Source organism: Ruegeria arenilitoris (assembly GCF_013030265.1).
GTDB classification, from domain to species: Bacteria; Pseudomonadota; Alphaproteobacteria; order Rhodobacterales; family Rhodobacteraceae; genus Ruegeria; species Ruegeria arenilitoris_E.
The window spans coordinates 1-207,141 of the sequence record NZ_WPZQ01000010.1 but is presented as its reverse complement, the minus strand read 5'-3'; the positions used below and the strand labels follow the sequence as shown (position 1 = coordinate 207,141).

Sequence of the window (207,141 nt, the reverse complement as noted above, 5' to 3'; positions counted from 1 at the left end):
CGTCAGGCCGTCTCTCCGACCCGTCAGCACCGCCTCAGCAGCGCCGGTGAAGGGGTATTTACGGATTAGGTTCGGGACCTGCAACCCCCATTTTGAAAAAACTTCACATTTCCTGCCATATTTTGACATTACCCAACAAATACAATGCATTAAGTTATGATTAGCAATTCATTAAGGCTGTAGCGCCGGGCTCATACCACTGCTTTCAAGCCATATACTCGGCTTATTATCGGAATCGGATACGGAAGATGGCCCTGAACTCGGTTTTCAGACAGAATCCTTAGACAGAAACCGCCCCGAGTTTCACTTCGGGGCGGCTAAGAAGCTTCAGTTTCTTTTAACCGATCAGCTCAGGTCAAATCGATCAGCGTTCATCACCTTGTTCCAGGCGCTGACAAAGTCGCAGACGAATTTACCACCCGCATCGTTCTGACCATAGACTTCGGCCAGAGCCCGTAGCTGCGAGTTTGATCCAAAGACCAGATCAACACGCGTACCGGTCCACTTAACGTCACCGGTCGCACGATCCCGACCTTCGTATACTCCATTACCATCGGCAGACGGTTTCCACTCGGTACCCATATCAAGCAGGTTCAGGAAGAAGTCGTTGCTCAATACTCCGACACGATCCGTGAACACGCCATGATTGCTGTCACCAAAGTTACCACCCAATACGCGCATACCACCGACAAGCACGGTCATCTCAGGCGCGGACAGTGTCAGCAACTGCGCTTTGTCGACCAGCAACTCTTCCGGTGAAACACTGTACTCCTTGCGCTGATAGTTCCGGAAGCCATCCGCGATCGGCTCCAGCACGGCGACAGAGTCCACATCCGTCTGGTCCTGCGACGCATCAGTACGCCCAGGGGCAAATGGAACCTCTACGTCGTGCCCGGCAGCTTTGGCCGCTTGTTCGATGGCTGCAGCACCACCCAGAACGATCACATCCGCAAGCGAGACTTTCTTGTTGCCGGATTGCGCATCGTTAAAGGCCTTCTGTACACCCTCAAGCGCAGCGAGCGCCTTGGACAGTTTGAGAGGTTCGTTAACATCCCAGTCCTTTTGCGGCGCAAGGCGAACACGAGCACCGTTGGCGCCGCCACGCATATCCGAGCCGCGGAATGTCGAGGCCGAGGCCCATGCCGTGGAAACCAGTTCCGAAACAGACAGTCCGGTCGCCAAGATTTTGGCCTTCAGGTCTGCAGTATCCGCTTCATCGATCAGGTCATGATCAACAGCCGGAACGTTGTCCTGCCAGATCAACTCTTCAGTCGGAACTTCCGAACCCAGATAACGCGAGCGCGGACCCATGTCGCGGTGTGTCAGCTTGAACCACGCGCGGGCAAAGGCATCGGCCAGCTCTTCGGGGTTCTCGTGGAACCGTTTCGAGATCGGGCCGTAGATCGGATCCATCCGCATCGCCATGTCGGCGGTGGTCATCATGGTTTTGACCTTCTTCGACGGATCATGTGCCGCCGGTGCCATATCTTCTTCCTTAACGCCGATCGGCTCCCATATCCACGCGCCCGACGGGCTTTTGGTCAGGTTCCAGTCATATCCGAACAGCAGGTCGAAATAGCCATTGTCCCATTTGGTCGGATTGGCGGTCCAGGCACCTTCGATACCGCTGGTGGTGGTGTCGTCACCTTTGCCGCTGCCGAACTCGTTGATCCAGCCCAGTCCCATGTCTTCGATGGGGGCTGCCTCAGGCTCGGGTCCGACCAGATCAGGGTCGCCCGCACCGTGCGCCTTACCAAAAGTATGCCCGCCGGCGACCAGAGCGACCGTTTCCTCATCATTCATCGCCATCCGGCCAAAGGTATCGCGAATGTCCCGGCCAGACGCCAGCACGTTCGGTTCGCCATCAGGACCTTCCGGGTTCACGTAGATCAGCCCCATCTGAACCGCAGCCAACGGGTTTTCCAGATCGCGTTCACCTGAATATCTGCTGTGCGGGTTATCAGTCGGTGCCAGCCAGTCTGTTTCAGCACCCCAGTAGATGTCTTCTTCTGGTGCCCAGACGTCTTCGCGGCCTCCGGCAAATCCAAATGTCTTACCGCCCATGGATTCGATCGCGCAGTTGCCGGCCAGAATCATCAGGTCGGCCCAGGAAATCTGGTTCCCGTATTTCTGCTTGATCGGCCACAGCAGGCGACGCGCCTTGTCGAGGTTGCCATTGTCCGGCCAACTGTTGAGCGGAGCAAAACGCTGTGTTCCGGTAGATCCGCCACCGCGCCCATCAGCCGTACGATAGGTGCCGGCGCTGTGCCAGGCCATGCGAATGAACAGACCGCCATAGTGACCATAGTCTGCAGGCCACCAGTCCTGCGAATCCGTCATCAGCGCGTACAGATCCTGCTTGAGGGCCTCAAGATCAAGCTTCTTGAACTCTTCTGCATAGTTAAACGCTTCGCCCATCGGGTTCGACGCGGGCCCATGCTGATGCAGGATGGACAGGTTTAGTTGGTTTGGCCACCAGTCCCGGTTCGACCGGGAACCCGCGCCATGCATTACCGGGCATCCGCCCATGTTCGGGTTGTCGCTTCCATCCATTTTATTCTCCAATCCTGGCTGAGGCCCGTCTGCTAGGCAGGTCTATTTTGAGGTGAGCAAGATGACAGGAAAATGTCGTCAATGCCTGCTTACCCTGAACAAAATGGTTACAGGTGCCGTAACTTTGAAGATGTCACGCGGCAGCATGGTATTGGCGGCTATTCTGTCTTGCCTGAAACAAGGTTTAGCAGAACAAAGCCATGCGAAAAAATTTTGTTTATTGATGAAATTGATAAGATAAAGCTATCAGGTCATCATCGTGGCCCTGGTGGGTTAAACTGCGCAGAATACGCCCCTGATAAATAGGCAACCTGCAGATTTCGAACCTGTACGATGAAACTTGTCGCTTGCAGGCCTTTTTGTCGCGAACGCGCTTGTGTGTTCCGAAAAGCTGTAGAAGTAGTGAGCCATGGATCGTAATCGTATTGCAAAACGTCTGGATCGCCGCGCAACCGGCTGCAATCTCGTGCCGCAACGAGCGTAATCGCCTTTTAGGGCGCTCTGCCTGCACGACTTCAGACGACATTTGGAATACCTATGACAACCGCTCAGCCTTTGCGTTTGGCCATCGATATCGGTGGCACCTTTACCGACACCGTTCTTGTGTCCGGCGAAGAGACCATTCTCGCCTCGACCAAGACCCTCACCACCCATCAGAACCCCGCCGATGGTGCCATGGAAGGCGCGATTCGCGTCATGGAGCAGTCCGGCCATTCGCTGAGCGATGTGACCGGGTTCATTCATGGGACCACGCTTGCAACCAACGCACTGATCGAACGGCGCGGTGCAGTAGTCGCAACGGTCACCACCGAAGGGTTCCGCGACATTCTGGAAATCGCCTATGAGCGGCGCTATTCACAATATGACATCACGCTAGAAAAACCTGATCTTCTGGTTCCGCGTGAACGTGCGTTGACCGTACGCGAGCGTATGTCTGCAGATGGCAGCGTGCTGATTGCGCTTGAGGACAACGCGATCGATGCGCTGCTGGCTGATATCGACGCCAGCGGTGCCGAAGCAGTCGCCATCTGTCTGATGCACGCGTATGCCAACCCTGAACATGAGCGCAGGCTGCGCGACGCGTTGGCAGAGAAACGGCCAGAGCTGACCGTGTCGATCTCGTCCGAGGTCAGCCCCGAAGCACGTGAGTTCGACCGGCTCTGCACCACCGTTGCAAACGCCTATATCCAACCCCTGATGGAAAGCTATCTAAGTAGGTTCGTCACCCGGTTCGAGGCTTCGGGCGTGACCTGCCCGATCCTGATGATGACCGCAGGGGGTGGCATGTGCACGGTCCGAACCGCTGCACGATTCCCGATCCGACTGGTGGAAAGCGGACCTGCGGGCGGTGCCATCCTTGCCGCGCGAATCGCGGCGCGGGCCGGGATCGGCGATGTTCTGTCCTTTGATGTGGGCGGCACGACCGCCAAGCTGTGTCTGATTGACAATGCCCGGCCCCAAACCTCGCGCCAGTTCGAAATCGCGCGCGCAGCACGGTTCATCAAGGGATCGGGTATGCCCGTGCGCATTCCGGTGATCGAAATGATCGAGATTGGCGCGGGCGGTGGTTCGATCGCTGGTGTCGATCGTCTGGGCCGGTTAACCGTTGGCCCGAAATCGGCGGGATCGGAACCCGGTCCCGTAGCATTTGGTCGGGGCGGCATAGAACCAACCGTGACCGACAGTGATATCACGCTGGGTTACATCGTGCCGGACACTTTTGCCGAAGGGTATATCAAGCTCGATCCCGAAGCCTCAAAAGAGGCCCTGACCCGTGTGATCGGATCACGTCTGGACACTGATGCGACGGGATCGGCCGATGGGGTCAGCCGGATCGTCGATGAAAGCATGGCCAGCGCTGGCCGGATGCATGCCGTGGAATCGGGCAAAGACCTCGGTCCACGCACTATGATCGCCTTTGGTGGCAACGGCCCGCTGCATGCCAGTCGTGTGGCGCGTTCGGCCGGGGTCAGCCGGATCGTGATCCCGCCCAATCCGGGCGTCGGCTCGGCGGTGGGTTTCCTGTTCGCACCGGTCAGCTTCGAAATCGTGCGCTCGCGCTACTCGCTGCTGGAAACGCTGGACCTTGACGGGATCAACAGTCTGTTCGCTGACATGATTGCCGAGGCCAGCGGTGTTGTCGCGCAAGGTGCGGGCGATGCCCCCACCGAGACGCAACGCACTGCCTTTATGCGTTACAACGGTCAGGGCCACGAGATCGAAATTCCCCTGCCCGACCGCGCCCTGACCGCGGATGACATTGGCCCGCTGATAACGGCGTTCGAGACGGAATACCGCAAGCAGTTTTCGCGCCCGGTGCCGGGGATGCAGATCGAGATCCTGAACTGGGCCGTGCGCGTTGCCACGCCGGATGCCAAGGTGCCGGATATTCCGACAACACCTGATCTGACCACGATCACGCCTTCCGAGACGCGCCCCATCACCTGCGATGTTGACGGGCAGAAAAAGCAGGCAGGCTTTGTTCCGCGCGACAGCCTGAAACCCGGCGACCGGATACACGGCCCAGCACTGATCACCGAACCGCAAACCACAACACTGGTCTCGGCTGATTTCTCGGCGCATGTGGACGCCATTGGAAACCTTGTCCTGATCCAGGACCAGAAAGGAGGCGCATGATGACCGCCGATCTGTCCTCTGCCCGCTTGCAGGTGATGTGGAATCGCCTGTTGGCTGTGGTTGAAGAGCAGGGCCAGACCCTGATCCGCGCAGCATTTTCCCCCATCGTGCGCGAATGTGGTGACATCTCTGCCGGGATTTTCGATGTTCATGGTCGGATGTTGGCGCAGGCCGTCACCGGCACACCGGGCCATATCAACACCATGGCCGAAGCGGTGATGCATCTGCGCGACCGTTTCCCTGTGCAGAACATGAAGCCCGGCGACATCTATATGACCAATGATCCCTGGCTCGCCTCGGGGCATCTGAACGATTTTCTGCTGATGATGCCTGCGTTCAAGAACGGCAAGGTCGTGGGCTTTACCTCATGCACCTCGCATCTGGTCGATCTGGGTGGCCTCGGCATGGGGCCAGAAGGTTCCGACATCTATGATGAAGGTCTGCTGATCCCACCCTGCAAACTGGTCGAAGAAGGCGTGCCGAACGCGCTGCTGCTCGACATCGTCCGCGCCAACAGCCGCGAGCCCATTGCAAACGAGGGCGACATATATGCGCTGATCGCCTGTTGCGAAGCAGGCGTGACCCGTCTGGTCGACATGATGGACGAGTTCGGAATTGACGATCTGGACAGGCTGGGCAGCTACATTATCGACACCTCGCGCCGCGGCACACTCGAGGCAATCTCTGAGGTGCCGGAAGGGGTCTACAAGAACGCCCTGAAAATGGATGGCTATGAAAACGAGTTGGAACTGCACGCGACCCTGACTGTCAGCAAATCGGGCATGCATGTGGATTTCACCGGCACTTCTGGCTGTTCGCGCAAGGGTATCAACGTGCCGCTCAACTATGCGACGGCCTATACCGTGTTTGCACTGCGCTGCATCGTGGGTCCCGATATTCCCAACAATGCCGGTTCGCTGGAGCCCTTCACAGTGGACGGACCGAAGGGCTGTATCCTGAATGCCCAGCGCCCGGTTCCGGTTGCGATGCGGCATACGCTGGGACAGGTCACACCGGATCTGGTTCTGGGCTGCCTGCATCAGGCACTGCCGGAACAGGTTCCGGCAGAGGGTGCATCCTGCATGTTCGATCTGCCGATGCGGCATGCACCCGAAGTGGCCCGTGATGGTGGTCGGGAATTCGCCGTCGAACCGGTCCACAACGGAGGAACCGGCGCGCGGCCCTATGCGGATGGTCTGTCAGCTACGGCTTACCCGTCCGGCGTGTTTGGATCACAGGTAGAGATCACCGAAAGCGTTGCACCCGTCACCATATGGAAACGAGAGTTGCGGCCTGATTCCGGTGGTGCGGGCAAGTATCGCGGTGGGCTGGGCCAGAGGATCGAGATGACCTCGGCCAATGATGCACCCTTCATCGTGTTCCTGTCGGTTGAACGCCTGAAATTCCCCGCCCTCGGACGAATGGGCGGGCAACCCGGTGCGCCGGGCCGTATCCGATTCCGCGATGGTGAAAGCGACATTCCGGGCAAAGGCGAACTGCGGGTTGAAGGTGGCGATTACCTGATCTTCGAAACGCCCGGCGGAGGTGGTTTCGGCGATCCGTCGGAACGCGACGCACAGGCACTTGCGCTGGATCTGAAGCGCGGATTGATCAGCGAGGACGGCGCTAAAACTTACGGAGTCGAGTCATGATCCGCCCGGTTCCCCATGTGGGCGCGATGGCGGCTTATGCGCTGGCCGATCTTGGCGGCGACAGCACCGTCTCGCTGGCCCAGAATGAAAGCGCCTTTGCCGCAAGCCCTGCTGCCATCGCAGCGGGTCAGGCGGCTATGGGCGATCTGCCGCTCTACCCCGATCCGGAATGGCCCGAACTGCGCGCCGCAATTGCTGATGTGCATGGGCTCGACCCGGCACGGGTGTTATGCGGCGCAGGTTCGATGGAACTGATCGGTTGCCTGATCCGAGCTTATGCCGGACCCGGTAACCGGGTTCTGGGTACAGACTACGGGTACGCATTTGTCTCTTCTGCTGCAGCGCAGGTGCAAGCCGATTATGTAAAGGCGCGCGAGGTCGACCTGACCGTTTCGGTCGACGACATCCTTGCTGCGATGACGCCCAACACTCGGATCGTTTTTGTGTGTAATCCCGGTAACCCGACCGGAACGCTGATTCCGAACTCCGAGATCATTCGTCTTCGGGAGGGGCTACCACCAGATGTTCTGTTGGTTGTCGATCAGGCCTATGCCGAGTTTTCCGATGAAGCCAATGATCCCACCGAGATCTTTGCCCTGACAGACAGGGGAGATACCGTGGTCATGCGCACATTCTCAAAGGCTTACGGCTTGGCAGGCGCGCGCGCCGGATGGGGTTACTTCCCGCCCGAGGTTGCTGATGAGCTACGCAAATTGCTCAACCCCAACAACATCTCGATCGCTTCGCAGGCAGCCGCCGCAGCCGCCATGCGGGATCAGGCGCATATGCAGGATGTGGTTGCCCGAACAGCCCATATTCGCGACCGGTTTACTGAAGACTGCCGCGCCTTGGGTTTGACGGTTCCCGAAAGCCACACAAATTTCGTGCTGATGCGCTTTGCCTCGGCCGAGGATGCGCAACGCGCGGACGCGGCTCTGCGTGCCGAAAACCTGCTGATGCGTGGCATGGGTGGCTATGGCCTGAGTGACTGCCTGCGCGCCACCATCTGCGAAGCATCCGTCATGGACCGCTGCCTGACGGTCCTGAAAGGAGTTCTGACATGACTGAGACGCGAACCGCTGCCAAGATCGGTGTTCTGGTGCCCTTCACCAACACCAATCTGGAACCGGACATGGAGCTGCTGCGTCCACCGAACACCACGGTCCATTTCCAGCGCATGGGGGGCTATGATGTGGATGAAATCCCTGGTTCAGACCAGATGGCCGGGTTAGGTGCATCCGATATCAGCCACGACCTGCGAATGATCTCGGGCGTGCGTCCTGATGTGGTGCTGTACGGATGTACCTCTGCAACACTGACTCATGGGCCGTCCTTTGACGCTGATCTGGCACAACAGATCAAAGCAGGATCCGGTGCTGCGTCCCTAACCGCAGCCGGAGCGCTAATCGCAGGTATCAAGGCGCTTGGCGCAACGAAGGTTGGCTTCTCCTCCCCTTATCTGGGTGAGATCAATGCACAGGCCATCGATTTCATGGCCCACAACGGAATTGAAACCGTCAAGCGAGCGGATGTGGGCCGTGAGCTTGGAAATTACGGACAAGGGGAACTTACTCCGGATGAAGTGTTCGACTTGGCGTGTCAGGCTGATCATCAGGATGCGCAGGCCATCGTGCTTAGCTGCACTGACATGCGATCGGTTGAGGCCATCGAACGCGTCGAGGCTGCGTTGGACAAACCGGTGGTCACATCAAATCAGGCCATGATGTTCGGTCTGATGAAAGCCCTGAACTTGCCCCGACACGACACGCTTCCGGGACGTCTGTTCGACAATCTCTGAAAACAGCGGGGCAAGGAACGCTCCCTGCCCCGATCTATCCTAGGGTTCGCCGCTGCCGATTTCCTCGCGCCGTTTGGCGATATAGGCGTCCAGCTCTTCTCGCACAGCCGGGTCCATTTCCGGTGCCTGATATTCGCGCAAGGCCTGCTGCCAAGTGTCTGTCGCCCGTTGCAGCGCGTCTTTTGCCCCCGCAGCCTCCCAGTTTTCATAGTTCTGCCAATCTGACAGCATCGGCTTGTAAAACGCGGTCTCATACCGGGCCATCGTGTGCTCGGTGCCAAAAAAGTGGCCGCCGGTCGGCACCGAACTGATCGTGTCAAAACCAAGTTCATCGGTATCGAACTTCATCGGCCTGAGGAATTCCATCATGTTCTGGATGATTTCGACATCCATGATGAATTTCTCGTACGAGGCCGTCAGACCGCCCTCAAGCCATCCAGCGGCGTGATACACGATGTTTGCCCCACCCAGAACCGCGCCCCAGGTTGCCATCATCGTTTCATAAGCCGCCTGCAAATCCACCACGTTCGAAGCGTTGGCATTCGATGTACGGTACGGAATGCCATAGCGCCGCGCCAACTGGCCACCCACGATGTTGGCCTTGGCATTTTCGGGCGTACCAAAGGCCGGGGCGCCGGATTTCATATCCACATTGGACGTGAATGAGCCATACATGACGGGCGCGCCGGGGCTGACCAGCTGCGTCAGAACAACACCAAACAACGCCTCTGCATTCTGCTGCGCCAGCGCAGCTGGCAAGGTGACCGGCGTCATCGCCCCCATCAGGGTGAACGGCGTCACCGTCACCGGCTGGCCATATTCCGCCATCGCAATCAGACCGTCCCCCATTGCATCGTCGAACAGACGCGGCGAGTTGACCGAGATGATGGTGATCACACCCGGATCACCGCGCATCTCTTCCGGTGTTTGCCCGCGCGAGATCGCCATCATGTTGATACCGTCCATCGCCCGCCCGCGACCTATCGCGGTGCAGTGAAAGCTCAGGTCGCTATAGGTCAGGTTGGCGTTGTAGGTGTCGAGATGGCGGTTGTTCGCTGGCATCTCGATCGGCGCCATCACCTGATTGCCGATCAGATGGATCGCGTTGAAATGATGCGCCAGCCGGATGAAGTTACAATAATCTTCGTAGTTCCCCTGACGGCGGCCATTTATGCAGTCGTGTACGTTAGGAGGCCCTGCAACCAGCCCGAAATTCACATGGTTACCGCCCAGCGTGATCTGCTTGGCGCGATTGCGCGAGGTCAGAGTAAACTCTTGCGGCACCGTTTTCAGGGCTTCGGATACAATGCTCTCATCCATGCGGATGGTCTTGGTGTCACGGTCGACGATCGCCCCGGCGCGTTCGAAGATATCCATGACGTTGTCACCCATGACACGGATACCCGCCTCGGACAGGATTCGCATCGAGGTGGCGTGCAGCTGGTCCATCTGCTCGAGATTCAGCAACTCGTACGCCGGGTATTCGTTACGCACCTGCGTCCAGGGTAGCTGCTCGATTCCCGCCGCGCTGCGTCCGGATTTTCCGCGACGACCACCTGCGCGTTTTTCTCGTGCCATTGTCCTAGTATCCCCGTTCTGGATTAACGATATTGCTCAGCGCCTCGCCATTGCGATAGCGCTTCAGGTTTTCGGAAAACATCTCGACCGATTTCAAATCCCAACCGTCGTAGACCGAGCTGCAATGGGGCGTGACGATCACGTTGTCCAACCCCCAGATATCATGCTCAGCAGGCAGAGGTTCGGTCGCGAACACGTCCAGTGCAGCACCCCTGATCCGGTTCTCGGCCAGAGCGGCCATCAACGGGGCCTCTTCAATCACGCCACCGCGCGACACATCGACAAGCACTGCAGTTTTCTTCATGGCGTCGAATGCGTCCGCGCCCACAAGGCCGAGTGTTGAATCCAGAAGGGGCACACAGACAACAATGAAATCAGCACGCGACCAGAGGTCCGGCAGCGCCTCGATCCCATGTACCTCATCCACGTTGGGCGTGGCTTTGGGGCGCGCCCGGACGCCAATCGTGTTCATGTCCATTGCTTTGGCGCGGGCAGCAACCGCCTCTCCGGTCTTTCCCAGACCAACGATCAAAACGGTCTTGCCGTCAATCGGTTCAACCTTGCCTGAAACCCATTCGCGCCGGGCCTGCGCCGCGCGAAAACCCGGCAAGTCCAGCGAGAAATGCAGCATCGCTCCCAGCGCGTACTGTGCCATCATATCGGCCGCGACCCCGGCGGCGTTGGTGACGGTCAGCTCCTCGGGGTTCCACGGAATAATGTGATCCGTCCCGGACCCGCCAACCGATACCCATTTCACAGTTGGTGCCTCTGTCAAAGCCTCTCGCGGAAAACCGGGTGTGCTGGCAAAGCGCACCGAATATACCACCTCGGCCCCTGTCTGTGCGATCAGATCAGGCAGTCCATCATAGGTGCTACAGGTGTGAATTTCGAGATCAGGATGGCCCTTGGCCAGTACCTCACGCGATGCGTCGGGATTGTCGGTGTGCAGGATCACGACAGGGGATGTCATGGTGTTACCTCTCGATTGAATTCAGCGCTTGCCGTTGCCACAGCGTCAGCAAAGAAAGCAGTTGCGGCAATGTCGAATAGCAGATCAAAGCCAATACCGTCACGATCGTTCCGCCAAGTGATCGCCTCGACATAACCCACCCGTGTCTGCGCAATCCGCCCCACAGCAAATGCCGATACAGACAGGTCGACCGGACAAATCTTGGCCATCAAATCGAACAGGCGCTCACCGCTCAGATGCATCATGGCCCAGGTTTCCTCGCGCCATGCATAATACCCCTTTGGGGCTTGCGCGGCTTCCCAACTAGCGCGCAGCTCGGTTGGTCCATCCAAAACGACCACTTCCTCACTTCCGAGGCGCAGCACTCCGGTTGCCGTTTCATTCACCCCGGGAACCGAAATCCCCTGCGATTGCAGGAACGCCACCGAGCCCCTGCCCTTGAGCCCAAAGCGCGATGTATGGCTAAAATCTCGCAAGGTAACGTCACCAGTGACAAGCGGTGTGCCTTCGGCAGCGCCCTGAGGGTCAAGCGGGTAGATACGCATGAATCAAAGCTCCTGCCGTTTGTTTTCAGCGTCAAAGAAGGTATGGCCGCGCACCGGTACGTTCAAACGTACGCCATTGCGGCATTTCACCGTCACTACAGAGCCCTCATCGGCGTCGTCACCGTGCACATAGGCAAGTGCAATATGAGCGCTGAGCGTGGGTGACCACAGAACCGAAGTGATGTGACCCACCGGAACATCATCCTTTAGAACCAGACAACTTTCGCCCGGCACGTTGGGATCACCCTGCGGTGCATCAAAACTCAGCCCGACCAGTTTGCGAGACAATCCTTTGTTCCGGCGCATCTCGATCGACCGCTTGCCAACAAAGAACGGTTTGGTTTTCGAAATCGCCCATTCAAATCCAAGCTCATCCGGAGAGGTCAGCGCGTCGGTATCCTGACCGATCAGGATGTGACCTTTCTCCAGCCTGAGAATACGGCTGGCCTCGAGCCCGTAAGGGCGCATACCCACCGGCTCGCCGACCTTGATCACCGCATCCCAGAGGGTCTTGGCATAGGTCGACGGACAGTGCAGTTCATAGCTCAGCTCACCGGTAAATCCGATTCGCATGGCGCGCACCGGCACGCCGGCCACGGTCCCGCTGTGCCCGTCGAGATAGGCAAACCCCTCGCGCGAAAAGTCGATGTCGCCGTCCAATGCTGTCACCACATCGCGAGCCTTCGGGCCGGTGATGTTAAAGCCCGAAAAGGCCGAGGTCACGTTCAATACATCAACATCCAGCCGCCACTGCGCGTTCCAGAATAGCATATCGGCATAGACCCGCGCCACGGCCCCGGTGGTGGCAGTGACGTAATAGAGGTCCTCGGCCAGACGATAGGCCACCCCATCATCGATGACTGTCCCCATCTCGTTCGTCATCAGGCAATAGCGGCAGCGGCCCACGGGCTGTTTCTTGTAAGCCAACGTGTAAATACGGTTCAGGAATTCCCCCGCATCCGGCCCGCGCACCTCGAGCCCGCCAAGGGTCGAGACGTCAAGAATGCCAACCCCGTTGCGGACGGCGTGGACCTCTTCTTCGATCAGACGTTTGGCATCCACCTTGGGGCCATAGAAATAAGGGCGTCGCCAGGCCCCGACCGGGCGCATATCGGCCCCCAGCCGGATATGTTCGCGGTGCAGCGCCGTGCGCCGTTCAGCCGGGTGGTGATGGCCGGACAGAACACCCAGCGTTTCCGGACCAAAAGGCGGGCGCGCCGTGGTCACGCCGATCTGATCCACGCTGCGATCTGTGGCCTTGGCCACGACCCGCGCGGTGGCTAGTGCGGAATGCCTTCCCTGGCTTGGCCCCATACCCACGGTGGTGAACCGCTTGATCAGTTCAAGCTCGCGATAGCCTTCCTTGACCGCGTTTTGCAGATCCTTGACCTGAATATCCTCGTCTCGGTCAACGAAATCCTTGCCCATGGGATGTGATGCGATCACAGGCTCGAAATTGGTCAGGGATGCTTCGTCATCCGCAACCGGAGTGATCTCTCGTGTCGAAAGATTCAGCCGTTGCAGCGCGACCTGTGCCGCCTGCTGAGCATCCGCCACGACGGCATCCGCTGCAAAGACACCTGCAAGACCGCCTGCTATGCCCAGCGCCGCATCCGGCAAGGTCAGCGAGAACCGCGCCGAGTCTTCGTCGTAACCCAGTTTTGCACCGGCGTGGCAGGGCAATTGCCACATCGGGGCATATCCCACCGAGATCACCGCCAGATCGCAGTCCAGCCAATCGTCTCCGACCTTTACAGCTGTCACATGGGTCTTGCCGCGGGCCTCTTCCACAACCCCCTGAATGACTTTCGTGCCTGTGGCCGCCAGTTCCGACGCGAGCGCTCCGCCGCTGCCACCGGGCCGGGGGTCAACCAGCGCGGCCAGCTCGACGCCGGCCTCAAGCAGATCCAGCGCCACGCGATAACCGTCAATATTCGCGGCCATCACCACTGTGCGATGACCTGGTTTGACCGCGTAGTGACGCATCAACCGTTGCGCGGCACCGCCCAGCATGATGCCGGGTAGGTCGTTGTTGCGAAATACCGCGGGCTGCTCGACGCTGCCGGTGGCCAGCAGAACCTCACGCGCGCGGGTCTTGTACAGCTTGTTGCCGCGGATCAGCGGCAGCCAGTTATCCTCGAACCAGCCGTTGACCACGGTTTCGGTCATCACCCGCAGGTTCGGCAGTGCCGCAGCTTGCTTCAACAGCGCATCCAGCCGGTCCACACCATCGCGGCCATAAGTCAGCGCGCCGCCCAGTACGGGCTCCATGTCTGCCAGAATGACATCAGCCCCAGCCTCGGCGGCCTCAATCGCGGCAGTCAGACCCGCCAGCCCGCCACCCACGACCAGAAGGTCGCAGAACAGGTTGGCCTTTTCGTAATCTGCGTGCGGTGCCTTGAGGTCCACGACCCCCAGCCCGGCCTTCTTGCGGATCAGCGGCTCCCACATCTTCAGCCAGCTGTTGCGGGTGGGGCCCATGAACGAGCGGTAATAGAAGCCAACCGGCAAAAACCGGCCCAGCTTGTCCATGTAGGCATCGCGATCTCGCGCCAGCGAGCCGTTCACGTTCTGCGCGCTAACCCGCAATCCCTGCGAGATCGGGTGGCGATCAGCCTGTACGTTCGGATCCGAAGGCAGCTGCACCAACGTATCGGCCTCGGCCCCTGCCATCGACATCAGACCGCGCGGGCGGTGATACTTGAACGACCGCGACAGCATCCACTGACCTTTCGCAGCCAGAGCTGAGGCGATCACGTCGCCTGCAAACCCCTGATTGGTCCTGCCTTCGAAACTGAACGTGACCGGAACGTCGCGGTTGATCCTGTTGCCCCAGGGTGCGGGAAGCCGGCTCATCACATCTGTTCCAGTTCTGAAGGGTCAAAGGTGCGGATCACCTCGTTGGTGGTGGCGTTGCGTTCGGCCAGAAAGAAATAGTTCGAGGGCACGTGCCGCCACCATTCCACAATAGTTCCGCGCGAATTGTCGGCGCGGAACAGGTGGCGGGCCCAGTCCGCGTCGCTGGTCGCATCCGGGTCGGGGTTCGCCTTTAATGGGCCAAAGCTCTGGAATTCGTTGATGTTGCGGGGCCCATTCATCGGGCAGGTCAGGATCTTCATGTCAGTGGCTCGCTGCGGTGGCGCCCATTTCGTTCAGCAGATCGAACGTGGCGAACCGTTCCATCGTGAAAGGCTCCAGGATCGGCGCGACCTTTTGATTGGCGATGGTCTGCGCCATGTATTTTCCGGCTACCGGAGTGGCCTTGAAGCCCCACGTACCCCAACCGCAATCCAGCCAAAGGTTACTCAGCGGGCTGGCCCCCATGATCGGCGAATAGTCGGGGGTCATATCGGTGATTCCAGCCCATTGCCGCAACAGGCGCACGCCGTGCAGGAACGGGAACAGGTGCACCGCGCCCTCGGCCAGATGTTCCTTCATGTCCAGCGTCGAGCGGGTGGAATAGAGCTGATAAGGGTCCGATCCCCCGCCAATCACAATCTCACCACGCGAGGATTGTACGAGGTAGGTGTGCAGGCTGACCGAGCTAACCAGCGTATGCAGCCACGGTTTAAGAGGTTGGGTGACCATTGCCTGCAGCGGAAAACAACGGATCGGCAATTCGACCCCGGCCTTCATCGCCATGTCGTAGTTCATGCCGCCCACGGCGATCATCACCTGCCCGGCTGTGACCGTGCCGCGATTGGTCCGCACCCGGGCGATCTTGCCACCTTCGACGTCAAAGCCCTCGACCTCGGTTCGCTGATGGATTTCCACACCGCGCCTGCTGGCCTGCGCGGCATAGCCCCAGGCCACCGCATCGTGGCGCGCGGTGCCGCCATCGGCATGCCACAGCCCGCCCATGATTTCCAGCGGACCGCCTTCATCCATGTTCAAGTGCGGGCTGAGTTCCCTGACGGTTTGTGCATCCACCACCTCGATATTGGTGCCCGCATGCTTACCCATCTCGGCTCGCAGATGGAACGAGCGCAACGTGGCCTCGGAATGCGCAAGGGTCAGCTGACCGCGCTGGCTGAACATCACGTTGAAGTCCAGCTCTTCGCTCATCTCTTCATAAAGCTGCACGCCTTCCTTGTAGAAAGCGATCCCCTCTTTGGTGATGTAGTTAGACCGGATGGTCGTCGTGTTTCGCGCGGTATTGCCGCCTGCGAGATACCCTTTTTCCAGCACCGCCACATTGGTGATCCCGTGGTGTTTGGACAGATAGTGGGCACAGGCCAGCCCGTGCCCGCCACCCCCCACGATCACAACATCGTAGCTGGGCTTCAGATCCGGGGTGGCAGGAATGTCGCCCGTAACGGGATAGGAGCCGGAAAGCCCGTATTTCAGCAGCCTCAACGGCATTGTCGTGATCCTGACGTTATGGCTGGTCCGGGGCGTCGTAGAGCAACGCGCCAAGATCCGAGAATTTTGAACCGGTTTCTGTCAGCTCGAGAGTTGCATCGCGAATGGCACCGGCACGGTCTGCGCCCAGCGAAGGTGTGGCAAACTCCATGAACTTGCCGACAACCTCGTCCTGATCCATCGGCGCTTCGGGGCCACCGCGTGCATGTACGTCGCCCGAGTCCAACACCCGCCCATCGGCCAGTGTCAGGCTGACATCGGCAATGCGACATTCAGGGAAACGGTCGGAATGACGGGCAGTTTCGGCAACGGTGACGCGTTCGACGATGCTGGCCACCAACGGATCGGACAGACCCGCGCCAGTAATGTGTTCGACACCGATCCGGCCATGCGCTGCCATTGTGGCGACCGCGAAGGGCAGCGAATATTGCGCCTTGGATGTGTCATCCGGCATGCCCTGAAACAGGCAGGCGCTTTCACGGAATGTGTTGACGTGAATCGCGGAGATATCCTGATGGGTCAGGTTGTGCTCTCGGATCAAAGCCCGCGTAGCGTCAATTGCAGCATGGGCCCAGCGACAGATCGGATAGGGTTTCACATATTGGTGTTCCATCTGCCAGAACTGACCCAGATCCTGCCAGTGCTGCGCCACGTCCTCGGCCTCGATCGTGATGGCCGGAGCGCCGGTAAAACCTTTCTCGGCCAATACAGTCGAAGTCACGCCAACCAACGCGCCCCAGCCCGAGCCGTCATGTAGCATGGTTGGGTTGGCAATCTCGCGCATCATCTGGCTACGGGGGCCGTGATATTCGGCGATGCCCATGGCTTGTCGCATCTGTTCCGCGCTCAGCCCGCGCAGACGGGCCGCGACGGAGACCACGCCCAGTGCGTTCCATGCGCCGGATGTATGATAATCGCTGACCGTGTCGTGCAGCGAGATCCCTGCGCGACCGGCGACCTCATAGCCAATTGTGACAGCGGCCAGCGCCTCGGGGCCGGAAAAATCATCTACAGTTTCCGCAAGCGCCGCAAGTGCAGGAATAACAGCCACCCCAATGTGCCCCTTGGTGGGATTGTACCCGTCATGACCGTCCAGATTGTCGGTTTGCGTGGCGGCGGCGTAAGCCGCACCCGCAACGCTGACACGTCTGCCGTCGAACATCATCCGCGCGCTCAGGCGCGGCTCACCTGCGCCGTACAGGGCCAGGGCACTCTCGCGCGCAATCCTGCCGGCATCCATCGGGCCGGAACCGATTGCGATGCCCAGCGTATCCAGCGTCATCAACGCCGCCGCCTTGAGCGTGCTGTCCGGAAAATCCTGCGCCCGGGAATCAAGGGTGAAATTTGCGACTTTGTCGAAGGTATCTGTCACGGGCATCCTGCTTTGACCTTTGGCGGGCTCTGGATATCGATCGAAAAATAGGGGTATTTGGTCGGAGCGGCACGAAAACAATATTGGGGCAATGGTACTGGAAATTTTGTGGCCACTGCTTTGGAGGTGTCGCAAACGTGGCCGGAGGCGCGTCGCTTCAGGGCAAGATACCGGTCCGGAACCACACTTATTTTAGCCGATGGCCACTCTGGGAAACACTGATCATGATGAATCTGCCCCACCTTACCTTCCTGCGCTCATTCGAAGCCGCTGCGCGGCACCTGAGCTTTACCAGTGCGGCTGATGAGCTGAACTGCACTCAATCTGCAGTCAGCAATCACGTTCGTTCTCTTGAAGAGTTCATTCAACGGCCATTATTCGTCCGTCATCCACGTTCGTTGTCGTTGACTGACGTGGGCGAAGCTTATTTGCCGTCGGTGCGCCATGCCCTGCAGGAAATCAACGTCGCCACCCAGTCTGTCATACTCCGAACGCACACGCGCAAAGTGGTCGTATCCTGTCCGTTCAGCCTGGCTGAGAACTGGTTGCCGGATGTGATTCAGGGGTTCAACGCGGTTCATCCGGATATCGATCTGACGGTACATGGTACAGTCTGGAGCGATGTCGAAGCCAATGTCTCGGACATTTCGGTGACGATCAACCACGTCGATGATGTGACACCGGACATGACCCGATTGTGGGTTGAGAAACTGTCGATCGTCTGCGCACCCGGGTTTCTGGTTGAAGGGGAACCGCTGACTGAGCCGGAGCAGCTGCAGCAGGCCCGGCTGATACATATTCTGGGCCGACCGGCCTATTGGGAATACGTTGCTCGCCACTACGGCCTGACCGGCCTCAATCTTGAGGATGGACCACGTACAAACGCCTCAAACTTTGCCATGGAACTGGCCGCAAAATCTCTAGGGTGCGTAGCATTGCCACGATCGCTTGCGCGTTCTTATGTTGATCGTGGGCTGGTGATCGAACCCTTTGATTTCGATCTGGAAAGTCCGTGGGCCTACTTCATCAAGGTAAAAGAGAAGCCGCTAGCGCCACCGGTTCGACTGTTTCAGGATTGGTTAATGCAGGCCGCCGCCGAGATGAACACCTGACCAGACAGATGTGGCGCAACGCCCTGAAGGAGCGCTGCGCCGAATTCAGTTATCCCCGCAACCGCGCACCTGCCGGATCGAATGGCGGTTCAGCCAGCAAAGTGGCCTTGTGCGGCTTGCCTAGGATAAAGACCTCAACGGTATCGCCCGGTTTGGCCACGGTGGGATTTGCATAGCCGATGGCCAGAGACTTGCCGACGGAATATCCGTAAGCCCCCGAGGTTACGCGGCCTACCGGAGTGCCATCCGGCGTAAAGATCGGCTCACCCCCGGTTGCGTCAGCGTCTTCGGTCACCTCAACTTCGAAGATCGAGAGAACCTCACGCGGGGCATTGTCCTTGACGGACAGATAAGCCTCTTTGTGCAGGAAGTCTTTGTCCAGCTTGATGAGGCCCGCCAGCCCGACTTCCTGTGGCCAATACTCTTGCGAATACTCTCGCCCCCATGACCCATAGCCCTTTTCGATCCTGAGCGAGCCCAGCGCACGACCGCCCACCGGACCGCCCCCAAGCTCTTTCGCCGCTTCCAGCAATGCTGAATAGAGCCTAACCTGATCCTCTTCGGCGCAATGCAATTCCCATCCCAGATCACCGGTAAAGCTGACCCGGATCGCCAGACAGGACAGGCCTGCCACATCAATGGTCTGCGATCGCATAAAGCGGAATGCTTCGTTCGACAAATCTGTATTGGTCAACCGTTGCAGCAGATCTCGTGATTTTGGCCCTGCGATATTGAAACCGGCGATGCGGTTCGTTGCGACCTCGAACGTAGTGCCTGCAGGCAGGCCGATCATGTTGAAAAAACGCTGGTGATAACGCTCGGCCATGCCCGAGCCCACCATCATGTATTCATCGTCAGCTACCTTGGTGATGGTAAAGTCACCAGCCACGCCGCCGCGTACTGAGATCAGCGGTGTCAGACAGGATCGCCCGACCTCGGTCGGTACCCGGTTGGCAACCAGCTGGTCCAGCCACTCATAGGCGCCCGGCCCCTTGATCACGTAGTTGGCAAAGTTCGAGATATCGATCACGCCCACGTTTTCGCGCAGCATCTTCACTTCGCGGCCCACCGGGTCCCACCAGTTCTGACGGGCAAAGCCGATCGATTCTTCCGTGCCCGGCTGATCTGCAAACCACAGCGGGTGTTCCCAGCCGCAGTTCAGACCAAAGACGCAGCCCATTTCTTTTTGCATTTCATAGGCTGGACGCACGCGGGCCGGACGGCCAGCGCTGCGTTCCTCGTTCGGGAAATGGATGGCGAAACGATGGGTATACTGATCCTCGACCCGCGCTTTGGTGAACTTTTTGTCCGCCCAGTCGCCAAACCGGGCCAGATCCCAGGCGAACATGTCGTATTGCGGCTCGCCCTCGATCATCCATTGCGCCGCAAGCAGGCCCAGACCGCCCGATTGCGAGAAGCCGGGGATCAGACCGCCGCAGAGGAAATAGTTCTTCAACTCGGGCACCGGCCCCCACAAGGCGCTGGAGTCCGGAGACCAGATCATCGGTCCGTTGATCACCCGCTTGACCCCGGCGGTGGCGGCCACCGGCACACGTTCGGTGGCGCGGATCACGTTCTCCATGATCCGGTCCAGATCGTCGGGGAACAGATCATGGGCAAAGTCCAGCGGCGTGCCCTCTTCGGCCCAGAACTTCATGTCCTTTTCATAAGCGCCGATCAGCAGACCGTTGCCTTCCTGCCGGAAGTAGTATTCGCCATCCCGGTCGGCAATCGAGGGCAGACGACGACCCAGATTGGCGACCTCATCAATGGATTCGGTCACGAAATACTGGTGCTCGGTCGGCTGCAGTGGCAGCGTCAGTCCCGCCAGCGCCGCCACTTCACGCCCCCAAAGACCGGCGGCATTCACCACCCATTGCGTGTGAATGTCACCCTTTTCGGTGCGCACGATCCAAGACCCATCAGGTTGCTGATCTGTGCCTAACACAGGGCAAAACCGCTCGATCGTCGCGCCCATCGCACGCGCACCTGCGGCATAGGCATGCGGCACGCCCGATGGATCCACATTGCCACCGTCGGGTTCGTACATGATGCAGCGAATATCGTCGAACTGCGCCAGTGGGTGCAGTTCCTTGGCTTCTTCGCGGCTGACCTCATAGAAGTTCAGACCGTAAAATCTTGCCTTGGCTTCCTGCAGGCGCAGCTGATGCTCACGTTCTTCGGTCTGCGCGAGGTACAGCGAACCGGGCTGGAATACGCCACAGCTTTGGTCGGTTTCTTTCTCCAGCTCCTTATACAAGTTCATCGTATAGTGCTGGATGCGCGTGATGTTGTTGTTGTCGTGCAGCCCGTGAATATTCGCTGCCGCGTGCCAGGTCGAACCGCTGGTCAGTTCGTCCCGCTCCAACAGGACAACATCTGTCCAGCCGAGCTTGGCGAGATGGTACAGGATCGAACAACCGGCCAGACCACCGCCGATCACCACTGCCTGAGCATGCGTTTTCATGGAGGATTCCTTCCCTACAGATGCCTCAGGCGGCAATCGTTTTCATGGCACCCAGAAACTGGGCGACTTCAGCAACGCTGTTGTAGTGGCACATCGACACGCGCACGCAGCTGTCCATGCCAAGCGGTGTCAGGATATTGCCAGAGTAGTGATCCGCCTTGCGCAGATGCGTTCGAATGCCTTGCTCGTTCAGCAGGCGCACAACATCGACCGAGGGCACGCCCTCGACCCGCAGCGACACCAGACCTTCGCGCGCCGGGTTGTCGACGCCGCCCAGGATGGTCACCTTCTCCATCTCGGCAAGACCCGGCAGGTTGCCGGTGCCGTGGATCATCGCATCGGTCAGCGCCTTTTCCTGTGCGTGGATCGCCTCACCGGCCGCGATGAACTTGGCCCGCCGGTCGGTGGCATCGCTGACCTGCTCGCCCAGCCACTCAAAATAGCTGACAACATCGGACATGGTGGCGTAAGAGCCAGTGTCGCGAGTCCCCATCTCCCAATTGTCGGCAGGACCATCAAGCAGGCTGTTATGCGGCAGGGCCGTCAGCCGATCCGAGATCCAGGCAACCCCATAGCCATGGCGCGAGAACACCTTGTAGGGCGAAATCACATAGCCATCCACGTCATAGGCCGTCAGGTCGATCCGGCCGTGAGCCGCGTGCTGGATGCCATCAACGATTATGTAGCATTCGGGCGCAACCGCCCGGATGGCGGCCGCCACGGCCTCTAGGTCGACTCCCATGCCGGTGACGGGCGAGGTGTGAACGATGGTCGCCACTTTGGTGTCAGGAGTGACCTTTGCCGCATAGCCTTCGGCAGTCACGGTGCCGGTGGCGTCATCATGCTCGACCAGAACATGGCTTTGCCCGGCGACGCGTGCCCAGCGGTCGCAGGCGCTGCGGGTAGCAGGATGCTCCAGAGTGGTGCCCAGGACCTGACCGGCCCCGGTACCCAGACAGGCGTTCATGATCAGGCGGAACAGCAACTCGGTGCCGCTTTCACCCACAAAGAACTGCCCGCCAGGCGCATTCATGAACACGGCCATGTCTTCCTTGGCCTTGTTGATCACGCGCACCAGCTCGTGACTGCCCGGATTGTCGCGACCCTGATTATCGGGAATGGCCGCATAATCCTGCGATGTTTTCACCACCGAATTCAGCGTCAGCGCACCGCCGGCGTTCTCGAAAAAGATTCGGGGTCCCTGTTGAGGACAATGGTCAATCTGGGCAAAGCGATCGCGGATCTGCTCTAGCAGAGGTGTGTTGATCTCGGGCATTGGGACTCATTCGTGCAGATGTGTCATTCAAACTGCAGATATATTCGCCGCGCGTCACAATTTCCCGCAAAAAAAACGAGGGCAATGCCGGAATAATCAACTTGCCACTTTGCGCTAAGGGCACTTGAACGGCCAAGTATCTCCCAGATCGCAGTTTTGGGCCAATGGTACGCGGGCTGCTTCATGTAGCGAAGTGCAAGCGAATCCTTGGGCATGAAAATGGCGACCCCGGCAGGATTCGAACCTGCAACCTGCCCCTTAGGAGGGGGCTGCTCTATCCAGTTGAGCCACGGAGCCGCGCTTCGCCTTCTGTATCCGGCTTTTTTGACCTTGTCATCGCCTTTGCACAACAGTTGAACAGTTTGCCCTGTTCACGCTACCATCGGACAAAACAACGACGCAGGTATCCCCGGTGACCACAGAAACAAAACGCCCGCTAACCCTTCGTGATGTCTCGGAAGCGTCGGGGGTATCCGAAATGACGGTCAGCCGGGTTTTGCGCAATCGTGGCGACGTCTCTGACGCCACCCGCACCCGCGTTCTGGCTGCCGCCAAAGAGCTGGGATATGTGCCCAACAAGATCGCAGGCGCATTGGCCTCGAGCCGCGTGAACCTTGTGGCAGTGATCATCCCCTCGCTGTCGAACATGGTCTTTCCCGAAGTGCTGACCGGCATCAATCAGGTGCTTGAAGATACCGAATTGCAGCCTGTGGTCGGTGTCACAGACTATCTTCCCGAGAAAGAGGAAAAGGTGCTGTACGAGATGCTCTCGTGGCGTCCGTCTGGCGTGATCATCGCGGGGCTCGAACATACCGACGCCGCCCGAGCCATGCTGGATTCGGCCGGCATCCCGGTGGTCGAGATCATGGATACCGATGGTAAGCCTGTGGATGCGATGGTTGGCATCTCGCACCGCCGCGCCGGGCGCGAGATGGCGCAGGCGATCCTGAAAGCCGGATATCAGCATATTGGTTTCATGGGTACAAAGATGCCGCTGGACCATCGCGCCCGGAAACGGTTCGAAGGCTTCACCGAAGTGCTGGGCAAACAAGGCATCGAAATTGAAGACCGGGAGTTTTATTCCGGGGGGTCGGCGCTGGCCAAAGGGCGGGAAATGACCAAAGCGATGTTGGATCGCTCTCCCGATCTGGATTTTCTCTATTACTCCAACGACATGATCGGTGCGGGCGGGCTGTTGTACCTTCTGGATCAGGGCATCGACGTGCCCGGTCAAATCGGCCTTGCTGGCTTTAACAACGTGGAACTGCTGCAAGGATTGCCGCGTAAGCTGGCCACGATGGATGCCTGCCGTCTTGAGATCGGCCGTAAGGCGGCCGAGATTATCGCGGAGCAACTGCAGAATCCCGCAGAAGAGGTCGAAACCCGTGTCACGCTGACCCCCAAGATCAGCTATGGCGATACGCTGAAACGGCGCTGAGTTTGTGAGCCTTCCACAACTGGACAACAGATCGGCGCGCGCCATCTTCATGGATCGCCACGCTCTGGCTGAACCGCCTGCCGGTAATGCCAAAGGCGCCGACCTTCTCGACCTAATCCGCAGGCTCGGCTTCGTTCAACTGGACAGCATCAATACCGTTGCCCGCGCGCATGACATGATCCTGTTTTCGCGCAGGCCGACCTATCGTTCACGCAATCTCAAGCGGTTGTATGAGCGGGATCAGGCCTTGTTCGAACATTGGACTCACGACGCAGCTGTTATTCCGATGGATTTTTATCAGCACTGGCATTTGCGCTTTCAGCGCGATGCGGACTTGCTGAAATCTCGTTGGAAAAACTGGCGCAGGGATGGATTCGAGCAACAATTCGAAACCGTACTGCAACATATCCGGGATCATGGTCCTGTTGGCTCTTCGGACGTTGGTAAAGACGAAAAGAAGGGGTCAGGCGGTTGGTGGGACTGGCACCCCTCAAAAACCGCGTTGGAATATCTATGGAGATCCGGTGCGTTGACCGTGATTGGGCGCGAAGGCTTTCAGAAACGCTATGATCTGACCGAACGCGTTATTGAAACCCATTTGTGCCCCGGCAATGCACCGTGCGACGCCAGTGAAACCGTGGATTGGTTGTGTAATGCGGCGCTTGACCGGCTGGGATTTGCCACGTCGGGTGAATTGGCAGCGTTCTGGGACACGGTCAGCGCAGCGGAAGCTAAGGACTGGTGCAGTCAGGCTCTAACAAAGGGTGAATTGGAAGAAATCTGCGTCGAATGCGCAGATGGTCGCCTGCGCAAAGTTCTGGCGCGGCCGGGTCTATTGGAACAAGCCGATACCGTGCCAACCGCACCGGGTCGGATGAGAGTGCTGAGCCCGTTTGATCCCATGCTGCGTGATCGACAACGGGCAGAGCGGCTGTTCGGATTCCATTATCGGATTGAGGTATTTGTTCCGGAACCAAAGCGGACCTATGGATACTATGTGTTTCCACTGCTGGAAGGCGACCGGTTGGTGGGCCGGATCGATATGAAGGCACATCGTGATTGCAGGGAACTGCGCATCAAAGCGCTCTGGCCCGAGCGATCGGTTAAATGGTCAGACGCGCGCACGCGCAGATTGGAAGCTGAACTTGACCGCGTTCGCAGATTTACCGAACTGGATCGGGTCGTATTCGCCCGGGATTGGCTGAAAGATCCGAAATAGGGTCTAGTTTTCTGCCAGGAATCCTTGTGTTTCGACCAGTTCGCGCAACTGCTGAAGAGACGTTTCTTCTGTTTGCCCCGAGGTATCGAGTTCAGCCTTGGCACGCCCATAAAGGGCTTCGCGGCTGGCCAGGATGCACTTTAGCTGCTCCATCGCCTCCGGATTTCCGGCCATTGGACGTTCGTCCCCCTGCGCGCGAACGCGGTCCATATGCTCTTGCGGGGATGCCCTTAGCCACACTGTGTGAAACCGGTTGAGAAGCGTGTCATAGGTCGTAGGTTCGGCGACAATGCCACCTGCAACAGCCAGAACCAACCGGTCGTGGCTGGCGATCACACGATCCAAAGCCTGTGCTTCCAGCTGGCGATAGCCTTCCTGACCATAGAACGCCATGATTTCAGACAGAGGCATTCCCGCCTTGTCTTCGATCATGCGCGTCAATTCCACAAAGGGCAGCCCAAGTTCCTTTCCCAGCAAAGCGCCCAGTGTGGATTTACCTGCCCCTCTGAGACCAACCATGCAGATACGCGCAGCGCGCGGTCCGGTAACCGGATAAGGGCGAAGTATACGCAGGACAGATTCCTTGACCTCATCACTGGCCGAACGGAACATATCTGCTACACGCAGCGTATCCGACTCCCACGGGTCGTCATCGCTGATCAGCCACTCAATCCGGTGATCCAGCGCATTGGCAACCCTTTGCAGCAAACCGATCGAGATATTTCCTTCACCTGCCTCAAGCTGGGCAAGGTATCTGGGCGAAACACCTGACATTTCGGATAGAATTCGCCTTGAGATGCCTCGAATCTGGCGGGCCTTGCGTACACGGGCACCGACAAGGCGGCTCAGATCCTGTGATGAGCCGTCAAGCGCGGCCTTTTCCGTTGATGCATCCCCTTCGGGTATTCTTTGAGAGTCGGTCATGCCATCTGGTTGTTCGTGCGAAATAGTGCACAATTTACAACAGCCGATGAAACCGGGCAACGCTGTTTGCGCATGGCAAAAATGGCGTCGCCTCGCCCCTGAAATTCAATAAGAATTCCCTTGTTTAGTGTCTATTCTGCTGCTGTCAGCTCCAGCTCAATCGGCGCCAGCCCATCGATACCGCCTGTGATCTTGTCCCCGGCGAGAACCGGACCAACGCCGGCAGGTGTTCCGGTCATGATCAAATCTCCGGGGCGTAGGTGATAGAACCCCGACAGGTGGCTGACAATCTCATCGATTTTCCAGATTAGCTCATCCAGCGTCGCATTTTGTCTGATTTCCCCGTTTACACTCAGGTGAATGCGCTTGTGATTATCAGGTGCCCAGTCCGTTGCCTTAGTCAGTGGTGCAAATACCGCTCCATTCTCGACATCCTTACCCAAATCCCATGGTCTCTGCTTGTTGCGCTCACGTATCTGCAAGTCGCGACGGGTCATATCCAATGCGCATCCATAGGCGTAAACCACATCCCACGCTTCGGCCGACGTGGCCCGAAATACAGGTTTTCCGATCGCAAGAGCCAGTTCCATCTCGTGATGATAGTTTTCGGTTCCTGGCGGATACGGAACGCTCGCACCCGTCAAAACTGCATTTTCGGGTGTTTTGGTAAAGTAGAACGGTGCCTCGCGGTCGACTTCATTTCCCATTTCCGCGGCATGCGCCGCATAGTTGCGACCAACACAGAATATACGACCAACCGGATAGGTTCCCGTCTCACCCTGAACAGGGATTCCAATAGGTTCAGGAAGAGAAAACAGGTTATCCGACATGACAAGTCCTCAGGTATTGCGTTCCGGCGCATCTTAAGAGGGTAGACCCTGTGAGCAAGCCGTTACTTTTGCCATTCATACACGCTGTTTTCTGCCAACAACTGAAAATTGTTTCGGCACGAACCTGCTCAATTATCTCGGCTGCTCACTGAGTCATTCCAAGTGCGTGTTTGATCCGCCTTTATGGCGAACGACTCACGGCTGAAAATCTTATCCAATCTCCTGAGAGGGCGCCTTTCATGGTCGGATTATCGAAATTTCCTGCAGTTTTCGGCTGTGAGAACGATTTCTGCACCCTCACGAAATCGCAACTTGGAAAATTTGGTGATCGTCCTAGTTATCAACCTGAAAGTGCAGTGCACCGGATCAGCATCAATGCTGTTCGGACGAGAGTGAAAAGTAATCATTCGTTAGTCACCACCCACGCCTCGCCAGAGCAGAAAGTGCGGCAACCAATAAATCACCATAGTGACTCGAGGGCACCTCTTGCAGGCTGTTGGGACAGTCGGCAACTGACAGTTAACGTTTCGGAGATCCCGGCCAGACAATCCGCCCCCCTGGACGGTTTGGCCAGGCAGGATTGTATTTTCAGTCCAACCAACACTCCGAAGCTTGGGCCGGATCGTCGGATAACACATGGCGCAACCGGTCGCAGGCCAGGCACATAAATCAGTCCGGGTCTGGCCATCCCCGTCGGAGATACCCCCCTTTTTCTCCGGCGGGGTCACCGTTTTTGGATGGGTATCCACCAGCAGGCGCGTGCTTCAATCGTCCAGTTCGTGCAATTCGTTCAGCAAATCCAACAGCTTTTCGTGTTTGTCCGCACCAAAACGCGAGCGAATGCTCTCGGTGGCTTCAAGGCTGGCGGGTAGGTTGTCTTTGATTATCTGCAGCCCCTCCCGCGTAATCTCGACAATCTGTCTTCGCCCATCCTGCGGATCGGGGCGTCGAGCAATCAGACCTTTTTCCTCAAGCTTCTGCAAAATACGTGTGAGGCTTGGCAGCAGCAAACAGGCCCGATTGGCAATCCGGGTCGGTTCCTGAGGTCCTTCTTCGTCAAGAACACGTAGCACGCGCCATTGCTGCTCGGTTACGCCTGCATCCGCCAGAATCTGGCGGATTGGTCCCATGAGTTTCTCACGTGCCCTTAACAATGCAATCGGAAGCGAACGGGATGTCAGCGGAATGTCATCAGTCATGTGAAATCTTTGCCGAATTCCTGCGTTGTCGCAACAGGTCAAAAGTTCAACGTGATTTGAAGTCTCCGATATATTCCTTTGTTAGACTCTTATTTGCGCAATGTTTGTGTGATCTTTACTGCAACAATTAAATTAACGTGTTAATTAATTGCCAAATGGCGTTGACCATTGTAATCCAATGACCATCACTGACACACAGATTATGACAACGCGCGTTCGGCAAGCTGCCGGACAAAATGGGGGCTAAGATGAACTGGGATGAATTTTCAGATTGGGGCAAAAAAGTCTCGGACTGGACGCAGGCTTATCATCAGACCGTCGGGGACAAGCCTGTACGTGCACGGACAGAACCCGGTGACATTCTGAACGCCCTACCCGTTTCGCCCCCCGAAGATCCTGAGATGATGGAAGACATCTTTCAGGACTTCGAGCAGATCGTTATGCCCGGCATTACACATTGGCAGCACCCAAGGTTCTTCGCCTATTTCAACTCGAATGCCTCGGCGCCATCGGTTCTGGCAGAGTTTTTGGCCAGCGCGATCGCACCGCAATGCATGCTGTGGCAAACCTCTCCGGCAGCGACCGAGATGGAAACCCGAATGATGGACTGGCTGCGTCAGGCACTGGACCTGCCAGAAGGATTCGCCGGTGTGATTCAGGACTCTGCCTCTTCGGCAACGTTGGCGGCTGTTCTGACGATGCGGGAAAAGGCCTTGAACTGGCAGGGCAACCAACGGGGACTGTTCGGACAGAAACCACTGCGCATTTATTGTTCGTCCGAGGTTCATACGTCGATCGACCGCGCAATCTGGGTTGCCGGTATCGGCCAGGACAATTTGGTGCGCATACCGATCAAAGGCGACTGGCGGGGTATGGATCCAGAGGCTCTGGAAACTGCGATTCAGGCAGATTTGGAGGCCGGTTTACAACCCGCAGGCGTAATCCTTTGTGTAGGTGGCACCGGAACCGGTGCGACAGATCCGGTCGATCGCTGTCTGGAGATTGCGCAGAAATACGGGCTCTACACCCATGTCGATGCCGCCTGGGCCGGGTCCGCGATGATCTGTCCGGATTATCGGCACTACTGGCCCGGGATCGATCAGGCCGACAGTATCGTGTTCAACCCGCACAAGTGGCTGGGTGTTCAGTTCGACTGCTGTGCACATTTCCTCAAAAACCCTGACGATCTGGTGCAGACTCTGGCGATCAGCCCTGAATATCTGAAGACCCACGGTAAGGACGGCATCATCAACTATTCGGAATGGTCAGTCCCACTGGGTCGCAGGTTCCGGGCGCTGAAACTGTGGTTCGTCATCCGCGCCTATGGTTTGGAAGGGCTCAGGGAGCGGCTGCGCAATCACGTCAATTGGTCGGTTGACCTGCACGATCGTCTGGCGGCTGAGCCTGACTTTGAAATCGTTACGCCGCCGATGTGGTCTTTGTGGACATTTCGGTACGTTCCGACCGAAGCTTCTGACCTCGACGATCTGAATTTGCGGCTGGTGAATGCCATCAATGATGACGGCCGCATCTATCTGACACAGACGCGCGTGGACGGCGATCTGGTTATACGTTTTCAGGCCGGTCAATTTGAAACAACCGAGGACGACGTCAAAATGGCGTTTGACGTAATCACTGAAATCGCCCGTGAACTGACCCCCTGAACCAGAGAGGTGACTGAATGCCTGCTCCAAAGAACACTTTTAAACAGGCTCTAATCAACGGCGAAAGGCAGATTGGCTGCTGGATGAGCTTTGCGGAATCTGTCACTGCTGAGATCATGGGAACGGCCGGTTTCGACTGGCTGGTGATCGATGGTGAACACGCCCCGAATGACATCCGCTCGATCCGGGACCAGTTACTGGCTTTGTCGAATAGCCCGTCGCATCCGGTTGTCCGGGTGCCCGTTGGCGAAACTTGGATGATCAAGATGGTTCTGGATGCGGGCGCTCAGACCGTACTGGTGCCTATCGTCGAAAGTGCCGAGCAGGCACGGGAACTGGTGCGGGCCTGCCGTTATCCGCCCGAAGGCGTTCGCGGGGTTGGCGCAACCGCATCACGTGCCACGATGTATGGAACTGCCAGCGACTATATCCAAACTGCGGATCAGGAGATTTGCCTGCTGGTTCAGGTCGAAAACCGCGCTGGTATGGCTGCGCTGGATGAAATCCTGCAGGTCGACGGGATTGATGGTGTGTTCATAGGTCCCGCGGACTTGTCGACCGATATGGGATACCAGGGGAACAGCTCCGCACCGGAAGTGCGTGAGGTGATCTCTGATGCTTTGGCCCGGATCAGGGCTGCCGGCAAAGCGCCCGGCATTCTGGGCACCAAGGAAGAGGCCACGCAAACCTATCTGGATATGGGCGCGCAATTCCTGGCCGTTGGCATCGACGTAATGTTGCTGGCCCAAAGTGCGCGCGCATTAGCCGAGGAGTGGAAGGCGAAATGAACCCTTATGCCCGCATTGCAGCAGCAGCACGGGCATACCCACCCGAGGCCCCGTCTACGAAATGCACATGATCGTCGCGTGTAGCCGAGGGGACAAAACAGGTCATCATCGCCTCTTGCTGAGTGTGCAATCCAAATCGGACCTTTCCACGTGACTGGGCGTCGTTCAGCGTTTGTGTGATGTGGGACAGGGTCGTCTGATCGCAATCCAGCGTCATTTTCAATCCGTCATCAAACTTACGGTAATCCGCATTGCGGCTGACCATATGCTTGTAGTGCTCAGGTTCAAAGTTTCCCAGCCGTTTGCCCGATTTGAACAAAAGCCAGATCAGCAGATTCTGAATCAGCAATTTGGCCTTTTGTAGAGTCAAATTCCGTCCCTCGCGGGACACATGCGCATCCAGTGTCAGGCCCGGGGGTGGCCAGTTAATCGGGGGGCCGTTTGCCGGAACCGGATGACCAGCGCGGTCCAACGCTTCGGACGCTGACAGGACCGATTGGGCCAGATCAGCAAAGTCCTGTTCGGTGGCATTTGTTGTTGGCTGGATAACCAGAGAGACAATCTGACCATGTCGCGCGGGGCTGTTAGACCAACGACACGAAAGCCCCGTCAGATCAGGCTGCGCATCGGGGTCCGCTGGCTGTACCAGATACTCTCCGGCCTTCATCTGTGCCTCTGCCCAGGCAAGGCCACCGCCAGTGAACATGGCATAGTCCACTCCGCTTGACGGGGCATAGCGCGCGACACGAAGATCGCGATTTGAGGCGCGAATGTCAGAAACCGGTACCAATGCAGCGCGCAGAGAGATGGAGAACTCGGATGCGGCCCAACTGCGCAAGGCAGAAAGAGCTAAACGGGCTTTATCGGCATCTGCCCCGGATATGGCAAAAGCCGCGCCATCACCACCAAACACATATGGAAAGACCTGCCCGCCCAGCGCATTGATCATGGCCGAAATCACCGCAGCCCCAACCATGTTCACCGTCTTATAGCGCCCTCGCGCAATCTCACCGGTAGAATCCACAATATCCGCCACACCAACGATCCAGTTGTCGGGCACCGGAGTGAATCGGGAGGGTTCTGTCAGATTCAGAAACTCATGCGAGATCGGGACGGTGTCATAAAACGCAGCGCCAGCGGTTGTCATCATCCCTCCCAAATCTTTGCTTTCAGGCGAAAATAGCTCAATCGTGAACGTTGTCCGCCCTCTGCAACATAGCACACGCGCTTGTGCACGGGACAGAGACATGCCAAGCATCCGCTCAAGGTTTTGAGGCGAGGATAACGAACATGCAGGCAGGCTTGGTGATCTTGTGTCTGGCCTATGTCCTCAGTCAGTTTTTTCGCGCTTTTCTTGCGGTTCTGACCGCTGATCTGGGGCGCGATATCGGCGCTACACCTGAAGATCTGGCCTTTGCCTCGGGCCTTTGGTTCTTGATCTTTGCCGCTATGCAGATCCCCGTGGGCTGGGCATTAGATCAGGTCGGACCGCGGCGCACCGCTGCCATTTTGCTGATGATCGGCGGGGCTGGAGGCGCGGCATTGTTCGCGGTGGCCACCACACCGCTTCACGTGGCCCTTGCCATGGCGTTGATTGGAATCGGGTGTTCGCCGGTTTTGATGGCCTCATATTTCATCTTTGCCCGAGAGTTCCCCCCGGCTAAATTTGCGACCCTTGCAGCTGTCATGCTGGGTGTTGGTTCGGTTGGGAACCTCGTGGCCTCTTATCCAACCGCGCTGGCCGTCGAATGGGTTGGGTGGCGCGCGACGCTGGCGGGCTTGGCAATCATCTCGGCCGGTGTTGCCGCCGGGATCTGGTTCACTGTGAATGATCCCAAACGCGTAGAGACCGAGCACAAAGGCTCCCTGCTTGATCTGCTCAAGGAACCGGCACTGTGGACAATCCTGCCGCTGATGTTGGTGGCTTATGCCCCATCCGGAGCGTTGCGCGGACTGTGGGCGGGGCCCTATCTGCTGGATATATTTGGTCTGAGTATCACGCAGGTGGGTCAGGCAACCCTGATCATGGGGGCCGCGATGATCGCAGGCACCTTCGCCTATGGCCCGCTGGATCGCCTGCTGGGCACACGAAAATGGGTGATTTTGGGTGGCAACCTGATAAGCAGCCTGTTCCTTCTGTTGTTGTGTCTGTGGATAAGCGATTCCGTCTGGCTCTCGGTCCTCTTGATGGCGTTGATCGGATTCTCGGGTGCGGCATTCCCGGTCATCATGGCGCATGGGCGCGCATTCATTCCGCCACATCTGGTTGGCCGGGGCGTAACCTTGCTGAATCTATTCGGTGTCGGTGGTGTTGGACTGGCGCAGTTCGCAACCGGTCGCATCCATGCTGCAACTGTGGACATGGGACCAACGGCACCCTACACAGCGATATTCGGCTTTTTTGCCATCACTGTTGCCATCGGTTGCGTCATCTACCTGTTCAGCCGGGACAGTATGGACTGAGACATGACCTGTCGGGAGATCCAAGTGAAAGACCCTGTCGTCATTGCCCCAAATCTGAAACGCAGGCTGTCCGGCGTTACGGCGACCATCGCACGGTTGGTCCCGTTGCAGGTACAATGGATCGACATCGCCGCCACCGGTCCCGGATTGCCCGAGGATATTCCGCATATTCCCTTGGGCCGCCTGCCATTTCTCTCACGCCGCAGATTGCGCGTCTGGCACGCGCGGCGGAATACAGAGATGTTGTTGGGCCTGATCCTGCGTGGTCTCTTTCGTCTGAAACTCAAACTGTTGTTCACGAGCGCCTCCCAACGTGCCCATACCGGCTATACCAAGTGGCTGATCGGCAAAATGGATGCGGTTGTTTCGACGTCGCGCAAAACAGCCGGATATCTGGAACGTGAATCTCAGGTGATCATGCATGGCATCAACCTGCAGGACTTCACCCCACCCGATGACAAGGCGGCGCTGCGACAAAAACTTGGCCTGCCAGACGGTCTGTTGCTGGGCTGCTATGGCCGTATCCGCCACCAGAAAGGCACTGATGCATTTGTCGATGCGATGATTGAGCTGTGTGGTCGTTTCGATGATGTTTCTGGCATCGTCATGGGGCGGGCCACAGAGCATCACACCGGTTTCCTGAGCGATCTGAAAGCAAAAGTCGCCGCCGCTGGCTTGTCCGACCGCATCCTGTTCATGCCCGAAGTGACCGTCGACCAGATCGCCGAATGGTACCAGGTGCTGGACCTGTTCATTGCACCGCAACGCTGGGAAGGCTTCGGCCTCACCCCGCTTGAGGCGATGGCCTGCGGCGTTCCGGTTGTGGCAACCGATGTGGGTGCGTTTTCCGAAATCGTCACAGATCCGTCACTTGGCCGCGTCGTTGCACCGGATGATTTCCCTGCCCTTGCGGATGCGGCGGCTGAGATGCTGGAAGACCGTGATTCCCTGTCTCAGTCAGGCCTCGCGGCCCGCGCCCATGTCGAACAGAATTTCGACATCAACAGCGAGGCAAAGACGCTGGTGGCACTGTATGAGCGCCTTCTGAACGACTGAACCGCCTCAATTCGACGTCATTCGGTCAATTCATCTGCGAAAGCTCTTTTTTCTTTTCTGCAACGCGGCTATGAACGCGCGTCCTTTATTCAGGAGACTAAAAATGGGCTATCGCGTCGTTGTCGTCGGCGCCACAGGAAATGTGGGCCGCGAAATGCTGAACATTCTGGCTGAACGCCAGTTCCCCGTCGATGAACTTGCTGCACTGGCAAGCCGTCGTTCGCTGGGCACCGAGGTAAGCTTTGGCGACACGACACACACGACCAAGGACCTGGATACTTTCGATTTTACCGGCTGGGACATGGCGCTGTTTGCCGTGGGATCCGATGCAACCAAGGTATACGCCCCCAAGGCGGCGGCAGCTGGCTGCGTGGTGATCGATAACTCGTCGCTTTATCGCTATGACCCGGACATTCCGCTGATCGTGCCGGAATGTAACCCAGAGGCGATTCACGACTATAAAAACAAGAACATCATCGCCAACCCCAACTGCTCGACCGCGCAGATGGTCGTCGCGCTGAAACCGCTGCATGATCGTGCACGCATTAAGCGCGTGGTTGTCTCGACGTATCAATCGGTGTCGGGTGCCGGTAAGGAAGGCATGGATGAACTTTGGGATCAGACCAAGGCCATCTACAACCCGACGACCGAAGTTGAGCCGAAGAAGTTCCAGAAGCAGATCGCTTTCAACGTGATTCCGCAGATCGACATCTTCATGGAAGACGGTTCAACCAAGGAAGAGTGGAAGATGGTTGTCGAGACCAAAAAGATCGTCGATCCGTCGATCAAGGTCACCGCAACCTGTGTTCGCGTTCCGGTATTCGTTGGTCACTCCGAAGCCGTGAACATCGAGTTCGAAGAGTTCCTCGACGAAGACGAGGCCCGCGATATCCTGCGCGAGGCACCGGGCATCATGGTAATCGACAAGCGTGAACCGGGTGGATACGTCTCACCAATCGAATGCGCAGGCGATTTCGCCACCTTCATCAGCCGCATCCGTCAGGATTCGACAGTTGAGAATGGCATCAACCTGTGGTGCGTTTCGGACAACTTGCGCAAAGGTGCTGCTCTGAACGCTGTGCAGATTGCCGAACTGCTGGGCCGTGAGGTTCTGAAGAAAGGCTAAGCTTTTCAAGCGACAGAAATCGACAAGGGCCGTTTCGAAGGAAGCGGCCCTTTGCTTTTGAGCTGTCTTGCTATCGCGGCGGTGACCTGCAACGTTCAGGCCATCTCAAAACCGCATTCAAGCGAGACATTATGAAAGCTCTGATTTCCTTTCTGGCTTTTGCGCCAGCTTTGGCCTTTGCTGAAACTTTCACGATCGAAACCAAGGTAACCGAAGCAACGATATATCCCGCAGGTGCAGAGATTATCCGGTCCGGTACATTCAATGTTCCTGCCGGAAATCATCGCCTGATCCTGCCGGGAATACCCGCAGGTGATCCCGGTACGCAGTTCACTACATTACAGGTAATGGCAGATGGGCTAAGCCAGTCGTCCCTTATACGGCGGGTCGACGACGTATCCAGGTATGATCATGAAAATGAAGCATTTCGACAAGCCGAAGACAAAGTAAAAGCTGTCGAAGAACAAATTGCAGCTGTTGAAGATGAGGCCCGGTCCGCCCGGCTGATTGCCGAGGCTGCGCAGCAGACAATCGGCTTCTTAGGCAGTCTCGGCCACAACGAAGGATTGGCAGGTTCAGGACCTGACGAATTGCGCGATCTTGCCCGCATGATCGGCGATGAAACCCTGCGAGCTCAACAAACTGCCCACAGTTCGGAACTGGAAGCCCGCAAGATCGAAGCAAAGCTAGATCAGCTTCACAAAGAACTCGAAATCGCGAAAGACAAACGTGATGCGTTGATACCTGATATCGAAGGCCACCTGTTCGTCGCTGTGGATGTGAGCGCTGAAGTCGCGACATCAGGCAATCTGACAGTTTCATACCTCGATGCATACGCGGCAGAATGGATGCCCAGTTATGAGTTTCACCTGAAAACCGGAGCCGATCCGCAGGTTCAAATCAGCCGCAGCGTTCTGGTTTCTCAGCACACCGGTGAAAGCTGGCATGACATAACGATGAATGTATCGACCCTTGCACCGACAAGTCAGAATTCCGTATCTCGGTTATATCCGAGGCTCAGAACCATCAGCGAGATAGCCGACACCTACAACAGTCTTGAAGAACCCGCGGTGGAAGCACCTGTTGTCGTTGAAGAAACTATGGGTGCCTATACGCTCCAAACCGCGTCAGTAGAGGGAACAGGGGTCACCTATACGGTCCCGACGCCAATTTCGGTCTCTGCCGGATCGGATAATACCGAAGTCTCAATCGATCAATTTAGTCAGCCCGCTGAGGTCTTTGCAATGGCAGTGCCATTGAAAGACGACGTCGCGTTCCGCACGGTCCGCTTTACAAATCCTCTGAATCAAAACCTTTTGCCCTCCGAACTGGCAAAATGGTTCGTCGATGACATTCTGGTCGCAGTCGGCGATTCCACGAAGATCGGGCCGCGTGAAGAAGTCGAAATGGGATTTGGGCCTATCTTTGGCCTATCCGTTTCCAGCATTGTTCTGGACCGCAGCAGCGGTGATGCCGGTATAATTTCACGCTCGAACCAGCGGGTTGAAACGGCAGAAATTCGCATTGCCAACCGGACAGATCAAACCTGGCCTATACGGATCATCGACCGGATGCCTTATTCAGAACAGGACGATCTGCAGATCGTGTGGACTGCGGAACCACACCCGAATGAGGAAAACGTCGGCGACGAGCGGGGCATCTTGGCCTGGGAAACTCGGATGGAACCCGGCCAGACCGAGATTATCAAACTGGATCTTGAGCTTAGCTGGCCGGAAGATATGGCGCTGGACTGAGCCTGATGACGAGGGATCGTTTCCCGGTCCCTCTTCTTTCAGACTTGTTGGAATGCGCCTTCACGCGTCAGGCATGATTCACCAGGCTTTATGCCCGAGCGTTCACAACCAGATTTTCCAGAAGATTTGGTGCCCAGGAGAGGACTCGAACCTCCACGTCCATACGGACACTAGCACCTGAAGCTAGCGCGTCTACCAATTCCGCCACCTGGGCAGGTGTCGTGAGGGGGCGTTTAAGCCTAGTCGCCGGGAGCGTCAACAGGATTCGGATAGTTTTTTGAAAGATTTTTTACAGCGTCTTCGACACTGCCTGAAACAGCATTGCTAAGCCCCCGTTTTTCATAACATCGCGGCGTTATTGCGCCTTGTTTGAGGTGCCTTCGAGCGCTAGATATTTTCGCAGCCATGTTTCAGGAGCCAGCCCATGACCAAAATGGTTACGATTTACGGTGGATCGGGTTTTGTCGGTCGCTACATCACTCGGCGACTGGCAAGCGAAGGCTGGCGTGTTCGGGTTGCCGTACGGCGTCCCAATGAGGCGATGTTTGTCAAAACCTACGGTGTCGTAGGCCAGGTCGAGCCGATCCTATGCAACATCCGCAACGATGCTTCGGTTGCCATGGCGATGCATGGCGCAGATGCGGTGGTCAACTGCGTTGGTGTCCTCAATGAGCTTGGCAAAAATGAATTCAGCGCAGTGCAGGCCGAGGGCGCCGAACGGATCGCGCGCCTTGCAGCCGAGCAGGGAATCAAACGTATGGTTCATATCTCTGCCATCGGGGCAGATGCAGAATCAGACAGCGAGTATTCCCGGACCAAAGCTCATGGCGAAGCGGGCGTTCTGGCGCATATGCCGGATGCCGTCATTCTGCGCCCCTCGGTCATTTTTGGTACCGAAGATCAGTTCTTCAACCGGTTCGCCGGGATGACACGTATGTCGCCATTCCTGCCTTTGGTTGGTGCCGATACGCGCTTTCAGCCGGTTTATGTCGACGATGTTGCACAGGCTGCCGTTCAGGGCGTTCTGGGTCATGCGCAACCCGGCGTTTACGAGCTTGGCGGCCCCGAGGTCAAAAGCTTTCGCGCTTTGATGCAACAGATGCTTGAGGTCATTCATCGACGCCGGATCATTATCGGTATGCCCTTCTTCGCAGCGCGGATCATGGCGGGCGTTCTGGACATCATCAAATTCGTAAGCTTCCAGCTGTTTCCGAACCATATCCTGACCCGTGATCAGGTGAAAAACCTGCGTCGGGACAATGTTGTGTCAGATAGTGCCAAGACCTTTGCGGATTTGGGCATTGAACCCGCGGCCCTGGAATCGATCCTGCCCGAATACCTGTGGAAGTTCCGCCCCTCGGGTCAGTATGATGACATTCAGAACTCGGCAAAGAACCTGCGGACTGATCAGCTGTAGGCGACGAACAACAGCACTACACCCAAAATGACGCGGTAGATCACGTATGGCGTAAAGCTGATGCTGCGCAGCAGGCGCATCATCAGGCTAAGCGCCAGCAATGCCGAGAAAAAGGCGAACACAGCTGCGATTGCACCATCTCTGGCAAGCTGAGCATCAGCCTGCTGGATTACATCCACCGACAACAGTACCCCGGATGCGATGATTGTCGGGATCGACATCAGCATCGCGATCCGTGCACCGTCTTCTCTCGAATACCCCAGCTGTCGCGCGCCGGTGATCGTGATGCCGGAACGGGATGTACCCGGGATCAGGGCCAGCACCTGCCAAAACCCCATGATCAAAGAGTCACGAACACCCCAGTCGGCGGCATGTTTGGTTTGAGCACCTTTTTGATCCATCCAATACAGCAACAGACCAAATCCCAACATTGTCCAACCGATCACAGCCACAGAACGCATTGCGCTGCTGAGGCCTGTCAGATGCAGAATCGCCCCCACGATGACGGTTGGGATGGTGGCAATGATCAACCCAAAAGCCAGACGAGACTGCGGGGTATCAATATGCCCGGTCAGGGCACGCGGCAGACCCGCCAAGGCCTGCTTCACGTCAGCCCAGAAATACAGGATCACTGCTCCCAACGTTCCGACATGCACGGCCACATCGATCGCCAACCCCTGATCATCCATACCTGTCAGACTGGGCAGCAGGATCAGATGCCCGGAAGACGATATCGGCAGGAATTCGGTGATACCCTGAATTACCGCCACTAGAATCAACTGAAGAAGACTCATCTGCCCTGCCCGTGCTGCCATCACGCGTTGTTTGCGTTCAATGGGTATTACTGTGGTGTTGGAAAAGAAAGTGAACAAATAGGTCCGGATCGGAACTAAAAATTGCAATAAATTTCGCGGATTTGGGTTTTGAGCTCATTTTTTTCTAAAATAGGTCAGCACAATTGACTTTTCATCTGAAATACCATCCCGTAAAGAGTTCCGACCAAGCCAATTCATGGAGTCTGACCCGTGGCCAAGCAACCGATGCTGAAATTTGTGCAGATCGACCGCGTCATGCCGGAAAAGCGTGCCGCCAATGACCGCAAAGAAGACTTTGACGAGATCTATGCAGAGTTCGCAGCTGAAAAAGCTGCTGAGCAGGCCAGCCGGTGCAGCCAGTGTGGTGTGCCATACTGTCAGTCGCACTGCCCGCTGCACAACAACATCCCGGATTGGCTGAATCTGACAGCAACCGGGCGTTTGGAAGAGGCCTATCAGACAAGCCAGGCCACCAATACCTTCCCCGAAATCTGCGGCCGCATCTGCCCGCAGGACCGCTTGTGTGAAGGCAATTGCGTGATCGAACAGTCAGGCCATGGCACGGTCACCATCGGAACGATCGAAAAGTACATTACCGATACCGCGTGGGATAAGGGCTGGGTTCAACCCGCAGTTCCCAATAGCGAGCGATCTGAAAGCGTCGGCATCATTGGTGGAGGACCCGGCGGTCTGGCGGCAGCTGACATGCTGCGCCGTGCAGGAATTCAGGTAACGGTCTATGACCGCTATGACCGCGCGGGCGGTCTGCTGATGTATGGCATCCCCGGTTTCAAGCTTGAGAAAGACATCGTGCAGCGCCGGAACGATTTGCTCGCTGACGGCGGAGTTGAGTTCGTGTTGAACTGCGATGTGGATGCTGCGAAGTTCGAAGAAATCCGCGCCAAGCACGACGCGGTTATCATCGCAACCGGCGTATACAAATCCCGCGATCTGACCATGCCAGGCAGCGGTCTGGCCGGAATCGAAAAAGCGATCGACTTCCTGACCGCTTCGAACCGCAAAAGCTTTGGTGACGCGGTTGAGGATTTCGACAATGGCCGCCTGAATGCCGAAGGCAAAAAGGTGGTTGTCATCGGTGGTGGCGACACTGCGATGGACTGTGTACGGACCTCGATCCGTCAGGGTGCTACCTCGGTCAAATGTCTGTACCGCCGTGACAAGGCCAACATGCCTGGCTCGCAGCGTGAAACACAGAATGCCGAGGAAGAAGGCGTTGTGTTTGAGTGGCTCAGCGCACCCAAGGGCTTTACCGGTGATGACAAAGTGTCTGGTGTGATGGTGCAGAAGATGCGCCTGGGTCAGCCCGACGCGTCGGGTCGCCAGGCACCCGAAGTGATCGAAGGAGCGGATTATGTCGAAGAGGCCGATCTGGTGATCAAGGCACTGGGTTTCGAACCCGAAGACCTGCCTGCGTTGTTCGGTCAGCCCGACCTGCCTGTCACTCGCTGGGGCACCGTCAAAGCCGCATTCCAAACCGGTGAGACCGAGATGGACGGCGTCTATGCAATCGGTGACATCGTACGCGGTGCCTCTCTGGTGGTGTGGGCGATCCGTGACGGGCGCGATTGTGCAGATGCAATCATCGACCGGTTCAACAGCAAGGCTGCCGTAGCAGCTGAATAATCTTCAACCCAGCATGGCGACACAGCCATGAGCCCAGCGACAGGAGGGATGTCATGCCCGAATTGCAAGGCCAGTGTATGTGCGGCGCGGTTACTGTAACCGCCACCCCTGCGCGCGATGCGCTGGGTGCATGCCATTGCGACATGTGCCGTCGCTGGAGCAGCAGCGCATTCGTCAGCTTTCCGGCCGAGCCGGGCTATGCCGCGCTGGGACCGGTTCGGACATACACCTCGTCGGACTGGGCAGAACGTGCATTTTGCGAAGAATGCGGATCTGCGCTCTGGTACCGCATCACCCTGCCGGGTGAAATGCATGGGCAAACCCAGATGGCTGCCGGGCTGTTCGACAATGCCGCGGACAGCGAGATCAAGCTGGAGCTTTACATCGACAAGAAGCCGGAAGGTTACACTTTTGAAGGTGAACGCCGTCAAATGACCGAAGCCGAAGTGATCGCTGCCTATGCTCCTGAAGCGGAGGGCAACGCATGAGCGCGCGCGCAGGTCAATGCATGTGCGGTGAGGTCCGGTTCACGGCACAGGACGTGCCTCAGGAATTCGGCACCTGCCACTGCAAGATGTGCCAACGGTGGCTTGGGTCAGCGTTTCTGGGTGTTACGATCGCCGAAAAAAACCTGAGCTGGCAGGGTGAAGACAACATCGCGACGCTGCAAAGCTCTGGCTGGGCGGAACGCGCCTGGTGCAGCAAATGCGGCACGGGGCTTTGGTACCGGGTGACTGCTGATGGCCCTCTCAATGGCAATTACGAGATACCGATCGGCATTTTTGACGATGCTGAAGGATTCAAGATGACGCGCGAGATCTTTATCGACCGCAAACCGGATGCGTTCGCCTTTCAGGGTGAACATGAACTGCTGACCGAAGCGCAAGTATTTGCGCTGTACGGGCCGACCACGGAAGGAGCCTGACCATGAGCGTATATGACGAAAACTGGGTCAAAAACGAAGAAACCAAGCGCAAATGGATGGCCGAAAATGGTCTCTATTCCGAGGAAGAAGAGCATTCTTCCTGTGGTGTCGGTCTTGTTGTTTCCATTGATGGAAAGAAAAGCCGCAAGGTCGTGGATGCGGGCATCGATGCCCTTAAGGCGATCTGGCACCGTGGCGCGGTGGACGCGGATGGCAAGACCGGCGATGGCGCTGGCATCCACGTGCAGATTCCGGTTCCTTTCTTCTATGATCAGATCCGTCGTACCGGCCATGAACCGAAACTGGACGAATTGATTGCTGTTGGTCAGGTTTTCCTGCCCCGCACTGATTTTGGCGCGCAGGAAAGCTGCCGAACCATCGTGGAAACCGAAGTTCTGCGTATGGGCTATTACATCTATGGCTGGCGCCATGTGCCGGTTGATGTGACCTGTCTGGGCGAAAAGGCCAACGCCACCCGACCAGAGATCGAGCAAATTCTGATCTCGAACTCGAAAGGTGTGGATGAGGATACGTTCGAGCGTGAGCTTTATGTGATCCGTCGCCGCATCGAAAAAGCGGCGATGGCTGCGGGTATCTCGGGCTTGTACCTGGCCTCGCTCAGCTGCCGATCAATCATCTATAAAGGCATGATGCTGGCCGAACAGGTCGCGGTCTTCTACCCCGATCTGATGGACGAACGGTTCGAATCCGCGTTTGCCATCTATCACCAGCGTTATTCGACCAACACCTTCCCACAATGGTGGCTGGCGCAACCTTTCCGCATGCTGGCCCATAACGGCGAGATCAACACGCTGAAGGGCAACGTCAACTGGATGAAAAGCCATGAGATCCGCATGGCCTCGGCGACCTTTGGCGACTATGCCGAAGATATCAAACCTATCATCGCCGGTGGATCGTCGGATTCTGCCGCATTAGACTCGGTTTTCGAAGTTCTTGTGCGCGCCGGCCGCTCAGCGCCCATGGCAAAAACCATGCTGGTTCCGGAAAGCTGGTCCAAGCAGGCCGTGGAACTGCCGCAAGCGTGGCGCGACATGTATTCCTACTGCAACTCAGTGATGGAACCGTGGGACGGTCCGGCTGCACTGGCAATGACTGACGGTCGCTGGGTTTGTGCCGGTCTGGACCGCAATGGTCTGCGCCCGATGCGTTATGTGGTAACAGGCGACGGTCTTGTGATCGCGGGATCCGAGGCCGGCATGGTGCCGATTGACGAGGCAACCGTGACCGAAAAGGGCGCGCTTGGCCCGGGACAGATGCTGGCCGTCGACATGAAGAAGGGCAAGCTGTTCCGCGACACGCAGATCAAGAACAAGCTGGCTGCCGCACTGCCGTTTGGCGAGTGGGTCGGTAAGATCAATGATCTGGACGAGGCGCTGGCGGGCGTGACCGAAAAACCGATGTTCTCGGGCGAAGACCTGCGCAAACGCCAGATCGCAGCAGGTTATTCGGTCGAGGAGCTGGAGCAAATTCTGGCGCCCATGGCCGAAGACGGTAAAGAGGCGCTGGCATCCATGGGCGACGATACGCCCTCGGCGGTTCTGTCCAAGCAGTACCGCCCGCTCAGTCATTTCTTCCGCCAGAACTTTAGCCAGGTCACCAACCCGCCGATCGACAGTTTGCGCGAGTACCGCGTCATGTCGCTGAAGACACGGTTCGGGAACCTGAAGAACGTATTGGACGAGGACAGCAGCCAGACCGAGATCATCGTTCTGGAAAGCCCCTTTGTCGGCAACGCGCAATGGGATGAACTGGTTGGGCACCTCAATGCTCCGCTGGCTGAGATTGATTGTAGCTTTGAGCCCGGTCAGGGTGCGCTGAGCGCTGCTTTGGCCCGTGTTAGAGCCGAAGCTGAGGAAGCGGTTCGTTCGGGCGCCGGGCACCTGGTTCTATCCGACATGAACTCTGGTGAAGGTCGTGTGGCGATGCCGATGATCCTTGCCACCAGCGCAGTGCACTCGCACCTGACCCGTCAGGGCCTGCGGACTTTCTGCTCGCTGAACGTTCGATCGGCTGAATGTGTCGATCCGCATTACTTTGCGGTTCTGATCGGCTGTGGCGCGACTGTTGTGAACGCCTATCTGGCCGAAGATTCGTTGGCCGACCGCATTGATCGTGGTCTGCTTGACGGCACCCTGACCGAAAACGTTGCGCGCTATCGCGAAGCCATCGACCAGGGCCTGCTGAAGATCATGGCCAAGATGGGTATTTCGGTGATCTCATCTTATCGAGGAGGTTTGAATTTCGAAGCCGTAGGTCTCAGCCGCGCGATGGTGGCCGAATACTTCCCGGGTATGACCAGCCGTATCTCCGGCATCGGTGTCACCGGCATTCAGACCAAAGTCGAAGAAATCCATGCCAAGGCGTGGGACAGCGGTCTGGATGTTCTGCCCATCGGAGGTTTCTACAAAGCGCGTAAATCGGGTGAGACCCATGCGTGGGAAGCAACCTCGATGCACATGATGCAAATGGCCTGTAACCGCGCCTCATACGAGCTGTGGAAGCAATATTCGGCCAAGATGCAATCGAACCCGCCGATCCACCTGCGCGACCTGATGGACTTCAAACCGCTGGGCAAACCGGTGCCGATTGAAGAGGTCGAGTCGATCACTTCGATCCGCAAACGGTTCGTGACCCCGGGCATGAGCTTGGGCGCGCTGTCGCCTGAGGCGCACAAAACGCTGAACGTGGCGATGAACAGGATCGGTGCCAAGTCCGACTCGGGCGAGGGTGGCGAAGATCCGGCGCATTTCGTACCGGAGCCCAATGGCGACAACCCGTCGGCCAAGATCAAACAGGTGGCCTCGGGCCGGTTCGGTGTGACCGCCGAGTATCTGAACCAGTGTGAAGAGCTTGAGATCAAGGTCGCCCAAGGCGCGAAGCCCGGTGAGGGTGGTCAGCTTCCGGGCATGAAGGTCACCGACCTGATTGCGCGTCTGCGTCATTCGACCAAGGGTGTGACGCTGATCTCGCCGCCGCCGCATCACGACATCTACTCGATCGAGGATCTGGCGCAGCTGATCTACGACCTCAAGCAGATCAACCCGCGCTGCAAGGTGACCGTGAAACTGGTGGCGTCTTCGGGCGTTGGCACGATTGCTGCCGGTGTCGCCAAAGCCAAGGCGGACGTTATCCTGATCTCGGGCCACAATGGCGGAACAGGCGCATCACCTGCGACCAGTATCAAGTACGCTGGTCTGCCGTGGGAAATGGGCCTGACCGAAGCACATCAGGTTCTGGCGATGAACAACCTGCGGGACCGCATCACGCTGCGGACCGATGGTGGACTTCGCACAGGCCGTGATATCGTCATGGCCGCGATGATGGGGGCCGAGGAATACGGCATCGGAACCGCCGCTCTGATCGCCATGGGCTGCATCATGGTGCGTCAGTGCCAGTCCAATACCTGCCCGGTCGGCGTGTGTACGCAGGATGAATCCCTGCGTGCCAAATTCACCGGCAACGCAGACAAGGTTGTAAACCTGATCACCTTCTACGCACAGGAAGTGCGGGAGGTTCTGGCCAGCCTCGGTGCGCGTTCGGTGGACGAGATCATCGGTCGGGCGGATCTGCTGGCGCAGGTCAGTCGTGGTTCGGCGCATCTGGACGATCTGGACCTCAACCCTCTGCTGATCACGGTCGATGGTGCGCATAACATCGTCTACAACCGCGACAAGGATCGGAATGCGGTGCCGGATACTCTGGATGCCGAGATTGTTCGCGACGCGGCACGGTTCCTGAAAGACGGCGAAAAGATGCAGCTGTCCTATGCGATCCAAAACACGCATCGCACCGTGGGCACTCGCGTTTCCAGCCACATCGTGCAGAATTTTGGTATGCGGAACACTTTCCAGGACGATCATCTGCACGTAAAACTGCAGGGTTCGGCCGGTCAGTCGCTGGGGGCCTTTGCAGCTCCGGGCCTGAAGCTGGAGGTGTCGGGCGATGCCAATGACTATGTCGGCAAGGGCCTGTCCGGTGGCACCATTGTGGTGCGACCGCCGCAGGTCAGCCCGCTCAAGGCGGATGACAACACCATCATCGGCAATACGGTGCTGTATGGTGCCACCGATGGTCACTTGTTCGCCGCTGGCCGTGCGGGTGAACGTTTCGCCGTCAGAAACTCGGGCGCCAAGGTGGTGATCGAAGGCTGTGGCTCGAACGGGTGTGAATACATGACTGGTGGCGTTGCGGTGATCCTTGGTGATATCGGCGCGAACTTTGGTGCGGGTATGACGGGGGGCATGGCCTACCTTTACGACCCGGAAGGCAAGGCAGAGCTGCTGATGAACCTGGAGACACTGGTCACCTGCCCGGTCACCGTTGATCACTGGGAAGATCAGCTGAAATCTTTGATCGAGCGTCATGTTGCAGAAACCAACAGCCGCAAGGCCATTGATATTCTGCAGCATTGGGAGGTTGAAAAGACCAACTTCCTGCAGGTTTGCCCCAAAGAGATGCTGAACAAGCTGGCTCACCCCCTTAGCCTGGAGGCGACGGCGGTTCCGGCAGAATAGGTTTACGAACAGTTGAAAATCAGAGCCCCGCGTGTCGCTTGCGACATGCGGGGTTTTGCTGTTTGGCAACAATTTCACCTGATTCATTGCGTATTTGCAGAAAAAACGCCTAGCATTGGTCAAAGTTTCTTCAGGAATTGACACAATACTGAGGCTTGGTTTGGTACGCGTAGTGGAGCAGTTCGATGCCGACAACTTACTTTGATCAATTCTTTGCAATGGACCCGGCGAACCCGCCCCCCGCAGGAACTTTGCTGACCGTTCAGAACTACAGTCTTGTCGATCAGAACGACGATGGTGAGATTGAGGCTCCTGGCGGCGACACGGTAAACGGTCAGGATGTAACCTCTTCGTGGCCCGGCGATACAGTTGTCATAAATGTTCCCGGCACTGGCCCGGTGACATATACCGGCATCACCTTCTACTTGGCTGACGGGACGCGGGTATTCACGCCCACCGACGGCAAGGTCCTTGAGGAAGGGACGCTTGTTTCAACTACATTCGTAAATACACAAGGACCGTTGAATGTACCCGGCCAGCTTGGTCCACCATGTTTTACACCGGGTACCATGATCGAAACGCCTGATGGGCTGCGCGCAGTTGAATATCTGAAGCCGGGAGATCTGGTAAATACTATGGACAATGGCCCACAGCCCTTACTCTGGGTTGGCCGTACCACGGTGGCCGCCACCGGGGACAATGCGCCGATCAGATTTGAGGCCGGTGTTTTGGAGTTGGATCGCGAGACCCTAGTGTCACCCCAACATCGGATGCTGATTGCTGACTGGCGGGCACCATATCTGTTTGGACATACAGAGGTTCTGATCGCAGCACATTCTCTGGTTAACGGCGAAACCGTAACGCGGGTCGAAGGTGGAGAAATAGATTACATCCACCTTTTGTTCGGTCAGCATGAAATTGTGACAGCAAACGGTGCAAAAAGCGAAAGCTACTATCCCGGACATGCAGTCTCGCAATCCGAACGCGAGACGCAGGCTGAAATTCTGGCATTGTTTCCTGAGCTTACCAGCCGCGAGCTGCATGCTCAGAAGACCGTGCGCCCAGTGGTTCGCCCGCGCGATGGTCGGCTCATCGCGATATAGACCGTTTCAAATAACGGTTGCGCAGCGTATAGCGAGGTATGGCAAAGCAAGCAGTCCGCAAATCAGGCGGTAAGAAAAACAAGGCAAACAAAGCCAAAAATCAGCCCTCACTCTTCGCCCGGATCAGGCGATGGGTGATACGAGGTGGATTGGGGTTGGCTGCATTCTTTGTAGCCCTTGTTCTGATCTATTCGGTTGTGAACCCACCTGTCACCCACACAATCTGGTCTGAATGGCGCCGGTTGGGACGTGTTGATCGGGAATGGGTTCCGATTGAAGAGATTTCGCCCATTATGGCGCGCTCAGCCGTGGCTGCAGAAGATGCGAATTTCTGCCTTCATTGGGGATTTGATGTCGAAGCGATCCGGGATGCGCTTGAGGATGGCGGATCACGTGGCGCATCAACCATCACCCAGCAAGTGGTCAAGAACGTCTTCCTTTGGCAGGGCCGCAGCTGGGTCCGCAAGGCGCTGGAAACGTCGATGACACCTGTTGTCGAGATCTTCTGGAGCAAGCAGAGGATTCTTGAGGTTTATCTGAACGTCGCTGAGACCGGACAAGGGGTCTTTGGGGTCGAAGCGGCGGCACAACGTTACTACGGTGTCAGCGCCGCCAAGCTGTCGCCGGTACAGGCTGCCCGACTGGCGGCAATCCTGCCCTCTCCCCGCAACAGGTCGGTTACAGACCCTTCGGTTCGGACACGTCGCCGGGCGGCTTCGATCCTTGATGGGGCGGCTACCATCCGCGCAGATGGTCGCGCAGATTGTTTCGAGGATTGAAACCACTGCCCTGCCAAGGCTAAAGCTTGGAAGTATTCACTGGTTCGATTGGAAGTCCATGGCGCGTTTGTTTCACGTTCCCCTGTCCCCCTACTGTCGCAAGGTCCGCCTGTCGCTGGCGGAAAAGAAGATCGAAGTCGAACTGGTCGAAGAACGATATTGGGAGCAGGATCCGGATTTTCTTCGACGAAATCCAGCGGGCAAGGTGCCAGTGCTGCGGCTGGACGGATTGGTGTTGGCCGAAAGCGCTGCGATCTGTGAATACATCGAAGAAACCCGCCCTGAACCGCCTTTGATGCCCAAAAAGCCCGAGGCCCGTTACGAAGTCCGGCGAATTGTTGGCTGGTTCGATGACAAGTTTCATCACGAAGTGACTTCGAAACTTCTTTATGAGCGCGTGAACAAGAAGGTGACAGGTCAGGGGTATCCGGACAGTAAAAACGTCAAAGAAGGTGCGCGGGCGATCAAGTATCACCTGGACTACATGACCTGGTTGCTGGATCACCGCCGCTGGCTGGCGGGGGATCAAATGACATTGGCTGATTTTGCCGCTGCTGCGCATTTGTCAGCTTTGGACTACATCTCTGACGTGGACTGGAACCGCAGTCAGGTGGTCAAGGATTGGTATGCAAAAATCAAATCCAGACCGGCCTTCCGCTCGATCCTCGCGGATCAGGTCCCGGGTTTCCGGCCACCAGCCCATTACGCCGATCTGGATTTCTGATATCCAGAACAAGGGGTGGGACGCATCGCACCCCAAAGGCACAGGGAACGGCTCGGCTCAATAACAATGACTCAAACACTCAAAGAGCGGATGATATCGCAAGCTCTTTCCGAAGGGTTTGTATCCTGTCGCATCTGCCGACCATGGGACATTCCCGAAGTTCCGGCTCGGCTGGATGCCTTTCTGCAAGCCGGATATCACGGTCAGATGGGGTGGATGGCAGAACGCACCCATTGGCGGGGCGATCCGTCCGCTTTGTGGCCCGAGGCTCGCTCGGTCATCATGCTGGCCGAAAGTTACACCCCCAATCATGATCCGACCGAAGTTCTGAACCACCCGGACCGGGGTGCAATCTCGGTTTACGCGCAGAACAAGGATTACCACGATCTCGTCAAGAAACGGCTGAAACGCCTTGCACGCTGGCTGATTGCCGAGGCCGGCGGAGAGGTGAAGGTATTTGTCGATACAGCGCCGGTTCCCGAAAAGGCGCTGGGCCATGCAGCCGGGCTTGGATGGCAAGGCAAACACACCAATCTGGTCAGTCGGGATTGGGGTAATTGGTCCTTCATAGGGTCTGTTTTTACCACCATTGAGCTACCGGCTGACCCAGCCGAAGTGGATCATTGCGGATCCTGCCGGGCCTGTCTGGACAGCTGTCCGACCGATGCGTTTCCCGCCCCCTATCAACTGGATGCACGTCGCTGCATTTCGTACCTGACGATTGAACACAAAGGGCCAGTAGACGAAGAGCTGCGGCAGAAACTGGGCAACCGCATCTACGGCTGCGATGATTGCCTGGCAGCCTGCCCCTGGAACAAGTTTGCTGTGGCAGCAAGCGACATACGCTATGCGGCGCGCGAGGACCTCAAGGCACCAAAGCTGGCCGAGCTTGTTGCGTTGGACGATGCGGGTTTCCGTCAGAAATTCTCTGGCTCACCGATCAAGCGGATTGGTCGGGGTCGCTTTGTGCGCAATGTTCTCTATGCCATCGGAAACTCTGGCACCGCTTCGCTGCGGTCTGCAGCACAGGCATTGATTCATGATCCGGATGCCACCGTCGCTGATGCGGCGCGATGGGCGGTGAAACGATTGTCATAAGTGCCGCAAACAGGCTGGACGCGTCGTTTCAATTCGCTACACCCGTCACCAGCGAACAATAAGGAGGACCCGATGGCCTTGGCTTTGGGTGTCGATACGGGCGGAACCTATACTGATGCGGTGTTGATCCGGGATGAGAAAGAGGTCATCGCCTCGGCCAAATCCCTGACCACTCGCGCAGATTTGGCGATTGGCGTGGGCAAGGCAATCTCGGCCGTTCTGGACGAGGCGCAGGTGTCTCCGGATCAGATCTCACTTGCCTCGTTGTCGACAACGCTTGCCACCAACGCGCTGGTTGAAGGGCAAGGTGGCCGTGTCGCTTTGATCTATATCGGCTTTCGGGAAAGCGATCTGGAAAAGCATGGGTTGAAGGATGCCCTGAAGGGTGACCCTGCGCTGGTGATTTCGGGCGGCCATAGCCATGCCGGAGGCGAGGTTGCGCCGCTGGACATCCAAGCGCTTGAGGCATTTCTAGACTCTCACAAAGGCATTTCGGGCTTTGCGGTCGCAGCACAATTCGCCACGCGTAACCCGGCACATGAGTTGAAGGCTGCGCAGATCATTACCGAAAGGACGGGCGCCCCAGTCACCTGCTCACATCAGTTGTCAGCCAAGCTGAATGGTCCGAAACGGGCAGTAACAGCAGTGCTGAACGCCCGTTTGATCGGGATGATTGACCGGTTGATCGGACGTGCTCAGGACCGATTGCGCGAACTGGACATCCACGCCCCGATGATGGTCGTGCGTGGTGATGGTGCCTTGATGAGCGCAGAACAGGCCCGCGAACGGCCAATTGAAACAATCCTCAGCGGACCCGCTGCCTCGATCGTGGGTGCACGCTGGTTGACCGGGGCCGAAAACGCTTTGGTCTCGGATATTGGCGGCACGACGACGGATGTGGCGCTGATCCGCGATGGCAAGCCCGCGATCGATCCAGCCGGTGCGCAAGTTGGTGGGTTCCGAACGATGGTCGAGGCCGTTGCAATGCGAACCCATGGTCTGGGTGGGGACAGTCAGGTGCATGTCGTGACCGAAGGCTTGGGCGGAGGTGTGTTTCTTGGACCAAGACGTGTCTTGCCGGTTTCACTAATCGCAGCAGAAGCGCCAGAAATCGTCCATGCGGTTCTGGATGAACAATTACGGGCCACGACGGTCGGTGAGCATGATACACGTTTTGCCCGCCGCGTGCCGGGTATCCGCGCGGATGGTGTTGGTGAACGCGAAGAGGTTCTGCTGGATCGGCTTGGCGACACCGTATTGCCCCTGTCTTCACTACTGCGAACCCGGATGGAAAACGGTGCGCTGAACCGTCTGGTAGACCGCGGCATTGTGCAGGTATCCGGTATTACTCCATCAGATGCCAGCCATGTACTTGGCAAGCTAACAGACTGGGACGGCGATGCCGCCTGTAAAGCGTTGGAGCTGATCGCGCGCAGGCGGGTTGGGTCTGGTGACCTGTTGGCAAAATCCCCCGAGGCGCTTGCCCAGATGATCATTGATCAACTGACGGAACAGACAGCTTTGACCTTGTTAGAGACTGCTTTCGCAGAAGAAACCGATGGATTGGGCCTACCAGCTCAGGACTTGGCGCGGCATGTTCTGACGCAGCGGGGATTGTCTCGGCACCGGGGTTTGATGGCGCTGGATGCAGCGCTGAATGTGGATGTAGTCGGGCTGGGCGCTTCGGCCCCCAGCTATTATCCGGCGGTTGGTGAGCGGCTGCATTGCGCGATGGTCCTGCCAGAACATGCTGGCGTCGCCAATGCCATTGGTGCAGTCGTTGGTCGCCTTACATTGCGGCGTGCCGGTACGGTGACGTCACCTTCCGAAGGGCTCTTTCGCGTGCATCTCGAGGATGGGCCACAGGATTTCTCAGAACCGGATGCGGCACTGGGCCTGTTGGAATCGGTTCTACGGGATGAAACCGAAAAATCAGTACGCGAAGCTGGAGCTGAAGATATTCGGGTGATCATAGATCGCGACATTCGTACTGCGCAGGTCGAAGGCAGAGATGTGTTCGTCGAGGCGCTTGTGACCGTCGAGGCCAGTGGCCGACCAAGGGTCGCCGTGGGCTAACCTCCTCCGCGAACGGAGGAGGCAGGTCTGTTATTCTGCGGCGTCGGTGCGCTTTGGCAGCACCCAGTCCTGACGCGGGAAGTGGCAAGTATACCCGTTTGGGATACGCTCCAGATAGTCCTGATGCTCGGGCTCGGCTTCCCAGAAATCACTCACAGGTTCCACTTCGGTCACGACCATGCCCGGCCATATTCCACTGGCATCTACATCGGCGATTGTGTCCACTGCGACCTGTTTCTGCGCCTCATCGACGTAGTAGATAGCAGAGCGATAACTCATCCCGATGTCATTGCCCTGTCGGTTCACCGTGGTCGGGTCGTGAATCTGAAAGAAGAACTCCAGCAACTCGCGATAGGTGATCCTGGTAGGATCAAACCAGATCTCAATCCCTTCTGCGTGGGTACCATGGTTGCGATAGGTTGCGTTTGGTACGTCTCCGCCAGTGTATCCGACACGAGTGCGGGAAACGCCGGGCAGCTTGCGGATCAGATCCTGCATGCCCCAGAAACAGCCCCCGGCAAGAACAGCGCGTTGTTCGGTCATTGGATTTCCTCCACATGGATCAGGAATTCGCCGTAACCTTCGGTTTCCATATCGTCACGATGGATAAACCGAAGCGCGGCAGAGTTTATGCAATAGCGCAGCCCGCCATGTTCGCGCGGACCGTCCGGAAACACATGGCCCAGATGGCTGTCGCCATGTTTCGAGCGTACCTCGGTACGGATCATACCCAGGGTACGATCTTCGAGCTCTTCGACATGCTCGTGGATGATTGGCTTGGTAAAGCTGGGCCAGCCACAGCCGGATTCGTACTTGTGGGTCGAGGCAAACAGCGGCTCACCCGAAACGATATCCACATAGATACCCGGCTCTTTGTTATTCAGGTGTTTTCCAGTACCCGGCCGTTCGGTACCGCTACGCTGAGTCACGTGAAACTCTTCGGGAGAGAGGGCGGCGATGGCCTCGGGGTCTTTGGTGTAACGAGTCATGGCTCCTCCGGTGTTGTCTTTCGTGATGCACTATTTGGGCACATCATAGAGGAAATCAAAGCCATATTTCAGATGCCTCGCGCGCTCGTGCGTTGGATCAGGCGGTTTTAACCTCGGGTTGGCGCGACAACTGCACGGCCAGAATACCAATTGTCGTCACAAGCACACCGATCACATCAAGTGGTCCAAGCCTTTCACCCAACAAGATGGCAGCAATGGCGACGCCAAACACAGGATTTAGAAAATGGAATGTCGCGGCCCGGGTGGCACCGATGCGGTTCAAAAGCAAGAACCAGATCAATGTCGCCAGCAGGCCGGGGAACAGGGTCGTATAGGTGAAAGCCAGTGCAAAGGGCACGGTCAGATGAATATAGATGGTCTCAAACAGCGGTGCAGCGAGGAAGAGAATAGCTGAACCCACAAGCATCTGTAGTCCGACAACCATCATGAAGTTGCCCCCTGAGGTGGCACCCCGAACCGCCAGCGTTGCCAGCGTGAGCGCTAAGGCACCCAAACCGCAGAGCATGACACCGAACATATCAATGCCAGCGCTGATCCGGCTGCTCATGATCAGGGCGACACCGGCAAAGCCGGCGAGCAGGCCGATGACGCCCAAGGGACGGAGCTTTTCGCCAAACAACAGCCATCCTGCCAATGCGACCAGCAACGGCATCGTCGACGCTATAATGGCGGCGACCGATGCCTCGACAGTTTGCATCGCATAAAAATTCAGACCCAAATAAAGGGCATTCTGGCAAATTCCGAATAAGAACGTGGCGTACCACTGAGATCTGGTGAGCTTCCAGCTCTGCCCCATCACCCTGGCAATCGTGACGCCGATCACACCGGAAATCAGAAAGCGAAGCGCCAACGAAAATAGAGGCGAGGCATCGGAAACTATGATCCGTGCCGATGTAAAGGCGGATGACCAGATGAAGGCAAATATCAGCCCCATGGCTATGGCGCGCAGGTCCATCACGATCCCCTTTTCAAATCGGCAGGACTGTTTCTGATTTTCCAAAAAGCTTCAAGCGCGAGGTCATCACTTCGTCAAAAAAGACACATGCGCCATACAAGAAAGTCATTACGCATGTTTTTATTGATTGACTGGCCAATTAAAGATATCCGCTGCCCGATCTGACACATCAAGGGAGGTTTGTCGGTGCTTCTGGAATACATCCTGTCATTTGGCGTCCTGTTGGCATTGGGCCTGGTCGCTTTCTTCGTCGTGAAATGGTGGAATCTACGCTGCGTTGGTGTAACGCCTGTCCATCTGTTCACATTCATTGCGATCCTGTTCACATCCGGCTTGGACGTTGGCCTGATCATGTTCCCACTGACCGAGTTTGGCGGCTATGCCGAAGAACCTGCTTACGCCTTCGCCAACCCCTTGGCGATCGAGTTCGGTTTCTGGGGCTTTTTGATCTGGGCGTTCTACTTCCTGACCGCGTTCTACTTCTGCGTCATCGAACCACGTGTGAAGTTCTTTGAGATCCCGCTGGTCAAGTTGATCAACAACGTGGTGATCATCGGCACCTGCGCCTTCACCGCCAGCCTGTTCCTGATCTACCTGCCTGGCTACCTGCCCGAGGTCGGAGACGGTGAATCCGTTGTCACCACTTTCTACATCATCGTGTTCGTGGTCATTCTGGCGGCGGCCTATTCGTCGACAGATCTGAAATACGTGCGCATCCTGTCGGTGGGCTCTACCTTCCTGTTCCTTGCTCTGATTCTGGGCATGTGGGCTGCAGCTGGTATGGGTCTGACCGGATTTGCAGAAACCAGCAGCAACATCGGTGCGTACTTCGCAAACCTGCATAAGTTTGTCCTGCCGCTGACCGACTATCATGCCTTCTATCTGTTCTGGTGGTTTGCATGGTCGATCATGATCGGCCAGTTCACCTCGCGTTTTGTCGGTGGCCTGAAAACATGGCAACTGCTGGCCGCGTTGTTGATCTTCCCATCGATCCCGCTGGCGATCTGGTTCACCGTTCTCTACTACTATCACCTGAACGGCATCAGCACTGCAGGCATCACCAACATCGCGATGGTGATCGTGGGCGTGACCTTTGTGATCAACTCGCTGGACTCGCTTATCCGCCTGTACACCGACAACCTGAACATGACAGTCGAACGGTTCGGCAAGGCGGCATATGTCGCAGGAAACGTTGTCCTGCTGTTTGTCCTGACCCTGTTGTTCCAGAGCCAGTGGCTGCAAATCCAGTGGATCGGCGCGGTTGTGGTTGGCCTGTATCTGGCCTGCGTTGTCTACATCCTGATTGCCAAGCGCAAAGAGGTGCTGAGCATCGACTCCATGCCCGAAGGGCGCGATCTGGATTTCCACAAGGTTGAAACGGTTCACTAAGCCGGAGACCAAAACACCACAGGCAACTTCTGCCTTGGACAAATCAAACCCCGCAGCGCGTTCTGCGGGGTTTTTTTATGCCTTGGGCAAGACACCGTGCAAAATTCAGATATTGTGATGGGAATTACTCTTTTGAAATCGAATACCATTGTCACCCAACTGTCTGAGGAAACTCGATTATGAAAGATATCGGTCGCCGGCGATTTGTGAGAACTGGATTAGCTTCTGCTGCAGCACTGACACCATTGAGACATGCTTTGGCAGAAACTGGGTCACTGCAGGATATTGGTGGATCAATTGTCTCGGCACCTCAGGCGACGATCTACACTGCCCGCGAAATCATCACGCTCAATGATGCACGGCCAACCGCCGAGGCGGTTGCAGTGGTTGGCGACAGAATCCTCTGGGCCGGAACGCTGGAAGATGTGCAGCGTGTTTTGGGCGACCAGCCCTACGAAATCGATACGACTTTTGCCGATCACGTAATCGTACCCGGCTTTATCGCCCAGCATGACCATCCTGTACTTGCCGCGCTTACGATGTCATCTGAAATCCTGGCAATCGAGGATTGGGTCCTGCCGAGCGGAACTGTTCCTCGCGTTAAAGACAAACAGGATTTCATGGCACGTCTGACCAAGGCCGAAGCCGAGAAGTCAGATCCGGATGAACCTCTGCTCAGCTGGGGCTATCACCCCGCCTTCTATGGCCCATTAACACGTGCCGATCTCGACACAATCAGCAAAACACGTCCAATTCTTGTTTGGGCGCGCTCATGTCACGAGATGGTACTGAACTCGGCGGCAATGGAGCGCGGTGGTGTTACCCGGGACAAGTTCGAAACGTTCAGCCCGTCAGCAAAAGAGCAAAGCAATTTTGAAGAAGCGCGGTTTTGGGAACAGGGCCTGTTCGGAGTTTTGCCTAACATCGCGAATATGGTCGCAACCCCCGAACGCCTGCGTTCCGGCCTGGAAATCACGCGCGACTATATGCACGCCAAAGGCATTACCTTCGGCAATGAGCCGGGCGGGATTCTGTCTAAACCGGTACAGGATGGCGTTAACGAAGTTTTCTCGAACCCGGATATGCCATTTCGCTGGTCATTTATCGTGGATGCAAAGTCGATGGTCGCGACCTACTCGGATGATGCGCAAGTCATTGCTGAAACCGAAAAGCTGGCCTCTTGGTATGGTGGCATGACAAGTCTTGCGCCAAAGCAGGCAAAGCTTTTTGCAGATGGCGCAATTTATTCGCTGCTGATGCAGGTACGTGATCCTTATCTGGATGGTCATGATGGCGAATGGATGATGGACCGCGATCTGTTTGAGCGCGCATTCCGCGTTTACTGGGATGCAGGATATCAAATCCATATTCACGTCAATGGCGACGCGGGGCTTGATCGGGTTCTTGATACGCTCGAGGCCAATCTGCGCCGCAACCCGCGATATGATCACCGCACCGTTCTGGTGCATTTTGCGGTCAGCGCCCCGGATCAAGTCGAGCGGATTCGCGCGCTTGGCGCTATCGTCAGTGGAAATCCCTACTATGTGACGGCTCTTGCAGATCAGTACTCGAAAGTTGGTCTTGGTCCGCAACGCGCGGATTCGATGGTTCGCCTGGGTGACTTGTCGCTCGCTGGTATCCCGTGGTCACTGCATTCAGATATGCCAATGGCACCCGCTGATCCTTTGTTTCTGATGTGGTGTGCGGTCAATCGGATAACTTCTTCCGGTCGCACCGCTGGCGCGGATCAGAGAGTACCGGCCGAGATGGGGCTTCGCGGGGTTACGATCGAGGCGGCTCAGGCCCTCAGGATGAGTGATGAGATCGGGAGCATCGAACCGGGCAAACGGGCCAACCTGACTATTCTGGATGAAAACCCCCTGAGCGTAGACCCGACATCGATCCGCGACATCAATGTCTGGGGCACAGTTATGGAAGGGCGGGTTTTACCGGTTGGTGAGGCTGAGCGAAAAGCCTCGCTTTCACCATCTCAGAATCCGAAGCCCCCGGCAGACGAAGAGATCAATCGCGCGATGCTGAACCACGCGCTTAAGGTTGTTCATACCCATCTCTAAGCGGCCCACCGGCGCCTTGGATTCGAATGAATGAGTTCCATCAAAGAAAAAGGGCCGCGAAATCGCGACCCTTGTATTGAAGTTGTGAAGGCTGGGATTAGCCGTTCACGCTGTCCTTCAGTGCTTTTGCGATGGTCATTTTCACAACCTTGTCGGCTTCTTTGGTGAAGGTTTCACCAGTGGCCGGGTTGCGGACCTGACGCTCGGGGCGCTCACGGCAGTAGATTTTGCCGACGCCGGGCAGGGTCACTGCACCACCGGCGGAAACTTCGCGGGTGATCAGGCCGGTTACAGCCTCAAGTGCCGCGTTTGCGGATTTCTTGTCGGTTCCCATTTCCTCAGCGAGAGCAGCAACCAGCTGAGTTTTAGTCATAGGCTTTGCCATTTCTTGGTCTCCTTAACGTGCCCGATCTCTTGGGCCTCACCGCGTAACTGTAACGGGATATTGTATGTGAACACAACGAATAGTAGCGCCAAAACCCCCAAAAATATGGGGATTTCGTTGCTTTTTTGCTTCAGAGGAAGGCCGTTTCGTCGAAAGAACGCAATTTCCGGCTGTGCAAACGCTCCAGAGGCATCCCGCGGAGGTGTTCCATGGCCCGTATTCCGATCGCCAAATGGCGGCTGACCTGCGTGGTATAGAACGACGAAGCCATGCCGGGAAGCTTTAGTTCACCATGCAAAGGCTTGTCTGACACGCACAGCAACGTGCCGTAAGGTACCCTGAAACGATACCCATTAGCGGCGATGGTGGCGCTTTCCATATCCAACGCGATTGCGCGCGATTGGCTAAGCCGTTGCACGGGCCCCGACTGATCCCGAAGCTCCCAGTTTCGGTTATCGACCGAAGCCACAGTGCCGGTTCGCATGATCCGCTTGAGCTCATATCCTTCAAGCTCGGTCACTTCGGCCACGGCCTGTTCAAGTGCAACCTGCACTTCGGCCAGTGGCGGGATTGGAACCCAGACCGGCAGATCATCGTCCAACACCTTGTCTTCGCGCAGATAGGCATGGGCCAGTACGAAATCGCCCAAAGCTTGCGTATTTCGCAGCCCAGCGCAGTGGCCAACCATCAGCCAGGCGTGCGGACGCAGAACCGCAATATGGTCCGTTGCCGTTTTGGCGTTTGACGGACCAACACCAATATTGACGAGCGTGATGCCGGACCCATCCTCGCGCTTCAAGTGATAGGTCGGCATCTGCGGCAGTTTCAGCGGTTGTTCAATTGCAGTCTTCGGATCGCTGATCTCGACATTTCCGGTGGACACAAAGCTGGTGTAGCCGCTATCCGGATCGGCCAGCTGTTCACGCGCATAGTTTTCGAATTCCGAGACGTAGAACTGGTAGTTGGTGAACAACACATGGTTCTGGAAATGGCTTGGATCCGTGGCCGTATAATGCGCAAGGCGCGCCAGCGAATAGTCGATCCGCTGAGCGGTAAACAGCGCCAGAGGGCCGACATCGTTCTCCAGCTCATAGACGCCGTTGACGATATCATCATTGGTGGTCGTCAGATCCGGAACGTCGAAGACATCGCGCAACGTGAACCCCGCTGCACCCTGATGCGGTACAACCAGATCCGGATTGTTCGCGACTGCGAAATGTACCGGAATCGGTGTATCCGAAAGGCCGATTGTGACCGGCTGATTGTGGTTCTTAATCAGCAAAGCGATCTGTTGTGTCAGATAGGAACGGAACAAATCCGGCCGCGTCACCGTTGTCGCGTGTGTCCCCGGCTCCGAAACGTGACCAAAGCTCAGGCGGCTGTCGACATGGGCATAGGACGCGGTTCTGATGCGAATTTCCGGGTAATAGGCTCTGAATCGCTCGGTCGGCGTATCACCCGACATTGAGTCAGAGAACTTGTCGCATAAAAAAGTCGTTGCCTGCTCGTACAGTTCTTCAAGCCGGGCAACAGCGGCCGACGCATCGGTGAATTGTTCTGGTTTGGGTGCTTTTGGTTCTATTATTGTTGTCATGCAAGTGGTTCCAGAAGGTCTATCTTTTCAAAGGTGCGCACATCCACCAGGCCCAGGTCGGAAATCCTCAGTTCCGGGATCACGACCAGAGCAAGCAGGGAGTGCTGCATATAGGCGTTGTTAAGCTGACAGCCGCAGGCCTCCATCGCCTCGACCATCTTTTCTGCGTTTGCGGCAACCTCGGCCGCCGGATTGTCGGACATCAGACCGGCAATCGGCAATTCGACCAATGCCAGTTCTTCACCATCTCGGAAGATGGTGATGCCACCACCCACTTCGGCCAGCCGGTTTGCGGCCAGCGCCATTTGCTCGCGGTCAGTACCCACGACAATCATGTGGTGGCTGTCATGGGCTACGGTTGACGCCATCGCCATGCGGCCCTGGTAACCAAAGCCCGAAACGAAAGCGTTCGTTACACCCCCGGTACCCCGGTGCCGTTCAACCAGCGCAATCTGGCATACATCACCTTCACCTTCTACCAGCCCACCGATGATGGGCAGTTCGGCTTTCAGCGCTTTGGTCGGGGCCTGGTTTTCCACCACACCGATTACGTTGGCCTGAACCCGGTTCGCTCCGGCCGGAGCTTCGATCTCAAAGTCTACAGCGCTGAGCTGATGTCCCAGATGTACAGTGTTTCGCGCCCGGTCAGGCCAGTCGTAATGGGGGCAGTCGACTGTAATCGCGCCATTTTCAGCGACAACCTGGCCTCGTGCCACAACCGTCTCAATCGGCAGATCGGTCAGGTCAGACGTGATGATGATATCTGCCCTGCGCCCGGGTGTGATCGAGCCGATTTCACGCTCCAACCCGAAATGAGAGGCCGTGTTGATCGTGGCCATCTGCAGCGCAATCAAAGGATCGCAACCACAGGCGATGGCATGCCGCACGACGCGGTTCATATGCCCTTCGTTCACCAACGTGCCCGAGTGGCAATCATCCGTGCACAGGATAAAGCTCCGCGGATCCAGACCTTTTTCCGTGACGGCAGTGATCTGGCTTTCCACGTCGTACCAGGCCGAACCCAGCCGCATCATCGAACGCATGCCCTGACGCACTCGCGCAATGGCATCGGCCTCACACGTACCCTCATGATCATCAGCGGGACCGCCAGCCACATATGCTGCAAAATCAGACCCTAAATCAGGGGAAGCGTAATGTCCGCCTACCGTTTTTCCTGCGCGCTGCGTGGCTGCGATCTCGGCCAGCATCTTTGGATCGCCATTTATCACGCCGGGGAAATTCATCATCTCCCCCAAGCCGATAATTCCTGGCCAGCTCATTGCCTCTGATACATCTTCAGGCGTGATTTCATAGCCTGTCGTCTCCAGCCCCGGTGCCGAAGGCGCACAAGACGGCATCTGAGTGAAGATATTCACCGGCTGCAACAGCGCCTCATCATGCATCATGCGTACGCCATCCAGACCCAGCACATTGGCAATCTCATGGGGATCGGTGAACATCGAGGTCGTCCCATGCGGGATCACCGCGCGAGCAAATTCAGCGGGCGTCAGCATTCCGGATTCGATATGCATGTGTGCGTCACACAGACCCGGAATCAGATAGCGCCCGCGCGCTTCGATGATTTGGGTATCAGGACCAATGCAGTGCGAGGCGTCAGGCCCGACAAAGGCCACGCGCCCTTCGGCAATGGCAACAGAATGGCCGGGCAAGGTCTCACGGCTGTGAACATTGACCCAGATACCATCGCGAATAACCATGTCCGCAGGTTCGCGCCCGGCAGCAACGGCAATCAAACGAGGGGCGACATCGGGCCAGCTTGGGAAAGGTGTGTATTCCATGGCCCAACTTTCCCTAATGCGCGGGAAGGTTCAACCCCTGCTCTTTGTGTATCATGAAACCGTCACGAAAGGCAGCATAAGAGGGTCATATGGATATCGTCATTCACCACAACCTCGCCTGTGGCACGTCCCGTAACGTACTGCAGATCATACGTGACGCCGGATACGATCCGGTGGTCATCGAATACCTGGAAACCGGCTGGACCCGGCCACAACTCCTGGCGTTGTTCGCCGCCGCCGGACTCACGCCTCGTCAGGCGCTTCGAACCACTAAGTCACCTGCTGAGGAACTGGGTCTGCTGGATGATGAGGTGACAGACGATCAATTGCTGGAGGCCATGATGGAACATCCGGTTCTGGTCAATCGACCAATCGTGGCATGCCGCAATGGGGTCAGGCTATGCAGACCATCAGGCGCTATTCTTGATCTACTCGACACATGGCCAAAGGCACCATGGCTTAAAGAGGATGGAACGACCCTGATTGATGACAAGGGAAATCGGGTGCCAGAATAGCTTGCTTTGCGATGTACTTGCTGCTCAATCTGCTCACATGGACTATGAAACGATAGATGCGGACAGTTTCGGGCGTGGCCTGAACGGGATCGGACTAAACCTGCTGGTCAGGGACGTGAAGGCAGAATGCGCCTTTTTAGAGACTGTTTTTGGAATGAAAAGTCATCAGGTGACGGCTGATTTTGCGATCGTCACCTATTCCGGTCAGGTCTTTCAACTGCATTCTGATGGAACCTACCATTCCAATCCGTTGCTGAGCTTGCTGCCGGAAACACCACCGCGCGGTGCGGGTATCGAAATCCGCCTGTACGATACAGATCCGGACGATGCCGTTACCCGCGCAGATCTTGCTGGCGCTACGGTACTACAGCCCCCCACAGACAAACCGCATGGCCTGCGAGAGGCATATATCCTTTGCGAAAACGGATATGCTTGGGTGCCTAGCCGCCCGAAAGATACCGAATAAGGCCGACCTGACACAGCGCGTCAGTGCTGTCACGTCCAACCAGAGGAAATGCCGAAAGGGCATATACGATGGGGGGCTCACTGGTTAGATCAGAGAATCTGCTTCGATCTCGCTTCGGATCCAGTTGGCAAAAGCCACTGCACCTGGTGTCTCTTCGGCCTGTGGCGAAAGCAAAAGGTAGTAGGCCTCGGGCATCACAGCACGATGCTCGAACGGGGCGATCAGTCGACCTTCGTTGATCAAACCACGAACGATCGTGTCATGCGCCAGGCACAACCCACCCCCAACCATCGCAACGGACAGGCTGACCATATAGGTGGTGGAATATGTGATTTGTGGGTTCGGCCAGTCCAAGCCCTGCTCTTCCGCCCAATTTCCCCAATTCGACAGCAGATTCGAGCAATCAAACAACGGCTGCTGATGCAGATTCTCCAGTGTGACGGGGTAGTCTGGCGCACAAACGGGATAATAGTGATCCGTTCGTAACAACTCCGTACGCACGGTGTCTGAGGGGCGCAGGGAATAGCGTATTTCGACAGCCGCCCCTTCTGCCATCTCCTGCGGCTCCCAAAGCTCGGTAAAAATATTGAGATGTACATCTGGGTGCTGGGCCCGAAAACCGGGCAAACGCGGTGCCAGCCAGTTGACGGCAAAGGTGATGTTACTTTGCACCTGAACCGCATTTTGCCGGGCGCCGGTTACCGCCTGTGTACCCCGTACCAGGGTTCTGAAAGCGTCGCGTACAACAGGCAGATAAGTGATACCTGCCTCGGTCAGTTCCAACGCGCGGGGGCGCCTTAAAAACAAGGGCTGACCAAGGTATCCCTCAAGCGATTTGATCTGCTGGCTTACCGCGCTCTGAGTCATGTTCAGATCACGGGCCGCACCCGTGAAAGACAGATGGCGCGCGGCCGCTTCAAAGGTACGTAGCCAACCCAGTGGAGGAAGCGGTTTCTGCATGCGCATAACTTTGCCATTAGTTTAGCTAATGGAATAGCTGCGTTTTTTTCGTTGGTCAAATTTCGATGCCGGATGCACGATCTACAAAGCATGAAACTCAAGCCCGCTGCCACAGGAGTTGCCAGATGAGCGTCACCAACCTGCGTCCAAATATCGACCACTGGTCCGAGCGTGTAGACATGGCCGCCGCATTCCGCTGGACTGAGCGGCTGAATATGCACGAAGGCGTTGCAAATCACTTCAGCCTTGCCGTGAACGACGATGGTACGCAATTCCTGATGAACCCCAATCAGATGTACTTTTCGCGTATTCGGGCCTCTGATCTGCTGTTTCTCGACGCGAAGGATCCCGATGTCATGAAGCAGCCCGGCGCGCCCGATCCCACGGCCTGGGGACTGCACGGCTCAATCCACCGCCATTGCCCGCATGCGCGTTGTGTCATGCATGTGCATTCGATCTTTGCAACCGTTCTGGCCTCGCTGGCCGACAGCAATCTGCCTCCGATCGATCAGAACACCGCCACGTTCTACAACCGTTACGTCGTGGACGAAGAGTTTGGTGGTCTGGCCTTTGAAAGCGAGGGTGAGCGTTGTGCATCAATGCTGTCCGATCCCAAGAAAAAGGTCATGATCATGGGCAACCATGGCGTTCTGGTCATCGGCAGCGACGTTGGAGATGCCTTTAACAGGCTCTACTATTTCGAACGCGCAGCCGAAACCTATATCCGTGCGCTTCAGACCGGACAGCCGATGCGCGTTTTGTCGGACGAAATCGCGGAAAAAACCGCGCAGGAGCTGGATGATTATCCCGGACAAGCCGAAGCACACCTGCGTGAGATTAAGGCCGTTCTGGATGCCGAAGGGTCAGACTACGCAAGCTGACCCCAGATCCGGTGTTTTTCAGTATTGAAGGGTACCCGCCATGTCGGACACCGCTCAGGACCCCGAAGTCGCCCGCTGGAACTATCGCCCTGATGGTCCGGTAGCTTTGAACCCTGTGTTCAGCTGGCCGCTGCGCCCTGCCGCGGTGCTGCAATGGTACAGCGGCGCGTGGCTGCAGCTGACATCCCTGACCCTGTGCATGGCCCTTGCAATCGCAGCCTATGTCTTTTTCCTGCCGCCACTGGAAACGATGCAGAGTTTTTCCCCCGGCTGGATGTTTCGGGTCTGGCTGCTGAACATGGTCCCCCAGATATTGGTGGCCGGAGGCCTGCATTGGTGGCTGTACATGCGCAAGGGGCAGGGCATGTACAAAAAGTTTGACCGACGTGACCTGATCCGTGGAAACGGTACCTTCACCTTCCGCAATCAGGTCTGGGACAACATCTGGTGGACCCTTGGCAGCGCGATGACTGTCGCAACCGTGTATCAGTGGGTGATCTATTGGGCGATGGCCAATGGCTGGGCGCCTGTAATCACCTGGACCGAGGCTCCGGTGTGGTTTGTGATCTGGATGTTCTTCATTCCAATGTGGTCGGGCCTGCACTTCTATTGGGTGCACCGTCTTGAACATCATCCAAAGCTGTACAAGCACGTCCACGCCGTACACCACCGTAACGTCAATACAGGTCCATGGTCCGGCATTTCCAACCACTGGTTCGAAAACATGCTGTACTTCACGACCTACTTCATACATCTGATCGTGGCTTCCAACCCGCTGCACCTGCTGTTTCACGCTTATTTTCAGCAGATTAGCCCGGTCCTGTCTCATTCCGGTTTTGAAAAACTGAAGGCAGGCGATACCGAAGCTGCACGCGCCGGAGACTTCTTTCACCAGCTTCACCACCGGTATTTCGAGTGCAACTACGGCACCTCCGAAATCCCATTCGACAAGTGGTTTGGCACCTATCACGACGGCTCAGCCGAAGCGACGGTGCGAACCCGGGCGTTCAAGAAACAGATGTACACCTGACCGGGTATATCGCCCCAAAATTCAGACAACACTTCGCAGAAGGAAGACACTGCCATGACTGACACGCGTCAGATGGAAGACATGAGTCGTGAGTGGAACTACCACCCCGAACTGCCGCTGGAGAATCCGTCGATCTTCCGATGGCCCCCCGAACCGGCTTTTCTGGGCAATTGGCTTGCCAAAAACTGGCTAACGCTGAGCGAACGCGTCTTGATGGTGCTGGCAGCAATCGCGCTGTGGGCGTTTTTCTATCCCTCGCTGGAGACTGCAAAGACCTTTGCGTTTGGATGGATATTCCAGATCTGGGTGGTGAATTTCGCGATGATTTTCCTCGTCGCTGGCGGTCTGCATTGGTATTTCTACATGCGTAAATCGCAGGGTAAAAAGCTAAAGTTCGAACGCCGCGAACAGGGTAAGAACAACAAGCTTTGGGATTTCAGCGATCAGGTGCTGGACAACATGTTCTGGTCTCTGGGGTCGGGCGTTCTGCAGCTGACCGGGTTTCAGGCCGTGACCATGTGGTTGATGGCCAACGGATATGCGCCGACCATCACCTTTGCTGAAAATCCGGTCTGGTTCATCCTTTGGCTGATCCTGCTGCCCATGTGGTCAGCCTTTCATTTCTACTGGGTGCACCGCCTGCTGCATCAGCCGTTCCTCTATAAAAAGGTCCACAGCCTGCATCACCGAAACGTCAATATCGGCCCTTGGTCAGGATTCTCGATGCACCCGGTCGAGCATTTCTTTTATCTCTCATCGCTGTGCATTCACTGGATCGTGCCGTCCCATCCGATCCACCTGTACTTCCACATCGTCTTTCAGGGACCGGGTGCAGCGATGACCCATACCGGCTACGAAGACTTGCTGATCAAGGACAAAAAGCGGTTAGCGCTGGGTACATTCTATCACCAGCTGCATCACCGGTATTACGAGTGCAACTACGGCAATCAGGAGATGCCATGGGATCGGTGGTTCGGTACTTTCCATGACGGATCACCCGAAGCCACGGCTGAAACACGCGCCCGGAAAAAGCGGATGTTTGGCTGAATGCCTGCATTCAGGACCGGGTTGTGCGAAGGGCGCGTGGCGTCACTCCGAACTCGGTCCTGAAGGCGCGGGTCAGCGCGCTGGGGTCCTCGTACCCGGCGCGCAAGGCAATTTCTCCGATGCTCAAGTCGGTCTCGGCCACCAGCTTGCGCGCCAGATTCAGGCGCAATCGGCGATAGACCTGCGCTGGCCCCGCGCCCAATTCGGTTTGCATCCGGACCGACAGGGCCTTTTGCGAACGACCCACCCGATGGGCGACTTCAGAAACGGGCAAAGGCGTCTCAAGATTCTCCTGCATCAGCGCCAGTGCCTTGTTGACATAACCGCTGGTCGCGCCTGCGCCTCCGGCATGAGACCGCGCTGAATCGCGCGTCATGAACAGTTGCGAGACCTCCAGGGCAAGCGCCTGCCCCTGATCCCGCCCAATCAGATGCAGAACCAGATCAAAGGCCGCCATCGCGCCGGAACAAGTAATGCGGTTTCGGTCGATGACATAGCGTTCGCGCCGCGCATCGACCTCGGGGAACCTCTCGGTGAACCCAGTCAGCTCCTCCCAGTGGATTGTTGCGCGATGCCCATCCAATAACCCGGCCAGGGCCAGCAGCCAGCTACCGGTATCGAGGCCCGCCAGAACCCTGAAACGCTGGTCAGCAGATCGCAGGCCCGAGAGGGTACGCCAACCCCCATGCGCACGAAACCCATAGGATGGCATCACCATCAGCATGTCGCCGCTGGCGGTCTGCAGGGTCCCATGCGGCGCAACCTGCAGCCCGGATGACGAGGTCACCGGTCCGGTATCCAACGCGAGGAACTGCCAGTCATACAATTTGCGCCCCGCCAATGTGTTTGCAGCCCGCAAAGGCTCGACCGAATTGGCCAGGCAATGGTTCGAGAATCCGTCGAACAGGAGGACTCCGATTTGCTGCGGTGCAGAGGGTGATTTAGTCCAATCTTGCATGATTAACATCTATTTTCGCACGTTTCAAATTTCAAGCCGCGTCAGGATATGCGCAACACCGGATTTGGAGACGCCCGATGCAATATGGATTGTCCGACGAACAGGAGATGATCGTCTCAACCGTTCGCAGCTTTGTCGAAAACGAAATCTACCCGCATGAGGAACTGGTCGAACGCACCGGTGAAGTGCCTCAGGAAATTGCAGACGAGATCAAACGCAAGACGATCGAGTTGGGATTCTATGCTTGTAACTTCCCCGAAAGCGTAGGCTGTGCCGGGCTGAACCATCTGGAGTTCGCTTTGGTTGAACGCGAGTTGGGTCGCGGGTCCATGGCTCTGAACCATTTCTTTGGTCGTCCGCAGAACATTCTGATGGCGTGTGAGGGTGATCAGGTCGAGCGTTACCTCATGCCGGCCGTACGTGGTGAAAAGATGGATGCGCTGGCGATGACCGAGCCCGGTGCCGGGTCGGATGTGCGCGGTATGAAATGCGCGGCCGTCCGGGACGGAGGTGACTGGGTCGTTAATGGCACCAAGCACTTCATCTCGGGCGCAGAGCACGCTGATTTCATCATCGTCTTCATCGCGACCGGAGAAGATCAGACACCAAAAGGCCCAAAAAAGCGGATCACGGCGTTTCTGGTTGATCGGGGAACTCCGGGTTTCACCATCCGGGACGGGTATAAGTCTGTCAGCCATCGCGGCTACAAGAACATGGTGCTGGATTTCGACGATTGCCGTCTGCCGGACAGCCAGGTTCTGGGTGAGGTCGATGGCGGCTTCGATGTGATGAACACATGGCTTTATGCAACCCGCATCACGGTTGCTGCCATGTCCGTAGGGCGCGCGCGTCGTGCCTTCGATTACGCGCTGGATTACTCTGCTACACGCGAGCAATTCGGCCAGAAAATCGGCAAATTTCAGGGCGTGTCCTTCCAGATCGCGGATATGATAACCGAGATCGACGCGGCCGACCTGTTGACACTGGCAGCTGCGGATCGGCTGGACAAAGGCCTGCCCGCTAACCGCGAAATCGCTTCGGCCAAGCTCTATGCCTCCGAGATGCTGGCGCGCGTCACCGATGCCGCCATTCAGATCCACGGTGGTATGGGCCTGATGGATGACTACCCACTTGAGCGGTTCTGGCGAGACGCGCGGGTTGAGCGCATTTGGGACGGCACCAGCGAAATCCAACGGCACATCATCAGCCGCGATCTGCTGCGTGCATTGGGTGCGTAATGGCGACGCTGATGAGGATCACCTGATGAAGGCACTCAAACGTGTGCTGACACCTGCGTCGCTGGCCGTTATCGGCGGCGGCGCGTGGTGCGCCGAGGTTATTCGTCAGGCTAGAAAACTTGGATATTCGGGGCAAATCTGGCCCGTACACCCCAAGGCTGACCAAGTTGCAGGCGAGGCGGTCTACAAATCCATCGAGGATCTGCCTCAGGCACCGGATGTTGCGTTCATCGGCATCAATCGGCACGCGACGATCGAAACCGTAAAGGTCCTCTCGACACTGGGTGCCGGGGGGGCTGTTTGCTTTGCATCGGGCTTTACCGAGGCCCGGGCCGAAGATGATCAGGGGGCTGATCTGCAAGAACAACTGGTGGCCGCGGCAGGCGATATGCCAATCCTCGGCCCGAACTGCTATGGCTTTGTCAATGCGCTGGACAACGTGGCCATCTGGCCGGACCAGCATGGAATGCGACCGGTTGAGCGTGGCGTGGCGATCCTTACCCAAAGCTCGAATATTGCAATCAACATGACCATGCAGCGTCGTGCATTGCCGTTGGCGTTCATGCTGACCTGCGGAAATCAGGCGCAGACCCATCAGGCGGATATCGCCGCAGCCCTGCTGGATGATGACCGGATCACCGCAATCGGAGTTCATATCGAGGGCTTTGGTGACCTGCGAAAGTGGGAGGCACTGGCAGCCAAAGCGCGCGATCGGGGGGTTCGCATCATCGCGTTAAAGATGGGGCGGTCCTCACATGCGCAGGCCGCAACAATTTCCCACACCGCGTCTTTGGCAGGTGGTGATGCAGGGGCGCAGGCCTTTCTGGATCGATTGGGGATTGCCCGTTTGAATGACATCCCCAGCTTCCTGGAAACGCTGAAACTGCTGCACATCACCGGTGAGCTTGATGGAAACGGGTTGGGCATGATCAGCTGCTCGGGCGGTGAAGCAAGTCTTGCCGCTGATATGGCCGAAGACAGGGATCTGCGATTCCCCGCACTGACGGATACTCAGCGTGCTAATCTGCGTGACGCGCTGGGGCCGATGGTGGCGCTTGCGAACCCGCTCGACTATCACACCTACATCTGGCGCGACACGGACGCGATGACCCGCGCGTGGAAAAGCCTGGTCGGGCAGGATATCGCCATGACCATGGCGGTGGTCGACTATCCGCACACAGACGCAACAGACTGGGAATGTGCAACGCAGGCAGCGCTCAACTGCGTCGCAGAAACCGGGCGACCCTTTGCCGTAACGGCTACTCTACCGGAACTGATGCCCGAAGATGTTGCGCGACGCCTCCGTGATGGTGGTGTCGTGCCATTCGCGGGATTGCACGAAGCGCTTGCCGCATCCGAGGCCGCAGCACCCAGATCTCATGAGGTCGCAGATCCAGTCCTGCTGCCCTCTGATACCAACGCCGACCAAATCCTGACCGAGGCCGAAGCAAAGGATGCTTTGGCCGAGTTTGGGATGCCGGTGCCAAAACGTGTTGTCGCCTGCCCGCAAGATGCTGGCCAGGCTGTGCATGGTCTGAATGGTCCGTTTGCGGTTAAGGGCGTCGGCCTTGCGCATAAATCCGAGCACGGTGCCGTACGACTTGGTATCGAGGCAGAGGAAATCGATGCTACAGCTCTGGATATCGGAACGCCTGAGATTCTGATCGAGGAAATGGCCACGGGTGGCGTGGCTGAGCTTCTGGTCGGGGTAACACGCGATCCGGCACATGGATATGTTCTGACATTGGGTGCAGGTGGCATCCTGACCGAGATATTGCGGGATACCGTATCGTTGCTGATTCCGGCATCCCGCGAGGCGGTCAGGACTGCGCTGGGCCAATTGGCATGTGCACCGCTATTGGCCGGGTACAGGGGCAAATCCGCCGCCAATATCGTTGCAACGTTGGATGCTGTCGAGGCTGTGCAAAGCTATGTCATTGCCAATGCGACAACTGTCGACGAAGTTGAAGTGAATCCGTTGATCTGCTCTGCCGACGGGGCGGTAGCGGTTGATGCCCTGATCCGAAAGGCAAGCTCATGAACCCGATCAAAACCCGCCGTGACGGCGCCATACTGGAAGTGACTCTGGACCGGCCAAAGGCAAATGCCATCGATCTGGCGACCAGTCGTATCATGGGTGATGTTTTTCGCGACTTTCGCGACGATCCCGATCTGCGGGTGGCGATCCTGACCGGTGGCGGAGAGAAGTTCTTTTGCCCTGGCTGGGATCTGAAGGCTGCTGCAGACGGGGATGCAGTTGACGGAGATTACGGTGTTGGCGGCTTCGGCGGCCTGCAGGAACTGCGAGACATGAACAAACCGGTGATTGCAGCCGTCAATGGGATTGCCTGTGGCGGCGGCCTCGAGCTGGCACTGAGCGCCGATATGATCGTTGCCGCAGATCATGCCAGCTTTGCCCTGCCCGAAATACGTTCCGGTACTGTGGCTGACGCAGCCAGCGTGAAACTGCCCAAGCGCATCCCCTATCACATTGCGATGGAGCTGTTGCTGACCGGGCGCTGGTTTGATGCAGACGAGGCGCATCGCTGGGGTCTGGTCAACGAAATCGTTCCGGCAGATCAACTGCTCGACCGGGCATGGGAACTGGCGCGCCTGTTGGCGAGCGGCCCACCGCTGGTCTATGCCGCAATCAAAGAGATCGTGCGCGACGCAGAAGATTCAAAGTTTCAGGACTCGATGAACCGGATCACCAAACGACAATTGCAGACGGTCGACGTCCTCTACGGATCAGAAGACAGTCTGGAAGGCGCCCGCGCCTTTGCAGAAAAGCGCGATCCGGTTTGGAAAGGGCGTTAATCAGGATTTCTCGAACAGGGCGATCAGCGCAAGGTCGTCCTTGTTCGGGCCAGCGGCCAGATCCCCGTAGATGCGCACCGTGGGCAGCACCAGGTTTTCAATCTGATCTTTTTGCAGTTGCTGCAACGCATCTGCAAAACCCAGCGCTTCATAGTGTCGGGCATTGATCGACAGGGCAAACTGTGCCCCCGGCCGCGCAATGCGAAGCAGGGCGGGCAGCGCTTCGGGACCAAGATGGCCATGCGTGAAAGTCCCCGATGACACGATGCCCGAATAGCTGTCTCGTAGCACCGGGATGCCGTGGTTTAGATCAGCTTCGATCGCGTCACGATAGATATCCTTGCGCATCGCTTCATCCAGCATCTCGGCACTGATATCGGTGGCATCAATTGGCCCAACCCCAAGCCCGGCCAGAACCGCACCGCAAAGCCCGGTGCCGGCACCAACGTCCAGAACAGGTCCTTGCCCCCCGGCGCTGACAAATGCCCGCGCGGTATGGATATGCAGTTGATAATCCTCAAGCGCGGCGAACCCTTCATCATAGTCGCCAGCCCATTCAGCATAGAGACGTTTGCTGTCTTCGGATGTTTTCAGCGCATAAGCCGCGTGCAGGTCGGGTGTCTTGTTGCTCATACCCCAATGAAGGCGCAACAGGGGATTCGAATCAAGTGCGTCCATCCAGCCCTTGCATCCCGGACCGCGCCCTATCATCAAGGGAAGTATGACTAATACACTTCTCTCTTTCGGACATGGGTACTCTGCCCGGGTAATGTCCCGTCGACTGGCCCCAAAAGGCTGGCAGATCATCGGAACCACGCGCAACGCCGATCAGGCCGGCTCTATTCGTGAATCCGGGGCCAATCCAATAGTTTGGCCGGGAGAGAGACCATCGCTGGATGGGGTGACGCACCTGCTGGTTTCAACCGCTCCGACCTCAGCAGGTGATCCGGTGCTTGCCGAATTGCGCGAAGAAATCACGGCGCGGGCTGATCAGTTTAGCTGGGTGGGATACTTATCCACGACCGCAATTTACGGCGATCATGAAGGCGCCTGGGTGGATGAATGCACCCCGCCCGCGCCCACCGCCGAACGCGGTCGCTGGCGGTTACGAGCCGAGGAAGAATGGGCTGCCATTCCCGGCCTGCCCCTGCACATCTTTCGACTTGCCGGAATCTATGGCCCGGGGCGGGGTCCGTTCTCCAAATTGAAACGCGGTGGGCTGCGCCGGATCATCAAGCAGGGTCAGGTGTTTTCCCGCATTCATGTAGACGACATCGCCCAGGTGTTGGAAGCGTCCATGCTGCATCCCAAACCCGGTGAGATTTACAACGTTTGCGATGATGAACCCGTACCGCCACAAGACGTGATTGGGTATGCAGCCGAACTGCAAGGCCTGCCACTGCCACCTGCGGTTCCCTTTGAAGAGGCTGAACTGACGCCAATGGCGCGCAGCTTTTATAATGAAAACAAACGCGTCCGAAACGACAAGATCAAAAACGAACTCGGGGTCAGGCTGCTGTACCCGAACTATCGTGTCGGGCTGGAAGCGCTTATGGAAAGCGATGGTCTCACCTGAGACCGAGAGATCAATGCCCGGTTGTTCGCATGTTCAGCCCGGAACACTGAAACTTCCTGCTCCGGGTTGATACATTCAAACTCGAGATACCCTGTCAGGCTGGTTTCTCTGCCTCGGCCTGAACCGGTTCCGCGTCCATTTCGATCACGTCATCAGCCTGCGGTTCTTCGAGTTCCTCAACTTCAACAGTCTCGGGTTTGTCCTCGAGCGCTCCGACAATCAGCGGCAGCATATGCACGCCAGTCGCCGTCGCGATCTCAGGCGTTTGAGGTGTCTGCCAGCTCAGCGTGTCAAAGCTATGGCAGTTCTGGCAAACCGGCGCCCATTCAGGCTGGATGTCATGACAATTGTCGCACACCCACTGTGGCCCGCGTGGAGCATTCAGTGCCTTGGCCAACCATCCCTGAACAACGGCATCGCTGGCGCCTTCACCACGCTCGATTGCGGCCATCAGCGTATAGGCGCGGGCATCAGCCTGCTTTTCAACCACATCGCCCAGCGCACGGCGCGCCTCGGGGAAGTCTTCAGCGACGATATTCAGCTCGGCCAGAATAAGGCGCGTTTCCATGTTTTCGGGATGGACTCGCGTGAGCGCCGTAAAGCGTTTGATCCGTTCTTCTGGCGTTTCATCCGGCGCTATTTCGGCAAAGACATGCGCCAGATCGGGATGCGGCTGCACCTCCCACGCTTTTTTCAGAATCTTGGTCGCGGCCCGTGGTTTGCCCTTTTCGATATAGGCCCGCGCAGCCATTGCTGCCGCTGGTACCAGATCGGGTGAAAGGCGGTTTGCTTCGATCGCATATTCCTGCTGTTCGACACTTGCAGTGTCGTCCAGAATGTCCTTGGCTTCGGACAAGGCCAGCACCGCATCGCGACGCTTATAGACGTCCCGTGGCAGATGACCTGATTTCAGCTTGGCGGTCAGCGTCGAACGAGCCCCTGCCCAATCCTGAGCTTTGGTCTGCAGGTTCAGCAGCACATCCTGCGTTTCCTGATGGCGGGGCTTCAGCTCCAGCGCCTTTTCAGCCAGCTTTCGAGCCGTTTCATCATCACCTTCGGCCAGTTTTTGCTTCATGATGCCGCGCACGCCGACAAAACGGGTAGCGTTATTTGTGACCAGCTTCTTGTAGGTATCTGACGCTTTCTTGGTATCGCCGGTCATTTCCGCAGCTTGAGCCACCAGCAGGTTGGTCAGTTCGGGTTTGTTGAGCAACTTCTCAGCCTTGCTCGCCTTGGTCAGGGCTACACGCCCTTCGCCCGACGCAAGTGCCATCAAACCATCGGACAAAGCCTGGTACCCACGCTGCTCACGGCTGCGATCGAAATAGCGCGACAATGCAGTCTCATCCCCATTGAGGAACTTGAGCGTCGCGATCAACAGGCCGAGCAATTTGAAGAACAGCCACACTGCAAACACCAGAACGCCCAGCGCGATGACCGACTGCAAGGGGCCAAGCGTGTATTCCGTACCTGCAACAGTGATCTGAACACCACCGCTTGTCTCCATAAGGTAACCTGCGCCCATGGCCAGCAGGCCGATAATCGCAACAAAAACAAGGATCTTAAACAATGACCACAGCATGGCAGGTCCTTCAGTTCGAGTTTACGCTTGAGGCAAGCGCATTTGCGGCATCCACCGCTGACAGCCGGGTTTGGGCCACCTGTTCCCAATCCGCCATCGCCGATTGCGCAGATTCTGGCAACGATTTGAGTTCGGTCAGCGCCTTGGACAAATCCCCGGCAGCCAACGCAGCCTGAGCGCGCGACAGGATTGCGTCCGGATCGTCACCTTCCTGCGGTGTTACTGAGCGTGCGCCTGTCTGGCGCTGAAGGAACGCGACAAACCCTGTGCTTTTGTCTGCATCACGCGCATCGGCCAGGGCAGCACGCGCTGCAGGCGCAAATGATGCGTTCAGCTCTGCAATCGTGGCCACACCCTTGTCTGCCGGACCGGATAAAGCGTCTGGCACGGTTACACCGCCAGCCTGCAACTCGGTAATCAGATCGTCATAGCGCAAACCAGAATCGAGCTGTCCCTGCAGGCGAGACAGTGTGGCTGTGTTCGTCGCAGCCTTGGCGTCTGCTGCCGCTTTAGCCTCCAGCGCCTGCGCATCCGAGACCATTTTTTCGACCTCGGCGCGCTGTGCAGCGAGAGAGTCCTGAAGCTTTTTCAACTCCGCCTCAAAAGCAGCAGAAGCTTCTGGTGACACGCTTTGGGTCAGCGCACCGCTTTCCAGATCATTGAGACGGGTTGTTAGTGGATCAACTTTGCTCGTCAGACCGTCTAAACCAGATTTTACAGCATCCAGCTCCGCAGTAATTGGCGAAATCTGATCTGTCAGCGCGGCGATCTTTTTGTCCATCTCTGTAGTATCGGACACAGATTTCGTCAGAGCCTCTATCTGGCTGGATTGATCATTGATCTTCGATTCCAGGGCCGTGATCGCATCAGATTGGCCCGACCCGAATATTCCCGCATTCCCCGCTGCAAACCCGATAGCCGCAGCAACCGCGCCGCCAATCAGGGCCGGAACAAATCCGCCGCGCTTTTCTTGCGACTGAACAACCGGTTCTTCCCGAGTCTGCTCCACGGCCATTTCGGCTTCGGCTTCGGCTTCGGCTTCGGCTTCGGCTTCGGCTTCGGCTTCGGCTTCGGCTTCGGCTTCGGCTTCGGCTTCGAAAATTACCTCTTCTTCCGAGGCCGTGGGGTCAATGGATTCTTCCTGAGTTTCTGCGCCAGATTCGGCAGCGGTATCCTCTACCACCTCTTCCGATTTGGGGTCCTCTATCGGTTCCTGATCGGATTTCTTCTTACCAGCCACCGTCGTATTCCCCTTATCGATTCCAAAATCACCTGAACTACTGACGTTTCCAAGTTAATCTGCGCCCGGCTCACCCTCAACCCGCATCGCATGTTTCACAAGCTTTTTAACGGCTTTCCGCATTTTCTTGGGTGTCGGCTCTTTTGCAATTCTCAATCGCTCATAGCCCAAGGATTTAAGGGGTTCTGCCGTCGCTTCGCTAATTGCGGCAATCCACAAAGGGGCTGATCCGGTCCAGACGTCGGCAAATTGTCGCGCGGTACGCGGCGAAAAGATCGGCACGATTATGGGTGAGGAACCGCTGGCTGCCTTGCTTGCTTCTTCCGTCAATGGCAGCAGGCGCTGCTGATAAACCGGCTGTTCAAGCGTGGTCAGACCCAGTTCGGTCAGGCGTTCAGCTATGTTCCCGCGGCTGTGCTCGCCCCGCAGATGCAGCAAGGGGCTTTCGGGGCGAAGCTGTAATAGGGCGGCGACAAGTTCCTCGGCCGTTCCACCAACCATCTGGGCCTGCCAGCCAGCCCCTTTGGCTGTACCCGTGGTCGCTGAACCTACGCAAAAGGCTGGCAAACGTTGATCAACACCCATGGAAGCTGCTGCATTCACAGCGTTGGCTGAGGTAAAAATCAGGCCCCGGACACCAGTGGTCACCACCTGAACCGGCAGAGGGCGAATATCCAATAATGGGGAATGGATGATCGTGACCCGCGATCTTGTGCGTGTCGGCAGCTGCGCAACGAACCTCTCTGAGGCGGCGCGAGGGCGGGTCATCAACAAATACAACGGTCGGCGCCTTCGGCCTTGAGGATTGTTTGCATCCGCGCAGGGTGATACCCCGCTTGGCAATCATGATGCAACGGATCAGGCCCATGGTGCAAACACTTACCGTCCTTGGATTGGAAAGCAGCTGTGATGACACAGCCGCCGCAGTTGTGCGCCAGACAGAGGGGTCGCAGGCCGAAATTCTGTCGTCGGTCGTACACGGCCAGACCGAGTTGCACAGCGCCTTCGGCGGTGTCGTACCTGAAATCGCCGCACGCGCGCACGCCGAAAAGCTGGACGTCTGTGTTGTTCAGGCTTTGGAAGCCGCAGATATGGATCTGAAAGACCTGGACGCCATCGCCGTGACAGCCGGGCCGGGATTGATCGGCGGGGTCATGTCTGGGGTCATGTGCGCTAAGGGATTGAGTGCTGCAACCGGGCTACCGCTGATCGGGGTTAACCATCTTGCCGGGCATGCACTGACACCGCGCCTGACTGATGGAATCGCGTTTCCCTACCTCATGCTTCTGGTTTCGGGTGGTCATTGCCAATATCTGATTGCCCATGGCCCAGAGAAATTCACCCGTCTGGGCGGCACCATTGATGATGCCCCCGGCGAAGCCTTCGATAAAACTGCGCGCCTTCTGGGATTGCCGCAACCCGGCGGGCCATCGGTCGAGGCCGAAGCGCGATCCGGTGACCCAAAGCGGTTCCGTTTTCCTCGCCCCTTGCTGGATCGGCCCGGATGCGATCTGTCCTTCTCGGGGCTGAAAACTGCACTCATGCGAATGCGGGATCAGATTGTCGCCGAAAAGGGCGGCCTGACTCGACAGGATCGCGCCGATCTGTGTGCCGGATTTCAGCAGGCCGTAGTAGACACGCTGGCGGAAAAAACCCGCCGAGCAATTGCCCTCTACCTTGAAGAAAACCCATCCGACCCGGTCATAGCAGTCGCCGGAGGCGTTGCAGCCAATGCAGCTATTCGATCCGCGTTAGAGACTGTTTGTGCAGATTTGGGCGCTCGGTTCACTGCGCCACCGTTGAACCTTTGCACCGACAACGCCGCCATGATCGCCTATGCGGGTATGGAACGTTTCAGAACCGGGGCACCAGACGGTCTGGATCTAACTGCACGTCCCCGGTGGCCATTGGATAAAACCAGCCCCGCCATGCTTGGCAGCGGCAAGAAAGGCGCAAAGGCATGAGCGTTTCGGTTCTGGGTTCCGGCGCTTTCGGTACCGCATTAGCAATATCCTTGGCAGGCAAAGGGCCGGTCACCCTTTGGGCCCGCGATGCTGATCACGCACAGCGCATGCAAGAGACGCGTGAAAACTCAGGACGCTTGCCGGGTGTCGCGTTATCACCTCAAATCTCTGTAACCGCTGACATCACAAAAGCAGTTGAGGCAGATACGCTGTTGCTGGCGGTGCCTATGCAAAAGCTACGTGCGGCATTATCCGAGCACGCAGATGCTCTGGCCGGTAAGACACTGGTCGCCTGCTGCAAAGGTATCGAATTGTCTTCGGGCTTGGGACCAATCTCGGTTATCACACAGACGATTCCCGATACACGCCCGGCGTTGCTCACCGGGCCCAGCTTTGCCGATGACATTGCGCGCGGACTGCCAACGGCCCTTACCCTCGCCTGTGGCGATGCAGAACTGGGACAAACCCTGCAAGAGGAGCTGACCACCGCCAATCTGCGCCTTTATCGAACGACCGATACGATCGGGGCCGAACTGGGTGGCGCGCTTAAGAATGTCATGGCCATCGGCTGCGGTGCCTGTATCGGAGCCGGTCTAGGCGACAGCGCTCGTGCAGCTTTGATGACCCGTGGTTTTGCCGAAATGCAGCGCTTTGCTGCCAGACGTGGCGCACGTGCCGACACTCTGATGGGTTTGTCAGGCCTTGGTGATCTGGTCCTGACCTGCTCGTCAGAACTGTCACGGAACTATCGTTTTGGCCTCTCGCTGGGGCGTCACGAAAACTTTGACGCCAGCACCACAGTCGAAGGCGTTGCCACCGCCCGCGCCATGTCAGATATCGCGAGATCGGAAGAGCTGGATATGCCCATCAGCACAACGGTGGCGGAACTCAGCCACGGCACATACAGTGTGACCGAGGCGATTCAATCACTGCTCAATCGCCCACTTAAGGAGGAATAACATGCTGATCGCCCTGATCGCCCGTGACAAGGACGGTGCCCTGCAGACCCGTCTGGACAACCGCGCCGCACATTTGGCCTATATCGAAGAGACCGGTGTCGTCTCGCAGGCCGGGCCGTTGCTGGATGGTGAAAACATGATCGGTTCGCTGATTATTCTCGATGTCGAGGATATGGCGACAGCGCAGGAATGGGCGGCAAATGATCCGTATGCGTTGGCTGGTCTGTTCTCTTCCGTCGAACTGATCCCCTGGAAAAGAGTTATAGGCTGATGGCGTATTGGTTATTCAAATCCGAACCCTCGACCTGGAGCTGGGACCAGCAGGTTGCCAAAGGTGAAGTTGGCGAAGAATGGGATGGTGTGCGCAACTATCAGGCGCGCAATTTCATGCGGGATATGAAAATTGGTGACCGTGGGTTCTTTTATCATTCGCAGAAAGACAAGGCGATCGTCGGAATCGTCGAGGTCTGTGCCGAGGCCCATCCCGACAGCACAACTGATGACGAACGCTGGGAATGCGTTGATATCAAGGCGATTCGGCCTTTCACCACTGCTGTGACACTGGATCAGATCAAGGCGGACGAACGTTTAGGAGAGATGGTTCTGGTTAAGAACTCGCGCCTGTCAGTGCAGCCCGTCAGCGAAGCAGAATGGTCGGTGATCTGTGATCTTGGTCAGACTCGCGCTGACTAAAATCACATCCCTCAATCATGCTCGACAAGCACCTCAACCGCCTTTTGCTTAATCACGCAACCATCAGTGGAGATGGCAGTGACCTTGCCTTTGACTGATGGACCAAACCCAAGCGGTGAATGTTCGTGGTCCCTGGGTGTGACGAACATGTTGATTGTTTGCGGAGCAGGCCCCTGAGGCACGCGCCCGGTTGGTGGCGGCACTGCATCTGCAGTGGATCCTTCAGTCGCGATCCAAGAAAAACCTGTATACAGCCATTGATTGCCGGCACCGCCTGAATTGATCGTGAATTGATGCGTCAATGTGCGGCCTGCCTCGTGAAACAAGGTCCCATTGATCGTATTGGCCGTGATATTGATGATCTGATTGCTGGGTATAAAGAACAGGTGCTCGTCTACATTGTCCTGGTTTGAGGATTCGACGACGATGTTGCTGGAATCCAATTCCAGCGTTTCCCCGAACAATCCGCAACTTCCAACAGGAAATGGCCCGAAAGAAATAACTGCAGATTCCCCCGGATTCAGGGCCGGTCCACTTTGGGCAAGCTGGATGATCGTATGTGTCGCCGGATCACCTGGACGCCAGCCAACGCTGGTGACATTGCGCTGAAACACCCATTGAACCACCGTTTCCGTGATCAGATAGCCCGCAGGCACGGGGCTGCTGCCCGCATTGGTGATTTCGTGAGAGATTGTTATCGCAGTTGTTCCGCGCGGCAGGATGTCGACAGGACCATTGATCCCAAATCCATCCACCTCAATCTCGGTTGACCCAGGCACATATACCTTGGGTTCGACCCAAACCAGATTGGCGCAGGAGGCGAACAGGAAGACGGCAACAGGAAACAGTACAGTTGGCTTTTTCAACATAACACGGCCCCTCGTCATGGTTGAAAGCCGTATTATGTTAACACTTATCGGTCAGAACCCAAAATTCGACCGGTTTCGCTCATCCACTCAAGAACCATAGATGCAATCTGGTCAGAGTTGTCATCCATCATCATCGCGTGGGTATTTCCGGTAATTCCCGAGGCTGGCAGGTCGAGAATTTTAGCCGCACACCCCTCGGCTTGCAGTTGATCGACATACCCATTGGTTGCACTGCGATAGACCTTCCAGATCGCAAACTCCTCGACATTGTCACCCCAGATGAACAAATGCGGCACCTGCGCGGCCCGACCTGTTACGGGTGGCACAGAGGCCGGTTCAATAATCACAACGCCTCTGAAGAACTCCGGATGGGTCGCGACTGCCTCGAGCGCGAGATTTCCACCCTGGCTATGCGCAATCAACCAAACCGGACCAACCTGCTGCAAGGCCTGATAATAGGCGTCGAGCGTAATGTCCGCATGAGTGACCCAGCGCGGCACGAACTGCGCCCCAAACGTATCCAGATCACTCATCGGAAACCTGACCCCGTCAAATGGATGCTGTTCAGCCACTTCAGGCGCGTAGGTATCGGCAGGTCCAAACCGAAACATGTTCCAGACGTCGTTCAGAGTGCGAAAGACAGGCCCTTCCTTGTAGATCTGGGGATAGGGTGACCAGCTCGCCCGACCACGTTCGACAGCATCACAGATAAAGGTATCGAACCCGGCGTTCAGGAAATAGCTATGCCAGCCGGGCCGTCCATCGGGCGTCGTCTCCCACATTGCGCCTGTCATGCCGCCCCCGTGCCAGAACATCAGGGGGGCATCAAAGGCGGGTGCAACCTGTCGCAGATACTGAACATAACATTGCCCGGTAATGTAGTCGCCGTTCATGTCGACCGTTCGAGCAGGGGCATTTCGGGCCACCTGTACTTGCTGTACCGGCTGGTCCGTCAGGGTCACCCGGCGGCCACCCGCAAAAAAACTGCCGATCTCTTTGATCCGCACGCCGGGATTTTCTTCGGAAGAGCAGTTCATGGATGGCATCAATGCCTCGCGAACAGTGAAGAAGATGAACCCAGCCTATCGAGCGACAGTCTTGATATCAAATGAGCTTTTTGAAACTTCGGGAGGGCCTGAACGATACAGAACCCTCCCTACCCCGCGTGCTCCCTACTCACCACACGCGTATGGAATATTCTGGTTCTGACCATCCTGGTCGTAAGGTGACATTACCCGGTATCCGTCAGTTGGATCAAACACCGAGTTCTTAAATTATGTCTCAAATGCAAAACGCCCGCTGGTTTCCCAACGGGCGTAAGAAAAAGTCAAAGGCAGCGTTAGCTGTAGACAGCCTCTTTGCCGAAATGCTTGGTCAGCATGTAGTAGACGACAGCGCGGTATTTGTTCCGCTCGGACATGCCATAGGTTTCCATGGCTTTGTTGATCGCTTCCATCAGCTCGGGACCATCAGACAGGCCCAGTTTTTTGATCAGGAAGTTGTTCTTGACCGTTTCCAACTCGCTATCCTGGCTGGCTGCGACGGTTTCGGCATCCGCGTCATAGATTGCAGGACCGCACCCGATGGTGACCTTGGTCAACAGGTCCATATCAGGTTCCATACCGCACTTGTTTTTCAGGTCTTCGGCATATTTGGCGATCAGTTCGTCGCGTTTTCCCATAGTCGTCTCCTGGTTCAGGTTTATTTATGGCCATTCCAGCACCGCCAATACGGTAACGGCCACAAGAATTTGCACAAAGGGAAAAATCAGCGGCATTCCCCCTAAGCAGTTCCTGACCCTACAGCAGGCTTGATTTCGCCTCCCCCTTTATTTAACTTATATGTTAAATTATAGGACAAGGAGATTACCATGCCCGTTTCGCTGCCCAATGAAAGCCCCGAGTACAGAACCGCACGCAACAGGTTGCTATCCGCCGAAGCCGAACTGCGCGCCAAAGTGGAAGAAGTAGCCAGCCTGCGACGCGGGCTACCCAATGGCGGGGCGGTTCCGCAGGATTATGCCTTCCGGTCAGATCGTGGAGCACCAACACCTTTGTCGGCCTTGTTCGGATCACATGACACCTTGGCAATCTACTCACTTATGTATGGACCCGACGCGCAGGCACCCTGCCCGATGTGTTCAGCCTTTCTGGACGGGCTGAATGGACAGGTCCCACATATCTCCCAGAAAATTGCGTTTGCTGTCGTGGCACAAAACACCTGTGAGAAGCTGGCTGAGCTGAAGGCGACTATGGGTTGGAACGATCTGCCGCTTTATTCCGCGCTGGGCACGGATTATCAGCGCGACTATCTGGCCGAAGCCGAGGACGGAAGCCAACTGCCGATCCTGAACGTCTTTCAGCGCAATCAGAACGGTATCAACCATTTCTGGAGTTCCGAACTGTTCTTTGAGCCCAGCGACTGGCATCCGCGGCATGTGGATGCAGCATGGCCTTTGTGGAACATTCTGGATTTTACACCGCACGGCCGGGGAGATTTCTTTCCGTCTCTACGCTGACGGCCTGCCAAGCGAACTTAGCGGCAATAGCCCCAGCCTGGACCCTGCAGGTGAAAGTGATCGGCGTGCAAGTGATTGAAATCCGGGCCCAGAACCACCCGAAACCAGTCACATGCGCCGCGCCAGATCTGGCGCAAAAATGCACCCTCAGGACCCGCCGCCTGCCAGTCTGACAGCAATGTCAGACTGCGCCCGTCGTCAAGTCGCACACCAACGATGTCTATGGCATCGGCCTTTGCATGGCTGCTCCAGGCGCTGGTCTCGCCCTGCGCGGTGCGCATCTGGCGGCAGTTATAGCTGCCGACGTGCCGCAGTTGGTTGACCCGCGTTCCCAGATGTTCTTGCGCGGCGGGCTGGACCACATGATATTCCCACATCGTCAGGCGCAGAGCCGTCGTGCAACTCGTTTCAACGGCGTTCACACCTGATGTAGTCAGCCTAGACAGCAAACCTCGGCCCGGAATGCCGCAATATTCGCTTTCTATCAGATCATTCATCTCTGCAAAGGAAACACCGGCCTCTGCCAGCGTTGCGCGGCACTGCGACTCATCAGCAAGCGCGCGATTAAGCTGAAACCGGGTGATCGGAGTGACTGGTGCGGTCACTTTCAATTCACGCAACGGGTTCCAATGCGACGGTACGGGTGTTTCAGGATGCGCCAGCAGCAACCAGCCGCCGCCTCCGAACAGGATGACCACAACGGCGACCCTGAAAGCAAAAGACGCCGCCGATAACAGAAATCGGCGGCGTCCGGATTGCTTGCTCATGCGTCTTTCGCACTTAGTAGCGGTAGTGTTCCGGCTTGTACGGACCTTCCGGCTTCACGCCGATATAGGCCGCTTGCTCGTTGTCCATCTTGGTCAGCTTGACGCCGATGCGATCCAGGTGCAGACGCGCAACTTTCTCATCCAGGTGCTTAGGCAGAATGTAGACGTCATTTTTGTACTCGTCACCTTTGGTGAACAGTTCGATCTGCGCCAGAACCTGGTTGGTGAACGAGGCCGACATCACGAAGGATGGGTGACCGGTCGCGTTGCCAAGGTTCAGCAGACGGCCTTCGGACAGCAGGATGATGCGGTTGCCCGAGGGCATCTCGATCATGTCCACCTGTTCCTTGATGTTGGTCCACTTATGGTTCTTCAGGCTGGCCACCTGAATTTCGTTGTCGAAGTGACCAATGTTGCCAACGATGGCCATATCCTTCATCTCGCGCATATGCTCGATGCGGATCACGTCCTTGTTGCCGGTGGTGGTGATGAACACATCCGCCGTGGCAACCTCGTCTTCCAGCAGAGTGACTTCAAAGCCGTCCATCGCAGCCTGCAGGGCGCAGATCGGGTCAACTTCGGTCACTTTCACACGGGCGCCTGCGCCTGCCAGCGAAGCAGCCGAGCCTTTGCCCACGTCGCCATAACCGCAGACCACGGCAACCTTACCGGCCAGCATGGTGTCGGTGGCGCGGCGGATACCGTCGACCAGCGATTCCTTACAGCCGTATTTGTTGTCGAATTTCGACTTGGTGACGCTGTCGTTCACGTTGATCGCCGGGAACGGCAGGTGGCCTTCTTTCACCAGCTGATACAGACGGTTCACGCCGGTAGTGGTTTCCTCGGACACGCCCTTGATCTGATCACGCATCTTGGTGAACCAGCCAGGGCTTGCCGCCATACGCTTGGCGATCTGCTTCTTGATCACCTCTTCCTCTTCCGAACCCGGAACAGGGATGATGTCTTCACCCGCTTCGGCACGTGCGCCCAGCAGGATGTACAGAGTGGCGTCGCCGCCATCGTCCAGGATCATGTTCGGGCCTTCGTCGAACAGGAACGATTTGTCTAGGTAGTCCCAGTGCTCTTCCAGTGTCTGGCCCTTGATGGCGAAGACGGGGATACCTGCTTCGGCAATCGCGGCGGCGGCGTGATCCTGGGTCGAGAAGATGTTGCACGACGCCCAGCGCACGTCAGCGCCCAGCGCAACCAGCGTTTCGATCAGAACGGCTGTCTGGATAGTCATGTGCAGCGAGCCGACAATGCGCGCACCCTTGAGGGGCTTGCTTTCCCCGTACTCGGCGCGCAGCGACATCAGTCCCGGCATTTCTGTTTCGGCAATATCCAGTTCTTTGCGGCCGAATCCGGCCAACGAAATGTCCTTAACGATATAGTCCCCGGCCATCAGATGCTCCATTCCGGTAAATTTCGATCCGGGGTGCCACTAGCATCACTTTATGCAAGTGGCAACGGAGATAGGCGGAAACAGGTCTGACGCCTTCAAAATCAGCTCGGCGTGCCGTCTATTTTCACTTTAGGTATCGCTTCAAAAAAATCCGTGCCGGCGGCAACAATACAGCTAATGCCGTTGGCTTGGGTCAGCAGAACGGTATAGGTTCCCGTTTCCTTCGAGGACCAGACCTCCATGACCGATTGCGCTCCGCGCGACTTTTGCAGGCCTCCAAAGGTCAATTCTTCAGAGTAGCTATTCTGCAATTTGGCAATGACATCATCACGTTGCGCACAGCTTTGGGCAAAAGCGGGCGGTGCAGTGGCAGCCATTCCAAAGGTCAGGGATATTGCGAACAAACGCTTGAACATGACAAGCTCCTTTCGATACGAGTTCCGTTTCGTTTCGAGAGGGGCACACTGGGAGGAGTATGCACCCCCCTCAGTCCTTAATGTCGGGATCGCTACACACCATTTCAAAGCACGAATGCTCAAGAAAACGTTGGCAGCCGGTGATCCTGACAGATACATCTTAGCACAAAAATCCGAATTCAATGTGTCCCACTTCACAAGGCATGGCATAATGGCAACACAACCCAGAGCATGGCAGAGAATGCTGTCGGGCCGCAGGCTGGATCTGCTGGATCCGACGCCCGTGGATATCGAGATAGAAGATATCGCCCACGGTCTGGCGTTTGTCGCACGTTGGAACGGGCAAACTGCGGGTGATTTCGCCTATTCCGTGGCCGAGCACTCCCTTCTGGTGGAAGAGCTTTTTGGCCGCATAGCCCCCAAAGCACCGATAAAATGGCGGCTGGCGGCTTTGTTACATGATGCGCCGGAATATGTGATCGGAGACATGATTTCACCCGTCAAATCTGCCGTCGGCCCCGATTACGGTGCGCTGGATGATCGTCTGGCTGCAGCGATCCATATTCGGTTCGGCCTGCCCGCAGCGGTGCCTAAAACCGTTAAGCGGCAAATCAAGAAGGCCGACAAGATCAGCGCCTGGATGGAGGCCACCCAGATCGCGGGCTTTTCTGAGGCCGAGGCGACGAAGTTCTTTGGTAGACCGGATAAGGCGGTGATGGAGGGGTTGGAGATCAGGCTGAGGCCAGCGGTTGAAGTGCGGCAGGCGTATACCGAGCGGCATGAACTGTTGCTGTCGCTACTCTAATTCTCAACTATCCAACCACGACTTAATTCGCTGTGATTTTGTCAAAAAGCACAGAACTGCGAGGTTTCCAGTCTGGCGTCATCGCCACATTTCCTAGAAGCATGCCTGCATCAAGGCTAAGTAGCGCTTCCTCATTAATCGGATTCCCACTGTTCCGTTCAATGCTGGTTCGAACAACCATTGCACGATACTTGCAGCCGTCGATGGAAACTCGGACTTTCTTCATTGGCTTTACAACATACCAACCCTGATCAATTTCTCTTCCATTCACAAAGATCGAGATTGGAAATTTGTATGTTTTTCGCGTCTTATTCAAATCCGCTAGCTTGGCTTCTTCACTGATTTTGATTTGCACACGACTTGAGTTTGATCTCCTATCAACAGCAATTACGCCGTTCCAATAAGTCGTCTCCACTCTTTCAATTGAGCCATCACGCTGCATCCTGCGCTGTTCTACGACAGTACCGTCCTCGGCAACGATATTTGTGATCTCGAAAAGCGGGATATTCCTAGTCAATGAAAAGGAGTTACCTTTCGTTAAATCCACACAGTTTGCTAGAGCTTTATTAGTCGTTAAGCACAAGAAAATGAACAGAAAAGTGAACGAGCGCTTCATTCCAAATACTATACTCCAATCGAGACAATCAACGCGGACTGCGCTTCGCCAAAATCCGCTGCAACGTTCGGCGGTGCATGTTCAGGCGGCGCGCCGTCTCGGAGACATTCCGATCACACAGCTCATAAACCCGCTGGATATGTTCCCAGCGCACGCGGTCCGCGCTCATGGGGTTTTCCGGCGGTGGGGGCAGTTCGTCACCCTTGGCCAGCAACGCGTTGGTGATGTCGGTGGCGTCGGCGGGTTTCGACAGGTAATCGGTCGCCCCGATCTTTACCGCTGCAACGGCGGTGGCAATCGCACCGTAGCCGGTCAGAACCACCACACGACTGTCAGGGCGCTTTTCCCGCAGCACCTCGACGACATCCAGTCCGTTGCCATCTTCAAGCCGAAGGTCAACCACCGCATAGGCAGGCGGGCGCGCGGTTGCGATTGCGCGGCCTGCAGCGACAGAACCGGCGGTCTCAATCTCGAACCCGCGCTTTTCCATGGCCTTTGCCAGACGTCTCAGAAACGGCTCGTCATCGTCCACCAGAAGCAGGGATTTGTCGGGGCCGATTTCCAGCTGAGAAGTGTCTGCCATATGTGGGTCTTTCCATTCTGTCTTGCCGTTGGCTTGCTAAGAAGTATTAGCAGCGCCGCAACAAAGGTCAAATTACCTGTTTCTGTTACATCTTATCCAGGAAGCAACCGACCTTATCCGCCATCTGTTCAGCGGTATCATCACGATTGAAGAACTCGATAAAGCCGTCCTCGGGCGTGACCAGATAGGTAAAGGTCGAGTGATCGACCAGATAATACTCGTCGCTCTTGTCCTGCGCCTTATAATAGGTCTTGTAGGCCCGGCTGGCGGCTTTGACCTGCTCAGGCGACCCGGTCAGGGCAATGGTCTTGCCGCCAAGGTTGAAGGCATAATCCCCGACGACCTCGGGCGTGTCGCGTTCCGGGTCGATCGAGATGAACAGTGGTGTGACGGATTGCCCGCGCTCGGCGAGGATATCGATGGCATCCGCGTTTCGCGACATGTCAAACGGGCAGACATCGGGGCAGAAGGTGTAGCCAAAGTAGACAAGGGTCGGCTCGGTGATCACATCCTTGTCCGTAACGGTTTCGCCCTTGGCGTTGATCAATTCGAAAGGTCCGCCAATCGCTGCGGTACCGCCTGCGATCTGGCTTGACCGGCACTGCGCGAACTTGTCATCGGAACCCGCTCCACGCGTGAGCAGCCACATGGCACCCAGACCGACGGCCAGAACAACAGTTGCGAGTATGGCGTATATGCGGACCATGATTAAAATCCTGTCACAGGGTGTTGTTGATCGTTTCGACCGGGACACCTATCAAGATGATCAGCCGACGCAATAGGACATAATTGACCGATGAAGAATTCCAATATCAGCCTTTGGCGCGGACAGGAGAGAAGCAGCTGGATCAGGCTGCGGACCCTTATTCTGCTGCGCTGGGTGGCGATCATCGGTCAGATTACGGCGATCACGGTCGCCCAGCAGACCTATCACGTTCAGCTCGAACTGGGCCTGTGTTATATGGCCATTGGGGTTTCGGTTCTGGGGAATCTGACCGCCATTTTGCTGTTTCCACAGAACAAACGTCTGTCAGAGTTCGAGAACTTTCTGATGGTTTTGTTCGACCTGCTGCAACTGGCATTCCTGTTGTATCTCACCGGTGGTTTGAACAACCCCTTTGCCCTGCTTCTTGTCGGTCCGGTCACAATTTCCGCAAACGTCATGAGCACGCGCTCTACCATGATTGTTGGTGGCGTTGCCGTTGTACTGACCACGTTGCTGGCGCAGTTTCATCTGCCGTTGCACACGGATTTGGGTCTTGTTCTGGATATTCCGGATATCCTTCTGTTCGGAAACTGGGCCGCTATCGTCATCGCGATCGTGTTCCTGGGCGCTTATTCGCATCGTGTCAGCTCCGAAGTTCAGTCCATGTCCGAGGCATTGGCTGCGACTCATATGGCACTGGCACGTGAACAGAAGCTGACCGATCTGGGTGGCGTTGTCGCCGCCGCTGCCCATGAGCTGGGGACGCCCCTTGCGACGATCAAATTGACCAGTTCCGAACTGATCGAAGAATTGGATGACCGCCCCGATCTTAAGGAAGATGCAGCGCTTATTCGGGAACAGGCCAATCGCTGCAGGGATATCCTGAGGGATATGGGGCGCGCGGGTAAAGATGACCTGCATCTGCGTCAGGCTCCGCTATCGGCGGTGATCCACGAAGCCGCCGAGCCACATATCCATCGTGGCAAACATGTGCATTTCGAAGAGGGCCCGGGTCAGGGTGGCGATGTGCAACAACCTTCGATCCTGCGCAAACCCGAGATCATCCACGGCCTGCGCAACCTGATCCAGAACGGCGTGGATTTCGCCCGCGCCAATGTCTGGGTTGATGCGGAATGGACCGATAGCTGGATCACCGTCAGCATCATGGATGACGGACGCGGATACCCTTCGCAAATGATTGGACGGATCGGTGATCCGTTCATGCGACGTCGACGCGCCGAGAACGATCAACGCACACGGCCTGAATACGAGGGTATGGGTTTGGGGCTGTTTATCGCAAAAACTCTGTTGGAACGGAGTGGTGCCGAGCTCAAATTCGCAAATGGTTCGGACCCCTATCAAACCTTGACGGATCAACCCGATCGCAGGGGGGCAATCGTCAAAGTGATCTGGCCGCGAAACCTGATCGACGCCCAAACTGGTGATACCCCGGTCCCGTCCGGTGTAAACCAGCAGATCAAGATCTGAATTAAGACACCGTTAACCATTGTAAATCATAGTCACGTCCAGTTTTTCAGGGCGGGACGATATATGGCGGATTGGATCATTCTGGCTGCGATTAGCCTGGTCTCGTCCAGCCTTGCGGTTCAGTGGCTATTGCCGCGCCGACCACGGCACGGGGATAGTTTTGGCCTTTCATCTCCACAATCCCTGTACGATGCGGTGTTCCTTTTCGACGGAAACCGGCTGATCAGTCACTCGGACATCGCTTTGTCGGGGTATGAAACTGTTAACGACTGGAATGATCTGAGACGATTGCTGCAGCGCGATTTTCCAGCCTTTCCCGAGACGCCCGAAGTCGTTCGTGATCAGGGCAACCTTGTTGTCGCGGCCATCGACTGCACAGTCGAACGAGAAGTTCTGTGTGAGTGGATTGATGGCATCATCCGGGTCCAGTTACGAGATCTGACAGGTAGCCCCAATCAGGCACGCCGCGATCCCAATGACCCTGTACGTCTGGCGATGGACAAAGCGCCCTATCCCGTCTGGCTTTTGGATCACTCTGACAAGGTCAGGTGGTGCAATGCAGCTTATGTTTCTCTGGTGCGAAAGGCCCGTGGTCAGGACGCGGACCTGACAGATCCACTGTTTCCCGCACAAAAGGATGAAGCTCATCTTGGCAAAAAAACCCGGGCAGCAATTGACGTTGAGGGTAGCAACAACAAGCTTTGGTTTGATCTGACGCGAACGGATCGCGAAGAAGGTCAACTGGGCTATGCAGTCGACATCAATGCGATTGTCGAAGCTGAAACAACCCAGCGTAAATTCGTCCAGACGATGACCAAGACCTTTGCGCAACTATCCATCGGTCTGGCGATTTTCGATCGCAATCGTCAGCTTGCACTGTTCAATCCGGCACTGATCGATCTGACCACCCTGCCCCCGGATTTCCTGAGTTGTCGCCCCAGCCTGTCGAGCTTTTTTGACCGTCTGCGGGATCAACATATGATGCCGGAGCCTAAGAACTACCGCAGCTGGCGCAGCCAGATGAACGATCTGCTCGAGGCTGCCGAAGATGGAAACTATCAGGAAACCTGGTCGTTGCCTTCCGGTTCTGTTTACTCTGTCAGTGGACGTCCGCACCCCGATGGTGCCGTGGCATTTCTATTTGAGGATATTACGGCCGAAATAACCCTGACACGCCGGTTTCGTTCAGAAATGGACCTGATGCAGTCCATTCTGGACAAGCTGGCAGACGCCATTGCAGTTTTTGCCGATGACGGAACGCTCGCCTGCACCAACTACGCCTATCAGCTAATGTGGGGCGATGATCATGAGACGGGTTTTGAACCCGCGAGCGTGCTCGAGGTCACCCGACAGTGGCAGGAACAGTGCGCTGCGACTCCGGTCCTTGGCGAAATTCGCGATTTCGTCGAAATGCGTGAAAATCGGGCTGAATGGTCCGCTGATATGCGTATGCGCAATGGCACTATGATTGCCTGTACCATCAGCCCGATGCAAAACGGTGCAACCATCGTGCGCTTTGCCGTTGATCCCAAAGTGACCAAGGCTTCCGAATTGCGGCAAATCTCAGCCTGAACCGGGTTGCAGCGGCCAAGTCGCGGGTCCATTGTGGCGCCATGAATTCGCCGCTCTCAATTGATCTTCATTCACCCGAAGAAACCGCTGAACTGGCCACACGTTTGGGTGCCGGGCTGCTGCCCGGTGACATTCTGTTGCTGGACGGCACAATTGGCAGCGGCAAAACACATTTCGCCCGCAGCCTGATCCAGTCGGTGATGCAGGAACCCGAAGATGTCCCCTCGCCGACCTTCACCCTGGTACAGGTCTATGACACGGATAAAGGTGAAGTCTGGCATTCCGATCTCTACCGGCTTTCCGACGTTGAAGAGATTGAAGAGCTTGGCCTGACCGAAGCCTTCGACACCGCGATCTGCCTGATCGAATGGCCTGACAAACTGGGATCGCTGACGCCAGCCTCTGCCCTGATGCTGAGCTTCAAAACAGATGATGACGAGGAAGAATTGCGCACCATGACAATCACATGGTCTGACCCGAAATGGGTTTCAAAGCTGGAGAGCCTTAGATGACAAACCGGGCAGTTCTGGCCGAAGCCCTGATCGCGCAAACGCCTTGGGTGGGCTCTACCCACGCACCGTTGGCCGGCGATGCGTCGAACCGTCGGTACGAGCGGCTGACCGACCCTGAGACCGGCCGCACCGCTGTGTTGATGGATGCGCCACCTGAAAAGGGCGAGGACGTCAAAGCCTTTGTGCGTGTTGCGGAATATCTGCGCTCCATTGGCCTCAACGCACCTGAAATCTACGCAGAAGATGCGCATTACGGCTTTCTGTTGCTCGAAGATTTGGGGGATGATCTGTTTGCGCGGGTTCTGCAAACAGAACCAAAGCTGGAACGTACGCTGTATGAGGCAGCTACAGATGTTCTGGTACACCTGCACGAGGCTCCGGTACTGTCTTTGGACAGTTATGACCCTTCCCTGATGACAGAGTATTCATCGCTTGCCTTCACCAAATACGCACAAGGCATCCTTGGAAAACATGATGGTGACGCGCGCAGTCGATTTGAGCACCGCTTTGCCGACATCCTGCATCAGGAAACCTCCGGAACACGCGTCGTTGTTCTGCGCGACTACCATGCCGAGAACCTGATCTGGTTGCCGAATCGCGACGGAATCCAGCGCGTCGGCCTGCTGGATTTTCAAAGCGCAATGCTGTGTCATCCGGCCTATGATCTGATGTCTTTGCTTCAGGATGTGCGCCGCACTGTTCCGGCTGGGATAGAAATGCGCATGATCGACCGCTACATCGCCGCAAGCGGTGTAGATGGGCACGATTTCCGCACCGCATACAGTGTTCTTGGAGCGCAGCGAAACCTACGCATTCTCGGTGGCTTTGCGCGTCTGGCAACGGACTACGGGAAACCGCAATACATCGACCTGATTCCTGCTGTATGGGCACATCTGATGCGCGATCTTGAACATCCGGCGCTGATTGCGATCGCAGATCTGGTGCGTAGCGCACTACCAGAACCCACACCGGAAAATCTGGACAGGCTGAGGCCGCAATGACCCAAAGCCCCCAATCCATAATGATGTTTGCTGCCGGGTTTGGCACTCGCATGGGTGCGTTGACCCGCGACAGGCCGAAGCCCCTGATCGAGGTTGCAGGCAAACCCCTGATCGACCATGCGCTTGATCTTGTGGACGAACTGCGCCCGATTAAGGTGGTCGCAAACGCCCATTATCGCGCTGATCAACTTGAGGCACATCTGGCGCCAAAAGACGTTGTTCTGTCACGTGAAGAACCGGATATTCTGGAAACCGGTGGCGGATTGCGCGCCGCGCTTCCGCTACTGGGCACCAAACCTGTTTTTACCCTGAACACCGATGCCATCTGGGCCGGTCCGAACCCTCTGAGACTGCTGCGGGAAACCTGGGATCCTGATCGGATGGATGCGTTGCTCATGTGCATCCCCGTCAATCAGACCATTGGGCATTCTGGACAGGGTGATTTCACGATTGATAAGGATGGCCGGATCACCCGGGGCCCCGGTCTGATCTATGGCGGTGCTCAGATCCTGAAAACCGACGGGCTGCACGCGTTTCAGCAAAAGGCGTTTTCGCTGAACCTGCTCTGGGACCAGATGCACAACCAAAAGCGATTGTTTGCCGTTCAGTATCCCGGGCGGTGGTGCGATGTGGGCCGACCCGAAGGTATCGCAATGGCCGAAGGTCTTCTGGCGGATGTTTGAGGCCAGCACCCTGCCCCGTGTCTTTGCAGTGCCACCCGGCGCAGACTTTCCCAAGGCATTGGTTCGTGGTCTGCAATCGCGGTCCGCGCATTTTCCTCCGGAAGCACTGGCGCGCGCGCAGCTGGTCGTGAACACAAGACGCATGGCACGACGGGTGCGTGATCTGTTCGATCAGGAACCGGCTTGTCTGTTACCGAAACTCTCGCTGGTCACCGATCTGGGTGAAAGCGTCGATCTGGCACAAATACCGCCTGCTATTCCACCATTGCGCCGAAGGTTGGAATTGACCCAGCTTATTGCCAGACTTCTTGAACAACAGCCTGATCTGGCTGCGCGGTCTTCATTGTTTGACCTGTCCGACAGTCTGGCCGCCCTGATTGACGAGATGCAGGGCGAAGGCGTGTCTCCGGACGCTATCCGCCAACTGGATGTAAGCGATATGTCAGGTCACTGGGCGCGGGCTCAGGCCTTTATCGGCATCGCGGATCACTTCATCGATTCAGATGAGGACGCGCTCGACGTAAACGCGCGACAACGTCGGGTGGTGGAGAATCTGATCGCACGCTGGCAGGTAGCGCCGCCTCAGCATCCGGTCATTCTGGCAGGCTCGACCGGTTCGCGCGGGACGACTTTGATGCTGATGCAGGCCGTCGCGCGATTGCCTCAGGGGGCGCTGGTTCTGCCTGGGTATGATTTTGACCAGCCGGATCACGTCTGGCGTCGGCTGGATGACGCGCTGACATCAGAGGATCATCCGCAATACAGATTCCGTAAGCTGGTGCGCGAGCTGGATCTAGAACCGGATCAAATTCAACACTGGACGGATGAACAAGCCCCCTCACCTTCTCGTAACCAGTTGATATCTCTTGCATTACGCCCAGCGCCCATAACCGATGCCTGGATGACCGAAGGTCCCCAGCTGGCCAATCTGGACAAAGCAACCGCAGATCTGACTCTGGTCGAAGCCCAGTCGCCACGGGCTGAGGCCTTGGCCATTGCGCTGCGCCTGCGGCAAGCGGCTGAGACTGGCCAAACCGCTGCCCTGATCACGCCTGACCGAATGCTGACCCGTCAGGTCAGTGCAGCACTGGACCGTTGGAACATCCTGCCGGATGACAGTGCTGGTTTGCCACTGCAACTGTCACCTCCCGGCCGGTTCCTGCGCCATGTTGCCGGATTGTTTACGCGCCGTCTGGATGGCGAGGCATTGCTTACACTGCTTAAGCACCCCTTGTGCCATGACGGTGAGGATCGCGGAGCGCATCTGTTAAACACGCGCGATCTGGAACTGGATTTGCGCCGCCACGGACCCCCATTCCCTGACAGTGACAGCCTGGCCAAAGCCGCCATTCGCAAGGAAATCCCTGAGGACTGGGTAAACTGGGTTTCCACGCACCTCTGTGATCAGCAGATTTCGGGCGAACGCCCGCTGGTGGACTGGATCAAGCACCTGCGCAAACTGGCCGAAGCGATTTCAGCAGGAAGCTCGGGTGAAACCGGCACGCTATGGGATAAGAATGCAGGGCAGAAGGCGCTGGCAGTTCTGACCTCATTGGAAGACGAAGCCAAACATGGCGGCGCGATGACCGCTCATGATTTTGCCGATCTTTTGGGCGCATTACTTGCTGGTGAAGAAGTGCGCGACCGGGATGCACCACACCCGCGCATCATGATCTGGGGCACGCTTGAGGCGCGCGTTCAGGGAGCCGATCTTCTGATCCTAGGCGGTTTGAACGAAGGCAGCTGGCCCGAAGCGCCATCCCCGGATCCGTGGCTTAACCGGCAAATGCGTGACAAGGCGGGTCTTTTGCTGCCGGAACGGCGCATTGGGCTATCTGCGCATGATTTCCAACAAGCTGTTGGTGCGCCCGAAGTTTGGCTGACACGGGCGACCCGCTCTGATGACGCCGAAACTGTTCCATCCCGCTGGCTGAACCGCATGACCAACCTTCTGCAAGGGTTATCGGGGCAGGGCGGCCCAGAAGCCTTGGCCGGTATGAAAGCGCGAGGCCAGCAATGGCTGGACTGGTCAGAAACTCTTGAAGATGCGCCCGAGATTGTAGCTGCGCAACGCCCATCACCCCGTCCGCCGGTTGCGGCGCGCCCAAAACGGCTGACGGTGACCGAGATCAAGCGCCTGATCCGCGATCCTTACGCGATTTATGCCAAGCATGTACTGCGACTGAAGCCTCTGGATCCTCTGGTTCAGGCCCCCGATGCGTTGCTGCGTGGTATCGTGATCCACGAGATACTTGAACATTTCATTCAGGACAGCGTTCTGGATAGTGCGTTGTTGTCACGTGAGAACTTCATGAAACGCGCTGAGGCTTTGCTGGATGAACACGTAGCCTGGCCCACGGCACGCAAGTTGTGGCTGGCGCGTCTGGAACGAATTGCCGATGACTTTCTGCAGGCCGAAATCGGACGTCGTGGGGATGGTGGTCCCGTCGCCTTTGAGGCCACAATGAAGCTGGTCTTGTCACCGCTTGATTTCACCATCGCCGGGCGTGCTGACCGGATCGATCGCAATAGCCGCGGCGCGTTGCGGATCGTCGACTATAAGACCGGCATGCCACCAACTGAAAGCCAGCAGGCGAAATTCGACAAACAGCTGCTGATCGAAGCCGCCATGGCAGAGCAGGGCGGTATTGAAGGGTTTGATCCCTTACCCGTCGCTGAGGCGGTGTTTATCGGCATGGGCGGAACCTACAAAGAGGTTCGCGCACCACTAACAAAAGAACCGCCTGAAAAGGTTCTTGCAGAGTTGAAAGTGCTGATTTCCTCTTATTTAGAGCCTGATCAGGGTTTCTCATCCCGGCGGATGCTACACAAGGATACTGATATTGGCGACTATGATCATCTTGCCCGGTTTGGTGAGTGGGATCGTACCGCAGAAACGCACCCCGAGGACGTGAAATGAGCCCGCGCAACGACGCAACCGAGCGGCAGGTGCAAGCGGCGCGACCTGATGCCTCGACCTGGTTGGCTGCCAATGCCGGATCGGGCAAAACGCGCGTTTTGACCGACCGGGTCGCCCGCCTTTTGCTGGATGGGGTTCAACCACAGCACATCCTGTGTCTGACCTACACCAAGGCCGCTGCCAGCGAGATGCAGAACCGCCTGTTCAAGCGCCTTGGCGAATGGGCAATGCTGGGCGATGAACGCCTTCTGAAACAGCTGACCGACTTAGGCGTGCACGGAGTTATCACGCCCGAACGATTGGGGCAGGCGCGAACCTTGTTTGCGCGCGCGATCGAGACCCCGGGCGGTCTGAAAATTCAAACCATTCACTCTTTCTGCGCATCACTGCTTCGGCGGTTTCCTCTGGAGGCTGGCGTCAGCCCTCAATTCGCCGAGATGGAAGATCGCGCTGCATCCCTGTTGCGCGAAGAAATCGTTGAGGATTTCGCCGACGGCCCTCAGGCCGGCCTGGTCGAAGATATTGCGCGATATGTCACCGATACCGGTTTTGACAAGCTGACAGCGGCGATCACGCAAAGACGTAGTCAGTTTGCTCAGCCATTGGACTGGTCCGGCCTGCAGCAACGGTTTGGCTTGCCTGAAGGTTTCGACGAAGAGACCTTACTGGGGCAGGTTTACCTTGGCGGCGAGGTCGAACTGATCCGTTCCATACTACCCGCACTGATCGAAAGCGGCGGCAATAACGCCAAGGCTGCTGCCAAGCTGTCTGGCTTTGACGAGCCGCGGCTGAGCTACCTTCCGATACTTGAGAGTGTCTTTCTGACCGGAAAGTCCGCCAAAGAACCCTTCACGGCCAAAATCAACAGTTTCCCAACCAAGGCAGTGCGCGAAGGCGTGTTGGCGGACCGGATGCCACAGCTAGAGGCCTTGATGCTACGGGTCGAGGCCGCGCGCGAACATCGCCTCGCGCTTGTCGCGGCCCGGAAAACCGCTGTGCTGCACCGCTTCGCAACCGCGTTCTTGCCGGAGTATGAACGACGCAAGCAGCTGCGGGGTTGGTTGGATTTCGACGATCTGATCTTGCGGGCGCGACAGGTTCTGAACGATCCGGCAGTGGCTGAATGGGTGCTCTATCGTCTGGATGGCGGCATCGATCATATCCTTGTGGACGAAGCTCAGGATACCAGCCCCGATCAGTGGGATGTGGTCGAAAAACTGGCACAGGAATTCACCAGCGGTGAGGGTGCGCGATCCGGCATCGAACGCACCATTTTTGTGGTCGGAGACAAGAAACAGTCGATCTATTCCTTTCAAGGTGCTGACCCACAGGCGTTTGACAGGATGCAGGCCGAGTTTGGTCGGAAACTGGAAGAATCAGGCTCTAAACTGTGGGATTCCACGTTGGAGTATTCATTCCGCTCCTCCAGCGCGATCCTTGGTCTGGTCGACATTCTGTTCGAAAATCAATCTGAGGCAGGGTTTCACAAGGACTCGTTGCACCGCGCCTTCAAAGCAGACTTGCCGGGCCGGGTGGACCTGTGGCCCGTGGTTGAAAAGGTCGACGAAGAAGAAGAGGGTGACTGGACCGATCCTGTCGACCGACCCGGTGCCAGGCATCACACGGTCATTCTGGCCGAACAAGTAGCCAGCTCGATCAAATCAATGATCGAGCGCGGTGAAACAATCCCCGAGGACGGAGAGAAGCCGGGCACCTTTGTTCGCCGCCGGGTTCAGCCAGGTGATTTCCTGATCCTTGTTCAGCGACGATCAGATCTGTTTGCCGAGATCATTCGAGCCTGCAAAGCAGCAGGACTACCGATTGCCGGAGCGGACCGGCTGAAGGTCGGGGCAGAGTTGGCGGTTAAAGACCTTGCCGCCTTGCTTAACTTTCTGGCAACACCGGAAGACAGCCTCTCGCTTGCAACGGTTCTCAAATCCCCGTTGTTCGGCTGGACCGAGCAGCAGCTTTTCGATCTGGCGCATCGCCGCAAAGAAACCTTTCTGTGGGCGGCTCTACGCAACCGCGGCGAAGAATTCCCCGAAACGCTTGCGGTGCTGAACGATCTGCGGGGACAGATTGATTTCCTGCGCCCCTATGATCTGATCGAACGCATACTGACCCGCCATGATGGACGTCGCAAACTGCTGGGCCGATTGGGGGCAGAGGCTGAAGACGGCATCAACGCGCTACTGTCGCAGGCTTTGGCTTATGAACGAACGGATATTCCCAGCCTGACTGGTTTTCTGGTCTGGATGCAGACCGACGATCTCGAGATCAAACGTCAGATGAGCGGCGTTGGAAACATGATCCGGGTGATGACAGTTCATGGTTCAAAGGGTCTCGAGGCTCCGATTGTAATCTTGCCGGATACCGGCAAGAGGCAGCCGCCGCGCGATGCCGAGATCATGGTCGCCGATGGCACACCTTTGTGGAAAGTCTCTGCGGATGTTTCCCCCGCACTCATTTCCCGCGCACGCGAAGAGGCCCGCTCCCGAGAAGAAAATGAACGGCTTCGCTTGCTGTATGTTGCTCTGACACGGGCGGAAAAGTGGTTGATTGTTGCCGCCGCCGGGGATGTCGGAAAGGATGGGACCAGTTGGTATCAAATGGTCGAGGCCGCGATGGAGCGGGCAGGGGCCACGCAGCTGCCGGGGTCCGATATCCGCAGGCTTTCCCATGGTAACTGGGACGCGCCGCCCCTTGAGGAACATGCCGAGCAAGTGTCGCCTGTTGTGGAATTGCCGGTTTACTTCACCAAGCCTGCGCAGGAACCCGAAACACCTGCAGAAACCGTCAGCCCATCTGATCTGGGCGGGGCAAAAACATTGCCAGGTGACACCGGGCAGGATGAAGAGGCTGCCAAGCTGCGTGGAACGCTGCTGCACATGCTGCTTGAACACCTTCCGGCCACCGATCAACCTACGTGGCCCCAGCTTTGCGCACGGCTTCTGCCCGATATGCATGAGGCGGATAGGAGCGAGCTTTTGTCCGAAGCTACCCGGGTTCTGACCGCACCCGATCTGCAATCCGTCTTTGCCGCTGACACGCTTGCTGAAGTGCCGGTGACAGCAACTCTTGGTGATCGCCGGATGCATGGGGTGATCGACCGGCTGATCGTCACCGAATCCGAGGTTCATGTGATTGATTTCAAATCAAATGCGACCGTTCCGTCGAGTGCGGAATCCTGCCCAGAAGGTCTATTGCGTCAGATGGGTGCATATGCGCAGGCGATGGCGCAGATCTATCCCGACCGGAAAATCCGAACGGCCATTCTGTGGACCCGGACCGCCAGCCTGATGTGGCTGCCACACGATCTTGTGACAGATGCACTGGCCCGCTACCGGATATCTTGACCTCCCCCAACACGACACCTACTTTCGATTCCCAAGCGCATCCCATTCAGGAGACAGAATATGTCGACCGTAGCCGTAACTGACGACACATTTGACGCCGAAGTCAAAAACTCGGACGTCCCCGTAGTAGTAGATTTCTGGGCCGAATGGTGCGGACCCTGCAAGCAGATCGGTCCCGCACTGGAAGAGCTGGCAGCTGAGTATGGCGGCAAGGTGAAAATCGCCAAGGTCGACGTTGATAGCAACCCGAACTCTGCCGCTGCAATGGGCGTTCGTGGTATTCCGGCGCTGTTCATCTTCAAAGACGGTCAGGTCATTTCAAACCGCGCAGGTGCTGCCCCCAAAGCCGCTCTGCAAAGCTGGATCGACGAGTCGATCTGATCGGTAACGATATCTGATCATTAAGGGCGTCCAATCGGGCGCCTTTTTTTGGTCCGATCAAAGCCCGCCAACTGGATTTTGCCTGAGCGTTGATCCAGGGCGAATATTGCGCGGACAGAGACGAAGGAACGACATGGCCAAAACAAGAGTATTGGTGGAATTCGGTATGGGGACGTCGCTAAGACGCGAGGACTATACCGAAGCTGCACTACGAGCAATCAAGGATGCGCTTTGGCACAACTCGGTCAACATGGCGGAGTTATTTGGTTTTCCAAAAGAAGCGATGATCATTGATGCGGAAATTGGCGTTCAGCAGCCAGAGAAAGTCGACGTCGAAGCGCTGAAGGCCGTGTTTCCATATGGCAAGCCCAACATCAAAGTCACGCAGGGTGGGCTGGATGTCGACAAGCCTCATACCGAAGGGAACACAGTCATCGCAAACGCAGCAGTTGTTGTATCGTTCGACATGGAGCCGGCCCAATGACCGAAAGGCGTATCATTCTGGAAATGGGTACCGGCAACGACCTTTATGGTCAGGATTATACCAAAGCGGCGCGCCGGGCAGTGCAGGACGCGCTGCACCATTCCTCGATCACATTGTTTTCCAAACTGGGCATTGATCATTCGGAAATGCGGGTTTGCGTAACAATCGGTGTGCAACATCCCGAGGATGTGGATTGTGATCTGGTTGCGTCCGATCTGCCACGTGGCCGGGCCGAGGTTCGCGCCGTCAAAGGTGGTCTGGATGTTGAGGACACAGAGGCAGGAACGCGTCACGCCGTTGCCACAGCTGCGATCGAGGCATTTCTTCCCGATCTTACAGGCCAATACGTACAGAGCTGAAATGAAAAAAGCCGCCCAGGATCGGACGGCCTCTTCCTCTTTCCTCTGCTGATCCTTATCGAGGGATCAGATTTTTGCGATTTCGGCGCGTGTCAGGCCGATATCTTCCAGCTGAGCGTCTGTCAGGTGGTTCAGGATATTGCGCGTCTTGCGGGATTCGTTCCACGCGACAACGTTGTTGAAGACATTGATGAACGCGTCCACTACATGCAGAATGGTAGCTGCTCCGAGCGGCGCGTGGATATTTGCGGTAGTTGCCATTTGCCCAGTCCTTTGATCTGAAACAGCCGACCCGTTGTCGGTTGTGAGCCCCATGTAGTACCGGCAGGACGGACTCACAATTGATAGTCTGGTAACCCCGGAATGCATTTTTTGCATATCTTTTGGGCAGTTTCGGAACGGGTTGCGCCGATCCCGTCCCCAGCCCATATATGTCGCCGGTGATAACGGAGGCTTTCATGGCAGACAGCGATTTCCCCGGATGGCACGGGACCACGATCATTGGCGTCAAAAAAGAAGGGCAGATCGTCATCGCGGGTGACGGGCAGGTTAGCCTGGGTCAGACCGTGATTAAGGGAACCGCGCGAAAGGTGCGTCGCCTGTCGCCTGGCGGGTTCGAGATCGTGGCTGGTTTCGCCGGCTCAACTGCGGATGCCTTTACCTTGCTGGAAAGGCTGGAAGCCAAGCTTGAGGCAACACCCGGTCAACTGGCCCGCGCATCTGTCGAGCTGGCAAAGGACTGGCGTACTGACAAGTACCTGCAAAAGCTTGAGGCGATGCTGATCGTAACCGACGGCAAAGACCTGTTTGTGATCACCGGGGCAGGGGATGTGCTTGAGCCCGAACACAATGTTGCAGCCATCGGATCCGGCGGTAACTTTGCACTGGCCGCAGCCCGCGCGATGATGGACAGCGACAAATCGGCCGAGGACGTCGCACGTCAATCCATGGCGATCGCTGCCGACATTTGCGTTTACACCAATGGTAAGCTGACAGTCGAAACGATCTCGGCCTGAGGTTCAAGCCAGGAGCGTTGAGATCTCCTTACCTTTCCAGCGGCGATGCATGCCAACGAGGCCCAGCATCGCCGCTATGATAACGATGTAGTACGGCACACGGATGTCGATGCTCATCAATCCTCCTCCGATCAGCGACATGACCCCCCCGGCAAGGCAGAACACAGCGGTTGTGACACCCATGACCCAGCCCTGATCCGTTTCGCTGACGCTGGATGAAAACAGCCCGAGCATAGTCGGGTACGCGACTCCGAACAGGAAGTAGAAGAAGAAGACCGGGACGTAGCTGAAAACACCGCTCGGACTGAAGGCAAAAGCAGCGCCACAGACGATCATGACGATCAGAGAAGTATGGATGATGCTGTGTTTACTGAATCGCTCCTGTGCGGGTTTCACAAGGAAGGTGCTCGAAAACGCAAGCGCAACGCCGATGACGACCATCGCGACACTGCCACCGATCACGCCATAGCCAAACGCACTGGTCAGGAAGTTATCCACGAAGACGTAAAACGTTACATTTGCGATCATGAAGAATGAATAGACCGGCAGGATCTTCAGAACCATCGGATGTCCGCGCACCGCGATCAGGCTGTCGGTGATATCACGAGGCCTGAAAACAAAAGGCTCGCGCTCGGTTCTTGTGTCCTTAAAGAAGACTGACACAAGGAATATCGCGATCAGCACCAGAACAAAGGCACCATAAAACGGTGTCTTTAGTGTCGCCGCGCTGCCCAGCAGTGCCGCATCAGAGAGAACCGCGCCGATGATAGGCCCCCCTACAAGGCCAAAGCTGACACCGGTTACGATGTACCCCATGTTGCGATCGCGATCAGCGGCATCCGTGCTGCCGTCTATCATCGCCGCCTGCGCGATGGGCTGGTTGCCTGCGGTAAAGCCGGTAATCGACCGTCCCAGAATTAGTAAAAGCAAGCTGTTTAGATACAGGGCGGCAATAGTAATCGCATACCCGGCTAGCGCACCACCAAGACAAACCAACAACGCATTCTTACGCCCGATCGAGTCCGAGACCTTGGATACATATACGACCCCCAGAAACCAGGACAGAAAGAAACATCCGATCACCAACCCGTAGTAGAAATGCCGACGGCCATCCGGGGTGTTGTCAGGCAGGAACCCGGATTTCGTCTCCATAATCAGAGAGTTGATGATGGGAAAGACCAGCCCTTGCCCAATCAGATCCACAAATACAACGAACAGCAATGTGATCTTGGCAATTTTACTCATGCAACATGTCCCTGGTTCCAATACCCGGGATCACTGTAGCAGATTGGCAGCGCGTCACCTAACCGCAGATCAGCGGCCGATTTGCTCCGGCCGCTGAATTGGTGTTTCGTAAATGATTACTTAAGCGCCGCAACGCCCAGCGGAACGCCCGCCACTTCGCACCAGATGTAGACCTCGTCATAGCCCGAGATATCCATGGTGGGCGGGACGGCATATTGCTGCTTGCCTGTAAGGTTCAGCAGCGCGCCCAGCTTGGAATTGGGATCATAGGTGCCGTTCTTACCGAAGGCCACGCGCGGGTCAGGACCATTGTCCAGAGAAAAGTCATCACCCAGCTCCACAATGTAACGATCGCCATCCTTGACTACTTTGACCGAACCCGTGGTCACGTGTTTCGAACGGCCCTCGAATGTGCCCTTTTTCTTGGCACCGCCAGCAACTGCAACACCGGCGTTGGCCAGAGTCAGAGCTGCACCAGTGGCAGCCGCGTTCAGAAAGAGCGAACGACGAGTCATCATGATGTGTGTCTCCATTAGTAAGTGCAGGCGGGTTTGCCCGTCGTCGCAAACTATGCGCAGGTATTCACTGTCTGGCGATTCACATCACCTAGAATTTGCGTGTGCTTACCGTGTATTGCTGTGATCTTTCTGTGATCGGCTTGTGTTTTCGCGCCTTATGATTAGGTTCCCGTGCGAAACAAACGGATAGAAAACACATGACCGACCTGACCCCGCGCGAGATTGTCTCGGAACTGGACCGCTTTATCATCGGACAGAAGGACGCAAAGCGTGCGGTGGCAGTGGCGCTGCGGAACCGGTGGCGGCGCAAGCAATTGCCTGATGACATTCGGGACGAGGTTTATCCCAAGAACATCCTGATGATCGGCCCCACCGGTGTCGGCAAGACCGAGATCAGCCGGCGTCTGGCAAAACTGGCGCGGGCGCCATTCATAAAGGTCGAGGCGACGAAGTTTACCGAAGTGGGCTATGTCGGCCGCGACGTCGAACAGATCGTTCGTGATCTGGCAGATGCCGCCATCCTGCAGACCCGCGAATACATGCGCGAGGATGTCAAAGCCAAGGCGTATCAGGCAGCCGAAGATCGTGTAATCGAAGCCATCGCGGGGACGGATGCGCGTGAATCCACACGTGAGATGTTTCGCAAAAAGCTGAAGGCAGGCGAGCTGGACGACACCGTAATCGAGCTGGAACTGTCCGACACATCAAACCCGATGCCGATGTTCGACATTCCCGGCCAGCCCGGCAGCCAAATGGGCATGATGAATCTGGGTGATATCTTCGGCAAGGCCTTTGGTGGTCGCACCGTCAAGAAGCGCCTGACCGTTGCAGAGAGCTATGACATCTTGATCGGTGAAGAAGCCGACAAGCTTCTGGACGATGAAACCGTCACTCGTATTGCACTGGAATCCGTTGAACAGAACGGCATCGTATTCCTGGACGAAATCGACAAGGTCTGCGCCCGCACTGATGCACGTGGCGGTGATGTCAGCCGCGAAGGTGTTCAGCGCGACCTGCTGCCTCTGATCGAAGGGACAACCGTCTCGACCAAGCACGGTCCGGTCAAAACCGACCACATCCTGTTCATCGCAAGCGGTGCCTTCCACATCGCCAAGCCTTCGGATCTGTTGCCCGAACTTCAGGGCCGTCTGCCGATCCGCGTAGAGCTGCGCGCGCTGACCGAAGAGGATTTCGTTCGTATTCTGACCGAGACCGACAACGCCCTGACCCTGCAATACACCGCCCTGATGGGAACCGAAGAGGTGACCGTCAGCTTCAGTGAGGATGGCATTGCCGCACTGGCACGTATCGCGGCAGACGTAAACCAAAGCGTCGAGAACATAGGGGCGCGTCGTTTGTACACAGTGATGGAACGCGTATTCGAAGAACTGTCCTTTACCGCACCCGACCAGGCCGGAACGCAAATCACAGTCGACGCGCAGTTTGTGAACGACAATCTGGGTGAGCTGACCAAATCAACCGACCTGAGCCGTTACGTTTTGTAACACTGCCAGCCGGTTCTTGCCGTTAATTCCGCCCTGCGCCGCTGGACGCAGGGCGAGAATGCGATAGCGTAGGCGCAATTCATCCTGAGGGTTGGCCCGTGCTGCGCTATTTTTTAGTTCTGATTGTATCTCTGTCGCTAAGCGCCTGCGTCGACCGAACGGTAACCGAGATCGTGCCTTCGGCAGTAAACATTGGGACACCCGAAAAGATATTCGCAAGTACGACCCGAGCGCGTGAAGCAGATGGAACCTACGGATTCCGGCGCGGGGATTCGCTGAAGTTTCTGGAAACAACAGTATCGATCCCGCCAACGCACACACCAGGAACGCTGAAGTTTTCATACGCAAACCCAAATCCAAAAAAAGAGTTCGTTCTGACAGATGTGACCGAGCTGGGCGGGCCAAAGGGACTGCGCGAACATCTACGTGGCGAGGACGACGTTACAATATTTGTGCACGGCTATAATTCGACCCAAACCGAGACGATTTTCCGCGCGGCTCAGCTGACGCACGACATTGGCCTTCCGGGCTCCACCTTGGTCTACTCCTGGCCCAGCCGCGCAACCGGGTATGGGTATGCCTATGATCTGGACAGCATGTTGTTCGCCCGCGACGGGTTAGAGCAGACGATCCGTGAGTTGAAAGCCATGGGCGTCAAACGCGTCATTCTGGTCGCACATTCCATGGGCGGCGCTCTGGCAATGGAGATGATGCGACAAGCTGAACTGCAAGAACCGGGCTGGGCCAACAGAAACATCGAAGGGGTCGTCTTGATTTCGCCGGATCTGGATGTTGACCTGTTCCGTTCGCAGATGAGACGCATCAAGAACCCGCCCGACCCTTTCCTTGTTATGGTGTCACAGAAGGACAAGATCCTGAACATTTCAGGCCGCCTCCGCGGAACAGACGAGAGCGAGAGATTGGGTAATATAAGCTCGGTTAAAACGCTTGAAGAATTCCCGATCAACGTGATCGATACAACCGCGTTTAACAAAGACGCAGAGTCCTCACATTTCGTTGCGGCCACCTCTCCGGCACTCTTGTCGATCCTCAATTCGCTAAGACGCGTAAACAATACCTTCGGCCGCGAAGATCGACCGGGCATCGACATTCTGGTTCCGCCCAGCCAACGCAATCCAGACGGTGCGACCGAAATTGTTCTGACAGAAACCGGGCAGGCCCAGGTCAGCTCTCCGTGACGCAGTTCAGACTGCGCCAGTATCTGTACGATAACGCTACCTGGTTGAGTGCCGGTGTTCTGCTGACCTTTCTGTCCAGCTTCGGTCAGACCTTTTTCATTTCCATTTTTGCCGGGGAAATCCGCACTGAATTCGGCCTGAGCCATGGTGCCTGGGGAGGTCTCTATTCTCTGGGTACGACCGTATCCGCCATCGTGATGATCTGGGCTGGCGGTTTGACTGATGTTTTTCGGGTCCGGGTTCTTGGCCCGGTGGTATTGGCTGGTCTTGCGCTGGCGGCGATATCGATGGCGTTGAATTCGTGGCTCATGTTGCTGCCCGTAGTAATCTTTCTGCTACGCCTGTTCGGCCAGGGTATGAGCATCCACATCGCCATGGTCGCCATGGCCCGCTGGTTTACGGTCACACGAGGCAAGGCGTTGTCGATTGCGACAATTGGTATTGCGCTGGGTGAAGCATTGCTGCCGCTGAGCTTCGTTGCCGCCATGGCTTTCGTAGACTGGCACTGGCTTTGGATCGTATCAGCCGGGATCACCGCATTGGGCATTCCGGTTCTGATCCGGTTGTTGCGGCAAGAGAGGACCCCGCAAAGCCTGTCGGATGCCTATTCTTCAACCGGGATGCAGGGCCATCACTGGACCCGCAAGGAAACCCTGTTTCATCCGCTGTTCTGGCTGATGACACCTGCGATATTGGGACCATCCGCGTTTATAACTGCCTTTTTCTTTCATCAGGTCCATCTGGCTGAGGTGAAGGGCTGGCAGCATATTGAACTGGTGGCATTGTTCCCGGTTTTTACCGGGGTTTCACTTCTTGCGATGTTCACCTCGGGCTGGGCATTGGACAAGTGGGGAACGGCGCGGATGATGCCGTTCTACCAACTACCTATGGCAGTCGGATTTGCCATCATCGGGGTGACCAACTCGATCAGCGGGGCACTTATAGGAATGTCCTTTCTTGCCCTGACGGTCGGTGCGAACAACACTTTGCCCAGCGCGTTCTGGGCCGAGTTCTATGGCACCCGTCACATCGGTTCCATCAAGGCAATGGCAACCGCAGTGATGGTTCTGGGCTCGGCCATTGGCCCGGGCCTGACCGGAGTTCTGATTGATCTGGGCATACCGCTCAGCACACAATTTCTGTGGATCGCTGTCTTTTTTGTTCTGGTTTGTTTGATGGCATGGACGGGGATCAGCCGGGCTGCCCGCAGCCTTTAGCGAACCCTTCGCAGATACACGTAATAAGCACCATCACCGCCATGGCTGATATGGGCGGGTGTTACCTGCATTACGGCTTGTGCCAAAGGTGGTATCGACAACCAATGCGGCACCTGATCGCGCAATACCCCGCGTGGTGTCGGAATTGGCCCCGGTTCATCACGATCTTTGCCTTTGCCGGTGATGACCAGAACCAGTCGCTTGCCCGAAGCCTGTGCCGACAGAACAAAGCGAACCAAAGCCGGATGGGCCGTATCAACGCGCATGCCGTGCAGATCAATGCGGCCCTCTGGCTTCAGCTTTCCACGCTTCATGCGTCCGAAAGCCTTGTTGTCCATCTGGACCGGCGCACTTCGCAATTGTTCCGTAACCGAAGGTTTCAGTGTGTTCCGTGATGGTTTGGCCGGTACCTTCTGACCCAACTCAAACGCATCAATCCGTGCTTTCGGGGTTTTTGTTGGCTTTGGTTTCGGCAGGGTGGCCGGGTGTACTGATTGCGGAATTTCCGGATGCAGCCTCTCGGCCTGCTTCGCTACTTTGCGCCAAAGCTCGATTTCTTCTGCCGTCAGTTTGCGCCGTGTCATCAGAACTCATCCGGCAACAGGGCGTAGGCGCGCTGAATTGGCAGCAGCACAACCATCCGACCCGGATCCTTAAGTCTGCCCGCTGCCTGTCCGGCATCATCGCCTGTACCAAAGAATATATCGGCGCGTTGCGCCCCTTTGATGGCAGAGCCCGTGTCCTGCGCAATCATCAATCGCCTGATCGGATCCTTGCCGTCCTTTTCGACCCATACAGGCGAGCCCAGCGGGGTATAAGCCGGATCAGCTGCAATGCTACGCATTGTTGTAACAGAGCGGTTCATGGCCCCCAAAGGGCCGCGTTCGGGTGCAACACGCGAAACTTCACGAAAGAACACGTAAGACGGATTGTGAAACAGCAGTTCGGTGCCTGCCTCGGGGTTCTTGCGTACCCAGGATCGTATCCTCTGTGCGCTGACCTCATGCGCGCCCAGCGCCCCGCGACGCACCAGTTCAACACCGATCGAGCGATACGGGTGGCCATTCGCGCCACCATAACCAACCCGCAGCGCTGATCCATCCGGCAATCGAACACGACCGGACCCCTGGATCTGCAGAAAGAACAGTTCGACCGGGTCATCGACCCAGGCGATTTCCAAACCGCGATTTTTCATCACATCGGTGGTCAGCAACTCACGACGGCTGAGCCATTGTCCGGCTTCTCGCGCTTCGGGCGGCATCTTGTAAATCGGATATCGGTATTTATCCGACCGGGTTCGCGAACCATCCAACTCGGGTTCAAAATAACCCGTGAACAACGCGTCCTTGCCATCTTCGACCAGTACAGGTCGGAAAAACAGTTCAAAGAACGCGCGCGCCGCATCCTGTTCATAGGTCTTGGCTACCGCACACAGTGCCTGCCAGTCTGGGTCCCGCAGATCTCCACACGTATTCAGAAAAACTGAAAGGGCTGCGCCATGATCGTCCGCAGCCCAGCCATCCAGATCATCAAATGACAGAATCGCGCGCGTTGCCTCGGCTCCGGCAGCGCTTGCGGTGGTCATGACGCCCACCAGAAATAGCGACCGGAGCGCGGCAATCATGCGTCCGTGGCAACAAGCAGCCAGTTCGGATCGTCCTTGCCCATGACACGGGCAAAGGTCCAGCTGTCCTTTTGGCGTTTGACGGTGTTGGGGTTGCCTTCGATGATATCGCCACCGCGATCACGTACGACCGAGGTCAGCTCACCTACGAAGTACATGGTGATCTCGGCTTCGTTGGTATCCTTGTCAAAGCGAGCATCGGTCAGCGTCGTTTCACGAACACCGATAAACTCAGCTTCGATAGTCAGACCCTTGTCTTCGCGGTCGGCAACAACCGAAACGAAGGTGTCGAACACCTCTTCAGAAAGGAACGGCTGGATTTCATCCAGATTTCCCTTTTCGAACCCCATCACGATCATCTCGTAGGCACCGCGCGCGCCCTGAACAAACTCATTGACCGAAAATCCGGGTTCAACCCGCTTCATCGCGGCCAGGGTTTGCGCCTGTTCGCTGTCTTCGGGCACATGGTCAGTGATGTCATGATCCGGACCACCCTCGATCACTTCGAAATCAGGGCGCGATTTGCTTGCATCGGGCTGTTGTTGCAGCGGTGGTTTCTCAAAACCCTCACGCGTGCCCAATACGCTTTTCAGGCGCAGGATCAGGAAAACGGCAATTCCGGCCAAGACCAGCAACTGGATCATAGGGTTGTCGCTCATTTCATTCTCTTTTCAGCGCCGGGACTTTGTGTACACGGCCTCATGCCACTATGTAGGTGACACTGGGTGGCAAGTCCACAGCCCGACATATGGTAAAGGATAACGCAAATGTATCTGTTCTTGGCATTTTTGTTGGTGCCTATCATCGAGATTGCCCTGTTCATTCAGGTTGGCGGTCTGATCGGATTGTGGCCAACGCTTGCCATCGTGGTTCTGACCGCTGTTTTGGGGACCGTTTTGGTAAGGACACAAGGTCGCATGGCATTGGGTCAGTTGCAGAAATCTTTTGCCGAACTGGATGATCCAACCGAGCCGCTGGCCTATGGCGCGATGATCCTCTTGTCAGGCGCATTGCTGCTGACACCGGGCTTTTTCACGGATGCCATTGGGTTTGCACTGCTAATTCCTGCCGTTCGGCTGGCTGTGTTCAGATATCTGCGGTCCAAAGTAACTGTGGCCTCTTTTCAGATGGGGTCCGGAACACAGTTCCGTACAGACAACAATCCTTTTGCTCAGGATGACGTGATTGATGGTGAATTCACCGAAGTTCGGCCCCGGCGTGACCCCGCAAAGCCATCAAAATGGGTCGAAGGGCCGCAGTAGCATTGAGGTGCCACGCCCAAGTTGATAAGCAGTGGCGAATTTTATTTTTGGAGTAGATCCATGGCCGAAGAAAACGCCACAGAAAACACCGCGGCCCAAGCCGCCCCTCAGGTTCAAATGCGTGTTCTGGGGCAGTTTGTCCGCGACATGTCGTTTGAAAACGTAATGGCACAAAAGGGTGTCTCAGGTGACGTTCAGCCTGAAATTTCGGTTCAGGTGAACCTGGATGCCAAGAAACGTGCGGCAGATCACCAATTTGAAGTCTCGATCAAACTGAACCTGAACTCCAAAGCCAAGGGCATGGAAGATGTCCTGTTCGTGTTCGAAATCGACTATTGCGGTCTGTTCCACATCGAAGGCGTGCCAGAAGATCAGATGCACCCGTTCCTGATGATCGAATGCCCGCGGATGCTGTTCCCGTTCCTGCGCCGGATCGTCAGCGACGTAACGCGCGATGGTGGCTACCCGCCAGTGAACCTGGACAACATCGACTTTGTGGGTCTCTACCGCAATGAACTGATGCGCCGCCAGGCCGAGCAGGCACAAAAGACCGAAGCCTGATCAATTGAGCCGCGCCTGAAAACCTCAGGCGCGGGTCCACAGGGCGTTCTCGCCCAATTTCTCGACAAAAGCATCATGCGCCGCGCGCTCTTCTGCGGTGATCTTCGACGGCAGGGCCGTTGGACGCGGTGTCGGGCGCCAGTCGTCGTCGCCGCCGGCAGCAGAAGCCGCGCTGGTGGACAGGCCAAAATCCGGCTGTCGTCCACCAATAAGCTCCAGATACACCTCAGCCAGAATTTCCGAGTCGAGCAAGGCCCCGTGCAGAACACGGTTGGTGTTGTCGATGTTGAACCGGCGGCACAACGCATCCAGTGACGCAGGCGAGCCCGGAAATCGCTTGCGCGCAATCGCCAGTGTATCCAGCGCCTGATCCATCGGAATAGGCGGAAGACCCATCCATTTGAGTTCCGCGTTCAGGAACTTCATATCGAACGAGGCGTTGTGGATGACCAGCTTCGAATCTTTGATGAAGTCGCGGAATCCCTGACCAACCTTTGCAAAGACCGGTTTGTCCTTCAGCGTGACCTCACCCTTTTCTGGAGGGCGGGGGCTTTCCAGCAGGTCGGGTCCGATCCCATGCACACCAAATGCCTCTTCGGGCATTGAGCGTTCCGGGTTGATATAGACGTGATAAGTCTCACCCGTGGCAACGTGGTTCCACAGCTCTACCGCACCGATCTCGACAATCCGGTCGCCACCTTCTGGATCAAATCCCGTGGTTTCGGTATCGAGTACAATCTCACGCATCTGACATCCCCGCCCGTATCTGCCTGACTATATCCTGCACCTGTGCACGGGCGTGGTCCAGCGTATCTGTCACGATCACGAAATCCGATCGCGCGCATTTTTCGTCATTCGGCATCTGTTTGGAGCGAATTTGTACGAACTGAGCCTCAGACATGGTTCCGCGTTCCATTACCCGACGTTTCTGTTCGTCAGCGGGAACAGATACACAGGCTACGGCATCCATGGTGGCGTCACCGCCTGTTTCAAACAACAAAGGGATGTCGAATACTACAATATCAGCCGTTGTAGATTGCCTAAACGCTGCGCGATCCGTGGCAACCAACGGATGAACAATACTCTCGATCACCTTCAGTGCCTCAGGATTGTTTGAAATGATCTTTTTCAACGCATTCCGGCTGACCGCTTCGTCTTCGATTGCATCTGGATATGCCATTGACATTGGGGCAACGGCCGCACCACCTGCTGCATAAAGGCGATGAACAGCGGCGTCTGCATCCCACAGAGCACATCCTTCATCCACAAACATTCGGGCGGTTGTGCTTTTGCCCATCCCGATCGAGCCCGTCAGGCCAAGAGAAAAACTCATGCCAAGGCCGCCGCACGGGTTGCCGCATCAACTTCGGGCCGTGTTCCGAACCAGCGTTCAAAGCCGGGAACCGCCTGATAGAGCAACATGCCCAACCCATCGACCGTCGTGCACCCAGCCTCTTCCGCTGTTTGCAGCAGCCGGGTTTTCAGCGGCGCGTAGACCAGATCGGTGACAACCGTTCCCGGTTGCAGCCCGTCCATGGGCACCCGTAGCCCGGGTTGGCCTTGCATTCCCAATGAGGTCGTATTGACCACAAGCTCGGCATTCTCGATCACATTTCCGGCCTGTACCCAGTCTACCACGGTGATCCGCTGGCCAAATTCCTCTTTCAAATGATCTGCACGGGTGCGCGTCCGGTTTGTCAGCAGAATCTCCGGCACTCCGGCATCAGCCAAAGCGCACAGGACTGCGCGCGCAGCACCTCCGGCACCCAGAACCACGGCTGGCCCATCCTTTGGATTCCAGTCAGGCGCTCCGCTTCGCAGGTTTTCCATGAAACCGTAGCCATCGGTGTTATCTGCATGGATTGATCCATCATCACGGAAAACCAGCGTGTTGGCGGCACCAATCACCGAAGCCCGGTCAGAAACATGATCCGCCAGTCGCAGGGCAGCTTCTTTGTGTGGGACCGTAACGTTTGCACCAACAAACCCGGCCTTCGGCAAGGTACGCAGAACTGTTTCAAGATCTGCTGACGCAACATCCATCGGTATATAGTGACCCGGCAGCCCATAGGTTCTGAGCCAGTGACCGTGCAACTTGGGTGATCTGGAATGCGCTATGGGATGTCCGATAACCCCGGCCAGTGGAATGCGGTTCTCTGTCATTGTTCGATCACCCCTCGCAACGCCAGGAAATTGAGCAGTTCCAATAAGGGCATACCCAAAACGTTAAAATAGTCGCCGTCAATGGTAGCAAACAGACGCACACCTTCTTCCTCAAGCTTGTATGCGCCCACGGCGTGGCGAATGCTGTCCCAATTTCGCGCGACATATGACTTCAGATAGGCATCCGAACTGGCGCGCATACGCAAGCGAACCTGACCGACATGGCGCCAGATCGGTTCACCATCCATGTATATGACAGCAGCGGAAAGCAGCATGTGTCGCTTACCCCGCATCGCCTTGAGCTGCGCCAATGCATCCTCGGGTGAACTGGGTTTGGAAAGCAGCTGACCATCAAAATCCAATACCTGATCGCAACCCAAAACCATTGCGCCCGGTGTTTTGTCACTGACTTTGCGCGCTTTCAGTTCGGCCAGCGCATCAGCGATATCCCGTGGTGAAGCCTCTTCGGCCAATAGGGCGCGCTTGGCAGTCTCTTCATCGACGCGCGCCACCTGGACGGAAAACGGGACGCCGGCATTTTCCAGCAGTTGCGCTCGGATTGCTGAACCAGAGGCCAGAACTAAGGGGACAGACATGTGGAAAACCCCGTGGAAAAAACGTTGAGTGTTCTCGAACGGTTTGTATGGTTTTCCTGTTGACACGCAACCCCGGGATTTTCGCGCAAAACTTCCATGAGTCGCTCGAACGCTGTCCAATCGGGACAAGGATAACTTTGTAAACTTGGATAAGAGAGGTTTCCACAGTTACCCAAAGAGATATCCCCAGAATCTAAATATCTTAATGATCTTAACTTATTGTTTTTAATATGTAATTTTCAGTATCAACAAAACATGCCCTCTGAAAGACTATTCTATCCACCTGGGGAAAACACATGGGTAAAAAAGTAATCCACGGATTTTACTCACCCTACAAAACCATCTTCCTTTTTCTTTTCTTATTTTTTTATTAGGGAGAGTTCCGAGCAACGTCTGGAGCCAGAATGACTGATCTTCTTTTCACGCTGTACCCGTGGGTGAAGTCTTTACACATCATGGCCGTGATCTCTTGGATGGCCGGCTTGTTCTATTTACCCAGACTGTTCGTCTATCACGTAGAAAAGGCACAATCGGTCGACGGAGCGCAGGAAATCTTCTTTGAAATGGAGGATAAGCTGCTTCGTGTCATCATGCGCCCTGCAATGATCGTGGCGTGGGTCTGCGGTTTGATCATGGTCTTCACCCCGGGGATTGTCGGATGGGACTGGTCGTGGCCCTGGGTCAAAGGTGCAGCCGTGATTGGAATGACCTGGTTCCATCACTGGCTGATGGCGCGACGCAAAGACTTCTTAGAGGGGCGAAATAAGCTCACTGGGCGCCAGTACCGCATGATGAACGAGGTACCGACCGTTTTGATGGTTATCATCGTTCTGGCGGTCGTTCTGAAGTTCTGAGGGCCTGTTTGACTCCGACTGCTGTCACGCTTATGTAGAGATCAACACGCCCGTCCGGGCGGCGTATCTTCCGTATTGAATTTCCACTCTGTGCCGCGACCTATGCGGACAAGGTTCGTATCATCATGACAACTGAATCCCTGAATCTGGCCGACCTTAAGGCCAAAAGCCCCAAAGACCTTCTGGCGATGGCCGAAGAGCTGGAGATCGAAAACGCCTCGACCATGCGAAAAGGCGAAATGATGTTCCAGATCCTGCGCGAACGCGCGGATGAGGGCTGGACCGTTGGTGGCGACGGTGTGCTGGAAGTCCTGCAGGACGGCTTCGGCTTTCTGCGCTCGCCCGAGGCGAATTATCTGCCGGGTCCGGACGACATCTACGTCTCACCTGAAATGATCCGCCAGCATTCGCTGCGGACTGGTGACACAGTGGAAGGTGAGATCAAAGCGCCTGATGATAACGAGCGCTACTTTGCGCTGACCAAGGTCACCAAGATCAACTTTGAAGATCCTGAGAAGGCCAAGCACAAGATCCTGTTCGATAACCTGACGCCTTTGTATCCCGACGAGCGTCTAAAGATGGAAATCGAAGATCCGACCATCAAGGATAAATCGGCCCGTGTGATCGACCTAGTCGCACCCATCGGTAAAGGTCAGCGTTCGCTGATCGTGGCGCCGCCGCGGACCGGTAAAACGGTGATCCTGCAGAACATCGCGCACTCGATCGAACAGAACCACCCTGAGTGCTACCTGATCGTTCTGCTGATCGACGAACGCCCGGAAGAGGTGACCGACATGCAGCGTTCGGTGAAGGGTGAGGTTGTCTCCTCGACCTTCGACGAACCGGCGACTCGTCACGTAGCCGTGTCAGAAATGGTGATCGAAAAAGCCAAGCGTCTGGTCGAACATAAACGAGATGTTGTTATTCTTCTCGACTCGATCACAAGACTTGGTAGGGCGTTTAACACTGTGGTACCATCCTCGGGTAAAGTTCTGACCGGTGGTGTGGACGCGAATGCCTTGCAACGGCCCAAGCGTTTCTTTGGTGCCGCGCGGAACATCGAAGAGGGTGGTTCGCTGACCATCATCGCCACCGCGCTGATCGACACCGGCAGCCGGATGGACGAAGTGATCTTTGAAGAATTCAAAGGCACCGGTAACTCGGAAATCGTTCTGGATCGCAAGATTGCAGACAAGCGCGTGTTCCCGGCGATCGACATCCTCAAGTCCGGTACCCGGAAAGAGGACCTGCTGGTCGACAAGGGTGATCTGGCCAAGACCTTCGTTCTGCGCCGCATCCTCAACCCGATGGGCACCACCGACGCGATCGAGTTCCTGCTGTCCAAACTGAAACAGACGAAGACGAACGGTGAGTTCTTCGATTCGATGAACACCTGACACAGGTCTTAAACGACGCGAGGCCTTCGAATGGATACGATATTCGCCTTGGCCAGCGCACAAGGCAAAGCAGGGGTGGCGGTCATCCGCCTCTCTGGCCCGCAGGCTCATGCAGCCGCGGGCGCGCTGACGGGTTCAGATTTACCACCCAGGGGAATGCGGTTGCGTGAGCTCCGTGCAAGTGATGGATCACGGTTGGACGATGGGCTGGTCTTGACTTTCGCAGCACCGGCAAGCTTTACCGGCGAGGATGTCACCGAACTGCAAATTCACGGAAGCACCGCTTCGGTCAATGCGGTGTTGCGCTGCCTGTCCGATATGAAAGACCTGCGTATGGCAGAGCCCGGTGAATTCACACGCCGGGCATTGGAAAACGGCAAGATGGATCTGGCTCAGGTCGAAGGCCTTGCCGATCTGATCGATGCCGAAACTGAAGCGCAGAGAAAGCAGGCTCAGACCATTCTGGCAGGTGAGCTTGGGGATCTGGCCGAACGCTGGCGGCGGGATCTGATCCGGGCTGCCTCACTGTTGGAAGCAGTGATTGATTTTGCCGATGAAGAAGTGCCAACGGATGTATCACCCGAAGTTCGCGAACTGATTACAGGGGTAATGGGCGATCTGGAGCGTGAAGCGCGCGGGGTAAAGATTGCGGAGCGTATTCGTACGGGCTTCGAAGTCGCCATTGTTGGGCTGCCGAACGCTGGGAAGTCTACGCTTCTGAATGCTCTTGCAGGACGGGAAGCGGCGATTACGTCTGAATACGCCGGAACCACCCGAGATGTGATTGAAGTGCGAATGGACTTGGCCGGGCTACCAGTTACCCTTCTGGATACTGCCGGAATGCGCGAAACCGAAGATCATGTCGAAGGATTGGGGATAGCGCTGGCCCGGAAACGCGCTGTAACCGCGGACCTGCGTGTGTTTCTGACAGATGATCCAACCGAGCTTGGGGTCGAGATGCAGCCGGGAGATGTGCAGGTATTACCTAAATCAGATCTCAGGGGCATTGGTGAAAACGGGATCTCGGGAAAGACAGGGCAAGGGATTGATCAACTGATTTCCCAGATTTCGCGTGTTTTGTCTGACCGAACCACAAGCACTGGTATTGCAACCCGGGAACGCCACCGCGTTGCAATGACAAAAGCACTGGACGCGCTTAGCCAGGCTATGACGGTTCTGGAATCAGGACCTGACCTGTATGATATTGCTGCCGAAGAGTTGCGCACAGCCATTCGGGCACTTGAATCTTTGGTTGGCAGAATAGATGTCGAGAATCTTCTGGATGAGATATTCTCCAGCTTCTGCCTTGGTAAGTAAGGAGTGTTTCACGTGAAACATTCACAGTTCGACGTCATTGTTATTGGTGCAGGTCACGCCGGTGCTGAGGCCGCGCATGCTTCAGCCCGTATGGGTGCTGTCACTGCTTTGGTAACCTTGTCAGAAACAGATATCGGTGTGATGTCCTGCAATCCGGCTATTGGCGGATTGGGTAAGGGGCATCTGGTGCGTGAGATTGATGCACTGGACGGCGTCATGGGGCGTGTTGCGGATCAGGCGGGTATACAGTTTCGTCTATTGAACCGTCGAAAGGGCCCTGCTGTTCAAGGCCCACGGGCTCAGGCAGACCGAGCCTTGTATCGTGCGGCGATGCAAAGAGAAACGCGCAATCGAGAACATCTTTCGGTGATTACCGGCGAAGTTGTTGATTTCCAGATGAATGGGAACCGTGTTTCAGGTGTGAAGCTTGCGGATGGTTCGGAAATCCCGGGGAAAACAGTAATTCTCACCTCCGGTACCTTTCTGCGCGGTGTTATTCATATCGGAGATGTATCTCGCCCCGGTGGTAGAATGGGCGATCGACCATCTGTAAAGCTGGCAGAGCGGCTGGATACTTATTCACTACCTATGGCTCGCTTGAAGACGGGTACACCTCCACGTCTGGATGGTCGGACAATCGATTGGTCAGATTTGGAAAGACAGGATGGTGACGAAGAACCTACCTTGTTTTCGTTCCTGTCCAAAACCGTTGTTGCTCCACAGATTGCTTGTGGCATCACACATACGAACGCCAAGACACATGAAATAATCGAAAAGAACCTCTCGCGCTCGGCGATGTACGGTGGTCATATCGATGGTGTGGGGCCGAGATATTGTCCTTCGATCGAAGACAAGATCGTTCGATTTGCGGATAAGGATTCACATCAGATCTTCCTTGAGCCAGAAGGGCTCAATGATCACACCATATATCCCAATGGGATCTCAACTTCGCTCCCCCAGGATGTGCAGGTGGAATATGTCCAATCGATAAAGGGATTGGAGAAGGCCGAGATTCTTCAGCCGGGTTATGCCATCGAATATGACTACATCGATCCCCGTGTGTTAACTGCTTCGTTGTCTCTTCCGGAGATTCCTGGGCTATATCTTGCGGGTCAGATCAATGGAACCACAGGATATGAGGAAGCAGCAGCCCAAGGGCTTGTTGCTGGTCTTAACGCCGCGTTGGAGGTTCAAGGGAAAGATCCTGTCCATTTCACGCGTGCCGATAGCTATATCGGAGTGATGGTGGACGATCTGACCACCCGTGGAGTCGCGGAGCCTTACCGTATGTTCACCTCGCGCGCCGAGTTTCGATTGTCGTTACGCGCTGACAATGCAGATCAACGTTTGACGCCAATCGGGAGTCAGATTGGTTGCATTGGAAGTGAACGGCAGGCCTCATTCAACAATAAGATGGATAAGCTTGATAAAGCTAAGGGAAAGCTAACAGATCAAACCTATACACCTAAAGAAATTCGCGCAGCTGGAATTGAGGTTAACCAGGACGGGAACCGACGCGATGGGATGGCGATTTTGGCATTTCCGAACGTCACCTTCGATGATCTGCTTCCTCTCGTTGAGGGATTGGGTGAAACCGAAGATGAAATTCGTCGGCAAGTAGAGCGGGATGCCTTATACGCAAACTACATTGCACGGCAGAAGCGCGATGTCGAAGCAATGAAGCGGGATGAATCGTATGTAATTCCACGCGATTTTGACTTCTTTGCCCTGGATGGTCTTTCCACGGAGATGAAGCAAAAGTTGTCGAATGCGAAGCCTGCAAACATAGCGCAGGCAGGGCGGGTTGAAGGTGTAACACCCGCAGCTTTGACGCTGGTCCTTGCTAAATTGCGGCGTGAACAGAAAGCGCTCAAGGCATGATCCCTGAAAACAATGCGGTTCTTGAGCGTTTAGATGTTTCACGTGAAACATTAGACCGCCTGTCGATTTACGTCGATCTGGTTGCACGTTGGAACCCAAAGATCAACTTGGTGTCGCGCAAAAGCCTGGAAGACATCTGGGATCGGCATATTCTGGATTCTGTTCAGGTCTTTCGTCTTGCGGATAAAGTTGATCGCTGGGTTGATCTGGGAAGTGGTGGGGGTTTCCCGGGTATGGTCTGCGCAATCATGGCAATTGAGACTTCACCCGAAACGCGGTTTACATTTGTTGAAAGCGATCAGAGAAAATCCGCTTTTCTGAGAACTGTGTCTCGTGAATGCGGAGCTAACTGCAAAGTGATCTCCAAACGAATCGAAGCTGTTGAACCATTGAATGCCGACATACTGTCTGCACGTGCGTTGGCGGATCTACGCCAGTTAATGTCCTTTTGTGACAGGCATTTAGGTGAAAATGGCACAGCCTTGTTCCCAAAGGGCGCAATCTGGAAAAAAGAGCTGTCTGATGCCCGCGAGGAATGGAATTTCGAAGCGGAGCCTATTACAAGTTTAACTGAACCCCAGGCCGTTATCCTGAAGATCAAAGGAGTCTCACGTGGTTGATCTGTCTCGCCCTTCAGGGCCCCGGATTATCGCGGTTGCCAATCAAAAGGGTGGGGTGGGAAAGACAACGACGGCGATAAACCTGGCAGCGGGATTGGCCGAGGCAGGGTGCAGGGTTCTGGTGGTTGACCTGGATCCACAGGGAAATGCCTCGACAGGTTTAGGTGTCGAAGATCGGGATTGGACGACCTATGATCTGATTCTGGACGACGCCCCGTTGAAAGCGGTTGTTCAGGAAACCGAGATCGGTGGTCTTTATGTGGTTCCTGCGACCGTCGATCTCAGTTCGGCTGATATTGAGCTTATTTCCAATGAAAAGCGCAGCTATCTTTTGCACGATGCGCTCAGACAGACTGCAATTGATGAGTTCTCGTTCGATTTTGTACTGATCGATTGCCCACCCTCGCTGAATCTTCTCACTGTAAACGCAATGGTTGCGGCGCATTCCGTCCTTGTACCACTGCAAAGTGAGTTCTTTGCTCTGGAGGGGTTGTCACAACTGATGCTGACAATTCGTGAGGTTCGGCAGACTGCGAACCCGGATCTTAGAATCGAAGGTGTTGTGCTGACCATGTATGACAACCGCAACAACTTGTCCCGTCAGGTTGAAAAGGACGCACGTGACAATCTGGGTGAGATGGTATTTAAAACCAAAATACCCAGAAATGTGCGGGTCAGCGAGGCGCCATCATATGCGCTTCCGGTTCTGCAATACGATTCCGGGTCTTTGGGCGCTATGGCTTACCGGCATCTGGCGCGCGAGATCATGCATAAAAATAACAAAGTGGCCGCCTGAGCGGCTGTCAGGAGGGCGAGTTGAGCGCCAAGAAAGGAAAACCCAGAGGTTTGGGGCGGGGGCTGTCCGCATTGATGGCGGATGTCACACAGGATGTTGAAGGCCGCGTTTCTGCTGAACCGCGCCGCCCGGACATGAAAGTTCCAATCGAAAAGCTTCGCGCCAATCCAAATCAGCCGCGTCGCACTTTTGCCCCTGAACAACTGGATGAGCTAGCGGCATCAGTTAAGGAAAAGGGGATCATTCAGCCACTGATCGTGCGCGCTGTGAACGACAGCGAATACGAGATTGTTGCCGGCGAACGTCGCTGGCGCGCTGCGCAGATGGCGCAGTTGCACGATATCCCGGTAATTATACGCGAGTTTGACGATACCGAAGTACTGGAAGTCGCGATTATCGAGAACATCCAGCGCGCGGATCTCAACGCTGTTGAAGAAGCGGCAGGCTATAAGCAGCTGATGGATCGATTTGGCCATACGCAGGAAAAGCTGGCCGAGGCCTTGGGAAAAAGCCGAAGCCATATCGCCAACCTGCTGCGTTTGCTATCATTGCCGATTGATGTGCAAACCCTTGTAATCGAAGGGAAACTGTCTGCCGGTCATGCTCGGGCGTTGATTACGGCAGAAGATCCGTCGGAACTGGCAAAAATTGTTGTCCGTGACGGTTTGTCAGTGCGTGCAACCGAGGCTTTGGTGAAAAAGCAGCAACAAGGTGATGCAGATCGTCCTACGCCAAAGTCACGGAACCTGAATGCGGGCAAGGATGCGGATACACGGGCATTGGAAAAGGACCTTTCTGCGATCCTGGCCATGAAGGTTGCGATTAATCACAAGGCGGGTACCGAGACAGGGCAGGTGGTTCTCACCTACGAAAACCTTGATCAGCTGGACGATCTTTGCGCGAAACTCAGCCGTTAGGCCGGGTCCAGATAAAGATCATCACGCCGCTCAGTACGACAGCTTGAATGATCAGAACATGTGACGGAACTGAGAAAATCAGGGACAACCCAAAGACAGCGGCGACCGATATGGTGGCCGCTTTTTTTGCGGCTGGTCGAATTGCCCCGGATTGCTGCCAATCTATGATCATGGGGCCAAATGTTCTGTGGCTCAAAAGCCAGTTGTGCAGGCGGGACGACGAGCGCGCAAAAAAGAAAGCTGCCAGAAGGAGAAAGGGAACCGTTGGCAACAAGGGCAGCACCACACCGATTGCCGCCAGCGCAACACAAAGCAATCCCAATCCTGCCCAAAGAAACTGCATGATTTACCCTAATAGTTCCCGAATAACGGCATTCAGAACTGCGCGACCATCTCTTGTCGCCTTTATACGGTTATCCTCCTGGTACAACATGCCAATCTCGCAGAGATCATCTACTTTGTCCTGATCGAGAGAGGTACCAGACAGTAGTTTGAATCGATCAACATCTAGACCTTCTGCAATTCTCAAACCCATCATGAGGTATTCATTTGCCTGATCCGAGCGACTGAGCTCTTCTCTATGGGATTCACCGGACCCTGCCGAGACGGCACTTATCCATGTATTCGGGGCCAGGTACGTTTCGGTCGCGAGCTTGCGCCCTTGTGATGTGATGCGGCCATGGGCTCCGGGGCCAATTCCAACATAATCGCCATAGCGCCAGTAGATCAGATTGTGCTGAGATTCCGCTCCGGGCCGAGCATGGTTCGAGACTTCGTAGGCTGGCATGCCGCGGCTTTCGCAGATTTCCTGAGTCGCAAGGTACATGTCGGCCGCGCTGTCATCCTCGGGCAGTCCGCGTAGTTTTCCGATTGCATAGCGGTCACCGAACGCGGTGCCGTCTTCGATCGTCAACTGATAAAGGGACAGGTGGTCGACCGCCATCGATAGTGCTTCGTTCAATTCTGCGCACCACGCCTCTACGGTTTGATGCTGGCGCGCATAGATCATGTCAAAGCTGACGCGATCAAAGCAATTCCGCGCGATATCAAATGCTGCGCGCGCTTCAGCAACTGTGTGAATGCGGCCGAGCCGTTTCAGGTCTTTGTCGTTCAAAGCCTGAACACCCATGGAAATGCGATTCACCCCGGCATCACGGTAGGCGGCAAAGCGACCAGCTTCGACTGATCCGGGATTGGCCTCAAGCGTGATTTCCATGTCGTTGGCAGGGCGCCACAAGGCCCGCGCTTCATTAATCACTGCTGCAACAGTTTCAGGTTCCATCAAAGACGGAGTGCCACCGCCAAAGAAGATCGTGTTCAAGACCCGGTCCGGCGTTTCAGATGCTGAGCGTTTCAGCTCACTCAGATATGCATCAAGCCATTGTTTTTGATTAATTTTCTTGGAGACATGGCTATTGAAGTCACAATAGGGGCACTTGGCCTCGCAAAAAGGCCAATGCACATACAGGCCAAAGCCCCCGTTGCGCCAATCATCCGCCAAAGCAGCCCTTCACGAACATCTCCACCGCGCGACCGCGATGGCTGATCTTGTTCTTTTCCCAGCGATCCATCTCGGCAAAGGTAATATCGTATCCATCAGGGACAAACATTGGGTCATAGCCGAACCCTTCGGAACCGCGGATCGGCCAGACAAGGTGGCCTGGCGCGACGCCTTCGAACACTTCATCATGACCATCGGGCCAGGCCAGTACCAGCGTGCTGCGGAATTGAGCAGTGCGCGGGTGTGCGGCGTCTTTGGCCTCCAATTCGTTATGCGCGCGCGTCATCGCCATCAGGAAATCGCGGCCATTGCCGGTTTCTGCCCAGTCGGCAGTATAAACGCCCGGCGCGCCGTCCAGCGCGTCGATGGTAATCCCGGAATCGTCCGACAGGGCAGGCAGGCCGGTGGCCTTGGCAGCGGCATGTGCTTTGATCCGGGCATTGCCGACGAATGTATCTTCGGTTTCCTCGGGTTCCGGCAGGTTCATCTCACCTGCGCCAACAACCGTCACACCAAAAGGTTCTAGGAGATGAGTCATCTCCTCAAGCTTGCCTTTGTTATGCGTGGCCACCAGCAGCCTGTCCCCGTCGAACTTGCGGGTCATGCGGTGGCAGCCTTTTGAGCAGCGGCCAGCTCGGCAACGCCTTTTTCAGCCAGATCCATCAGCTGATCCATCTGTGCGCGGCTGAAGACAGAACCTTCGGCGCTCATCTGAACTTCAATCAGTTTGCCCGAACCGGTCATGATGAAATTGCCATCGACGCCGGCCTCACTGTCTTCTGGGTAGTCCAAGTCCAGCACCGGTTGGCCTGCATAGATACCGCAGGACACCGCTGCAACCGGATCGACCAGCGGGTCAGAGATCACGTCGCCAGCTTTCATCAGCTTGTTCACGGCCAGACGCAGCGCAACCCAACCGCCGGTGATCGAAGCGCAACGGGTGCCGCCATCGGCCTGAATTACATCACAGTCCACGGTGATCTGACGTTCGCCAAGTGCAACCCGATCCACACCGGCGCGCAGGGCACGGCCGATCAGCCGCTGGATTTCTACCGTGCGACCACCTTGCTTGCCACTGGCTGCCTCGCGCCGCATCCGGGTGTTGGTTGCGCGGGGAAGCATGCCGTATTCGGCAGTGACCCAGCCCAAACCCGATCCCTTGATGAACGGTGGCACGCGATCCTCGATCGTGGCGGTGCACAGTACGTGGGTGTCGCCTATTTTGATCAGGCAGGAACCTTCGGCATGTTTGGTGAACCCTGTTTCGATTGAAACCGGGCGCATTTCGCTTAAATCTCGTCCAGAGGGTCGCATGGAAAATCCTTTGTTTGCTGGGTTGGGGATAACGTCCCCGTGCCTTAGGATGCAACCCCGATTGACCTTTCATTTGCCTGCGATTTAATGCCGGTCCAGCAGGGGAAGACGCATGAGCGAAGCGCGCAAAATTCTGGACGAGATGAATGACCGGTCACGCGAGGTGTTCCGGCTGATCGTCGAGAGCTATCTGGATAGCGGAGAACCGGTTGGCAGCCGTACGCTGACCCGCACTTTGTCGGAGAAGGTCAGCGCCGCGACCGTGCGCAACGTGATGCAGGATCTGGAGTTTCTCGGCTTGCTTGACAGCCCTCATGTCAGTGCGGGGCGGATTCCCACGCAGCAAGGGCTGCGGATGTTCGTGGACGGATTGCTGGAAGTGGGTGATCTGGGCGCGGATGATCGGCAGAAGCTGGACGAAACATTAGGCTCTAATGCAGGCGATGTGGGCGGAATGCTGGATCGTGTCGGTTCGGCTTTGTCACACGTGACACATGGCGCATCGCTGGTTCTGACGCCCAAGCATGAATCCGAGATCAAGCATATCGAATTCGTTTCATTGGCCCATGACCGCGCTTTGGTCGTTCTGGTCTTTGCCGATGGGCATGTTGAAAACCGCCTGTTTACGCCTCCTCCAGGACAGACGCCCAGTTCGATGCGCGAGGCGGCGAACTTCCTGAACGCGCTGATCGAAGGGCGTACGCTCAGTGAAGTGCGGCGTCAGATGCAATCCCAGATCACTGCGCGCAGGCAGGAAATCGATGTTTTGGCGCGCGAAATGGTGGAAAGTGGCATGGCCGCCTGGGATGGGGACGGCACCGACTCAGCCCGTTTGATCGTGCGCGGGCGGGCGAATCTGCTGGGAGAACCCGGCCAGGCTGAGGAGTTGGACCGAATCCGAACGCTGTTTGATGACCTCGAGCGCAAGCAGGACATCGCCGAATTCCTCGAATTGACCGAGGAAGGCGAGGGTGTGCGCATTTTTATCGGGTCTGAGAACAAACTTTTCTCACTTTCGGGTTCCTCTTTGGTGGTGTCTCCATATATGAACGCTGATCGAAAGATAATCGGTGCGGTCGGGGTCATCGGGCCCACGCGTCTGAATTATGGACGGATCGTGCCGATCGTGGATTATACGGCGCAACTGGTCGGCAAGCTGATTTCCGACCGGAGCTAGAGGGTAAGAGATGGCAGAGCCCAAGAACGAAGATTTTCTGGACGATATCGCAACCGCCGAGGCGGAAGAGCTGGCCGAGGAATTTGCCGAGATCAGCGAAGAGGCGCTGGAAATTGATGCGCTGCGTGCTGAGCGGGACGATTTCAAGGACAAGTTCATGCGCGCCTTGGCGGATGCCGAAAACGCGCGCAAGCGTGGCGACAAGGCCCGTCGGGATGCTGAACAGTACGGCGGATCGAAACTGGCCCGTGACATGCTGCCGGTTTACGACAACATGAAACGCGCGCTCGAAGCTGCAACCGACGAACAGAAAGAAGTGGCAGGCCCGCTTCTGGAAGGCGTCGAGCTGACCATGCGCGCGTTAAAGGACGTATTCCAAAAGCACGGGATCGAAGTGATCACGCCCGAAGTTGGTGACCGGTTTGATCCAAATGTGCATGAGGCGATGTTTGAGGCACCGGTCCCAGGTACCCGTGCTGGTGACATTATTCAGGTTTCGGCCGAGGGCTTCATGCTGCATGATCGCCTGCTGCGCCCGGCGCAGGTCGGGGTATCTTCGACCCCGGCAAGCTGAACGATTTCAGTTCAAACGAATATTGAGGCGGTCAGGTTCTGGCCGCCTCTTTCAATTTGTAAATCAGGTCCAATGCTTCACGTGGAGTCAACTCGTCCGGCAGGATTTCATCGAGCATGTCGGTGACAGGTGATGCCTTGGGCGCAGGTGGTGGCGGAGGGGGCGCAGCCGAAAACAACGGCAGGTCGTCGATCAGCGCTTTTTGTTTACCGCCTTCGCGTTCGGTTTTTTCCAGCTGATCCAGCACGATACGCGCGCGTTCGACCACAGATACCGGCAGTCCGGCTAATTGGGCGACCTGTACACCATAGGATCTGTCTGCCGCGCCTTTGTGGACCTCGTGCAGAAAGATGACCTCACCTTCCCATTCTTTCACTGCGACGGTTGCGTTTTCAACACCCTCGAGTTTGCCGGCCAATGCCGTCAGCTCGTGGTAATGCGTGGCAAACAGGGCTCGGCATTTGTTGGATGCGTGCAGGTGTTCCAGGGTAGCCCAAGCGATTGACAGGCCATCATAGGTGGCGGTACCGCGACCGATTTCATCCAGAATGACGAGGGCACGGTCATCTGCCTGATTGAGGATGGCGGCAGTCTCTACCATTTCGACCATAAAGGTCGATCGTCCGCGCGCCAGATCGTCTGAAGCTCCAACGCGGCTGAACAACTGGCTTACCAGACCAATATGCGCGCGCTCCGCCGGGACGTAGCTACCCATCTGGGCCAGCAGGGCGATCAGCGCATTCTGACGCAGGAAGGTCGATTTACCGGCCATGTTGGGACCGGTCAGCAGCCAGATCGCCGCGCCATCGTTGGCGCTGAGATCGCAGTCATTCGCGATGAATGCGTCACCGCTTTGCTGGTGCAGGGCGTGTTCGACAACCGGATGTCTGCCACCCTGAACATCGAATGCGCGCGAGGCGTCGACTTGTGGGCGGCACCAGTTTTCTCCACGTGCCAGATCGGCCAGAGCGGTGGTCAGATCCAGCTCAGCCAACCCTCGGGCGGCTTGGTTCAGGCGGGCGGCTTTTCCCAGAATTTCATCAGAAAGCCTTTGATAGAGCCGCTTTTCGATCTCCAGCGCCAGATTTCCGGCGTTCAGAATACGGGTTTCGATCTCGGACAGTTCGACTGTGGTGAACCGCACCTGATTGGCTGTGGTCTGCCGATGGATGTAGGTTTCGCTGAACGGGGGGTTCAGCATTTTCTCGGCATGGGTGGCTGTAGTTTCAATGAAGTAACCCAGCACGTTGTTGTGCTTGATCTTCAGAGACGTGATGCCGGTATGTTCCGCATATTTCTGCTGAAACCCGGCGATGACCGAGCGGCCCTCGTCGCGCAGGGTGCGTGCCTCGTCCAGCTCGGCATCGTACCCCGGCGCGATAAAACCACCGTCGCGGGCCAGCAACGGGGGTTCTGCTACAAGGGCGTCATCGAGCAGGCTCAGTAGGTCATCGAAACCAATCAGATTTTGCAACGCCGTTGCCAGAAGGACTGGTAAGTCCTGATCCGCGCAAAGCTCGGCAATCGCTGATGCCTGTGCCAGGCCGTTGCGAATGGCGGCCAGATCACGGGGGCCGCCGCGATCCAGAGACAGGCGGGACAGGGCTCGGTCCAGATCGGGAGTTTTGCGCAACGCCTCGCGCAGGTCCGATGCAATCAAACTGTCTTCGGCCGCAAAACTCACTGCATCCAACCGTCCATGGATGACGTCCAGATTGCGGGAAGGGCTGGAAAGGCGTTGCTCCAACAGGCGCGCGCCACCCGGAGTGACTGTGCGATCCACCACGGACAGCAGCGAGCCAGCGCGACCTCCGGACAGGGAACGGGTCAGTTCCAGGTTGCGCCGAGTTGCGGCGTCGATCTGAACCACGCGGTCCTCGGATTCCTTTAGCGGCGTCTGCAGCAGCGGCAGTTTGCCCTTTTGCGTGATCTCCAGATAGTCGATCAGCGCGCCCATGGCTGAGATTTCGGCGCGACCAAAATTGCCGAAGGCATCCAAAGCGCCCACGTGGAACAACCCGCAGATGCGCTTTTCCGCCGCAGTACTGTCGAAACTGGCACGCCCGATGGGCGTCAGAGAGATACCAAGATCGCGAACAGGCTCATTCAGCTTTTCCGGTGCTCCGTCGGCGACGATCAGTTCGGACGGCGCCAGCCGTGCCAGCTCGGGGCTAAGACGCACGGACGTCAAAGGCATCACGTGAAACGCCCCGGTCGAGATATCGGCCCAGGCCAGTGCAGCCTCATCCCGGACCTGGGCATATGCGGCAAGAAAGTTGTGGCGGCGGGCTTCCAACAGCGCGTCTTCTGTCAGTGTGCCGGGCGTCACCAGACGCACGACATCGCGCTTAACCACCGATTTAGAGCCTCTTTTCTTCGCCTCAGCAGGGCTTTCCATCTGTTCGCAGACGGCGACTCGGAACCCTTTGCGGATCAGCGTCAGCAAATAGCCCTCAGCTGCGTGAACAGGGACGCCGCACATCGGAATGTCGCTTCCGTTGTGCTTGCCGCGCTTGGTCAGGGCGATGTCCAGCGCTTCGGCTGCGTTGACGGCATCCTCAAAGAACATCTCGTAAAAGTCGCCCATGCGGTAAAACAGCAGGGCGTCGGCATGGGCCTCTTTGATCTCGAGATATTGCGCCATCATCGGCGTGACTGTGGACAAGGCTGACCCCTTCTGGCGTATTCCGGACGCGACCTTACAAATACCCCACCCGCGACGAAAGGTGAAAAGTATTCTCGTTGAGGCGCGCCTCTTGCTGCGCTATGAGGCGAAAGCCCAACAGATGTAAAGAAACGACCTATCTCATGCCCAAAGCGAAGATCACCAAAGAAGAGGCGCTGGCCTTTCACCTCGAACCAACTCCCGGCAAGTGGGAGGTTCAAGCCACCGTCCCGATGACCACTCAGCGTGATCTGTCGCTGGCCTACAGCCCCGGCGTGGCTGTTCCATGTGAAGCCATCGCGGAATCCCCGGAAACAGCCTACGACTATACCAACAAGGGCAATCTGGTTGCTGTGATTTCAAACGGCACAGCGGTTTTGGGTCTTGGCAATCTGGGTGCGCTGGGCTCGAAACCGGTGATGGAGGGCAAGTCAGTCCTGTTCAAACGGTTCGCCGATGTGAACTCGATCGATATCGAACTGGATACCGAAGACCCGGATGAGTTTTGTCGTGCCGTGCGCCTGATGGGGCCGACCTTTGGCGGCATTAACCTTGAAGATATCAAAGCGCCCGAGTGTTTCATCATTGAACAGCGCCTGAAGGAAGAGATGGATATCCCTGTCTTCCACGATGACCAGCATGGTACGGCTGTGATTTGCGCGGCGGGTTTGCTGAATGCGCTGCATATTTCGGGTAAAAAGATCGAAGACGTAAAGATCGTCCTGAATGGCGCGGGTGCGGCGGGGATCGCCTGTATTGAGTTGCTTAAGTCGATGGGCGCACGGCATGAGAACTGCATCGTCTGTGACACCAAGGGTGTAATCTATCAGGGCCGGACCGAGGGTATGAACCAGTGGAAATCGGCGCATGCCATCACCACGGATCTGCGCACTCTGGAAGAGGCCATGAAGGGCGCGGACGTCTTCCTGGGCGTGTCGGTTAAGGGCGCTGTGACGCAGGATATGGTCGCGTCAATGGCAGATAACCCGGTGATTTTTGCGATGGCGAACCCGGATCCCGAGATCACGCCGGAAGAGGCGCATGAGGTGCGGGTCGATGCGATCGTCGCTACCGGGCGCAGCGACTATCCGAACCAGGTGAATAACGTTCTGGGTTTCCCATACCTGTTCCGTGGTGCGCTGGACATTCACGCCCGTGCCATCAATGACGAGATGAAGATCGCTTGCGCCCACGCGTTGGCCCGTCTGGCGCGCGAAGATGTGCCGGATGAAGTTGCCATGGCTTATGGTAAATCTCTGACCTTTGGCCGCGATTACATCATTCCGACGCCATTTGACCCGCGCTTGATCCACCGTATCCCACCCGCTGTTGCCAAGGCTGGTATGGATACCGGGGCGGCGCGGCGTCCGATCATCGACATGGATGCCTATGAGTTGAGCCTGAAATCCCGCATGGACCCGACTGCCAGCATCCTGCGCGGCCTGAACGCACGTGCCCGCGCAGCACAAAGTCGCATGATCTTTGCCGAGGGTGACGATCCGCGCGTTCTGCGCGCAGCGGTCATGTATCAGCGCTCGGGTTTCGGAAAGGCGCTGGTTGTTGGTCGTCCCGATGACGTCAAAATCAAGCTTGAAGCCGCAGGTCTTGGTGATGCTGTTCGCGAGCTGGAGGTAGTGAACGCCGCCAACACCATGCACCTCGATGCCTATAAGGAATTCCTCTATAAACGTCTGCAGCGTAAGGGATTTGACCGGAAGGATATCCACCGTCTGGCCGCGCGTGACCGGCACGTGTTCTCATCTTTGATGCTGGCTCATGGGCATGGCGATGGTCTGGTTACGGGCGCAACCCGGAAATCCGCACATGTGTTGGATCGCATCAATCACGTCTTTGACGCGGATGCGGCCCATGGCGCTGCCGGTGTCACCGCATTGCTGCACAAGGGCCGGATCGTCCTGATGGGCGATACGCTGGTTCACGAATGGCCGGATGAGAATGATCTGGCCAATATCGCCGAGCGCGCAGCAGCCGTTGCCCGCCATATGGGTCTGGAGCCGCGCGTTGCTTTCGTCAGCTTTTCGACCTTTGGCTACCCGGTCTCGGAACGTGCTGAAAAAATGCATGTCGCTCCCGAAGTTCTGGACGGGCGCGGCGTGGATTTCGAATACGAAGGTGAGATGACCGTCGACGTTGCCCTGAACATGGATCAGCAAGAGGCTTACCCGTTCTCGCGCCTGACCGGTCCCGCGAACATTCTGATCGTCCCCGCACGGCACTCGGCCAGCATCTCGACCAAACTGATGCAGGAAATGGGTGGCGCGACCGTGATCGGTCCGATCCTGTCGGGTGTCGATAAACCGATCCAGATCTGTTCAACCGTTTCGACTGCAAACGACATCCTGAACATGGCCATCCTGGCCTCTTGCGATATCGGATAAGCGATGACGATCTGGAACCTTGGCTCAATCAATGCCGATATGGTCTACGGCCTGCCGCACCTGCCCGGTCCGGGGGAAACCCTTGCGGCCAAGGGGCTGGAACGGTTTCTGGGCGGCAAGGGTGCGAACATGTCCGTTGCCGCCGCACGTGCCGGATGTCAGGTCAGCCATATCGGAGCTGTCGGGCCTGACGGGCGCTGGGCCAAGGACCGTCTGACCGAGTATGGCGTGGATACGCGCCATATCACCGAAGTGGATGTACCAACCGGGCATGCAATCATCGCGGTCGATGCCGAAGGTGAGAACCTGATCGTTCTTTACCCGGGGTCCAACCACGCGCTTGAGGTTCAGCAGCTGGAACAGGCGCTGTCTTTGGCCAAATCAGGTGATCTGCTGGTCATGCAGAACGAAACCAATGCACAGGTCGAGGCTGCCCGACTGGGGCATGAACTTGGTCTGACAGTCTGTTACGCAGCAGCGCCGTTTCAGGCGGATGCGGTTCAGGCTGTCTTGCCCTATCTGGATTTTCTGATCCTGAACCAGATTGAAGCGGAACAGCTACAGCAAGCCACCGGTCTCAGCGCTGCAGACTTGCCGGTCGAGCATGTGGTCGTGACACTAGGTTCCAATGGCGCCCGCTATCATCAGCGCGGCAAAGATCCGGAGGTGTTTGATGCCCACAAAGTTCAGGCCGTGGATACGACCGGGGCAGGTGACACCTTTACCGGCTATGTCCTGGCCGGAATGGACCGAGGCATGCCGCTGGCGCAGGCCATAACACAGGCAAACCGTGCCGCGGCTTTAATGGTGATGCGACACGGTACGGCTGATGTGATCCCTGATCTCAAGGAAGTTCAGGCGGCTCGTTTCGATTAGGAACCGACAAAGGGTGCTGCACTGCCCCAAAGCTGTTTTACCCGGGCGTCGCGACCGCAGGCCTTGCGATAGGCTTTGTACGCATTCTTTTGGCGCTTGGGACCAAAACGGGTGAAGACCAGCTTGTCTCCCTTGTAGTAATCCTGGTGATAGGCTTCCGCAGGATAAAAGGTTGATTGTTGCAGGATTGGCGTCACGACTGTTTGTCCCAATGCCTGCTGGGCATTTGCCTTAGCCTTCTGCGCCTGTGCTTTTTCGCCTGCGTTAGAGACGAAAATTGCCGTCCGGTAGCTTTCGCCACGGTCACAGAACTGACCGCCTGCATCTGTCGGATCAACCGAGCGGAAGAACATGCTCAAAAGTGTTTCACGTGAGACGCGGGCAGGGTCGAAGGTGATCTGTACGGCCTCGTAGTGACCTGTACCGCCTTTGGAAACCTGATCGTAAGTCGGGTTCGCAGATTTTCCGCCGGTATAACCCGAGACTGCGCCAATCACGCCGGGTACCGATTCAAAATCGGACTCAACGCACCAGAAACAGCCGCCGGCAACGGTCAGTGTTTCGGTGCCCGCCGCAGGTGCAGGTATCGCGCGTAACAACGCAACCAGAGCAATCAGAACAAACAGAAGAGCGGACTTGAAATGGTCGAAACTGTAATTCCGGGTCATGGCAGATCTCCTTTGAGATCAGGCTGCCGTGCGACCCGGAAGTTGGCAATCCACTGACATCATTTGTCACGTGCTGGTGAGACGAGTTTATCGGTCAGCCCAGCAACTGCCCCAGTTTCATAGCGACACCCATGTCGCCTGAAATCTTGAGCTTGCCCATCATCACACCCGTCATCGGGTTCAGTTTACCGGTAAGCAACTTGCCCAGATTGTCACGAGAGATGCGAATGGTGCAGTCGGTATCTCGATCCTGTGTCGTTGCAGTGTTGTCGGCGAGGACGATGACACCATCCTCACCGCAATCGAACTTGAGCGATCCGTCAAAGGTTTTGCCGCCCAGACCCTTTTGGATACCGTCTGCTATTTCCTGAAGCATATGAATTCCTTTCGCAGTTGTGCCCTGCGTAAAGAGAAGTCTCAGCTTCAGGCAAGCATGACCCTACTGGAACCAGCCAAGGCTAGCCGTTGATCAACGCCTGTTTGGTTGGCTCGCAGATCTGACCGTCATAAAAAGCTGTCAGGACATCCTGAAACTCGGATGGTGCGCCGGGTACAGCCGCAAACAAGGTCATGGACGAGCGTAGCTTCTTGGCATCGACCTTTCCCAGAATACCAGCCGGGTCCGAGCCCTTGTGCGACAGCATCAGGCGGGACACCTGAATCAGGCGCTCACGCAGGACCGGGTGCCCAAGATAGGCGGTTGCCTCATCCAGATCTTCGATCCCATAAAGCTGGGCCATATGAGATTGGCCCAGTTCTGCCAGTTGCGGAAAAACGAACCACATCCAGTGGCTGGTTTTCTGTCCCTGCTCAAGTTCACGCAGGACATCCGGCCAAACCGTGTCCTGCGCTTCGATGAACATTTCGAGCTCTTCGTTTATGCCTTCGTCTTCAGTCACTTGGACAAACGCTTGTCACGAGCGGCCAGAAGCTTCAGACGCAGAGCGTTCAGCTGGATGAAACCAGCCGCATCGGTCTGGTCATAAGCACCGGCGTCTTCCTCAAAAGTCACATGTGCTTCAGAGTACAGCGAGTGATCCGACCAGCGGCCCACGGTTGAGGCCAAGCCTTTGTACAGTTTCACTCGGACGGTGCCCGTGACATGTTCCTGAGATTTGTCGATGGCGGCTTGCAGCATTTCCCGCTCGGGGCTGTACCAGAAGCCGTTATAGATCAGCTCCGCGTATTGCGGCATCAGCTGGTCTTTCAGGTGCATCGCGCCACGGTCCATGGTGATGGATTCGATACCGCGGTGCGCTTCCAGCAGGATGGTGCCGCCGGGAGTTTCATAGATGCCACGCGATTTCATACCGACGAAACGACCTTCGACCAGGTCCAGACGACCAATGCCGTGTTTGCCGCCGTACTCGTTCAGCTTGGTCAGGATGGTCGCGGGGCTCATCGCTTCGCCATTGATGCTGACGGCGTCGCCTTTTTCAAAACCGATCTCGATGAATTCCGGCTCGTTCGGCGCGTCTTCGGGATGGACGGTGCGCTGGTAGACATAGTCGGGCGCCATATCGGCGGGGTCTTCCAGAACCTTGCCCTCGGACGAGGTGTGCAGCAGGTTGGCATCGACCGAGAAGGGGGCCTCACCGCGTTTGTCTTTGGCGATCGGAATCTGGTGTGCTTCTGCCCATTCAATCAGACGGGTGCGGCTGGTCAGATCCCACTCGCGCCACGGGGCGATGACCTTGATCTCGGGGTTCAGTGCGTAGGCAGCCAGCTCAAAACGGACCTGATCGTTGCCCTTGCCGGTCGCGCCATGCGCAACGGCGTCAGCACCGGTTTCTTTTGCGATCTCAACCAGACGTTTCGAGATCAGCGGACGCGCGATTGAGGTGCCCAGCAGGTACAGACCTTCGTACTGCGCGTTGGCGCGGAACATCGGGAAGACAAAGTCGCGGACGAACTCTTCGCGGATATCCTCGATATAGATGTTTTCGGGCTTGATCCCCAGCATTTCAGCCTTTTGGCGTGCCGGTTCAAGCTCTTCACCCTGACCCAGATCGGCGGTGAAGGTAACAACCTCACAGCCATACTCGGTCTGCAGCCATTTCAGAATGATCGAGGTATCAAGGCCACCGGAATAGGCCAGAACAACTTTCTTGGGCGCGGACATCTGACTTCCCTTTATGCGTAGAACGATTGGCCCCTAGCGGGTTTTCGACCCGGGGGCAAGTTGCGAGCATTGACGCAGGACGGGAATTGGGATGAAACGATTGCAAAGATAACAAGGATTGGTTGAGAGGGCGGTTCAGAATGCTTGGTTGGCAGATTTTCATCCATTCAGTTCGAATGGTGTTCAGTAATCTACTGGAAGCTCTGCAGATTGGATTGGTACCATCAGTTGCCGCCGCAATATTCAGTACCCTCGTCTTGGGCCTGGCGAGTGCGAACGGGATTGATGCGGGTGATCCAGCAATGCACTTGACTGCGAAAGACGCGCTGAACGTCGTTTTAGCAGCGTTGATCAATATCCTAGTGAGCTTGTGGATTTTCGTCGCCTGGCATCGGTTCGTACTGCTCGAAGAGTATCCCAAAGGTTGGATCCCATCGTTCAATTTAGATCGGATAGGGGCCTACATCTGGTGTACCGTCCAGCTTATTGTCGTTTGCGTGATTGCATCGGTGGTAATTCTGGTGCCGTTGCTCTTGGTTGGCTCAATTTTGGCCGCCATCGTGCCGCCATTGGGTTACCTGCTTCAACTTTTGCCGTTTGCCGCCTTCTTTGTTGTCTATGTGCTTTTCATAAGGCTTGGCGCAGCCTTGCCAGCAGCGGCGATTGGGGAACCGCTTGGTTTTATGGACGCAAAAAAAGCAACTGAAGGCTCTAACGGCACCATCACAATTGTTGTGTTGATTCTGGCGTTTGTTCAGGTTGTCCTCAGTCTTCTGATCTTTCAGGCCAGTCAGATCTTGCCTATAGTGGGAATAGCAAGCCAAACGATTATCGGGCTGGTCATTTCACTGGTAAATGTCAGCGTTTTGACCACGGTGTACGGTATTTACGTCGAAAAACGCGAGCTGGCCTGATACCCGTACACATATGTATTCCTTGCCCTTTGGGCAGCGATACGACACTGAGACCGATATGACCGATTTCATGACCCGCGCCCGCGCTGCCGAACAGGCGATGCGCACTGTGTTTCCTGCAACGCCACTGCAGCGGAATGCTCATCTGTCCGATCGCTACGGAGCTGATATCTGGCTCAAGCGCGAGGACCTCAGCCCGGTTCGGTCCTACAAAATCCGCGGCGCGTTTAATGCCATGCGTAAGCAGCAGGGTCAGGAATTGTTTGTGTGTGCCAGCGCAGGCAATCATGCGCAGGGCGTGGCCTATATGTGTAAGCATCTGGGCGTGAAGGGCGTGATCTTCATGCCGGTGACGACCCCGCAGCAAAAAATTCAGAAGACCCGGATTTTCGGCGGGGATAACATCGAAATTCATCTGACCGGCGACTATTTTGATGACACGCTGGCGGCCGCGCAAAGTTGGTGTGCGCAACAGGGCGGGCATTTCCTGTCTCCTTTTGACGATGATGACGTGATTGAAGGTCAGGCTTCGCTGGCGGTTGAGATCGAAGCGCAGTTGGGTGCCGTCCCGGATCACGTGATCCTGCCGGTAGGTGGGGGCGGTATGTCCTCTGGCGTTGCGACATGGTTCGGGGATCGCTCGCATTGCCTGTTTGTCGAACCTGCAGGTGGGGCGTGTCTGCGTGCTGCGCTTGCGGCAGGTCATCCCGTTGCCTTAGATCACGTAGATACATTCGTAGACGGCGCTGCCGTCGGTCGCATTGGAGCGAAGCCGTTTGAGCTTTTGCGTTCACGACACCTCTCAGACGTTTTGGTCATGTCCGAGGATCGCATCTGCGCAACCATGATCGAGATGCTCAATGTCGAGGGCATCGTTTTAGAACCAGCAGGCGCTTTGGCTGTCGAAGCGATAGGTGACGTTCAGAGTTTTGTTCGCGGCAAAACGGTTATCTGTGTGACCTCGGGCGGGAACTTTGATTTTGAGCGTTTGCCCGAGGTCAAAGAGCGGGCGCAGCGTTATTCCGGTGTGAAGAAATACTTCATCTTACGTCTGCCGCAGCGTCCAGGCGCGCTGAAGGAGTTTCTCGGCATACTCGGGCCGGAAGATGATATTGCCCGCTTCGAATACATGAAGAAATCGGCTCGCAATTTTGGTTCGGTCCTGATCGGAATCGAAACCCGCAAACCTGAGAATTTCATGCGCCTGTTTGCTCATCTGGATGAGGCCGGATTTACCTATACGGATATCACCGAGGATGAGACGCTTGCCCAGTTCGTAATCTGATTCACTTCAGATTATCTGCCAAACCTGCCTCGAACACGGATCTGGACCGGTCAAACTCAGAATAGATTTCGGCAAGGTTGACGTCAGAACCTTCCCCGGCCGCAGCTTTTCTTTCCCCGTCCTGACAGAGCTTTGAGAATCTGTCGAAACCCAGGCTCAGTGCGCTGCCTTTGAGGAAATGCAGGTTCTGCTCAATCTCGGTTCTGGAGGTGTCCTCACGCAGTTTCGAGATCACTTCCTGCACCTCGTCCATGAAAATCTGGACAACCTCATCAAACTCATCCGCGCCCACTTCATCGCGCAGCTGATTTACCCGGGGCCAATGTATCATCATGCCCTCCGTCTGGACCTGCTTACCTCTCTGATAGGGCGTAACGCGTAAACAGCTGATTAAAATCGCTCATGCGAAGTAGCCAACCCGCTTTCACTCAATTTTAAGCTGCAGATTTTAGCTTCTCCACATCTCGGTTTCAGGGAATGCGTGGGGTAAAAGGTGACGCCAGCCAGTAAGACAGACACTGTGGGCAAACCGAAATTTGGTGCAATCCAGAAGGTGCTGGTTGTTGATGACAGCCGCCTTCAACGAAGAATTCTTGTGGCCTCGCTTAAAAAGTGGGGTTTTGAGGTTGTCGAGGCTGACAACGGCGAAGATGCGATCGCGTTGTGTAAGGTTGATCCACCAGATCTGGTTCTCAGCGACTGGGTGATGCCTGGCATGGGTGGGCTTGAATTTTGTCGGGCTTTCCGTGCGCTGGAAATGGATCAGTACACATACTTCATTCTTCTCACTTCCAAGAGCGAAAAGCAGGAGGTCGCACGGGGCCTTGATGCGGGTGCAGATGATTTCCTGATCAAACCGTTAGAGGCGGATGAGTTGCGAGCCCGGATTTCCGCAGGCGCCCGCATTTTGGATATGCAGCGCGAACTCTCAGACAAGAACCGGCTGATTGAAAGTGCCTTTGAGGAGTTGCGGTTGGCCCATGATGCCATCGACAAGGATCTGATGCAGGCGCGTAAAATTCAGGATTCTCTGGTGCCCGAGCTTCGGCGCGACTTCGGGAACTCACGGGTCAGTATGTTGCTGAAGCCTTGTGGCCATATCGGTGGTGATCTGGTCGGTATGTTCTCGCCCGGTCCAAACCGTCTGGGTTTTTACAGCATCGACGTTTCAGGTCACGGTATTACGTCGGCCATGATGACGGCGCGCTTGGGCAGCTATCTTTCCAGCAAGCATTTCGATCAGAATGTCGCGATGGAGCAGCGATTTGATAAATTCTATGCGCTGTTGCCGCCCGAGAATGTTGCCGCGACACTGAACTCGCGCCTGATGGCCGATGCCGGGATCGAAGAGTATTTTACGATGGTCTACGCCATCGTCGATTTGCGCAACGGTCACCTCAAAATGGTTCAGGCCGGGCATCCGCATCCACTGCTGCTGCGCAAGGATGGCAGTACCGAATTTCTGGGCACAGGTGGTCTGCCTATCGGTCTGATTGAAAACGCGGTTTTTCATCAAACGGATGTTTACATGAAGCCGGGTGACAAGTTGTTGCTCCATTCAGATGGATTTACCGAGTGTCGGTTGGCGGACGGCAGCCTTCTGGATGAAGAAGGTCTTCAGGCCATAGCGCAGGACTGTCTTTCCGATGGCGGCGGCTCGGATTTTCTGGACGACATGTTCTGGCGATTAACGCAGGCCATGTCGCCTGATGATGGTATGGGAGACGATGTTTCAGCCGTCTTCTTCGAATACTATCAGCCCTAAAGCCCCTGCATATGACGGGTGGCAAAGTGGCGGTCACCTTCATTGCCCAGCGTTCTGGTGGCGTCTGACGTCTCCATCCACACGGCCTCGTGGAATTCTTCGGTGGGCGGTCCCATTGGGCGGACTGGCCGCGCGCGGTATATATAGCAGACTTTCTCGGCCCAAAGATCGTATTCCGGCATATAGGTGAAACGCCGAAATGCACCCACACGTCGCGGTGCTGTTATTAGCCAGCCGGTCTCTTCAAAAACCTCTCGGTGAAGGGCCGTCATCGGAGATTCACCCGGGTCAATTCCCCCGCCGGGAAGCTGGAGTTCCGGGTTCAGACCGTCATCATACCAGGTTACGAGCAATGAGCTGCCTCGCGGTAACAAAGCATACACTCCGGGCCTCCGAATGTACCGTCGCCCCGGTTCCGGGGTTTCACCGAACCTTCTGATCATGTATGGCCCCTTTCAACCCGGTTTGTTCGACCTATATGGTGGCGGTATGCCAACCTGTGGCGTGTAAGGAAACCCCATGTCTCTTGGAACGAAAATCGCGTGGGACGATACCGTCCTGCCCTTTCAACTTGATGTATCGGATATGCGTGGCCGTGTGGCGCGTTTAGACGGGGTGCTGGACGGCATCCTGAAACAGCACGACTATCCGGAACAGGTCGAGGCCCTGGTGGCCGAGATGGCCCTGCTGACCGCATTGATCGGCCAGACCGTTGCGCTGCGCTGGAAGCTGTCCCTTCAGGTTCAGTCCAAGGGCGCGGTACGCATGATTGCGACCGACTACTATGCGCCGCAGAAAGACGGAGAGCCCGCACAGATCCGTGCCTATGCCAGCTTTGATCGGGATCGCCTGACCGATGGCGCACCCTTTGACCAGGTGGGCGAAGGGTATTTTGCGATCATGATCGACCAGGGTGAGGGAACCCAACCCTATCAAGGGATCACTCCGCTGGCGGGCGGTTCACTTCGCGCCTGTGCCGAGGCCTATTTTGCGCAGTCCGAGCAGCTGCCAACCCGCTTTTCGCTGAGCTTTGGCAAATCGACCGAGCCTGGCGTGGGTGAACATTGGCGCGCCGGGGGCATCATGCTGCAGCACATGCCCAAGGCGTCCCCGTTTGTGGCATCTGGGGAAGGTAGTGGCGAGATACTCTCGGCTTCGGATCTGGTTGATGGCGATGAAGGTGAAAATTGGGGCCGGGTCAACATCCTGCTCGATACGGTGGATGACCTCGAGCTGATCGGGCCATCGATTGCACCAACTGACTTGTTGATCCGACTGTTTCACGAGGAACAGCCGCGTGTCTATGATGCGCAGATGGTCAAATTCGGCTGCACCTGTTCCGAAGATCGCGTGCGCCAAAGCCTGTCGATCTATTCGGCACGGGACATTGCCAAGATGACCACTGACGAAGGAACCGTGACTGCCGATTGTCAGTTCTGCGGTGCCCATTACGTGTTGGATCCAAGCACAGTTGGCTTCGACGCCGAAGATGCGGATCGTGCCTGATCCGATTTCACAACTGACGGCGGCGCTGAGCCGCCCCGGTGACGGGTCGAGCGACTTTGATCTGAATCCTGAAACCGTTTTGCCAGCGGGACGCAAGCTGCGCCCCGCTGGTGTTCTGGTTCCGGTATTGTTGTCCGGTGAAACACCGCGCCTGATCCTGACCAAGCGCTCGTCGGCCCTGAAACATCACCCGGGCCAGATTGCTTTTCCCGGTGGAAAACAGGACGAAGGCGATGCAGATGTCACTGCAACAGCCTTACGTGAAGCGCAGGAAGAGATTGGTTTACCGCCAGATCTGCCGCGAATTCTAGGCCACTTGCCAACCCATGAAACCGTAACGTCCTTTACCGTGACACCTGTCGTGGCGGTGTTAGAGAATGGTTTTGATCCAATCCCGGAACCCGGAGAAGTGGAAGAAGTCTTTTCAGTTCCGCTTGCGCATGTTCTGAACCCGGCGAATTATGTCGTCGAGTCGCGTCGTTGGCGCGGCCAAAGACGGTACTATTTCGCTGTGCCTTACGGCCCCTATTACATTTGGGGCGCAACGGCACGGATGCTTCGGGGTTTGGCGGCGCGAGTGAGTGAATGACGCAGATCACAGAAGACTGGATCAGGGTTGAAGCGACACAGGATGTATGCTCGGCTTTGACCAACGCCGGTGCGCAGGCCCTGTTCGTGGGTGGGTGTGTGCGCAACGCGCTTTTGAATGCCCCGGTTTCCGACATTGATATAGCCACGGACGCGCATCCCGAACGGGTGCTGGAGTTGACCAGTAAGGCTGGTCTGAAAGCCATCCCGACTGGTATCGATCACGGCACAATTACAGTGGTTAGCGGTGGTATCCCGCACGAAGTGACGACTTTCCGCCGCGATGTCGAAACCGATGGGCGGCGCGCGGTCGTTGCCTATGCGGACGCAGTCGAAGAAGATGCCGCCCGGCGCGATTTCACAATGAACGCGCTTTATGCGCGACCGGATGGAACCATTCTGGATCCGCTAAATGGTCTGCCCGATCTACGGGCGCGCCGCGTCAGGTTCATCGGGAATGCAGAGGACCGGATCAAAGAGGATTATCTGCGGTCACTGCGGTATTTTCGGTTTCACGCCTGGTACGGCGATGCAGATGCCGGGTTTGACCCCGAGGCACTGTCTGCAATCGCCTCGCACCTCGAGGGTCTCGAGAAACTCTCACGCGAAAGGGTTGGGGCTGAAATGCTCAAGCTGCTTGGTGCACCCGATCCCGCGCCTTCGGTGGCAGCGATGCGAAGTGCAGGCGTTTTGGCCCGAATTCTGCCCGGTGCTGACGACAAGGCCCTGCCAATTCTCGTGAAACTTGAAGGGGATGCCGGAGCACCCCCCGACCCGATTCGCCGATTGGCTGCAATCGCGCCACTGGAAGTTGCCCGAACTCTGCGGCTCAGCAAAGCTCAACTGCAACGCCTGACCCGTATGCGGGACGAGGCCATGGGAACCGCAGGTGTTGCTGAACTTGGCTTTCGGTATGGTTCAACAGGGGGGCTGCACGAAACGCTTCTGCGTTGCGCGTTTCTGGAACAACCCTGGACCGATGATCTTGCCATTGCCCTTGAAAAAGGGGCTGCGGCCAGCTTTCCGATCAAGGCAAATGATCTCATTCCGAAATACAGCGGTCCGGCGCTGGGCAAAAAACTGGCCGAACTTGAGGCGCGCTGGATTGCGTCGGGTTTCCTTTTGGATCGCGATGAATTGCTGGCGGAATAAAATGAAGTCTCAAAAGGGGATGACAAAGCGGATCATTTGTGGCTAGGGTGCGCGTGTCACATGGATGGAGGAATGCGAATGTATTACGGGATCTGGTTCGGCTAAGGCTGGAACACTTTACCCGTTGGGGTGGTGTTCTGACGCCATCTTCTTTCGCATGACTTATTTTGACTCGCTCAATCGGAGCATCCTCCATGTTTCGCTATTTCGAAAACCTCGTAGACCCTTTTGTCGCTTATGACGAAGTAGACACGCCACCAACGCGGCTGTGGCCCTTCATGCTGGACTACTCGCGCCCATTCATGCGCGTGTTTGTCTGGGCAGCACTTCTGTCAATCATCGTGGCTGGGGTTGAGATCGGCTTGATCTATTATATGGGCCGCGTCGTCGACCTGCTGTCGGGTTCACCGACCGAAGTCTGGCAGGCGCACGGCACAGAACTGCTGCTGATGGCAGCCTTTGTTCTGCTATTGCGGCCCGCGCTGCACGTGATTGACGTGTTGTTGTTGAACAACGCGATCTTGCCGAACTTTGGGACGCTGATCCGCTGGCGTGCGCATAAACACGTTCTGCGCCAGTCGGTTGGCTGGTTCGAGAATGACTTTGCCGGACGTATCGCGAACCGGATCATGCAGACACCGCCCGCTGCGGGAGAGGTGATCTTTCAGGTCTTTGACGCGATTTCCTTCTCGCTGGCCTATCTGATCGGTGCGGCCATTCTGTTGATGGCGGCTGATCCTCGGTTGTTGGTGCCGCTGTTGATCTGGCTTGTGCTCTATGGGCTGCTGGTGCGCTGGACGGTGCGGCGGGTTGGACCGGCCTCGCAGGCCGCATCTGATGCGCGTTCCACGGTGACCGGGCGTGTGGTGGACAGCTATACCAATATCCATTCGGTCAAGATGTTTGCCCATGCGGATCAGGAACTGGACTATGCGCGCGAGGCTATCGAGGCAACGCGCCGCACATTTCAGGTCGAGATGCGCATCTTCACCATTATGGACGCAGTTCTGGTGACGCTGAACGGCCTGTTGATCATCGGTGTTGTCGGTTGGGCGATTGCCTTGTGGATGCAGGGCAGTGCATCGGTTGGCGTTGTTGCAGCTGCAACTGCCCTGACGTTGCGGCTGAACGCGATGACCGGATGGATCATGTGGGCGCTGACCAGCTTTTTCCGCCAACTGGGTGTTGTCGCCGAGGGAATGGAAACCATCGCGCAGCCTGTTGATCTGTTGGATGTCAAAGGTGCAAGGCCCTTGCAGCTGAGTTCGGGCGAGATTGAAATTCGCGATTTGTCTCACCACTACGGTCGTGAAACGGGTGGTCTGGACCATATCAACCTGACCATCCAGCCAGGTGAAAAGATCGGTCTGATCGGGCGTTCCGGTGCCGGGAAATCGACTCTGGTAAAGCTGCTTTTGCGGTTTTACGACGTCGAACGCGGCGCAATCCTGATCGATGGCCAGGACATCAGTTCTGTCACCCAGGACAGTCTGCGTCAGCGGATCGGGATGGTTCAACAGGACAGTGCGTTGCTGCATCGGTCGGTGCGCGACAATATCCTGTACGGTCGCCCCGATGCGACCGAAGAGCAGATGATTGCCGCCGCCAAGCAAGCCGAAGCGCATGAGTTCATTCTGGACCTTCAGGACCCGCAAGGCCGGACAGGATATGACGCGCATGTGGGGGAGCGGGGTGTCAAACTCAGCGGTGGTCAGCGCCAGCGTGTGACGCTTGCGCGGGTGATCCTTAAAGACGCACCCATCCTTTTGCTGGACGAGGCGACATCTGCGCTAGATTCCGAGGTCGAAGCATCGATTCAGGAGACCCTCTACGGCATGATGCAAGGCAAGACCGTGATCGCGATTGCGCACCGGCTGAGTACCATTGCGCAGATGGACCGGATCCTGGTGATGGATGGTGGTCGGATCGTCGAAGAAGGCGCCCATGCGGAATTGTTGTCGCATGGTGGTCTTTACGCTCAGTTCTGGGCACGGCAATCTGGCGGCTTCATGAACCCGGAGGCCGCTGAATGAGAATTGCAGATCTGATTTATCCGTTCACGGACACCGAAACGCCCCCACCGCAGACGTTGGGGGCGTTTATTCGCTGGTGCCTGTCCGGCGCGTGGCCGATGTTGTTTGTCGCCGCGTTCTTTTCTGCCACCGCAGGAGCAATGGAAGCCGGAACGGCATGGATTCTTGGCCACGTTATCGATGTGGCAACCGCAAGCGGACCAGAAGAGTTTTTGTCCGCCCGAAACGCCTGGATGATCATCGGGGCGATCGCGTTTTTCATGCTGATCCGCCCGATCCTGTTCGGACTCTCGTCGCTGTCGAACAACTATATCGTGATGCCGAACATCACGCCGTTGGTTCTGGCCAAACTCAATCGCTGGACGCTGGGCCAGTCGGTGACTTATTTCGATGACGATTTCGCGGGCCGGATTGCCCAAAAGCAGATGCAGACCTCGAATGCGATGGCGTCGGTGGTGTCGGAAACCATCAGCGCAATTGTCTTTGCCTTGGCGTCGCTTGTCGGCTCTTTGCTTTTGTTAGGGTCTATTCATCCGCTTGTTATGGTCCCGTTCGCAGCTTGGCTTGCCATCTATTTTTGGCTGATCCGCTGGTATCTGCCGCGTATCCGCAAACGCTCGGCCGCGCGCGCAGGGGCGCGGGCAATGGTGTCGGGGCAGGTGGTCGATACCATAACCAATATCAAAACTGTCAAACTGTTCGCGCATTCCGAGTTCGAGGATCACGCCGCCCGTAACGCCATGGTCGAATTGCGGGAAAGATCGCTGGATTTCGGAAAGCTCTCAGCGAGCTTCCGCTTTATTCTGATGACGCTTGCCGGGGTTCTGCCTGTGTTGTTGTTGGGTGCCACGGTGCTGCTGTGGCAGGGCGGCAGTGCGACGACCGGCGACATCGTTGCTGCCGGTGCTGTGTCCATTCGCATCGCTCAGATGACCGGTTGGGTCAGTTTCACGCTGATGGGCCTTTATGCCAACGTTGGCGAGATCGAAAACGGCATGAACACTCTGGCCAAGCGAAACCGCGTTGAAGATGCGGCGCGCGCTGCTGATCTGAAAGTTGCCGAAGGCGGGATCAGGTTCGATGACGTCAGCTTTGCCTATGGTCGGAATATCGGAGGTGTCACAGATCTGGATCTGGCGATACGGCCGGGTGAAAAGCTGGGTATCGTCGGGGCTTCTGGTGCAGGTAAGTCGACCCTAGTTTCTCTTCTATTGCGGCTCTATGACAGGGAAAACGGTGCGATATTGATTGATGGTCAGGATATCTCACAGGTGACCCAGGACAGCCTGCGCCGTCATATCGGTATGGTCACGCAGGAAACTGCCATGTTCAATCGCTCAGCGCGCGAGAACATCCTCTATGGACGTCCGGATGCGACGGAAGAAGAAATGATCGCGGCCGCACACAAGGCCGAAGCGCATGAGTTTATTCTGGGCCTGCAGGATGCTCAGGGCCGGACAGGGTATGACGCCCATCTGGGTGAGCGAGGTGTGAAGCTGAGCGGTGGACAGCGTCAGAGGATCGCTTTGGCACGCGCAATCCTTAAGGACGCGCCGATCCTTGTACTGGACGAGGCAACCTCAGCCCTTGATTCAGAAGTTGAGGCGTCCATCCAGACCGCCCTGCATCGCGTGATGGAAGGCAAAACGGTTCTTGCTATTGCACACCGCTTGTCGACGCTCAGCGAAATGGATCGGATCATCGTTCTGGATCAAGGCCACATCGTCGAGGACGGTGCACATGACACTCTGCTGGCACAGGGCGGGCTGTATGCGCGGTTCTGGCATCGCCAGTCCGGTGGCTTCATTCAGACCGAAGCTGCGGAATAGGGGTTCTTTTACAGCGTAAGCCCGGCTATCAGGCCCCCCATGACGCAGGATTACACCATTCTCCGCCTTGGTCATCAGGGCGACGGTATCGCCGATGGCCCCGTTTACGCCCCTCGAACCCTTCCGGGCGAGGTGGTCAGTGGCACGCTTGTTGGCACCCTGCTGAATGATATTCGCGTCAACACGCCATCAGACGACCGGGTTAAGGCGCCCTGCCGCCATTACAAAGCCTGTGGCGGGTGCCAGTTGCAGCACGCATCAGATACATTCGTTGCCGACTGGAAAGTTGAAGTGGTGCGGACCGCGCTCGCAGCACAAGGGTTGGAGGCACCGATGCGTCCGATCCATACATCACCTGAACGATCCCGCCGCCGTGCAACCGTTGCTGTAAGGCGCACGAAAAAGGGCACTCTGGCTGGCTTTCACGGTCGTGCGTCTGACACGATCACCGAAATCCCCGACTGTCACCTGCTGGACCCAGCGCTGATTGCTGCCATCCCCGTTGCCGAGGCGTTGGCTGTCTTGGGTGGCAGCCGCAAGGGCGTTCTTGCCGTGACCCTGACCCTGTCCGAGGCGGGTCTTGATGTGTCGGTCAAAGGTGGCAAACCGCTGGATGGGCCGTTGGAACTGGCGCTGGCGCAAGCGACGGAACAGCATGGGCTGGCTCGCCTGACTTGGGATGATGAGGTGATCGCGATGCGCCAACCGCCAGTACAGCGGTTTGGCAAAGCGCAGGTTGTTCCACCTCCCGGCGCATTTCTGCAGGCGACAAAAGATGGGGAACAGGCTCTAACACAGGCTGTTCTGGAAATTGTCGGATCATCTAAACAGGTTGTCGACCTGTTTGCTGGTAGTGGTACGTTCTCGCTTCCCCTGGCCGAAGGATCCGAGGTCCATGCGGTCGAGGGTGAAGCGGCTATGACCCGTGCGCTGGATCAGGCATGGCGCAAGGCAGAAGGTCTCAAGAAAGTGACAACCGAGGCGCGCGATCTGTTTCGCCGCCCCCTGATGCCAGATGAACTGAAATCCTTTGATGCAGTTGTACTGGATCCACCACGCGCCGGCGCCGAAGCGCAGGTGCAAGAGCTGGCGCAGGCCAAACGCCCAGTTATCGCCTATGTATCGTGCAATCCAATCAGCTTTGCGCGTGACGCAAAAATTCTGGCTCAGGCCGGTTACACTCTTGAATGGGTGCAGGTGGTTGACCAATTTCGGTGGTCGTCACACACCGAACTCGTAGGCCACTTCAACATGTCGAAAAAATCATGAATCAACAGGAGAGCGCCCAAATGGGGATCAGGCAGCGTTTGCAAGGCTTTGTCGAAAGCGCTGGATTTTCGCAATTCATCACCGGTGTGATCCTGATCAACGCCGTCCTGCTGGGTATGGAAACCTCTCCCAGTCTCATGGACAAGGCTGGCCCAGTGATCGTGTTTCTGGACAGCGTCTGCCTTGCCATCTTTGTGGCTGAAATCGCGATGAAGCTGATTTCGACCGGGCGCCGTTTTTTCAGCAATGGCTGGAATGTCTTTGATTTTGTGATCGTCGGTATCGCTCTTGTGCCGGGCGCTGGCGGCTTGTCGGTCTTGCGTGCACTGCGGATTTTGCGGGTCCTGCGCGTGATCTCGGTGGCGCCACGCCTGCGTCGCGTGGTCGAAGGGTTCATCTCGGCACTGCCCGGCATGGCCAGCGTTTTCCTTTTGATGGCCATCCTTTTCTACATCGGCGCGGTGATCGCGACCAAGCTGTTCTCACAGTCCTTTCCGGAATGGTTCGGTGATCTCGGTCTGTCTGCTTATACCTTGTTCCAGATCATGACGCTGGAAAGCTGGTCGATGGGTATCGTGCGCCCCGTGATGGAAGTGTACCCCTATGCATGGATGTTCTTTGTTCCGTTCATCATGGTGACGACCTTTGCGGTGGTGAACCTTTTGGTTGGTCTTATCGTGAATTCGATGCAGGACGCCCACCATGCCGAGGATGGTGAAAAGACCGATGCCTATCGCGATGAGGTGCTGGAACGGCTTGAGATCATCGAGAAACACCTGATTGCGCAGTCAAACAGCAAAAAGTGATTTCAGTTTTTAGCTTTTTTGGCATAATAGCCAAAAAAAGCAGCAGGCAGTGAAAATATGGATCGTCGAGCATTTGGTTTGGGGGCAATGGCAACGCTGAGCCTTTCAGCATGCGCATCAGCAGGCCCCAGATTTCTTTCCTACAACGGACCCGAGGTGACATCGCTGGTCGTCAACAAGGGCGCACGCAAACTCTATCTTTTGCACCATGAACAGGTTCTGAAGGAGTATGACGTGGATCTTGGGTTTGCGCCGAGCGGCACCAAGTTCAAACGTGGGGATGGCCGTACACCGGAAGGGTCGTATCTGATCGACCGCCGAAACCCACGCAGCCGGTATCATTTGTCGCTAGGCATTTCCTATCCTGACTCGAAAGATATCGCTCAGGCCAAGGCCGCGGGCGTTGATCCGGGTGGAGATATTTTTATCCACGGGCAACCCAATCTTCGTTCCGAGTTCAAGCGAGCAAGGAAGACACCTGATTGGACAGCTGGTTGCATCGCGGTCAAGAATGAAGAGATCGAAGAGATCTATGCGATGGTCAACGAAGGTACGCTGATCACGCTACGGCCCTGAACCGGCTCACAGCGGCTTCCAGTCCTTGAACCCATAGAGCACGTAGTCGCGCTGGTAGGTTTCGGTCGCCAGCGCCTCAAGCTCAGCATCATAGATATCAGGCAACAAGAACGGAACGTCCGCTTCAGAAGTGCCGAGTATTGGCGGATTGGTGTGCCCAACCTTGCGGGCCAACTCGGGTAGTGCGGTTTCGATTTCTTCTTCTCGCAGAATGAAGTCGGGCATGGCAAAAACAGACATCCCCTCAAGCGTGCTTGCCTGACTGCACCACAGACCGTCGACGCGGATGGGTGTCTGGCCTGCCAGAATATGGCGCAGAAAGACCAGAAAAGCCGAGAACGCCTCATAGTGCTGTTCTTTTGAATAGTTGTTTTTCCGAATCTGGCCGGGAAAAGGGATCTTGTACTTGTTCCGCAGCATGTTGCGGATGTTGAGATATGCGCCCGGGCCTTTGTTGAGGATGTGACTGCAAAACACCGAGTGCGCGCGTGCCAGCGGGTGCCTTAGCACCGTGAACTTGCGATGCCCTGGATTGGTTTGCATCCATTGGCGCATCTGCTTGCGATTACGATCGGTCAACAGGTCCCGCGCATCCATGGTATCCAAATCAGCCAGCCATTGTGCAACAACAGCTTCTGGTCCGCCGCGGATCGGCAAATACATCAATGGCGTCTTTGGGGCTGCAATGTACCGCGAAACCGCTGGTCCGCGGCGCGGCTCAAAATTTGGAACTCGATGCAGATTGAAGCTGTCGATTTTTGACAGCGCATTTTCCATCTCAACCGGATTTGTCACCTTTGACAGGGCCGGAGCAGGATTCTGAGGCTTAAGCCTGTCATCAAGTGCGTCCAGTCGGGATCCAACTCCCAGCCATGCGGACAGACCATTCAGAATCTCCAACTGGTTCAGATCATCATAATTGATATGAAATGCTGTCTGGCCGGTCTTCTGCAGATGGATCTGCAGCATCTGTTTGAATTCCTGCTGCTCATCCAGGTAGCTGGCAAAATCCACCGGATCAAATTCGATCTGAGCGTCTTTTCGTACCTTTATGTTGGTCAGCTGCCATTGCTTGGTTTTGCGAGCGATTTTCAGCGACACATAGCTGTCCAGTGGGTTACGCGACAGAATGATCTTGGCGCATCGCGGATCATCCAGTGCCGATTGCAGCACCCGTGGATCGTGTTCCTGAAAATAGCGAAAACCATTCAAGGCATCCGGTGCAGCCCGGATCGCATCAAGCAGACGCATAGGGTCTTTGTCGCGTTCCTCCAGCGAAACCCCAAACAACTCATCAGATTTTAACCGTCCGATAAAATGGGGATTGAATGCCTCGCCATGGCACGCCACGCCGTCTAGCGCATTCAAGTTGGCTTCCAGCAGGTTCGAGCCGGTACGCATAGCAGCCAGAACAATGAAATAGTCGAACTTTGTGCTCATATCCGACTATTGAACCAGATATGGTTTGCGGAATTGCCGTGTCTGAGCACCAAAAACATCATCCACCGGAAAATCACCTACCAGATACGGGTGCATACCCTGATTTTTGAGGTTTTGCAGGAATTTTCCGAAGCCGGTCAGATCAACCATGGTTGGCGCTTCAGACAAATGAGCCGGTTGACCGGTTCCGATTTCATCAATCACCGTCTGAAGCGGCTCCATCGGAGATTCAACGAACTCCGCCATCGTCCAGATGCGAACCTTTGCCTTGGTCCAGACTGAATCCAGCACCTCAAGCTGCTTGGTTTCAATCTGCTGCAAACGCGCTGCTTCATTCCTGATGTCGGCAAAATTCATGTTCGAGCGGAACAGCGGTACGGCCCAAGCGCCAGTGACCACCGAAATCTGCGCGTTCTTGTCCCGTGCAAGGAACCAGTTGATCTTTTGTGTGTCGGCAGGGCCAAACTGAAAGCACTGTCTTTCTCCACGCGTGTTCCAGATCAGGTTGGAGACAAAAGCGGTCGGGTTGTAATCCCGCAGTTTTGCACCATCGCTCAATGCACCGTTGATCGTGGTTTCTCCGCCCGCAAATTCAGCTCTTTCAGGTCCGAACAAGTGGCCATGGACGCGCGCTCCCGTCGCGTTGCCCAGCCAGGATTCGAAATCCTCGAACAATTCAGAGAAGCCCTGAAAGACGGAATAGGGAAACGATGTCAGGCCGTTTTCACTACCGTGTCGCGGAAAACGACTTTGCATATACAGGCCGTCGCGACCCCGGGTTCGACGCTCGACCGCTTTGGCAAAAACCCGGTCAATCTTGCCGGGATTTGGTTCAGCCAGTTTCATTGCCTCTGTCTGATCGGTCAGAAATGTCTGGTACAACCGATCCGCATGAGGCCAGATTTTACGTGCAACAAAGCAATCGGATCGGCGCAGCAGCTGCAAATGGTCGTCGTAAAAGATGTGCGGACGGCCCTGATAGTCGAATTTGGACAAGGTCAGCGACCGGCTTTCGATATGGATCGAGTACAGGCGAGCCAGCGTCTGAAAATAGCTTTCGTCCGGTATCCAGACACGCCGGAAATAACGATCATACACCTTCCGTTTCGGGTCCTGCAGAATCGCCGTGAGGGTTTGTCGCGTCAGACACCACCATTGGCTGCCCATATGCGGAACCAGCCCATCGGGTATTTTGCGTCGAAAACCCAGAAGACGTTGCAGTTTTACATAAGAATCGAACAGTTTCCGGTGTTTGCGCCATGAAAACGGAAAGCGCAGCGTAAACCTCTCAAGATCCAGGCCACCGACGGTCCAGCTCACATCAGCAGTGGTCGCGCTTTCGATAAAGTCTTCGCGCGGCCGTTCAGACAGGTAGTCGACCAGTTCTAGCACTGGCCTCAATGGCAGGCAGGATCCCGAGGACAAATAGACATGGCGCACATCTGGGAACCGTTCCAGTATCGAGGTCGCAGCCGATTGCGAGGCCGCAACGATGCCCCAACCGCCCCATTCGCAGACGTGCCGTTCGCTAAACAATATCAGCGGATCATCGGAACAGGATGAGACGAAATTGGTATAGGTCTCTTCATGTACTTTACGGTCTACGTGAATGACCACCGGGCAGCCCGCAGCGGTCCAGTGACGGGCGACTAGTTCCGCCCGATCCAGCGCAGTGTGAACCAGCATGACGATGCCCAGAGTGCTCATGCCCAGTTCCCCTTTGACATCAGACCAAGGATCTCAAGCTGCCGCCAGTTGATGTACTTCTCTGACCATTTGCACCAAAAGACTGGCTGATCTTCCAGCTGTTCCAGATAGGCACGATACTCTCCCGAAGCGCGATAGTGCTGGTTTCGTGTCATTTCCTCGCGCGCTTTTTCACCCAGAATATCAATCAGTTTAGCATGCAGCAGCGCGCCACTGGTTTTCTCACCACCCCACTCGTCGTAAACTTGGTTCAAGCCACGAGGCAGAAGAGAGTGGGTCGAGCTGACATAGACATAGCGCTTGTCCCACTTTACCAGCGGGATTTTGTTTAGTGCAGGCGCCTTTTCCGGATTGTCCTGAAAGAAAACGCGACTGCGGGGGCCACCTTGAATCCACAAATTCCCGTAGGTCGGATTCTTGGAGATCATGTAGTTTCCCGAGTCGAACCAGGGAGAGATTTCAAACGGATCCTTCCCTTCGTGATACACCGCCTCCTGAACCGGGCCTTCCGGATACATGTCAATCAGCATCGTGCCGAAGCTGCGAACACCTGTGCTGTCCAGCCAGTCGGTCAGGGCCCGGATCGGGCGCGTGTCACAGAACGGGTAAATGAAGAACTCGTCCGGATCGACCGTCAAAACCCAATGATCACGCGCGTATTTGCGCAGCAGGTAGTTTGACCAGTCGAGACCGAAAGAAGCGCGCTTGTAGCTGGCTCTGGCGCTCCAGAGCGAGACATCTGGCTGTTCGCTCAGATACTCAGCAGTGCCATCATCGCTGTTGTTGTCGACAAAGAGAAAGTGATCGATGCCCAGTTTACGATAATAGGACAGAAAGTAGGGCAGCCGGATCTTCTCGTTGCGTACAACGCTCATCAACAGAACGCTGTCGCTTTGGATGTTGGCGGTGTTGTCTTTGAAAGGTTTCAACTCGCGTCGTTTACGCACACAGCGCAAAAGGCGGCGCTTGCGCCGCAATCTCATACGATAAGAATCCAAAAGGCTCACGCGACTGCCTAACCTTCTATGACGCGAGCATGCCCGGGTTGGCCTGAGCCGAGATCGCACCGGGCAATTACTGTTTTATGACACTTTAGCACCTTGAGAAGCAATGTATTTAAAAGGTGTTAGCCTGAAACGGGTTTTCCAACGGGATCGTTCCCCATTCAGTTCCAGCCTTTTGAATTCATCAAACCCAGCCCCTCAAGCTGCGCCCATCCGGTGTAGCGTACAGAGTGTGCGTTCCACAGGTTGGGCGCTGCGACGATTGCATCATAGTATGGCCCGAATAGGTCGGGATCATGAAAATGCTGCCGCCTCTCTTTTTCGGTTTCCGCGCTTTTGATGACCTGAGGCAAGAATTTTGTATGCAACAAGACGCCGGCGGGTGTGTCGCCCCCGGGCCCGTCATAGGCAAAATTCAGGTACCGCGGCAGGGCGGAATGGCATGAATTTACATACGCATAGCGTCTGGACCAGTGAACCAACGGGATCTTGTTGAGTGTCGGTGAGCGGTCAGGATGATCGGCAAAAAACACTCTCTCCCGCACACCACCCTGAACCCAGAGGTTTCCCAATGGGTTTTGGCGCTGTGCGCGATAAGGGCCGCTGTCGAACCAATTCAGTAGGTCCAGAGGATTGGACTGCGGATCGTATTTGTGCTGATCCAGGTGACCCTTGGGATACATGTCCAGCATCAAGGCACCAAAGGCGCTATGACCGCGGTTTTGAAGCCATGCCGTCAGATCCTTCAGTGATCTCGTGTCGTGATGGGCGTAGATCAGTAACTCGTCGGCATCCACCATCAGGGTCCAATGGTCGTGGCCGTACCGCATTTGCAGCCAAGTCAGCCAGTCCAGACCAAAGCGAGAACCGCGATAGCTGGCATCGGTTTGCCACAGGGAAACGTCCGGTTGTTCCTGCAAATACGCGACCGTTCCATCGTCGCTGCCATTATCCACCATCAGAAAGTGATCAACGCCAAGGCTGCGATAGTGACGAAAGAACCAGGGCAGGCGCTCGAGTTCATTGCGCAGGGTTGTGAAGGACAGGATGTCGCCCTTTGCGATCAATCGGGTTCTGTCCGAAAGGCTGTTCAACTGGTGACGACTGCGAAAGGATCGCCATAGAAGCCGTCGTCTTTTCATACGCAACCGATACATCTGCAGCCACCCGATTGTGTCGTGCATCTGTTCCGCAGCGTGGCTCATTTTTGATAGTCGCCAGTCTGATGCCAGCGCCAGGCGTCGGCGATCATTGTCTCTAATGTTGATCTTTTTGGCTGCCAGCCCAATTCGGTTTCAGCGCGGGCAGAGCCCGAAACCAGCTTGGTACAGTCACCTTCGCGACGTGGTCCGGTGATATAGGGCACCGTGCGATTGGTGACCGATTTCGAATGGCTGATCACGTCCAGTACCGAAAACCCTGAACCGGTTCCCAGGTTGAATACTCGACTGCCCTTATCCTGTTCCAGCCAATGCAAACCCAGAACATGCGCGTCCACCAGATCGCAGACATGCACATAATCACGAATGCAGGTGCCATCCGGTGTATCGTAATCCGTGCCATTCACGGTCAGCGCATCACGTTTGCCATCGATCGCATCCAGCATGAGCGGAACCAGATGAGTTTCCGGGCGGTGGAATTCTCCAACTTCGCTGTCCGGATCGGCGCCAGCCACGTTGAAATAGCGAAAGATCACGTGATTCAGCCGGTGTGATGCTTCGAAATCGCGCAGAATATCCTCGATCGCGCGTTTTGATGCGCCATAGGCATTCAGTGGATGCTGTGGCGTGTCCTCGTCCAGAACCACATTGTCATGCTCTCCATACGTGGCACAGGTCGAGGAGAAGACGAAATTCAAGCAATTCGCGGCAACAGCGGCTTCGATCAGGTTCAGTGATCCGGTCACGTTGTTTGACCAGTATCTGCCCGGTTCTGACATGGCCTCGCCAACCTGACTGAGCGCGGCAAAATGCATGACGGCAGCCGGTTTGTATTTGGCAAAGACCTCATCCAGCCGCTTACGGTCCAACAGGTCTCCGTGTTCGAACGGGCCGAATTTCACCGAATCCTGCCATCCGGTAACGAGATTGTCGTAGGTGATCGGAACATAGCCCGCGCGCGCCAGAGCCTTGCAGGCATGTGATCCGATATACCCGGCGCCGCCGGTTACGAGTATGTTGTTCATTTTTGGTCCCACAACATCCGGTCAGAATGTCGATTTGGTTATTCGGAGGCATGTAAGGGGGCTATTCCAGCCCCATGGCAGCCATCATCTCTTCGATCTTTGCTACGTCCTGCGGATTGTTCAGTTCCCAGAACTGCCGACCCTTGGCTTCAACCTCGACACACAGAACTTTGCGCCCGTTTTCCATGAAACGCAGCTGTTCAAGCCCTTCCAATGTCTCAAGCGGCCCGGTTGGCCAGCCTGGATAGGCCGACAGAGCGTCTGGTCGATAGGCATAGACGCCAACATGATGAAACACCGGGGTTGGTTCGGTACTGGCATAGGTTTCCGAGGTGAAAGGGATGACCTCTTTCGAAAAATACAGTGCACTGTGATCTGTGCCGAAAACGGCGGTTGTGCCCCCGACGCGGTCATGCTTGCGATCATTCAGCAAACCGTTCAGGGCATCCCCGTCGCAGCGCAACACAGGGGTCGCAACGCCTGCCCCGGGTGCGGCGCGCAATCCTTCGATCAGGTCTTCGACAAACCAGTGCGGCGTCAGGGGTGCGTCCCCCTGCAAATTCACAACGATGTCATACCCATTGCCCAGAACCGAGTGCGCCTCGGCGCAGCGTTCGGTGCCATTGGCGCAGTTCTCCGAAGTCATGGTGACTTCTGCCCCGAAACCTTCCGCGACTTCGCGAATGCGGTCGTCATCGGTGGCCACCACAACGCGGTCGACGCCAGCGACCGATTTTGCGGCACGCCATGACCGTTCAATCAGCGTCATCGAGTTACCGGTCGCACCAGTCAGCGGCACAAGAGGTTTGCCCGGATAGCGCGACGAGGCGTAGCGGGCAGGGATCGCAATCAGAACGGACATCAGGCCTCCTTCAGCTCAACACCCGGAGCATAGGCGATGAAGAACGGGTTGGCATAGCCGTCCTTGCCGTATGTCAGCGGGGAGTGATCGTCGAACCGCACGACATCACCGCCGGCACCGGCCAGCACTGCGTGCCCGGCGGCCGTGTCCCATTCCATAGTGCGACCTACACGAGGATAGATGTCGGCCTCGCCGGTGGCGACCAGGCAGAACTTCAGCGACGAACCCGCGCTTTTGCTGTCCTGCACCTGATATTTGTTGATGTAATCGTCTGTTGCCTGATCACGATGGGATTTTGAGGCGACGACCAAAAGCGCCGTATTGTCCGGTTTAGAGACTGATATTGGTGTCAACTCGCCTGTCTGCTCTTTGTTCAGAGCACCGGATTCTTCAACCGATTGCCCATCAGCCTGAGTATAGAACATACGCCCTCGCGCAGGGGCATAGACCACACCGCGGGTCGGGACACCATTCTCCACCAGCGCAATGTTCACCGTGAAATCACCACGGCGGTTGATGAATTCTTTGGTACCATCCAGCGGGTCGACAATCAGGAACGTATCGCCCTTTTCCGAATGCGAGGCGGCCTGTTCTTCGGTCACCAACAGGATATCGGGGAATGCTGTCCGCAGTCCTGCCGAGATCAGGGCATCTGCGGCTTCGTCTGCCTCGGTGACGGGGCTGGCATCTGATTTGACCTTCACGTCGAAATCATCCGCCTCGTAAATCTCCATGATCTTGTCGCCTGCTTCCAGGGCCAGACGTCGGATGACGGGAATGAGGGCGTCGTAGGTCACAAAAATGCTCCGTTCCTGAGGTTTGTTGATCCGAAAACCTGACCGACTTATGATGTGCCGGATACGGAACGGCAAGAATTTCATGCCAGATTGCAGGCGATAAAGCAGGAAAGAACGTTCGAGTGTTCTATTACAAGCGAAATCAATCGCTGCTGGGCGGTGCATTCACGACGGCGGAACTCGTATTCCATGCCGTTGTGCGCAACGTTCGATCACAGCACTCCAATGCGGTGATCGCCATCGTGATGAACATCATACAGGTTCTGGCGCTCGTTGTTGTGTTCTATCTGATCATGTCGCTCGTCGGGACGCGGGTGGCAAAGATCCGGGGTGAATATGTCCTGTATCTGTTGTCGGGTGTCTTTTTATTCCTGACGCATATCAAGGCCGTCAGTTCGGTCGCTGGTGTCGGTATCGGCAACAACCCGATGATGCTGCATTCGCCAATGAACATCATGGTGATGTTGCTGGCCGCTGCATTCGGTTCGTTTTACACGCAAATTGTTTCGTTGATCGTGATCCTGTTCCTCTACAGCGTGACGATCTCCCCAATCGAGATTCAGGATCCGGGTGGCGCATTCGCGATGCTTGTTTTGGCCTGGTTCACTGGGTGTACGGTTGGTCTGATCTTCATGGCACTGAAACCATGGATTCCGCAGACTTCGGAGATACTCAACAATGTCTATCGCCGGATGAACATGATCTTTTCCGGAAAGATGGTCGTGGCGAACGCGCTCGGGGGTGCCTGGCTGGCGGCGTTCTCGTGGAACCCATTGTTTCACGTAATCGACCAATGCCGGGGGTTCGTATTCCGGAACTATTTTCCAAGAAACACAAGTTGGGAATACGCTCTTTGGGTCGGGCTCGCGTTGATGATGATCGGGTTGCTGGGCGTGTTCTTTACCCGCAAACACGTATCGCAGAGCTGGAGTGCGCGTCGCTAGGTTGCAACGCGCAGGGTTAGGTTGATGCGGCCACCTTTGGGCAACAACCGGGATGAGCCAAACCGGATCCGGTCGACCCCGTGATATGCGAGACGCGCCGGACCTCCCATGATGACAACGTCACCCGAGTTCAGCCAAATGGACTCGGTCTTGCCGCCCCGGGTCGTGTTTCCAATTCGAAAGAGTGCATCATCGCCCAGCGAGACAGATAGAACGGGCCAAGAGAAATCCGCTTCGTCCCTGTCCTGGTGAAGGCCCATCCGGGCACCCTCGCCATAATAGTTGATCAGGCAGCAATCGGGATCGCGATCGGGACTGCAGAGGTCTTTCCACATCTGCAGGATAACATCCGGAATAGCAGGCCATGCCGCGCCTTTCGGATGGGTGTCCTGATATCGATACCCGGCTTTGTCTGACACCCAGCCCAGACCCCCGGCCGAGGTCATGCGTACGGACATCTGCTTGCCCGATGGGGTGGTGGGATGGAACAGGGGCGCGGATTTCAGAATCGGACGCAAGACATCGATCAGCTGCGTTTGCGCGGCCCCGTCCAGATAGCCTTTTCTGATATCGAACCCCCGCAAAAGCAGCCGTGCCATTCAAGAATCCCCAATCCTTGCCAAAACCTTGCCAAAAAAGGCTACAGAATCCCGAAAACCTGCATTTCAGAACGCTTGCAGGCCTCTTGTCCCGCCCTTATATACGCCGGGACGCGCGATGGTGTAGTGCTGTCGCGCAGCACTGATCGGGGCCGGATGCCATAACGGGTCCGGACCTCGGGACATCGCCTTGAAGAGAAAGGGATTGAAAATATGGGAAAAGTAATCGGCATTGACCTCGGTACCACAAACTCGTGCGTTGCCATCATGGACGGCTCGCAGCCGAAGGTCATCGAAAACGCAGAAGGGGCGCGGACCACGCCCTCGATCGTCGCCTTCACCGAAGATGAGCGACTGGTCGGTCAGCCTGCAAAACGCCAGGCGGTCACCAACCCCGACAACACCATCTTTGGCGTAAAGCGTCTGATCGGTCGTCGTGTGGATGATGCAGAAGTCGAAAAAGATAAGAAAATGGTGCCGTACGCCATCGTCGATGGCGGCAATGGCGACGCGTGGGTTGAAGCCCGCGGTGAAAAATACTCCCCAAGCCAGATCTCGGCCTTCACTCTGGGCAAGATGAAGGAAACTGCCGAGAGCTATCTGGGTGAGGAAGTCACGCAGGCGGTTATCACCGTTCCGGCATACTTCAACGACGCACAGCGTCAGGCCACCAAAGACGCCGGTAAAATCGCCGGTCTGGAAGTGCTGCGGATCATCAACGAGCCGACAGCTGCTGCGCTGGCCTATGGTCTGGACAAAGAAGAAACCCAAACCATCGCGGTTTATGACCTTGGTGGTGGTACCTTCGATGTGACTATTCTGGAAATCGACGACGGCCTGTTCGAGGTTAAGTCGACCAACGGTGACACCTTCCTGGGTGGTGAAGACTTTGACATGCGCATCGTCAACTACCTGGCGGACGAGTTCAAAAAAGAACACGGTGTCGACCTGTCGCAAGACAAGATGGCCCTGCAGCGCCTGAAAGAAGCCGCTGAAAAAGCCAAGATCGAGCTGTCCTCGACCTCGCAAACCGAAATCAACCAGCCGTTCATCTCGATGGGTGCAAACGGTCAGCCGCTGCACATGGTCATGAAACTGACCCGTGCCAAGCTGGAATCGCTGGTTGGCGACCTGATCAAGAAGTCGATGAAGCCTTGCCAGGCTGCTCTGAAAGACGCAGGCCTGTCGGCTGGCGACGTGGACGAGGTTGTTCTGGTCGGTGGTATGACCCGGATGCCGAAAGTGATCGAAGAGGTCACCAAGTTCTTCGGTAAAGAGCCGCACAAGGGTGTGAACCCGGACGAAGTTGTTGCCATGGGCGCCGCCATTCAGGCCGGTGTTCTGCAGGGCGACGTCAAAGACGTGGTTCTGCTGGACGTGACCCCGCTGTCGCTGGGCATCGAGACGCTGGGTGGCGTGTTCACCCGTCTGATCGACCGCAACACCACGATCCCGACCAAAAAGTCTCAGGTCTTCTCGACCGCTGAGGACAATCAGAACGCCGTGACCATCCGCTGTTTCCAGGGTGAGCGCGAAATGGCCGCGGACAACAAGATCCTGGGTCAGTTCAATCTGGAAGAGATCCCGCCCGCACCGCGCGGCATGCCTCAGATCGAGGTGACTTTTGACATCGATGCCAACGGCATTGTCTCGGTTTCGGCCAAGGACAAAGGCACCGGCAAAGAGCAGAAGATCACCATCCAGGCCTCGGGCGGTCTGTCGGACGAAGATATCGACAAGATGGTCAAGGACGCCGAGGAAAACGCCGAGGCAGACAAGGCCCGCAAAGAGCTGGTCGAAGCCAAGAACCAGGCCGAAAGCCTTGTTCACGCGACCGAGAAATCGATCGAGGAACATGGCGACAAGGTCGACCCGTCGACCGTCGAAGCGATCGAGCTGGCCGTTGCCGCGCTCAAGGATGAGCTGGAAACGGACAATGCGGACAAGATCAAGTCGGGCATCCAGAACGTGACCGAAGCGGCCATGAAACTGGGTGAAGCCATCTATAAGGCGCAAGCGGAAGAGGGCGAAGATGAGCCTGCCGCCGCGGATGCCGCACCGGGTGATGACGATATTGTCGATGCCGAGTTCGAAGATCTGGACGACGACAAGCGTAACTAACGGGTAACCGGGCCAATTTGGGCCGGTCCGGTTGCCGGGCCGGCCCGATTACGTTGAGGCATAAGGAAATACTGATGTCAAAACGCGACTATTACGAAGTACTCGGCGTGTCCAAGAGCGCTTCGTCGGATGAAATCAAAAAGGGCTTTCGCAAAAAAGCCAAAGAACTTCATCCAGACCGCAACAAGGACAATCCGGATGCTGAAGCGCAGTTCAAAGAGGCCAACGAGGCCTATGATGTGCTGCGTGATGCCGACAAAAAAGCTGCTTATGACCGCTTTGGTCATGCGGCGTTTGAGAACGGCATGGGTGGCGGTGGTCGTCCCGGTGGCGGATTTGGCTCTGGTGATTTCTCCAGCGCGTTTTCGGATGTCTTCGACGATCTGTTCGGCGATTTCATGGGTGGCCAGCGTGGTGGCGGCGGTGGACGTCGCGCGGCACGTGGATCGGACCTGCGCTACAACCTGCGCGTAACGCTGGAAGAAGCCTATTCCGGCCTGCAGAAAACTATCAATGTACCCACTGCCGTGGCCTGTTCATCCTGTGATGGCACCGGTGCGGAAAGTGGTGTTGAGCCAACAACCTGTCCGACCTGTTCGGGTATGGGCAAGGTGCGGGCGCAACAGGGCTTCTTCACGGTCGAACGAACCTGTCCGACCTGTTCTGGCCTTGGTCAGATCATCAAGAACCCCTGTAAATCCTGCAACGGCGCGGGCCGTGTCGAAAAAGAGCGTGCTCTTTCGGTCAATATCCCTGCCGGTGTTGAAACCGGTACTCGTATTCGCCTTGCTGGCGAGGGTGAGGCCGGAATGCGCGGTGGCCCTCCGGGTGATCTCTACATATTTGTCGAAGTCGCGCAGCATCAGCTGTTCGAGCGTGACAGCATAAACCTTTACTGCCGCGTTCCGGTAAGCATGGCCAAGGCCGCGCTGGGTGGTTCGATCGAAGTACCGACCATCGATGGTGGTCGTGGTCGCGTGCAGATCCCGGCCGGCAGCCAGTCTGGCCGCCAGATGCGTCTGCGTAGCAAAGGTATGCCCGCGCTGCGTGGTGGCGGAGTTGGCGACATGTTCATCGAACTGGCCGTCGAGACCCCGGTGAACCTGACCAGCCGTCAGAAAGAACTGCTGCGTGAGTTCGAAGATCTGGGTGAAGACAACCACCCGGAATCAAAGAGCTTTTTCTCATCCGTCAAATCCTTTTGGGATGGGATGAAGGGCTAAAAGCCCAGCAATCAAGAATGTTAGGCCGGTTCGTCAGAGCCGGCCTTTTTTGTTCCTTAGGTCCAGTTTGATCTGAAACCGGTTCAGATTGGCCCTTGAAACCCGGTCCAAGCCCTGAGATTGTCCGCGCGAACCGTTGGGGTGCCCCGTCTTGGGGCTGAGAGGCGTGAATGCGCTAACCCATCGAACCTGATCCGGGCAATACCGGCGTAGGGAACGGTCTTAGTGCACAGACGTTTTCCATGCCCGTTGCCCTTTGAATATGGAGCAACGACATGGCGCATATTGCCCTGACAATCGCAGGATCGGACAGCGGAGGTGGTGCCGGAATTCAGGCCGACCTCAAGGCGATGTCCGCGCTGGGTGTCTATGGCGCCAGCGTTCTGACCGCAGTGACGGCGCAAAACACTCAGGCGGTAACCGCGGTACACGGGATTCCATTGGAGGTGATCTCCGCGCAGATCGAAGCGGTTCTGAGCGATCTCGATGTCGGTGCGATCAAAATTGGGATGTTGGCAACGCCCGAAATCATCCAGACAGTGGCTCAGGGGATTTCTGGTTTCGAAGGTCCGGTGGTGCTTGACCCGGTGATGGTCGCTAAATCCGGTGATGCCTTGTTGGCCGCTGAGGCGGTTCAGACTTTGCGTGACGTGTTGTTGCCCCGTGCGACGGTGATAACGCCCAACCTGCCCGAAGCTGCCTGTCTGCTGGAACAAACCGCAGCCAGGACGCCCGAAGATATGATCGCCCAAGGTCTTGGCCTTTGTGAGATGGGTGCACGTGCCGTTCTGATGAAAGGCGGTCATGGAGAGGGCGAAATCTGCCACGACTTACTGATTGATGCGTCGGGTAAAGTGGCTGATTTCAAAGCGCCTCGCAAATCCACAAGAAACACCCACGGCACCGGGTGCACATTGTCATCCTCGATTGCCGCCGGACTTGCACAGGGATTGAACCTGACAGAAGCAGTGGCTCAGGCGCATGGATATCTGCAGGGCGCAATTGCCCGCGCGGATGACCTTTGCATTGGGCAGGGCCATGGTCCGGTGCACCATTTCCATCAGGTCTGGTCGGCGTGACGGTCTGGTCTGTCATAGGTGCCGGTGTTGCCGGTCTGGCGGTCGCGAGTGAACTGGTTTCCCGTGGCGCACGCGTTCAGGTCTTTGATCCTGGCGGCCCGCCTGGCCCACATGGGTGTTCCTGGTGGGCTGGTGGCATGCTGGCACCATGGTGCGAATACGAGAACGCCGAGGAACCTGTGCTGCGACTGGGTCAACAGGCCATCGATTGGTGGGCGGACCGAACGCAGGTACACAGACAAGGTACCCTCGTTGTTGCCAATGCCCGGGATTTGCCGGATCTGCGTCGTTTCGCACGCCGTACTGAAGGTTTTGAACAGGTTGAACAGGAAAAAATCTCCTTATTAGAGCCTGATCTACATGGATTCGGAAAGGGTTTGCATTTTAGCGCAGAGGCGCATGTCGATCCCCGGCAGGCGCTGAACGATCTCTATCGTCAGCTGTGCGAACAAGGGGTGGAGTTTCACCAGAAACTCGCGCCTGCGAAGATGGAGAATGCAATCGACTGCCGCGGGCTGCATGCGCGTGAGTACTTGCACGATCTGCGCGGCGTGAAGGGTGAGATGTTGGTGATCCGCTGCCCGGATGTGGCGCTGAACCGCCCCGTACGTCTGCTACATCCACGCATGCCGCTTTACATCGTGCCGCGCGGCGACGGCATTTACATGCTGGGCGCGACGATGATCGAATCTGAGGACAGCAGCCGTATCACTGCGCGTTCGATGCTGGAACTGCTGAGCGCGGCCTATGCCCTGAATCCGGCCTTCGGAGAAGCTGAGGTCTTGGAAATCGGTGTCGATCTTCGCCCAGCCTTTCCCGACAACTTGCCACGCATCCGGCGGCTGGGTCGGACAATCTATGCCAATGGCCTCTATCGCCACGGCTATTTGCTGGCGCCTGCATTGGCGCAGGGCGTTGCCGATCTGGCGTTGGAAAACAAACACTCGGAGATGGTTGATGAAGATCGTCCTTAACGGTGAATCGCGCGACGTGCGCGCGGAAACCTTGTCTGAACTGCTGAAGGAATGCGGGTTCTCTGGTCGCGTTGCCACGGCAGTGAACGAAGATTTCGTCCCGTCCAGTCTGCGCATTGCCCACAAACTGGCCGAAGGCGACCGGATCGAAGTTGTTGCGCCAATGCAGGGGGGCTGAGCATGAAACGGTTTTACGGCACCGATTTGCCAAACCCCCTGATGCTGGGAACAGCGCAATATCCCAGCCCTGCCATTCTGGAACAGGCTTTTCGCCAAAGCGCAGCAGGCGTGGCCACGGTTTCGCTCCGCCGTGAAGGGGCGGGCGGCGCGGGACAGACGTTCTGGTCCATGATCCGTGAGCTTGGCGTGCTGGTTTTGCCGAACACGGCTGGATGCCACACGGTCAAAGAGGCAGTTACCACGGCTCATATGGCACGTGAGGTGTTTGATACGCCCTGGATCAAGCTGGAACTGATCGGTCACACGGACAGCCTGCAGCCGGATGTGTTTCAGTTGGTCGAGGCCGCTCGCATCCTGACCGAGGATGGGTTTCAGGTGTTCCCGTACACAACGGACGATCTGATCGTCGGAGAACGGTTGCTGGCCGCCGGCTGCGAGGTCCTGATGCCCTGGGGCGCGCCAATCGGGTCAGGTCGCGGGCTGAACAACGAATACGCATTGCGTGCCATGCGTGCTGAATTCCCGGATGTGCCACTGGTTGTTGATGCAGGCATCGGTCTGCCAAGCCATGCGGCCCACGCAATGGAACTGGGCTTTGATGCCGTTCTTCTGAACACAGCCGTTGCCCGTGCGGGTGATCCGGCTGCGATGGCCAAGGCGATGGCACTGGCGGTTCAGGCCGGACAATTGGCCCATCAGGCCGATCCGATCGAAGCGCGCGACATGGCCGAGGCCTCTACTCCCGTTATTGGAAAGGCATTCCTGTCATGACCCTTGATCGATTTTACCCGATCTTTGATCACTCAGACTGGTTGCGCCGAATGCTGCCTTTGGGTGTTAAGCTGGTACAGCTGCGGATCAAGGATCAGCCAGACGACGTTGTGCGTCACGAGATCGAAGTGTCACAAGCTCTGTGTCGCGAACATGGTGCTGTGCTGGTGGTGAATGACTACTGGCAGGCAGCTATCGAAGTGGGCTGCGACTGGATTCATCTGGGTCAGGAAGATTTGGATGACGCCGATCTCAAGGCGATCCGCAAGGCCGGTCTGAAACTGGGTGTTTCAACCCATGATGATGACGAGCTCGAGCGCGTCCTGGTAATGGGCCCGGATTATGTCGCGCTGGGCCCTGTTTACCCGACCATCCTGAAAAAGATGAAATGGCATCAACAGGGCTTGCCGCGGGTGACCGAATGGAAAGCACGAGTAGGTGACATCCCCTTGGTCGGTATTGGCGGTATGAGTGTTGAACGCGCGCGCGGCGTATTCGAGGCTGGCGCGGATATCGTTTCAGTTGTCACCGACATCACACTCAACGACGATCCCGAAGGGCGTGTGCGTGAATGGATCGAGGTCTGCAAATGACGCGCTATTCCCGACAAATGATCCTGCCCGAGGTTGGAGATGATGGGCAGAAACGCCTTTCCAACTCGCGGGTTCTTGTGATCGGCGCGGGTGGTTTGGCAGCACCTGTTTTGCCTTTGTTAACCGGGGCTGGGGTTGGCCATCTGACGGTGATGGATGGGGATGTCGTTGAGCAATCGAACCTCCATCGCCAGACCTTGTTTACAGAGAAAGACTGCGGCCGCTCAAAGGCAGAGGCGGCGGCTCAGCGTTGCCGGGAACTAAACAGAGAAATCGAAATCTCTGACTTGAATCAGCCTCTAACAAGCGAAAACGTGGCAAACTTGGTATCCAAACATGATTTGGTATTGGACTGCGCGGACAGCTATGCAGCCAGCTACACCTTGTCAGACAGTTGCCTGGAGCTGAGAAAACCCCTGATCAGCGCGTCTGTTCTGGGGCTGTCAGGTTATGTCGGTGGGTTCTGTGGCAGAGCCCCCTCATTGCGCGCGGTTTTCCCCGAATCTCCTGATAGTGGCGCAAGCTGCGCCACAGCAGGGGTGTTGGGTCCCGTGGTTGCCATGTTGGGTTCGCTTCAGGCGCAGATGGCGCTGGGCGTCATCCTTGGTCTTGAGCCGAGCTCTTTGGGGCATCTCGTGCAGTTCGATGCGCGTACGTTCCGCAGTACCGGATTTCGCTTTGATCAAGCACCCGAGCCAGCACAGGCATTCCGCTTTGTTTCCGCCAGTCAGCTGAGCGAGGCTGACGTGATTGTTGAGCTAAGGGATGCGGCGGAGGCGCCGGAGCTTATTCATCCGAGTGCCAAACGGACGACTCCTGAAGATCTCATATCAGAGCCTAACAAGGAAAAAAGATTGGCTCTGTGTTGCGCGACCGGCCTGCGGGCATGGCGCGCTGCTGAACGTATTCAACCGGATTGGCCGGGCGAGATCGTCCTCGTTGCGGCCTCAACCTCGTGAACAGAAGGAAACGCGAGACATGAAAAAGCTGATTACAGCTGTTGCCCTGTTGGCCGCTGCGCCTGCTTGGGCCGAAGACAAGATGACTTTGTTGCTGGATTGGTTCGTGAACCCGGATCACGGACCAATCATCATTGCGCAGGAAAAGGGTTACTTTGCCGATCAGGGGCTTGAGGTCGAGGTCATACCGCCTGCAGATCCGTCAGCCCCGCCGCGTCTGGTTGCAGCCGGACAGGCCGATTTGGCGGTATCCTATCAACCGCAGCTGCACTTGCAGATTCACGAAGGCCTGCCGCTTAAGCGTGTCGGTACGCTGGTTGCAACACCGCTGAACTGTCTGCTGGTGCTCAAAGACGGTCCGATCGAAACGCTTGCCGATCTCAAGGGTAAGAAGGTTGGTTTTTCAGTAGCGGGCGTCGAAGAGGCTGTTTTGTCCGCGATGCTGGGCGTGCATGACGTCGCCTTGGATGACATCGAAATGATCAACGTCAATTTCTCTCTGTCTCCGTCGCTGATGACCGGGCAGGTCGATGCAGTTATCGGGGCATTCCGCAACTTTGAACTGAACCAGATGGATATCGAGGGTGTCGCCGGCCGTTGCTTCTATATCGAAGAAGAAGGTGTGCCGCCCTATGATGAACTGATCTACGTCGCCAATCCTGATACGATGGACGCCGACAAAATCGCCCGCTTTCTGGCCGCAACCGAGAAGGCCACGCAGTTCATCGTCAACAACCCAGAAGAAAGCTGGGAAATCTTCGCCGCAACCTCAGTTGAGTTGCAGGATGAGCTGAATGCCCGCGCCTGGGTGGATACATTGTCCCGCTTCGCGCTGCGCCCTGCGGGTTTTGACGCAGGCCGCTATGCCCGGTTCGAGGCTTTCCTGAAAGACAGCGGCATGATCGACAGCATCAACCCTGTCAGCGACATCACTATCGATGTGACTTCACAATGAGCGATTATGGCAAAGCCTTCACGTTGATGCGTGATACTGCACAGGGGCCGTGGCGGGACTACACCCGCCACGCCTTTGTCGAAGGGATGAAGGACGGAACGCTCCCACGTGAGGCGTTCCTGCATTATCTGCGACAGGATTATGTGTTTCTGATCCACTTTTCCCGCGCTTGGGCGCTGGCGGTGGTGAAATCTGAAACGCATGATGAGATGCTGGCTGCCTCCCGCACCGTAAATGGTTTGATCAGCGAAGAGATGAAGCTGCATATCGGCATTTGCGAGGCCGAAGGCATCCCGCAGGATCAGCTGTTCGCCACACCGGAGCGGGCCGAAAACCTCGCTTATACACGCTATGTGCTTGAGGCGGGTTACAGCGGTGATCTGCTTGATCTGCTCGCGGCCCTTGTACCTTGTGTGATGGGATATGGTGAAATCGGCACCCGACTTGCTGTCGAGGCGACCTCTGAGACCTATCGCGACTGGATCGACGCTTATTCGAGCGATGAGTATCAACAGGCCTGCTATGCGGTTGGAGAGCTGTTAGATTCGGCTCTAACACGGCGCATTGGTGCTAATTTTGAGGCATCCCCACGCTGGGATCGCCTGTGCCAGACGTTCCGTACCGCGACTGAGCTTGAGGTCAATTTCTGGCAAATGGGCTTTACCCCATGACACCAGCGCCCGATCTGATCTTCGAGGGCCAGGCGTCTATCGGCAGCGCGAGCCTGTTCGCGCCATTGTCGTTGTCGCTGGCGTCCGGGCAGTGGACCTGCCTTTTGGGTGGATCGGGCGTTGGAAAAACCACAGTCCTGCGGTTGATCGCGGGGCTGGACACTGGCGCTGATTTTTCTGGCCAGATCGCCGCCAGTGACGGGAAACCAGTCGCTGAGCGTGTCGCCTACATGGCGCAGAACGATCTTTTGCTGCCATGGGCGACCGTTGCGCAGAACGTCTCGCTGGGTGCACGGCTGCGGGGCGAGAAAATCGATCGGAATCGACGGGATCGTTTGATCGCGCGCATGCGATTGACGGACCACATGAACAAGAAACCTGCCGAACTTTCGGGTGGTCAACGTCAGCGTGTGGCTCTGGCCCGCACGTTGATGGAGGATCGACCGATTGTCCTGTTGGATGAACCTTTTTCCGCCCTCGATGCACGAACCCGGGCCGATATGCAGGATCTGGCAGCAGAGGCCTTGCAGGGTCGGACCGTTCTGCTGGTTACCCATGATCCGGCCGAGGCGGCACGGTTGGGACAAACAATTGTGGTCATGACCCAGCACGGATTGACCCATTGCCAACCTCCGCCCGCGCCCGCCCCACGTAAAGTCGACGATCTGGAGACGCTGGAAACACAAGGCTCGTTGCTCAGATTGTTGAGAGAGGAAGCCGCGTGAAATACCTTTCCGCCCTTGCAGCAACCTTGTTTGCCCTTGGCGTGTGGCAGGCAATTGTCAGCCTGACGGGTTTGCCCAAGTTTATTCTGCCCGGCCCCGCGCTTGTGGTCGAGACATGGTGGCAGAATCGCTGGTTAATCGCGGAACACACCTGGATCACGGCGGTCGAGGTTCTGATCGGACTGGCCTGCGGAACATTTCTGGGTGTGATCACTGCGTTGCAGCTGGCAAATTCACGGGCTGCGCGCGTTCTGGTCCAGCCCATGTTGGTATTTACGCAAGCTTTGCCGGTCTTTGCGTTGGCACCGCTACTAACACTGTGGCTGGGCTATGGTCTTTGGTCCAAGGTCGCGATGGCGGTGTTGATCATCTATTTTCCGATCACCTCATCATTCTTTGACGGATTGATGCGGACGCCCACCGGATATCTGGATCTTGCGCGGACAATGCAGGCCAGTTCACGCTCGGTATTGTGGCATATTCGGATTCCTGCTGCGTTGCCCTCACTCGCCTCTGGTATGCGGCTGGCGGCGGTCTACGCGCCAATCGGTGCCGTGATTGGTGAATGGGTAGGATCATCGCAAGGGCTGGGTTATCTGATGTTGCTGGCCAATGGCCGCGCCAAGACCGATCTGATGTTTGCCGCGATGCTGACCCTGGGTGTGTTTTCCATTGTCCTGCATATACTTGTACGCCACGCGACAGCTCGTATGGCAGGTGAGGCCCATTAACCAATCGGAAACCTATTCTGAGCCAGTCTGAGCGCATGACTCAGGACGCCTTTGCTGAAGCCCCGATGCTGTTTGAAAGTGACGAAGCCCCGGTGGCGCCGCTGCCCTCGGGTCGATTACCGTCTTATATCAAGGACCATCGTAAACGCCTGCGTGAACGCTTCATGTCGGGTGGATCTGCGGCGATGCCGGATTATGAGCTGTTGGAACTTGTGTTGTTTCGTTCGATCCCCCGGCAGGACGTGAAGCCGCTGGCCCGGGCGTTGCTGGACGCGTTTGGAGATTTCAACCGCGTGCTGACCGCACCCGAAGAGCGGCTTCGCCAGATCAAGGGGGTGGGTGACACGGTGATCACCGACCTGAAGATACTCGAGGCCTGCGCCCACCGCATGGCCCGCGCGCGGGTGATGCAACGCCATGTGATCTCGGGTTGGGATGCGCTTATAGACTATTGCCACACCACAATGGCGCATCGCGAAACCGAACAATTCCGGGTGTTCTATCTGGATCGCAAGAACGTTCTGATCGAGGATGAAGAACAGGCCAAGGGTACGGTGGACCATGTGCCCGTTTATCCGCGAGAGGTGGCGAAACGCGCATTGGAACTGAATGCCTCTGCCCTGATCCTGGTACACAATCATCCCTCGGGCGATCCGACACCGTCACAATCGGATATCGATATGACAAACCGTATTCAGGACGCCTGTACTGCGCTGGGACTGACCCTGCATGATCACCTGATTATCGGAAAATCAACTGAATTGAGTTTCAGGTCGCAAGGCTATCTATAGAGGTCACTCGACCCAGATCTCGACCCTGCGATTGACCTTTCGGCCCCAATCCGTGTCATCGCAGGCCATCGGCATGGCTTCGCCGAACCCTTCGACATCGATCTCGACACTTTCCGGAACTGCAGTTTCAACGGCATTCAGTACCGCATTCCGCACGGTCTGCGCGCGGCGAAGCGCGATGCGTGCATTGGCCGAGGCCGCACCGTCCCCGTCACTGAAACCCACAAAGATCAGCTTGCGCGCATCAAACGCCCCGCTTTCAAGCGCCTGCGCGAGGTGCTGAATGTTCGAGCGTGATTGTGCATCGGGTCGGGATGAACCCGTTTCGAACCGAAATGATAGCGAAAGGCGCGACAAGGGCCTTAGCGTTTCGATCATCCGCTGCAGCTCTTCCATGCCCACTTCGGCCCCGCCGGCGGTGATGGCGTTTGCTAACCGATCCCCTTGCAATCCGATGCGGATCGTTTCGGGTGACTGATCAACAAACCCGGCTTGCCGGATCACCATCTGCGCCTCGGCGCTTTGAGTGTAGGCCAGAAACTGCCGGACAATCTTTGGCAGCCGGCGTTGCGGCAAATACATGAACATCGGTGACGTCAGAGGATAATCCTCGGTTTTGATCGATTGCCGTGTTGCCGTCAGAGCGTATCCGCAGCCGCCAGATAAAGGCAAAGCTTGCGCCGGACCAACCCCGGCATGACTGGCGATACCAATGGCAAAGGGGTCATCTGCTACGGCTTTCACCAGATCGCTACTGCGGGCGTGCCGTTCGATAACCACCTCAGGCGGCGCATCGGCAGAGATTAACAGCAAATCTTCTGCGGCCTGCGCAAGTCCACCACCCGCATCCGGCAGATGCAACGCAATTGGCGCATCCGGCCCGCCCAGCTCTGCCCAGTTTGTGACCTCTCCGGCAAAAACCCGAGCCAGATCGCTTGGTAGAATCCGACGGATCGGATTTTCCCTTGATACAACAGGGACCATGGCATCCAGCGCCAGGACCCGCGATCGGCGAGGCCGGGTCAGATCACCAATCCCAGCCTCTTGAGCCGCTTCATTTTCCTCAGGGCGGATTTCGCGCAAGGCCATGACGATGTCAGCCTCATCCCCGATCAGGTCAGCGAAACCCCGCGCGGTGTTTCCAGCGTGAAATGTCAGGCGACCCAGCGGTGCCTGACGCCCCGGCTGTTGCAGTGCGTAGACAAATAGACCTTCCTCTAAATCCGTGCGGTTCGTCTCCAGACCTTCTTGTCGGGCGAAGCCTTCGATCAAGGCAGGCATCAGAGCGTCAGCTATGACCGAGGAACCCGAAAAACTGACTTCAGCAACGAAATCGATGAGATTGGGACAGGCGAGACCCTCACAGGTGACCCCGGATCCATCCACGGTCAGCTCGCCAAATTGCGTATCAACGCGATAAAACTCGCCATCATAGCTTAACAGATTGCCTGTGACCTCGACCTTACCGTCGTGTGAGGTCAGGGTAATGTCCTGCGCCGCGACACCTGCAGCACCTGCAAAAAACGACAACATCGTAGTTGCCGCGCGAAGAAAATACATAGGGGACCGTTAAACTGCCTGCGGTTACTTTGCCGCGATTGTCAGGTCTTCGAACAGATTATTCAACACCAGAAAATTCTGGTCTGCGGAACAATCCGGCATCGGCAGTGTCAGGTCACGCGACCGCAGACGGCGATCCGCGCGGATTTCCAGCGATTGAACGCTCAGTTCACGCCCACAATTTGCCTCTGTCACTTCCGCTTCGACGGTGAGTGCGATCTCACCGTTCTGATCCGTTTGACCGGCCGGAAAGGTATACAGTTCGACATTGTGTGCACTTGCTGAGCCTGCGACGCCCAGGTGAACCACGTTGCCCACACCCTGAGCTTGCGGGTTCGCCCAGACATGCCCGGCCTCGCCATAGCTTGCACCAAACTCCAGCGCATGTAGCTGAAGCTCGGTGTTTCCCCGCCATTGCAGGGCAACGCGGTTGTATGCCGCGAAATCCGGGACGTGAGTTGTGGCGACTGTTCCGGCATTGTCTTCGAAGGAAATCAGGAAAATCGCATATTCGGAAAGCACCGGGATGGTCAGGTCAATACGGCCGTCCTCATCTGTCCTGGCTGTGAACGTCATTCCGCTGTGGTGAAGCTCGACATTCTGGCTGGGCTTACAGGGGGCCTTTAAGGTCAATCGAGCAGCGGCCTGTGGTGCGGCGACTGCGCGTGCGCTCAGATTACAGTCTACCTGCTGTTGAGGGTCTGTAGGCTTGGCGCGAATTGTTCGGTTTGCCGGGGATGTCACTGAACTCTCAGTGTCTGCCGGTGAAGTAGAGGTCAGAACAACACTTTCGAGTCCGGGGATTACAGAACTTTCGTTTGTCACGGAGGCATGCTGAATGGTCGCGCCTTTGTGTTGCGCGTTCGGACCGTTCTGCATCAGGTAACCAATCGCAAGAGCACAGGCCACTGTGCCACAGGTGGTCACGTAGTTCTTAATGACAAACAAGACACCCTCCCCAGTTGAAGGAGCGAGTCGCAATTTCATTAACAATCGCGGCCAATATGTGGCCGCGACGCGGAGTCATTGTGTCCGAGGTTGGGTGACGTCAGGTCAAACGGCCGTGGCAGTGTTTGAACTTCTTACCCGAACCGCAGGGACATTTGTCATTGCGTGACGGGTTACCCCAGGTTTCAGGGTCATCTTCGACAAAACCGGGACGCGGATCACCCGAGGCTTCGGCCTCGGCCACGGCTTCGGCCTGATCGGTAGCCTCTTTGATCTGCGCCTGCTGTGCCGCCATCTGAGCCATCATTTCGCGCTGTTCTTCTTCGGACAGCGGGCGAACACGGGCCAGTTGCTGGGTCACGGTTTCCCGTAGGCCCTCCAGCATCGATTCAAACAGCTGGAAGCTTTCGGTCTTGTACTCATTCAGTGGATCACGCTGAGCGTAACCGCGGAATCCAACAACCGAGCGCAGATGCTCGAGCGTCAGCAGATGCTCGCGCCATTTGCCGTCAATGGTCTGCAGCAACACTTGTTTTTCGATGTTGCGCATGTTTTCCGGGCCGAAAGCGACGGCTTTTTGCGCCATCATATCGTCAGTGGTCTTGATGAGGCGTTCGCGAATTTCTTCGTCATCAACACCTTCTTCGGCGGCCCAGTCCTGAACCGGGACATCCATGTTCAGCTTGTCTTTGATCGCCTCATGCAGACCGTCAGTATCCCACTGATCCGCATAGGTCTTTGGCGGCATGTATTGATCGATCAGGTCGTCGATCACCTGTTCGCGCATATCCGATGCGATATCCGACAGATCGTCTGCTGACATGATCTCGCGGCGCTGGTTAAAGATCACCTTCCGCTGGTCGTTCATGACATCGTCGAATTTCAGAACGTTCTTACGCATGTCAAAGTTTCGACCTTCGACCTTGGCCTGAGCGCGCTCAAGCGACTTGTTCACCCATGGGTGAATGATCGCTTCGCCCTCTTTCATGCCCAAGGTGGTCAGGACCTTGTCCAGACGTTCTGAGCCGAAGATACGCATCAGGTCATCTTCGAGGCTCAGATAAAAGATGGTGCGGCCGGGGTCGCCCTGACGGCCCGAGCGGCCACGCAGCTGGTTGTCGATCCGGCGGCTTTCGTGACGTTCCGAGGCCATGACGTAGAGGCCACCGGCCTCCAGTACTTTTTGCTTTTCTTCTGCGTGGCGGGCTTCTTCCTGGGCGCGCAGTTCCGCCGGATCTGCATCCGGATTTTCGGCCAACGCCTGCAGGACTTTCATTTCCACATTGCCGCCCAGCTGAATGTCGGTTCCGCGACCGGCCATGTTGGTCGCGATAGTAACCGCACCTAGTCGACCGGCATCTGCCACAATCTGCGCTTCCTGCTCGTGCTGGCGGGCGTTCAGAACGTTATGCTCGATGCCTTCCTTGACCAGCAATTGACTCAGTAGCTCGGACTTTTCGATCGATGTGGTACCCAACAATACCGGCTGCCCTTTTTCAGAGGCTTTCTTGGTTTGCTTGATCATCGCATCGTATTTTTCGGCAGCGGTACGATACACCTGATCGTTTCGGTCTTCACGCGCGATTGGTTTGTTGGTCGGAACCTCGACTACGCCCAGACCGTAGATTTCGGCAAACTCTTCTGCCTCGGTCAGCGCGGTGCCTGTCATGCCGCCCAGTTTATCGTAGAGGCGGAAGTAGTTCTGAAACGTCACGCTGGCCAGTGTCACGTTTTCGGGCTGAATCTGCACGCCTTCCTTGGCCTCGATCGCCTGATGCAAGCCCTCGGACAGGCGGCGGCCCGGCATCATGCGACCAGTGAATTCGTCAATCAGAATGACGTTCCCATCGCGCACGATGTAATCCTTGTCGCGCTGGAACATCTTGTGCGCGCGCAGGCCCTGGTTGACGTGGTGCACAACAGTTGTGCTTTCGGGATCATACAGCGAATGGCCTTCGGGCAGCAGTCCCGCATCCAGCAATTGCTGTTCGAGGAATTCGTTGCCTTCGTCGGTGAAGGTCACGTTGCGGGATTTTTCGTCCAGCGTGAAATGATCATCCTGAAGCAAGGGGATCAGGGCGTCGATGGCCGTGTAAAGGTCCGAACGGTCCTGCGACGGGCCCGAGATGATCAGCGGTGTCCGCGCTTCATCGATCAGGATCGAGTCCACCTCGTCCACGATCGCGAAGTTGTGGTACTTTTGGTAGATCTCGGCCAGATCCGCCTTCATGTTATCGCGCAGATAGTCAAAACCCAGCTCGTTGTTGGTCGCATAGGTGACGTCACACGCGTATGCAGCCTTCTTTTCGGCGTCAAGCTGGCCCGACCAGATCACACCGGTGGTCATACCTACGGCGGCAAACACCTTGCCCATCCATTCCGAGTCACGCTTGGCCAGGTATTCATTGACCGTCACCACGTGCACACCCTTGCCCGTCAGCGCATTCAGATAGGCGGGGAAGGTGGCGACAAGCGTCTTGCCCTCACCCGTTTTCATTTCCGAGATGTTGCCCTGATGCAGGAAGGTACCGCCCATCAGCTGCACATCAAAGGCGCGCAGGCCCAGCGCTCGCTTTGCACCCTCGCGGACGTTGGCAAAGGCTTCGGGCAGCAGAGCGTCCAGGCTCTCGCCGTCCAGCGCACGTTTGCGCAGCTCTTCGGTCTTTTCGATCAGACCCTCGTCCGTCAGTTTCTCGAACTCGGGCTCCAGCGCGTTGATCTTTTCGATCAGGGGGCGGGTCGCCTTGATCTTGCGGTCGTTCGGTGTTCCGAACACCTTTTTGGCGAGCGTTCCGAGTCCCAGCATGTTCACTCCAGCGGATCTGTTCTTGTCTTGGTTGCGACAGGCTTGCCCACCTTGCGCGCAACCCATAGATACGGGGGGTGAAAGGCGGCCCTGTCCAAGGCTTCAAGGCGATGTAAGCGGCAGGTTCCAGAGTGTCAACGCCACGCCCCGTCGCGGCAAGAAAATAGGATGATTCAATGCCAAAAGGCCTCACTTTTTTGCCATCGCTCGCTCTCGTTGCTGTGATGGCACTGCCTGTTGCCGCCGAAACCAAGCCTGATGTGGACACCGTCGTGGCACGGGTCAACGGGGATGAAATCACACTGGGTCACGTCATCGCCACCGCTGCCGCTCTGCCGCCGCAGTATCAGCAACTGGAAGATGATGTGCTCTACGAGTTCATCCTGGAACAGCTGGTGCAACAGCAGTTGCTGGGCCAGCAGCAGGATGGCCTGTCGGCCCTGAACGAACTGGCGCTGGAAAACGAAACACGTTCCCTTCGGGCAGTTCAGACCGTCAACGAGGTTACCGAGGCCACCGTGACCGATGAGGCGATCCAGGCGGCCTATGACGCACAGTTCGCTGATTTCGAGGGTGAGGATGAGTTCAACGCCAGCCATATTCTTGTAGAAACCGAAGAAGAGGCGAAAGAGCTCAAGTCGCAACTGGACGACGGTGCCGATTTTGCTGAACTGGCAAAGGAAAAATCCACAGGCCCTTCTGGCCCCAACGGCGGTTCGCTGGGTTGGTTCGGTAAGGGACAGATGGTTCCGGAATTCGAACAGGCAGTGGTTGCGTTGGAGAAAGACAATGTATCCGACCCCGTTCAAACTCAATTCGGCTGGCATGTCGTCAAACTGAATGACAAGCGAAAGTCCGAAGCTCCTGAACTGGCGGTGGTTCGCGAAGAGCTTGCCCAAACCATTCGTCAGGATGCAATTCAGGCCCGGATCGATGAATTGACCCAGCAGGCACAGATTGAACGCCCCGCTCTTGAAGGCACTGGCCCCGAGGTCATCCGCCAGCTGGACCTGATTCAGGAGTAACTCCCGTGGCCACGATCACCAAGGTTTCACCGCTTGCACCAGCGGCTTTCCCCGAATTGCCGGTCATCAACGGTGCGCGCTTTGCCACTGTCGAGGCAGGTGTGCGCTATCAGGGCCGCACGGATGTCATGCTGGCGGTCATGGACCCGGGCACATCGGTGGCCGGTGTGTTTACCCGATCAGCGACCCGGGCTGCTCCGGTGCTGGATTGTCAGGAAAAGATCGGCGGCTCCAGCGAGGGGCCAGCGGCGATCCTTGTGAATTCGGGCAACGCCAATGCGTTTACAGGGCATTACGGTCAGAGCTCGGTCGCTGAAGTGACGCAGGCCGTGTCTTCGGTTACCGGCGTGGCTGTGGATCGTGTATTCACCTCATCCACCGGGGTGATCGGCGAGCCGCTGCCGCATGAACGCATCGTGGCACAGCTGGATGTGCTGAACAGCGCCCTGCAAGATGACAAGCTCGAAGACGCTGCTCGTGCCATCATGACAACGGATACCTTCCCGAAAGGCGCCAGCGCACAGGTCGAGATAGACGGCAAAACAGTCTCTATTTCAGGGATTGCCAAGGGTTCCGGCATGATCGCGCCGGATATGGCAACGATGCTGGTCTACATCTTCACGGATGCCAAAGTTGACCAATCGGCACTGCAGGCCATGCTGGGCGCCCAAACGGATCGGACGTTCAACTGCATCACTGTAGACAGCGATACATCGACCTCGGACAGCCTGTTGCTGTGTGCGACCGGTGCGTCGGGTGTTGATGCAACAGACAACGCCGATTTCGCCGATGCATTGGAAGGTGTCATGCTGGATCTGGCCCAGCAGGTGGTACGCGACGGTGAAGGCGCAACAAAGTTTGTGGAAATCCGGGTGACCGGAGCAGTCTCGGGCGCTGATGCAAAAGTGCATGGGCTGGCGATCGCAAACTCTCCACTGGTCAAGACCGCAATCGCAGGTGAAGACCCGAACTGGGGTCGGGTGGTCATGGCAATCGGTAAATCGGGAGCTGCAGCCGACCGCGATCTGCTGAGCATTTCGTTCGGTGACATTCTGGTGGCCGAGAAGGGTTGGGTCAGCCCTGATTATCGTGAGGAAGATGCCGCAGAATACATGAAGGGTCAGAACCTTATGATCACCGTTGATCTAGGTTTGGGGGACGGAGAATCCACTGTCTGGACCTGTGACCTGACCCACGGCTACATCGAAATCAACGCGGATTACCGGTCGTGAAATCGGAGCAATTCCGGCAGAAATGGAAAACTTGAATGCGCTATTTTTTAGCTCTAATGGCCGGCGTGGCAGCATCACCCGCGCAAGCGCAGAACGTCTACCTGAAATGTACTTGGGACTATAAATCTTCCTTTGAAATTGTTGTAGACAGCGAAACTATGGTGGCCTCGGTAGATGGCGGTATTCGTGAATATGACGTCATTAAGGTTTCTAAAGAAGCAGTCTGGTTAGCGGAGCAACAAGCCTACAATCCGAGCAAGCTAACGCTTCAGATGATACCGCGTAATACTTCTGAACCAGTCCGAGTGCAGATGCTGACCATGAATTCTGACAAGAGTTTTTCACAATCAAACTCTGGTAGATGCATTGAGAACCCACACTAATTCGTCTTGGTAAGTGATTATGAAAACAATCCTGGTATCCGCCGTCGCCCTGATCGATATCGAAGGCCGGGTGCTGTTAGCGCAGCGCCCGGAGGGTAAATCCATGGCTGGCCTGTGGGAGTTCCCCGGCGGCAAGATCGAACCCGGCGAAACGCCCGAGGCCGCGCTGGTCCGCGAATTGCACGAGGAACTGGGCATCGATACCTGGGCCTCATGCCTCGCCCCGCTGACCTTCGCCAGCCACAGCTATGACGATTTTCACTTGCTGATGCCGCTGTTTGCCTGCCGCAAGTGGGAGGGTATTCCGCAATCCAAGGAAGGGCAGGCACTCAAATGGGCGCGTGCGAATGAGTTGCGGAATTATCCTATGCCTGCTGCTGACGTGCCGCTGATCCCGATATTAAGGGATTGGTTGTAGGCTTGGGTTGGGGCGGGCTTTTCGGAAATCTGTCTGAGTAACAACATGCGATGGGCAACAAACCCGATTCTGCATGTTTCCTTGAATTGGTTTGCCCGCCTTAATTGGATGGAAAATTCATTCAGTGTTTGATCACGCAAATGTTTGTGGCGCTTTTCCAGAGTTCGATGATTGAGGTATTAAGAATATCGAAATCATTGCCGATAAGGCGAACCAAAGCTGCGTTGCAACAATAATCAGCAACCCTATGTTGCCCAATAGGGGTATGCCCGACCCAGCAGGGCTACTGTCAGTAAATGCCGCGAATACGAACACCAGGAGCCCCAAAGCCCAGCCAATGCCAGCGATCCAGAACCTGCGAATTTGCTGGTCGTAAACAACTTTGTAACCTGGATCAGTCTTGCGCCAAGAATAAGCTAAACTAACTGCAATGAATGAGGTCAAAAGCGCGACGAGGCTTGCGGCATAAAGCGCCCAAATAATTGTAGGCTTTGTTTTGGATGACATGTGGCCCTCTAAGATTTTTTTGAATTAGCTTCTTGCTAGTGAGGCTTGAACAGGCCGTTTTTTGGACTGCTTCGCGCCATTTATTTGACGGCCTTCCAAAGAGAACTCTTGTCCAAGAGGGGCGGCAGGACAACGAGTTTGCAAAACAGGCCCAAACTCCAATTCTCGACACTTCGTATCGATGCCCGGCTTTTCGCTTCATTTCTCAGTGAACAAGGATGCAATCAGTTCTCACGATTTTATCAGGCGGCCAAGCACTCTAATCATATGGGTTGTACATCTTGTACAATTCATAAGACGGCCTCTGTATCCCTGTTACAATTCGTAAGAATTGAGAAAACATCAGGAAAAAGTTGACGCTGATCGTGTCCATGTCCCTAATCGGGGCATTGGCGTCCGGGGTTGATCCTCGGGTCCGCCGTTTCCGGCCCGGAGGAGGGGTCGGATGGGGAGGAGAAAAGAGATTGGCTCAGACGCAGTCGGGCGCCGAGGGGATGACCTCCCTTCCGGCGCTTCTACACCGCAATGTCACCCAGTTCGGGGACGCCCCGGCCTATCGGGAAAAGGAATTCGGTATCTGGCAATGCTGGACCTGGGCCGAAGCGGCCAGGGAAATCCGTTCGATTGCCCTTGGTTATCTGGAACTCGGTGTTGAGAAGGGCGACCATATCGCAGTGATCGGGCGCAACCGCCCCGCGCATTACTGGTCAATGGTTGCGGCGCAGATGGTAGGCGCGGTTCCGGTGCCGCTCTATCAGGACTCGGTTGCCGAAGAGATGGCCTATGTGCTGGAACACTGTGGTGCGAAATACGTGGTCTGCGGTGATCAGGAGCAGGTCGACAAGGTCATCGAGATTCAGGAAAATCTGCATCAGGTCAAACACATCCTCTACACTGACAAGCGCGGGATGCGGAAATACGACCACAGCCAGATGAACGCGCTTGAGGATATCATGGCCGAAGGCAGCGCCGGTCATGCCCGGTTTGACGCTGAACTGGACAAGCGTATCTCTGAGATCACTTATGACGACACCTGCGTGATGCTCTACACCTCGGGCACCACGGGCAAGCCCAAGGGAGTGGTTCTGTCGAACCGAAATGTGATCGAAAGCGCCAAGAACTCGGCCGATTTTGATCATCTGACCCGGAACGAAGACATCCTGTCTTATCTGCCGATGGCGTGGGTAGGGGATTTCATCTTCTCCATCGGACAGGCTTATTGGTGCGGCTTCTGTGTGAACTGCCCCGAAAGCGCTGACACGATGATGACCGACCTGCGCGAGATCGGGCCGACCTATTTCTTCGCTCCGCCGCGTGTGTTCGAGACCCAGCTGACCAACGTGATGATCCGGATGGAGGACGCGGGCAAGCTGAAGCAGCGCATGTTCCACCACTTCATGGCCCATGCCAAGAAAGTTGGTGGCCTATTGCTGGACGGCAAGCCTGTGGGCTTTGGCGACAAGCTGAAATACGCGCTGGGCAACCTGCTGGTCTATGGGCCGCTAAAGGATACGCTGGGCTATGGCCGGTTCCGTGTGGGCTATACCGCGGGAGAGGCGATTGGACCGGAGATTTTTGATTTCTACCGCTCACTGGGCATCAACCTGAAGCAGCTTTATGGCCAGACCGAAGCCACCGTTTTCATCACAGTGCAACCGGATGGCGAGGTTCGGGCCGACACGGTTGGCGTTCCCGCACCAGATGTTGAGTTGAAAATCGATGACAGTGGCGAGATCCACTACCGCTCGCCCGGCGTTTTCGTCGAGTACTATAACAACCCGGATTCAACGGCCTCGACCAAAGATGCCGAGGGTTGGGTGGCGACTGGCGATGCCGGATTCATCGAGGAAAGCTCGGGCCATTTGCGGATCATCGACCGCGCCAAAGATGTTGGCAAAATGGCCGATGGCTCAATGTTCGCGCCGAAATACGTCGAGAATAAGCTGAAGTTCTACCCCGACATTCTTGAGGTCGTGCTGTTTGGCAACGGCAAGGACCGCTGCGTGGCCTTCATCAATATCGACCTGACCGCGGTTGGTAACTGGGCCGAGCGTAACAATGTGGCCTATGCGTCTTATCAGGAACTGGCGGGACATCCCCGTGTGTTAGAGACGATTCGCAGCCATGTTGAAGCGGTGAACAAATCCGTTGCCGCAGATGAAATGCTATCGGGTTGTCAGGTCCACCGCTTCGTTGTGCTGCACAAAGAGTTGGATGCTGACGATGGTGAGATGACCCGGACCCGCAAGGTGCGTCGTCGGTTTGTCGAGGAGAAGTTCCAGGACATCATCGACGCGCTTTACGATGGGTCCGAGACGATCTCGACAACAACCGAAGTCACCTATGAAGATGGGCGCAAGGGCTCAATCAGCGCTAAGCTTGAGATTGTAGATGCACCGGTTGTGCCGGTTGTTCAGCACAAGGTGGCCGCAGAATGAGGGCCGGTCATGCGCCGCTCGACCTGCGGTCATCGCCCCGCCCACCGTCCCGTTTTTGCGTAAGTCAGGGAGTGACTGATGCTGGATAACTCCGAAGGATATGTCACCGAAGACGGCCGCAAGATCGGCGGTGTGGTGATGGAGATGAAAAACATCACTCTGCGCTTTGGCGGTGTGGTGGCGATCAAGGATATCTCGTTCGATATTCGCGAGGGTGAGATCCGCGCCATCATTGGGCCGAACGGGGCCGGCAAGTCCTCAATGCTGAACGTGATCTCGGGGTTTTATGTCCCGCAGGAGGGCGAGGTCTGGTTCCACGGATCAAAGCGCCCGCCGATGCGACCCTATGAAGTGGCCCGGCAGGGCATTGCACGGACGTTCCAGAACATTGCTTTGTTCGAGGGCATGAGTGTTCTGGACAACGTGATGACCGGTCGTCTGAACTTCATGAAGACCAACATCTTTCAGCAAGCCTTGTGGAAGGGCAAAGCCGAGGCGGAAGAGGTTGCGAACCGTGAAGCCGTTGAGAAGATCATCGACTTCCTCGAAATCCAGCACATCCGAAAAACGCCGGTCTCGCGGCTGCCTTACGGTCTCAAGAAGCGGGTCGAACTGGCACGCGCGCTGGCGGCGGAACCCAAGCTGCTGCTGCTGGATGAACCGATGGCTGGCATGAACGTCGAAGAGAAAGAGGACATGAGCCGCTTTATCCTCGACGTCAATGACGAGTTTGGAACCACGATTGCGCTGATCGAGCACGACATGGGCGTTGTGATGGACCTGAGCGACCGGGTGGTCGTGATGGATTACGGCAAGAAGATCGGCGACGGCACCCCGGATGAGGTGCGCAGCAATCAGGAGGTCATCGACGCCTATCTGGGGGTCAGCCATGACTAAAGGCCGGACAGAATTGGGGAGGGGCTGACATGCCTGAACAACTCGTATTTGCGATGGAAGTCATCCTCAACGGTCTGATGGCCGGGGTGCTTTATGCGTTGGTCGCGCTGGGCTTTGTGCTGATCTACAAGGCGTCCGGCATTTTTAACTATGCCCAAGGGGTTATGGCCCTGTTCGCCGCCATGACTCTGGTTGGGATCATGAACGGGCAGGTGCCGTTTGCGCATCTGATCAACGCGATCCTTGGCACTCATGTCCACTATTTTGGTTGGAACGTCCCGGCGTTGCTGGCGATCATTCTTACGATGGCGGTCATGGTGCTGCTGGCCTGGGCAGTGCAGCGTTTCGTGATGCGCCATCTGGTCGGACAAGAGCCCATCATTCTGTTCATGGCGACCATTGGTCTGGCCTATTTCCTTGAAGGTGTCGCCGACCTGATGTGGGGGTCCGAGATCAAGACGCTGGATGTGGGTCTGCCGCAGGGCATCAATCTGTGGATCGACGAGACCACGTTCAACATCTTTGGCTACGGCTTCTTCATCGACAATCTGGATATCGTCGCGACGATCATCGCAGCACTGCTGGTGGCCGCACTGGTCGCGTTCAGCCAATACACCAAGCAGGGCCGGGCGATGCGGGCGGTGGCGGATGACCACCAAGCGGCGCTGTCGGTTGGCATTTCGCTGAACTTCATCTGGATCATGGTCTGGTCGGTCGCCGGTTTTGTGGCTCTGGTCGCAGGCATCATGTGGGGCACCAAGTCGGGCGTTCAGTTCTCACTGTCGCTGATTGCGCTCAAGGCGCTGCCAGTGCTGATGCTGGGCGGGTTTACTTCGATCCCCGGAGCCATTGTCGGCGGGCTGATCATCGGTGTGGGCGAGAAACTGTTCGAGTTTGCAATCGGCCCGCTGGTGGGCGGCGCGACTGAGAACTGGTTCGCTTATGTACTGGCGCTGATCTTCCTGGTGTTCCGGCCGCAGGGTCTGTTCGGCGAGAAGATCATCGAGAGGGTGTAGGCCGTGACCAAGCTGATCGCCATCATCAACGTGATCGCATGGGCAGGGTTCTGGGCCTTTGGCTATATCGCCCTGACCTCGGATGATCTGACTGACAGTCAATTGACGATCGCCGCGATCCTGGCCTTTGCCGGGCTGATCATGGGGGTTCTGGCCTATCTGAAACTGGTGCGCGCCTCAGAGGCGAGCGGATACGCCAAGGGATCCAACCAACTGGACGCCGAAGCCCGCAATCGGGCGCAGGAAGAATGGGGAAAGTAAGACATGTTCTATCGTGAGGCCGGAGATTTCAAAGTCTCTTACAGGGACGACAGCCAGACTTTCCCGATCAAGTTTGACCGGTATCGCTATTATGCTGTGCTGGCAGTGGCGTTCGGGATCATTCCGTTCATCATAAACGACTATTGGGCTAATGCTCTGCTGCTGCCCTTCCTGATCTACGCCATCGCTGCAATCGGGCTGAACATTCTGGTTGGTTATTGCGGTCAGGTCAGCCTGGGTACCGGCGGATTCATGGCTGTGGGGGCCTATGCCTGCTACAAGCTGATGACTGCGTTTCCGGATGTCAGCATGTTTATCCATGTGCTGCTTGCGGGCGGCATCACGGCGATTGTCGGCGTTCTGTTTGGCCTGCCATCGTTGCGCATCAAGGGCTTCTATCTGGCGGTTGCAACGCTGGCGGCGCAGTTCTTTCTGGTTTGGCTCTTCAACCGCGTGCCGTGGTTCTACAACTACTCGGCCTCGGGCCAGATCAACGCCCCCGAGCGTGACGTGTTCGGTATCATCATTACCGGTCCGAACGCTCCGGCCTGGGCGACGTATCTGTTCTGCCTGATTTTCCTGACGCTGTGCGCCATCATCGCGCGCAACATGACCCGTGGCACCACCGGGCGTACCTGGATGGCGATCCGCGACATGGACATTGCGGCCGAGATTATCGGGGTGAACCCGCTGAGGGCCAAACTGTCGGCCTTTGCCGTCAGTTCATTCTTTGTAGGTATCGCGGGTGCTTTGTTCTTTGCCGTCTATCTGGGCGCGGTCGAGGTTGGCGAAGTGTTCGGTATCCAGAAATCGTTCCTGGTGCTGTTCATGGTGATCATCGGCGGTCTTGGCTCGATCTTCGGATCCTTTGCCGGTGCGGCCTTCCTTGTGCTGCTGCCCGTGGTTCTTAAGGTCGTGGGAGTCGATGTGCTGGGCTGGCCCACAGATATCGTCGCACATCTGCAGTTGGTAATCGTCGGGGCCCTGATCATCATGTTCCTGATCCTCGAACCACACGGTCTGGCGCAGCTATGGCGTGTGGCCAAAGAGAAACTCAGACTCTGGCCTTTCCCCCACTAAGCGGGGCGGGCCCAACTAAAGAAAGGGTGCAAAGCCCGTAACCAACATCGGATCAATCAAGGGAGGAGACACCCGATGAACAAGAAACTGGCAACCGTGGCGCTGGGCGCCCTGATGGCAGCAGGGCCGGCAATGGCCGACCTCGTGTTCCCATCGCTCAGCTACCGGACCGGGCCTTACGCAGCGGGTGGCATCCCGTTCGCAGATGGCTACGCTGACTATTTCACCCTGCTGAACGAGCGTGATGGCGGCATCGGCGGCGTTGCTGCCAAGGTGATTGAATGTGAGACCGGCTATAACACCGAAAAAGGTGTGGAGTGCTATGAATCCACCAAGGGTGAAGGTGCTCTGGTTTATCAGCCGCTTTCGACTGGTATTACCTATCAGCTGATCCCCAAAGTGACCGCAGACGGAATTCCGCTGCACACCATGGGTTACGGTCGTACCTCTGCTGCGAACGGCAAGGTGTTCAGCAACGTATTCAACTATCCGGCCAACTACTGGAACGGTGCCTCGGGTGCGATCAACCACCTGCTGGACGTCAACAATGGTGACCTGAGCGGCAAAAAAATCGCGCTGGTCTATCACAACTCCGCTTACGGCAAGGAACCGATCCGTACGCTGGAAACGCTGGCGGAAAAGCATGGTTACGAACTGACCCTGCTGCCGGTTGACCACCCGGGTCAGGAGCAGAAGTCGCAATGGCTGCAGATCCGTCGTGAAAAGCCGGATTATGTTGTCATGTGGGGCTGGGGCGTCATGAACCAGGTCGCCGTGCAAGAAGCGGCAAATATCCGATTCCCGATGGAGAACTTCATTGGCGTCTGGTGGTCCGGTGCTGAATTTGACGTGGAACCTGCTGGTGAAAAGGCCAATGGCTACAAGGCACTGACCTTTACCGGTCTGGGCGCCGACTATCCGGTCTATGACGATCTGAAGAAATATGTTGTCGACTCCGGCAAGGCCGCAGGTGCGGGTGATCAGCTGGGCACAGTTCAGTACAACCGCGGTCTTTATGCTGCGATGCTGGCTGCCGAAGCTGCGAAAACCGCGCAGGAAATGCATGGCACTGCCGATATCGATGCGGCGATGATGCGTGATGGCATGGAAGCGCTGGAAATGACCAATGCCAAGATGGAAGCGTTGGGCATGTCAGGCTTTGGTCCCGAGTTTACCGTGACCTGCGAAAACCACGGTGGCCCGGGCCTGGTTGGCGTTGTGCAGTGGGATGCATCGGCGAAGACCTGGAACAATGTTCAGGACTTTAAACCGACCGACACAGAAGTGATCGCAACGCTGATCGATGAAGACTCGGGCGCGTATGCGGCTGAGAACAACATATCACCACGCTGCGAATAAGACAGGTCCGTCCCGGAGCCAATCCGGGACCACCATATTTCGGAGCGGCGGCCCGCCCGCCGTTCCACCCCCCTAACCAGCCCGGATACCGGGACAGGCACGAGGACATGCGCTGATGCTGGATGCAGCACAAACCACTGACGTGCAGGCGGAAACCCTGCTTGAGGTCAACAATATCGAGGTGATCTACAACCACGTCATCCTCGTGCTCAAGGGCGTCAGCCTGACAGTTCCCAAGGGCGGTATCACGGCGCTATTGGGTGGCAACGGTGCTGGCAAGACAACTACGCTCAAGGCGGTCTCGAACCTGCTTCATTCAGAGCGCGGCGAGGTCACCAAAGGCACCATCAAGTATCGCGGTCAGAGTGTGCATGAAAGCGATCCGGCCGATCTGGTGGAAAAGGGTGTCATTCAAGTGATGGAGGGTCGTCATTGCTTCGAACACCTGACGGTCGAGGAAAACCTGCTGACCGGTGCCTATACCCGCAAGGATGGCAAAGCAGCGATCCAGCAGGATCTTGAGCTGGTCTACAACTACTTCCCGCGCCTTAGGGAGCGTCGCCGCTCGCAGGCGGGTTACACCTCGGGTGGTGAACAGCAGATGGTTGCGATGGGTCGCGCATTGATGTCGCGCCCCGAAACGATCCTGCTGGACGAGCCTTCGATGGGTCTGGCGCCACAGTTGGTCGAAGAGATCTTTGGCATTGTGAAAGATCTGAACGAACAGGAAGGCGTGTCTTTCCTGCTGGCTGAACAGAACACCAATGTGGCTCTGAGGTTCGCACATTACGGCTATATTCTGGAATCCGGCCGGGTGGTGATGGATGGCCCTGCCGCCGAGCTGCGCGAGAACCCCGACGTGAAAGAATTCTACCTGGGAATGTCCGAAGAGGGGCGTAAGAGTTTCCGCGACGTGCGTTCATACCGCCGCCGCAAGAGGTGGCTGTGAGCGGATGGAGGATCTGGCGATGACCTATTTCGACGCACTCGAAACCCGAACCGCAGATCAGCGTGCTGCCGATCAGGCACAGGCATTGCGCATTCAGATCGAAAGGGCGAAATCCGCACCCGGCTTTGCAACCCATTTTGCGGGGGTGGATACCGATGCAGTCACCTCGGTGGCCGATCTGCCGAAATTGCCTGTATTGCGGAAGTCCGATCTGACCAAAGCGCAGGCAACGCGCCCACCGTTTGGTGGCTTTACCGTGAAGCCAGCGCGGCATTTCCACCATGTGTTTCAATCCCCGGGTCCGATCTATGAGCCAGGCAGTACGGATCACGACTGGTGGCGGATGGGACGGTTTGTTCATGCGGCAGGCGTGGGGCCGGGCGATATCGTGCAGAACTGCTTTGGATATCACCTGACACCAGCTGGCATGATCTTTGAAAACGGCGCGCGAGCGGTGGGAGCCGCCGTTCTGCCCGCCGGAACCGGACAGACTGAACTGCAGGTCACGGCTGCCCGTGATATTGGCTGCACCGCTTATGCGGGTACGCCAGATTATCTGAAGGTAATTCTGGATAAAGCCGACGAGATGGGCGTAACGCTCAGCTTTTCAAAGGCAATCGTGGGCGGCGGGGCGCTGTTCCCCAGTCTGCGACAGGACTATGCCGAAAGGGGAATCTCCTGTCTTCAATGCTACGCGACCGCTGATCTGGGCAACATCGCTTATGAAAGCGCCGCGATGGAGGGGATGATCATCGACGAACATGTGATCGTTGAGATCGTCACTCCGGGCACCGGGACGCCGGTGGCGGAAGGTGAGGTGGGTGAGGTTGTGGTGACCTCCCTGAATCCCGACTATCCGCTGATCCGTTTCGCCACCGGCGATCTGTCCGCCATCATGCCGGGTGTGTCACCCTGCGGTCGAACCAATATTCGGATCAAAGGTTGGATGGGGCGCGCCGATCAGACCACCAAGATCAAAGGTATGTTTGTTCGTCCTGAGCAGGTAGCCGCGCTGGTCGACAAGCATGACGAGATCGTCAAGGCTCGCGTCATTGCCGCGCGTCAGGGCGAAATGGATACGATGACCGTTCAGATCGAAAGCGCGGGCGGCGACGATATGGTATACGCCAAATCAGTGGTCGAAGTGCTGAAACTCAAAGGCGCGATCGAGGTCGTGGAACCCGGAACACTGCCAAAGGACGGTTTGGTGATCGAGGATCAGCGCGTCTACGAATGATTGGCTATGTCTGGGGGCGGAGAAAGTCCGCCCCAGTCAAGTTGCGACAGCCAGTGTTTCACCGCTTGGATGGCGTGCAAATGTGATTGATGTTTGTGAGACAGCAACCAGACCGGGCGCTTGGGCAAGTCCTGACCGCCCGCTGCCTTGATTCTTCGCAATCGGACATCGGTTTTACAGGCGGCAATCGGTAACAGGCTTTGACCCAACCCATTTGCAACAGCTTCGATTGCAGTATTCAGATCCGCCACCTTCAGACCCGAGGCTGACTTGAGGTCGGACTGTCCAAGCATCCAGTTCGCTTGCTCGAGATGTGCATGAGACGGCTCATACATAATCCATCTGCTCTGAGCGTCGGTTTGGAGTGACTTGGCAGCGCTTTGGTACAATCCGAATTCCAGCCAGCCGATCCGTTGCGCCAGGATATCTGATCCTCCGGTTTTTGGCGGCCCCAGACGTAGCGCCAGATCCGCCTCACGAGTGGTCAGACTCAGATTTCGGCTCTCGGGGATTAGCTCAATGGTGATTGCAGGGTGAATGTTCTGGAACCCGACAAAGGCCTGCGTAAGTATTCGATCAGTGACAACGGGCACTGCTGTAAGGCGCACAGTTCCTGTAATCATGTCGCGATCGGCGCCAAGGATCTCAGTCATTTGGCGGGTTTCGGTTTCCATGCGCAGCGCGTGCGTTACCAGTTTTTGACCTAATTCCGTCAGGCGTTGTCGCCCGGTATTGTCACGGAGCAAGAGATGTGTGGACAGAGATGCTTCCAGCCTGCGAATCCTCCGCGCGATCGTGGTTTCATCCTGACCTAGTTCGCGTGAGGCGGCGGCAAAACTGCCCTGACGATAGAGTGCGATCAGATAGCGAAGATCATCCCAGTTCATATCCTGCATTTTTGCAGGATAGATTGGCAGTCATGTGCATTCAACCGGCAGAACAGCGGGTGCAGACTGTGTACGTCTACACTGGAGAAAGAGCATGACACATATCATCCTGTTCAAGGATAATCCCTCAGCGGATCCGGGCCTTCGTCAGACACACATGGCCAGCCATCTGGATTTCCTGCAGGCCAACCGGGATCGGATTGCAGGCGCCGGGCCACTCTTCAAAACTGCCGGAGAAAGTGCCGGAGGATTGTGGCTGGTCAATGAAGCCAATCCGAATGAAGTAGAGCGGATGATCCGTGAAGATCCGTTCTGGCCCACCGGTTTACGACTGTCCCATCAAGTTTTGCGCTGGAATGTCGTCTTTGCCAATCCTGGGCAACTCAGGACTCAAGATGGTTCCTGAGACGTATTGGCGCTGGAAATTCTGACGAAATTGGTCGAATAAGGCTGAGCAAGGCGCTTGCGCCAAAGTGAACCGGAAGCATGGCCCAGATCGATTATTCAGAAAACGGATCGCGCAATCGCGGCGCTCGGGGTACCCGGTTGTTGGGCGCGCTTGCCTATCTGGTTGCAGCCGCGTGCCTGTTGCCGATGGTTGCCGTCGTGCTTGCGGCGGTGACGGGTGGTACCGACACCGTCTCGCATTTGTTGGCAACAGTTATGCCCCGCTATGCGCTGACGACGGTAATTCTTGTTGTGCTGGTTGCGGCAGGCACATTTGCCATCGGTGTTGGCGCGGCGTGGCTGGTGACGATGACACGTTTTCCCGGTGTTCGCTTTCTGGAAATTGCACTGGTATTGCCTCTGGCCTTTCCCGCGTACGTGCTTGCCTACGCCTATACGTTCATTCTCGATCATCCGGGCATTGTTCAAACCACGCTTAGACAAGTTATGGGCTGGGGGCCGCGCGACTATTGGTTCCCTGAAATCCGCTCGACCGAGGGTGCGGCAGTTATGTTGATCCTCGTCCTTTACCCCTATGTCTATCTGTTGGCCCGTGCCGCTTTTTTGCAGCAAAGCGCGACAGCATTCTTGGCTGCGCGAGCGCTGGGCAACAACCCGTGGCAGGCGTTCCGCCGCGTCTCGCTGCCCATGGCACGGCCGGCTATTGCAGGTGGTGTTTTGTTGGCGGTGATGGAGACCATCGCAGATTTCGGAACCGTGTCATATTTCGGCGTTCAGACCTTTGCCACCGGTATCTATACCAGCTGGTTTTCGATGGCGGATCGCGCCGCTGCAGCACAGCTTGCCCTTTGCCTTTTGGGTTTTGCACTGGTCATGGCTGTGTCCGAGAGAATGCAGCGTGGCAAAGCAAAGTACTATCAAACCGGCAAGCAGCACGCGTCCCAACCCGCAGTGCACCTGAAGGGATTGAAGGCCGTATTCGCGTTTGTGTTATGCGTGATGCCGGTATTGCTCGGGTTTCTGTTGCCAGTAGTTATTCTGATTGAAATGGGTTTGGAATCCGAACAGAATCTGCTGTCAAAGCGCTATCTCGGCTTCATCAGAAACTCACTCACCCTTGCGGGCACGGCTGCAGTGGTCACCGTATGCGCCGCAATCTGCATTGGTTTCTTTCAACGACTCAGGCCAGGAAAAGGGTCATCCGCAGCGGCTTACATCGCCCGATTGGGATACGCTGTACCCGGCGGTGTGATCGCTGTTGGATTAATGGTGCCATTCGCGAGCTTCGACAATGCGCTCGATGCCTGGATGCGGGCCACGTTCGATATCTCGACCGGTTTGTTGGTCACTGGTTCAATCTGGCTGCTTGTGGCTGCCTATATGGTGCGGTTTCTGGCAGCAGCTCTCAGCGCGTACGAAGGTGGTCAGAGCACTGTGCATGCAAACATGGATGCGGCGGCGCGCTCTTTGGGGCAATCACCCTTGGGAACGCTGCGAAGGATTCACCTGCCAATCCTCACACCATCATTGCTGACAGCACTGCTGATTGTCTTTGTCGACGTGATGAAGGAACTGCCCGCGACCTTGATCATGCGGCCCTTCAACTTTGATACACTGGCCGTACAGGCCTACCGTTTGGCGTCGGATGAAAGGCTTGAAGGGGCTGCCGTTCCCTCACTGGTTATTCTTGCCGTTGGTCTGTTGCCGGTCATCCTGATTTGCCGTCAGGTTGGACGCAGGTAACAAGGGCAGGCGCTTCAAAAATGCCACACCAATTTGTGACAGGCTTGATTTAAGCGCGGTTTCCGGCAAGGCTGACAGTATGAACATGCAGCCTCCCAGCCGGTTTTCTGCAAGTCCGGCACAGATGCCGGTCGCGTTCGACAGACGCGAAATGTCCCTAATCCTATCCGTATATGGCCGAATGGTAGCCGCCGGAGAATGGCGAGACTACGGTATCTCGAACCTACGTGATCTGGCAGTCTTTTCGATCTTTCGCCGCACTGCCGAGCACCCGATCTATCGCGTGGAAAAGCACCCGCGCCTGCGACTGAAACAGGGCATGTATTCGGTCGTGGGGATGGATGGACGTATCCTCAAGCGCGGGCATGATTTGCGGTCGGTTCTGCGCGTGCTGGAGCGCAAGCTGATCCGTTCCGTAGACCTTGATTAAAGCCTTTTGTGGGAAGTAACAGGCCCGTCGCCTTGGGAAATGATCCGGGCAATGGCCTTATCCATGGGCTCAAAGGCTACGGCCATGTGATACGCATTGGCGTGAAGCAGCAGGTTTTCCCCAGCAACCCACGCCACGTGGCCTTTCCAGAACAACAAATCTCCGCGTTTTGCAGGTGTGCTTTCGGGTAAATCTTCGCCTAGCGCACGTTCCTGATCACCACTGTCGCCCGGACAGGCAATGCCGCAGGCCAGCAGACCAGCCTGTACCAAACCTGAACAATCTACGCCAAACCGACTGTTCCCACCCCAAAGATAAGGGGTGCCAAGAAACAGCTCAGCCACCGCGACCGGATCGGTCATCTGCGATCCGTCAGAGGCAAGATGCACCTTGGGAATGAAGCCAAGATCTGTTTCCACGAAACGTTCTGTTTCGGACAATGCCCGTACCTTGCTGCCGAAACTCAATGAGGCCCGATCCGGAGTTTTCATATCAGCTTTGAGATAGGCATGCGTCGCCGGAGCTTTGACGTAATGCGTGGCCGGTTCCGGCGTTCCCAACACCTCACTGGCGATCCAGCCAGAGTAATCATCTTTGTCAGAGGTAACACGGCTCCAACGATCCGATGTCTCGGTGATCGTCACCGTATCGCCATACAGAAGTTGCCGATCCCTTGGACCATTCGGATCGTAGAGAAGATCGACAACGGGTCTGATCACGCGTTGCATTGTCATAGGCCGAGCATCTCGGGCAATGCGGTCAGCAGCGCGCGCGGGCCTTGACCCAAACCACCCTTGCTGCGCCCGGGTTCCTTGCTGCGCTGCCACGAGTAGATATCGAAATGCATGTACCGGCTGTCACCGGCAAACCGACGCAGGAACAGGGCTGCGGTAATCGATCCGGCGAACCCGCCTGATGGGGCATTGTCCAGATCGGCAATACCGGGTTCAATCAAGGTCTCGTATGGTTCGTGAAACGGCATCCGCCATACCGGGTCAGCCACATGCCGGGAGGCGCGAGTCAGTGCATCTGCGGCCCCATCATCATCCGTGTAAAATGGTGCAAGGTCGGCCCCAACAGCAACTCGCGCCGCACCGGTCAGCGTCGCCATCGAGATCACCAGATCCGGGCTTCCTTCATCTGCCAGTGTCAGAGCATCCGCCAAAACCAGACGCCCTTCGGCATCAGTGTTGTTAATCTCAACTGTCAGGCCCCTTCGGGATGTCAGGATATCCCCGGGGCGGAACGCATTTCCTGCGACCGAGTTTTCAACAGCTGGGATCAGCACCCTCAGTTGCAGCGGTAAGTTAAGCGCCATGATCATGCGGGCGAGCCCCAGCACATTCGCGGCCCCGCCCATGTCTTTTTTCATCAAGCCCATAGCGGCGGCAGGTTTCAGATCCAGCCCACCTGTATCGAAACAGACGCCTTTGCCCACAAGCGTCAGTTTAGGTCCGGAAGATCCCCAGTTCATCTCGATCAGGCGTGGTGCCTGTTCTGCCGCGCGGCCCACTGCGTGGATCATCGGAAAGTTCCAGTCCAGCAACGCGTCTCCAACAATCACTTTGCAAGAAGCGCCAAACTCTTTGGCCAGAGCCTGAGCAGACGCTTGCAGCTGGTCCGGCCCCATATCCGAGGCAGGGGTGTTGACCAGATCACGGGTCAGCACTTCGGCATTGGCCATTGCCTCGATACGCGCGGCGTCAATTTCATTGGGCGCAATCAGCGCCGCGCTTGCAGAAGATTGCGAGGCATAGCGATCAAACGCATAACCGGTCATCAGCCAGCCAAAACACTCCATCGCCAGTGCTTCGACCGGAACACCCGATGCAATTCGGTAGGTTCCCTTTGGCAAAGCCTCTGCCGCCGCTGCCAGAGGAAACCGTTTGCGCACACGTTTGGCTTTGGTCCCATATCCAGCCAATGCAAACTCTGGTGCGCCATCCGCAGCCGGAATTAGCAAAACCTGACCCAGAGCACCGGAAAATTCATTGGTGGTGACCCAGGATTGAATCTGGGCAGGCTGACCCTGCAGCCAGTCCTCGAAATCGTCTTTTGCGATGACATGCAGGGGCAGGACCGGTTCGTTGGGCGAAGCAAAGGACAGAGTCATGGTTGTCTCGACTGTTTGGATTTGCGCCCAGACTAGCTGCCCATTATCCGCCCGCAACCCCTGTCAGACCGAAAGATCCTGCTGATCCCAAACAGCGGTCAGCGATCCTTCGCCAACACGGATCAGGCGGTTGAGTGTTGCACCTGTCGCAACCGCATCCCCCGCATCCACATTGTGCGCCACATCCCCGGCCACCCGGGCGAGTGCTGTCATTCCGACCTGTTCGGAAATTGCCACCAGCGATTTTGAGCATTTTCGCAATCCGGCCCAATCCCTTTGACGCCAGAAGCGTTCGCAATTTGAAAGACGCACAGCCAGCTCTTCGATGGTTCGGCATAATACGTCCACCGCATTGGTATCACCCAGTTGACGATACAACCCAGCCAAACGATCCGAATCCAGCCGTACGGATTCCTTGTGTTCAATCGTGATAATCTTATCCACCACATTCATCCCAATCTTTCCGCCCCCACGGCGTGGTATGAACCTGTCACAAAATATCTTTGCAAAACCTTGCGTTGGCTTTGGATAATATCTCGAATTTTTGGAGAATTCGGGCTACAGAACCAGACAACGCAGGTATAGGTGCGCGCGCTTGAACCATGCGAAGCAAAATGGTTGCGCGCTACCACGCTTGAAACCAAGGGCAGCTTTTCAAGCTGTACCCCTTGTTTTGAAATACACTTGCTGCCAATTACCATGAGATTGACGGCGGACAGGAAGGGATAGGAACATGCCGATAACCACTGATGAACTGGTTGCTGCCCGCAATGCCTGGGGCGAAGGGCTGATCGCCATTTCAAAAGCCTTTGAAGAAGGCGGTATCGATGCGGCCCGTCCTGTTGCAGAAGGTGTTCTGGACGCGGCCTACGGATATAATCTGGGATCGGTCCTGTTTAAGCCAACTCTGGCCTCTGGTGACCAGACTTTTCGTCCGACCAAGCATGGCGCACTTGCCTATTTTGTAGGCCATGACGACGAGTATCCGCTTGATGGCGGTTTCGGAATCAAAGGCTGGCGTGAGATGGAAAGCGTGACTTCTGCTTCCTTTGTCGAAGGCGATGTCGGCATGTGGATGGGTAAGGTCATTCTTACAGACAAGAATGGCGACGTGACTCAGGTCGACAAGAGCTTTGGGTACAAGAAAGACTCCGATGGTGTGCTGCGTATCGTGCTGCACCACTCATCGTTGCCCTATCAACCGTAACTCTGACATTGAAACCAATACGGGCGGCCTGAAGCGGGCATCTGACGGTTTTTGAATGGCGCGGATCAGGTCTCTGATTTTGCGCCATTTTTTGTTATGATCGGCGCAGAGCTTTTTGGATCAGGAGCGCGTCATGCGATTCATTAAACGTATTATTGTCACTCTGCTTGTTCTTATTCTGATTTTGGTCGGCGTGTCGTATCTGCTGCCCGACAAGGCCGAAGTGTCCCGAAGTATCACGATTGATGCGCCTGCCAGTAAGATATTTCCGTATGTAAATTCGATGCAGGAGACCGAAAAATGGTCGCCCTGGTTGTCGCGCGATCCCGAGACCAAGTTGGCCTACACCGGACCGGACGCAGGTGTGGGAAACACGCTGACCTGGAGTTCGGAACATCCACAGGTGGGAAGTGGAATGCAGGAGATCGTTGAAAGCGTCGAAAACCAGACCGTCAAAACCGCGCTTGATTTTGGTGACATGGGAACTGCAGCTGCGTCCTTTACCCTGCAGCCTGAGGGCGATCAGACCAAAGTGACATGGGGCTTCGAATCCGATCTGGGCATGAACCCGATGATGCGCTGGATGGGTATGATGATGGATGAGTGGGTTGGTTCCGACTACGAGCGTGGTTTGTCCAATCTGAAGACTGTTGTCGAAGGGCAGGGGTGATCGAAAGAGGTGTCTCTTTTTTGTAGGCTGCTAAAGTCGAAGCCAAAGACGACATCGCTTTGGATGTGTTTTGTCAGCCTATCGTCCAGTCAACTCAAGTACGCAGCGTGAGTTTAATCAGTTTCACAAGGAATGAGCGGTAGATCGCGCAGTTTTGCGTATCCGCACGCGTAGATTCTGGTCAATGAAAACTACAGTCTGAAATGAGCAGACCAACTTGTGTTGAAGTGTGTTTCGTTAAACGGTAGTGGGAGGGCAATTTTTCAGCCGACGCCAAGGAGACATCGATGCAGGAACACGTACGGGAAGTCCCCGAACAATCGAGTTCGTCGGTCCAAACGCGCTACGGCCAATTCTATATTCCGAACGGGGTCGACACGATATCAGACTCGCTGCGCCTGTATGGTGAATGGGCTCAATCGGAACTGGATATTCTTTGCGACTTCATGAGTGACGGAGATACGGCCGTCGATGGTGGAGCATGTTATGGTACGCATGCGCGCGCATTTTCGCACAGCGTTGGTCCAGACGGCAAAGTCATCAGCTTTGAACCTTTTTCTGAGAACCGTCAGATTTTGCAATTGAATGCAGATGCCTCTCCGGTGCGCAACATTGATGTGAGGGCAACGGCTCTGGGTGCTCAACCGGGCACGGGGCAGGTTGTCGAAACGTTTGAGGATAATGCCGGCGGCACCAGAGTAACAGCCTGCGAAACAGGTGGTACGCTTACGATGGTGCGCCTTGATGATGAGGTGCAGGGGAAAGTTTCATTTATTAAACTTGACCTTGAGGGCGCTGAGCTGGACGCATTGAAAGGCGCAACCAGAATACTGTCGAAGGACCGGCCCGTTGTGTTTTGTGAAGTGCTGGACGTATCCAGCGGAGCACAGATACACCAGTACATGTCCGAGCAAGGGTATGTTTGCTATGGTCTGAACACGCCGGCGTTTCAATCTGACAACTTCAACGGTTCGAGCGAAGATATCTTCTATGGCGGGACCGAGTGCGGCCTGCTTTTCCTGCCGGCAGACAAGCTTGAGGCGTTTTCAGACCGCGTTGAAAAGCACCTCCTGCCCGAGATCAAAACACTGGATGATCTGGCTTTATTGCTTTTGCAGCAACCGCAGTATTGCCGCACGACGCTTGTGAGCCAGCGTGCAGCAGCCATCCTGGAGGTTCCCAAGGCGCAATATGACACTGCTCGACAGGAATTGGAGTTTGAACAAAAGACCCGAGATCTTGAGCAAAAACTGCGAGACCTTGAGCAGGAAAATCTGGACAACAAGAAAGAAGCTTCTGACCAAGTGGCGGCGCTTCAGGCGAGAATTCAATCCACAGCTTCGGAACTGACACCATTTTTGGAGCAATGGAAAGAAGAAAGAGAGTATACGACCCGCTTGGCCAAACGCGTCCGAAAGCTGCCTTTTGCATTGTATTTCAGGACAAGTTCCAAGCATCGTCGCGGCACCAGGAAGTTGGTGAAATCGACTGTTTGGCCGCAGGACGCGCTGGCAAAGCTGGCGGAGCTGCAAGGGCAACTGAGCAGCGCCCCTTCTTCTGCCGCCGGGCTCCCGACCCCGTCCGCAGGTCACCGGGCAAAGGTCATCAATGCGATTGCTTCGACCAGTTCCGAACCGCTTCTGGCACCCTTGCCCGAGCTCATCGAACCTGTGCTTGATGCGCCCAAAATTGCAAGCAAGCTGGCTGAGGGTCGCGATCGGGTTGTTCTTGGCATAGGTCACGACAATTACCGCGAAGTGACTGGTGGCACTCAGATCTGTATTCAAATTGAAGCGGACCGCGCCAATGATGCCGGGCTGGACTATCTGAACATTCATCCTGTCCGGACCTGTAACGCATTGCTGCCCGATGCTGAAACAGAGACTTCGGTCTTTCGTTTGGTCCTGAATGGCGAATGTATCGGGGTCGCACGTTATGATGAATTGATCGCAGCAACCTCGGACCGGGTCGCGGCTGGTCAGAAATTCAGTTCTGTCATCCACCATCTGCAGGGCCACTCACCCGAAGTGATCGCGCAACTTGTTGAGGCAAGTAGTGATGGAAAAGCACACTTTTGGCTGCATGATTTCTTTGCTGCCTGCCAAAGCTATACACTGATGCGAAACAACCTCAGCTACTGTAGTGCCCCGGACATCGACACGCAGGGATGTACGATTTGCATGTACGGCAAAGGGCGTGCCGACCACATGCTACGTTTTCGGGACTTTTTCGAACGTATCGAAGTCACCGCACTGGCGCCATCGCAGGTCGCAGCAGACATTTGGGTCAAGGCATGTGGCTATAGATTGCAGGATCTGATTGTTCAGTCACATACTGTTCTTAAAAGCGAGCCGCGACCGCAACCCTTGCCAACAGTTGGGGATGGGACGCAGGGCGCAGTGAAAATAGCTTTCCTGGGTGCGCCGGTGGCCCACAAGGGATGGAACGATTTCAAAACATTGGTTGAGACCGAAGCCCGCAATCCAGGGTTGGAATTCCACTATTTTGGCAAGTCCGATGTAGATCTGGACGTTATTAAACACCAGGTAGATGCGACTGCCAACGAGATCCCGGATGCAATGACGCGGGCTCTTTCTGCAGCGGGTATCGACTTGGTGATTCACTTTGCGCTGTGGCCGGAAACATTTTCGTTGACGACGGCCGAGGCTCTGACAAGTTCGGCTTATGTTGTGACTCAGGGGCAATCTGGCAACGTTTCCCATCTGGTCAAATCGACTGGCCGTGGTGTTGTGTTGGACAGCAGCAAAGACCTGTTGGCCTGGGTCAGAAGTGATGCCTGCCAAAAGCTGGCTCAAAAGGCCCGCCAACGCCGCCGCGAGGAGGTGTTGTCATCCGAGTACAGCGACATGGCGATACCCCATCTTCAAATTATGAGCACAAAATGACAGTTCATGCATTTACAAGCTTTTCATTCAGTTATCTTAATCGGGCACGTGTTCTTGCCAGTTCGCTACGGCGCCAGCATCCGGATTGGGTCATCTGGGCGGTTCTGACGGATCATCCCCCAAAGGGGTTCGAGTATTCTATCGAGCATGAAGACTTCGATCGCCTGGTAACGGCTGATGAATTGTATGGCGAAACGACCGAACCCTGGTTATTTCGCCACGACATCGTAGAAGCCTGCACCGCTGTTAAAGGGCAAGCACTCAAGCATATTATGGATCAGCCCGGGGTTGAGAAGGTCGTCTATTTCGACCCGGATATCGCCGTGTTCTCAACAATGCAGCCTGTTGTCGATTTGCTGGATGACTGGTCGATCGTTCTTACCCCGCATCAAACCACACCAGACACCGAAGAAATGGCTGTGCGCGATAACGAGATCACGTCGTTGCATTACGGTACCTATAACCTTGGGTTCCTGGCCGTTCGCAATGATGAAGAAGCGCGTGCCTTTGCGGATTGGTGGACTGAACGTCTCAATACATGGTGCTATGACCGGCTGGATATCGGCGTGTTCGTGGATCAGAAGTGGTGCAACCTGATTCCCTGTTACTTCGATAACGTGAAGGTTCTGCGGGATCCGGGATACAATGTTGCCAGCTGGAACCTGAGCAAAAGGACGATGTCGGTTTCCCCCGAGGGAGGTCTTTTGATCAATGGCGTGCCACTGCGCTTCTATCATTTTACCAAGCTTGGGCCTGTTGGCTTCACAATGACCGAAAGGTACGCTGAGGGAAATTCTGAAGTTTATGAACTTTGGGCGTGGTATGAGCGTGAGGTCATACGCTTTACTGATCCTGCGATCCCAGCGGGTTGGTGGTATTACGGCGTTTTCCAGGATGGTACGAAGATTCCCAAAAAGGCACGGGAGCTGTACAGGGATAGCGAGGAACTGAGGACAAACTACCCTGATCCATTCAAAGACGGCTATCAGCGTTGGTTGGAGAAAAACACCGACCTGATGCGCCAGTGAATTTGTCCAAAGCTCCTGTTGGATACAACGATACCTGATTAAACCCTTAAACACCTCTCCCCAACGTGATGGTACCCCGATGACACTTCCACCTCGAAAGATTGTATATTCCGAAACACACGATGCGGACCTTGTAGATTATCCAATCCGGGATATCGATGAAGACGAACAGTTTATGGAATTGTTCCTCAAGTCTCGTGATTTCTCGATGACGGGTAAGGACGCGATGTTCGCGCTCTACAATGCGTGCAAATATGTGCATTCGGCGGGAATTGCCGGTGACTTTGTCGAATGCGGCACATGGATGGGCGGCAGTGCGATCCTTGCCGGTTTGACGTTCGAGGCACTTGGCAAACCGCGCGATCTTTGGCTCTACGATACCTACGAAGGAATGACTGCTCCGACCGAAGCAGATGTGGATGTCAATGGTGACAGCGCTTCGGCATTGATGGAGACGTTCGGCGACGAAACAGGCTGGTGCTATGCGTCGCTCGACCAGGTTTCGCAGAACTTCGGTGCAGCCGGCCTTTCAACGCAAAACGCGCGTTTTGTAAAAGGTGATGTGATGGAGACATTGAAGGATCAATTGCCCGAGCAAATCTCGGTCCTGCGCCTCGACACTGATTGGTACGAATCCACTCGGTTCGAACTTGATGTTCTTTACCCGCGGCTGGCACCGGGCGGGGTCCTGATCATCGACGATTATGGCCACTGGTCAGGCTCTCGCAAGGCGACGGACGAATACTTCTCGACAATTCGCGCGCCGATGCTGAACCGGGTGAACGATCAGGTCAGACTCTGCATCAAAATATAAGAACGAAGAAAGGGTATTCTCATGGTTGAATCAACCTTGGATCTCAGGACGCAGATCATACAGGCTGCAGAACAGCTTCCGTCCGAGGACGATCGTGCGAAGTTCTCGTTCATTCCAACGGTTATCGATCAATGGATGACCGAGGCGGGCGGGATTACCGGTAAAAAGATTCTGGATTTCGGGTGCGGCAGTGGTACCTCTGCCGCCGGAGCCGCGTTGTTGTTCGATGCCGAGGTTCACGGAGTCGACATTAACAATGAAGCAGAAGCCTGCGCTCCATTCTTGCAGAAGCATTTTGGTGTGGAAGTGCCCGACAGGCTGACCTTTCAGGAGATCGCTCCCGGGGAAACTCCGAACGATGGCCCATTCGACCTTATCTTTAGCTGGTCTGTCTTCGAGCATGTAAACAACCGGATTTATCCCTCCATACTTGAGGATCTCTACAATAGGCTAAAGCCGGGCGGGCATTTCTTTGTCCAGATTTCACCTTTGTATTTCGCGCCGGAGGGAAGCCACCTTTGGGCAATCGGCTACAACAGATGGGAACATCTCATCTCGCAGACCAGCGATGTACATGATGATGTGAACAACTCGGACCTTAGCGATCAGCACAAGAAGTTGCTGTTGGCCATGTTCGATACTCTGAACAGGATCACTGCTGACGATTTGCTGACCCGCTTTAAGGCAGCCGGATTTGAACTGATCCGCGAACAGCGTGATCAGGTAGATTTTGAGCCTCCGGAAGAATTGGTGCGGGCCTATCAGCGTGATGCTTTGAAAACATACCAAATTGTTGCGCTGTTTCAGAAGCCCCTCAGCTGAAAAGGCTTTGCCAGGGTGTCGACAGCTATTTGATTGAGCCGCCTGAACCCGTGGGGTTCCAGACCAGGTAATCGAGAGAGCAGGGGCGGCGAACCGCCCCTGCCTGACGTTTCAGGCGACAGTGTCAAACCCGAGATCGACTAGCTGGGTCAGCAAGGCGCCATCTTCCTCTAGAAGAGGGCTGTTTGCCTCAGCATCCAAATTGGACAGGTTCAGGTCTTCGGCCTGAATGCCCACCAAGGTGGTGACGTTGCCACCATTGCCCAGCACCTCGATCTCAAGATTTCCATCTACCTCGTGGATATCGATCTGATCGCCGGTCAGTGCGTTGAAATCAAAGCTATCTTCGTCAGGATCGAATCCTTTGATCCTGGTCTGAGTACCCCAATTCCAATTGATATCCACAGTATCTGCACCAGCGCCGAGAACGACATTTCCTACGGCGGGTGTTCCGGTTGAGCCACCACCTGAGCTGTCCTCGGAACCCGAGTCTGGGACAGCGTCTTCATCTTCGTAGATGCTGCCGGTCATATCCCCGGTGCGGGTTTGCGATCCGTCCGTGGTTGCGCCATTTGGGGCAGATGGAGTCAAGAGAACCGTACGATCGACCAAGGTCACGTCATTCTGATCAAACCCAAAGGGGGTCTCAAGATTATCCTCCATGACCTGATCAAAGTGGAATTCGACCATACCCGGGATCAGATCTGCTTTGGTGACACCGGTGAAGGTAAAGCTCTGACCACTTGGCAGGGATGAGATCACCAACCCCGCGTCGGTATCTTCAACGCTCAGGCGCTCGCGTGTGCCAAAGTAAAGAAAGCTGATCTTCATGGAGGTTGGATCAAAGTTGTCAATGACCTCGGACTGGCCGTATTCATGACTGCGGATGTAGACCGTATCACTTTCGCGCGGTCCAACGCCTTTCTCCCATGAAACGACGCCACCAAGATCCTGGCGCAGATGTTCGTTTCCGACGACGCCAAAGCTGCTGATATCTACATCCTGATACGTCACACCCTGTACGATCTGGGCAGCATCCGACCACGGGCTGTCGATCACAATCTCGCCTGCCTCAGACTTTGTCAGGATCATGCCATGCACCGAAGTGCCGCCAAAATCTAGCTGATCGGCAGCCGGATCAAAGCCGGTGATGTCATCGGCATTGCTATCTGCTTTGAACACCCGGCCACCCGCATCGGTGCTGCCAGTGACTTCAGCCGGGTTTGAGCCGTCTGTGTCATAAGTAAGCGTGTAGCCACCGATTGAGGGGGTCGATGCAACATGGCCAATCGCGCTGGAGATTTCGTTCAGGACGCCTTGATTGTCGATTGAAAAGTTCCCGATCTTCAGTTCATCAAGGCTGATGCCGGTCAGGACCGTTTGCGTCGTAACCCCATCCACAGTGATGCTGATCCGTACGGTCTGACCCAGTGCGTCCCCGGATTCTTCGAAAATCCTGAAATCGCTGGCGTCGACATCGGCATTGATTTCGATGACATCCCCCATATCGGGGTTGAATCCATCGATCACACGCGCCGGGCTGTCATAGCCGATGGTCACATGCATATGGGTGTGGCCATCACCGCCCCCATCGCCACCGGAATGTCCGCCACCGTGACCAGAACCGTTGTCATCATCACCAGAGATCAGATTTGCGAGCTCGTCACGGGTTGTGGAGTCCAGTGCATGAATGTTCGAAGCCTCGAGCGCGGCCAGCGTCACGCCCTGCAGGGTAATTGTCTGGTTGTTTGATGGCACTCTGATGACGACAGATCCATTCACTTCCGAGATTTCGAACGCATCTGCGCCGATCCAGTCAATGAAGATGGTATCAGTCGCCGGATCGAAGTCGGTCACGACCGTTTGCTGACCATAGTTCCATGTGACCACCACGTCGGCATTCTGCTTTGTGATACCGGGGTTGTTGAATGCGTCACCGGTCTCAGTGGGTGACGGATCCGGATCTGGTGTGGGCTCTGGGTTTGGATCAGGTGTTGGATCTGGATCAGGCGTCGGATCGGGGTCGGGCGTCGGATCTGGATCGGGCGCTGGATCAGGGTCTGGCGCGGTCGTACCGTCACCGATCAGGCTCAGGATCTCCTGCGCTGCAGTGCCGTCCAGTATGGTGAAGTTGCGCGCAGAAAGCTCGTCCAGAGTTACCCCGACCAGCGTCAGAGTTTGCTGATTTGATGGCACTGAAAACACGACCGAGCCATTCACTTCTGTAATGACAAGATCATTGGCTGAAATCCAGTCGACAAAGATCGTGCCATTTGCAGGATCGAAATCCGTGATCTCAGTGTTGGATCCGTAGGACCAGGTCAACACAACATCAGCGCTGTCCTTGTCTACATCAGCTGTGCCGCCCGATGATCCACCGGGGTTATTGCCTGAGCCACCGCCAGATCCGCCACTTGTATCATCACCTGGTGTACCAAGGCCTTCGTCGCCGGTTTTGCGATCTTCAAAAAAGGCGATCATGTCGCTGACCGAAGGGCTTTCAAATCCGCCAAACTGCCCGATGTATTGCAGGATCGAAGTGCCGTATTCGTCCGTGGATACGGCACCGCCAAGCAACAGATTCAATGTCCCGTAGGCACCCCGCAAATGAGCGGCGGCCATGATACCTGTGAGGGTGAGTTCAACGGTGACGGTTTCACCATTGCCATTGGTGTAGGTCGCCGTTGTGCCGAGAAAGTCGTCCAGGCTTTTGCCGGCGTTCTTGAGCCCGTCCTCAATGATCTGAAGGTTGAAGCCGAACGCTTCCTGAATGGCGACGGTCTGCGCCTCCTTCGTCATAAAGTCCTCGAGAGAGGTGACGCCGTTTTTTCCGGTCCAGGTTCCATCCCATTTGTTGGTTGATTCCCCGTTTCCGTAAAACTTGTCGTCGTCATAGTAACCCAGATCGATCAGCAACGCCTCGCCAAACTGGAAACCGACAAAACCCAACGAGTTTTGCGAGCGATAGGCCATCGACTCCCACTCGGAATCACTCAAATCGCCCCAACTGGTGTAATTGGGGAAGAACTTTGTCACTTCGCCGCCAGCCCAGGCATTCAGCTGCCAGTCCTGAATGACACCTGTTTCGTACCTCTCGCGGTCCCAACCCGATTCAAACGCCAGCAGCGCCGAGAGGAAATCGGTGAAAGTTCCTTTGGACATGATATTCTACCTCAACCTATGATTGCATTATCCACATGTGGAGATGACGTAGGTAACAAGAGAAGCACAAAATTCATGTCCCAATGTGGCCAATTCCTTTAGAATCTCCGCCATCGGCAATAAGTCGCGAAATTCGTGTTATTTTATAAGCAACATTCTGTCTGCTTTCGGGGTACGGCCTGTCCATCTTCGATAGGCTTGTGTAAAGCTGCTCTGGTCTGAAAAGCCGCAAAGATGCGCGGTCTCTGCCAATGAAAGGTGGGGATCGCTTAGGAATGCTTGTGCAAGCTTAAGTTGAGCGTCAGACACGATCTCCCTGAAACTTGTCCCTTCTTCCAGCAATCGGCGTGTCAATGTGCGTTCCGACAGTCCGAGCGCAGTGGCGGTTTCAGCCATTGATGGCCGTCCGGAAGCCATCCCATGCAACACATGCCGCCCAACCTTGTCTGTCAGTCTGGATACGGCCCGGGGATTCCGGCTGAGCAACACCTCTCCGTAGCTGGTAAGATGTCTAAGCAGATGTGCATCCGCATCTCGAATGGATAGCGCCAGCACCGACTTTGGGAATCGCAGATAGTTTGCGTCTTCTTCCAGACTTACGTGACACCCATATACAGCAGCCAGTTCCTTTGCGCCGTGTAGCCGGGCACCGGATATGCCAACCTGAGTGGCCAGACGATCGACCCCGGTGGCAACGCGCAACGCCCCAAGCAAGGTCCCCAATGAAAACTCGATGAGATGGGTGTTCAGCATCAAATGCGTTCCGATGCCATCAATAACGACATCCACGTGATCCTGCGTTTCGCGGATGTCGATCAGAGCCTGCGGACGTGAGACAGGCATAAATCGCTGCATGTGATGAAGTGCGTGATGCAATGTCGTTGAGTTGAACAGGATGTAGGTCAGCAGCGAACTGTTGCGTGGATCAAGCGCTATTCCGAATTCGGCCCCGGCAAAGGGGCGGCCAAGATGTGTCGCCAGAAATTCCAGCACAGTGTTTTCAGCACCGCGGGGGATGGCCGAACCGACATCGCGCAATGATTCAGGATCAAGCTGGGCGGCCGCTATTGCGTCGTCTTTATGTTCTGAAACATCCGGCAGATCGAAGATCGACCTCAGTAGATGATTTGGCACCTGATCCTGAGGGCTATGCTTGTTCATGTTGAATTTCGCTTTTTGGCCAAAGCAACAGGATCATTTTAGCTGTCATATTCACCGTCCCGACCATGTCAGGCGCAATGGTCGCGTTCTCTGTTTCTGCTAGGCAATCAATATTCTGAACGATAGTGAATATCGACAGTTTTCTCTCTAATATCAGCGCTATGCAGATACTGACTGCGGCGCTCCTGTTGCTGAAAGGTTTTTTGGGCCACGATGGCCTCAGGGGTTATTTCCAACCCTCGGCCGACCTGCTCTGGATGAAAATCGATCCGCTTCAGTGAATTTGTATCTGTGGCGGCACTCTGGTTTCGTTACAATCACTTCTCCCAATCGTGACGCATGTTGCCTTGGCTCTGTGCTAATAGCTGACTACCTCGATACCAAGGTGATTAGAGTACGGAGACTGAAATGGCGCATCGCTGGACCAATAAACTGACACATGCAGACGTCACCCCGAGGGCGGCGTTTCTGAACCGGCGGCAAGTTGTGGCCGGGCTGGCGGGTGTCGGGTTGGCGGCGGTTGCCAGACCATCAAGCGCTCAGGAAGCACTGGAGCCGAACACATGGGAAGAGATCACCACATACAATAACTACTATGAGTTCGGGACGGGTAAGGATGACCCTGCCAAATATGCAGGATCTCTGATCACCGAGCCGTGGAGCGTCAAGATCGACGGTCTTGTGGATCGGCCGGGTGACTATGACTTCAAAGACATCCTGTCCGAAATGACTATTGAAGAAAGGATCTATCGGTTCCGCTGTGTCGAGGCCTGGTCGATGGTGATTCCGTGGAACGGGTTTGAACTGTCCGATCTGCTCGCGATGGCGGGCGTTCAGGACGGTGCAAAATATGTGGCGTTCGAAACCGCCTATCGCCCCGATGAAATGCCGGGTGTCAGTTTCCCTGTTCTGGAATGGCCGTATCGCGAAGGCCTGCGTCTGGACGAGGCGATGCATCCCCTGACCATCATGGCCACCGGCATCTATGGTAAGACAATCCCCAACCAGAATGGTGCACCACTGCGCCTGGTGGTGCCGTGGAAATACGGTTTCAAATCGATTAAATCGATTGTCCGTATTACTCTTACGGATACGCAACCACCGACCAGCTGGAACATGTCCAACCCGCGTGAGTATGGGTTCTATAGTAATGTGAACCCGAACGTGAATCATCCGCGCTGGTCGCAGGCATCGGAACGTCGCATTGGCGGCGGTCTCTTTGCACGCCGCGAACCTACCCTGATGTTCAACGGATATGAAGAAGAGGTCGCTGGCCTCTATGAGGGTATGGATCTGGCGGAGAACTACTGAAGCGATGCAGACCGTGAACCAATTGCTGCGCCGCATTCCCGTATGGGCCGTGTATCTGTTAGGCGCTCTGCCCGCACCCTGGTTGTTCTATCTGGGGTTCACCGGCGGTCTCGGGGTCGAACCCATCGAAGCATTGGAACACGAGTTTGGCGAGTTGGCCTTGCAGCTTTTGATCCTCGGTCTGGCCATCTCGCCTTTGCGGCGCCATTTCGACCTGAACCTGATGAAGTTTCGCCGTGCGATCGGTGTTCTGACATTCTCATATGTCGCGCTGCATCTTCTGGTCTGGTTGGTTCTGGATGTTCAGGTGCCCAGCCAGATTTGGGCGGATATCGTTAAGCGTCCTTATATCACTGTCGGCATGGCGGCGTTCCTGCTCATGCTGCCGCTTGCGATTACTTCAAACAATTGGTCTGTGCGAAAGATGGGGCCAGCTTGGCGCAAGATGCATCGGCTGGTCTATCTTGCGGCGATCCTTGGCGGGTTGCATTACGTGATGCTGGCCAAGGGATTCCAGATCGAGCCGCTGATCTATCTGCTTGTCATTTTGGGGCTGCTGGCATTGCGGCTGCCGATTTCGAACCTGCTTATGCGATTCCGTCAGGTCGATTCCACCTGACTCGCGGGTGAGTCTTTTGGTGAGTCCGTGATTATAGCGTTCAGTTGTGGGATTCGTGCGGCCTGTCATCTCAATTTGGCGGTTTTGGGCTGTTAGTTGAATGGTTAAGTAATTGAATAATAGCGTACTTTCTTGAAAATGCCGTTTTTTTCAAGTTCTTTGAATTTTCCACTTGCGGCTTTTGTTGGTTATCCTTAGAACCCCCTTCACCGGCGCTGCTGAGGCGGTGCTGACGGGTCGGAGAGACGGCCTGACG

General features: G+C 56.3%; 191 protein-coding genes, 2 tRNA genes and 1 riboswitch. Of the genes, 115 read left to right on the top strand and 78 right to left on the bottom strand.

Annotation, left to right across the window (positions count from 1 at the left end; translation table 11 throughout):
* Positions 1–345 precede the first annotated feature (345 nt).
* Positions 346–2,553 carry a catalase/peroxidase HPI gene (gene katG, locus GOX61_RS17995; RefSeq protein WP_170335940.1) on the bottom strand — a complete coding sequence of 736 codons (2,208 nt, stop codon included), beginning with the start codon at positions 2,551–2,553 and terminating at the stop codon, positions 346–348.
* 537 nt (positions 2,554–3,090) lie between these two features.
* Here katG and GOX61_RS17990 point away from each other — a divergent pair.
* From GOX61_RS17990 to GOX61_RS17975, 4 genes are read left to right on the top strand one after another with little or no spacing between them, the layout of a single operon-like run.
* Complete coding sequence (locus tag GOX61_RS17990) at positions 3,091–5,190, top strand: hydantoinase/oxoprolinase family protein (RefSeq protein ID WP_170335939.1); 2,100 nt, start codon at positions 3,091–3,093, stop codon at positions 5,188–5,190.
* Positions 5,190–6,842 carry a hydantoinase B/oxoprolinase family protein gene (locus GOX61_RS17985; RefSeq protein ID WP_170335937.1) on the top strand — a complete coding sequence of 551 codons (1,653 nt, stop codon included), beginning with the start codon at positions 5,190–5,192 and terminating at the stop codon, positions 6,840–6,842. The genes GOX61_RS17990 and GOX61_RS17985 overlap by 1 nt, the downstream gene beginning before the upstream one ends.
* Positions 6,839–7,906 carry a pyridoxal phosphate-dependent aminotransferase gene (locus tag GOX61_RS17980; RefSeq protein WP_170335935.1) on the top strand — a complete coding sequence of 356 codons (1,068 nt, stop codon included), beginning with the start codon at positions 6,839–6,841 and terminating at the stop codon, positions 7,904–7,906. The genes GOX61_RS17985 and GOX61_RS17980 overlap by 4 nt, the downstream gene beginning before the upstream one ends.
* A complete protein-coding gene (locus GOX61_RS17975; RefSeq protein ID WP_170335933.1) occupies positions 7,903–8,640 on the top strand; it encodes a maleate cis-trans isomerase family protein in 738 nt (245 codons plus the stop codon). Before GOX61_RS17980 ends, GOX61_RS17975 begins: the two co-directional genes overlap by 4 nt.
* 39 nt (positions 8,641–8,679) lie before the next feature.
* Here GOX61_RS17975 and GOX61_RS17970 read toward each other — a convergent pair whose 3' ends face one another.
* Genes GOX61_RS17970 through GOX61_RS17940 form a run of 7 tightly spaced genes read right to left on the bottom strand, consistent with a single transcriptional unit; the run spans position 8,680 to position 17,467 of the window.
* Complete coding sequence (locus tag GOX61_RS17970) at positions 8,680–10,218, bottom strand: trimethylamine methyltransferase family protein (RefSeq protein WP_170335931.1); 1,539 nt, start codon at positions 10,216–10,218, stop codon at positions 8,680–8,682.
* A gap of 4 nt (positions 10,219–10,222) precedes the next feature.
* On the bottom strand, positions 10,223–11,188 hold the full coding sequence (locus GOX61_RS17965; RefSeq protein WP_170335929.1) for a D-2-hydroxyacid dehydrogenase: 966 nt from the start codon (positions 11,186–11,188) through the stop codon (positions 10,223–10,225).
* The gene (locus tag GOX61_RS17960) at positions 11,185–11,733 is read right to left on the bottom strand and encodes a hypothetical protein (RefSeq protein ID WP_170335927.1); all 549 of its coding nucleotides are present in this window, start codon (positions 11,731–11,733) and stop codon (positions 11,185–11,187) included. Before GOX61_RS17960 ends, GOX61_RS17965 begins: the two co-directional genes overlap by 4 nt.
* A gap of 3 nt (positions 11,734–11,736) precedes the next feature.
* Entirely contained in the window at positions 11,737–14,589 is a 2,853-nt protein-coding gene (locus tag GOX61_RS22565; protein WP_170335925.1) for a 2Fe-2S iron-sulfur cluster-binding protein, read from the bottom strand.
* The gene (locus tag GOX61_RS17950; protein WP_155143110.1) at positions 14,589–14,852 is read right to left on the bottom strand and encodes a sarcosine oxidase subunit delta; all 264 of its coding nucleotides are present in this window, start codon (positions 14,850–14,852) and stop codon (positions 14,589–14,591) included. The genes GOX61_RS22565 and GOX61_RS17950 overlap by 1 nt, the downstream gene beginning before the upstream one ends.
* Position 14,853: 1 nt before the next feature.
* A complete protein-coding gene (locus tag GOX61_RS17945; RefSeq protein ID WP_170335923.1) occupies positions 14,854–16,095 on the bottom strand; it encodes an FAD-dependent oxidoreductase in 1,242 nt (413 codons plus the stop codon).
* 16 nt (positions 16,096–16,111) lie between these two features.
* Entirely contained in the window at positions 16,112–17,467 is a 1,356-nt protein-coding gene (locus GOX61_RS17940) for an MmgE/PrpD family protein (protein ID WP_170335921.1), read from the bottom strand.
* Positions 17,468–17,694: 227 nt separating this feature from the next.
* Between GOX61_RS17940 and GOX61_RS17935 the strand changes: the two genes are divergently transcribed.
* Positions 17,695–18,579, top strand: a complete 885-nt coding sequence (locus GOX61_RS17935) for a LysR substrate-binding domain-containing protein (RefSeq protein WP_254436913.1) — start codon at positions 17,695–17,697, stop codon at positions 18,577–18,579.
* Positions 18,580–18,628: 49 nt separating this feature from the next.
* On the opposite strand, the gene GOX61_RS17930 is transcribed toward GOX61_RS17935, so the two are convergent.
* The 3 genes from GOX61_RS17930 to GOX61_RS17920 form a co-directional block, all read right to left on the bottom strand.
* A complete protein-coding gene (locus GOX61_RS17930) occupies positions 18,629–21,046 on the bottom strand; it encodes a GcvT family protein (RefSeq protein ID WP_170335917.1) in 2,418 nt (805 codons plus the stop codon).
* Between the two features lie 25 nt (positions 21,047–21,071).
* Positions 21,072–22,322, bottom strand: coding sequence for an aminotransferase class V-fold PLP-dependent enzyme (locus GOX61_RS17925; RefSeq protein ID WP_170335915.1), 1,251 nt, complete (start codon positions 22,320–22,322; stop codon positions 21,072–21,074).
* 220 nt (positions 22,323–22,542) lie between these two features.
* Positions 22,543–22,619 (bottom strand) — tRNA-Arg (locus GOX61_RS17920).
* Between the two features lie 115 nt (positions 22,620–22,734).
* Between GOX61_RS17920 and GOX61_RS17915 the strand changes: the two genes are divergently transcribed.
* The gene (locus tag GOX61_RS17915) at positions 22,735–23,760 is read left to right on the top strand and encodes a LacI family DNA-binding transcriptional regulator (protein ID WP_170335913.1); all 1,026 of its coding nucleotides are present in this window, start codon (positions 22,735–22,737) and stop codon (positions 23,758–23,760) included.
* Between the two features lie 49 nt (positions 23,761–23,809).
* Complete coding sequence (locus GOX61_RS17910; RefSeq protein ID WP_217353920.1) at positions 23,810–24,979, top strand: winged helix-turn-helix domain-containing protein; 1,170 nt, start codon at positions 23,810–23,812, stop codon at positions 24,977–24,979.
* 3 nt (positions 24,980–24,982) lie between these two features.
* On the opposite strand, the gene GOX61_RS17905 is transcribed toward GOX61_RS17910, so the two are convergent.
* The 3 genes from GOX61_RS17905 to hpaR form a co-directional block, all read right to left on the bottom strand.
* Positions 24,983–25,903, bottom strand: coding sequence for a helix-turn-helix transcriptional regulator (locus GOX61_RS17905; protein WP_170335910.1), 921 nt, complete (start codon positions 25,901–25,903; stop codon positions 24,983–24,985).
* A 131-nt stretch (positions 25,904–26,034) separates the two neighbouring features.
* A complete protein-coding gene (locus GOX61_RS17900) occupies positions 26,035–26,733 on the bottom strand; it encodes a fumarylacetoacetate hydrolase family protein (protein ID WP_170335908.1) in 699 nt (232 codons plus the stop codon).
* A gap of 764 nt (positions 26,734–27,497) precedes the next feature.
* Positions 27,498–27,932 carry a homoprotocatechuate degradation operon regulator HpaR gene (hpaR, locus tag GOX61_RS17895; protein WP_170335906.1) on the bottom strand — a complete coding sequence of 145 codons (435 nt, stop codon included), beginning with the start codon at positions 27,930–27,932 and terminating at the stop codon, positions 27,498–27,500.
* Positions 27,933–28,180: 248 nt separating this feature from the next.
* On the opposite strand from hpaR, the gene GOX61_RS17890 reads away from it, so the two are divergent.
* A complete protein-coding gene (locus tag GOX61_RS17890; protein ID WP_170335904.1) occupies positions 28,181–29,596 on the top strand; it encodes a pyridoxal phosphate-dependent decarboxylase family protein in 1,416 nt (471 codons plus the stop codon).
* A 17-nt stretch (positions 29,597–29,613) separates the two neighbouring features.
* Entirely contained in the window at positions 29,614–30,384 is a 771-nt protein-coding gene (locus tag GOX61_RS17885) for an HpcH/HpaI aldolase family protein (protein ID WP_170335903.1), read from the top strand.
* A 4-nt stretch (positions 30,385–30,388) separates the two neighbouring features.
* Here the strand turns inward: GOX61_RS17885 and GOX61_RS17880 are convergent, their stop codons facing one another.
* Positions 30,389–31,531 carry a DUF3095 domain-containing protein gene (locus tag GOX61_RS17880; protein ID WP_170335901.1) on the bottom strand — a complete coding sequence of 381 codons (1,143 nt, stop codon included), beginning with the start codon at positions 31,529–31,531 and terminating at the stop codon, positions 30,389–30,391.
* A gap of 143 nt (positions 31,532–31,674) precedes the next feature.
* Between GOX61_RS17880 and GOX61_RS17875 the strand changes: the two genes are divergently transcribed.
* From GOX61_RS17875 to GOX61_RS17860, 4 genes are all read left to right on the top strand, one after another.
* The gene (locus GOX61_RS17875; RefSeq protein ID WP_170335899.1) at positions 31,675–32,847 is read left to right on the top strand and encodes an MFS transporter; all 1,173 of its coding nucleotides are present in this window, start codon (positions 31,675–31,677) and stop codon (positions 32,845–32,847) included.
* A gap of 3 nt (positions 32,848–32,850) precedes the next feature.
* Positions 32,851–33,903 (top strand): glycosyltransferase family 4 protein, encoded by a 1,053-nt coding sequence (locus GOX61_RS17870; RefSeq protein WP_170335897.1) that lies wholly within the window; start codon positions 32,851–32,853, stop codon positions 33,901–33,903.
* 103 nt (positions 33,904–34,006) lie between these two features.
* Positions 34,007–35,029 carry an aspartate-semialdehyde dehydrogenase gene (locus GOX61_RS17865; RefSeq protein WP_170335895.1) on the top strand — a complete coding sequence of 341 codons (1,023 nt, stop codon included), beginning with the start codon at positions 34,007–34,009 and terminating at the stop codon, positions 35,027–35,029.
* A gap of 131 nt (positions 35,030–35,160) precedes the next feature.
* Positions 35,161–36,783, top strand: coding sequence for a DUF4139 domain-containing protein (locus GOX61_RS17860; RefSeq protein ID WP_170335893.1), 1,623 nt, complete (start codon positions 35,161–35,163; stop codon positions 36,781–36,783).
* A 127-nt stretch (positions 36,784–36,910) separates the two neighbouring features.
* Here GOX61_RS17860 and GOX61_RS17855 read toward each other — a convergent pair.
* Positions 36,911–36,997 (bottom strand) — tRNA-Leu (locus GOX61_RS17855).
* A 210-nt stretch (positions 36,998–37,207) separates the two neighbouring features.
* On the opposite strand from GOX61_RS17855, the gene GOX61_RS17850 reads away from it, so the two are divergent.
* A complete protein-coding gene (locus GOX61_RS17850) occupies positions 37,208–38,200 on the top strand; it encodes a complex I NDUFA9 subunit family protein (RefSeq protein ID WP_170335892.1) in 993 nt (330 codons plus the stop codon).
* On the opposite strand, the gene GOX61_RS17845 is transcribed toward GOX61_RS17850, so the two are convergent.
* On the bottom strand, positions 38,191–38,994 hold the full coding sequence (locus GOX61_RS17845) for an undecaprenyl-diphosphate phosphatase (RefSeq protein ID WP_170335890.1): 804 nt from the start codon (positions 38,992–38,994) through the stop codon (positions 38,191–38,193). The two genes, GOX61_RS17850 and GOX61_RS17845, sit on opposite strands and share 10 nt — an antisense overlap.
* 231 nt (positions 38,995–39,225) lie before the next feature.
* On the opposite strand from GOX61_RS17845, the gene GOX61_RS17840 reads away from it, so the two are divergent.
* From GOX61_RS17840 to GOX61_RS17800, 9 genes are all read left to right on the top strand, one after another.
* Positions 39,226–40,659, top strand: a complete 1,434-nt coding sequence (locus GOX61_RS17840; RefSeq protein ID WP_170335888.1) for an NAD(P)-dependent oxidoreductase — start codon at positions 39,226–39,228, stop codon at positions 40,657–40,659.
* Between the two features lie 53 nt (positions 40,660–40,712).
* Positions 40,713–41,147 (top strand): GFA family protein, encoded by a 435-nt coding sequence (locus tag GOX61_RS17835; RefSeq protein ID WP_170335887.1) that lies wholly within the window; start codon positions 40,713–40,715, stop codon positions 41,145–41,147.
* Entirely contained in the window at positions 41,144–41,584 is a 441-nt protein-coding gene (locus GOX61_RS17830; RefSeq protein WP_254436912.1) for a GFA family protein, read from the top strand. Before GOX61_RS17835 ends, GOX61_RS17830 begins: the two co-directional genes overlap by 4 nt.
* Positions 41,585–41,586: 2 nt before the next feature.
* Complete coding sequence (gene gltB, locus GOX61_RS17825; protein WP_155143091.1) at positions 41,587–46,119, top strand: glutamate synthase large subunit; 4,533 nt, start codon at positions 41,587–41,589, stop codon at positions 46,117–46,119.
* A 185-nt stretch (positions 46,120–46,304) separates the two neighbouring features.
* Positions 46,305–47,222 (top strand): Hint domain-containing protein, encoded by a 918-nt coding sequence (locus GOX61_RS17820; protein WP_170335885.1) that lies wholly within the window; start codon positions 46,305–46,307, stop codon positions 47,220–47,222.
* A 38-nt stretch (positions 47,223–47,260) separates the two neighbouring features.
* Complete coding sequence (gene mtgA / locus GOX61_RS17815) at positions 47,261–48,001, top strand: monofunctional biosynthetic peptidoglycan transglycosylase (RefSeq protein WP_170335883.1); 741 nt, start codon at positions 47,261–47,263, stop codon at positions 47,999–48,001.
* Positions 48,002–48,059: 58 nt separating this feature from the next.
* On the top strand, positions 48,060–48,725 hold the full coding sequence (gene fzlA, locus GOX61_RS17810) for an FtsZ-binding protein FzlA (RefSeq protein ID WP_155143088.1): 666 nt from the start codon (positions 48,060–48,062) through the stop codon (positions 48,723–48,725).
* A gap of 66 nt (positions 48,726–48,791) precedes the next feature.
* Positions 48,792–49,823, top strand: coding sequence for a tRNA epoxyqueuosine(34) reductase QueG (gene queG / locus GOX61_RS17805; protein ID WP_170335881.1), 1,032 nt, complete (start codon positions 48,792–48,794; stop codon positions 49,821–49,823).
* Positions 49,824–49,895: 72 nt separating this feature from the next.
* Positions 49,896–51,899 carry a hydantoinase/oxoprolinase family protein gene (locus tag GOX61_RS17800; protein ID WP_170335879.1) on the top strand — a complete coding sequence of 668 codons (2,004 nt, stop codon included), beginning with the start codon at positions 49,896–49,898 and terminating at the stop codon, positions 51,897–51,899.
* Positions 51,900–51,929: 30 nt separating this feature from the next.
* On the opposite strand, the gene msrA (GOX61_RS17795) is transcribed toward GOX61_RS17800, so the two are convergent.
* From msrA (GOX61_RS17795) to GOX61_RS17785, 3 genes are all read right to left on the bottom strand, one after another.
* Complete coding sequence (gene msrA, locus GOX61_RS17795; RefSeq protein WP_170335877.1) at positions 51,930–52,442, bottom strand: peptide-methionine (S)-S-oxide reductase MsrA; 513 nt, start codon at positions 52,440–52,442, stop codon at positions 51,930–51,932.
* Positions 52,439–52,888: a peptide-methionine (R)-S-oxide reductase MsrB gene (gene msrB, locus GOX61_RS17790; RefSeq protein WP_170335875.1), complete on the bottom strand. Its 450-nt coding sequence runs from the start codon at positions 52,886–52,888 to the stop codon at positions 52,439–52,441. The genes msrA (GOX61_RS17795) and msrB overlap by 4 nt, the downstream gene beginning before the upstream one ends.
* Positions 52,889–52,985: 97 nt before the next feature.
* A complete protein-coding gene (locus GOX61_RS17785; protein ID WP_170335873.1) occupies positions 52,986–53,864 on the bottom strand; it encodes a DMT family transporter in 879 nt (292 codons plus the stop codon).
* Positions 53,865–54,056: 192 nt separating this feature from the next.
* Between GOX61_RS17785 and GOX61_RS17780 the strand changes: the two genes are divergently transcribed.
* Positions 54,057–55,253 carry a BCCT family transporter gene (locus GOX61_RS17780; protein WP_170335950.1) on the top strand — a complete coding sequence of 399 codons (1,197 nt, stop codon included), beginning with the start codon at positions 54,057–54,059 and terminating at the stop codon, positions 55,251–55,253.
* A gap of 179 nt (positions 55,254–55,432) precedes the next feature.
* Positions 55,433–57,328, top strand: coding sequence for an amidohydrolase (locus GOX61_RS17775; RefSeq protein ID WP_170335871.1), 1,896 nt, complete (start codon positions 55,433–55,435; stop codon positions 57,326–57,328).
* Positions 57,329–57,425: 97 nt separating this feature from the next.
* Here GOX61_RS17775 and GOX61_RS17770 read toward each other — a convergent pair whose 3' ends face one another.
* From GOX61_RS17770 to ade, 3 genes are all read right to left on the bottom strand, one after another.
* Positions 57,426–57,713 (bottom strand): HU family DNA-binding protein, encoded by a 288-nt coding sequence (locus tag GOX61_RS17770; RefSeq protein WP_050605937.1) that lies wholly within the window; start codon positions 57,711–57,713, stop codon positions 57,426–57,428.
* A gap of 130 nt (positions 57,714–57,843) precedes the next feature.
* On the bottom strand, positions 57,844–59,307 hold the full coding sequence (locus GOX61_RS17765; RefSeq protein ID WP_170335870.1) for an AMP nucleosidase: 1,464 nt from the start codon (positions 59,305–59,307) through the stop codon (positions 57,844–57,846).
* Complete coding sequence (ade, locus tag GOX61_RS17760) at positions 59,304–61,106, bottom strand: adenine deaminase (protein ID WP_170335868.1); 1,803 nt, start codon at positions 61,104–61,106, stop codon at positions 59,304–59,306. Before ade ends, GOX61_RS17765 begins: the two co-directional genes overlap by 4 nt.
* An 89-nt stretch (positions 61,107–61,195) precedes the next feature.
* Between ade and arsC the strand changes: the two genes are divergently transcribed.
* Both arsC and GOX61_RS17750 read left to right on the top strand, forming a co-directional pair.
* Positions 61,196–61,621: an arsenate reductase (glutaredoxin) gene (gene arsC / locus GOX61_RS17755; protein ID WP_170335866.1), complete on the top strand. Its 426-nt coding sequence runs from the start codon at positions 61,196–61,198 to the stop codon at positions 61,619–61,621.
* Positions 61,622–61,658: 37 nt separating this feature from the next.
* Positions 61,659–62,087: a VOC family protein gene (locus GOX61_RS17750; protein ID WP_170335864.1), complete on the top strand. Its 429-nt coding sequence runs from the start codon at positions 61,659–61,661 to the stop codon at positions 62,085–62,087.
* Between the two features lie 84 nt (positions 62,088–62,171).
* On the opposite strand, the gene GOX61_RS17745 is transcribed toward GOX61_RS17750, so the two are convergent.
* On the bottom strand, positions 62,172–63,047 hold the full coding sequence (locus GOX61_RS17745) for a LysR family transcriptional regulator (RefSeq protein ID WP_170335862.1): 876 nt from the start codon (positions 63,045–63,047) through the stop codon (positions 62,172–62,174).
* A 125-nt stretch (positions 63,048–63,172) separates the two neighbouring features.
* Here GOX61_RS17745 and GOX61_RS17740 point away from each other — a divergent pair, with 125 nt between their 5' ends.
* From GOX61_RS17740 to GOX61_RS17730, 3 genes are read left to right on the top strand one after another with little or no spacing between them, the layout of a single operon-like run.
* The gene (locus GOX61_RS17740; RefSeq protein ID WP_155143076.1) at positions 63,173–63,928 is read left to right on the top strand and encodes a class II aldolase and adducin N-terminal domain-containing protein; all 756 of its coding nucleotides are present in this window, start codon (positions 63,173–63,175) and stop codon (positions 63,926–63,928) included.
* Between the two features lie 40 nt (positions 63,929–63,968).
* Positions 63,969–64,958: a sterol desaturase family protein gene (locus tag GOX61_RS17735; protein WP_170335859.1), complete on the top strand. Its 990-nt coding sequence runs from the start codon at positions 63,969–63,971 to the stop codon at positions 64,956–64,958.
* A 54-nt stretch (positions 64,959–65,012) separates the two neighbouring features.
* Positions 65,013–66,005, top strand: coding sequence for a sterol desaturase family protein (locus tag GOX61_RS17730; RefSeq protein ID WP_254436911.1), 993 nt, complete (start codon positions 65,013–65,015; stop codon positions 66,003–66,005).
* Between the two features lie 10 nt (positions 66,006–66,015).
* Here GOX61_RS17730 and GOX61_RS17725 read toward each other — a convergent pair whose 3' ends face one another.
* The gene (locus GOX61_RS17725; RefSeq protein ID WP_170335858.1) at positions 66,016–66,963 is read right to left on the bottom strand and encodes a GlxA family transcriptional regulator; all 948 of its coding nucleotides are present in this window, start codon (positions 66,961–66,963) and stop codon (positions 66,016–66,018) included.
* Between the two features lie 77 nt (positions 66,964–67,040).
* Here GOX61_RS17725 and GOX61_RS17720 point away from each other — a divergent pair, with 77 nt between their 5' ends.
* The 3 genes from GOX61_RS17720 to GOX61_RS17710 are packed head-to-tail and all read left to right on the top strand — an operon-like array spanning position 67,041 to position 71,018.
* A complete protein-coding gene (locus tag GOX61_RS17720) occupies positions 67,041–68,201 on the top strand; it encodes an acyl-CoA dehydrogenase family protein (RefSeq protein ID WP_170335855.1) in 1,161 nt (386 codons plus the stop codon).
* Positions 68,202–68,226: 25 nt separating this feature from the next.
* A complete protein-coding gene (locus GOX61_RS17715) occupies positions 68,227–70,242 on the top strand; it encodes an acetate--CoA ligase family protein (RefSeq protein ID WP_170335853.1) in 2,016 nt (671 codons plus the stop codon).
* Positions 70,239–71,018 carry a carnitinyl-CoA dehydratase gene (locus GOX61_RS17710; protein WP_170335851.1) on the top strand — a complete coding sequence of 260 codons (780 nt, stop codon included), beginning with the start codon at positions 70,239–70,241 and terminating at the stop codon, positions 71,016–71,018. Before GOX61_RS17715 ends, GOX61_RS17710 begins: the two co-directional genes overlap by 4 nt.
* Here GOX61_RS17710 and GOX61_RS17705 read toward each other — a convergent pair whose 3' ends face one another.
* Complete coding sequence (locus GOX61_RS17705; RefSeq protein ID WP_170335849.1) at positions 71,019–71,651, bottom strand: class I SAM-dependent DNA methyltransferase; 633 nt, start codon at positions 71,649–71,651, stop codon at positions 71,019–71,021. It lies immediately after the preceding gene.
* A gap of 88 nt (positions 71,652–71,739) precedes the next feature.
* Between GOX61_RS17705 and GOX61_RS17700 the strand changes: the two genes are divergently transcribed.
* Complete coding sequence (locus tag GOX61_RS17700) at positions 71,740–72,594, top strand: SDR family oxidoreductase (RefSeq protein WP_170335847.1); 855 nt, start codon at positions 71,740–71,742, stop codon at positions 72,592–72,594.
* 94 nt (positions 72,595–72,688) lie between these two features.
* On the opposite strand, the gene GOX61_RS17695 is transcribed toward GOX61_RS17700, so the two are convergent.
* Genes GOX61_RS17695 through GOX61_RS17685 form a run of 3 tightly spaced genes read right to left on the bottom strand, consistent with a single transcriptional unit; the run spans position 72,689 to position 76,184 of the window.
* Complete coding sequence (locus GOX61_RS17695; protein ID WP_170335844.1) at positions 72,689–74,176, bottom strand: heme biosynthesis protein HemY; 1,488 nt, start codon at positions 74,174–74,176, stop codon at positions 72,689–72,691.
* Positions 74,177–74,186: 10 nt separating this feature from the next.
* On the bottom strand, positions 74,187–75,416 hold the full coding sequence (locus GOX61_RS17690; RefSeq protein WP_170335842.1) for a COG4223 family protein: 1,230 nt from the start codon (positions 75,414–75,416) through the stop codon (positions 74,187–74,189).
* Positions 75,417–75,470: 54 nt separating this feature from the next.
* Positions 75,471–76,184 (bottom strand): uroporphyrinogen-III synthase, encoded by a 714-nt coding sequence (locus tag GOX61_RS17685; protein WP_170335841.1) that lies wholly within the window; start codon positions 76,182–76,184, stop codon positions 75,471–75,473.
* A gap of 98 nt (positions 76,185–76,282) precedes the next feature.
* Here GOX61_RS17685 and tsaD point away from each other — a divergent pair, with 98 nt between their 5' ends.
* The 4 genes from tsaD to GOX61_RS17665 are packed head-to-tail and all read left to right on the top strand — an operon-like array spanning position 76,283 to position 79,032.
* Positions 76,283–77,380, top strand: coding sequence for a tRNA (adenosine(37)-N6)-threonylcarbamoyltransferase complex transferase subunit TsaD (tsaD, locus tag GOX61_RS17680; RefSeq protein WP_170335839.1), 1,098 nt, complete (start codon positions 76,283–76,285; stop codon positions 77,378–77,380).
* On the top strand, positions 77,377–78,339 hold the full coding sequence (locus GOX61_RS17675) for an NAD(P)H-dependent glycerol-3-phosphate dehydrogenase (RefSeq protein ID WP_170335837.1): 963 nt from the start codon (positions 77,377–77,379) through the stop codon (positions 78,337–78,339). The genes tsaD and GOX61_RS17675 overlap by 4 nt, the downstream gene beginning before the upstream one ends.
* A gap of 1 nt (position 78,340) precedes the next feature.
* Complete coding sequence (locus tag GOX61_RS17670; protein WP_170335835.1) at positions 78,341–78,610, top strand: YciI family protein; 270 nt, start codon at positions 78,341–78,343, stop codon at positions 78,608–78,610.
* A complete protein-coding gene (locus tag GOX61_RS17665) occupies positions 78,610–79,032 on the top strand; it encodes an EVE domain-containing protein (protein WP_170335833.1) in 423 nt (140 codons plus the stop codon). Before GOX61_RS17670 ends, GOX61_RS17665 begins: the two co-directional genes overlap by 1 nt.
* Positions 79,033–79,043: 11 nt before the next feature.
* Here GOX61_RS17665 and GOX61_RS17660 read toward each other — a convergent pair whose 3' ends face one another.
* The 3 genes from GOX61_RS17660 to GOX61_RS17650 form a co-directional block, all read right to left on the bottom strand.
* Positions 79,044–79,901, bottom strand: a complete 858-nt coding sequence (locus tag GOX61_RS17660; RefSeq protein WP_217353907.1) for a hypothetical protein — start codon at positions 79,899–79,901, stop codon at positions 79,044–79,046.
* Positions 79,902–79,945: 44 nt separating this feature from the next.
* The gene (locus GOX61_RS17655; protein ID WP_217353906.1) at positions 79,946–80,947 is read right to left on the bottom strand and encodes an alpha/beta fold hydrolase; all 1,002 of its coding nucleotides are present in this window, start codon (positions 80,945–80,947) and stop codon (positions 79,946–79,948) included.
* A 293-nt stretch (positions 80,948–81,240) separates the two neighbouring features.
* A complete protein-coding gene (locus GOX61_RS17650) occupies positions 81,241–81,582 on the bottom strand; it encodes a DUF2853 family protein (protein WP_155139733.1) in 342 nt (113 codons plus the stop codon).
* Positions 81,583–81,771: 189 nt separating this feature from the next.
* Between GOX61_RS17650 and GOX61_RS17645 the strand changes: the two genes are divergently transcribed.
* Complete coding sequence (locus GOX61_RS17645) at positions 81,772–82,419, top strand: DUF899 family protein (protein ID WP_170335829.1); 648 nt, start codon at positions 81,772–81,774, stop codon at positions 82,417–82,419.
* A 17-nt stretch (positions 82,420–82,436) separates the two neighbouring features.
* On the opposite strand, the gene GOX61_RS17640 is transcribed toward GOX61_RS17645, so the two are convergent.
* From GOX61_RS17640 to GOX61_RS17630, 3 genes are all read right to left on the bottom strand, one after another.
* The gene (locus GOX61_RS17640; protein WP_170335827.1) at positions 82,437–83,186 is read right to left on the bottom strand and encodes an extensin-like domain-containing protein; all 750 of its coding nucleotides are present in this window, start codon (positions 83,184–83,186) and stop codon (positions 82,437–82,439) included.
* Between the two features lie 13 nt (positions 83,187–83,199).
* Positions 83,200–84,588, bottom strand: coding sequence for an adenosylhomocysteinase (gene ahcY / locus GOX61_RS17635; RefSeq protein WP_155139739.1), 1,389 nt, complete (start codon positions 84,586–84,588; stop codon positions 83,200–83,202).
* A 101-nt stretch (positions 84,589–84,689) separates the two neighbouring features.
* Positions 84,690–85,004 (bottom strand): hypothetical protein, encoded by a 315-nt coding sequence (locus GOX61_RS17630; protein ID WP_155139740.1) that lies wholly within the window; start codon positions 85,002–85,004, stop codon positions 84,690–84,692.
* Between the two features lie 211 nt (positions 85,005–85,215).
* Here GOX61_RS17630 and GOX61_RS17625 point away from each other — a divergent pair, with 211 nt between their 5' ends.
* The gene (locus tag GOX61_RS17625; RefSeq protein WP_170335826.1) at positions 85,216–85,809 is read left to right on the top strand and encodes an HD domain-containing protein; all 594 of its coding nucleotides are present in this window, start codon (positions 85,216–85,218) and stop codon (positions 85,807–85,809) included.
* A gap of 22 nt (positions 85,810–85,831) precedes the next feature.
* Here GOX61_RS17625 and GOX61_RS17620 read toward each other — a convergent pair whose 3' ends face one another.
* The 3 genes from GOX61_RS17620 to GOX61_RS17610 all read right to left on the bottom strand — a co-directional run bounded on the left by GOX61_RS17620 (position 85,832) and on the right by GOX61_RS17610 (position 87,714).
* Positions 85,832–86,425 carry a hypothetical protein gene (locus GOX61_RS17620; protein ID WP_170335824.1) on the bottom strand — a complete coding sequence of 198 codons (594 nt, stop codon included), beginning with the start codon at positions 86,423–86,425 and terminating at the stop codon, positions 85,832–85,834.
* Positions 86,426–86,453: 28 nt separating this feature from the next.
* The gene (locus GOX61_RS17615; protein WP_155139744.1) at positions 86,454–87,008 is read right to left on the bottom strand and encodes an ActR/PrrA/RegA family redox response regulator transcription factor; all 555 of its coding nucleotides are present in this window, start codon (positions 87,006–87,008) and stop codon (positions 86,454–86,456) included.
* Between the two features lie 85 nt (positions 87,009–87,093).
* Entirely contained in the window at positions 87,094–87,714 is a 621-nt protein-coding gene (locus GOX61_RS17610) for an SCO family protein (RefSeq protein ID WP_155139746.1), read from the bottom strand.
* Between the two features lie 90 nt (positions 87,715–87,804).
* On the opposite strand from GOX61_RS17610, the gene regB reads away from it, so the two are divergent.
* The 10 genes from regB (at position 87,805) to GOX61_RS17560 (ending at position 100,470) form a co-directional block, all read left to right on the top strand.
* On the top strand, positions 87,805–89,202 hold the full coding sequence (gene regB / locus GOX61_RS17605) for a sensor histidine kinase RegB (protein WP_170335822.1): 1,398 nt from the start codon (positions 87,805–87,807) through the stop codon (positions 89,200–89,202).
* Positions 89,203–89,265: 63 nt separating this feature from the next.
* Complete coding sequence (locus tag GOX61_RS17600) at positions 89,266–90,774, top strand: PAS-domain containing protein (RefSeq protein ID WP_170335820.1); 1,509 nt, start codon at positions 89,266–89,268, stop codon at positions 90,772–90,774.
* Positions 90,775–90,815: 41 nt separating this feature from the next.
* Complete coding sequence (gene tsaE, locus GOX61_RS17595; protein ID WP_170335818.1) at positions 90,816–91,286, top strand: tRNA (adenosine(37)-N6)-threonylcarbamoyltransferase complex ATPase subunit type 1 TsaE; 471 nt, start codon at positions 90,816–90,818, stop codon at positions 91,284–91,286.
* The gene (locus tag GOX61_RS17590; protein ID WP_170335816.1) at positions 91,283–92,287 is read left to right on the top strand and encodes an aminoglycoside phosphotransferase family protein; all 1,005 of its coding nucleotides are present in this window, start codon (positions 91,283–91,285) and stop codon (positions 92,285–92,287) included. Before tsaE ends, GOX61_RS17590 begins: the two co-directional genes overlap by 4 nt.
* Positions 92,284–92,970 carry a nucleotidyltransferase family protein gene (locus GOX61_RS17585; protein WP_170335813.1) on the top strand — a complete coding sequence of 229 codons (687 nt, stop codon included), beginning with the start codon at positions 92,284–92,286 and terminating at the stop codon, positions 92,968–92,970. Before GOX61_RS17590 ends, GOX61_RS17585 begins: the two co-directional genes overlap by 4 nt.
* Complete coding sequence (gene addB / locus GOX61_RS17580; RefSeq protein WP_170335812.1) at positions 92,963–95,890, top strand: double-strand break repair protein AddB; 2,928 nt, start codon at positions 92,963–92,965, stop codon at positions 95,888–95,890. Before GOX61_RS17585 ends, addB begins: the two co-directional genes overlap by 8 nt.
* On the top strand, positions 95,887–99,246 hold the full coding sequence (addA, locus tag GOX61_RS17575) for a double-strand break repair helicase AddA (protein ID WP_170335810.1): 3,360 nt from the start codon (positions 95,887–95,889) through the stop codon (positions 99,244–99,246). Before addB ends, addA begins: the two co-directional genes overlap by 4 nt.
* Positions 99,247–99,306: 60 nt before the next feature.
* Entirely contained in the window at positions 99,307–99,627 is a 321-nt protein-coding gene (trxA, locus tag GOX61_RS17570) for a thioredoxin (RefSeq protein ID WP_155139760.1), read from the top strand.
* A 133-nt stretch (positions 99,628–99,760) separates the two neighbouring features.
* Complete coding sequence (locus GOX61_RS17565; RefSeq protein WP_170335808.1) at positions 99,761–100,111, top strand: Lin0512 family protein; 351 nt, start codon at positions 99,761–99,763, stop codon at positions 100,109–100,111.
* Positions 100,108–100,470, top strand: a complete 363-nt coding sequence (locus tag GOX61_RS17560; protein ID WP_170335806.1) for a Lin0512 family protein — start codon at positions 100,108–100,110, stop codon at positions 100,468–100,470. Before GOX61_RS17565 ends, GOX61_RS17560 begins: the two co-directional genes overlap by 4 nt.
* A 66-nt stretch (positions 100,471–100,536) precedes the next feature.
* Here the strand turns inward: GOX61_RS17560 and GOX61_RS17555 are convergent, their stop codons facing one another.
* Positions 100,537–100,731 (bottom strand): DUF1127 domain-containing protein, encoded by a 195-nt coding sequence (locus GOX61_RS17555; RefSeq protein ID WP_170335804.1) that lies wholly within the window; start codon positions 100,729–100,731, stop codon positions 100,537–100,539.
* A gap of 197 nt (positions 100,732–100,928) precedes the next feature.
* Here GOX61_RS17555 and hslV point away from each other — a divergent pair, with 197 nt between their 5' ends.
* Entirely contained in the window at positions 100,929–101,486 is a 558-nt protein-coding gene (hslV, locus tag GOX61_RS17550; RefSeq protein ID WP_170335802.1) for an ATP-dependent protease subunit HslV, read from the top strand.
* 3 nt (positions 101,487–101,489) lie between these two features.
* Here hslV and GOX61_RS17545 read toward each other — a convergent pair whose 3' ends face one another.
* Positions 101,490–102,731, bottom strand: coding sequence for an MFS transporter (locus GOX61_RS17545; RefSeq protein ID WP_170335800.1), 1,242 nt, complete (start codon positions 102,729–102,731; stop codon positions 101,490–101,492).
* A gap of 116 nt (positions 102,732–102,847) precedes the next feature.
* Positions 102,848–103,249, bottom strand: a complete 402-nt coding sequence (locus GOX61_RS17540; protein WP_170335798.1) for a DM13 domain-containing protein — start codon at positions 103,247–103,249, stop codon at positions 102,848–102,850.
* A gap of 197 nt (positions 103,250–103,446) precedes the next feature.
* Between GOX61_RS17540 and hslU the strand changes: the two genes are divergently transcribed.
* The 3 genes from hslU to GOX61_RS17525 all read left to right on the top strand — a co-directional run bounded on the left by hslU (position 103,447) and on the right by GOX61_RS17525 (position 107,170).
* Positions 103,447–104,754: an ATP-dependent protease ATPase subunit HslU gene (hslU, locus tag GOX61_RS17535; RefSeq protein ID WP_155139775.1), complete on the top strand. Its 1,308-nt coding sequence runs from the start codon at positions 103,447–103,449 to the stop codon at positions 104,752–104,754.
* 98 nt (positions 104,755–104,852) lie between these two features.
* Positions 104,853–105,953: an alpha/beta hydrolase gene (locus GOX61_RS17530; protein ID WP_170335796.1), complete on the top strand. Its 1,101-nt coding sequence runs from the start codon at positions 104,853–104,855 to the stop codon at positions 105,951–105,953.
* Positions 105,950–107,170 carry an MFS transporter gene (locus tag GOX61_RS17525; RefSeq protein WP_170335794.1) on the top strand — a complete coding sequence of 407 codons (1,221 nt, stop codon included), beginning with the start codon at positions 105,950–105,952 and terminating at the stop codon, positions 107,168–107,170. Before GOX61_RS17530 ends, GOX61_RS17525 begins: the two co-directional genes overlap by 4 nt.
* Here GOX61_RS17525 and GOX61_RS17520 read toward each other — a convergent pair.
* The 3 genes from GOX61_RS17520 to GOX61_RS17510 are packed head-to-tail and all read right to left on the bottom strand — an operon-like array spanning position 107,167 to position 109,453.
* Positions 107,167–107,754 carry a Smr/MutS family protein gene (locus tag GOX61_RS17520; protein ID WP_170335792.1) on the bottom strand — a complete coding sequence of 196 codons (588 nt, stop codon included), beginning with the start codon at positions 107,752–107,754 and terminating at the stop codon, positions 107,167–107,169. The two genes, GOX61_RS17525 and GOX61_RS17520, sit on opposite strands and share 4 nt — an antisense overlap.
* The gene (mltA, locus tag GOX61_RS17515; protein WP_170335790.1) at positions 107,754–108,794 is read right to left on the bottom strand and encodes a murein transglycosylase A; all 1,041 of its coding nucleotides are present in this window, start codon (positions 108,792–108,794) and stop codon (positions 107,754–107,756) included. Before mltA ends, GOX61_RS17520 begins: the two co-directional genes overlap by 1 nt.
* Positions 108,791–109,453: a Tim44/TimA family putative adaptor protein gene (locus GOX61_RS17510; RefSeq protein ID WP_155139783.1), complete on the bottom strand. Its 663-nt coding sequence runs from the start codon at positions 109,451–109,453 to the stop codon at positions 108,791–108,793. The genes mltA and GOX61_RS17510 overlap by 4 nt, the downstream gene beginning before the upstream one ends.
* Positions 109,454–109,561: 108 nt before the next feature.
* On the opposite strand from GOX61_RS17510, the gene GOX61_RS17505 reads away from it, so the two are divergent.
* Positions 109,562–110,056, top strand: a complete 495-nt coding sequence (locus GOX61_RS17505) for an FxsA family protein (RefSeq protein ID WP_170335788.1) — start codon at positions 109,562–109,564, stop codon at positions 110,054–110,056.
* Between the two features lie 60 nt (positions 110,057–110,116).
* Entirely contained in the window at positions 110,117–110,617 is a 501-nt protein-coding gene (gene secB / locus GOX61_RS17500; protein WP_155139787.1) for a protein-export chaperone SecB, read from the top strand.
* 24 nt (positions 110,618–110,641) lie between these two features.
* On the opposite strand, the gene dnaQ is transcribed toward secB, so the two are convergent.
* From dnaQ to GOX61_RS17480, 4 genes are read right to left on the bottom strand one after another with little or no spacing between them, the layout of a single operon-like run.
* Positions 110,642–111,364, bottom strand: a complete 723-nt coding sequence (gene dnaQ, locus GOX61_RS17495; protein ID WP_170335786.1) for a DNA polymerase III subunit epsilon — start codon at positions 111,362–111,364, stop codon at positions 110,642–110,644.
* Positions 111,357–111,950, bottom strand: a complete 594-nt coding sequence (coaE, locus tag GOX61_RS17490) for a dephospho-CoA kinase (RefSeq protein WP_170335784.1) — start codon at positions 111,948–111,950, stop codon at positions 111,357–111,359. The genes dnaQ and coaE overlap by 8 nt, the downstream gene beginning before the upstream one ends.
* A complete protein-coding gene (locus GOX61_RS17485) occupies positions 111,947–112,780 on the bottom strand; it encodes a shikimate dehydrogenase (protein WP_170335782.1) in 834 nt (277 codons plus the stop codon). The genes coaE and GOX61_RS17485 overlap by 4 nt, the downstream gene beginning before the upstream one ends.
* Positions 112,777–113,376, bottom strand: coding sequence for a Maf family protein (locus GOX61_RS17480; protein ID WP_170335779.1), 600 nt, complete (start codon positions 113,374–113,376; stop codon positions 112,777–112,779). Before GOX61_RS17480 ends, GOX61_RS17485 begins: the two co-directional genes overlap by 4 nt.
* Positions 113,377–113,780: 404 nt before the next feature.
* On the opposite strand from GOX61_RS17480, the gene GOX61_RS17475 reads away from it, so the two are divergent.
* The 7 genes from GOX61_RS17475 to GOX61_RS17445 all read left to right on the top strand — a co-directional run bounded on the left by GOX61_RS17475 (position 113,781) and on the right by GOX61_RS17445 (position 121,158).
* The gene (locus GOX61_RS17475; RefSeq protein ID WP_170335777.1) at positions 113,781–114,230 is read left to right on the top strand and encodes a CopD family protein; all 450 of its coding nucleotides are present in this window, start codon (positions 113,781–113,783) and stop codon (positions 114,228–114,230) included.
* Between the two features lie 125 nt (positions 114,231–114,355).
* The gene (rho, locus tag GOX61_RS17470) at positions 114,356–115,627 is read left to right on the top strand and encodes a transcription termination factor Rho (RefSeq protein WP_155144147.1); all 1,272 of its coding nucleotides are present in this window, start codon (positions 114,356–114,358) and stop codon (positions 115,625–115,627) included.
* Positions 115,628–115,657: 30 nt separating this feature from the next.
* Positions 115,658–116,944, top strand: coding sequence for a tRNA uridine-5-carboxymethylaminomethyl(34) synthesis GTPase MnmE (gene mnmE / locus GOX61_RS17465; protein ID WP_170335776.1), 1,287 nt, complete (start codon positions 115,658–115,660; stop codon positions 116,942–116,944).
* Between the two features lie 12 nt (positions 116,945–116,956).
* Positions 116,957–118,825, top strand: a complete 1,869-nt coding sequence (mnmG, locus tag GOX61_RS17460; protein ID WP_170335774.1) for a tRNA uridine-5-carboxymethylaminomethyl(34) synthesis enzyme MnmG — start codon at positions 116,957–116,959, stop codon at positions 118,823–118,825.
* Complete coding sequence (rsmG, locus tag GOX61_RS17455) at positions 118,822–119,445, top strand: 16S rRNA (guanine(527)-N(7))-methyltransferase RsmG (protein WP_170335772.1); 624 nt, start codon at positions 118,822–118,824, stop codon at positions 119,443–119,445. The genes mnmG and rsmG overlap by 4 nt, the downstream gene beginning before the upstream one ends.
* Complete coding sequence (locus GOX61_RS17450; RefSeq protein ID WP_170335770.1) at positions 119,438–120,241, top strand: ParA family protein; 804 nt, start codon at positions 119,438–119,440, stop codon at positions 120,239–120,241. Before rsmG ends, GOX61_RS17450 begins: the two co-directional genes overlap by 8 nt.
* A 20-nt stretch (positions 120,242–120,261) precedes the next feature.
* Entirely contained in the window at positions 120,262–121,158 is an 897-nt protein-coding gene (locus tag GOX61_RS17445) for a ParB/RepB/Spo0J family partition protein (RefSeq protein ID WP_170335768.1), read from the top strand.
* Here GOX61_RS17445 and GOX61_RS17440 read toward each other — a convergent pair.
* Genes GOX61_RS17440 through rph form a run of 4 tightly spaced genes read right to left on the bottom strand, consistent with a single transcriptional unit; the run spans position 121,148 to position 123,973 of the window.
* On the bottom strand, positions 121,148–121,501 hold the full coding sequence (locus GOX61_RS17440) for a YbaN family protein (protein WP_155144155.1): 354 nt from the start codon (positions 121,499–121,501) through the stop codon (positions 121,148–121,150). The two genes, GOX61_RS17445 and GOX61_RS17440, sit on opposite strands and share 11 nt — an antisense overlap.
* A 3-nt stretch (positions 121,502–121,504) precedes the next feature.
* The gene (gene hemW / locus GOX61_RS17435) at positions 121,505–122,659 is read right to left on the bottom strand and encodes a radical SAM family heme chaperone HemW (RefSeq protein ID WP_170335767.1); all 1,155 of its coding nucleotides are present in this window, start codon (positions 122,657–122,659) and stop codon (positions 121,505–121,507) included.
* A complete protein-coding gene (gene rdgB / locus GOX61_RS17430) occupies positions 122,649–123,263 on the bottom strand; it encodes an RdgB/HAM1 family non-canonical purine NTP pyrophosphatase (protein WP_170335765.1) in 615 nt (204 codons plus the stop codon). The genes hemW and rdgB overlap by 11 nt, the downstream gene beginning before the upstream one ends.
* Entirely contained in the window at positions 123,260–123,973 is a 714-nt protein-coding gene (gene rph / locus GOX61_RS17425) for a ribonuclease PH (protein WP_155144161.1), read from the bottom strand. Before rph ends, rdgB begins: the two co-directional genes overlap by 4 nt.
* 112 nt (positions 123,974–124,085) lie before the next feature.
* On the opposite strand from rph, the gene hrcA reads away from it, so the two are divergent.
* Complete coding sequence (hrcA, locus tag GOX61_RS17420; protein WP_170335763.1) at positions 124,086–125,150, top strand: heat-inducible transcriptional repressor HrcA; 1,065 nt, start codon at positions 124,086–124,088, stop codon at positions 125,148–125,150.
* A gap of 10 nt (positions 125,151–125,160) precedes the next feature.
* Complete coding sequence (locus tag GOX61_RS17415; RefSeq protein ID WP_155144165.1) at positions 125,161–125,724, top strand: nucleotide exchange factor GrpE; 564 nt, start codon at positions 125,161–125,163, stop codon at positions 125,722–125,724.
* Positions 125,725–125,755: 31 nt separating this feature from the next.
* Here the strand turns inward: GOX61_RS17415 and mutS are convergent, their stop codons facing one another.
* Positions 125,756–128,371 (bottom strand): DNA mismatch repair protein MutS, encoded by a 2,616-nt coding sequence (gene mutS / locus GOX61_RS17410; RefSeq protein WP_170335944.1) that lies wholly within the window; start codon positions 128,369–128,371, stop codon positions 125,756–125,758.
* A 161-nt stretch (positions 128,372–128,532) separates the two neighbouring features.
* Here mutS and GOX61_RS17405 point away from each other — a divergent pair, with 161 nt between their 5' ends.
* Both GOX61_RS17405 and GOX61_RS17400 read left to right on the top strand, forming a co-directional pair.
* Positions 128,533–130,788: an NADP-dependent malic enzyme gene (locus tag GOX61_RS17405; RefSeq protein WP_155144167.1), complete on the top strand. Its 2,256-nt coding sequence runs from the start codon at positions 128,533–128,535 to the stop codon at positions 130,786–130,788.
* Positions 130,789–130,791: 3 nt separating this feature from the next.
* Entirely contained in the window at positions 130,792–131,664 is an 873-nt protein-coding gene (locus tag GOX61_RS17400) for a ribokinase (protein WP_170335761.1), read from the top strand.
* Here GOX61_RS17400 and msrA (GOX61_RS17395) read toward each other — a convergent pair.
* The 4 genes from msrA (GOX61_RS17395) to GOX61_RS17380 form a co-directional block, all read right to left on the bottom strand.
* A complete protein-coding gene (msrA, locus tag GOX61_RS17395; protein ID WP_170335759.1) occupies positions 131,661–132,332 on the bottom strand; it encodes a peptide-methionine (S)-S-oxide reductase MsrA in 672 nt (223 codons plus the stop codon). The genes GOX61_RS17400 and msrA (GOX61_RS17395) overlap by 4 nt on opposite strands.
* Before the next feature lie 94 nt (positions 132,333–132,426).
* Complete coding sequence (locus GOX61_RS17390; protein ID WP_155144172.1) at positions 132,427–132,708, bottom strand: SCP2 sterol-binding domain-containing protein; 282 nt, start codon at positions 132,706–132,708, stop codon at positions 132,427–132,429.
* 82 nt (positions 132,709–132,790) lie between these two features.
* Positions 132,791–133,195 (bottom strand): DUF1810 domain-containing protein, encoded by a 405-nt coding sequence (locus GOX61_RS17385; protein ID WP_155144286.1) that lies wholly within the window; start codon positions 133,193–133,195, stop codon positions 132,791–132,793.
* Between the two features lie 32 nt (positions 133,196–133,227).
* A complete protein-coding gene (locus GOX61_RS17380; RefSeq protein ID WP_155144174.1) occupies positions 133,228–134,454 on the bottom strand; it encodes an argininosuccinate synthase in 1,227 nt (408 codons plus the stop codon).
* 140 nt (positions 134,455–134,594) lie between these two features.
* Between GOX61_RS17380 and GOX61_RS17375 the strand changes: the two genes are divergently transcribed.
* Positions 134,595–135,368: a hypothetical protein gene (locus GOX61_RS17375; RefSeq protein WP_170335757.1), complete on the top strand. Its 774-nt coding sequence runs from the start codon at positions 134,595–134,597 to the stop codon at positions 135,366–135,368.
* Positions 135,369–135,426: 58 nt separating this feature from the next.
* A complete protein-coding gene (gene ilvA, locus GOX61_RS17370; RefSeq protein ID WP_155144179.1) occupies positions 135,427–136,653 on the top strand; it encodes a threonine ammonia-lyase IlvA in 1,227 nt (408 codons plus the stop codon).
* Between the two features lies 1 nt (position 136,654).
* Here ilvA and GOX61_RS17365 read toward each other — a convergent pair whose 3' ends face one another.
* Positions 136,655–136,984: an Hpt domain-containing protein gene (locus GOX61_RS17365; protein WP_170335755.1), complete on the bottom strand. Its 330-nt coding sequence runs from the start codon at positions 136,982–136,984 to the stop codon at positions 136,655–136,657.
* 162 nt (positions 136,985–137,146) lie between these two features.
* Here GOX61_RS17365 and GOX61_RS17360 point away from each other — a divergent pair, with 162 nt between their 5' ends.
* A complete protein-coding gene (locus GOX61_RS17360) occupies positions 137,147–138,418 on the top strand; it encodes a PP2C family protein-serine/threonine phosphatase (protein WP_170335753.1) in 1,272 nt (423 codons plus the stop codon).
* Here the strand turns inward: GOX61_RS17360 and GOX61_RS17355 are convergent.
* Entirely contained in the window at positions 138,415–138,861 is a 447-nt protein-coding gene (locus tag GOX61_RS17355) for an NUDIX hydrolase (protein WP_170335751.1), read from the bottom strand. The two genes, GOX61_RS17360 and GOX61_RS17355, sit on opposite strands and share 4 nt — an antisense overlap.
* Before the next feature lie 76 nt (positions 138,862–138,937).
* Between GOX61_RS17355 and GOX61_RS17350 the strand changes: the two genes are divergently transcribed.
* The 8 genes from GOX61_RS17350 (at position 138,938) to GOX61_RS17315 (ending at position 148,177) form a co-directional block, all read left to right on the top strand.
* Positions 138,938–139,924, top strand: a complete 987-nt coding sequence (locus GOX61_RS17350) for an Hsp33 family molecular chaperone HslO (RefSeq protein WP_155144184.1) — start codon at positions 138,938–138,940, stop codon at positions 139,922–139,924.
* Positions 139,908–140,513 (top strand): CoA pyrophosphatase, encoded by a 606-nt coding sequence (locus tag GOX61_RS17345; RefSeq protein WP_155144289.1) that lies wholly within the window; start codon positions 139,908–139,910, stop codon positions 140,511–140,513. Before GOX61_RS17350 ends, GOX61_RS17345 begins: the two co-directional genes overlap by 17 nt.
* Positions 140,510–141,664 carry a CCA tRNA nucleotidyltransferase gene (locus GOX61_RS17340; protein WP_170335749.1) on the top strand — a complete coding sequence of 385 codons (1,155 nt, stop codon included), beginning with the start codon at positions 140,510–140,512 and terminating at the stop codon, positions 141,662–141,664. Before GOX61_RS17345 ends, GOX61_RS17340 begins: the two co-directional genes overlap by 4 nt.
* A gap of 194 nt (positions 141,665–141,858) precedes the next feature.
* Entirely contained in the window at positions 141,859–143,697 is a 1,839-nt protein-coding gene (locus GOX61_RS17335) for an ABC transporter ATP-binding protein (RefSeq protein ID WP_170335747.1), read from the top strand.
* Positions 143,694–145,526 carry an ABC transporter ATP-binding protein gene (locus tag GOX61_RS17330; protein ID WP_170335746.1) on the top strand — a complete coding sequence of 611 codons (1,833 nt, stop codon included), beginning with the start codon at positions 143,694–143,696 and terminating at the stop codon, positions 145,524–145,526. The genes GOX61_RS17335 and GOX61_RS17330 overlap by 4 nt, the downstream gene beginning before the upstream one ends.
* A 39-nt stretch (positions 145,527–145,565) precedes the next feature.
* Complete coding sequence (locus GOX61_RS17325) at positions 145,566–146,795, top strand: class I SAM-dependent RNA methyltransferase (protein WP_170335744.1); 1,230 nt, start codon at positions 145,566–145,568, stop codon at positions 146,793–146,795.
* Positions 146,796–146,815: 20 nt separating this feature from the next.
* Positions 146,816–147,601, top strand: coding sequence for an ion transporter (locus GOX61_RS17320; RefSeq protein WP_170335742.1), 786 nt, complete (start codon positions 146,816–146,818; stop codon positions 147,599–147,601).
* Positions 147,602–147,658: 57 nt separating this feature from the next.
* Positions 147,659–148,177: a L,D-transpeptidase family protein gene (locus GOX61_RS17315; RefSeq protein ID WP_155144196.1), complete on the top strand. Its 519-nt coding sequence runs from the start codon at positions 147,659–147,661 to the stop codon at positions 148,175–148,177.
* A 6-nt stretch (positions 148,178–148,183) separates the two neighbouring features.
* Here the strand turns inward: GOX61_RS17315 and GOX61_RS17310 are convergent, their stop codons facing one another.
* The 7 genes from GOX61_RS17310 to cysQ all read right to left on the bottom strand — a co-directional run bounded on the left by GOX61_RS17310 (position 148,184) and on the right by cysQ (position 156,172).
* Positions 148,184–149,617, bottom strand: coding sequence for a nodulation protein NodH (locus tag GOX61_RS17310; protein WP_170335741.1), 1,434 nt, complete (start codon positions 149,615–149,617; stop codon positions 148,184–148,186).
* 6 nt (positions 149,618–149,623) lie between these two features.
* Positions 149,624–151,324, bottom strand: coding sequence for a DUF5927 domain-containing protein (locus tag GOX61_RS17305; protein WP_170335739.1), 1,701 nt, complete (start codon positions 151,322–151,324; stop codon positions 149,624–149,626).
* Positions 151,321–152,307 carry a glycosyltransferase family 2 protein gene (locus GOX61_RS17300; protein ID WP_170335737.1) on the bottom strand — a complete coding sequence of 329 codons (987 nt, stop codon included), beginning with the start codon at positions 152,305–152,307 and terminating at the stop codon, positions 151,321–151,323. The genes GOX61_RS17305 and GOX61_RS17300 overlap by 4 nt, the downstream gene beginning before the upstream one ends.
* Before the next feature lie 182 nt (positions 152,308–152,489).
* Positions 152,490–153,533, bottom strand: a complete 1,044-nt coding sequence (locus tag GOX61_RS17295) for a glycosyltransferase family 2 protein (protein ID WP_170335735.1) — start codon at positions 153,531–153,533, stop codon at positions 152,490–152,492.
* Complete coding sequence (gene galE / locus GOX61_RS17290; RefSeq protein ID WP_170335733.1) at positions 153,530–154,513, bottom strand: UDP-glucose 4-epimerase GalE; 984 nt, start codon at positions 154,511–154,513, stop codon at positions 153,530–153,532. Before galE ends, GOX61_RS17295 begins: the two co-directional genes overlap by 4 nt.
* Positions 154,514–154,574: 61 nt before the next feature.
* Entirely contained in the window at positions 154,575–155,375 is an 801-nt protein-coding gene (locus GOX61_RS17285; protein ID WP_170335732.1) for a 3-deoxy-manno-octulosonate cytidylyltransferase family protein, read from the bottom strand.
* On the bottom strand, positions 155,375–156,172 hold the full coding sequence (gene cysQ, locus GOX61_RS17280) for a 3'(2'),5'-bisphosphate nucleotidase CysQ (protein ID WP_170335730.1): 798 nt from the start codon (positions 156,170–156,172) through the stop codon (positions 155,375–155,377). The genes GOX61_RS17285 and cysQ overlap by 1 nt, the downstream gene beginning before the upstream one ends.
* 122 nt (positions 156,173–156,294) lie before the next feature.
* On the opposite strand from cysQ, the gene GOX61_RS17275 reads away from it, so the two are divergent.
* The gene (locus GOX61_RS17275) at positions 156,295–157,116 is read left to right on the top strand and encodes an ABC transporter permease (protein WP_170335728.1); all 822 of its coding nucleotides are present in this window, start codon (positions 156,295–156,297) and stop codon (positions 157,114–157,116) included.
* Here GOX61_RS17275 and GOX61_RS17270 read toward each other — a convergent pair.
* Positions 157,113–157,715: an alpha-ketoglutarate-dependent dioxygenase AlkB family protein gene (locus GOX61_RS17270; RefSeq protein WP_170335726.1), complete on the bottom strand. Its 603-nt coding sequence runs from the start codon at positions 157,713–157,715 to the stop codon at positions 157,113–157,115. The two genes, GOX61_RS17275 and GOX61_RS17270, sit on opposite strands and share 4 nt — an antisense overlap.
* A gap of 213 nt (positions 157,716–157,928) precedes the next feature.
* Here GOX61_RS17270 and dnaK point away from each other — a divergent pair, with 213 nt between their 5' ends.
* From dnaK to radC, 13 genes are all read left to right on the top strand, one after another.
* Complete coding sequence (gene dnaK / locus GOX61_RS17265; RefSeq protein WP_155144211.1) at positions 157,929–159,836, top strand: molecular chaperone DnaK; 1,908 nt, start codon at positions 157,929–157,931, stop codon at positions 159,834–159,836.
* Between the two features lie 74 nt (positions 159,837–159,910).
* Entirely contained in the window at positions 159,911–161,059 is a 1,149-nt protein-coding gene (dnaJ, locus tag GOX61_RS17260; RefSeq protein WP_155144212.1) for a molecular chaperone DnaJ, read from the top strand.
* A 127-nt stretch (positions 161,060–161,186) separates the two neighbouring features.
* Positions 161,187–161,292: riboswitch (TPP riboswitch) on the top strand.
* Between the two features lie 42 nt (positions 161,293–161,334).
* On the top strand, positions 161,335–162,138 hold the full coding sequence (gene thiD, locus GOX61_RS17255; protein WP_170335724.1) for a bifunctional hydroxymethylpyrimidine kinase/phosphomethylpyrimidine kinase: 804 nt from the start codon (positions 161,335–161,337) through the stop codon (positions 162,136–162,138).
* Positions 162,135–163,112 carry a glycine oxidase ThiO gene (gene thiO / locus GOX61_RS17250; protein ID WP_170335722.1) on the top strand — a complete coding sequence of 326 codons (978 nt, stop codon included), beginning with the start codon at positions 162,135–162,137 and terminating at the stop codon, positions 163,110–163,112. Before thiD ends, thiO begins: the two co-directional genes overlap by 4 nt.
* Positions 163,096–163,290 (top strand): sulfur carrier protein ThiS, encoded by a 195-nt coding sequence (thiS, locus tag GOX61_RS17245; RefSeq protein WP_170335720.1) that lies wholly within the window; start codon positions 163,096–163,098, stop codon positions 163,288–163,290. Before thiO ends, thiS begins: the two co-directional genes overlap by 17 nt.
* 2 nt (positions 163,291–163,292) lie before the next feature.
* The gene (locus tag GOX61_RS17240) at positions 163,293–164,063 is read left to right on the top strand and encodes a thiazole synthase (protein ID WP_170335718.1); all 771 of its coding nucleotides are present in this window, start codon (positions 163,293–163,295) and stop codon (positions 164,061–164,063) included.
* Positions 164,060–164,656, top strand: coding sequence for a thiamine phosphate synthase (locus GOX61_RS17235; protein WP_170335716.1), 597 nt, complete (start codon positions 164,060–164,062; stop codon positions 164,654–164,656). Before GOX61_RS17240 ends, GOX61_RS17235 begins: the two co-directional genes overlap by 4 nt.
* Positions 164,653–165,615 (top strand): HesA/MoeB/ThiF family protein, encoded by a 963-nt coding sequence (locus GOX61_RS17230; protein WP_170335714.1) that lies wholly within the window; start codon positions 164,653–164,655, stop codon positions 165,613–165,615. The genes GOX61_RS17235 and GOX61_RS17230 overlap by 4 nt, the downstream gene beginning before the upstream one ends.
* Positions 165,616–165,634: 19 nt before the next feature.
* Entirely contained in the window at positions 165,635–166,570 is a 936-nt protein-coding gene (locus GOX61_RS17225; RefSeq protein ID WP_170335713.1) for an ABC transporter substrate-binding protein, read from the top strand.
* On the top strand, positions 166,567–167,241 hold the full coding sequence (tenA, locus tag GOX61_RS17220) for a thiaminase II (protein WP_170335711.1): 675 nt from the start codon (positions 166,567–166,569) through the stop codon (positions 167,239–167,241). The genes GOX61_RS17225 and tenA overlap by 4 nt, the downstream gene beginning before the upstream one ends.
* Complete coding sequence (locus tag GOX61_RS17215; protein WP_170335709.1) at positions 167,238–167,966, top strand: ABC transporter ATP-binding protein; 729 nt, start codon at positions 167,238–167,240, stop codon at positions 167,964–167,966. Before tenA ends, GOX61_RS17215 begins: the two co-directional genes overlap by 4 nt.
* The gene (locus GOX61_RS17210) at positions 167,963–168,697 is read left to right on the top strand and encodes an ABC transporter permease (protein ID WP_170335707.1); all 735 of its coding nucleotides are present in this window, start codon (positions 167,963–167,965) and stop codon (positions 168,695–168,697) included. Before GOX61_RS17215 ends, GOX61_RS17210 begins: the two co-directional genes overlap by 4 nt.
* 35 nt (positions 168,698–168,732) lie before the next feature.
* Complete coding sequence (radC, locus tag GOX61_RS17205; RefSeq protein ID WP_170335705.1) at positions 168,733–169,488, top strand: RadC family protein; 756 nt, start codon at positions 168,733–168,735, stop codon at positions 169,486–169,488.
* A gap of 3 nt (positions 169,489–169,491) precedes the next feature.
* Here radC and GOX61_RS17200 read toward each other — a convergent pair whose 3' ends face one another.
* The 3 genes from GOX61_RS17200 to secA form a co-directional block, all read right to left on the bottom strand.
* On the bottom strand, positions 169,492–171,048 hold the full coding sequence (locus GOX61_RS17200; RefSeq protein WP_170335703.1) for a phosphate ABC transporter substrate-binding/OmpA family protein: 1,557 nt from the start codon (positions 171,046–171,048) through the stop codon (positions 169,492–169,494).
* Positions 171,049–171,072: 24 nt separating this feature from the next.
* Positions 171,073–171,996 (bottom strand): hypothetical protein, encoded by a 924-nt coding sequence (locus GOX61_RS17195; protein ID WP_170335701.1) that lies wholly within the window; start codon positions 171,994–171,996, stop codon positions 171,073–171,075.
* Between the two features lie 100 nt (positions 171,997–172,096).
* A complete protein-coding gene (secA, locus tag GOX61_RS17190) occupies positions 172,097–174,802 on the bottom strand; it encodes a preprotein translocase subunit SecA (RefSeq protein ID WP_170335698.1) in 2,706 nt (901 codons plus the stop codon).
* A gap of 176 nt (positions 174,803–174,978) precedes the next feature.
* Between secA and GOX61_RS17185 the strand changes: the two genes are divergently transcribed.
* Genes GOX61_RS17185 through mutT form a run of 4 tightly spaced genes read left to right on the top strand, consistent with a single transcriptional unit; the run spans position 174,979 to position 177,860 of the window.
* Positions 174,979–175,827: a peptidylprolyl isomerase gene (locus GOX61_RS17185; RefSeq protein ID WP_170335697.1), complete on the top strand. Its 849-nt coding sequence runs from the start codon at positions 174,979–174,981 to the stop codon at positions 175,825–175,827.
* A 5-nt stretch (positions 175,828–175,832) separates the two neighbouring features.
* Complete coding sequence (argJ, locus tag GOX61_RS17180; protein ID WP_170335695.1) at positions 175,833–177,059, top strand: bifunctional glutamate N-acetyltransferase/amino-acid acetyltransferase ArgJ; 1,227 nt, start codon at positions 175,833–175,835, stop codon at positions 177,057–177,059.
* Positions 177,060–177,094: 35 nt separating this feature from the next.
* Complete coding sequence (locus tag GOX61_RS17175; protein WP_170335693.1) at positions 177,095–177,442, top strand: hypothetical protein; 348 nt, start codon at positions 177,095–177,097, stop codon at positions 177,440–177,442.
* A gap of 19 nt (positions 177,443–177,461) precedes the next feature.
* Entirely contained in the window at positions 177,462–177,860 is a 399-nt protein-coding gene (mutT, locus tag GOX61_RS17170) for an 8-oxo-dGTP diphosphatase MutT (protein ID WP_170335691.1), read from the top strand.
* Positions 177,861–177,992: 132 nt separating this feature from the next.
* Here the strand turns inward: mutT and GOX61_RS17165 are convergent, their stop codons facing one another.
* Positions 177,993–178,367, bottom strand: coding sequence for a hypothetical protein (locus GOX61_RS17165; protein WP_170335689.1), 375 nt, complete (start codon positions 178,365–178,367; stop codon positions 177,993–177,995).
* Between the two features lie 494 nt (positions 178,368–178,861).
* Between GOX61_RS17165 and GOX61_RS17160 the strand changes: the two genes are divergently transcribed.
* The 8 genes from GOX61_RS17160 to GOX61_RS17125 all read left to right on the top strand — a co-directional run bounded on the left by GOX61_RS17160 (position 178,862) and on the right by GOX61_RS17125 (position 187,604).
* The gene (locus tag GOX61_RS17160) at positions 178,862–180,805 is read left to right on the top strand and encodes an AMP-binding protein (protein ID WP_170335942.1); all 1,944 of its coding nucleotides are present in this window, start codon (positions 178,862–178,864) and stop codon (positions 180,803–180,805) included.
* Positions 180,806–180,883: 78 nt separating this feature from the next.
* Positions 180,884–181,702 carry an ABC transporter ATP-binding protein gene (locus GOX61_RS17155; RefSeq protein ID WP_155144237.1) on the top strand — a complete coding sequence of 273 codons (819 nt, stop codon included), beginning with the start codon at positions 180,884–180,886 and terminating at the stop codon, positions 181,700–181,702.
* Between the two features lie 29 nt (positions 181,703–181,731).
* Entirely contained in the window at positions 181,732–182,718 is a 987-nt protein-coding gene (locus GOX61_RS17150; RefSeq protein WP_155144239.1) for a branched-chain amino acid ABC transporter permease, read from the top strand.
* A 3-nt stretch (positions 182,719–182,721) separates the two neighbouring features.
* Positions 182,722–182,979: a hypothetical protein gene (locus tag GOX61_RS17145; RefSeq protein WP_155144243.1), complete on the top strand. Its 258-nt coding sequence runs from the start codon at positions 182,722–182,724 to the stop codon at positions 182,977–182,979.
* A 3-nt stretch (positions 182,980–182,982) separates the two neighbouring features.
* Positions 182,983–184,059 (top strand): branched-chain amino acid ABC transporter permease, encoded by a 1,077-nt coding sequence (locus GOX61_RS17140; RefSeq protein ID WP_170335688.1) that lies wholly within the window; start codon positions 182,983–182,985, stop codon positions 184,057–184,059.
* A gap of 75 nt (positions 184,060–184,134) precedes the next feature.
* A complete protein-coding gene (locus GOX61_RS17135) occupies positions 184,135–185,418 on the top strand; it encodes an ABC transporter substrate-binding protein (protein WP_170335686.1) in 1,284 nt (427 codons plus the stop codon).
* A 115-nt stretch (positions 185,419–185,533) separates the two neighbouring features.
* Complete coding sequence (locus GOX61_RS17130) at positions 185,534–186,367, top strand: ABC transporter ATP-binding protein (RefSeq protein WP_170335683.1); 834 nt, start codon at positions 185,534–185,536, stop codon at positions 186,365–186,367.
* 19 nt (positions 186,368–186,386) lie between these two features.
* Positions 186,387–187,604: a phenylacetate--CoA ligase family protein gene (locus GOX61_RS17125; RefSeq protein WP_155144250.1), complete on the top strand. Its 1,218-nt coding sequence runs from the start codon at positions 186,387–186,389 to the stop codon at positions 187,602–187,604.
* Here the strand turns inward: GOX61_RS17125 and GOX61_RS17120 are convergent.
* Complete coding sequence (locus GOX61_RS17120; protein WP_170335681.1) at positions 187,595–188,500, bottom strand: LysR family transcriptional regulator; 906 nt, start codon at positions 188,498–188,500, stop codon at positions 187,595–187,597. The two genes, GOX61_RS17125 and GOX61_RS17120, sit on opposite strands and share 10 nt — an antisense overlap.
* Positions 188,501–188,585: 85 nt before the next feature.
* Here GOX61_RS17120 and GOX61_RS17115 point away from each other — a divergent pair, with 85 nt between their 5' ends.
* From GOX61_RS17115 to GOX61_RS17105, 3 genes are all read left to right on the top strand, one after another.
* The gene (locus GOX61_RS17115) at positions 188,586–188,897 is read left to right on the top strand and encodes a YciI family protein (protein WP_155144252.1); all 312 of its coding nucleotides are present in this window, start codon (positions 188,586–188,588) and stop codon (positions 188,895–188,897) included.
* An 80-nt stretch (positions 188,898–188,977) separates the two neighbouring features.
* The gene (locus GOX61_RS17110; RefSeq protein WP_170335679.1) at positions 188,978–190,642 is read left to right on the top strand and encodes an ABC transporter permease; all 1,665 of its coding nucleotides are present in this window, start codon (positions 188,978–188,980) and stop codon (positions 190,640–190,642) included.
* A gap of 79 nt (positions 190,643–190,721) precedes the next feature.
* On the top strand, positions 190,722–191,072 hold the full coding sequence (locus tag GOX61_RS17105) for a DUF2794 domain-containing protein (RefSeq protein WP_155144256.1): 351 nt from the start codon (positions 190,722–190,724) through the stop codon (positions 191,070–191,072).
* Here the strand turns inward: GOX61_RS17105 and GOX61_RS17100 are convergent.
* The 3 genes from GOX61_RS17100 to GOX61_RS17090 all read right to left on the bottom strand — a co-directional run bounded on the left by GOX61_RS17100 (position 191,069) and on the right by GOX61_RS17090 (position 193,638).
* The gene (locus tag GOX61_RS17100; protein WP_170335678.1) at positions 191,069–191,806 is read right to left on the bottom strand and encodes a C40 family peptidase; all 738 of its coding nucleotides are present in this window, start codon (positions 191,804–191,806) and stop codon (positions 191,069–191,071) included. The two genes, GOX61_RS17105 and GOX61_RS17100, sit on opposite strands and share 4 nt — an antisense overlap.
* Positions 191,803–193,185, bottom strand: a complete 1,383-nt coding sequence (locus tag GOX61_RS17095; RefSeq protein ID WP_170335676.1) for a leucyl aminopeptidase family protein — start codon at positions 193,183–193,185, stop codon at positions 191,803–191,805. The genes GOX61_RS17100 and GOX61_RS17095 overlap by 4 nt, the downstream gene beginning before the upstream one ends.
* A 63-nt stretch (positions 193,186–193,248) precedes the next feature.
* On the bottom strand, positions 193,249–193,638 hold the full coding sequence (locus GOX61_RS17090; protein ID WP_170335674.1) for a hypothetical protein: 390 nt from the start codon (positions 193,636–193,638) through the stop codon (positions 193,249–193,251).
* Between the two features lie 280 nt (positions 193,639–193,918).
* Between GOX61_RS17090 and GOX61_RS17085 the strand changes: the two genes are divergently transcribed.
* The 6 genes from GOX61_RS17085 to GOX61_RS17060 all read left to right on the top strand — a co-directional run bounded on the left by GOX61_RS17085 (position 193,919) and on the right by GOX61_RS17060 (position 200,632).
* The gene (locus GOX61_RS17085) at positions 193,919–194,392 is read left to right on the top strand and encodes a phosphoribosyl-AMP cyclohydrolase (RefSeq protein ID WP_170335672.1); all 474 of its coding nucleotides are present in this window, start codon (positions 193,919–193,921) and stop codon (positions 194,390–194,392) included.
* A gap of 133 nt (positions 194,393–194,525) precedes the next feature.
* Positions 194,526–195,062: an SRPBCC family protein gene (locus tag GOX61_RS17080; RefSeq protein WP_170335670.1), complete on the top strand. Its 537-nt coding sequence runs from the start codon at positions 194,526–194,528 to the stop codon at positions 195,060–195,062.
* 287 nt (positions 195,063–195,349) lie between these two features.
* On the top strand, positions 195,350–197,968 hold the full coding sequence (locus tag GOX61_RS17075) for an FkbM family methyltransferase (protein WP_170335668.1): 2,619 nt from the start codon (positions 195,350–195,352) through the stop codon (positions 197,966–197,968).
* Positions 197,965–198,996, top strand: coding sequence for a hypothetical protein (locus tag GOX61_RS17070; protein WP_170335666.1), 1,032 nt, complete (start codon positions 197,965–197,967; stop codon positions 198,994–198,996). Before GOX61_RS17075 ends, GOX61_RS17070 begins: the two co-directional genes overlap by 4 nt.
* A gap of 79 nt (positions 198,997–199,075) precedes the next feature.
* On the top strand, positions 199,076–199,810 hold the full coding sequence (locus GOX61_RS17065; RefSeq protein ID WP_170335664.1) for a TylF/MycF/NovP-related O-methyltransferase: 735 nt from the start codon (positions 199,076–199,078) through the stop codon (positions 199,808–199,810).
* Positions 199,811–199,831: 21 nt separating this feature from the next.
* Positions 199,832–200,632 (top strand): SAM-dependent methyltransferase, encoded by an 801-nt coding sequence (locus GOX61_RS17060; protein ID WP_170335662.1) that lies wholly within the window; start codon positions 199,832–199,834, stop codon positions 200,630–200,632.
* 111 nt (positions 200,633–200,743) lie between these two features.
* On the opposite strand, the gene GOX61_RS22385 is transcribed toward GOX61_RS17060, so the two are convergent.
* On the bottom strand, positions 200,744–203,794 hold the full coding sequence (locus GOX61_RS22385) for a hypothetical protein (RefSeq protein WP_217353905.1): 3,051 nt from the start codon (positions 203,792–203,794) through the stop codon (positions 200,744–200,746).
* 138 nt (positions 203,795–203,932) lie between these two features.
* Positions 203,933–204,955, bottom strand: a complete 1,023-nt coding sequence (locus GOX61_RS17050; protein WP_170335660.1) for a helix-turn-helix transcriptional regulator — start codon at positions 204,953–204,955, stop codon at positions 203,933–203,935.
* 408 nt (positions 204,956–205,363) lie between these two features.
* Here GOX61_RS17050 and msrP point away from each other — a divergent pair, with 408 nt between their 5' ends.
* Positions 205,364–206,266: a protein-methionine-sulfoxide reductase catalytic subunit MsrP gene (gene msrP / locus GOX61_RS17045; protein ID WP_170335658.1), complete on the top strand. Its 903-nt coding sequence runs from the start codon at positions 205,364–205,366 to the stop codon at positions 206,264–206,266.
* A gap of 4 nt (positions 206,267–206,270) precedes the next feature.
* Complete coding sequence (gene msrQ / locus GOX61_RS17040) at positions 206,271–206,885, top strand: protein-methionine-sulfoxide reductase heme-binding subunit MsrQ (protein ID WP_170335656.1); 615 nt, start codon at positions 206,271–206,273, stop codon at positions 206,883–206,885.
* A 70-nt stretch (positions 206,886–206,955) separates the two neighbouring features.
* Here the strand turns inward: msrQ and GOX61_RS22380 are convergent.
* Positions 206,956–207,141: hypothetical protein (locus GOX61_RS22380; protein WP_217353904.1), on the bottom strand; the 186-nt coding region annotated here is incomplete at its 5' end.

Excerpts from the sequence above, each read along its gene's own strand:
- GOX61_RS17270 (WP_170335726.1), bottom strand. The coding sequence starts at position 157,715 with ATGGCACGGCTGCTTTTGCGGGGGTTCGATATCAGAAAAGGCTATCTG.
- GOX61_RS17140 (WP_170335688.1), top strand. The coding sequence starts at position 182,983 with ATGTTCTATCGTGAGGCCGGAGATTTCAAAGTCTCTTACAGGGACGAC.
- GOX61_RS17600 (WP_170335820.1), top strand. The coding sequence starts at position 89,266 with ATGGCGGATTGGATCATTCTGGCTGCGATTAGCCTGGTCTCGTCCAGC.
- GOX61_RS17730 (WP_254436911.1), top strand. The coding sequence starts at position 65,013 with ATGACTGACACGCGTCAGATGGAAGACATGAGTCGTGAGTGGAACTAC.
- GOX61_RS17725 (WP_170335858.1), bottom strand. The coding sequence starts at position 66,963 with ATGCAAGATTGGACTAAATCACCCTCTGCACCGCAGCAAATCGGAGTC.
- GOX61_RS17355 (WP_170335751.1), bottom strand. The coding sequence starts at position 138,861 with ATGATCAGAAGGTTCGGTGAAACCCCGGAACCGGGGCGACGGTACATT.
- GOX61_RS17165 (WP_170335689.1), bottom strand. The coding sequence starts at position 178,367 with ATGTCATCCAAAACAAAGCCTACAATTATTTGGGCGCTTTATGCCGCA.
- gltB (WP_155143091.1), top strand. The coding sequence starts at position 41,587 with ATGAGCGTATATGACGAAAACTGGGTCAAAAACGAAGAAACCAAGCGC.
- rdgB (WP_170335765.1), bottom strand. The coding sequence starts at position 123,263 with ATGACCCGCAAGTTCGACGGGGACAGGCTGCTGGTGGCCACGCATAAC.
- trxA (WP_155139760.1), top strand. The coding sequence starts at position 99,307 with ATGTCGACCGTAGCCGTAACTGACGACACATTTGACGCCGAAGTCAAA.
- GOX61_RS17320 (WP_170335742.1), top strand. The coding sequence starts at position 146,816 with ATGGGGATCAGGCAGCGTTTGCAAGGCTTTGTCGAAAGCGCTGGATTT.
- GOX61_RS17930 (WP_170335917.1), bottom strand. The coding sequence starts at position 21,046 with ATGAAAACGCATGCTCAGGCAGTGGTGATCGGCGGTGGTCTGGCCGGT.
- GOX61_RS17665 (WP_170335833.1), top strand. The coding sequence starts at position 78,610 with ATGGCGTATTGGTTATTCAAATCCGAACCCTCGACCTGGAGCTGGGAC.
- GOX61_RS17230 (WP_170335714.1), top strand. The coding sequence starts at position 164,653 with ATGACGCGCTATTCCCGACAAATGATCCTGCCCGAGGTTGGAGATGAT.
- GOX61_RS22565 (WP_170335925.1), bottom strand. The coding sequence starts at position 14,589 with ATGAGCCGGCTTCCCGCACCCTGGGGCAACAGGATCAACCGCGACGTT.
- GOX61_RS17240 (WP_170335718.1), top strand. The coding sequence starts at position 163,293 with ATGAAACGGTTTTACGGCACCGATTTGCCAAACCCCCTGATGCTGGGA.
- GOX61_RS17340 (WP_170335749.1), top strand. The coding sequence starts at position 140,510 with ATGACGCAGATCACAGAAGACTGGATCAGGGTTGAAGCGACACAGGAT.
- mutS (WP_170335944.1), bottom strand. The coding sequence starts at position 128,371 with ATGATGGCGCAATATCTCGAGATCAAAGAGGCCCATGCCGACGCCCTG.
- GOX61_RS17065 (WP_170335664.1), top strand. The coding sequence starts at position 199,076 with ATGACACTTCCACCTCGAAAGATTGTATATTCCGAAACACACGATGCG.
- GOX61_RS17415 (WP_155144165.1), top strand. The coding sequence starts at position 125,161 with ATGGCAGAGCCCAAGAACGAAGATTTTCTGGACGATATCGCAACCGCC.
- arsC (WP_170335866.1), top strand. The coding sequence starts at position 61,196 with ATGGATATCGTCATTCACCACAACCTCGCCTGTGGCACGTCCCGTAAC.
- GOX61_RS17085 (WP_170335672.1), top strand. The coding sequence starts at position 193,919 with ATGCCGATAACCACTGATGAACTGGTTGCTGCCCGCAATGCCTGGGGC.
- GOX61_RS17625 (WP_170335826.1), top strand. The coding sequence starts at position 85,216 with ATGGCAACACAACCCAGAGCATGGCAGAGAATGCTGTCGGGCCGCAGG.
- GOX61_RS17980 (WP_170335935.1), top strand. The coding sequence starts at position 6,839 with ATGATCCGCCCGGTTCCCCATGTGGGCGCGATGGCGGCTTATGCGCTG.
- GOX61_RS17130 (WP_170335683.1), top strand. The coding sequence starts at position 185,534 with ATGCTGGATGCAGCACAAACCACTGACGTGCAGGCGGAAACCCTGCTT.
- tsaE (WP_170335818.1), top strand. The coding sequence starts at position 90,816 with ATGAATTCGCCGCTCTCAATTGATCTTCATTCACCCGAAGAAACCGCT.
- GOX61_RS17585 (WP_170335813.1), top strand. The coding sequence starts at position 92,284 with ATGACCCAAAGCCCCCAATCCATAATGATGTTTGCTGCCGGGTTTGGC.
- GOX61_RS17695 (WP_170335844.1), bottom strand. The coding sequence starts at position 74,176 with ATGCTGTGGTCATTGTTTAAGATCCTTGTTTTTGTTGCGATTATCGGC.
- GOX61_RS17330 (WP_170335746.1), top strand. The coding sequence starts at position 143,694 with ATGAGAATTGCAGATCTGATTTATCCGTTCACGGACACCGAAACGCCC.
- thiS (WP_170335720.1), top strand. The coding sequence starts at position 163,096 with ATGAAGATCGTCCTTAACGGTGAATCGCGCGACGTGCGCGCGGAAACC.
- GOX61_RS17910 (WP_217353920.1), top strand. The coding sequence starts at position 23,810 with ATGGATCGCCACGCTCTGGCTGAACCGCCTGCCGGTAATGCCAAAGGC.
- ilvA (WP_155144179.1), top strand. The coding sequence starts at position 135,427 with ATGACCGATTTCATGACCCGCGCCCGCGCTGCCGAACAGGCGATGCGC.
- GOX61_RS17150 (WP_155144239.1), top strand. The coding sequence starts at position 181,732 with ATGCCTGAACAACTCGTATTTGCGATGGAAGTCATCCTCAACGGTCTG.
- GOX61_RS17660 (WP_217353907.1), bottom strand. The coding sequence starts at position 79,901 with ATGTTGAAAAAGCCAACTGTACTGTTTCCTGTTGCCGTCTTCCTGTTC.
- ade (WP_170335868.1), bottom strand. The coding sequence starts at position 61,106 with ATGGAATACACACCTTTCCCAAGCTGGCCCGATGTCGCCCCTCGTTTG.
- GOX61_RS17710 (WP_170335851.1), top strand. The coding sequence starts at position 70,239 with ATGAACCCGATCAAAACCCGCCGTGACGGCGCCATACTGGAAGTGACT.
- GOX61_RS17295 (WP_170335735.1), bottom strand. The coding sequence starts at position 153,533 with ATGAGCCACGCTGCGGAACAGATGCACGACACAATCGGGTGGCTGCAG.
- GOX61_RS17095 (WP_170335676.1), bottom strand. The coding sequence starts at position 193,185 with ATGACTCTGTCCTTTGCTTCGCCCAACGAACCGGTCCTGCCCCTGCAT.
- GOX61_RS17775 (WP_170335871.1), top strand. The coding sequence starts at position 55,433 with ATGAAAGATATCGGTCGCCGGCGATTTGTGAGAACTGGATTAGCTTCT.
- fzlA (WP_155143088.1), top strand. The coding sequence starts at position 48,060 with ATGGCGCGTTTGTTTCACGTTCCCCTGTCCCCCTACTGTCGCAAGGTC.
- GOX61_RS17925 (WP_170335915.1), bottom strand. The coding sequence starts at position 22,322 with ATGCCCGAGATCAACACACCTCTGCTAGAGCAGATCCGCGATCGCTTT.
- GOX61_RS17385 (WP_155144286.1), bottom strand. The coding sequence starts at position 133,195 with ATGTTCATCGAAGCGCAGGACACGGTTTGGCCGGATGTCCTGCGTGAA.
- rsmG (WP_170335772.1), top strand. The coding sequence starts at position 118,822 with ATGATCCCTGAAAACAATGCGGTTCTTGAGCGTTTAGATGTTTCACGT.
- GOX61_RS17215 (WP_170335709.1), top strand. The coding sequence starts at position 167,238 with ATGACACCAGCGCCCGATCTGATCTTCGAGGGCCAGGCGTCTATCGGC.
- GOX61_RS17310 (WP_170335741.1), bottom strand. The coding sequence starts at position 149,617 with ATGAGCACAAAGTTCGACTATTTCATTGTTCTGGCTGCTATGCGTACC.
- mtgA (WP_170335883.1), top strand. The coding sequence starts at position 47,261 with ATGGCAAAGCAAGCAGTCCGCAAATCAGGCGGTAAGAAAAACAAGGCA.
- GOX61_RS17800 (WP_170335879.1), top strand. The coding sequence starts at position 49,896 with ATGGCCTTGGCTTTGGGTGTCGATACGGGCGGAACCTATACTGATGCG.
- GOX61_RS17080 (WP_170335670.1), top strand. The coding sequence starts at position 194,526 with ATGCGATTCATTAAACGTATTATTGTCACTCTGCTTGTTCTTATTCTG.
- addA (WP_170335810.1), top strand. The coding sequence starts at position 95,887 with ATGAGCCCGCGCAACGACGCAACCGAGCGGCAGGTGCAAGCGGCGCGA.
- GOX61_RS17540 (WP_170335798.1), bottom strand. The coding sequence starts at position 103,249 with ATGATGACTCGTCGTTCGCTCTTTCTGAACGCGGCTGCCACTGGTGCA.
- GOX61_RS17590 (WP_170335816.1), top strand. The coding sequence starts at position 91,283 with ATGACAAACCGGGCAGTTCTGGCCGAAGCCCTGATCGCGCAAACGCCT.
- GOX61_RS17960 (WP_170335927.1), bottom strand. The coding sequence starts at position 11,733 with ATGCGTATCTACCCGCTTGACCCTCAGGGCGCTGCCGAAGGCACACCG.
- msrQ (WP_170335656.1), top strand. The coding sequence starts at position 206,271 with ATGCAGACCGTGAACCAATTGCTGCGCCGCATTCCCGTATGGGCCGTG.
- GOX61_RS17830 (WP_254436912.1), top strand. The coding sequence starts at position 41,144 with ATGAGCGCGCGCGCAGGTCAATGCATGTGCGGTGAGGTCCGGTTCACG.
- GOX61_RS17645 (WP_170335829.1), top strand. The coding sequence starts at position 81,772 with ATGCCCGTTTCGCTGCCCAATGAAAGCCCCGAGTACAGAACCGCACGC.
- GOX61_RS17160 (WP_170335942.1), top strand. The coding sequence starts at position 178,862 with ATGACCTCCCTTCCGGCGCTTCTACACCGCAATGTCACCCAGTTCGGG.
- rho (WP_155144147.1), top strand. The coding sequence starts at position 114,356 with ATGACAACTGAATCCCTGAATCTGGCCGACCTTAAGGCCAAAAGCCCC.
- addB (WP_170335812.1), top strand. The coding sequence starts at position 92,963 with ATGTTTGAGGCCAGCACCCTGCCCCGTGTCTTTGCAGTGCCACCCGGC.
- GOX61_RS17155 (WP_155144237.1), top strand. The coding sequence starts at position 180,884 with ATGCTGGATAACTCCGAAGGATATGTCACCGAAGACGGCCGCAAGATC.
- GOX61_RS17505 (WP_170335788.1), top strand. The coding sequence starts at position 109,562 with ATGTATCTGTTCTTGGCATTTTTGTTGGTGCCTATCATCGAGATTGCC.
- GOX61_RS17950 (WP_155143110.1), bottom strand. The coding sequence starts at position 14,852 with ATGAAGATCCTGACCTGCCCGATGAATGGGCCCCGCAACATCAACGAA.
- GOX61_RS17945 (WP_170335923.1), bottom strand. The coding sequence starts at position 16,095 with ATGCCGTTGAGGCTGCTGAAATACGGGCTTTCCGGCTCCTATCCCGTT.
- GOX61_RS17400 (WP_170335761.1), top strand. The coding sequence starts at position 130,792 with ATGACGATCTGGAACCTTGGCTCAATCAATGCCGATATGGTCTACGGC.
- ahcY (WP_155139739.1), bottom strand. The coding sequence starts at position 84,588 with ATGGCCGGGGACTATATCGTTAAGGACATTTCGTTGGCCGGATTCGGC.
- thiD (WP_170335724.1), top strand. The coding sequence starts at position 161,335 with ATGGCGCATATTGCCCTGACAATCGCAGGATCGGACAGCGGAGGTGGT.
- GOX61_RS17405 (WP_155144167.1), top strand. The coding sequence starts at position 128,533 with ATGCCCAAAGCGAAGATCACCAAAGAAGAGGCGCTGGCCTTTCACCTC.
- GOX61_RS17845 (WP_170335890.1), bottom strand. The coding sequence starts at position 38,994 with ATGAGTCTTCTTCAGTTGATTCTAGTGGCGGTAATTCAGGGTATCACC.
- mnmE (WP_170335776.1), top strand. The coding sequence starts at position 115,658 with ATGGATACGATATTCGCCTTGGCCAGCGCACAAGGCAAAGCAGGGGTG.
- hslV (WP_170335802.1), top strand. The coding sequence starts at position 100,929 with ATGGCAGACAGCGATTTCCCCGGATGGCACGGGACCACGATCATTGGC.
- GOX61_RS17700 (WP_170335847.1), top strand. The coding sequence starts at position 71,740 with ATGACTAATACACTTCTCTCTTTCGGACATGGGTACTCTGCCCGGGTA.
- mltA (WP_170335790.1), bottom strand. The coding sequence starts at position 108,794 with ATGATTGCCGCGCTCCGGTCGCTATTTCTGGTGGGCGTCATGACCACC.
- coaE (WP_170335784.1), bottom strand. The coding sequence starts at position 111,950 with ATGAGTTTTTCTCTTGGCCTGACGGGCTCGATCGGGATGGGCAAAAGC.
- GOX61_RS17770 (WP_050605937.1), bottom strand. The coding sequence starts at position 57,713 with ATGGCAAAGCCTATGACTAAAACTCAGCTGGTTGCTGCTCTCGCTGAG.
- secA (WP_170335698.1), bottom strand. The coding sequence starts at position 174,802 with ATGCTGGGACTCGGAACGCTCGCCAAAAAGGTGTTCGGAACACCGAAC.
- secB (WP_155139787.1), top strand. The coding sequence starts at position 110,117 with ATGGCCGAAGAAAACGCCACAGAAAACACCGCGGCCCAAGCCGCCCCT.
- GOX61_RS22385 (WP_217353905.1), bottom strand. The coding sequence starts at position 203,794 with ATGTCCAAAGGAACTTTCACCGATTTCCTCTCGGCGCTGCTGGCGTTT.
- GOX61_RS17935 (WP_254436913.1), top strand. The coding sequence starts at position 17,695 with ATGAATCTGCCCCACCTTACCTTCCTGCGCTCATTCGAAGCCGCTGCG.
- GOX61_RS17060 (WP_170335662.1), top strand. The coding sequence starts at position 199,832 with ATGGTTGAATCAACCTTGGATCTCAGGACGCAGATCATACAGGCTGCA.
- msrP (WP_170335658.1), top strand. The coding sequence starts at position 205,364 with ATGGCGCATCGCTGGACCAATAAACTGACACATGCAGACGTCACCCCG.
- GOX61_RS17070 (WP_170335666.1), top strand. The coding sequence starts at position 197,965 with ATGACAGTTCATGCATTTACAAGCTTTTCATTCAGTTATCTTAATCGG.
- GOX61_RS17835 (WP_170335887.1), top strand. The coding sequence starts at position 40,713 with ATGCCCGAATTGCAAGGCCAGTGTATGTGCGGCGCGGTTACTGTAACC.
- GOX61_RS17735 (WP_170335859.1), top strand. The coding sequence starts at position 63,969 with ATGTCGGACACCGCTCAGGACCCCGAAGTCGCCCGCTGGAACTATCGC.
- GOX61_RS17745 (WP_170335862.1), bottom strand. The coding sequence starts at position 63,047 with ATGCAGAAACCGCTTCCTCCACTGGGTTGGCTACGTACCTTTGAAGCG.
- GOX61_RS17970 (WP_170335931.1), bottom strand. The coding sequence starts at position 10,218 with ATGGCACGAGAAAAACGCGCAGGTGGTCGTCGCGGAAAATCCGGACGC.
- hrcA (WP_170335763.1), top strand. The coding sequence starts at position 124,086 with ATGAGCGAAGCGCGCAAAATTCTGGACGAGATGAATGACCGGTCACGC.
- GOX61_RS17335 (WP_170335747.1), top strand. The coding sequence starts at position 141,859 with ATGTTTCGCTATTTCGAAAACCTCGTAGACCCTTTTGTCGCTTATGAC.
- GOX61_RS17565 (WP_170335808.1), top strand. The coding sequence starts at position 99,761 with ATGGCCAAAACAAGAGTATTGGTGGAATTCGGTATGGGGACGTCGCTA.
- GOX61_RS17135 (WP_170335686.1), top strand. The coding sequence starts at position 184,135 with ATGAACAAGAAACTGGCAACCGTGGCGCTGGGCGCCCTGATGGCAGCA.
- GOX61_RS17655 (WP_217353906.1), bottom strand. The coding sequence starts at position 80,947 with ATGCCATCCATGAACTGCTCTTCCGAAGAAAATCCCGGCGTGCGGATC.
- GOX61_RS17050 (WP_170335660.1), bottom strand. The coding sequence starts at position 204,955 with ATGAACAAGCATAGCCCTCAGGATCAGGTGCCAAATCATCTACTGAGG.
- queG (WP_170335881.1), top strand. The coding sequence starts at position 48,792 with ATGACTCAAACACTCAAAGAGCGGATGATATCGCAAGCTCTTTCCGAA.
- GOX61_RS17890 (WP_170335904.1), top strand. The coding sequence starts at position 28,181 with ATGAACTGGGATGAATTTTCAGATTGGGGCAAAAAAGTCTCGGACTGG.
- msrB (WP_170335875.1), bottom strand. The coding sequence starts at position 52,888 with ATGACTCGTTACACCAAAGACCCCGAGGCCATCGCCGCCCTCTCTCCC.
- GOX61_RS17620 (WP_170335824.1), bottom strand. The coding sequence starts at position 86,425 with ATGAAGCGCTCGTTCACTTTTCTGTTCATTTTCTTGTGCTTAACGACT.
- GOX61_RS17640 (WP_170335827.1), bottom strand. The coding sequence starts at position 83,186 with ATGAGCAAGCAATCCGGACGCCGCCGATTTCTGTTATCGGCGGCGTCT.
- GOX61_RS17630 (WP_155139740.1), bottom strand. The coding sequence starts at position 85,004 with ATGTTCAAGCGTTTGTTCGCAATATCCCTGACCTTTGGAATGGCTGCC.
- GOX61_RS17380 (WP_155144174.1), bottom strand. The coding sequence starts at position 134,454 with ATGTCCGCGCCCAAGAAAGTTGTTCTGGCCTATTCCGGTGGCCTTGAT.
- GOX61_RS17325 (WP_170335744.1), top strand. The coding sequence starts at position 145,566 with ATGACGCAGGATTACACCATTCTCCGCCTTGGTCATCAGGGCGACGGT.
- GOX61_RS17820 (WP_170335885.1), top strand. The coding sequence starts at position 46,305 with ATGCCGACAACTTACTTTGATCAATTCTTTGCAATGGACCCGGCGAAC.
- GOX61_RS17365 (WP_170335755.1), bottom strand. The coding sequence starts at position 136,984 with ATGATACATTGGCCCCGGGTAAATCAGCTGCGCGATGAAGTGGGCGCG.
- GOX61_RS17115 (WP_155144252.1), top strand. The coding sequence starts at position 188,586 with ATGACACATATCATCCTGTTCAAGGATAATCCCTCAGCGGATCCGGGC.
- GOX61_RS17300 (WP_170335737.1), bottom strand. The coding sequence starts at position 152,307 with ATGAGATTGCGGCGCAAGCGCCGCCTTTTGCGCTGTGTGCGTAAACGA.
- GOX61_RS17485 (WP_170335782.1), bottom strand. The coding sequence starts at position 112,780 with ATGACAGAGAACCGCATTCCACTGGCCGGGGTTATCGGACATCCCATA.
- GOX61_RS17785 (WP_170335873.1), bottom strand. The coding sequence starts at position 53,864 with ATGGACCTGCGCGCCATAGCCATGGGGCTGATATTTGCCTTCATCTGG.
- GOX61_RS17390 (WP_155144172.1), bottom strand. The coding sequence starts at position 132,708 with ATGCTTCAGGAAATAGCAGACGGTATCCAAAAGGGTCTGGGCGGCAAA.
- GOX61_RS17875 (WP_170335899.1), top strand. The coding sequence starts at position 31,675 with ATGCAGGCAGGCTTGGTGATCTTGTGTCTGGCCTATGTCCTCAGTCAG.
- msrA (WP_170335759.1), bottom strand. The coding sequence starts at position 132,332 with ATGACCCGGAATTACAGTTTCGACCATTTCAAGTCCGCTCTTCTGTTT.
- GOX61_RS17990 (WP_170335939.1), top strand. The coding sequence starts at position 3,091 with ATGACAACCGCTCAGCCTTTGCGTTTGGCCATCGATATCGGTGGCACC.
- regB (WP_170335822.1), top strand. The coding sequence starts at position 87,805 with ATGAAGAATTCCAATATCAGCCTTTGGCGCGGACAGGAGAGAAGCAGC.
- GOX61_RS17670 (WP_170335835.1), top strand. The coding sequence starts at position 78,341 with ATGCTGATCGCCCTGATCGCCCGTGACAAGGACGGTGCCCTGCAGACC.
- GOX61_RS17720 (WP_170335855.1), top strand. The coding sequence starts at position 67,041 with ATGCAATATGGATTGTCCGACGAACAGGAGATGATCGTCTCAACCGTT.
- GOX61_RS17285 (WP_170335732.1), bottom strand. The coding sequence starts at position 155,375 with ATGTCCGTTCTGATTGCGATCCCTGCCCGCTACGCCTCGTCGCGCTAT.
- GOX61_RS17740 (WP_155143076.1), top strand. The coding sequence starts at position 63,173 with ATGAGCGTCACCAACCTGCGTCCAAATATCGACCACTGGTCCGAGCGT.
- GOX61_RS17975 (WP_170335933.1), top strand. The coding sequence starts at position 7,903 with ATGACTGAGACGCGAACCGCTGCCAAGATCGGTGTTCTGGTGCCCTTC.
- GOX61_RS17520 (WP_170335792.1), bottom strand. The coding sequence starts at position 107,754 with ATGACACGGCGCAAACTGACGGCAGAAGAAATCGAGCTTTGGCGCAAA.
- GOX61_RS17475 (WP_170335777.1), top strand. The coding sequence starts at position 113,781 with ATGACTGATCTTCTTTTCACGCTGTACCCGTGGGTGAAGTCTTTACAC.
- GOX61_RS17880 (WP_170335901.1), bottom strand. The coding sequence starts at position 31,531 with ATGACAACCGCTGGCGCTGCGTTTTATGACACCGTCCCGATCTCGCAT.
- rph (WP_155144161.1), bottom strand. The coding sequence starts at position 123,973 with ATGCGACCCTCTGGACGAGATTTAAGCGAAATGCGCCCGGTTTCAATC.
- GOX61_RS17560 (WP_170335806.1), top strand. The coding sequence starts at position 100,108 with ATGACCGAAAGGCGTATCATTCTGGAAATGGGTACCGGCAACGACCTT.
- GOX61_RS17125 (WP_155144250.1), top strand. The coding sequence starts at position 186,387 with ATGACCTATTTCGACGCACTCGAAACCCGAACCGCAGATCAGCGTGCT.
- dnaK (WP_155144211.1), top strand. The coding sequence starts at position 157,929 with ATGGGAAAAGTAATCGGCATTGACCTCGGTACCACAAACTCGTGCGTT.
- GOX61_RS17120 (WP_170335681.1), bottom strand. The coding sequence starts at position 188,500 with ATGCAGGATATGAACTGGGATGATCTTCGCTATCTGATCGCACTCTAT.
- galE (WP_170335733.1), bottom strand. The coding sequence starts at position 154,513 with ATGAACAACATACTCGTAACCGGCGGCGCCGGGTATATCGGATCACAT.
- tenA (WP_170335711.1), top strand. The coding sequence starts at position 166,567 with ATGAGCGATTATGGCAAAGCCTTCACGTTGATGCGTGATACTGCACAG.
- hslU (WP_155139775.1), top strand. The coding sequence starts at position 103,447 with ATGACCGACCTGACCCCGCGCGAGATTGTCTCGGAACTGGACCGCTTT.
- GOX61_RS17615 (WP_155139744.1), bottom strand. The coding sequence starts at position 87,008 with ATGGCAGACACTTCTCAGCTGGAAATCGGCCCCGACAAATCCCTGCTT.
- GOX61_RS17985 (WP_170335937.1), top strand. The coding sequence starts at position 5,190 with ATGACCGCCGATCTGTCCTCTGCCCGCTTGCAGGTGATGTGGAATCGC.
- GOX61_RS17175 (WP_170335693.1), top strand. The coding sequence starts at position 177,095 with ATGCGCTATTTTTTAGCTCTAATGGCCGGCGTGGCAGCATCACCCGCG.
- GOX61_RS17375 (WP_170335757.1), top strand. The coding sequence starts at position 134,595 with ATGCTTGGTTGGCAGATTTTCATCCATTCAGTTCGAATGGTGTTCAGT.
- GOX61_RS17860 (WP_170335893.1), top strand. The coding sequence starts at position 35,161 with ATGAAAGCTCTGATTTCCTTTCTGGCTTTTGCGCCAGCTTTGGCCTTT.
- GOX61_RS17905 (WP_170335910.1), bottom strand. The coding sequence starts at position 25,903 with ATGACCGACTCTCAAAGAATACCCGAAGGGGATGCATCAACGGAAAAG.
- GOX61_RS17765 (WP_170335870.1), bottom strand. The coding sequence starts at position 59,307 with ATGACAACAATAATAGAACCAAAAGCACCCAAACCAGAACAATTCACC.
- GOX61_RS17885 (WP_170335903.1), top strand. The coding sequence starts at position 29,614 with ATGCCTGCTCCAAAGAACACTTTTAAACAGGCTCTAATCAACGGCGAA.
- GOX61_RS17235 (WP_170335716.1), top strand. The coding sequence starts at position 164,060 with ATGACCCTTGATCGATTTTACCCGATCTTTGATCACTCAGACTGGTTG.
- GOX61_RS17715 (WP_170335853.1), top strand. The coding sequence starts at position 68,227 with ATGAAGGCACTCAAACGTGTGCTGACACCTGCGTCGCTGGCCGTTATC.
- GOX61_RS17090 (WP_170335674.1), bottom strand. The coding sequence starts at position 193,638 with ATGAATGTGGTGGATAAGATTATCACGATTGAACACAAGGAATCCGTA.
- GOX61_RS17545 (WP_170335800.1), bottom strand. The coding sequence starts at position 102,731 with ATGAGTAAAATTGCCAAGATCACATTGCTGTTCGTTGTATTTGTGGAT.
- GOX61_RS17440 (WP_155144155.1), bottom strand. The coding sequence starts at position 121,501 with ATGCAGTTTCTTTGGGCAGGATTGGGATTGCTTTGTGTTGCGCTGGCG.
- tsaD (WP_170335839.1), top strand. The coding sequence starts at position 76,283 with ATGGTGCAAACACTTACCGTCCTTGGATTGGAAAGCAGCTGTGATGAC.
- GOX61_RS17865 (WP_170335895.1), top strand. The coding sequence starts at position 34,007 with ATGGGCTATCGCGTCGTTGTCGTCGGCGCCACAGGAAATGTGGGCCGC.
- GOX61_RS17100 (WP_170335678.1), bottom strand. The coding sequence starts at position 191,806 with ATGACAATGCAACGCGTGATCAGACCCGTTGTCGATCTTCTCTACGAT.
- msrA (WP_170335877.1), bottom strand. The coding sequence starts at position 52,442 with ATGACCGAACAACGCGCTGTTCTTGCCGGGGGCTGTTTCTGGGGCATG.
- GOX61_RS17185 (WP_170335697.1), top strand. The coding sequence starts at position 174,979 with ATGCCAAAAGGCCTCACTTTTTTGCCATCGCTCGCTCTCGTTGCTGTG.
- mutT (WP_170335691.1), top strand. The coding sequence starts at position 177,462 with ATGAAAACAATCCTGGTATCCGCCGTCGCCCTGATCGATATCGAAGGC.
- GOX61_RS17555 (WP_170335804.1), bottom strand. The coding sequence starts at position 100,731 with ATGGCAACTACCGCAAATATCCACGCGCCGCTCGGAGCAGCTACCATT.
- GOX61_RS17705 (WP_170335849.1), bottom strand. The coding sequence starts at position 71,651 with ATGAGCAACAAGACACCCGACCTGCACGCGGCTTATGCGCTGAAAACA.
- GOX61_RS17110 (WP_170335679.1), top strand. The coding sequence starts at position 188,978 with ATGGCCCAGATCGATTATTCAGAAAACGGATCGCGCAATCGCGGCGCT.
- GOX61_RS17900 (WP_170335908.1), bottom strand. The coding sequence starts at position 26,733 with ATGTCGGATAACCTGTTTTCTCTTCCTGAACCTATTGGAATCCCTGTT.
- GOX61_RS17685 (WP_170335841.1), bottom strand. The coding sequence starts at position 76,184 with ATGACCCGCCCTCGCGCCGCCTCAGAGAGGTTCGTTGCGCAGCTGCCG.
- hpaR (WP_170335906.1), bottom strand. The coding sequence starts at position 27,932 with ATGACTGATGACATTCCGCTGACATCCCGTTCGCTTCCGATTGCATTG.
- GOX61_RS17350 (WP_155144184.1), top strand. The coding sequence starts at position 138,938 with ATGTCTCTTGGAACGAAAATCGCGTGGGACGATACCGTCCTGCCCTTT.
- dnaQ (WP_170335786.1), bottom strand. The coding sequence starts at position 111,364 with ATGCGTGAGATTGTACTCGATACCGAAACCACGGGATTTGATCCAGAA.
- radC (WP_170335705.1), top strand. The coding sequence starts at position 168,733 with ATGACTCAGGACGCCTTTGCTGAAGCCCCGATGCTGTTTGAAAGTGAC.
- katG (WP_170335940.1), bottom strand. The coding sequence starts at position 2,553 with ATGGATGGAAGCGACAACCCGAACATGGGCGGATGCCCGGTAATGCAT.
- GOX61_RS17965 (WP_170335929.1), bottom strand. The coding sequence starts at position 11,188 with ATGACATCCCCTGTCGTGATCCTGCACACCGACAATCCCGACGCATCG.
- GOX61_RS17675 (WP_170335837.1), top strand. The coding sequence starts at position 77,377 with ATGAGCGTTTCGGTTCTGGGTTCCGGCGCTTTCGGTACCGCATTAGCA.
- GOX61_RS17870 (WP_170335897.1), top strand. The coding sequence starts at position 32,851 with ATGACCTGTCGGGAGATCCAAGTGAAAGACCCTGTCGTCATTGCCCCA.
- GOX61_RS17200 (WP_170335703.1), bottom strand. The coding sequence starts at position 171,048 with ATGTATTTTCTTCGCGCGGCAACTACGATGTTGTCGTTTTTTGCAGGT.
- GOX61_RS17510 (WP_155139783.1), bottom strand. The coding sequence starts at position 109,453 with ATGAGCGACAACCCTATGATCCAGTTGCTGGTCTTGGCCGGAATTGCC.
- GOX61_RS17105 (WP_155144256.1), top strand. The coding sequence starts at position 190,722 with ATGAACATGCAGCCTCCCAGCCGGTTTTCTGCAAGTCCGGCACAGATG.
- GOX61_RS17075 (WP_170335668.1), top strand. The coding sequence starts at position 195,350 with ATGCAGGAACACGTACGGGAAGTCCCCGAACAATCGAGTTCGTCGGTC.
- GOX61_RS17750 (WP_170335864.1), top strand. The coding sequence starts at position 61,659 with ATGGACTATGAAACGATAGATGCGGACAGTTTCGGGCGTGGCCTGAAC.
- GOX61_RS17480 (WP_170335779.1), bottom strand. The coding sequence starts at position 113,376 with ATGTCTGTCCCCTTAGTTCTGGCCTCTGGTTCAGCAATCCGAGCGCAA.
- GOX61_RS17315 (WP_155144196.1), top strand. The coding sequence starts at position 147,659 with ATGGATCGTCGAGCATTTGGTTTGGGGGCAATGGCAACGCTGAGCCTT.
- GOX61_RS17345 (WP_155144289.1), top strand. The coding sequence starts at position 139,908 with ATGCGGATCGTGCCTGATCCGATTTCACAACTGACGGCGGCGCTGAGC.
- GOX61_RS17850 (WP_170335892.1), top strand. The coding sequence starts at position 37,208 with ATGACCAAAATGGTTACGATTTACGGTGGATCGGGTTTTGTCGGTCGC.
- GOX61_RS17610 (WP_155139746.1), bottom strand. The coding sequence starts at position 87,714 with ATGGTCCGCATATACGCCATACTCGCAACTGTTGTTCTGGCCGTCGGT.
- GOX61_RS17225 (WP_170335713.1), top strand. The coding sequence starts at position 165,635 with ATGAAAAAGCTGATTACAGCTGTTGCCCTGTTGGCCGCTGCGCCTGCT.
- dnaJ (WP_155144212.1), top strand. The coding sequence starts at position 159,911 with ATGTCAAAACGCGACTATTACGAAGTACTCGGCGTGTCCAAGAGCGCT.
- GOX61_RS17305 (WP_170335739.1), bottom strand. The coding sequence starts at position 151,324 with ATGAGCACTCTGGGCATCGTCATGCTGGTTCACACTGCGCTGGATCGG.
- GOX61_RS17650 (WP_155139733.1), bottom strand. The coding sequence starts at position 81,582 with ATGGGAAAACGCGACGAACTGATCGCCAAATATGCCGAAGACCTGAAA.